Here is a 226,631-nt window from a genome sequence, read left to right on the forward strand (position 1 = left end):
CGACACCACTGGTGTCCTGTCTCCCGGGCTTTTATCCCGCCGTGTAACCTCTACTGGAGGTCGCCGACTCTCGGACCAGCCACTCGCCCTGAAGCGAGCCGGAACCCTAGTCGGCTATTGCAAATTGTGGTGCCGCGAACCTGTGTTGACTCCTGCACGAGGTTTGTTAAGCGAGAGTTGTGCCAAGTCTCTGCAGGCCATGTGGGCCGTGGATATCAAGGATAATCATGAAATTTGTCGCGCTGTATCGTGCACTGTTGAAGGGCGCCGTCCGGCGGCTGGGGCTTGGGTCAGGGCACTGGAAGGGGACTTTGCAGTCTGATGTTACGTTCTCGGCAGTTTCGGGAACGCCGACCAGCGCCGCTGGTTTGAGCTCTATCGCGGTCCAGGAGGCCGCCATGTATCGACGAAGCTTGCTCACCGTTTTGATGACTTTGTCCCTTGCCGGTTGTTACGGAGGCTATTACGAATCAGACACCTACACGCAGCCGGTCTACAGCAGCGGCTATAGCGGCGCTTACGTGTATGACGGCTATCGCCCGTATGGGCCTGCCAGCGTTTATGGCTCACCTTATTACTCTGCGCCGCGCTATTACTCGGCGCCACGTTATTACTCACCCCCCCGGTACTACGCACCGCCCCCGCGTTATTACGGACCAGGCTACGGCGGTGGACGCCCCGGCTATGGCGGTGGCAACTGGAACGGTGGCGGCTACCATGGAGGAGGCGGCGGCTCTGGCTATCGTCCACCGCCTCAAGGGCCTCGGCCTGGCGGCGGTGGTAACAGCGGATGGAATGGCAACCACGGCGGCGGCGGGGGAGGCGGTCCAGCCCCAGGCAGGCCGTCGGGTGGCAACTACCGCGAAGACGGCAACTTTGGCCGCGGCGGCCACGGCGGGCCAGGCGGAGGCAATCGCTGACGGGTAGCCACAGGCGGTAAGTTGTAAGGCTCAAGCCCGGACTGTTGCAGCTTGAGACTTGCAGCTTGCCGCTGTTTCATTTCAATACCCCGACAAGTCCGCCAGCGGATGCCGCCCTTCCCAGGCCTTCTCGAAATGCGCGTCTACCACCGCCAATGGGATTGCGGCGATGTCCTGCCAATGCCAGTGCGGTGTGTGATCCTTGTCGATCAAACGCGCGCGCACCCCTTCTGCGAACTCAGGATGTCGGCAGCAGTTAAGGCTCATGCAGTACTCCATCTGCAATACCTCGGCCAGGGACATATGACGCGCCCGCTCAATCTGCTCCCAGACCAGTTGCGCTGTCATGGGGCAGCCCTCGGTGAGGGTTTTTGCAGCCTTGGCCAGCAACGCGTCCTGTGAATGCAGCTGATGCTTGAGTGCGTTCCAGGCGCATGGGGCGTCGGCGACATCCAGCAGTTCATCGATCTGTGGCCGACGCGGCAGCCATTGTGCTTCGGGCAATTGCCCGACCGCTTCCTGCTGCAAGGCCTTGAACAGGCTGTTGAGCTGGACGGCGGTCTGTTCCTGCCAGTTCAGTTGCAGCAGCCGGTCGATCATTTCTTCCTGCTGATCGTCGAGCAGAAAACGATCGGCCAGATCCAGATCCAGCGCATCTCGGCCGTTGATGTGCGACCCGGTCAAGCCCAGGAATAACCCTAACTTGCCTGGCAGGCGTGACAGAAACCAGCTGGCGCCGACATCCGGATACAGACCGATATTGATTTCCGGCATCGCCAGGCGGCTGCTCGGCGTGACCACCCGGATGCTGGCACCTTGCAGCAGGCCCATGCCGCCCCCGAGCACATAACCATGGCCCCAGCAGATCAGCGGTTTGGGGTAAGTGTGCAGCTTGTAGTCCAGGCGATATTCCGCGGCAAAGAAATGCGCGGCCAGCGGCGGGACTTTTCCCGGCTTGCCACGCCCGGCCTCGATCAGGGCGCGTACATCGCCGCCGGCGCAAAAGGCTTTATCGCCGTTACCGCGCAGCAGCACACAGACGATCTGCGGATCATTGGCCCAGGCGTCGAGTCGATCCTGCAGCGCCAGAATCATTGGCAGGGACAAGGCATTCAGAGATTTTTCCGCGTCCAGCGTGGCGATACCCAGGCGGGCACCGTCGGTTCCGGTGAGCTCTTCGAATTGCAGATTCATCGTGACCTCTTGTTCGTGGTACGGGCATCCAACAGGGCTGTGAGTGCCGTCGATGCCGGGAAGTTGCAATCAGGCATTGCAGTGAAGTGTAGGAAAGCCCCGATGACCTGTGCTGGAAATAATTGGCGACAGTCCCTAAAGTTCGCGCATTGTTTTCCCGGACGACACCATGACAGACGATGACCGCATCAAACTGCAAGCCAGCTGGAAGCAGGCGCTGCGCGATGAATTCGAAAAACCCTACATGGGTGAACTGCGCGAGTTTCTGCGTCAGGAGCACGCGGCGGGGAAGGAAATCTATCCGCCCGGCCCGCTGATCTTCAATGCGTTGAACTCGACGCCGCTGGACAACGTGAAGGTGGTCATTCTTGGCCAGGACCCTTACCACGGCCCCAATCAGGCGCACGGCCTGTGCTTTTCGGTACAGCCCGGCGTGCCCGCGCCGCCATCGCTGGTCAACATCTATAAAGAGCTCAAGCGCGACCTGAATATCGACATCCCCAATCACGGCTATCTGCAATCCTGGGCCGATCAGGGTGTGCTGATGCTCAACACCACTCTGACCGTCGAACGCGCCAACGCTGCCTCCCATGCAGGCCGCGGCTGGCAGCATTTCACCGACAAGATCATCGAAACCGTCAGCGCCCACCAGCCGCACCTGGTATTCCTGCTGTGGGGGGCTCATGCGCAGAGCAAGAAAAAGCTCATCGACGCGTCCAAACATTTGATCCTGACGTCCGTCCATCCGTCGCCACTGTCAGCCTATAAGGGCTTTCTGGGCTGCGGGCATTTCGGGCTGGCCAACAAGTATCTGCAACAGAACGGCCTAAGCCCGATCGAGTGGCGGTTGCCTGCGGTGGTGTGACACGCACACGCTACTTCTGCACCTACAGGTTTTGTGTCCGCTAGGCAACTTGCATGTGTCTGGGGATGCATAACACCTGGAGCGTGGTAACGATCAAAGCGCGGAGCAGTGGGGACTGTTTTTGATTCTGGTCGCAGGGCGTGACACCCAGATCGACGGCAGCCCGGCTCCCACGGTTGGCTTTTCGGCGTCTTCAAGCCAATGGCTGCCGATTCCAGTACCGGAACAACGGCTCGGCCAGAAACAGCACGAAGAGCAGCCTCATCACCTGCATCGCCGTCACCAGCGGGACTGACAGCTGCAACACTTGCGCTGTGAGGCTCATCTCGGCGATGCCGCCGGGCATCATGCCCAGGGTCAGCGAGCGCAGGTCCAGATGGGTGGCGGAGCTCAATGCCAGGGCGCAGAGCGCGGCGATGCTCATGGTCAGCGCCGTGCCCAGCAGCGTGCGTCCGATGAAGGAGGGGGCGCGGCGGAAGAACGCCCGGTTGAAGTGACATCCCAGCCCGCTGCCGATCAGCCACTGGCCCATCTGGCTGCCACCGTTGGGCAGGCCGATGTGCAGGTCGAAGCTGACGCTGATTGTCGCACCCACCAGCAACGGCCCGAACAGCCACGGATTGGGCTGTTTCAAACGCTGCCACAGCCAGGCAACCAGGGCGCCCAGCGCAAACAGGATCACCAGCCACGACCAGTCCACCACCGTAGCGTGCGAAGGCGGGCCGCCGTCGCCCATCAGGTATTTGAAGATCGCCGGCACGCACAACACCACCGCCAGCACGCGCAGGCTCTGACCGGCGGCGACATTGCTGAGGATGGCGCCATTGCGCGCGCCCAGGTTCACCATCTCGCCGGAGCCGCCGGGCATGCTGGAAAAGAACGCAGTAGCGCGGTCCTCACCGGTGCGCAGCATCAGCCAGACGCCGACCACGCTGGAAACGCTGGTGACCAGCGCGCCAATGAAGATCAGTCCGAAATGCGAGAGAACCTGTTCGATGACTACCGGGGTGAAGTGCAGGCCGATGCCGATGCCCACCACCCATTGGCCGCATTTGCGCCCGCCGGGGATTTCAGCCAGTTGCCAGGGTGTTGCGCAGCGAACCAGGATGATCGCCAGCAACGAGCCGACCATCCACGGTAAAGGCCAGCCGACCTGACTGGCGAGGTATCCCCCCAGCAGGCCGACCAGCGGTGTTCCCCACCATGTCTTGAAGGGTCGATCAGACATCGGCCAGGTCACGCTGCTGTGAGCGCTTGCGCAGGATCCGCAAGATCGGGAACGCCAGCATGACGATGGTCAGGATCCAGACACCCAGGGTGATCGGGCTGGACCAGAGGATGTCCAGCGAGCCGTTGGAAATCGACAGCGCGCGGCGCAGGTTCTGTTCCATCAGGCCACCGAGGATGAACCCCAGCAGAATCGGCGACAGCGGGAAGTCCAGCTTGCGCAGGATGTAGCCGAAGATGCCGATGCCGACCATCAGGAACAGGTCGAAGGTGGTGGCATGAACCGCGTACACGCCGATTCCGGTGATGATCGCGATCACCGGCACCAGCGCCCAGTTCGGCACTGCCAGGATGCGGGTAAAGATGCGGATCATCGGGATGTTCAGGATCACCAGCATGACGTTGGCGACGAACAGCGACGCGATCAGGCCCCAGACCAGATCCGGTTGTTGCTGGAACAACAGCGGGCCGGGCGTGATGTTGTACAGCGACAGGGCGCCGATCATCACCGCAGTGGTGCCCGAACCGGGCACGCCCAGGGTCAGCATCGGCACCAATGCGCCGCACGCCGCGCCGCCAATCGCGGTTTCCGGTGCGGCCAGACCTCGCATGTCACCTTGTCCGAACTTGCCATCCTTGCCCGCGATACGTTTCTCGGTCATGTAGGCCACGGCGCTGGCCAGCGTAGCCCCGGCACCTGGCAACACGCCCATGATGAAACCCATCACCCCGCAGCGCAGGTTGACGATGAATACCGAGCTGGCTTCCTTGACGTTGAACATCATGCGCCCGGTGGCCTTGACCGCTTCCTGACCATGGTGGGTCTTTTCCAGCAGTAGCAGGATCTCGCTGATGGAAAACAGACCCAGCACCAACACCACGAACTGAATGCCGTCGGCCAGGTGAATGTTGTCGCCGGTGAAGCGATACACGCCGCTGTTGGCGTCGATGCCAATGCTCGACAGGAACAGACCGATCAGGGCCGCGACGAAGGTCTTCAGCGGTCGATCTCCGGCCATGCCGCCCAGGCAGACGATGGCAAAGACCATCAGTACGAAGTATTCGGCCGGCCCAAAGGCAATCGCCCATTTGGCCAGCAGCGGGGCGAACAGCACCATGCCGCAGGTGGCAATGAAGGCCCCGATGAACGAACTCCACGCCGACAGCGACAAGGCCACGCCGGCCAGACCCTGACGGGCCATCGGGTAGCCGTCCAGCGTAGTCATGACGGTGGACGCTTCACCGGGGATGTTCAGCAGAATCGAGCTGATGCGCCCGCCGTATTCGCAACCCAGATAAACCGCGGCCAGCAGGATCAGCGCCGACTCCGGCGGCAGGCCCAGGGCGAAGGCGATCGGAATCAACAGCGCCACGCCATTGATGGGGCCAAGGCCGGGCAGCAGGCCGACGATGGTGCCGATCAACGTGCCGGACAGTGCGGTGATCAGGTTGTATGGGGTCAGCGCGACGCCGAACCCCTGGCCAAGATAGCCGAGAGTGTCCATATCAATTCTCCAGAACTTCGAGCAGGCCAAGGGGCAGAGGCACATCCATCACTTTGTCGAAAAGCACGTACAGACCAATGCTCATCAGGACGATGATGACGATGCTCGGCAACCAGCGACCGCCATACAGCCGGGCCATGGGGATGCCGATCAGGATGCTGCTCAGGACGAAGCCCAGCGGCTCGAACAGACCGGCGAAGATCAACAGCAGGCCGGTGCAGACCGCGATTTTTATCAGTGTCGGACGATCCAGCGGTGGCTCGTCCTCGGAGTGCTTGATCGGTGTGGGGCGCAACACCATGTACAGCAGTGAGATGCCCATCAGCGCCAGCATCAGCAGCGGGAACGCACGCGGGCCGACCGGCTCGTAGGAAAAGGGTGCCTTATAAGGCCATGCCATCAGTGCCAGGCCGATACAGACCAGCAGCAGCACGAAGGCGAAAATTCGTTGCAAGACCATGGAAAGCTCCTGGGTCACGCCACCGCGCAGGTGACGCAACCGCTGTCAGTCACTTGAGTTCAATCACTGAATCAGGCCGAATTCCCTGGCCAGCACTTTGTATTCGGCGACGCGGGTCTTCACGTACTTGTCCAGCTCCTCGCCAGTCATGGCGAACGGGAACAGTTCACGCTGATCGCGCAACTTGGCGAAATCTTCCGAGGCCAGCAGTTTGTCGAACGCGTCTTTCCACCAGTTGTACTGCTCATCGGTGACTTTCGGGCCCAGATAGAAGCCGCGAACCACCGGCCAGACGATGTCATAGCCTTGCTCTTTGGCGGTCGGGATGTTCTTCATCTCTGGCTCATCCAGACGCTCGTTGGAGAACACGGCCAGCAGGCGCATGTCGCCGCTGAGGATGTGCGGCATGGAGTCGGAAATGTCGGTGGAGCCGACCTGGATGTGCCCACCGAGCAGGGCCGTGGCGATTTCGCCGCCGCCTTCCAGCGCCACGTAGCGCAGGTCGCGCGGGTTGATGCCAGCGGCCTTGGCAATGAGCGCGGTCTGCATCCAGTCCTGGCTGCCAACGGTGCCACCGGAGCCGATGACCACCTTGCTCGGATCGGCCTTCAGCGCCTTGACCAGGTCGTCGAGGTTCTTGTAGGGCGAATCGGCTTTAACCGCGATGGCGCCGTAACTGGTGCCGACAGCCGCCAGCCAGCGCACGGCGTTTTCGTCGAAACGACCGAACTTGCCCTGTGCAAGGTTGAGCAGCGATCCGCTCGACCACGCCACCAACGTGCCGGCGTCGGCGGGACGCTGGGCCACGACTGCGTTGTAGGCAACCGCGCCGACACCGCCGGGCATGTAGGTCACGCGCATGGGCTTGTTGAGGATTTTCTCGTTGACCAGTGCGCTTTGCACCAGTTTGCAGGTCAGGTCAAAACCACCGCCCGGCGATGCCGGCGCGATGCATTCAGGACGATTGGGTTCGGCAGCCCACAATTGAGTGGCCACCAGCATGCAGCTGGCGGCGACGCTGATACGGCGCAACGATAGATTCATGGTCAGTCTCCGAAGGAGTTGTTGTTTTTGGGTATGTTCGGCTTATCGATCAGGCGGTTGGTTCATCGCGTCCTGGACGCGCGCCTGGGAAAAACGGGGACGTGACGAAACACTGCGCAACCAGGTTGCCCAGTGAACTCAAAACAGGACGGGATTCAGGCGGCACGGCGGCCGAGGATTGCAGTGAGGACATCACCGATGACTCCGATTTTGTTTTTATTGTTGAAAACGCATCAAGGCGTTTTTCGTCACGATCAAGGCGTCACGGTATTGCGCAAGGCGCAGCCATGACGAGTCGTAGGCGGATCGTAATCAGCGAAGCTTTCGTCAACCTTTCAACTACCTTTCATGAAGCTTTCGCCCTACCGGCATCCGCGCCGGTCGGTTGTCATGGGAGTGTTTCAGGCCTTCACAGATGGCGGGGCGCCTGTAAACTCCGCCTCCACCAAACGCCTCAATCGGGAGAAACCGATGCGTGTCCTGCTCGTCGAAGATCATCTGCAACTGGCTGAAAGCGTCGCGCTGGCGCTCAAGGGCAGCGGGCTGACCGTGGACGTATTGCATGATGGCGTCGCTGCCGACCTGGCCCTTGGCAGCGAAGAGTACGCAGTGGCGATTCTCGATGTCGGTCTGCCACGCATGGACGGTTTCGAGGTGCTCGCCCGCTTGCGGGCACGCGGCAAGAACATCCCGGTGCTGATGCTGACCGCACGCAGCGATGTCAAGGATCGGGTCCATGGGCTGAACCTGGGCGCCGATGATTATCTGGCCAAGCCGTTCGAACTCTCCGAGCTCGAAGCGCGGGTCAAGGCGTTGTTGCGCCGCAGTGTGCTCGGCGGCGAGCGGCAGCAGCGCTGCGGGGTGCTGGTCTACGATCTCGACACGCGACGCTTCACCCTGGGCGAAGAGACGCTGACCCTGACCTCTCGCGAACAATCGGTCCTTGAAGCGCTGATTGCCCGGCCGGGAAGGGTGATGAGCAAGGAACAGCTGGCGGCACAGGTGTTTGGCCTGGATGAAGACGCCAGCGCCGATGCCATCGAGATCTACGTGCATCGCTTGCGTAAAAAGCTCGACGGCCAACCTGTCGCCATCGTGACCTTTCGTGGCCTGGGTTACCTGCTGGAAAGCCGGGATGTTTAACCCGTTTCCCTCGGCGGAAAACAGCCTGCGCTGGCGCTTGCTGTGGAACCTGGGGTTGCTGCTGGTGGCGTTGATGATCGCCAGCGGCATGAGTGCCTACTGGAACGGCCGCGAAGCTGCCGACACCGCCTATGACCGCACCTTGCTGGCGTCAGCCCGAACGATTGCAGCCGGTTTGTCCGAACGTGACGGCACGCTCAGCGCCGATGTCCCTTACGTCGCCCTGGACACGTTCGCCTATGACAGTGCCGGGCGAATTTATTACCAGGTCAACGACATTCATCAAAAGCTGATTTCAGGTTATGAGAACCTGCCAGCGCCACCTCCGGGCACCCCGCGCACCGATGACTACCCGGCGCTGGCCAAGTTCTACAGCGCTCGTTATCAGGGGCAGGATGTGCGTGTGGTCAGCCTGCTCAAGGCTGTGAGCGAGCCGAACATGAACGGCATTGCCGAAATTCGGGTCGCCGAGACCGAAGAGGCACGAGTGAAAATGGCCCGGGGACTGATGGCCGACACGCTGTTGCGCCTGGGCATGCTCGGCAGCGGCGCACTGCTGTTGGTGTGGTTTACCGTCAGCGCCGCACTGCGTCCCCTGGATCGCCTGCGCACTGCCGTGGAAGAGCGCCAACCCGACGACCTGCGTTCCTTACCCTTGGTCGAGGTGCAGCATGAGTTGCGGCCGCTGGTCAGCTCGCTCAATCACTTCACCGAGCGCTTGCGTCTGCAGTTCGAGCGTCAGGCGCAGTTCATCGCCGACGCTGCACACGAGCTGCGCACCCCGCTGGCGGCGCTCAAGGCGCGGGTCGAGTTGGGACTTCGGGAACAGGACCCTGCCGCCTGGCGCAGCACGCTGCAGAGCGCTGCAACCGGGACCGACAAGCTCACCCATCTGGCCAATCAGCTGCTCTCGCTGGCGCGCATCGAGAATGGCGCCCGTGCAATTGCCGAAGGCGGTGCGCAGTTGCTCGATCTCAGCCAGTTGGCCCGGGAACTGGGGATGGCCATGGCGCCTTTGGCACATGCCCAGGGGGTCGCCTTGGCGCTGGAGGCCGATGAGCCTGTGTGGATGCGCGGCGAACCGACGCTACTCAACGAACTGCTGAGCAACCTGGTAGACAACGCCCTTGCGCACACGCCGCCTGGCGGCAACGTGGTGTTGCGGGTGCATTCACCTTGCGTGCTTGAAGTCGAAGATGACGGGCCGGGCATACCGCTGCATGAGCGCGACCGGGTATTCGAACGGTTCTACCGGCGAAATCAGCAAGGCACGGGGGCAGGGCTGGGTCTGGCGATCGTGGGTGAAATCTGCCGGGCGCATCTGGCCAGGATCAGTTTGCATGACGGTGCCGAGCAAGGGCTGAAAGTCAGGGTCAGCTTTGTCGCCCCGGAGTCAGGCACTGTCTGAGCGCCGGGAAAGGCAAGAGGGCGTGCCAGCCACCGCGAACCTGCGACGATCGCTTCTGGCAGACCGCGCTGCTCCAGTTCAGGGGCGATCAGTAAAGTAGCGTCATTGCCTCGTTCATTTCGTTGATCAGCGCGCCGTCGGCCATGTTCAATCCCAGCTGGCCGACCGCCGGAACCGCCTGCATGTCCAGATTCGGGTACGGCCTGCCGGTGGCGTCATGCACATGCAGCGTCGCGACCTGCACCAGATCGACATAGTCGGCTTGCCCGGAAAGCCGGGTGAAGTTCTGGAATTGTCGGGGGACAATGGCCAGGGCTTCGGGAAAATCCCAAGAACGCAGCAGTCGCTCGCCGATAAACGGGTGAATGCGCTCGATCACGTGATTGAGGCTGATCGGGTCAGCCAGGAGCTCGAAGTTGTCTTCGGCGTACGTCAGGATCGGCAGCACTCCGATCAGATGGATCAATCCGGCGAGCGTGGCCTTGTCGGCTTTTAGATGGCCACGCCGATGACTCAGCAGGTTACTGACCCCCGCGACCTGCAAGCTCAGCTTCCAGATGTCGCGCATTTTGCTATCGATCACATCGGACTTGGCGTGAAACATCTGTTCCACCACCAGGCCGATTGCCAGGTTGCAACTGTAGTTCACGCCCAGCCGCCGGACCGCGGTCAGCACATCGCTGACCTCGAAATTGGGGCGCAGCAACGGGCTGTTGACCACTTTGATCAGGCGAGCGGAGAGCGCGGTATCGCTGCCGATGACCTTGCTCAGGGCGATAATGGAGATTTCGGAATCTTCCGCGGCCAGGCGAATTTTCAGTGCCACTTCAGGAAGCGTCGGCAGGAACAAGGCGTCTTTGTCGATCGCCTTGATCAAGTCCCTTTGCACCTCGTCAGCCATGCTACTCATATCGAATCTCTGGATACTGCATCCTGTTCGACGCCCCGCGCCCTGTGAAGGTCGGGGCGCATACAACAACTTCGCTGACGTCTGGCTCAGTCGCTGCGCTGATTAACGCTGAGTTTCAAGCTTGGCGTCCAGAGTGTAGGGCAGTTCGCACAGCTGCAAGTTCGGCCCTTCTGGCGTGCCCAGTCGGATATTGCCGTTCTCCACGGCGTCGGCCTGCAGTACCGCCAGCAGTTCGATGCCGCTGGCCGAGCGTGCTGCGACCACGACGTTCCCCACAGCGCTGGCGTGGACCGGCGAAAACAGTGCCGAACCGGGCTCTGGCGCATCACCGCTTTGCAGGGTCAGGCGGTACAAGCGGCGCTTGAGTCTGCCCAGATACTGCATCCGCGCAACGATTTCCTGGCCGGTGTAGCAGCCTTTCTTGAAGCTGACGCCACCAACGGCCTGCAAGTTGATCATCTGCGGAATGAATTCTTCGCGGGTCTGCCCGAAAACCTGGCCGATGCCGGCACGAATCTGCCCCAGCAGCCAGTCGTTCAGCGAGCCTTGCGGCAATTGCGCCGCCAGCCGCTCCTGCACATCGGCTGCCTGCCCGCTTTGCACCCACAGTTCGGCGCGGGCGGGGGAGACGCGGATAGCGATCAGGTCGTTGGCACGTGCCACCGAGTCGCTGTCCTGAGGCAGATCCAGTCCCAGGTTCACCAGGGCACCGTCGCCATCGTTCAAGCCGAAGCGAACCCAGGATGCGCTTTCGTCGGTTAATTTGGACTTGGAAAACACTGCGTACTTTTTCAGGTCCAGCAACTGCGCGTCGATCAGCTCGCTGGCCATCGCCAGCAGTATGCCGTCGCCCTCAATCAGAACGCGGAAGCTGGATTGCATCCGGCCTTTCTGCGTGCAGCGGGCACCGAGCGTGGCCTTGGCCTGGCTCAGGTAATCCATGTTGCAGGTCAGTTGGCCTTGAAGGAATTTGCTGGCGTCCACGCCGCGAACGGCGAGTACACCTTCATGGGACAAGGGGCAGAAAAAAGCTGAATCGGCCATGAGTCATCGCAGGGGTAAAAGTCTGGGGCACCATCATAGTGCCCCGCCTCGGTTATGGGTATATGCAAGTCCGCTTTAACGGATGCGCAAAAAGCTGCGACCAACTGCGGGTACGCCCAATCGGCATGCCCCTGTATACTCGCCGGCAAATTTGAGGAGCGCCCCCATGGTCGAAGATGTTGAACTCAATCGCCTTTTTTGGCACAGCCGCCGCGGCATGCTCGAGCTGGATGTGCTGCTGGTGCCGTTTGTCCGTGAGGTCTACCCGACGCTCGACCAAGTCGACCGTGACCTCTACGTTCGTCTGTTGACCTGTGAAGATCAGGACATGTTCGGCTGGTTCATGCAGCGCGCCGAGTCCGAAGATGCGGAACTTCAGCGCATGGTTCGCATGATTCTGGACCGTGTCCAGCCGAAGTGATCATTTTGAATGCCGTTGGCACGCCTCGCGGACGCTGCTGACGGTATACCTGGGTGTCCAGGTGCTCGCCTCTGTCTCGCTGCTGTTGCTGGAAATCCCGCTCTGGGCAAAAAGCGTCGGCCTGCTGCTGTGCCTTGTGCATGGTTTGCGACACTTCAAGCAATCGATTCTGCTCACCGACCCTCGGGCCTTTACCGGCTTGCGGCGTGACGATTCGGGATGGCAGCTGTGGAACGAACGTGGCGGCTGGCAGGCGGTGCAATTGCGCCCCGACAGCATGGCGTTGCCGCGGATCGTCGTACTCAGGTTTCGCCTGGTGACGGGCACCTGGCTGCAACGCCGTTGGGTCAAAAGCGTGTGCATCGCCAACGACGCCTTGGCGCCGGATGTGCACCGACGCTTGCGTCTGCGTCTGAAATTCAGCCGACGTAGGTGGGCGGCGCCAGAATAGTATCGACTGCCTCGGGCAGCATGTCCGGGTAATCGAGCGTGTAATGCAGGCCGCGGCTTTCCTTGCGGGCCATGGCCGAGGCAATCATCAGTTCGGCCACCTGAGCCAGATTGCGCAGCTCGATCAGATCTCGGCTGACCTTATAGTTGCTGTAGAACTCATCGATTTCATCGAGTAGCAATCGCACGCGGTGCTGCGCACGCTGCAGGCGCTTGTTAGTGCGCACGATGCCGACGTAATCCCACATGAAACGCCGAAGTTCGTCCCAATTGTGCGCAATGATTACGTCTTCATCCGAATCGGTAACCTGGCTCGAATCCCACGAGGGCAGATCTTCTGGCTGACTGATCCGGGGCAATTGCGCAACGATGTCACTGGCTGCGGACCGGGCATAGACGAAGCATTCGAGCAGCGAATTGCTCGCCATGCGGTTGGCGCCGTGCAGGCCGGTGAAGCTGGTTTCGCCAATGGCGTACAAGCCGGGTACGTCAGTGCGACCGTGCTGGTCGACGACCACGCCACCGCAGGTGTAGTGAGCCGCGGGCACCACCGGAATCGGCTGGCGGGTGATGTCGATGCCGAATTCAAGGCAGCGCTCATACACGGTGGGGAAGTGGGTTTTGACGAAGTCTTCTGGTTTATGACTGATGTCCAGATAAACGCAATCGATCCCCAGGCGCTTCATTTCGTGGTCGATGGCACGGGCAACGATGTCACGCGGGGCCAGTTCAGCGCGGGCGTCGAAACGCTGCATGAATCGCTCGCCGTTAGGCAGCTTCAGATAAGCACCTTCGCCACGCAACGCCTCGGTCACCAGAAAGCTCTTGGCCTGGGGGTGATAAAGGCAGGTTGGGTGAAACTGGTTGAATTCCAGGTTGCCGACCCGACATCCCGATCGCCAGGCCATGGCGATGCCGTCGCCGCACGCGCCATCGGGGTTGCTTGTGTACAAATAGACCTTGGCCGCGCCGCCTGACGCCAGAATGGTGAAGCGGGCGCTATGGGTGTCCACTTCACCGGTGGATCGATCCAGAACGTAGGCGCCCAGGCAGCGTTGACCGGCCAGCCCCAACCGGCGCTCGGTGATCAGGTCGACGGCAACACGCTGTTCCAGCAATTCGATATTCGGTCGGGTCCGGGCCTGTGCCAGCAAGGTGCGGAAGATCGCCGCGCCAGTCGCGTCAGCAGCGTGAATGATGCGCCGATGACTGTGGCCACCTTCTCGGGTCAGGTGAAACTCGAAACCGCCGTCCTCGACCGTCGACTGGTCATCGCGGGTAAACGGCACGCCCATGTCGATCAGCCACTGGATGGCTTCGCGGCTGTGCTCGACGGTGAACCTCACGGCCTCCTCGTTACACAGGCCGCCACCGGCGTTGAGCGTGTCTTCAACATGCGATTGAACGGTGTCTGCGTTGTCCAGCACGGCGGCAACGCCGCCCTGTGCCCAGAAGGTGGAGCCGTTGGCCAGGTCGCCCTTGCTCAACACCGCTACGCGTAAATTGCCGGGCAGGGTAAGCGCCAGACTCAATCCGGCAGCACCGCTGCCGATCACCAGAACGTCGTGTTGAAACTGTCGGCTCATTTATTATCCCGGCTTCTAAGTGGCCACTAGTATGTGAGGGGTGGGAACGGCACAATGGCTGCGATTTTATGGCAATTGTGAATCACGGCGGAGGCGGATTGTGCGCTACTCCGCGGCATCGTGCATACCGTTTGGCAGGCAAATTCAGTGGCGCCATCAAGCCTTCATTGGATCCTACAAATACGATGATGTGTGTCTTACACCCGAAAATGAAATGTGGGAACTTTTCATAAAGCCCCACGTTCAATAGAGGGTTGCCGATAAAGGGACAGCGTCGGCGCTGCGCGAGGGAGCCTTAAACATCCACGCAAGCGCTTTCGACGACAAGATTATTCACGTAGCCGACCTGGTTCGAGCTGCGTTTTTCGTGCGGGCCACCGACGCTCGCCGGAAACTTGCTTGAAGGGGGGAGAACTTTTGCGAAAAGCCCGAGTCTATGTTTGCAAGCCTGTGAAGCAGCCGTTGCGACACTCCTTTGAGCTCTATGAGGAGTGTTCATGCTAACCCAGGAAGAGGATCAGCAACTGGTCGAACGCGTACAGCGCGGCGACAAGCGAGCCTTTGATCTGCTAGTGGTGAAATATCAGCACAAGATTCTTGGGTTGATCGTGAGATTCGTTCACGACACCCATGAAGCCCAGGATGTTGCGCAAGAGGCCTTTATCAAGGCTTATCGCGCGCTTGGAAACTTCCGCGGCGACAGTGCGTTTTATACGTGGCTGTACCGCATCGCTATCAACACAGCGAAAAACTATCTGGTGTCGCGAGGTCGGCGACCGCCGGACAGCGATGTCAGGTCCGAAGATGCGGAGTTCTACGACGGCGATCATGGCCTCAAGGACATCGAGTCACCGGAACGCGCATTGTTGAGGGATGAGATCGAAGGCACCGTCCATCGGACCATCCAGCTACTGCCAGAAGATTTGCGTACGGCTCTAACTTTGCGTGAGTTTGACGGTCTGAGTTACGAAGACATTGCCAGTGTTATGCAATGTCCGGTTGGTACCGTGCGCTCTCGCATTTTCCGCGCTCGGGAAGCCATTGATAAAGCCCTGCAACCTTTGTTGCAGGAAACCTGAGACAGCGGCGATAGCCATATGAGAGGAACCGCCATGAGTCGTGAAGCCCTGCAGGAATCGCTGTCCGCGGTGATGGATAACGAAGCGGACGAATTGGAGTTGCGTCGGGTGCTAAACGCCATCGACGATGCGGATACACGTGCCACCTGGTCGCGTTATCAAATTGCTCGCGCAGCAATGCATAAAGAACTGCTGATGCCTCATCTGGACATCTCGGCTGCCGTATCCGCCGCGATTGCCGACGAAGTCAGCCCGCTGAAGGCCGGTCGTGGTCCTTGGCGTACGCTGGGTCGTCTGGCTGTAGCGGCTTCCGTCACCGTGGCTGTCCTGGCAGGCGTGCGCTTGTACAATCAGGACGAAATCGCTGGTGCTCAACTGGCTCAGCAATCGGCACAGCCTGCCAACGTTGCCATGCCTCAGGTAAAAGGCCCGGCAGTACTGGCCGGTTACACTGAAAGCGAGCAAGCGCCAGGCCCGATGGCCAGTGGTGTGATGCAGAATCAGGCCGGCTGGCACGATCAGCGTCTGCCAGGTTACCTGCGTCAGCATGCCCAACAAGCCGCGTTGAAAGGCACTGAAAGCGCCCTGCCGTACGCACGCGCCGCCAGTCTGGAAAACCGTTAAGGAGGATCATGCGCGCCATCCCTCTAGTGCCGCTTCTGCTTGGTGGATGGCTGGTCCTTCCAGTTCATGCCGATGATGCGCAAGACCAGCTCAAGCGTCTTGCGCAGGCAGAACAGCAGCAAAGCTTCCAAGGCACTTTCGTTTATGAACGCAATGGAAGTTTCTCCACTCATCGAATCTGGCACCGGGTGGTTGACGGCAAGATTCGGGAGCATCTCCTCCAGCTCGATGGATCCCCTCAGGAAGTGCTGCGCGTCAACGGGGTAACCCAATGCGTCAGCGGCGCCCTGGTGCCGGGCGTGTCGAACATTCCGGACTCCCCGGCTCATGCGTTCGATGCGGCAAAACTGTCGGCATGGTATGACATGAAGGTCGCCGGTGATTCCCGGGTGGCCGGGCGGCCGGCGGTGATTGTCACCCTGACCCCGCGCGACCAGCATCGCTATGGCATCGAGTTGCATCTGGATAGCCAGACCGGTCTGCCGCTCAAGTCGCTGCTGTTGAGCGACAAGGGGCAGTTGCTGGAGCGCTTTCAGTTCACCCAGCTCGATACCACTGAGCCCACCGATCAGATGCTCCAGCCCAGCGCCGATTGCAAGTCGGTCGATGTGGTAAAGGCCAGGACCGATACTCAGAAGCAGCAAGTTGCCTGGCATTCGGACTGGTTGCCGCCAGGATTCGAGCTCAGCAGCGCAGGTGCGCGCAAGGACCCGGACTCCAAATCGCTGGTTACCAGCCTGATGTACGATGACGGGCTGGCACGCTTCTCGGTGTTCATCGAGCCTGTGAGCGGCGCCGCAGCGACCGACATCCGTACCCAGCTGGGCCCCACTGTCGCAGTTTCCCGCCGCCTGACGACGCCCAAGGGCGACGCCATGGTGACAGTGGTGGGCGAGATCCCGATTGGCACCGCCGAACGGATCGCGCTGTCCATGCGCAATGATTCTGCTCCTGCAACGAGCAAGAAGTAATCTGACCAGACCGGTGAATGCCCACTATGAAAAAGGTTTCATTTTGGGCGGTTCGCGCCGCCAGCCTTGCGTTTGCTGGCTTGCGCCACAGCGCTGAAATGTTTGGTCAGCTTTGCAGGTTGCAAACCCTCTCTTTTTTTTCTATAGGTCACAGCTTCGCAGCTCTGGCCTTTGTTGTGTCAGCACTCAGAAAACCATCTGCGCGTAAAAAACTCGCTGAGAGTAGTGCACTGCACAAGACCCAGATGTGCAGATGCTCCTCGAACCTGTCGGTTCGTACCGCTTAACCATGCTCGTTGTGAACGGGAGCCGTATGTCGATACCACGCTTGAAATCATATCTGTCCTTGATGGCCGCCGTGCTGATGCTCGGTCAGGTCCTCACGGCCCAGGCCGAAGCCCTGCCAGACTTCACCTCGCTGGTGGAGCAAGCCTCGCCTGCGGTCGTGAACATCAGTACTCGCCAGAAGCTGCCGGATCGTTCGGTGGCTCAGGGACAGGCACCGGATCTGGAAGGCCTGCCGCCGATGCTGCGCGAGTTTCTGGAGCGCAGCATGCCGCCGGGATCGCGGCCGCCCGGCTCGGGCAAGGGTGATCGCCAGCGCGAAGCGCAGTCCTTGGGGTCGGGCTTCATCATTTCTGCTGATGGCTTCATCCTCACCAACAACCACGTGATCGACGGTGCCGACGAGATTCTCGTGCGCCTGTCTGATCGCAGTGAAATGAAAGCCAAACTGATCGGCACCGACCCGCGTACCGATGTGGCGGTGCTGAAAATAGACGGCAAAGACCTGCCGACGGTCAAGCTGGGTAATTCCGACAAGCTCAAAGTGGGTGAGTGGGTGCTGGCAATTGGCTCGCCATTCGGCTTCGATCACTCGGTGACCAAAGGTATTGTCAGCGCCAAGGGCCGTAGCCTGCCAAACGATACCTATGTGCCGTTCATCCAGACGGACGTGGCCATCAATCCGGGCAACTCGGGGGGGCCGTTGTTCAACATGGCGGGCGAGGTCGTGGGTATCAACTCGCAGATCTTCACCCGTTCCGGCGGCTTCATGGGCCTGTCGTTCGCCATTCCAATCGACGTGGCGATGGACGTTGCCAACCAGTTGAAGGCCAGCGGCAAGGTCAATCGCGGCTGGCTGGGTGTGGTTATCCAGGAAGTGAACAAGGATCTGGCCGAGTCGTTCGGTCTGGACAAGCCGGCCGGTGCGCTGGTAGCACAGGTTCTGGAAGATGGTCCGGCAGCCAAGGGCGGCCTGCAGGTCGGTGACGTTATCCTCAGCGCCAACGGCACGCCGATCATCATGTCTGCGGACCTGCCGCATCTGATCGGCAACCTCAAGGACGGCAGCAAGGCCGAACTGGAAGTGATCCGTGACGGCAAGCGTCAGAAGCTGACCGTCACCGTCGGCGCGTTGCCGGCCGAGGGCGAGGAGATGGGCGCGTCCGATTCCGGCGTCGAGCGTAACAGCAACCGTCTTGGGGTTACGGTCACCGACCTAACTGCCGAACAGATGAAATCCCTGGACCTCAAGGGCGGCGTGGCGATCAAGGACGTGCAGGAAGGTCCGGCATCGTTGATCGGCTTGCAGACTGGCGATGTGATCACTCACCTCAATAACCAGGCGATCACTTCGGCCAAGCAGTTCACAGAGGTGGCCAAAGGCCTGCCGAAAAACCGCTCGGTATCGATGCGCGTGTTGCGTCAGGGTCGCGCCACGTTCATCACCTTCAAACTGGCGGAATAATCGGCCATCACTGGAAAAGGAGCGGCATGGCCGCTCCTTTTTTTGTGCCGACGGGCTTGTGGCTGTCAGGCTTGGCGTGTGAGCGTGACGCCCCAGCCTTCCTTCAGGTACAATTCCCGGCTATTTTTCGGCGGGCAGTCTGCCTGCAACCTTTTTCGAGTGTGATCCGTGAGTGATTTGAGTCATATCCGCAATTTCTCCATCATCGCCCACATTGACCATGGCAAGTCGACGCTGGCTGACCGTTTCATTCAAATGTGCGGCGGCCTGTCCGAGCGCGAGATGGAAGCTCAGGTGCTTGATTCCATGGACCTGGAGCGCGAGCGCGGGATCACGATCAAGGCCCACAGCGTCACCCTCTATTACAAGGCGAAGGACGGCATCACCTATCAGCTGAACTTCATCGACACCCCCGGCCACGTGGACTTCACCTATGAAGTCAGCCGCTCGCTGGCTGCGTGCGAAGGCGCGCTGCTGGTGGTCGATGCAGGGCAGGGCGTTGAGGCGCAGTCCGTCGCCAACTGCTACACCGCCATCGAACAGGGCCTGGAAGTCATGCCGGTCCTTAACAAGATGGACTTGCCACAGGCCGACCCGGACCGCGTCAAGGAAGAAATCGAGAAGATCATCGGTATCGATGCCACTGACGCCGTGGCCTGTAGCGCCAAGAGCGGCATGGGCGTTGACGAGGTGCTGGAGCGTCTGGTCAAGACCATTCCCGCGCCGACCGGCAACATCGAAGACCCGCTGCAAGCGCTGATCATCGACTCCTGGTTCGACAACTACCTGGGCGTTGTGTCCCTGGTGCGCGTTCGTCATGGTCGCGTGCGCAAGGGCGACAAGATCCTGGTCAAGTCGACCGGCAAGATCCACCTGGTGGACAGCGTGGGTGTGTTCAACCCCAAGCACACGGCTACCGTTGATCTGAAAGCCGGCGAAGTAGGTTTCATCATCGCGGGCATCAAGGACATCCACGGTGCGCCAGTGGGTGACACCCTGACCCTGAGCACCACGCCGGATGTCGACGTGCTGCCTGGCTTCAAGCGCATTCAGCCGCAGGTATATGCCGGTCTGTTTCCGGTCAGCTCCGACGACTTCGAAGACTTCCGCGAAGCGTTGCAGAAGCTCACCCTCAACGACTCGTCGCTGCAGTACACCCCGGAAAGCTCCGACGCGCTGGGCTTCGGCTTCCGCTGCGGCTTCCTCGGCATGCTGCACATGGAGATCATCCAGGAGCGCCTGGAGCGCGAGTACGACCTGGACCTGATCACCACCGCGCCAACGGTAATCTTCGAGCTGTTGCTCAAGACCGGTGAAACCGTTTACGTCGACAACCCGTCGAAACTGCCAGACCTCTCCACCATCGAAGACATGCGCGAGCCGATCGTGCGGGCGAACATCCTGGTGCCTCAAGAGCACCTGGGTAACGTCATCACGCTGTGCATCGAGAAGCGCGGCATTCAGCACGACATGCTGTTCCTCGGCACTCAGGTTCAAGTGACCTATGACTTGCCGATGAACGAAGTGGTGCTGGACTTCTTCGACCGTCTGAAGTCGACCAGCCGCGGTTATGCGTCACTGGATTACCACTTCGACCGTTATCAGTCGGCGAATCTGGTGCGCCTGGACGTACTGATCAACGGCGACAAGGTCGATGCCCTGGCATTGATCGTTCACCGTGACAACGCGGCCTACAAAGGCCGGGCGTTGACCGAGAAGATGAAAGAACTGATTCCTCGTCAGATGTTCGACGTGGCAATCCAGGCTGCCATCGGTGGCCAGATTATCGCGCGTACAACCGTCAAGGCGCTCAGAAAGAACGTACTGGCCAAATGTTACGGTGGCGACGTGAGCCGTAAACGCAAACTGCTTGAAAAGCAGAAGGCCGGTAAGAAACGCATGAAGCAGGTCGGCAACGTGGAAATTCCACAGGAAGCCTTCCTTGCAGTGCTCAGGTTGGAATAGTCAGGCCCTATGTCACTAAATTTCCCGCTGTTGTTGGTCATCGCCGTGTTTGTATGCGGTCTGCTGGCCTTGTTCGATCTGATCATACTGGCTCCGCGTCGGCGGACGGCGATAGCGAATTATCAGGGCAGCGTGAGCCAGCCGGATGTCGCTGTCGTCGAGCAGTTGAACAAAGAGCCCTTGCTGGTTGAATACGGCAAATCGTTCTTTCCCGTGCTGTTCATCGTGCTGGTGTTGCGCTCGTTTCTGGTCGAGCCATTCCAGATTCCTTCGGGATCGATGAAACCGACGCTGGACGTGGGCGATTTCATTCTGGTCAACAAGTTCTCCTATGGCATCCGCCTGCCGGTGATCGACCTGAAAGTCATCCCGGTAGGTGATCCGCAGCGCGGCGACGTGATGGTGTTTCGTTATCCAAGCGACCCTAACGTCAACTACATCAAGCGTGTCGTGGGTTTGCCGGGCGATGTCATTCGCTACACCAATGACAAGCAGCTGTTCATCAACGGCCAGCTGGTTGCCAAGCAGCTGATCGGCTCGGAGCCTGGAACACTGGGCAGCGCCGAGCTTTATGACGAGAAACTGGGCGAAGTCGAGCACCAGATCCGTCAGGAAATGAGCCGCTACCGTGCGCCCCCGGACCATGAGTGGACAGTCCCGGCGGGACACTACTTCATGATGGGTGACAACCGCGATAATTCGAACGACAGCCGTTACTGGGATGACCCCAACATTCCCAAGGATGAGCTGGGCATGGTTCCCGACCGGAATATCGTCGGCAAGGCCTTCGCGGTATGGATGAGCTGGCCGGAGCCCAAGCTGAGCCACTTGCCGAACTTCTCGCGAGTCGGCTTGATCAAGTAACTGATACGGCGCTGTATGACACAGCGCCGTATGTCATTTCGGCGGGCTATGCTGCAGGGCTGACCTTGCACACAGCAGAGAAAGACTATTCTTGAGGGCACACATGACATCTGCCGGTTCGCAAAAAGGCTTGTCGTTCGTTGGATGGCTCGTATTGCTGGCTGTCCTGGCATTTGCCGCGAGTACCGCAGCCAAAGTGGTGCCGCATTACCTCGATTACATGTCGATGAAGAAAATCATCGAGGCCGCTGGTACAGACAAGACCGCAGAAGTCAGCAATAGCGGCGAGTTCTACGACTATGTTGCCAAAGGCATGCAAGTCAATAACATTCGGGATTTGGATTTGAACAAGGCGTTAAGTGTGACGACGGAGAACAACAGGTTCCTCGCCCATTTGAAATATGAAAAACGTGAGCCACTGATCCAGAACATCGATCTGGTGGTCAAGTTCGACCACGAATTCAGCGTGGGTAAACCGTGAGCGTGTCATTGAGTCGCCTGGAGCGTCAGCTCGGCTATACCTTCAAGGATCAGGAACTGATGATCCTAGCCTTGACCCACCGCAGTTTTGCCGGCCGCAACAATGAGCGTCTGGAGTTCCTCGGTGATGCCATCCTCAACTTCGTTGCCGGCGAGGCGCTGTTCGAGCGTTTCCCGCAAGCGCGTGAGGGCCAACTGTCGCGTCTGCGCGCACGCCTGGTGAAGGGTGAGACCCTGGCTCTGCTGGCCCGAGGTTTCGATCTGGGTGAGTACCTGCGCCTGGGTTCCGGTGAGCTGAAAAGCGGCGGTTTCCGTCGCGAGTCGATTCTGGCCGATGCCCTGGAAGCGCTGATTGGCGCCATTTACCTGGACGCCGGTATGGAAACCGCGCGTGATCGCGTGTTGGCCTGGCTGACCAGTGAGTTCGCGAGTCTGACGCTGGTCGACACCAACAAGGATCCGAAAACCCGGCTGCAGGAATTCCTTCAGTCCCGCGCCTGTGAATTGCCCCGCTATGAAGTGGTGGACATTCAGGGCGAACCGCATTGCCGAGTGTTTTTCGTCGAATGCGAGATTACCTTACTGAACGAAAAAAGCCGGGGACAAGGGGTCAGCCGTCGCATTGCCGAACAGGTAGCCGCGGCCGCAGCCCTTATTGCCCTTGGTGTGGAGAACGGCAATGACTGATTCAACTGCAACACGCTGTGGCTATGTCGCCATCGTTGGCCGGCCGAACGTGGGCAAGTCGACGCTGTTGAACCACATCCTCGGCCAGAAACTGGCGATCACTTCGCGCAAGCCTCAGACCACGCGCCACAACATGCTGGGCATCAAGACCGAGGGCAGTGTACAGGCGGTCTACGTCGACACCCCCGGCATGCACAAGAACAGTGACAAGGCGCTCAATCGCTACATGAACAAGACCGCATCGGCGGCGTTGAAAGACGTCGACGTGGTGATCTTCGTCGTGGATCGCACCAAGTGGACCGATGAGGACCAGATGGTTCTGGAGCGTGTGCAATACGTCACCGGCCCGCTGATCGTCGCGCTGAACAAGACTGATCGTATCGAGGACAAGGCTGCACTGATGCCGCATCTGTCCTGGCTGCAAGAGCAACTGCCGAACGCGCAGATCATCCCGATCTCCGCACAGCAAGGCCATAACCTCGAAGCGCTGGAAAAGGTCATTGCAGACCATCTGCCAGAGAACGATCATTTCTTCCCTGAAGACCAGATCACCGACCGCAGCAGCCGCTTCCTGGCCGCTGAACTGGTGCGCGAGAAGATCATGCGTCAACTGGGCGCGGAGCTTCCGTACCAGATCACCGTCGAGATCGAAGAGTTCAAGCAGCAGGGCAAGACCTTGCACATCCATGCCTTGATCCTCGTCGAGCGTGATGGCCAGAAGAAAATCATCATTGGTGACAAGGGCGAGCGCATTAAGCGCATCGGCTCCGATGCGCGCCGTGACATGGAAGTGTTGTTCGATTCCAAGGTCATGCTCAACCTCTGGGTCAAGGTCAAGGGCGGTTGGTCCGACGACGAACGCGCCCTGCGTTCGCTGGGCTACGGCGACCTGTAACCGCCCCTGGCGATACACCGACCAATCCTGGGGCTGTCTTGCCTTCCGACGCCAGAAATTCCCGTCGCAGTCCGGCGTGCCGGCGGTGGCGATCTCAATGAGGTCACCGCCGGCACGCCGGGCTGCTACAGGAGCAATGTCGTTTGAAGATTGTGTGTAAACACGCATTCATGCGATGAGATAGACATGTCCCAAACCCCTCCCGCCGGCCAACTTGCGTACGTGCTCCACAGCCGGGCATATCGCGAGAACAGCGCGCTGGTTGACTTCCTTACGCCGCAAGGCCGCCTGCGCGCTGTGCTGCGCAGTGCGCGCGGCAAGGCGGGCTCCCTGGCGCGGCCCTTCGTGCCGCTGGAAGTGGAGTTCCGTGGGCGTGGCGAACTGAAAAACGTCGGCCGCATGGAAAGCTCGGGGTTGGCCGCCTGGCTCGAGGGCGAGGCACTGTTCAGCGGGCTGTACCTCAACGAACTGCTGATTCGCTTGCTCCCGGCTGAAGATCCGCATCCCGGTGTGTTCAATCACTATGCGGCGACCCTGGTGGCGTTGGGCGAGGGACGCGCGCTGGAGCCGCTGCTGCGGTCATTCGAGTGGCGCCTGCTGGACGATCTGGGTTACGGTTTTGCCCTCGACGCAGATATCAACGGCGATCCTCTGGCCGCTGATGGCATGTATCGTTTGCAGGTGGACGCCGGGCTTGAGCGGGTGTATTTGTTGCAGCCCGGTTTGTTCCAGGGCGCCGAACTGGTTGCCATGTCCGAGGCTGACTGGAGTGCCCCAGGGGCCTTGTCGGCTGCCAAGCGGCTAATGCGTCAGGCGCTCGCCGTGCACCTGGGCGGTCGTCCGCTGGTCAGCCGTGAATTGTTTCGTAAGCCTTGACCCGTAAGCCAGAACCCGCTCAAGTCGCTGGTTCAGATCATGTTTTCAGGAGATTGAAGTGACTCAAAGCACCCGCATTCTGCTCGGCGTGAACATCGACCACGTTGCGACCTTGCGTCAGGCCCGTGGCACCCGTTATCCCGATCCGGTAAAGGCCGCGCTTGACGCCGAGGAGGCGGGCGCCGATGGCATTACCGTGCACTTGCGCGAAGACCGCCGGCACATTCAGGAGCGCGACGTGCTCCTGCTCAAGGATGTGCTACAGACGCGCATGAACTTCGAGATGGGCGTCACTGAAGAGATGATGGCCTTCGCCGAGCGTATTCGTCCGGCGCACATTTGCCTGGTCCCGGAAACCCGCCAGGAATTGACCACCGAGGGCGGACTCGATGTGGCCGGTCAGCAAGCGCGGATCAAGGCGGCGGTAGAACGTCTGTCGGCCATCGGCAGCGAAGTGTCGTTGTTCATCGATGCCGATGAGCGCCAGATCGAAGCGTCTGCACGGGTGGGCGCGCCGGCGATCGAATTGCACACCGGTCGCTACGCCGACGCTCAGACGCCAACCGAAGTGGCTGAAGAGCTCAAGCGCATCGCCGATGGCGTAGCGTTCGGTCTGGCTCAGGGGTTGATCGTCAACGCCGGGCACGGCTTGCATTACCACAACGTCGAGGCCGTCGCCGCGATCAAGGGCATCAACGAGCTGAACATCGGCCACGCGCTGGTGGCACACGCCTTGTTCGTGGGCTTCAAAGCGGCGGTTTCGGAAATGAAGGCGCTGATTCTGGCGGCTGCTGCGAAAGGCTGAGTTCCGGCCACATCGTGGGTCTGACTGACCCACCGCACCCCCCTGTAGGAGTGAGCTTGCTCGCGAATGCGGCGGGTCAGTCATGACAAGGTTGTCTGACACCACTCAATCGCAAGCAAGCTCACTCCTGCAGTGGTGATCGGTGTGGCGGCTAGCTTGATTCAAGCCTTGCGCCCGACAATCACCGCGCGTCTGGGCGCCGGCAGGCCTTCCACGGTTTTGCTGTGGTCGGCAGGGTCGAGGAAATCGCTCAGGGACTGATACTTCATCCACTCGGTCCCGCGTTGTTCCTCTACCGTGGTCGTGCTGACATCCACGCAGCGTACGTCGACAAACCCTGCGCGGCGCAGCCACAGCTCCAGCGCAGGGACTGACGGCAGGAACCACACGTTGCGCATCTGCGAATAACGGTCCTCGGGCACCAGCACCTGATGCACGTCACCCTCGACCACCATCGTCTCCAGCACCAGTTCGCCGCCCTTGACCAGGCAGTCCTTGAGCGCCAGCAGGTGATCGATCGGGGACTTGCGGTGGTACAACACCCCCATCGAGAACACGGTGTCGAAGCCTTCCAGTCGCGCTGGCAGGTCTTCCAGGGTGAACGGCAGATGCCACGCCGGCAGGTCGGGCAGGTAGCGCTGCATGGCCTGGAACTGGCAGAAGAACAGCCAGTTGGGGTCGACGCCGATCACGCTGTCGGCCCCCGCTCCGAGCATGCGCCACTGGTAATAGCCGTTGCCGCAGCCGACATCCAGTACGCGCTTGCCGACCAGGTCCAGATGCGGTGAGACCCGCGACCATTTCCAGTCCGAGCGCCATTCGGTGTCAACGTGTACCCCGAACACATCGAACGGCCCTTTGCGCCAAGGTGACAGGCCCATCAATGCGGCGCGTGTCCGTTCGCGAGTGGCGTCGTCGCAGTCGGCATCGAGGATGAAGTCATCCTTGAGTTCGACCCGGCTTGGCATCAGGTCAGGCAAGGCATTGAGCGCACCTTGCCAACGCTCCAGATCGCCATGACCTTTATCCATCTTGGCGTCGAGTTGCGCCTGCAAGCCTTGGGCCCAGGTATACAGGGGAGTGCCCGCCAGACGGCGGACCAGTGGAGCTAGATCGATCATGGCAGGGCAATCAGAGAGGCGAAATTAAGGCACTGGAACCACGGCACCACTTTGCTGAACCCCGCCGCCAGCAGGCGTTCGCGGTGCTGCTCGAGGCTGTCGGGTTTCATCACGTTTTCAATGGCGCTGCGCTTCTGGGCGATTTCCAGCTCGCTGTAGCCGTTCGCGCGTTTGAAGGCCACGTGCAGGTCAGTGAGCAGCGTGTGTTCTTCGCTGTCGTCGAAACGCAGTTTCTCGGACAGGATCAGCGCGCCACCGGGCAGCAGCGACTGGCGAATACGACCGAGCAGCGCCAGGCGCTGATCCGGGGCGATGAATTGCAGGGTGAAGTTCAGGGCGACCACCGACGCTGGCTGGAATTGGAGGGCGAGAATGTCGCCTTCCAGGACCTCCACCGGCAGCAGCTCCTGAAACATGGAGTCCTGTGCATTGAGGTACTCGCGGCAGCGCTCGACCATGGCGCTGGAATTGTCGATCGCGACCACCCGGCAGTCTTGCGTGCGCACATGGCGCCGCAACGCCTGGGTCACCGCACCCAGGGAACTGCCCAGGTCGTACAGCACGCTGTGGGGCTGCGCGAACTGCGCGGCGAGCACGCCGAGGTTCTCGACAATGGTCGGATAACCCGGCACCGAACGCTTGATCATGTCCGGGAACACCCGCACCACGTCTTCATTAAAAGCGAAGTCGGGCACCTGGGCCAGCGGCTGGGCGAATATGCGGTCGGGTTCTTTACTCACGGCGATTCCGGGGGATGAGGCGAAAAGTGCGGCATTTTAGCCAATTGTGCGGTCATGCCGAAACCTCATCTCATCGTTCGTCCTGCCGGTACGAGATGGCATGAGATTTTGTAGCAGTCTATGGGGCTGACACACCGCGACCGCCGGCAAGCGGTGTTGCTACGGGGCGGTGTGTCAGATCGATGCCTTCAGCAAGCGATGCGACGGGGTGTCAGATCAATTGACCGTGATCACGCAATTGAACGTGCGCTCTGGACGCACTTCCGGGGCCCAGGGTTGTTGATAGACCATCATCAGGTGTCCGCTGCCGGCATTGGCGGCCCGATAGCGCCAGACCGACTGGCCCGAGGTGCCGACCATGCCGACTTCTTCCGGGGTATTGAACACTTCCGGGCCCAAGGCGCTGAGAATCGAAGGCGCCGGGTTCTGCATCAGCCAGCGATGCCCGGTGGTGGGGTTGCTGGGTAGCATGAGCATCAGGGTCTGGCCGGTCTTGAGGGTGATCGGACAGTCCTTCTGGTCTTCCAGGGAGACAATCTGTTTCGGTTGCTGGGCGCAGGCGGCCAGCAGGGCAAGGCTGAGCGGGACGAGCAGGCGGGCAGGGGTCATGAAGGCTCCGGTCGTAGGCAACGTGAACCGAGCATAACCGAAGATGGCAACGCTGGAACCTTGTAGGAGTGAGCTCGCTCGCGATTGCACCTGGCCAGTCACCCTCGATGTGTCTGGATTATTGCTAACGCGAGCAAGCTCACTTCTACAGTGGGTTACAGCAGACCCCTGTGTATTGCCTTGGGAGTTAGAACAACACTTTCGCCACATCCGAGAAGCGTTTGGCGAAGTGCACGGTGATGCCCTCTTTGAGGTAGTCCGGCAGTTCTTCGAAATTGCCACGATTAGGCTCGGGCAAAATCAGCTCGAAAATCTTCTGCCGCCGCGCGGCGATGACCTTCTCCCGCACCCCGCCGATCGGCAGTACATGCCCGGTCAGGGTCAGTTCGCCGGTCATGGCCACGCCTTTCTTCGGCGCCTGGTTGCGTGCCAGGGAAAGCAGGGCGCTGGCCATCGTCACGCCTGCGCTCGGACCATCCTTGGGAGTGGCGCCTTCGGGCACATGCAAATGAACGAATGCCTCGTCAAAGAAGCTCTTATCGCCGCCGAACTTGGCCAGGTTGGAGCTGACATAGCTGTAGGCGATTTCGGCGGATTCCTTCATCACGTCACCCAACTGGCCGGTGAGCTTGAAACCCCGGTTGAGGGTATGAATGCGCGTGGCTTCGATGGGCAATGTCGCGCCGCCCATGCTGGTCCATGCAAGCCCGGTGATGACGCCGGTGCCGGAGAGCACTTGTTCGCTGCGAAAGACCGGCATGCCAAGGGAAGCTTCCAGATCCTTCGGCCCGATTTTTACCACGGTGTCCGGGTTTTCCAGCAGTTTGACCACTGCCTTGCGCACCAGCTTGCCCAGCTGTTTTTCCAGCTGCCGCACACCTGCTTCCCGGGCGTAGCCTTCGATAACCGCGCGCAATGCGCTGTCGCTGATGGTCAGGCTGTTTTTCGACACACCCGCTTTATTCAACTGTTTAGGCCACAGGTGACGCTTGGCGATGGCCAGTTTTTCCTCGGTGATATAGCCGGACAGGCGAATCACTTCCATACGGTCGAGCAGTGGCCCGGGGATTGAATCCAGGGTGTTGGCGGTGCAGACGAACAGGACCTTGGACAGGTCCAGGCGCAGGTCCAGGTAGTGATCGAGGAATTCGACGTTCTGTTCCGGGTCCAGGGTTTCCAGGAGTGCGGACGCCGGATCGCCCTGATAGCTCTGGCCCATCTTGTCGATCTCGTCGAGCATGATGACCGGGTTCATCACTTCCACATCCTTGAGCGCCTGCACCAGCTTGCCCGGTTGGGCGCCAATGTAGGTGCGGCGGTGGCCCTTGATTTCGGCCTCGTCACGCATGCCGCCCACGCTGAAACGATAGAACGGACGCCCCAGCGACTCGGCGATGGACTTGCCAACGCTGGTTTTACCCACGCCCGGCGGGCCGACCAGCAGGACAATGGAGCCGGCGATCTCACCTTTGTAGGCGCCTACCGCGAGGAATTCGAGAATGCGGCTCTTGATGTCATCGAGACCGGCGTGATGCTGATCGAGCACCTTGCGCGCGTGCTTGAGATCAAGCTTGTCTTCGCCATACACGCCCCACGGCACCGAGCTTGCCCAGTCCAGGTAATTACGCGTGACGGCGTATTCCGGGGAGCCGGTTTCCAGCACCGAGAGCTTGTTGATTTCTTCATCGATACGCTTGCGCGCCTGCGGCGGCAGGACTTTGCCCAGCAGGCGGTCTTCGAACTGTTCGATGTCGGCGCTGCGGTCATCCTTGGTCAGCCCCAGCTCCTGCTGGATGACCTTGAGTTGTTCCTTGAGGAAAAACTCACGCTGGTGTTCGCCGATCTTGCGGTTCACCTCGGCGGAGATTTCTTTCTGCAGGCGTGCGACTTCCACTTCCTTGCGCAGCATCGGCAGGACTTTTTCCATGCGCTTGAGCACTGGCACGCAATCGAGCACTTGCTGCAGCTCAACGCCAGTGGCGGAGGTCAGGGCAGCGGCAAAGTCGGTCAGCGGTGAAGGATCGTTGGGGCTGAAGCGGTTGAGGTAGTTTTTCAGCTCTTCGCTGTACAGCGGGTTGAGCGGCAGCAATTCCTTGATCGCGTTGATCAGGGCCATGCCGTAGGCCTTCACCTCGTCGGTCGGCTCGTTAGGCTGGTGCGGGTATTCGACCTCCACCAGGAACGGCGGGCGATGGTGCTTGAGCCAGGTCTTGATGCGCACACGGCTAAGGCCTTGGGCAACGAACTGCAGCTTGCCGTTCTCGCGGCTGGCGTGGTGCACCTTCACCAGCGTGCCATATTCGGGCAGCGCCTTGGTGTCGAAATGACGCGGGTCGTCCGGCGGCGTGTCCATGAAGAACAGCGCCAGCGAGTGATGGTCGGATTTGCTCACCAGCTCCAGGGTTTCGGCCCAGGGCTCTTCGTTGACGATGACCGGCAGGACCTGAGCCGGGAAGAAGGGGCGATTGTGGATCGGGATGATATAGACCTGATCGGGCAGATTCTGGCCGGGCAGGGCGAGGCTTTTTCGGTCTGAGCCAATGACATCGTGCTCATGATCGAGGTCATCGGACGAATGTGATGCGTCTGCTTGCTGGTCGCTCATGGGGCACCTGCATAAATGGAGATGAGGCTTAGATGGGGCAGTCGGGCTCAGGTTTCAATAGTTACGGTCGATAGCATTGAATATGGAGCCTGAAAGAAATCTATCTGTGGCCATATGCCTTCCGTCGGCGATGACGAAATGATGGCGTTATGCCTGCTTTAAAGCGTGATCTTCCGCGCTCAGACAGTTAACCTGCGCTGCAAGCTGCATGAAATTGCCAGGGCCGGCGCTGATCTCCTACCGACCACGCCGTTCTGGAACATTCGCATGACCCGTGTTGTTTCGTCGTTTCTGATGGCTGCCAGTATCCTGATCGGCAGCCTTGCCAGCGCTGCCACGTTGACCGCCGAAATCGTCGACGCCCAGGGCAAACCGTTGACCGACGCCGTATTGACCCTGCAGGGGCCTGCCGGCAAACCCGATCCTGCTCCCAAGGCGGATATGGACCAGCGCGACCAGCGTTTCGCTCCCCATGTCCTGGCAGTGCGCACGGGCACTCAGATCAAGTTCCCCAACAGCGATAACATCCGCCATCAGGTGTACTCCTTTTCTGCGGCCAAACGTTTTGAATTACGTCTATATGGCGGCACCCCGTCGGATCCTGTGCTGTTCGACAAGCCGGGGCTGGTGGTGTTGGGCTGCAATATCCACGACTGGATGCTCGGGTATGTCTACGTCACCGATGATCCCTGGTTTGGCGTGAGCGACGAAAAGGGCGCGCTGACCCTGGACTCCATGCCTGCAGGTCATTACGTAGCAACCCTGTGGCATCCGCAGGCGCCCGACATGCAGCCTGTGTCAGGCGGCGAGATCGACATTCCGGCCGCCGGCTTGCGTCAACGTTTCAGCGTTAACGTATTGCCCAAGGCTGACGACATGCCCGCAGCGCCAGCGCCCAGCGCGTTCGGCGATGCCTTTCATAAAGCCGCCCCTGAATGAAACTACGAAATAGCTTTCAGGCACGCATTGCCGGCGTGCTGATCATGCTGCTGTTGATCGTGGTCGTCGCGGTGTTTCTGGCCGTCAAGGCCGCGACCCAGGACGCTGTGCGCAAACAGGCGCAGGCGCAGCTTGAGGTCGGTACCCGAGTCTTTGAAGGCTTGCTTGAGATGCGCGGCAAACGGTTGCGCGATGCCGTGCAGCTGCTCTCCACCGATTTTGGTTTCCGCGATGCGGTGGCCTCGGCCGATTCGGCGACCATTCGTTCCGTGCTGCTGAACCATGGCGCGCGGATCAACGCCAATGACATGTTCCTGCTGGGCATGGACGGCAAGGTCCTGTCCAGCACGGTGGCGCAGATTCCCGAAGGCTCACCGTTTCCCTACACCCAGGCCCTGCGCGACCTCAAGGCCCACAACCAGTCGATGCTGATTGTGCCGTTGCAAGGCAAACCGCACCTTTTGGTGGAAAGTACGGTGCTTGCGCCATTGCCGATTGCGCGGGTGGTAATGGGCTTCAGCATGGACGACGACCTGGCGCAGGAGCTGCGCTCGCTCAGTGGCTTGCAGGTGTCGTTTCTCTCAGTGGTGCATCAATTGCCGGGGCAGATCATCAGCACCCAGCCGCAAACGCTGTATGACAGCTTGCGCGGGGTGATGCTCAGCCCGGCCAGCGGCCAGATGCAGATGACCGAGCACGCCAACCAGACATACCTCAGCAAGCGGCTGAACCTGGGCAATACCGGCGACGGCACCGGCGATCAGGTCGTGGCACTGCTGCAAAGCCCGCTCGACCAGGCGATGCAGGCCTTTGCGCCACTGGATGAAAAACTGTACTGGATCACGCTGGTGGCACTGGCCGGCTCCTTGATCGGCACCTTGCTCCTGGCGCGCAGTGTGTCGCTGCCGGTGCGCGCGCTGGCGCTGGCGGCCGAGCGCATCGGTGAGGGCGATTACACAACGCCCGTGACGCTTGAACGCAGCGATGAACTGGGGCTGCTGGCCAGCGCGATCAACTCCATGCAGAGCGGAATTGCCGAGCGCGAACAGCAGCTGGCGCACAATGCCCTGCATGACGGTCTGACCGGTTTGCCGAACCGCGCGCTGGTGATGGAGCGTCTGGGCAGTGCAATCTCCGCCCAGCGTGCGGTGGCGCTGCTGTACCTGGGTATCGACAACTTTCGCGGCATCAACGACAGCCTCGGCCCTGAAGGCGTCGAGCAGTTGCTGCAGCTCATTGGCGAACAGCTGCAATTGCCGCTGCGCCCCGGCGACACCGTGGCGCGTCTGTCCGGCCACGAATTCCTGCTGCTGGTGCAGAACGCCGAAATCGACAGCGCGGTGGCCATGGCCGACCGGCTGCAACGTCTGCTGATCAAACCGCAGCGCATAGGCGATCACGATATTTCCCTGGACGCCAGCATCGGTATCGCGGCCTATCCGGTCAACGGTGATTCGCCCTCCGAGCTGCTCAGAAGAGCGGCCATTGCGCGTCAGGATGCGGCGCAGCTGCCCGGCCGTTTGCAGGTATACGAAGATGGGCGCGACCTGATCCATCAGCGTCAGATCAGTCTGATCCGTGATTTGCGCCATGCCGCCCGTAATGGCGAACTGATGCTGCATTACCAGCCCAAGCTGGACATTCGTAACGCTTGCGTGCGCCAGGCCGAGGCGTTGCTGCGCTGGCAGCACCCGCAGTTCGGCAGTGTCTCGCCGGCGGAATTCATCGTGTTGGCCGAACGTACCGGCAGCATTCAGATCCTCACCCATTGGGTGATCGAGGAAGCGATGCGGCAGTTGGCCGAATGGGCCCGTCGTGGCCTGCATCTGCAACTCTCGGTGAACATCTCGGCCGATGACCTGCTCAGTGGCGATCTGGCGGACCGCGTGTCGAGCCTGCTCAAGCTGTACCGCGTGCCGGCCGAACAACTGATATTCGAAATCACCGAAAGCGCAGTGATGCGCGAGCCTGAGCAAGCGCTCAACGTGCTTAACCGTCTGCGTGAGTGCGGCATCAGCCTGTCGGTGGATGACTTCGGCACCGGTTACTCGTCGCTGGCTCACCTCAAGCGCTTGCCGGTTCAGGAATTGAAGATTGACCAGTCCTTCGTGCGCAATCTGGACGAAACCAGCGAGGATGCGGTAATCGTTCGTTCGACCATCGAAATGAGCCATAACCTGGGGCTCAAGGTGGTCGCCGAGGGCGTGGAGTACGAACACAGTTTGCGTCTGTTGGAACGTTGGCACTGCGATACCGCGCAGGGTTACCTGATCAGCCGTCCGCTCAATGCGGTCGCGTTTGAAGCATGGATGGCCAAGTCCCACAGCTCACCCGGCATGATGGTTCACTGATTGGTTCAAGTTTATGGCACGTAGTCTTTCGGCTGTTTTAAGCCCTATGGTGTTGGCAAGTGTCTTCGGCGGCTGGCTGGGGGCGGTGTTGCCCGTCGCGGCAGCCGATCAGGGGCGTCTGATTGCCACCGGTGGTGCCAGCAGCATCGAGGGCGGCGCTGGTGGCGGGATCATCCCCTGGGCGGTGCTTGCCGGTTATGACGAACAGGGCGAGTGGGGCGCCAACCTGTTCGCGACGCATATCAATCTGCCTGACTACACGCTGGATGTCGCCGGTATGGCCTTTTCCTACGGCAACCGCGTGGAGGTTTCGTACGCGCATCAGCGATTCGACCTCGGCTCCCTGGTCCACAAGTTAAGCCTGCCGGAAGACAACCTCACGCAGGACATTTTCGGGGTCAAGGTGCGCTTGTTCGGCGACCTGATCTACGACCGGTTGCCGCAAGTCTCGGCTGGTCTGGAGTACAAACACCAGAACGACTTTCTGATTCCGAGCCTGGTCGGCGCCCGGCGCGACGCGGACGTCGAGGGCTACCTGACCGCCAGCCGGTTGTTCATGGGCGCGGCGTTCGGCTACAACGTGGTGGTCAACGGCGGGTTGCGTTATAGCCGGGCCAACGAAACCGGATTACTGGGCTTTGGTGGCGACCGTCGGGACACCCGCAGTGTCTTGAAGGAAGGTTCGCTGGCGCTGCTGTTTAACCCGCGCTGGGCAGTGGGTCTGGAATACCGTGAAAAGCCGGATAACCTGTCGTTTGCCGGGGAGAGCAACTGGGCGGACATGTTCGTCGGCTGGTTCCCCAACAAACACGTGTCGGTGGTACTGGCCTACGCGCGTCTCGGAGAGATCGCTACGCTGGATAACCAGAACGGCACTTATCTGTCCGTACAGGGGAGCTTCTGATGATGCGGCCCATGCGCTTGGTGAGCGTCTTGTTTCTTTCCTTGCTGGTGGGTTGCGCGCAGCAGCCGGCGAAGGACGACAGTCTTTATCAGGACCTGGGGCAGCGTGCCGGCATTCAGAAAATCATCGAGGGCATGCTGCTGCACATCGCCAGGGATGAGCGGATCTACAAATATTTCGCCAAGGTCGACATCGTTCGGGTGCGTGACAAGCTGGTCGAGAAGTTTTGCGTCGAGGCCGGCGGGCCTTGCAACTATACGGGCGACACGCTGGCTGAAGCGCACAAGGGCATGAACCTCTCGCGTAGCGATTTCAACGCGTTGGTGGAGAATTTGATCGACTCGATGGACGATCAGCATATTCCGGTGCCGGTCCAGAACCGGTTGATTGCCCGGCTGGCACCGCAGCGGGGGGAAGTGATCGAGAAATAAGTGGTGCGCCTTACGGCCGGTCGCTCTTTTGGACGCTGGTTTCTGTATCTCCCCCGAACTCAGCGCCCCAAAACGCACCCACAAAAAAAGGCGATCACCTCACGGTGACCGCCTTTCTTTTTTACTGAACTACCTCAAAGCGTGCGCTAGCCAATCACTCCGCCAGCTTGTACGCAATGATGTAGTCACCCATGCGGGTGCCCAGCGAGCCATGGCCGCCGGCGACGATCAGCACGTATTGCTTGCCGTCCTTGCCGGTGTAGGTCATTGGCGTGGCCTGGCCGCCTGCTGGCAGACGTCCGGCGAACAGCTCTTTACCGGTCTTGACGTCGTAGGCGCGCAGGTACTGGTCCAGGGTACCGGCCAGGAAGCCGACGCCGCCAGCGGTTACCATCGAACCACCCATGCTCGGTACGCCGACTGGCAAGCCGATAGGCACTGGCGTGTTGTCACGGCTGGTGCCGTTCTTGTGCTTCCAGATCACCTGGTTGGTGGTCAGGTCGACAGCGGCAACGTTACCCCACGATGGCGCCTGGCACGGCATACCCAGCTGCGACATCAATGGATGCATGATCACCGCGTACGGTGCACCCGCATTTGGCTGCACGCCGCTGGTTTCGCTTTCACGCTTGCTGCCGGCTTCCACTTGGGCGCGGGGCACCAGCTTGGAGACGAACGCCATGTAGTTGGGGCTGGTGAACATCAGCTGACGAACCGGATCGACCGATACGGCGCCCCAGTTGAACACACCGACGTTGCCCGGATAGATGATGCTGCCCTGCTCGGACGGAGGGGTGTACTGACCTTCGTAGCGCAGCTCCTTGAACTGGATGCGGCACAGCATCTGGTCGAACGCAGTAGCGCCCCACATGGATTTTTCAGTCAGTTCCGGCGGCAGCATGTTCAGTTGCGAACGTGCCTGAGTCGGCGACGTGCGATCACCTTTGGCAGCACCGGTCGGTACAGGCACTTCGTCGATCGGTACGATCGGTGTGCCGTCACGACGGTCGAGCACATACAGGCTGCCCTGCTTGGTCGGCTGAATCACGGCAGGCTTGACGCCATCCTTGGTCTTCAGATTGACCAGCGTAGGCTGGCTCGGTACGTCCATGTCCCACAGGTCATGGTGAGTGAACTGGTAGTTCCAGCGCACCTTGCCGGTGTTGACGTCCAGGGCCACCAGACCTGCGCTGAATTTCTCGGCGCCAGGGGTGCGGTCACCGCCGTACTGGTCAGGCATCTGGTTGCCCAGAGGCAGGAATACCAGGCCCAGTTTCTCGTCGACGCTGGCCAGCGACCACATGTTCGGCGCGTTGCGCGAGTAGAACTGGCCGGCAGCGATCGGTGCGGTAGCGTCCGGGTTGTTCGGGTCCCAGTTCCACACCAGGCGACCGTCGTGCACGTCATAGGCGCGGATCACGCCCGATGGCTCGTTGGTCGACTCGTTGTCGGTAACGTGGCCACCGATGATGATCAGGTTACGCGTGATCGCAGCCGGCGAGGTGGCGTAGTAGCCGCCCGGGGTGAACGGGCCGATGTTGGCGCGCAGGTCGACGGCGCCTTTGTTGGCGAAGTCTTCGCAGACTTTACCGGTGTCGGCGTTCAGCGCGATCAGGCGAGCATCGGCAGTGGGCAGGTACAAGCGGCGCGGGCAGGCCGAGGCGATTGCAGTGCCGGCAGCCGACAGTGCGGCGGCAGGGGCGCCAACGTCGGATTTGGCGTACGCCGCTTCGTCGTAGTACGACACGCCACGGCAAGTCATGTGCGCCCAACCGGTGAAGTTCTTGGCGCCTTCTTTGGAGATCTGCGGGTCGTACGACCAGATCGTCTTGCCGGTGTCAGGATCCAGCGCCAGCACCTTGCTGTGCGGCGTACAGGCATAGACCATGCCGTTGACCTTGAGCGGGGTGTTCTCGTTGGTCAGCTCCACCGGGTCTTCTGCGGTGGGCAGATCGCCAGTGCGGATGCGCCAGGCTTCTTGCAGCTTGCCGACGTTTGCCGGGGTGATCTGCTTGAGCGGCGAGTAGCGATTGCCATGCTCGGAGCGACCATACGCTTGCCAGTCACCCTCGGGCATCGGCTGCGGATCATAGGCCACGCCTGCGTCATCGCGGTCCAGCGTGCCTTTGATTTCACCGGGGCTGGTGAACTGACTGGCCAGCGCCGTCAGACCTGCCAACACCACGGCGATGCTCAGTGCCACGGTGGGCATGCCACCAGGCTGACCGCGCAGCACAGGGCGGCGGAACCATGGCAGGAGCATGACGATACCCAGGACGAACCACAGCGACAGCCGCGGCACCAACTGCCACCAGTCCAGGCCGACTTCCCACAGCGCCCAGATCGTGCTCGCGAACAGCACCAGGGCGAACAGACCCAGCGCCGAACGACGGCCCATGATCAGCAGCACACCGGTGATGAAGAAGCCGATACCGGTCAGCAGGTAATACAGCGACCCGCCCAGTGTCAGCAGTTTGATACCCCCGGCCAGCAAGGCCAGGCCCATGATCAGAATCACCAGCCCGAGCAAGCTCGGTAGCAGGCGACCCTTACCGAAAGCACCGTCAGTGCTCATAGTGTCGTACTCCGTAACGTTTAAGTGGTTGACGCTAGTCCCTTCGTAGCGCGGGGGGCTTGAGGCTTTGAAGCCATGCCCTCGACGCTAGTTCCTCAAAGGGGATACAGAAAGATCAATAAAGCCGATCAGAACGAAGACTGGATCTTCAATCCCGCCACCAGGGCGTCATCGACCTGATTCACCCCGCCCGGATGGCGGATGAACTGCAGATTGGGGCGAACGGTGAGCCAGTTGGTCACGTGAACCCCGTAGTAGAGCTCTGCGTTGTATTCGGTGTCCTGCACCGGGAGGAAGGCCGGATCGTTGTAATCGGAGACGCCCTGTGCCTGATTGCGCAGGTTGATGTTCTTGCGATACGCCGGATTGACATGAATCCGGCTGACCGCAAGTCCTATGTCATCCTGGGCGCGGGCATCGAACGGACCCTTGTAGGTCATGCCAAGCGCGACAAAGTTGTCGATCATGTTGGTTTTCTTGTCATGCACGGTGCCGTTGGCGAACAGGCTCAGGCCGCGAGCGTTGTCGCTGGCCAGGCTGGTCACTTGCTGGCGAAGGGTCAGCCACATGCCGTGTTTGCTCGACGAGGAGGCGTAATCGTCGCCGCTCAGCGCTGCATAACGACCGTTGCTGTCCTTGTAGACATCGCTGCTGTCGGCGGTGCTGTAGTAATAGCCGACGCGGTATTCGCCGGGCAGCTCATTGACCTTCGGCGACCAGACCAGCTCCACCGGCAGGACTGCACCTTGAGTGCCGCTGCCACTGAGCTTGAACGCGTTGTCGTTTTCCAGATTCGACGGGTTCTGCTCGAACGCGCCGACCTGCACGAACAGCTCCGGGTTGATCTGGTATTTGACGCGCATCGCCCATTGGCTGATCGGCCAGTTGTACCAGATGCCGCCACCCCAGTTGCCGACCTGCGAGCCGCAGAACGCCAGGTTCTGGAAGTCGCAGGGGAAGGTGTTGAAGTCTTCCCCTTCATTGAAACGACCGACTTTGACGCTCAGTGCCTGGTCGAAGAATTTCTGCTGATACCACATGTCCGTCAGGCGCGTGACGTTGCCGCGGCCCCAGACCTCCTGTGATGAGGAGATGGTGCCGACGCGCGGATCGGAAACGCGGTCGTTGCTGATGTTGTCGCCATTGCGATTGGTCAGCGTCAGCTGAAATTCAGCGTCATGCCAGCCAAGGATCTTCTGCAGGTCCATGTGCGCGCCGAGGGCGAACTGGTCGCTGTAGCGGGTGGCCTTGTCGTGGTTGTAACCGCCGTGCAGGTTCGAGCCCACTTCCACGACCGAGTCGAGCTTGAAGTCGTAACCCTGTTGCGAAAGCTCACTGCGCTTGCCGCCCCAATCCCCCAGCATCCACGGTGATTCACTGTCGAAGGCAGGCGCCGCATGAGCGCATGTCGCCATGCCCAGGGCAGCCAGGCCAAGCGCTGCTGCTGGACTGAATACGGTGTGAGCCCGGAGGGCTGAACGTTTCGGATGATTTGGCATAAGGCAGTGAGTTCTTTTCGAGTTATTTGAGAGCAAAGGAAAACGCCGCTCGCCGCGCTTTCGAAGGCGCTTGGCAAGGTCTTGAATAATGAACGGAATAATCGATTCAGCGTTTAAGGCGGCGATGATAGGGCCCTAACGATCTTTTAAAAAGCCGAGATTGCGACATGAATAGTTGCCGCATCGGTAATAGTGAGGCAATCGTGGGGTAGCGCTATCCCTTAGTGTTTATATGGGATGCGCGGTTTGTCTGGCTTTGAATGGAGGGAGCGACCATTACGTTGGGCGTATAGATGAATGTTCAGCGTCAGACGCAGTGGTGTAGGAACCGGCTCGCTGGGGAAAGTGCTGGTCAGAGACAACTACGTTGCCTGACACATTTTCCCCCGGCGAGCCGGCTCTGTAAGCGCGGTAGGTGACAGCTTGATCAGAAGGCTTGAAACGTCGTCCTCAATCCCAGCTCAACGCTCCGTCCCGCTGCCGGGGCAATATCGCGCAGGATCGAGCTGGCGTAGCGCACGGTCTGATTGGTCAGGTTCTCGCCATTGACGAACGCCAGCCACTGACTGCCGCCCAGCTTGAATGTGTAGCCGGCACTGGCGCCCAGGGTGGTGTAGCCGTCGGTGCCGGTTTCGTTGGCGGGTACCCGGCCCTGAGAGGCGGCGTGTTGGACATCGACTCGTCCCTGCCACTTGTCCAGTTCCCATAGCCGTCCACTGTTCAGACGCAGCGGGGCAATGCGGGGCAGGGCTTCACCGGTGTCCAGGTTGGTGGCGCGGGTATAGCCGCCCGACAGCTCCAGCGCCAGGCTGGCGTAGCGGTTTTTGCCCAGTTTCCAATGATCCTGCGCCTCGAACCCGGCAAAGCGTGCGCGCTCGCCGGAGTAGGTGTATTCCGGGATGCCGTCCGGGTCCACGCGGGTTTCCGGGCGCCCGCCCAAACTCAGTTTCAGGCGATCGGTGGCCTGCAATTCTTCAAGAATGAACAGGGCGCCGGCGTCGGTATCGGTCTGCGGCAGGGTCATCTAAACTCTTCACACTCATCGGTTGCTCCGCTAAGGTGCGCACCTCGCGAGAACCTCGCCCCACCCCGTGCAAAAGGCCTGGCATGACCACAACCAACAACAATCCGCTGCATGGCGTGACGCTGGAGCAGATCCTCAATGCGCTGGTCGAGCACTACCAATGGTCGGGGCTGGCCGAGCGCATCGACATTCGTTGTTTCAAGAGCGATCCGAGCATCAAGTCGAGCCTGACGTTCCTGCGCAAGACGCCATGGGCACGGGAGAAGGTCGAATCGTTGTACGTGAAACTTGCTCGCAGCAAGCGCGAGTGATCGGGCCACGTTCGAACGTTGACAGAGACTGACGGATGCACAGCCAAATGCCGCCACTGGCGCCGCAACAGCGCCGTTACGCCACGCTTGGCGCGCTGCTTGGCTGGTTTGCGCTGGCGGTCCAGCTTTATTTGATTCTGTGGGGACGCTGGGTCGATCAAGCGAGTCTGATGGGCGGTCTGGTGCGTTTTTTCAGCTTCTTCACGGTGCTGACCAACACCCTGGTGGCGGTGGCCTTCACGTGTGCAATCAAAGACCGCCACTCTGCGGGCCATCGATTTTTCAGATCACCCGTGGTCTGCGCAGGCATCGCCACCAGCATCGTGCTGGTGAGCCTGGCCTACAACCTGCTGCTGCGCAATCTGTGGAGCCCGCAGGGCTGGCAATGGCTGGCCGACGGCTTGCTGCACGAGGTCATGCCGGTGGCATTTCTCGCCTACTGGTGGCGGTATCTGCGCAAAGGCCTGCTGAGTTTCAGGCATGTGTTGTGGTGGATGCTTTACCCGGCGTTGTACTTCGCCTGGCTGCTGCTTCGCGGCAATGTGCTGGGCGATTACCTGTATCCGTTTCTGGACATCGGCACGTTGGGTGTGGCGAAGGCGCTGATGAACGCCTTCGGGGTGTTGGCGGGGTTTGTCGGGATCGGATTGGTGATCGTCGTGGTTGATAAGGGCATGGCTCGCCGGATATCAAACCAGTAGGAGTGAGCTTGCTCGCGATGCGTAGGGTCGGTCACCCACATGTATATGATCCGGCGCTATCGCGAGCAAGCTCACTCCTACAAAGGAGGTTACTTCATTGCTCGTCCGAACCGTCCAGGCGCCAGTAGCCGGCGGCCTTGACCGCTGCTTCATCGAGCTTGAATTCATCTAGCAGCACTCGTCGAACCTTGCGCGACAAGGCCGACTCGGTCGCGACCCAGGCATACAGGCTACCTTCCGGCAGCTTCAGTCGGCGGGTCGCTTCCAGCAGGTCTTGCTCGCCACGCACGACCCACACCACCTCGAGCTGCGCGTCACTTGCCAGCGCCTGCCGCTCGGCATCGTCCTGGATTTCCACCACCACCAGCGCGCGGCGGTTGCCCGGGAGTTCTTCCAGGCGCCGGGCAATGGCGGGCAGGGCGGTCTCGTCGCCGATCAACAGATAACTGTCGAACATGTCCGGTACGATCATCGAGCCACGCGGCCCGGCGATATGCAGGAACTGTCCGACCTGGGCCTGAGCCGCCCAGGTCGCCGCAGGGCCGTCGCCATGCAGGACGAAATCGATGTCCAGTTCGCCCGACTGCGCATCGTAGCGGCGCGGGGTGTAGTCACGCATGGCCGGGCGCGGACCTTCTACGTTCGGGCCGGGCACGAAGTTGTCCAGCGCCGCTTGTTCTTCTGGCGTGGTGGCGAACAACAGTTTGACGTGGTCATCGGTCCCCAGGCTGATGAAGCCGGTCAGATCCGGGCCATTGAGGGTGATGCGGCGCATGCGCGGGGTGATGTCGGTGATCCGCAGCACCTGCAGTTTGCGTCGTTTGATTTCGTGGCTGACACGATGAATCGATTGCTGTGAATTCATACGGACTTCTCCGACCGATTGTGTGGGCCATCGACGATGGCTTTGGCTGTTTCGTTCAGCAGATCGCGCACCCGGGTGATTTCCTCGGCGCTCCAGCGACCGTGATGCATTTGCAGGGCGTGGCGCAGGTTGTGCACGGCCTCATGAATTTCCGGCGGACGATCGTGGCCACGCAATGACCGCTTGCTGACGTCGATACGCATCTTCACGCCATCCAGGGCAACGGCCTGTTCAACCAGAGACTGCTGGCCGGCAGCGGTGATCTGGTAGCGCTTTTTGCCGCCCTCGGCATCGCCTGCAATCAACTCGCTCTCCTCAAGGAACGTCAGCGTCGGATAAATCACACCGGGGCTGGGGCTGTAGGCGCCATCGAATAGCGCTTCGATCTGGCGGATCAGGTCATAGCCATGGCAAGGCTGATCGGCGATCAGGGCCAGCAGCAGCAGCTTCAGGTCGCCTGGGGCGAATACCCGAGGCCCGCGTCCACCGCGTTCGCGGCCTGTGCGTTTTTCAAAACCATCGCGACCGTCGCCATGGTCACCGAAGTGAGGGCGATGGTGATGGGGGTGATCGTGTGAGTGGTCTCTCATCTTTCTTCGTCTCCTGTGCAAGTTAGATATACCTTAAGATATATCTTATAAAGATTTCAAGACGTGACAAGACGAACGGTTCTCGTTTGGAACTCGTGATGACACGGGATTTGGTCATTTGCGGCCGCGCGGCTGGCGGGTGGCAGTGGCTGAAAAGGCCATCGCCGGCAAGCTTTGCTGCTAATGCGGCAGCGGCCAGCCGTTAAAGCGAACGGCTTGCCACTTGGGCCGCCGCGGGCGCCTTGCACTGGGTATAAGTACCTGGCTCAAGGTAGGGATTGAGAAGCGGCGCCATGCCTTTGAGCACCTGCACCGGCAAGGCCGAGGTGAACTTGAAGCTTTCGGCGGCGCGGCCCGGGACATAGGCCGTCAGCGTGCCGTAATGGTTATCGCCGATATAGAACACGAACGTCGCCGTGCGGTTGATGGCCTTGGAGGCCAGCATGCGCCCGCCCGAGCCGAAGCTCTCGATGCGGTTGTCCCCGGTGCCGGTCTTGCCGCCCATGGCCAGCGCTGTGCCGTCCTGCAACCTGAAGCTGCCCGACACGCGCCGCGCCGTTCCCGCGTCCACAACCTGCGACAACGCTTCACGCATGGCTGCCGCCACCTCCGATGGCAGCACCCGTTTGCCCAGCTCGGGGTTGTTGTTCAGCAGCGTGTCGTAAGGCGTGTCGGCCGCGAAGTGCAAACTGTCGATGCGCAACACCGGCAGCCGAATCCCGTCGTTCTGGATGATTCCGATCAACTCGGCCAAGGCCGCTGGACGGTCGCCGGAGCTGCCGATAGCGGTCGCCAACGAAGGGACCAGATGGTCGAACGGATAGCCCAGACGCTGCCAACGCTGGTGGATCTCGAGAAAGGCTTCGATCTCCAGCATCGTGCGGATCCGGTTGTCGCGCGCGCTCTTGTGCCGGCTCTTGAACAGCCAGCTGTACACCTCCTGGCGCTCGAAACGACTGGCAGCCACGGCTTCCTTGAACTTCGCATCGGGGTTTTGCAGCAGGTAGCCCACCAGCCACAGGTCCAGCGGATGCACGCGGGCGACATAGCCCTGATCCGGCAGGTCGAACTTGCCCGGACCGTAGGCGTAGTAGAGATCGTCGAGGCGTTTTTCATTCAAGGGTGGCTGGGTCTTGTCGACCACCACATGCGCGCGAACGAACGCGTTGAAGGCACTCTGGCTGGCATTGGGCAACAGGTAGCGGTGCACCGCCGCCAGGCGGCTGGCGGAAGGATGCACGCCATCGAGAAACGTATCGAGCCGGTCCTGCGTGGTCTTGTTCTTGTAGCGTTTCCAGAAGCGCAGCAGAAAGGAGGTCCCCTCTCGGTCGGCAAAATCCGCCAGGTACTCCTGTCGTCTCGGGTTGCTGTCATCCTTGAGCAGTACTGCGCTGTTGTCCGGACCCTGATAGCTGATGTAGCGCACCACATCGCGCATCAGGCGAATGAACGGCAGGTTGATCGACTCCCGCAACGCGTCGCGCAAGGTGGGATTGCGCTCGTTGTCTTCGCGGCGGAAGTTATTGAAATGATGCATGCCGCCACCGGTGAAAAAGTTCTCGCCGGGACTTGCCGAATATTTGCGGTCCAGCGCTGCGGCAAGCATTTTCGACAGATCGCGATCGTTGTTCTGGATCAGGTAATCCAGGGCCCAGCGCGTCAGCCGGTCGGGCTCTTCGACGGGGACTTTCTTGAGCTCGGCATTACTCATCGCGGCGTACTTGTCGTGGATCTCTGAAATGATCTGCAGGTACGTGGTCAGCACCCGCATCTTGGCGGTGGAGCCAAGCTCCAGCTTGCTGCCTTCGTTGATATCAAAAGGCTGATCGGTGCTGTCGGTCTGCACCCGCACCCGGGAGCCGTCGGCGTCGCGTTCGAACAGGGTGAAGCTGTAGCGCACCGCCTGGGTGCTGGCCGGTGTCAGCAGATGCTCGCCCAGCAGTCCGAGTTTACCGGCGTATTCGGGATTGGCCAGATCACGTAGATACTGCCCAACGCTGGTCTGCAGATCGTCTTGCAGGGTGCTGGTGGCCGACAGATCGAGGCGATCGAGGTCGTAAAGCGGCCGGTCGAGCATGTTCGACAGGCGGGTACGGGCGACGGTGATGCCCTTGGTGGTCTCGATGGGTTGCATTGTCGGCTGCTGCACCCAGTCGCGATAGGTCACCGTGGCGGCGAGGGCTGCGTCGGCCAGCGATGCATCGATCACCTGGTTCTGCGCCAGCACCCGGATATGACTGTCAGTAAGGTCCGCCAGCTCCTGACGCCCTTTGGCCAGGTAATGCGAAGGCCGTCGCTGGGCGATCACCAACGACAGCACCTCACGCAGGGCCAGGCCCTGTGCAGCCAGGGTTCTGGCGTCCTTGGCGGGCATGGCGAGCAGTTGATTGGTGCGATCAAAGTCCGCGCCGTACCAGACCCGTAATCCTTCTGCCATGCCATGCACCTCGCCATGCCCCGGCACGGCCGAGAGCGGCACGCTGTTGAGGTAGTCGCGCACCACGCGCTGGCGCGCCTCAAGGGTCTGCGCCCCAGGCTGGTAGGCGCGCACGCTGGCCGAAATCATCTGGCGGATCTTCTCGCCACCGGATTGCGTCAGCCCATCAGGCGAGTGACGGTACTTCTCCAACTGCGTGGCCAGGGTGCTGCCGCCAGCCGACTGCCCCGGCAAGCCCACCAGCTTGGCCACCTGTGACACCGCCGCCTTGAGAAAACGCGGCCAGTCCACCGCAGGGTTGGCCAGCGGCTGGCGCACATTCAGCAGATCGCGGTTCTCGATGAACAGCAGGCTGTTGACCACCACGGGCGGGATCGAAGCGAAAGTCGGGTACAGCTGCTGCGGGTAGGTGAACTGATAGAGCGCGTCGCCCCGGCAGTCGGAGATGGTCAGACCGGACTGGCTTTTTTCCTGATAAGGCACGAAAAAGCCACGTTTGGCGTAAGCCAGCAGCTCGGGGGAGAATTGCGCTTGTTCGGTTATGCGATAGTCGCGCTTGAGCAGGCGGGGCAGAAACTCACCCAGGGCGGAGTAGCCCAGGCGTTTGTCGAAGGGGCCATCACCCGGGAACACAATGGCTTCGCTGGCGCCGGCTTCGACGGTGTAGTTCAGATCACGGGCCAGTTGGGTGAATTCGCGAGCCTGCAACCTGGAACTGCGAATTTCCGAGGAGACGGCAAAACCCAGGATCACCAGCCCCATCAGCACCACCACCAACAGCCCGCGCCACAGATACCCTCTGCGGCGTGGACGTGCAGGCATTGGAACGTCCCCCTGGCTGTCAGCCTTGACCGCAGCCTTTTTTTCCTCGGAATCCCACAAAGCGCCCATATCGTTGGCCCGGTTAAACCTGTTAATCGCACCTGACTACAAGCTTAGACGCTGGGCGGGGCTGGGGGAGAAATTGTGAGCCGGGGACGCGGCCTGTGCGGCCTGTGCGGCTGTACTTTCGCTGTGACAGCGCGCCTTGCGGCGCTGACGTGCGCCAGGTCGCGGCCGCTGGCAGGCCGTTGCGCTACACCAAGGCCAGACTCAAACCCTCACCGCTCGCGGCACTTTAGGCGTCCCGAAGCGCTTGTTCAGCTCCAGCCAGTTGGACAGCAGCAGCATCAAGCCCAGGCCCAGCAGGGCTGTGATGATGCGCATCTGCCAGGCATCGTTGGAAAGGGCGTTGACCATATCGGCCAGCGGGGCGAGCAGCACGCCGAGACAGAAGATTTCCAGTGAGTAACGGCCCATGCGACAGGTCTGCTGGGCGGGCCAGTTGTCGAGCCAGGCATGGGTCGGCGGCAGCAGTCTGGCCACGACGTAGACCAGCGCGATGAAGTGCAGCAGGCGCAAGGGCGAGAGGTTGGTCTTGTCGATTGGATAGATCAGCTCGCTGATGGCCTTAGGCATCAACGCATCATGCAGTTCCGGGAACTTCCACGAGAAGGTAAGAGTGCCGGCGACCAGCATGTACAGCGCCGCGATCAAGAAGACCGGTTGCTGCCACAGCGGCCTGGGGCGCGCGCGGGGGGTGGCAGGCAGCTGGGTGTACATGGCAAAGGCGCCGCCAAGGACGAAGATCAACTGCCAGGCCACGGGGTTGAAATACCAGTAGCCACCGCCTTCGTAGGCCGGCAGGTTCCAGCCGAACAGGGGAACCATCATGTAGAGCGAGAAGGACAGACCCACAGCGACCGCGGCATTGCGCAGCATGATCGGCAGGATCAGCGGCAAGGCGCCCATCAGCAGGATATACAGCGGCAGCGGGTCGGTGAGATTGGGCTTGAAGCGCAGCAACAGCTCGTCAGCCAAGGCCTGTTGCGGATTGCCGACAAAATACTCGAGGCCCATCTCGCGCACCATGTCGCGGGTTTCGATGTGGTTATTGGCGACGAAGATAATGCCCATCAGCAACGTCAGGAGAAAGATATGGGCGACGTACAACACCCAGGTGCGGCGCAGGATCCGCAGGCACGCGACCCAGAAACCTTCCCGGGCAACGACGCGTCCATAGGCCATCACGGCGGCGTAACCGGCGAGGAAGACAAAAACTTCGGCAGCATCGCTGAAGCCGAAATTGCGCAAGGTCAGTTGCGCAAACGGATTGTCCGGTACGTGATCCCAAAAAATGAAGATCAGCGCCAAACCTCGAAAGAAGTCGATTCGATGGTCGCGTCCGTTCGTCATGACGGTGGGCTCTTGCAAGTCTGTTTAAAGAAGATGTTGATTCGCAGGCTTCGTTCAACGCCGCCAGCAGGGGCTGATCGGCGGCGCGCAGGGTGCCGTGTTTAAACGTCAATTGCAAAACGCGGGTATTACAGAATGTCTCAGCTTTATCGCTGATCGGGCATGAAACGCCTGATACAGCTGTTTGTCTGCCGGCGTTGGCGGGCAGAATTCGCCTTCGCCGGCAGTAGTGGTTCAGAGATTCAAACTCGACTGGCGCGATCAATCAATGTCATTAGGCTCAAAACTGTCGGCCCGCGCCATGCGCCACATGCGCGAGTAGAAGCTGTCGTCGACAATGCCATTGAGCAACTGGCCCGGCTGCAGGAACACGTGGGATTGGGAAAACTGTTTGATCTCGGTGGCCGACATGCGACGGACCAGATGCTTGGCTTCCAGTTGATCGGGTGAGTCCAGGCCTGCGGCGGCGAGCATTTCGGCCAGGGCGTGCAAGGTGTTGCGGTGGAAGTTGGCCACGCGCTGGGCTTTGTCCGGCACCACCAGGGCGCGTTGGCGCAGCGGATCCTGGGTTGCGACGCCGGTCGGGCATTTATTGGTGTGGCAGCTTTGCGACTGGATACAGCCGATGGCGAACATGAAGCCGCGGGCCGAGTTGGCCCAGTCGGCGCCGATCGACAGCACGCTGGCGATGTCGAAGGCGCTGACGATTTTGCCGCTGGCGCCGAGCTTGATCTTGTCGCGCAGGTTCAGGCCGATCAAGGTGTTGTGCACGAACAACAGGCCTTCGCGCATCGGCACGCCCATGTGGTCGGTGAACTCAACAGGCGCCGCGCCGGTGCCACCTTCGGTGCCATCAACCACAATGAAATCAGGCAGGATGCCGGTTTCCATCATGGCCTTGGCGATGCCCATGAACTCCCACGGGTGGCCCAGACAAAACTTGAAGCCCACCGGTTTGCCGCCCGACAGCTCGCGCAATTGAGCGATGAACTGCATCATTTCGTACGGCGTGGAAAATGCGCTGTGCCGGGATGGCGAAATGCAGTCTTCACCCATCGGGATGCCCCGGGTGTCGGCGATTTCCCGAGTCACCTTGTGCTTGGGCAAGATGCCGCCATGGCCCGGCTTGGCGCCTTGGCTCATCTTGATTTCGATCATCCGTACCTGCGGATCCTGCGCCTGTCTGGCGAAACGCTCAGGGTCGAAGCGGCCGTCTTCAGTGCGGCAACCAAAGTAACCGCTGCCCAGCTCCCAGGTCAGATCGCCGCCGTTTTCACGGTGGTAAGGGCTGATGCTGCCTTCGCCGGTGTCGTGGGCGAAATTGCCCAGTTTTGCCCCGCGGTTCAGCGCGCGAATGGCGTTGGCGCTGAGCGAACCGAAACTCATGGCCGAAATGTTGAAGATCGATGCCGAGTAGGGCTGTGTGCACTGCGGCCCGCCGACGGTGACGCGGAACAGGTTCGGATCGGCCAGCGGCGCCGGGCGCATCGAGTGACTGATGAATTCGAAACCGGTCTGGTAAACATCGATCAGGGTGCCGAACGGCTTGTCGGCCGATTCATTCTTGGCCCGCGCATACACCAGCGAGCGCTGGGCGCGGGAGAAGGGCAGGGCGTCGCTGTCGGCTTCGAGCAGGTACTGGCGGATTTCCGGGCGGATGGTTTCGACCGCGTAACGGATGTTTCCCAGAATCGGGTAGTTGCGACGGATCGAATGCGGCACCTGGAGCAGGTCGAAAATGCCGATCAAGCTCAATATCGCGGTGGCCAGGGTGAACGGCCATAGCCACTCATGGTGCAGGAACGGAAGGCTGAACAGCGTGAACAGCACGCAGCCGACGAACACGGCATAGCGACTTAATAGGGAAAAACTCATGGGCGATCCTGTAGGTCTTCACACGGTTGATGTCATTAGCGGTGGCGCTGTACCGCGCCTTTTCTTCGGCAAGACGTTGCTTGGCTTCAGGCGCTCTGCGCCTGAAGAAAGATCGAAAACAGCTCGGACTGGGATTTGATTCCAAGTTTGCTGTAGATGTGTTTCTTGTGAACCCGCACGGTTTCCGCAGAAATTTCCAGCTTGCGCGCGATCTCCTTGCTGGAGCAGCCGCTGAGCATCAGGCGGCCCACGTCCAGCTCCCGGGAAGTCAATTGAGCACCACGGCTCTGCTGCACCGAAGCCTCCAGCTGCGTGCGCCAGTCATTGGTTGGCAGCTGAGCGGCCACCGGTTCCTGGTCAGACGCTGTGTCCATCAGCTCGTAGGGCAGTCGTTGGCGTAGCAGGGCGGTGATCCATGGCTGGATCATCGACAACAGTGCGATCTGTTCGACGCTGAAACGCAGGGTCGAACCCAGTGACAGGCAAAGGGTGCGGTCGTTGTCCAGTTGGCAATTGAACTGGATTTCATCGGCCACGACATTCAGGCGAAAGTAGCGCTGGTAATACTCGGTCAGTTCGAAGTGCTCCGGTGCGACCTCGGCCAGTCGGAACAGACCGCTCTGCGAGCGCTCGCGGCTGGCGATATAGAAGGGGTCGAGTAGATACAGCCCCTTGAGATAATCCTGAAACAACTGATCCGGGCTGCCGTCTTCGGCGGGGCATTCGGCGAATACCTGCGGGCGCTGGCCGGAGCTGAATTGCAGCGCCACCCAACTATCGAAACTGACGTATTGATCGAGCAGGCGCACCAGTTGAGCCCAGAAGTTCGGCCGGTCCAGCGCGTCGATCAACTGCGCGACCGAGCGATGCCAGGCGATGTCCTGAAGTGCGATTGTCATTGAACTACCCCTATTGGGTTACTACAGCTGCGTAATACCCCGTAACACATGCTGATGCGCATACTGCCCGCAGAGCCAATCATCAGGCCAGCATTTTGTGCCCGATGGGCAATGTGACTCGATAAGGAGAACCCATGAAGGTCGAACTAGCGCAACTGGCAGGCCAGGATAGCGACACCGTCAACAACCTGCGTCGCGCATTGGCGGCGATTGCCGCCTGCGCCAGCGATACGCAGCTGATCGTATTCCCGGAAACCTACCTGATGGGTTTTCCAGCGGTGGACACCGTGGCCAGGGTCGCGGAGCCGCTAGACGGCCCTGCGGTGCAAGCGATTGAGCAGGCCGCACGTGAACGCAACATCGCCGTGGTGATCGGCTTTGCAGAAAACGATAACGGCACGTTCTACAACACCACGCTTCTGATCACCCCCCAAGGCATTGCCCTGCGTTATCGCAAAACCCATCTGTGGCCGTCGGAGCGCGGTGTGTTCCAGGCTGGCGACCGGTTTGCCACCTGTGAGTGGAACGGCGTGCGCATCGGCCTGTTGATCTGCTACGACATCGAATTCCCCGAGACCGCCCGGGCCCTCGCGCAACTGGGCGCCGAGCTGATCATCGTCACCAACGGCAACATGGACCCTTACGGCCCGACCCACCGCACCGCAATTATGGCCCGCGCGCAGGAAAACCAGGCCTTGGCGCTGATGGTCAATCGTGTGGGGGCGGGCACAGGTGAACTGGTCTTCGCGGGCGGCAGTACCCTGGTCGATCCGTTTGGCACCCTGTTGCACGAGGCCGGGCGCGAGGAATGCCAGTTCAGGGTCGAACTGGACTTCAGTCAGCTGGCCGCTGCGCGTGCGGATTACCGGTATCTCAACGACCAGCGAATCCGCTTGCCCGGTGAAGTCATCGAACATGCCGATGGCCGTCGTGAACTGCTGATTGGCTAACCCCGCTCGATGGAACGCTCGCGCAGCACAGGCGGGAGCGATCCACGCTTTACCCATAAAAACAGTTTTTGTTCTGCCGTAGTTTTCTCTGCCATAAAACCAATAATCCCGGAGTAACCGCTCATGGCTCGTCTGCAACGTACCCTTTCACTAGGGGCGGTGGTGCTGTTCGGCATCGCTTATATGACCCCGACCGTTGTCCTGGCGACATTCGGTATTCTCGCGACATCAACCAACGGCATGGTGCCTGCGGCTTATCTGGCGGCGTTGATCCCGATGTTCTTCACCGCCTTGAGCTATGGCCACATGGCGGCGGCTTTCCCGGTTGCCGGTTCGGCCTATAGCTATGTGCGCAAGGCCATCAGTCCCAAGCTGGGCTTTCTTGCCGGTTGGGCGGTGTTGCTCGACTACCTGTTCCTGCCCATGGCCATCTGGCTGATCGGCGCGGCATACCTGGGTTCTGCCTTCCCTTCAGTGCCGCAACCGGTCTGGGTACTGGCGTTCATTGTCATCACCAGCGTGATCAATATCGTGGGGCTGAAGCTGGCCAACACCGTGAGCGCGTTGCTGATGCTGGTTCAAATGTTGGTGCTGGTGGCGTTCGTGGTGCTGTGCATCCATTACATCGGTGGTGATGCGAGCACGCCGTTGTGGACGTTGACGCCATTCATCTCCGGCGACATGAAAATGCCCTTGATCATGGGCGGGTCGGCGATTGCCTGCTACTCGTTCCTGGGTTTCGATGCAGTCAGCACCTTGACCGAGGAAACCAAGGATCCGGTGCGCACCATTCCTCGCGCGATCATGTTGATTACATTGATCGGCGGTTTGATTTTCATCGTCGTGTCGTACTTCGTACAGTTGGCGCACCCCTCGATCGTGTTCGAAAACTCCGATTCGGCGGCTTATGAAATCGCCAGGAACATCGGCGGCGACCTGTTCGTGAGTTTCTTCATGATCGGCATGGTCGTAGGCCAGTTCGCCTCGGGCCTTGCGGCACAAGCCAGCGGTTCACGCCTGCTCTATGCAATGGGCCGGGATGGTGTGCTCTCGGCGTCATTCTTCGGACGGGTGAGCGAGCGTTTCGGCACGCCGGTCAACAGCATCATATTGTGCGGCGTGGTGGCATTGATGGCGCTGAAGCTGGACGTGACGACCTCGACCTCATTCATCAACTTCGGTGCTTTCCTCGCTTTTACCCTAGTCAATGTGTCGGTGATCTTCCACTACTGGATCGGCGCCAAAAACCGCGGGTTGCGCGAGCTGATACTGTTTTTGATCTTCCCGCTCATTGGTGCGGTTGCGTGTCTGTGGCTGATGGTAAGCCTGGACCGAATGGCAATCGTCCTGGGCCTGAGCTGGCTGGCCGTGGGTATTGTCTACCTGGCCTGGCTCACCGGCGGTTTCCGTCGTCAGCCACCTGAGATGGACTTTCAGGAAGCGGCGTGACGAAAAACACGGCGCGCTGCAATGGCGCGCCCTGTTTTATCGGTTGGATGCTATCGGTTGGATGCTATCGATTGGAAGCTGTGCTCGAGAAGTCGATCCTCCTGCCTCACTGAGGCTCAGGCATCGGCTTGCGTTCAAGGGTCTGGCTGACCATTCGAAAAATGTCCTGCTGCCCTTCCTCGCTGCAGCTGCGGATCTGTTGCAGCATGTCCCGCTCTCTGGGGGACAGCGCAATGTAATCCCATTCGCAGGCCTGACGCATGAAGCTGTCCTGGCCATTGACCGGTACGGCGTCGTCGGCTGCTTCGTGCAGCGCCTCGACCAGTGGCTCAAGCTTCTCGGCCAGCAGAGGGCGGTCCAGCGAGGCAGTGCCCTGGATATAGCGTTGCAGTTGATTCAGGGCGCTTCGGGCATCGACCAGCCGCATGTGGCCGGGAATGGTCAGTTCATAACGATCGATCAAGTCCATCGCACAACCTCCTTGTAATGGTTTCATTCCGTTCCCGATTGCAGGGGGAGCTTTTTGCAGCGGCGCGAACATTAGCGGCACTTCTGGCGTCAGCAAAGACCAAAGTTGTAACCGTTACAAAAAAGCAGGCGGTTGAACTTTTGCGTATTGTTACTGTATAACGTATTACATGATCACTTGAATCTGGAGAGCGCCATGAAAGCCGATATCCATCCCGACTACCGCACAGTGCTGTTCCACGACACCGCCGCCGATGTGTATTTCCTCATCGGCTCAACCGTCGATACGGACCGCACGCTCAAGCACACCGATGGCAACACCTACCCTTACGTTGCACTCGACGTCTCCAGTGCCTCGCATCCGATGTACACCGGGCAGCAACGCAAGACCACCACCGAAGGCCGCATCGCAGGCTTCAACAAACGCTTTGCCACCTTCGGGTCCGCTGCCAAGAAAGACTGATGCTGGTTGCACCTCCCGCGCCTGGGCTGCCATTGATGGTCAGCCCGCTGCGCGGGTTTTTTTCGCCCTTTCTGGCTGCATTGTGTCCACCGCATGGCCCCGGCACTGGACTAAAGACGCAAATTGCTTTTAGCTCTGCGACCTGAAATCCAGGAGCGTCCCCCTTTGAAAAAGTCAGTCGCCATCGTTTTCGGTGGGCAATCCTCCGAGCATGAAGTGTCGTTGCAATCGGCACGCAACGTGATCAATGCGATTGATCGCAATAACTACTACATCACCTTGATCGGCATCGATAAACAAGGCCATTGGCTGCGCTTCGACGAGCGTGATTACCTGCACAATCCTGCCGACCCTGCGCACATCAGGCTCAGCGAGTCGGGCCGTCTGCTGTCGCTGACGCCGGGCAGCAAAGGGCCACAGTTCGTCGAAGTGCAGACCGGCCTGGAGGTGCCGCGCATCGACGTGGTGTTCCCGCTGATTCACGGCAGCTGCGGAGAAGATGGCACGCTGCAGGGCCTGTTGCGCCTGCTCGACATCCCGTTCGTGGGGCCCGATGTACTGGGTTCGGCCGTGTGCATGGACAAGGACGTAACCAAGCGTCTGCTGCGCGATGCCGGTATTGCCGTGGCGCCGTTCGTGGTCCTGCACCGTGGCGAGTCGGTGGATTTCCTCAGCGTTTCGGCGCAGTTGGGTTTGCCGCTGTTCGTCAAACCGGCCAGTCAGGGTTCCTCCGTGGGCGTGAGCAAAGTCACCGACGAGGCCAGCTACTCGGCGGCCTTGAAGCTGGCGTTCGACTACGACAACAAGGTGCTGATCGAGCAGGGCATTGTCGGTCGCGAAGTGGAGTGCGCCGTGCTGGGCAACCATGACCCGAAGGTCAGCGTGTGCGGCGAAGTCGTGGCCAACGACGAGTTCTACGCCTATGACACCAAGTACCTGAACGATGGCCAGGCGCGCATCGCCATCCCGGCCGAGCTAGCAGAAGACCTCAGTGACCAAGTGCGTGAAGTCGCTTTGCAAGCCTATCGCGTGCTGGGCTGTGCAGGCCTGTCGCGGGTGGACTTCTTCGTCACCCAAACTCGGCAAATCATCATCAATGAGGTCAACACCTTGCCGGGGTTCACCTCGATCAGCATGTACCCCAAACTCTGGCAGGCCAGCGGCCTGAGCTATCCCGAACTGATTGATCGGCTCATCGTGCTGGCACTGGAGCGCGCTGAAGAAAGCCGTGCCCTGAAAACCGAGGTGGTGCTGTGAAGGTCATTCGCATCGCCGCTGCCTTGCTGATCGGTGCCGACGGCCGGACCCTGCTGGTGCGCAAGCGCGGGACGCAGGCGTTCATGCAGCCGGGCGGCAAGATCGACGCTGGAGAGTCGCCGGTCGATGCGCTGGCGCGGGAGCTGCATGAAGAACTGGGGCTGCGGATCGACCCGCAAGAGGCGCAGTTTCTCGGTGAGTTCAGCGCGGTGGCGGCCAACGAGCCGGGTTTTGAGGTGAACTGCCAGCTCTATCGGTTGGCGGTGGCACATGAAGTCCTGCCGGCGGCGGAAATAGAAGAAATTGTCTGGGTCGATGCCGGCAAAGTCGATCATCTGCAGCTGGCACCGCTGACCCGGGATTCGATCCTGCCGTTGTATCGGAAGTTGGCGGTTTGAGCTTTTGATTTGGGCCCAAAGGCCAGGCGGGCTCTACGGTTGACTGCAAACGGGGAGTGCGTGGAACAATCAGATTCTTCGCGCGGATACACCACCTGTGGGAGCCAGCAAGCCAGGCTCCCACGGCCTGCGGCCGGAATCAAAAGCAGGCGCGCTACGGAGGGATCATTCCCACGCTCCGCGTGGGAATGCAGCCCGTGACGCTTCGCGTCACCCAGCAGGCGACACGGATCGTCTGGCGAAGTGCTACCAGGCGGAGCGTGGGAGCGATCAAGCGTTGGTCGTCCTGGCTCGTAAGCTCGCCCGTGTTGCATTTGCTTTCAGCGTACCGCGCTCACCCCATCGAGCGTCGAGAATGATGTGTCCTTGGCCGTCAGCAAGAAGTCGCGCATGTACGGCGCATCCAGCATGTCCGCGCGAATTGCTGCGTACAGCGTGGCGAACAGACCCTTCTCACCCAGCCGCTTGGCTTTCACGTAACCGCGTGAGCTGTATTCATGCAGCGCCCAGTGCGGCATCCCACACACGCCACGGCCGCTGGCGACAAGTTGCATCATCATCACCGTCAGCTCCGAGGTCCTTACCTGAGCCGGCTCGATGTCCGCCGGCTCCAGAAAGCGGGTGAATATATCCAGCCGGTCGCGCTCGACCGGGTAAGTGATCAGGGTTTCGCTGGCCAGATCCTCCGGCACCACGAAAGGCTTGCTCGCCAGTGCATGCTGATTGGCCACGGCCAGCATCGCCTCATAGGTGAACAGCGGCACATAGGTAATGCCTGCCAGATCCAGCGGATCCGACGTCACCACCAGATCCAGATCGCCACGGGCCAGCGCTGGCAGCGGCGCGAACGCAAAGCCCGACGCCAGGTCCAGTTCCACTTCCGGCCAGGCATCGCGGAACTGGTCGATGGTCGGCATCAGCCACTGAAAGCAGCTGTGGCACTCGATCGCCATGTGCAGACGCCCGGCCACCCCGCCCGCCAGACGAGAGATATCCCGTTCGGCATGGCGCAGTTGCGGCAGCACCGAATCCGCCAGTTGCAGCAGGCGTAAACCGGCGCTGGTGAAACGCACCGGTTTGGTCTTGCGCACGAACAGCGGCATGCCCATGCGCTCTTCCAGTTCCTTGAACTGGTGGGACAGCGCCGACTGAGTCAGATGCAGACGATCGGCTGCATCCACCAGGCTGTCGGCCTCGCGCAACGCGTGCAGGGTTTTGAGGTGGCGTATTTCCAGCACCGTGACGGCTCCATGAATGAATTTTGTGATCAACACGAAAACAATGAGTTTGTCTCATGTAGGGGGCGGTGTCGACAATGGCGCCATAATTTGAAAGGAGTAGTTGTCATGGCCCTTGCCCATAACCTTGGATTTCCGCGCATCGGCGCTGACCGCGAACTGAAAAAAGCCCTGGAAGCCTACTGGAAGGGCGATCTTGATCAGGCTGGCTTGCAAGCCGTCGGGCGTGACTTGCGCGCCACTCACTGGCAATTGCAGAAAGACGCCGGCATCGACTTGTTGCCAGTGGGTGATTTCGCCTGGTACGACCAGGTCCTGACTCACTCGCTGACCTTCGGCGTGATCCCTGAGCGCTTCCATCAAGTGCGCAACGATAAAGGCCTGCCGACGCTCGACACGCTGTTCGCCATGGCCCGTGGCGCGAGCAAAGACTGCTGCGGCGCCAGTCATGGCAAGACCCGGCACGCTCAGGAGCTGACCAAGTGGTTCGATACCAACTACCACTATCTGGTCCCGGAATTCACCCAGGACCAACGTTTCAAACTGAGCTGGGAGCAGCTGTTCGAAGAAGTCGACGAAGCCCGCGCCCTGGGTCACACCGTCAAGCCGGTGATCATCGGCCCGCTGACTTACCTGTGGCTGGGCAAGGCCAAGGGGGAAAGCTTCGACAAGCTCGAACTGCTGGACCGACTGCTGCCGATCTATGGCGAGATCCTCGCACGCCTGGCGGGGCAGGGGGTTGAATGGGTGCAGATCGATGAGCCAATCCTCAGTCTGGACCTGCCGCAAGACTGGAAGAACGCCTTCGAACGCGCCTACCACAGCCTGCAATATTCACCACTGAAAAAACTCGTCGCCACCTACTTCGGCGGTCTGCAAGACAACCTCGGACTGGCGGTGTCGTTGCCGGTCGATGGCCTGCACGTCGATCTGGTGCGCGCGCCCGAGCAACTGCCCGCGCTGCTGGACCGCCTGCCAAGTTACAAAGTGCTGTCGCTGGGCGTGGTCAACGGGCGTAACGTCTGGCGCTGCGACCTGAATGCTGCGCGGCAACTGCTGATCGAGGCTCAGTTGCGCTTCGCCGACAATCTGTGGGTCGCCGGTTCCTGCTCACTGCTGCACAGCCCGGTGAACCTTGAGCGCGAAGACCAGCTAGATGCGCAACTGAAAAGCTGGCTGGCGTTCGCTCAGCAGAAATGCGCGGAAATCTCGATCCTCAGCCAGGCGCTGAACGATCCTGACGCTGAGCGCGTACAGGCTGCTTTCGCCCAAAGCCAGGCCGTGCAGTTGAGCCGCAGACAGTCGCCACGCATTCATAGACCTGAGGTGCAGGCGCGCCTGGCGGCCATTACCGCTGCCGACAGTCAGCGCCAGTCGGCATTTGCCGAGCGCATCGAATTGCAGCGTGCGCGTCTGAAACTGCCAGCCTTTCCGACGACTACCATCGGCTCGTTCCCACAGACGGCGTCGATTCGTCTGGCGCGCCAGTCCTGGAAACAGGGCAAATTGTCGGCCAACGACTACAACGACGCGATGCGTGCCGAGATTCGCCACGCAGTAGAAATCCAGGAGCGCCTGGGACTGGACGTGCTGGTGCATGGCGAAGCCGAACGCAACGACATGGTCGAGTACTTCGCCGAGCAACTGGACGGTTATGCCTTCAGCCGTTTCGGCTGGGTGCAGAGTTACGGCTCACGTTGCGTCAAGCCGGCGGTGATTTTCGGTGACCTGAGTCGACCGCAGGCCATGACTGTCAACTGGATCGAATACGCCCAGAGCCTGACCGACAAGGTCATGAAAGGCATGTTGACCGGCCCGGTGACCATGCTGATGTGGTCCTTCCCGCGTGAAGATGTCTCACGCAAAGTCCAGGCGCAGCAACTGGCGCTGGCGATTGGTGACGAAGTGCTCGACCTGGAGAAGGCCGGCATCAAGATCGTGCAGATCGACGAAGCTGCGTTCCGTGAGGGCTTGCCGTTGCGTCGTGCGCAATGGAACGAGTATCTGCAGTGGGCGGTGCAGGCCTTCCGCCTGTGCGCCTCGGGTGTGCGTGACGAAACGCAGATCCACACTCACATGTGCTACAGCGAGTTCAGTGATGTGATCGAGGCCATCGCGGCCATGGATGCCGACGTTATCACCATCGAAACCTCGCGCTCGGACATGCAATTGCTTGAAGCTTTCAAAGCGTTCGACTATCCCAATGACATCGGCCCCGGCGTCTACGACATCCACTCGCCACGGGTGCCGGACAAGGCCGAGATGGTCAAGCTGATGAGCAAGGCGGTGCAGCGTATCCCGGCTGATCGTTTGTGGGTCAACCCTGACTGCGGCCTGAAAACCCGTGGCTGGCCCGAGACTGAGGCGGCGTTGTTGAACATGGTGGCGGCGGCTCGGCAACTGCGCAGCGAACTGGCGTAATGCACTACCACTCGTAGCAGCCCGGCTCGCCGACGGTCGCGATTTGAAGGACGCCACCGCCGGCACGCCGGACGGCTGCAGCGGCGGATGTCGTTCAGTTGCCCAATGGCATTTCCCGACCGTTGGGCCATCTTCATCAAACTGTCACGCAACTGTGGCAGCGCGCTTTGCAAATCTTCATCAGACTCGCGGCCTACTGGGGTTCTGCGGTTCGGTGTTTTTCATGCGGGTTCTATTTTTCCTGGCGGCATTGCTGTGCAGCCTGCCGTCTTTTGCGGCCTCTGGATGTGATATCGACGTTCCCACGCAAGTGGCCGAGCTCGATGAAGTGCATCTGGCGTATCAAAGTATCGGACGTGAGTCGGACCCTGCGCTGCTGCTGGTCATGGGTCTTGGTGGCCAGCTGATTCACTGGCCGGATGAAGTCGTCATCGCCTTGTGCCAACAGGGCTTCAGGGTGATTCGTTACGACAACCGTGATGTCGGCCTGTCGACCTGGGTTCAGGCGCCTGCCAGCGCCAACCTGACCTACGAAGTATTGCGTTACAAGATCGGCCTGCCCGTGTCGGCACCCTATTCGCTGACCGATATGGCGCAGGATGCGCTGGGCCTGATGGACTCGCTGCACGTCCGGCAATTCCATGTGCTCGGCGCCAGCATGGGCGGGATGATTGCGCAGCATCTGGCGGACATGGCGCCCGCACGCGTGGAAAGCCTGACATTGATCATGACCAGCTCCGGTGCACCCGGGCTGCCAATGCCCAGCCCGGCATTGCTGCAATTGCTGGCCCGGCGCGGGGCGCCTGACCGGCAGACCGCCCTTGAGCAACAGGCTGATCTGCTGGCGGCGCTGGGCAGTCCTGAGGTCAAGGATGATCGGCAGGCGCTGCTGCAACAAGCGACTATTTCCTACGACCGTGCGTTCAATCCCGAAGGCGTGAAACGGCAGATCCTGGCGATCCTCGCCGAACCAAGCCGCGTCGAGTTGTTGAATCGCCTGCGTGTGCCGACGCTGGTGGTGCACGGCACTGCTGATCCGTTGCTCCCGGTGATGCACGGGATTCATGTGGCTGCGCACATTCAGGGCAGCCAGTTGAAGCTCATTCCGGGGCTGGCTCACCGGTTTCAGGAAGCGTTCAAGGCGCCATTACTGGGGGCGGTGCTGCCCTATCTGCGTGAGCATCGCGAAGATGCAGCGCATGTGGCGCAACTGTAGGAGACAACGCGATCCCGAAGGAGTGAGCTTGCTCGCGATGGCTTCAGGCCCGCCGATGGGGCTGATCAATCCCGCTCGCGAGCAAGCTCACTCCTACAGGTTTGTGTGTAAGCCTGATCGGCGTATCGTGGCACTTTTCCTCTCTCCCGCGAGGCTGCCATGAGCACTGCGCTGAAAATCGATTTCATCTCCGACGTTTCCTGCCCCTGGTGCATCATCGGATTGCGGGCGCTGGATCTGGCGCTTGAACATCTGGGTGATGAAGTCCAGGCCCGGATCCACTTCCAGCCGTTCGAACTCAACTCCAGGATGCGCCCCGAAGGTCAGGAAATCTTCGAGCACATCGCCGAGAAGTACGGCTCCACCCGCGAGCAATACCTGGCCAACGCCGAGAACATCCGCCAGCGCGGCGCGGAACTGGGTTTTGTCTTCAAACCGGGCGAGCGGCGGATCTACAACACCTTCGATGCTCACCGTCTACTGCACTGGGCAGAACTCGAGGGCAGGCAACAGGCGTTGAAAGAAGCGCTGTTTGCAGCTTATTTCAGCCAGCACGCCGATGTTTCCAGTCATAAGGTGTTGGCCGATATGGCGCAGAAAGCCGGCCTTGATCGCGTCCGTGCCGAAACAGTCCTGACGTCGGGGCAGTACGCCAGCGAGGTGCGCGAACTCGAGCAGCTTTGGGTCTCGCGGGGTGTCAGCTCAGTGCCGACTGTCGTGTTCAACGACCAGTACGCTGTTTCCGGCGGTCAGCCGGTGGATGTGTTCGTCAGTGCCATTCGTCAGATTGTCAGTGAACAATCAAGCGTAGTGGCCCCCGCTCAATGATCGACTAATACCCAGGCGTCAGTGTTGATGGCTTCTGCCCGGAGAGCGTGGGTGTCAGCCGGGGTGGCGCTCCACCTTGCCGACGATCTGGCGCGCAGCGGCAGTAAACCCTGTGAACGCTGTGCACCTGACCCACCGAGCGGTCTGGTTTTACTGCCGGTGCCCGGCAGCTCGTCCGGATGCGGCCCAGAGGCAAGCCCGCTCCTACGGGCCTTCGGCCAGAATCAAAAGCCGGCGGCGGATGCCCAGTCTTTAGCTTGGTTTCTGTTCATCGCACAATCTTGTCCACATGGATCTCCAGCTTCTTGAGCCGGTACCAGAAGCTGCGTTCGGAGATGCCGATCAGTTGGGCGGCGGCCGCCTGCACGCCGTTGCTCGCTTGCAGCGCTGCGAGGATGTAGGCTTTTTCCACCTCGGCCAATGCTGCATCCAGGTCCGTGGGAATGCCCGCGCCGTCGCTCAGGATGCTCGCCGCCGAGCCGTCCAGCGGCCTTGAGCCGAACAGATAGGCAGGCAGGTCGGATTCTTCGATGGTCGCGGTGGAGGCCACGATGGTTGCGCGCTCGACGCAGTTCTGCAGCTCGCGGATGTTGCCCGGCCAAGGGTAGTTGGTCATCGCCAGCAAGGCTTCAGGGCTGAAGCCTGCGATGCGCTTGCCCGCCGTGGCGCCCAGAATATGCGCAAAATGCCGGGCCAGCGCGGGGATGTCCTCGACCCGCTCGCGCAAGGCAGGCAGTGGAATCGGGAACACATTCAGGCGGTAATAGAGGTCTTCGCGAAACTCCTTGCGTGCGACCGCTTCGAGCAGGTCCTTGTTGGTCGCGGCGATGACCCGCACATCGACCTTGCGCTCGCGTGGGTCGCCCACCGGCTCGATTACCCGCTCCTGCAAGGCGCGCAGGATCTTGGCTTGCAACGCCAACGGCATGTCGCCGACTTCATCCAGAAACAGCGTGCCTTTGTCGGCCTGCTGAAAGCGCCCGATGCGGTCGGAAACCGCACCGGTGAACGCGCCTTTCTTGTGGCCGAACATCTCGCTTTCCAGCAGGCCTTCGGGGATCGCCGCGCAGTTGACCGCAACGAACGGCTTGTCGGCGCGGTTGCCATGCTTGTGGATGGCGCGGGCGACCATTTCCTTGCCGGTGCCGCTCTCACCGGTGAGCAAAATGGTCGCGCTGCTTTCACGCACTGAATCCACGGCTTGCAACACCCGCCGGAACGCCGGGCTTTCGCCCACCAGGCTGTCGATCTGTTGATGCTCGTCCAGCTCGGCGCGCAGGCGCTGGTTGTCGCGCAGAATGTCGCGAAACTGCAGCGCCTTGTGCACAGTGATGTCCAGCTCGTCGATGTCGAACGGTTTGCTGATGTAGTCGTAGGCGCCGTTGCGCATCGACTGTACGGCGTTCTTGACCGTGCTGTAGGCGGTCATGACGATCACCGGCAGTTGCGCAAAGCGCTGCCTGATCTCGGCCAGCAACTGCGGACCGTCCATGCCCGGCATGCGCCAGTCGGTGATCACCAGATCGATCTCTTCACGCTCCAGCACGGCCAGCGCGTGCAGGCCGTTGCCCGCGGTGAATACCTGAATGTCGTTCTGGCTCAGGGCCGAGGCCAGCAGGTCGCACAGCTTGGGCTCATCGTCGACCACCAGCACGTTGTGGGTCATGCCTGTTCTCCTTCATCGGCCGGCAAGTACAGATGGAACGTGGCGCCGGCGCCTTGTTCGCTGACGCATTCTACGCGGCCGTCGTGGTTTTCCATGATCGAGAACACCTTGGCCAGGCCCAGGCCGGTGCCCGAGGCCTTGGTGGTGACGAAGGGGTTGAAGATACGTTCAGCAATCTCCGGGTCGATGCCAAGCCCTGTGTCGGTAACGCTGATACGGGTGACGCAGCGCTGGTTGTCGGTTTGCCCGTGGGCGATGGTGAGACTCAATCGGCCTCCATCAGGCATGGCATCGATCGCATTCAGAATCAGGTTGAGGCAGGCTTGGGTCAGTTGTCTGGCATCGGCATAAACCGTCGCGCCAGGCGCCTGTTCGTCGATCAGCGCTTGCACGTTATGGGTCGCCAGCTCCGGAGCGCAGAAGCCCAGCACATCCTCCAGCAGCCGGCGCGCCGACTGGGTTGAGCGAATCGGTGCGCTGGGTTTGGCGAAATCGAGGAATTCGGTGATCAGCTCGTTGATGCGGGTCACCTCGGAGATCACGTACTCCAGGTGTCGCATGTCGGTTTCCGGCAGGCTGGCGCGGCGGTGCAGCAGTTGCGTGGCGGTCTTGATGATGCCCAGCGGATTGCGGATCTCGTGGGCCAGGCCCATCGCCACTTCGCCGAGCGTGTGCAGCCGGTCGCGACGACGCAGTTGCGCTTCCAGATGCTGCAGTTGCCGCAGGCGCTCGGTCATATGGTTGAAGGTAACGCTCAACTCGGCCAGTTCATCGCCGCCGATGACCTCGACCTGTTGGTGGTAATCGCCGGCAGTCACCGCACGCACCCCTTCACGCAAGCCTCGCAGCGGGCGGGTCAGGTGCTGGGAAATCAACCAGCCGACACCCAGCGACAGGGCTGAGCCGACCAGCAGGATCGCCAGGAACAGATTGGTCTGGTTGACCAGCCCCACCAGTGTCGAATGCCGCAGCAGGCCACTGAAAATCACCCCCTGCAGCTCGCCGTTGTCATTGAAAATCGGTGAGTACAGCCCGCTGTATCGTGCAGTGGACTGCTCGCTGGCCTGCTTGGTGTCGTGCAGGATAGTTTCGATACGCGCGGGCACTTGCGCGGGGTGGTCTTCGAAGCGCTGGGTGGCGAAGACTTCGCCGAAACCGTCGCTGTTGCGCAGATACAGGCGCAGGTCCAGCGAATGCACGTCAGCGACACTGGTGAGGAAGCTGCTGTCCAGATAAGTGGCGATCACCAGCACGTAATCAACGCCAGCCTGCATCGTATGGAAGGTCGACACCACCGTACCCACCGCATTACCGCCCTCGTGGATGGTCTGCAGCACAGCCTTTGGCGCCAGGCTGATCTGGCTGACGATGTCGTCGGCCGCCGTGGAGAACACCACTTTCTGATCGTCGCTGCGAATCAGCGCCACCACATCGATACCCATGGCCTCAGCGATGTCGCCAATCAGCTTGTCGCGCTTGTTATCGGAGCCGGCATCGGGCCGCGCATAGCGTTCGAACAACTGCGCGACGCGGGCGTTGTTGTGCATGATTTCGGTGGTCTCATCGACCACGATCTTGGTCGATTCCTGCAGCCAGATGCGCACGTTGCTTTCGAATATCTGCGACAGCGTAGTGGCGGCCAGTTCGGCAGCGATCATGGTCGGGATGACGCTGACCAGCCAGAACGCCAGCACCAGTTTGCGCTGCACGCTCCAGCGCGAAAGGGAAAAAAACGATCGAGCAGGGCGTTCCGGGATTTCAGTCATCAATGTTCGCTTATTGCCGCAGCCATGGCGGTGTCGAATCGGTCCGGGCGGACAGCCAGTCTGCCCCGTTTGAGCATATAAGCCCAGTCGTCCAACGCTGGCTGCGACCGGCCCGGACTGGTTTACACACGCGGGGCCGGACGGAGGCGGCAAAACCGCTGTGGGCTGATCATGGCTCAGGCCAGTTGCTGGTGGTCATCGTGGCTGATCACATGGCCTTCGAGCGCTTCGTAGTCTTGCCCCGCGTCATCCAGGCGCAACGCTGCCTGCACACGGGTCTCGATGAACGAGGTGCTCAAGGCGATGACCTGGCGGTATTCCAGATCAACCGTGATCATGTGATAGCAGTTGTCCAGCAGCACCTTGACCACCGGACCGCCAAGCCGTCGCTCGACGTAATCGGCGTTCCAGCGGCTGGTGATGTCGTCCTCCAGTGAATGCAGCACCAGCGTGGGGGTCATGATCTGCGGCATGTTGCGCTTGACCACGGCGATCAGTCGATGCAGTTCGCGCACGCTGATGCCGGACATGGTCAGCAGCCCCGCGTTGCTGCTCTGGCCCGCTTTCATCTGCTTTTCGACGATGGCCCGCAGGCGCGGGTTCTTGATGCCATAGGGCGGTTTTTCGTCGAAGCGGCAGATGTGAACGCCAAACGGCACCATCATGTAGAGGTGAGTGAACTTGGCCGCGTACGGCATGTTCCAGCCGTCGTAGCGCAAGGTGGTCGAATACAACAGCAGGCCTGCGATGTGTCCGGGGTGCTGCGCGGCCATGTGCATCGCCATCACCGCGCCCATGGACAATCCGCCGACGAACACCTTCGCGTGTCGCTGGCGAACGCCGACGAAGGTGCGACGGGCACTTTCGTACCAGTCGCTCCAGCGTGTGCGTTGCAGGTCGGCATTGTCGCCGCAGTGCCCGGCCAGGGTCGGCACATACACTGTGCAACCCTTGTCCGCCAGGCCCTGGGCCACCCGCCGCAGCTCGGTCGGGGTGCCGGTCAGGCCGTGGATCAACAACACACCCACGGCACCGTCGCCCAGTATGAAACCGGCGTCGCCTTCGCCCAGGTCGATCGCGGTGTGCGACGGCGAGGGGCTCATCTTTTCATGGCCCGATGCAACAGGCGGTCGAGCAGGGCGATACCCAGATCGATCTCGGGGTAGCTGATCTCAAGGGACGGCGCCAAGGTGATCACGTTCTTGTAGTAACCGCCCACGTCCAGCACCAGGCCCAGGCGCTTGCCGTCGATTTCGATATCGCCCTTCATGCCTTCTTCGACCATGAAATCCAGGGTCGCCTTGTCCGGGGTGAAGCCATCGGCTGTGCAGATTTCCGCACGCAAGGCCAACCCCAGACCGTCGACGTCGCCAATGATCGGGTAGCGTTTCTGCAAGTCGCGCAGGCCTTCGAGGAAGTATTTACCCTTGTTCATGACCATTGAGCCGTAGTCGATTTCCGAGGTCATCTTGAACATCTCCAGACCCACCGCAGTGCCCAGCGGGTTGGAGGCGAAGGTCGAATGGGTGGAGCCGGGCGGGAAGATTTTCGGGTTGATCAGCTCCTCGCGGGCCCAGATGCCGCCCAGCGGATTGAGGCCGTTGGTCAGCGCCTTGCCGAACACGATAACGTCGGGTTTGACGTCGAAATGCTCGATCGACCACAGCTTGCCGGTGCGATAGAAGCCCATCTGGATTTCATCGACCACCATCAGGATGCCGTGCTGGTCGAGCACATGCTTGAGCTCGCTGTAGAAGTTCATCGGCGGAATCACGTAGCCGCCAGTACCCTGGATCGGCTCGACGTAAAACGCGGCGTACTCGCTCTGGCCGACCTTGGGGTCCCACACGCCGTTGTATTCGGTCTCGAACAGACGGGCGAATTGCTGCACGCAGTAGCTGCCGTATTCTTCCTTGGTCATGCCTTTGGGGCCGCGAAAGTGATACGGGAAGGGGATGAACTGCGCGCGCTCGCCGAAGTGGCCGTAGCGACGCCGGTAGCGGTAGCTGGAGGTGATCGATGAGGCGCCGAGCGTGCGTCCGTGATAGCCGCCCTCGAAGGCGAACATCAGGCTCTTGCCGTTGCTGGCGTTGCGCACCACCTTGAGCGAGTCCTCGATGGACTGTGAACCGCCGACGTTGAAATGCACCCGACCGTCCAGGCCGAACTTTTTCCTGGCATCGACCGCGATCATCTCCGACAGCTCGATCTTGCCCTTGTGCAGGTACTGGCTGGCGATTTGCGGCAGGGTGTCGATCTGCTGCTTGAGGGCGTTGTTCAGGCGCGGGTTGGCGTAGCCGAAGTTGACCGCCGAGTACCACATCTGCAGGTCGAGGTAGGCCTGGTCGCTGGTGTCATACACGTAGGAACCTTCACAGCGGCTGAAGATGCGCGGTGGGTCGATGTAGTGAACGGTGTCGCCAAAGGAGCAGTACCTGGCTTCTTTTTCCAGAAGGATCTGGTCTTCGGGGCTGGCAATGCGGATATCAGACATGATGAGAGAGTTCCTGATGTTCAAGGGGGAGGCGCACGATCGCAGCGGACGGGCTGTGGGGCAGCGAAGCCAGCAGTCCGGGCAGTTCGGCAAAGGAGTCGAAGCGGGCGAAAGGAATGCCATTGACGGCGCAGTGCTCGGCCAGGCGTCCTTTGGCGAATACGAAGTCGGCTGTCTGGGCCACGCACATGTCCGATTTGCCATCGCCGATCACCAGCACGCGTCTGCCGCTGGGGGTGGATTTGCATTTGCAGTTGCCCGACGCCGCGCGGCAGGCGTCGCTGGCATGTGGGAAGACGATGCGCCAGCGGTTCTGGTCGACCTGACGCAGGCCGTTGGCGATGATCGGCAGCAGTGGGATCTGGTGACGCGAAAGGATTCTGGCGATGCCTTGCTCAAGGCCGTCGCTGACGATGTCCATCGTCGCGCCGAGGTTGAGGACGTGATCGACGAACGCTGGAAAATGCGGGTCGATCCGTACGCTGTCGAAATAGTCGAGCAACTGCGCCGGATACGCCTGGACCAATGCCAGCTGGCGACTCAGGCATTCGCGAGAGCCGATCCGGCCACTGAGCCATTGGTCTTCGATGTCCGTCCAGCTGGGATCGGCGAAGCGCTCCAGAATGTTGTCGATGACATCGGTGGGGGTAATCGTCCCGTCGAAGTCGCACACGATATGCCAATGCATCATCTGCGGTTGCCTGTTCTGTCTAGGAGAAGAGCAGGGCGATCAGCTCGCCGAATTGCTCGTGACAGGACTTGAGCAGGGACTGTGCCAACCGCTCGAAAGCCCCATGGGCAGGGCCTTGGGGGGCGTCAGAGGGGAAAAGCCGGGCTGCGCAGCTACAAATTTTGTAGCTTGCTACAAACAACATCAGTGCTTGCACAGCGCAGCGGATCCGGGGATTGATGCGCGCATGTTCGCCGCCCACGAGACCTCGCGATGACTGTCCTGCCGTCCTCTTTCAAGCGCAATCTGTGCGTCGCCGGGCTGCTCTGCGCTGCGTATTTCAGCCCGGCCTGCCACGCCGACGGATTGACCGGAGAAGCTGGCGCAGGCGCCGCGTACCAGCCCCGTGAGCCTGCGGGCAGTCGCTATGAAACCCGGCCTGTTCCTTACCTGGACCTGTCATGGGGACGGGTCAATCTGAGTTCCGATGATGGCGTGTCGTGGGCGGCACTGAAGGCCCACGGCTGGAGCGCCGGGCCATTCGTCAATGACCTCCAGGGGCGCACGTCCAATGGTTCGTTGCAGGGTCTGCGAGATGTTTCGGACATGGGGGAGGCGGGTGGTTTCATCGAATACAGCCCCTCCGATGCCTGGCGTGTTTTCGCCCGGATGGGCCGAGCGTTCGGCGCCAGCAGCGGACAGGGCGGGGTGCTCGGCCAGGTCGGCGGCGAGGTCGATTATCCGTTGGCCCGCGCAATCTTCGGCGGCACCACGCTGGCCGCGCATTACGCCAACGCCGAGCAGGCGCAGACGTTTTACGGTGTCAGCAGTCAAGAGTCGCAGGCATCCGGCATACGGCCTTACCACGCCAGCGGCGGGCTGCAGCACTTGAGCCTGACCCAGGACGTGGCGTTTCCATTGGCGCCGAACTGGTCGCTGATCACCAGTGCCAGTTGGGTTCATCTGCTGGGATCGGCGGCCGACAGCAGTATCGTCCGCCAGCAGGGCCGGGTGAATCAGGGGGAACTGGATGAAGTGGTGGCTTACCACTTCCAGTGATTTTCTGAATGCATGAACAGCAATGCGAGCTGCCTTGGGTCGGCGCCCGCTGGACGGTTCTGATATCAACACCTGACCTGTGGCAGGTGCATTGATCCGGGATTACGGTTCACCCTGCGCTATCAACGCAATCCCCCCGACAATCACCCAAAGCCCCAGCCAGTGCAGCGTGCTGATGTGTTCGCCCAGCCCCAGCCACGAACCCAGCAGCACCACCACGAACACCAGTGAACTCAAGGGAAAGGCCAGCGACAGGCTGCTGCGGCGCAGGATCAGCATCCAGCTCAGAAAGGAGGTGATGTAGCAGCCGATTGCCGTCAGCACCGCCATGTTGCTCAGCCCCGCCAGCAGCCACTGCACGCCGAACGGCACGCCCGCCAGTCCATCGCCGCCGACCTTCAACGCCAGTTGCGCGGCGCTTTCCGAGCCGATCAGCAATGCCCACAGGGCCAGACCAGCAGCGCGGCGTCCCAGCCAGCGCGTGCCGGATTTTTCACTCAATAGCTCAATATCCATTACGACCTCAGGCGCCCGTGGCGCACACCAGCATGACGCCGGCGCTGATGACCAGAGCGCCGAGCCAGCGCCGGCGGTTGACGGTTTCGCCGAGCACCAGTCTGGCACCCAGCACCACGCCTACGTAACTCAGGCTGATCGCAGGGAAGACCAGGCTCAACGGCGCCAGCGACAACACCAGCAGCCAAGTGACGAATTGGACGGAATAAGCCCCCACCCCGAACCACAGCAGCGGAGCTGCGGCTATCTGCCGCCAGAACAGGCGCAGGCGAAATCCGCCATGATGCTCCGGCAGGCGGTTCAGACCGAGCTTGAAAGCCAGCTGGCCGGTGACGTCGAGCACGATGGAAAGGGCGGTCAACAGCATCACTGTCGGGGTCATGCAAACAACTCCTCGAACAGCCCGCTCATGACACCGGTTTGAGGGTATGCACACCGGCCGAGCGGACCTGTCAGGGGGGTATTGCAAGGCGTGGGCCAATGGGCTGGCATCTTGGCTTGGCTGCGGCGATTTGTCTGTCGCAGTCCGGCTTGCCGCGGCAGCGATTATGAGGACGTAACCGCCGGCCAGCCGTGCTGCTACAGGGTCGACACTTCTCCAATTTTGACCTTGGCCGTCCGTGCGAACCCTGGGCGGCGCCGATCAACCCAAGCCGTACTTCTTGACCTTGTCGAACAACGTGGTCTTGGCCATCCCCAGTTCCTGGCTGGCCTGACTGAGGTTACCGCCGCTGCGTTGCAGGGCTTCGCCGAGCAGGTTTTTCTCGAAGGCTTCCACCGCCTCGGAAAACCCCAGGCTTTGGGCGATGATCGACGCGTCCGACTTCTTGAAGGCCGGCAGGCCCAGCGCGTAACGCTCGGCGACGTTGCGCAGTTCGCGCACGTTACCTGGCCAGTCGTGGTTCATCAGCGCCGCCCGGGTCTGCGCATCCAGTTGCGGCGGCTCGCGGTCAAAACGCAGCGACGACAACTGCAGGAAATGCTCGAACAGTTGCAGGATGTCTTCGCGACGTTCGCGCAACGGCGGCAACTCCAGGGTCACCACGTTCAGGCGGTAGTACAGGTCGCTGCGAAACTGGCTGGCCTTGCTCAGCGCGTTGAGGTCCGACTTGGTGGCCGCGATCACTCGACAATCCACCGCCACGCTCTGGTTGGAGCCCAGTCGTTCCAGGGTGCGTTCCTGCAGCACCCGTAGCAGTTTGATCTGCAGGCTGATGGGCATGCTTTCGACTTCGTCGAGAAACAGCGTGCCGTTGTGGGCGTGTTCGATCTTGCCGATACGCCGCTTGCCGGCGCCGGTAAAGGCATTGGCCTCGTGACCGAAGATCTCGCTCTCGAACAGATTTTCCGGCAGGCCGCCGCAGTTGAGGGCAACGAACTGATTGCCATGGCGCCGGCTGAAATCATGCAGGCAGCGAGCGACCAACTCTTTGCCGGTGCCGGTTTCACCCTCGATCAGCACGTTGGCCGAGGTGTCGGCAACGTTGACGATCAAGGCCCGCAGACTCTGCATCGCAGCCGACCGACCGATGATCTTGCCTTCCAGCGAATCGCGCTCAGCCAGTTGCCGGCGCAGCGACCAGACCTCCCGGGCCAGTCCGCGTTGTTCCAGCGCACGCCGCGCGACCTCAACCAGGCGTTCGGGGGAAAAGGGCTTTTCCATGAAATCGTAGGCGCCATCACGCATGGCGCCGACCGCCATCGACACATCGCCGTGCCCGGTGATCAACACCACCGGCAGCGTCCGGTCCCGCTCTTTCAGGCGCTTGAGCAGTTCCAGCCCGTCGATGCCCGGCAGGCGGATGTCGCTGATGACGATGCCTGCGAAGTTGTCGCCGACCAGCGCCAGGGCTTCTTCAGCACTGCCCACCCCCTGACTGTGAATGTCTTCCAGGGCCAGCGCCTGCTGGCAACCGAGCAGCACGTGGGGGTCGTCTTCGACGATGAGGACGGTTAAATCAGTGTTCATGGGGAAATCCTCATCGAGCCCGCTGTCCCGAATACACATTGCATGACAGCCCGGTACTGCTTCTGCCCGGAGGGCGTGGGCCTGCGGCCCGAATCAAAAGCAACGACAGTTGCCTGTGCGCCTTTCATGTCGCCACCAACGGCAATATCAGCACAAACATCGATCCACCTTCGGCCGGGTCTTCGGCGTTCAGACTGCCGCCCGCTGCTGCTGCCAGGCTGGCCGACAGGGTCAGGCCGAGCCCGAGTCCCTGCTCGCCGGGTTTGGTGGTGAAAAACGGTTCGAACAGATGCTTGCGCGCCTGGGCATCAATGCCATGGCCGTTGTCACGCACCCGCAGCCGATAGCGGCCCTCGAACCTGTCGCCTTGCAACCACAACACCGGCAGCGGTTGGGCCTGCATCGCATCCAGCGCGTTGCCGATCAGGTTCACCAGAATCTGTTCCAGACGGGTCTGATCGATCGCCAGCTGCACCTCGTCGATCTGCTGGTGAAGTTCCAGCGAGCTGCTTTCCAGACGCCCGGCCAGCAGTTGCAATGCGGCGTCCACCGCCTTGCCCAGCGCTGCCTGGCCCTTGTCTTCACCCCGGCGGGCAAAGGCGCGCAGACTGGCGGTGATGCGGCCCATGCGATCGACCAGATCGTTGATGGTGCGCAGGTTGGCGCTGGCCGTGTCCAGTGCACCGCGCTCGATGAAACGCACGGTATTGCCTGACAGCGTACGCAACGCCGCCAGCGGTTGATTGAGTTCATGGGCGATGCTGGTGGACATCTGCCCGATTGCCGCCAGCTTGCCGGCCTGGACCAGCTCATCCTGCGCCTGACGCAGGGTTTCCTCGGCCTGACGTCGTTCGCGAATCTGCCCCTTGAGGCGTTCGTTGCTGGCGCGCAGGTCGGACGTACGTTCGGTAATCCGGCGTTCGAGTTCGTTATTGGCTTCTTCCAGCGCTTCGCGAGCCGCCAGACGGGTGGAAATCACCTTGCGCCGCTCATTCCAGGCGATCAGCAGGAACGCCACCAGTGCACAGGCCACTGCCACCAGCATGCCCTGATTGGCGGCCTCGCGGCGCAGGTCTTCCAGGGGGGTCAGCAGTGTGAGATGCCATGGCGTATCGGCCAGATCGCGGGTCTGGGCCAGATAACTGACCACCGTGTGCTCATGATCGACGCTGCTGTTGGCTGGGAAAGTCAGCTTCTCGACGCCCTCGGCAATCGACTCGCGCTGCAGCGGTACCAGCTCGTTGAGCGGCCACCAGTAATACTGCAGGCTGCGCGCCAGGCGCTCCTTGACGTCCGGGGTCAGGGGTCGAACCGATTTGAGGCGTCGGGCCGGGTCGCTGGACAGAATGATGATGCCGTTCTCGTCACTGACGAACGCCTCCAGGCGCGCCCTTTGCCAGCGTTCCTCAAGTGCCTCCAGACGCACCTTGATCACGGCCACACCGATGATCTTGCCTTTCTCTTCCAGTCCATGTGCCAGGTAATAACCGGGCTCGCCCGTGGTGCTGCCAATGCCGTAGAAACGGCCGGGCAGGCCGCGAATGGCATCCTGGTAATAAGCGCGAAAGGACAGGTCTTCGCCCAGATAACTGTCGGCATCGCGCCAGTTGCTGGTGGCCAGCACCCGACCGGTGGTGTCGAGTACGTAGATGGCACGACTGCGGCTGCGACGATTCAGCCCTTCCAGGTAGTCATTGACCTTCGATCGCAGTTGCGGCGACGGATCGTTGAGCAGCTCCGAGACATTGGATTCCAGCTCCAGCACGCTGGGCAGGTAGTTGTACTTGTTGATCTCGCTTTCGACGGTACGGGCGTGCAGCTCGAGCTGACGCTCACCGTTTTCGCCGAGTGCCTTGATGCCGTTCTGTTCGCTGTACAGATAGGTGACATAGCCCAGCGCGATCATCAGCAGGATGACCAGCGGTGGCAGAAACAAGTGGCGGATCAGGCGGGGTTTCACGGCAAGTGATGACGGCGCGTAGAGAGGGGGATCGCATTTCATCACAGTCGTCCTGGACCGACCAGCCGCTCGTGTCCTGGATATAGACACCAACGGCCAGCGGGTTTTGTGCCCTTGTGAGGCATTGAATCAATCAGTGTTGCAGGATCTTGTTGAGGAAGTGCTGGGCACGTTCGGATCGTGCGTTGACGTCGCCGAAGAATTCTTCCTTGGCGCAGTCTTCAACGATCTGGCCCTTGTCCATGAAGATCACCCGGTCAGCCACTTTGCGGGCGAAGCCCATTTCGTGGGTCACGCACATCATGGTCATGCCTTCGTGGGCCAGTTGCACCATGACGTCGAGCACTTCATTGACCATTTCCGGGTCCAGCGCCGAGGTCGGCTCGTCGAACAGCATGACCACCGGGTCCATCGCCAGCGCGCGGGCAATGGCCACGCGTTGCTGCTGACCGCCGGACAGTTGTCCGGGGTGCTTGTGGGCATGGGCCGAAAGTCCGACGCGCTCGAGCAATTGCAGGCCCTTTTTGCTGGCCTCTTCCTTGCTGCGACCCAGCACCTTGATCTGCGCGATGGTCAGATTCTCGGTAATGGTCAGGTGTGGGAACAGCTCGAAATGCTGGAACACCATGCCGACGCGCGAACGCAGTTTCGGCAGGTTGGTCTTCGGGTCGGCAATGGACGTGCCGTCGACCACGATGTCGCCTTTCTGGAACGGCTCCAGCGCGTTGACGCATTTGATCAGGGTCGATTTACCGGAACCGGAGGGCCCGCACACCACGATCACTTCGCCTTTCTTGACCTCGGTGCTGCAATCGGTCAGCACCTGAAAGTCCCCATACCACTTGTTGATATTTTTGATGGAAATCATACGGCTAACCTTTTTTGCATGAGCTTGACCAGACGCGATGCCGCGAAGCTGATCGTGAAATACACAAGACCGGCGACGATCAGGAACTCGTTGGAACGGCCAATGATGTCGCCACTGGAGCGCGAGGCGTTGAGGAAGTCGACCAGACCGACCGTGTACACCAGCGAAGTGTCCTGAAACAGGATGATGCTCTGCTGCAGCAGCAGCGGGGTCATCTTGCGGAACGCCTGCGGCAGGATGATCAGGCGCATCATCTGGCTGTAGGTCATGCCCAGCGCTTGCGCGGCGCCCATCTGACCGCGGGAGATCGATTGCACACCGGCGCGCACGATCTCGCAGAAGTACGCCGCCTCGAACATCATGAAGGCCACGACGCAGGAGGTGAATGCACCGATCGGGGTGTCTTGTCCGGTGATCCAGCGCAGCACGAACGGCACCGCCAGATAGAACCAGGTGATCACCAGCAGCAGCGGGATGGAGCGGAAATAGTTGACGTAGGCCCCGGCAATACGCGACATCCACTTGCTCGACGACAAACGCATCAGCGCCAGAAGCGTGCCGATGATGATCCCGCCGACCACGCCCATGACCATCAGCTGCAAGGTCATGACCATGCCGTTCCACAGGCCCGGAATGGCCGGAATGACTCCAGAGAAGTCCATTATTTACCTCCCACGGAGATCAGGCCCGGCACCGCGACTTTCTTCTCGATCAGGCGCATGAGCAGCATCAGGCTCATGTTCAGGGTGAAGTAGATCAGGGTGGCGAGGGTGAAAGCTTCGAACAGGTTGGCGGAGAATTCGGCGGTCTGTTTGGTCTGCGCGAGCAGCTCCATCAGGCCGATCAACGAGGCCACCGACGAGTTCTTGAACACGTTGAGAAATTCGGACGTGAGCGGCGGAATGATGATCCGGTAAGCCTGCGGCAGCAGCACGTTCCAGTAGATCTGTGGCAGTTTGAAGCCCATGGCCCGCGCCGCGGACTCCTGGCCAGGCGGCAGCGCCTGAATACCGGTGCGCACTTGTTCGCACACCCGTGCGGCGGTGAACAGCCCCAGGCACACGACCACGCTCAGAAACGCCGAGGTGGTCGGATTGAGGTCTTGCTTGTACCACTCCTGCAGGTTCTCGGGCAGCAGGTCCGGCACCAGGAAGTACCAGATGAACAGCTGCACCAGCAGTGGCACATTACGGAAGATTTCCACGTAGACCGTGGCAATGGTCGATACCACACGATTAGGCACTGTGCGCATGACACCGAGCACGGAGCCCAGGGTTAGCGCGATGATCCAGGCGACGACGGCAATTGCGATTGTCCAGCCCAGCCCGGAAATGTACCAGTCCAGATAGGTTTCGCTGCCAACGCCGGTGGACTTGAAGAACACGCCCCAGTCCCAGTTGTAATTCATCAGGGTCTCCCCTCTGATCGATCGATATGCACGCATGCGCCTGTATGTGGCTCCCGGGAAAGCAGGCTTTCCCGGGAGTCAGGCTTTACTCTTCAACGTCTGGACTGAACGGCTCAAGCCTTTGGGTCAGGCGCCGGCTTGTCGTTCGGGCTGGAGATCAGTTCCTTGACCTTGTCGCTCATCGGGAACATCAGGTTCAGGCCTTTTGGAGGAATCGGCTGAGTGAACCACTTGTCGTAGATCTTGTTGATCTCGCCCGATTTGTAGGTCGCGACAATGGCGTCGTCGACCGCTTTCTTGAACTCAGGATCACCCTTGCGCACCATGCAGCCATAGACTTCATAGGACTGCGGGGTACCGGTCACGTGCCAGTCGGTCGGCTTCTTGGCCTTGGCCATTTCGCCTGCCAGCAGTGCGTCGTCCATCATGAAGGCAACGGCACGGCCCGATTCCAGCATCTGGAAAGACTCGCCGTGATCTTTTGCGGAAATCACGTTCATGCCCATCTGCTTGTCAGCGTTCATGGACTTGAGGATGCGTTCGGACGTGGTGCCGGCGGTGGTGACGACGTTCTTGCCTTTGAGGTCATCGAAATCCTTGTACGACGAATCTGCCTTGCTCAGCAGCCGGGTACCGATTTCGAAGATGCCAACGGTAAAGTCGACTTGTTGCGCGCGCTCTGCGTTGTTGGTGGTCGAACCGCATTCAACGTCGACGGTGCCGTTCTGCACCAGCGGGATACGGGTCTGCGAGGTGACCAGGTTGTACTTGACCTTCAGGTCCGGCATGTCCAGGTCTTTCTTGATCGCTTCGACGATTTTCAGCTGGATATCAGCGGAGTAGCCAACCGGAACACCGGAAGCGTCAGCGATGTAAGAGAACGGAATCGACGAGTCGCGGTGACCGAGGGTGATGGTGCCGGACTCTTTGATTTTCTTCAGAGTACCGGTCAGCTCGGCGGCGAAAACGGGGGTGGTGATCAAAGCGGCAGCAATGGCTGCGCCCAGGATATGGGGAACGATGCGCATCGGTTAATCCTCGACTTTGTTTTTTTTATTGGACCGGTGTTGGACGGCCCTATCGTTTCAGAACGCTTCAACGGCGGCCCATGCAGGCGGCACGCTACATCGGAGCAATCGTGACTGAGTGTAGAGCATGAGTCATGCCAAGCACGCGCAAGCGGCTAACAGACTGAAAAGAAAGGGGATTTATTTTTCAGGGGACGAGGGGAGAGGGTTTTTCGTCCGGGATGCCGAATGGCCAGGTTGGTGGTGTTCGGAAATCCGAATGCGAGTCGAGGCAGGCGCCTTGTCGCATCTGTAAGAGTGAGCGTGCTGGCGATTACCTTGTGACAGTCGATAAAACTGTCACTGTCACGTCGTCATCGCCAGCAAGCGCACCCCTGCGCAGGGCGCGGTATGTGGAAGGGCTCGGTGGATCAAGCCGCCTCTATCGAGCTTTTGTTACGTGCGACCTTGTCCAGATAGGCCTTCACGTTCTGCTGTTCTTCGGCCGTGGTGAACAGGCCAAGCTTGGTCCGGCGCCAGAGAATGTCGTCTGGCGCAGTGGCCCATTCTTCGCTGCACAGATAATCCACTTCCCGGCTATACAGGCCGCCACCCAAGTGCTCGCCCAGATCGGCCAGGCTCTGTACGCCTTCGACGATGCGCCAGCTGCGCGAGCCATAGGTGATGGCCCAGCGTTTGGCGATCTCTGCCGGCAACCAGCTGCACCGCTGCTGCAGGTCCGCTGCCAGCGCTGCCGGTGTGCTCATGTTCTCGCCACCGGGCAGGCTGGCCTTGGCGGTCCAGCTCGGTTTCATCTGGGTGAAGAAAGGCGCCAACTGCTGCATCGCCGATTCGGCCAGCTTGCGATAGGTGGTCAGCTTGCCGCCGAATACCGAGAGGATCGGTGCCTGCTCGGCGCTGCCCGACAGGGACAGGGTGTAGTCACGAGTGATCGCTGACGGGTTGTCCGACTCGTCGTTACACAGGGGACGTACACCTGAGTAGGTACGGATGACATCGCTGCGGCTGAGCTGCTTTTTGAAGTGTTCGTTGACGATCTTCAGCAAGTAATCGGTTTCGCCCTCGGTGATTGCCACTTTTGCCGGGTCACCGGTGTACTCGCGGTCCGTGGTGCCGATGATGGTGAAGCGTTCCAGGTACGGGATGGCGAACACGATACGCTGGTCCTCGTTCTGGAGGATGAACGCATTCTCGCCCTCGTACAGTTTCGGCACGATCAAGTGGCTGCCCTGGATCAATCGAATGCCGTACTGCGATTCGAGCTTGAGGTCTTCACGAATGAACTTGGCAACCCACGGTCCGGCAGCATTGACCAGCGCCCTGGCGCGAATGGAAAACAGGCTGCCATCTGCGCGTTCCATGTTCAGGTGCCACATGCCGCCGCTACGACGGGCGCTCAAGCAACGGGTCTGAGTGTGAATGTGCGCGCCTTTCTCGCGAGCGGCCATGGCGTTGAGCACTACCAGACGGGCATCGTCGACCCAGCAGTCGGAGTATTCGAAACCGCGGGTGATCGAACTGTTCAGCGGACTGTTGGCGCCGAAGCGCAGGCTTTTGGACGCCGGCAGTTTTTCGCGTTTACCCAGATGGTCATAGAGGAACAGGCCGGCGCGGATCATCCAGGCAGGGCGCAGATGCGGGCGGTGGGGCAACACGAAGCGCATCGGCTTGACGATATGCGGCGCCTTTTCCAGCAGCACTTCCCGCTCAGCCAGGGCCTCGCGTACCAGACGAAACTCGTAGTGTTCCAGGTAACGCAGACCGCCGTGGATCAGCTTGCTGCTGGCCGAGGAGGTATGGCTGGCCAAGTCGTCTTTTTCGCAGAGGAAGACCGACAACCCTCGCCCCGATGCATCCGCCGCGATGCCGACACCATTGATGCCACCGCCGATCACGGCGATGTCGTAGACCTCGGAGAGGGGCGGTATAGGCAAGGCGGAATGGGCCATGGGGCCTCCTGTCTGAATTCGATCACGCCTGATCTGCGCATAGCACTAAAGGCGAATTCGAACATTTATGTTCATTTTCGAAAATAGTAACGCAATAACAGGCCCTCGACCACTCGGTATTGATTGAAAATACTGATCAGAGAGAAAGGAAAGGAACAAAAGTGAACATAGAAGTCCACTGGATGGGCGAGACAATTGATCCGCTGCTGCTGCCAAGGCGCGATGCGGCACATCTGTAGCAGTACGGCTTGCCGGGCAGCGATTTCTAATACGCCGCCGCCGGCAAGCCGGACTGCTACAGACGATGCGTGTCGGGCCAGCGGTTCAGGTTTGCGAATGCAGTCGACTCAAACCACTTCCAGACGAATCTTGTTCTGCGTCAGCAATTGCGCCAGCGCAGGCACCGGTGCCTGATCGGTGACCAGGCAATCGATAAGGGAAATCGGGCCCAGGCGCACCATGGCGTTGCGCCCGAATTTGCTCGAGTCGGCGGCCAGGATGACTTGACGGGCATTGGCGATGATGGCTTGGGAGACCCGCACTTCCTGATAGTCGAAGTCCAGCAGGCTGCCGTCTTCATCGATGCCGCTGATGCCCACCAACGCGAAATCGACCTTGAACTGGGTGATGAAATCGACGCTCGCCTGACCCACGACCCCGCCGTCGCGGCGCACATTGCCCCCGGCCAACAGCACTTCGAAGTCGTCCTTGCCGCTGAGAATCGAGGCGACGTGCAGGTTGTTGGTGATGATCTTCAGGTGATTGTGATTGAGCAGGGCGCGGGCGATGGACTCGGTGGTGGTACCGATATTGATGAACAGCGAAGCGTGATCGGGGATCTGCGCCGCGATGGCTTCGGCGATGCGCTGCTTCTCGTCGCGCATCTGATCGGCGCGCATGGCGTAGGCGGTGTTTTCGATGCTGGAATCATAGGCAGCACCGCCATGGTAGCGGCGCAGCAGGTTCATTTCCGCCAGCTGATTGATGTCGCGCCTGATGGTTTGCGGGGTCACGACGAACAATTGGGCCATTTCTTCGATGCTGACGTAGCCGCGTTCACGGACCAGCTCGAGGATCTGCTGTTGACGGGGTGGCAGATTCATTTTTTTTCCTTCGGGCAAGGGCGCCCATGATGCCGCAGGCAGCCATTACCTGTCAGCCGGAAAAAAACTGCGAATCTGCGTTGATCGATCCTGTTGGAGTGAGCTTGCTCGCGATGGCGCTGTGACAGGCTCGCAAATGGCGCGGATAAGCCGCTATCGCGAGCAAGTTCACTCCTACAGAAGGATTGCGGTGTTACTGCTCATCTTCGTGGGGTTCCCAGTCGCGGGTACGGTCGACTGCCTTGCGCCAGCCGGCATAGAGCTTTTCCTTCTCCTCTTCTGCGCACTGCGGGTCGAACCGGCGCTCGATCACCGCCTTGTCCTTCAACTCGTCCAGACTGCTCCAGAAGCCGATGGCAAGACCGGCCAGGTAGGCGGCCCCCAATGCCGTGGTCTCGCGCATTTTCGGGCGCTCGACCTGAGTGCCGAGAATGTCGGCCTGGAACTGCATGAGGAAATTGTTGGCCACCGCGCCGCCGTCGACACGCAGGGCCTTGAGCGGCTCGCCGGCGTCTTGCTGCATGGCGTCAAGCACGTCGCGGGTCTGGTAGGCGATTGATTCGAGCGCGGCACGGATGATGTGATCGACCTTCACCCCGCGCGTCAGGCCGAACAATGCGCCGCGGGCGTAGGGGTCCCAGTAGGGCGCGCCCAGCCCGGTGAAAGCCGGGACCAGATAGACCCCATTGCTGTTCTTCACTTTGGTGGCGAAGTATTCGGTGTCCATGGAGTCGTTGACGATTTTCAATTCGTCGCGCAGCCATTGCACGGTGGAGCCGCCATTGAACACCGCGCCTTCCAGCGCATAGGCCACTTCGCCTCGCGGGCCACAACCGATGGTGGTGAGCAGGCCATGGTTGGATTTCACCGCTTTCTTGCCGGTGTTCATCAGCAGGAAGCAGCCGGTGCCGTAGGTGTTTTTCGCCTGACCAGCCTCCACGCACATCTGCCCGAACAGCGCCGATTGCTGGTCACCGGCGATCCCGGCAATGGCGATTCCGCTTTTGCTGTGACCATAGACTTCGGATGACGACTTGACCTCGGGGAGCATTTCCCGTGGCACGTCGAGCACGTCGAGCATCCGTTGATCCCATTCCAGGGTATGGATGTTGAACATCATGGTGCGCGAGGCGTTGGTGTAATCGGTGACGTGGACCTTGCCGCCGGTGAATTTCCAGATCAGCCAGCTATCGACGGTGCCGAACAACAGCTCGCCGCGTCGGGCGCGTTCGCGGCTGCCTTCAACGTGGTCGAGAATCCACTTCAACTTGCTGCCGGAAAAATACGGGTCGATGACCAGGCCCGTGGTATCCCTGATGTAGTCCTCAAGCCCGTCACGCTTGAGCTGCTCGCAGATTTCGGTGCTGCGACGGCATTGCCAGACCACCGCGTTGTAGATCGGTCGACCGCTGTCCTTCTCCCAGACCACGGTGGTTTCGCGTTGATTGGTGATGCCGATGGCAGCGATCTGGTTGTGATGCAGATTGGCCTGGGCCAGCACCTTGGTCATGCACGCGGTTTGGGTGGCGAAGATTTCCATCGGGTCATGTTCGACCCAACCAGGCTGCGGGTAATGCTGCACGAACTCGCTCTGGGCGCTGCTCACCACGTTGGCGTCGCGGTCAAAGATGATAGCGCGAGAGCTGGTTGTACCTTGATCGAGGGCAATGATGTAGTTCTTGTTGTCGTGGTCGGTCATGTCGGTTGCCTGGTAATGAAGCCGGTATCCGGGAAGCTGCCTTCAGTTTACGTGCGAAAGCACCTCGGTTGCGCTGATGACATCGCCGTCAATGGCTGAATATTCGTATTCGAAAAAATATAGACGTAAACGAACATTGTCAAAGGTCGAAAATGAACCACGCCAGGTATTTTTGTCATGGGTCGGGTTTCCTGGGGCATCGCCATGCTGACGTAGGCGTTTGCCCGGCGAATGGCCTAAAGTAACGGCAAATGACAGGAAGCAGCTGGTTGTCTGGAGCGTTGCATGACCCCCGCATTGGATTTATTGAAAAAGGTTCGCGCCGAACACCGCGTGCACAGTTACGAGCATGATCCCAAAGCCCCCTCCTATGGTCTGGAGGCTGCGGAGAAACTGAATCTGCAGCCGGCGCAGGTCTTCAAGACGCTGCTGGCCAGCACTGAAAAGGGCGAGTTGTTGGTGGCGGTGGTTCCGGTGGTGGGATCGCTGGACCTCAAGGCACTGGCCCATGCGGCAGGCGCCAAGAAGGCGGAGATGGCCGATCCTGCGGCGGCTCAGCGCGCCACCGGTTATTTGCTGGGCGGTATCAGCCCGCTTGGGCAGAAGAAAAGACTGCGAACTTTCATCGACGAGACCGCTCAACCGTTCGCAACAATATTCGTCAGCGCTGGCCGGCGCGGGCTTGAGGTCGAGCTGGCAGCTGCGGTACTTGCACAGCACACCCAAGCGACTTTCGCCCGGATCGGGCGGGAATGATCCTGATGAGTGGTCCGGCCCTCCTGCGCTTTTCCAGGCTCTCAAGCTGCTCTCGCCACTCAAGTAGTACCAACGATTAGGGATGCCCTCCATGCAGCTTGAATTTCATCAAGTCGACGCGTTCAGTGAACGGCCGTTCGCAGGCAATCCCGCAATGGTTTATCGCCTCGACGCCTGGCTGTCGGATGGGCTGATGCAGCACATTGCGACCGAGCACAATCTTTCCGAAACCGCTTTTATCGTGCGTGAAGCGCAAGGCTGGCATATCCGCTGGTTCACCCCGACCAACGAAGTGCCGCTGTGCGGCCATGCGACGTTGGCCAGCGCGCACGTGCTGTTCGAAGTCTATGGTGAGACAGCTGAGACCATCGAATTTTTCTGCAAGTCAGGCTCGTTGAGCGTGACCCGTGAAAATGGCCGCCTGTTGCTGGACTTCCCGGCCATTCCCCCCAGCGAGGTGGGGGTGACAGTGGACGTCGAGCGCGCGCTGGGCACTGAAGTGGTGGATGTGCTGGGCGCCGCAGAGTTACTCGTGGTGCTGGAGTCCGAGCAGGCGGTCCGTGACTGCAAGCCGGATTTTGCTGCCATCGCCAGGTTGCCGTGGCCCGGGGTCATCGTTACCGCCAAGGGTGATGGCGAGCGCTACGACTTCGTCTCGCGATACTTCGCCCCGGCGATCGGCATTGCCGAGGATCCGGTCACAGGCTCGACGCATTGCTGCCTGATCCCCTATTGGTCGGCACGCCTGAACAAGTTCAGCCTGACGGCGCATCAGAGTTCAGCCCGGGGTGGGGAGTTATTCTGCCGCCTGGAAGGCGATCGGGTGAAGATCGGCGGCTATGCCACGCTGGTGGCGAGCGGCAAGTTGACGGTGGGCTGAGCCACAAATCCGAGGGTGTGGATCGACTTACTGGGGCAGTGCGGTTTGCCGGCGGTGGCGGTTTCAAATAGGCCACCGCCGGCAAGCCGGACTGCTACAGCGGTGAACAGATGCGCATTGGAAATCAGCTATCTGTCAGCAGACCCATCAACAGCGTCGAAGGCTGTCACACCGCAATATCCTGATGCACCGGCACACTGCCCACGGCCGGAAACAGCACCAGGTGCTCGGCCGCGATCCGGAATCCGGCTTGCTCGCCGATGCGCAGGTCCGCATGGCTTGGAAACAACGCCTCCAGTCGGGTGCCGCTCGGCAATTGCAGCCGATAAAGCGTAGCGGCACCCTGAAAGGTCTTGCTGGTGACCTTGGCTTTCAGTGCGCTGTCAGGGGCATAGACGATGTCGTCCGGGCGCAACAGCACGTCCATCGGTGCGCCGCGAGCGCCGGCATAGGAGCGGTTGCCTTGCAATACGCCGAGCTCGGTGTGCACTGACTCCGAGTCGATGAGTTGCCCACGAATGAAGTAACCCTGACCCACGAAACTGGCGACATAAGGTGTGGCCGGTTCGTGATAGAGGTTGTAGGGCGTATCCCATTGCTCCAGCCGGCCTTGTCTGAAGACACCTACGTGGTCGCTGACCGCGAACGCTTCCTCCTGGTCATGAGTCACCAGAATCGCGCTGGTGCCACGGGCCTTGAGGATGTCGCGCACCTCATGGCTCAGGCGTCGACGCAGTTCGCCATCAAGGTTGGAAAACGGCTCATCGAGCAACAACAGCTGCGGCTCGGGAGCCAGTGCGCGAGCCAGGGCGACGCGTTGCTGCTGACCGCCGGAGAGTTCATGGGGGTGGCGCTTGCCCAATGCCCCCAGATTGACCAATTCCAGCATCTGGCCGACCACCTGTGTCAGGCGAGGATGATGGCGGATTCCGAAAGCGACGTTGTCAGCCACGGTCAGGTGCGGGAACAGGGCATAGTCCTGGAACACCATGCCGATTCGGCGCTTCTCCGGCGCCAGGGTAAACCCGGCTTTGGAAATGACTTCGCCTGCCAGCACGATTTCACCTTCATGCACCGGTTCGAACCCGGCGATGGCGCGCAGGGTCGTGGTCTTGCCGCAGCCTGACGAGCCCAGCAGGCAGCCGATGTCGCCGGCGTTGAGGTGCAGATTCAGCTTCTGCACCACCGGTTGATCCTGGTAGCCGCAGGCGAGGTCGTGAAGTTTCAGCAGCATTGGGGCACTTATGCAGGTTGGAAGGCGGGAGCGACGAGGAATTCGAGCAAGGCCTTTTGCGCATGCAGGCGGTTCTCTGCCTGATCCCACGCGACCGAGCGGTTGTCATCGAGCAGGTCTTCGCTGATCTCCTCACCCCGGTGGGCTGGCAGGCAATGCATGAACAGCACGTCTGCGGCAGCCAGATCGAGCAGTGCCCGGGTCACCTGAAATGGTTTGAACAGCGCGATGCGTTTGGCCGCTTCTTCTTCCTGGCCCATGGACGTCCAGACATCGGTGCTCACCAGATGCGCGCCTTTGACGGCCTCGCGCGGGTCACGGGTCAGGGTGACCCGGTCGCCGGCCATCGCCATGAATTGCGCACTGGGTTCGTAACCTTCAGGGCAGGCAACACGCAGCTTAAAGTCGAACTGGATCGCGGCTTCTATATAGCTGTTGCACATGTTATTGCCGTCGCCGATCCAGGCCACGGTCTTGCCTTTGATCGAGCCGCGATGCTCGAGGAAGGTCTGCATGTCCGCGAGCAGCTGGCACGGATGCAGATCGTCGGACAGGCCGTTGATCACCGGTACGCGAGAGTTGGCGGCAAATTCAGTCAGGTTGCTGTGAGCGAAGGTGCGGATCATCACCGCGTCGACCATCCGCGACATGACCCGGGCGCCATCGGCGATCGGCTCGCCGCGACCCAGTTGGGTGTCGCGAGGCGAGAGAAAAATGGCCTGGCCACCCAGCTGGATCATGCCGGCCTCAAACGAAACACGGGTACGGGTCGAGGATTTCTCGAAAATCATGGCCAGTATGCGGCCTTTCAACGGTTCGAAAAGCACGCCTCGATTTCGCAGGTCCTTCAGCTCAATGCCGCGACGAATCACGCCGACTAGCTCTGCTGGCGTGTAATCCATCATCGAGAGAAAGTGCCTTGCGCTCATCATTAACTACCTTGTCTGCAACAGACCGCAGATCCTCAAAGCCGGGTTTTATCGGAAAAACGGGCGAGACCTGCGGCGAAAGCCGCACGGGGCGACGAATAGGGAAGGCGCGAGGGTATAAGAAAATGTCGCCTCATGCCAAGGGCCGGTGTGTCGGAAAATGCCGGTCGGACGTTCGGTAGCTGGAAAGTGACGTGCTCAGGACGCTTTTCATGTAACGAAGTGCTACAGTTGGCTACACATCGAAGGCCTTTAGCCATCTCGGTGATTGGCACCGGCGGCCGTTGTACACGGTCTTGTTAGATGCGGGCAATTACTACCGGTTGTGCAACAGTTTCAAATTGCTGCAAAACCTTATGCGACATGCTTCACGCCACGGAAACCCGGACGTTTCCTAAACCTTTGGCGTGGGTTATAAAGGCGGCTTATGTCCTCCAACAGGGGTGGGGAATGGATTCAAAAGAGAAACAACTGACGGAACTGCTCGGGCTCACGGCTCGCACCCTCACGCACCTCACGGCTTCCATGACATCGATGTCGTTCGAGCTGATGCGCAGTGAAGACGAAGTGACCCGCTCGGCGGGTCGGCGCATGATTGATCGCATGGCAACTATCAGTGCCGGTCTGGATGAGCACTGGCGTCTGATCGGTGACCTGACGGGCGTACAGGTCTCGCAGGAACAGGTCGAGACTGTTCACGAGATCCAGCTCCAGCGCAAAGTGGTCACACCCATTGGCGGCTCGGCTTCCTGAGCCCCATCTGAGCTGATCCGGCGAGCTATCGGCTCGCCTGATACTGTCCGATTCACGGCACTGACGCTTCTGGCGAACTGGCGCGACAGGCTCCATAGTTTTGTATCCGCGATCATGCTGATTGCCATACAACAATATGAGACTGGCGATGACCAAGACTCTCCATCACCGTGCCTGTCACCTGTGCGAGGCCATCTGTGGCCTGACCATCGAAACGACCCTGGAAGCCGACGCCACGCTGCGCATCAGTTCGATCAAGGGTGATGCCCAGGACAGCTTCAGCCGAGGGCACATCTGCCCCAAGGCGGTGGCGCTGCAGGACATCCAGAACGACCCGGATCGCCTGCGCCAACCCATACAGCGTATCGGCGATCAGTGGCAGGCCATCGGTTGGCAAGCGGCTTTCGATCTGGTCGCAGAGCGTCTGTGGGACATCCAGCAACGCCACGGCCAGAACGCCGTCGCCGTGTACCAGGGCAATCCCAGCGTGCACAACTACGGGCTGATGACCCACAGTAATTACTTCCTTGGTCTGCTCAAGACCCGCAATCGGTTTTCTGCGACCTCGGTCGACCAACTGCCTCATCACCTGACCAGCTACCTGATGTATGGCCACGGCCTGCTGCTGCCCATTGCCGACATCGACCACACCGATTTCATGCTGATCCTGGGGGGGAATCCGCTGGCATCCAACGGCAGCATCATGACCGTACCGGATGTGGAGAAGCGTCTGAAAGCCATACAGGGACGCGGCGGCAAGGTCGTTGTGGTCGATCCCAGGCGTAGCGAAACAGCGGCGATTGCCGATCAGCACTTATTCATTCGCCCCGGTGGCGATGCGGCATTGCTGTTTGGCCTGCTGCACACGCTGTTCGCAGAGGGCCTGACCCGCGACAGTCATTTGCCGGTGGATGGCCTGGAAGAGGTGCGCGCTGCCGTTGCGCATATGGATGCTGAAAGCATGAGCCGGCGTTGTGGGGTGCCGGCCGAGCAGATTCGCCAGCTGGCGCGAGACTTCGCAGGTGCCGAGCGTGCCGTCTGCTACGGGCGCATGGGGATCTCCACCCAAGCGTTCGGTACCCTGTGCCATTGGCTGGTGCAGTTGATCAATCTGGTCACCGGCAACCTTGACCGGGTGGGCGGCGCGCTCTGCACCGACCCGGCCCTGGACCTTGTTGCGTCCACCTCCGGTGGCGGCTTCAACCGCTGGCAGAGTCGGGTTTCGGGACTGCCGGAGTACAGCGGCGAGCTGCCAGTTTCGGCGCTCGCAGAGGAAATGCTCACCGAAGGCGAAGGGCAGGTAAGGGCGCTGATCACCGTCGCTGGCAACCCGGTCATGTCGACTCCCAACGGCCGCCGGCTGGACCAAGCGCTCGAGGGGCTGGAGTTCATGCTCAGCATCGACCTGTACATCAACGAAACCACACGCCACGCCGATCTGATTCTGCCGTCGACTTCGGCACTGGAAAACGATCATTACGACACCACCTTCAATATGTTCGCGGTGCGCAATGTCACGCGCTTCAACCGCGCCATCCTCGCCAAACCCGAGGGGGCGCTGCATGACTGGGAAATTTTCGTTGGCCTTGCCAAGGCTTTCGCCGTACGCGCCGGACGCGAACTGAAGCCGACCATCGCGCCGGCGCAAATGGTGGATCGAGGGTTACGTGCGGGGGCGTATGGCGACGCCTCGACATTCAAGCTGTCGCTGGAAACGCTGTACGAGCATCCCCATGGACTGGATCTGGGGGCGCTCAAGCCCAATCTTGCAACGCGCTTGAAAACCGCCAATCAGCGCGTACAGGCCGCGCCCGAGGTGATCCTCGGCGACCTGGTGCGCTTTGCCATGCAGATACCCTGCGCGCTCGATGAGCTGCTGCTGATCGGGCGGCGGCACGTGCGCAGTAACAATTCCTGGATGCATAACTACCATCGTTTGGTGAAAGGTAAGCCGCGTCATCAATTGCTGATGCACCCCGAGGATCTGGCGAGCCGCGGTTTGAGCGACGGTCAACGGGTGCGAGTCAGTTCCCGGGTGGGAACGATCGAGGTAGAAGTGCTCGCCAGCGCCGAAATGATGCCAGGGGTGGTCAGTTTGCCGCACGGCTGGGGGCACGGGCGCTCGGGTGTGCAGATGGACATCGCACGCAGTCAGCCGGGCGCAAGCGCCAACGACCTCACCGACGAACGGCAGATGGACGCTGTGTCCGGCAACGCGGCGCTCAACGGGGTGCCAGTCACCATCGCGGCGGCATGATGGTCATCATATTTATGCCCAAGGTTAAAGCCAAGACCGAGCGTTACGCTAGGCTTTCCGTTACAATGCGCCACCGTGTCGACTGATACAGTCGTAAAGTTAAGCCGAGGTGCTCCATGGATATCATCGAAACGATCAAAGAGCAGATTGCCAGCAACACCGTTCTGCTTTACATGAAAGGCGCGCCGAATGCCCCACAGTGCGGTTTTTCGGCCAAGGCGTCTCAGGCATTGATGGCGTGTGGCGAAAAGTTCGCGTACGTCGACATCCTGCAGAACCCGGAAATCCGTGCAAACCTGCCCAAGTACGCCAACTGGCCGACTTTCCCGCAGTTGTGGGTGGGTGGGGAGCTGGTCGGTGGTAGCGACATCATTGCCGAGATGCATGCTGCCGGTGAGTTGCAGCCGTTGATCAAAGCCGCTGTCGAGAAGAACACGACTGCCTGATTCGGGCGGTTGTCGAAAAAACCCCGGTCTCCTGGAGATACGGGGTTTTTTTATGGGCCTGTGGTTGTGAGCGGCGGTGGTGTCGGTGAGGTGTTGATCTGTGCCGGCGAACACTGGGTCAATTATAGATACGCTGCCTGAAACTGCGCATTCGCCAGCAAGCCGCCTCCTATAGATCGCACGCGGGGACTGTCGCCCTGTAGCCGTCCGGCTCGCCGGCGGTGGCGATATCAACCGCGCTACCACAGCCCAGCCTCGACGCACCGGTCACTCAGACACCGCCAATTGCTACGTGGATGCTCACACGCTAAATAAAAAAAGCCCCGCATCAGGCGGGGCTGTTTTGAGCGAAGGCTGAATCAGTCTTCTTCGCCCATCTGCGACTGCAGGTAGTTCTCGATACCGACTTTGTCGATCAGGCCCAGCTGGGTTTCCAGCCAGTCGATGTGCTCTTCCTCGGATTCGAGGATGTCTTCGAGCATCTCGCGGCTACCGAAGTCGGCAACGGTTTCGCAGTGCGCGATGGCCGCTTTCAGATCTGCATGACCCTTGCGCTCGATCTTCAAATCGCACTCCAGCATCTCCCGGGTGTGCTCACCGATCAGGATCTTGCCCAGATCCTGCAGGTTCGGCAGGCCTTCGAGGAACAGGATGCGCTTGATCAGCTTGTCAGCGTGTTTCATCTCGTCGATGGATTCTTTGTACTCGTGCTTGCCCAGCTTGTTCAGGCCCCAATCTTCATACATGCGGGCATGCAGGAAGTACTGGTTGATCGCGACCAGCTCGTTTCCGAGGATCTTGTTGAGATGCTGGATGACTGTAATGTCGCCTTTCATGATCGGGGTCCTGTCGAAGATGTTTGTGTACAAGCGACAAGTCTGAGCCCCATATAACTGAGTGTCAAACCTAAGTTGTTGAATAATAAGTGAAAATAAATAGGAATAAGAATGTTTGTGTTCCGCATCCTGTCGCTAAGCGATTGAATTAAAGGCATAAAAAAACCGGACACTGGGTCCGGTTCGATAATTCTATTGAATCAGGCAGCTGAAAATTCTGCAGGATAGGCGAGTGAGGCCTGGGAGGTTTGTAGTTCCGTGAGGGTTTCACGTACTACTTCCTTTGCCAGACAGGCACATTTCCCACATTTGCTGGCGACACCCAAGGTCTCGCGCACTTCACGATAGCTGCAGCATCCTTCCATGATAGCTTCGCGGATTTGTCCGTCGGTAACACCTTGGCAGAGGCAGACATACATAAAATAAGACCGTCGCTGAGTTATTTGCTCAATGCCCCGGATACTAATGTTAATGAGAATGCTTGTCAAAACTACTTATTGGACTTCCGATGAAGGCCGATGAGTGGTTGTCCTCAGCGACCTTCTGCTCGCAACCGATGGACCCGGATCCTGCAATGGATCCGCTGATTGCCCCCGCCCTGCAGGCGTCGGTCCGCTGGCGAACGCGATAGGTCAGTGACACGAATGCAGCCTGAGACAACGCATTCGCCAGCAAGCCGGCTCCTGAAGCAGCCGTGGGTAAGACAGAATGTCGTCACGCCTGCAAATGCCCCGGGCATAAAAAAACCGGTCACAGGGACCGGTTTTTTAACGGGCGCCAACCTCAATCGTCGAAGTCGTGCCAACCGCCCATTTCTTTCCAGCGGTTGACGATGCCGCAGAACAGCTCAGCGGTCTTCTCGGTGTCATAGCGAGCCGAGTGAGCCTCGCGACCATCGAAGTCGATGTCTGCCGACTGACAGGCCTTGGCCAGTACGGTCTGGCCGTAGGCGAGCCCTGCCAGCGTTGCAGTATCGAAACTGGAAAACGGATGAAACGGGTTGCGTTTCATGTCCAGTCGCGCCACAGCTGCGTTGAGAAAGCCCAAGTCGAAACTGGCGTTGTGCCCGACCAAAATCGCCCGTTTGCAGCCGTTGGCTTTGAGCGCCTTGCGAACGCCGCGGAAGATATCGGTCAGCGCAGTTTCCTCACTGACGGCCATGCGCAGTGGGTGATCGAGCTTGATGCCGGTAAATTCCAGCGCTGCCGCTTCAATGTTGGCGCCTTCGAAGGGCTCGACGCGGAAGAAGTAGGTGTGTTCCGGGAACACAAAGCCTTTGTCGTCCATGCCGATGGTGGTCGCTGCAATTTCCAGCAACGCATCGGTAGCACAGTTGAAGCCCCCGGTCTCTACGTCGACAACGACTGGCAGATAGCCGCGAAAGCGCGCCGCCATCGGGTGCCTGGAGCCTGAGCCGCCGCCAGAGCCTTCCTGATCGTCGTCGTAATGGTCTTCACTCACGCGTGTTCCTCCAGCAGACGCCAGCGCAGTTTTTCACCGGCGCGCAGCGGGATAACGGACAGCTCGCCGAATGGCAGGCTGGCAGGGGCGGTCCAGTCTTCACGGACCAGGGTGATGGTCTCGGTGTTGGCTGGCAGCCCGTAGAACGCCGGACCGTTGAGGCTGGCGAAGGCCTCCAGTTTGTCCAGGGCGTTACGTTGTTCGAACGCTTCGGCGTACAGCTCGATCGCCGCGAACGCCGTGTAGCAGCCGGCACAACCGCATGCCGCTTCCTTGGCGTGCTGAGCGTGCGGCGCCGAGTCGGTGCCCAGGAAGAATTTGCTGCTACCGCTGGTTGCGGCGTCCAGCAAGGCGACCTGATGAGTGTTGCGCTTGAGGATCGGCAGGCAATAGAAGTGTGGACGAATGCCGCCGACCAGCATGTGGTTGCGGTTGTACAGCAGGTGATGCGCGGTGATGGTGGCGCCGACGTTGGCCGAAGCCTCGTTGACGAACTGCACCGCCTCGGCCGTGGTGATGTGCTCGAACACCACTTTCAGGGTCGGGAAACGTTCGACCACGCGGCGCATATGCTCGTCGATGAAGATCTTTTCGCGGTCGAACACATCGATGTCACCGCGCGTCACTTCGCCGTGGATCAACAGCGGCATGCCGACTTCGGCCATCGCTTCGAGCGCCGGGAAGATCTTGTCGATGCTGGTCACTCCGGAATCGGAGTTGGTAGTGGCGCCGGCCGGGTACAGTTTGGCGGCATGCACGAAGCCACAGGCCTTGGCGGCACGGATGTCTTCAGGCTGGGTCAGGTCGGTGAGATAAAGCACCATCAATGGCTCGAAACGGCTGCCTTGCGGGCGCGCAGCGAGGATGCGCTGGCGATAGGCATCGGCCTGTTCGGCGTTGCGTACCGGCGGCACGAGGTTCGGCATGATGATGGCGCGGCTAAAGGTGCGCGCAACGTCCGCGACGGTGTGGGGCAAAACAGCGCCATCACGAAGATGGATATGCCAGTCGTCGGGGCGCAGGAGGGTCAGGCGGTCGGACATTGGGAATTCCAGGCGGGTCAAACTCGCTGGGAATGCTACCGGAAAAGACTCCTCCAGGCACTCGCTATCAAGTTTTGCAGGAACTTACCGATAGACACGTGTAAGCGATAAATTTTGTAACGCGGTGAATTTTTTGTGGAGCCTCCCGTGCGCCAGCGATATCTAGCCCTGCTCAGCGTGTTTGCCAGCCTTCCGGCGATGGCTCTCACCTTCCAGACACGTCTGGAGAATATCGAGTGGAAGGTAGAAGGCGACCAGTTCGAATGCCGTCTGAGTCAGCCGATCACCGATTTTGGAGTGGGCGAGTTCGTCCGTCGCGCAGGGGAACAGGCAACTTTCCGACTGAAGGCCACCGGCTACAGCCTCGCCTCCGGATCGGCCACCCTGATTGCCGCCGCTGCGCCCTGGCAACCTGGGCGCAGCGACCTTAATCTGGGCGCAGTCAGAGTCGGTAACGGCGAGATTCCGTTCAACACCAGTCAGGCTCAGGCCGGACGGCTGATCGTCGGTCTGATGGAAGGCCGCAGCCCGGTGATCCGTCATGCCTTGCGCGACGGCGGCGGGGCAATGGAAGTCCGCCTGCTGCCGGTCAAGTTCGTCAAGGGATACAGCGATTTTCAGCTGTGCACCGCCAAACTGCTGCCAATGAACTTCGAGCAAGTCCGGCAGGCCGAGATCGGTTTTCCCGGCGGTGGCATCGACCTGGACGCCCCGGCTCGTCGCAGGCTCGATACGGTACTTGCTTATATGAAAGCTGATCCGACGGTCAATCACATCGAACTCGACGGGCATTCGGACAACAGCGGCAATCGCCTGACCAACCGCGACCTGTCCCGGCGGCGCGCGCTTGCGGTCATGGATTACCTCAAGGCTCAGGGTGTGCCGGAGGAGCAGATCGCCGTGCGCTTCCACGGGGAGCAATATCCGCTCGTTCCGAACACCAACAATGCCAACCGTGCGCGCAACCGCAGGGTGAACATTCATCTGGATCGGGTAGCCGAGCAGAAGCCGGCAATCGCACCGACCGCCGCGCCTGCCATTGCGCCGACTCCTGCTCCGGTGCCTGCCCCGGCGGCTACTCCAGCGCCATCGGCGGCGACAGCAACGCCCTCGGCCAAGGTGTCCTGAGCGACATCGGGGAGTCGTTTGCTCGACAGATTCTGTCGCTTCGTCGTCACAAGCTGTCGCGACACTGTAAATCCACGGGTTTGAACGGTAGAATCAGCGGTTTTCCGTACAACGCGTTGGAGTGATGGCATGGCGGACGTTAACAAGGTAGTTCTCGCGTATTCCGGTGGCCTGGATACTTCGGTAATCCTCAAGTGGCTGCAGGATACGTACAACTGCGAAGTGGTGACTTTCACGGCTGACCTGGGTCAGGGTGAGGAAGTCGAGCCAGCACGCGCCAAGGCGCAAGCCATGGGCGTCAAAGAAATCTACATCGACGATCTGCGCGAAGAGTTCGTGCGCGATTTCGTGTTCCCGATGTTCCGCGCCAACACCGTCTATGAAGGCGAGTACCTGCTGGGTACTTCCATCGCACGTCCGCTGATCGCCAAGCGTCTGATCGAAATCGCCAACGAAACAGGCGCCGATGCCATTTCCCACGGCGCCACCGGCAAAGGTAATGACCAGGTCCGTTTCGAACTGGGCGCCTACGCGCTCAAGCCTGGCGTGAAAGTAATTGCACCGTGGCGCGAGTGGGATCTGCTTTCCCGCGAGAAGCTGATGGACTATGCCGAAAAGCATTCGATCCCGATCGAGCGCCACGGCAAGAAGAAATCCCCGTACTCCATGGACGCCAACCTGCTGCACATCTCGTATGAAGGTGGCGTGCTGGAAGACACATGGACCGAGCACGAAGAAGACATGTGGCGCTGGACAGTCTCCCCGGAAAACGCCCCCGACAAGCCGCAGTACCTGGAACTGACCTACCGTAACGGCGACATCGTGGCCCTGGACGGCGTCGAGATGAGCCCGGCTACCGTGCTCGCAACGCTCAACCGTATCGGTGGCGAACACGGCATCGGCCGTCTGGACATCGTCGAAAACCGCTACGTCGGCATGAAGTCCCGCGGCTGCTACGAAACCCCGGGGGGCACCATCATGCTCCGCGCGCACCGCGCCATCGAGTCGATCACTCTGGACCGCGAAGTCGCTCACCTCAAGGATGAGCTGATGCCCAAATACGCCAGCATGATCTACACCGGCTACTGGTGGAGTCCTGAGCGTCTGATGCTGCAGCAGATGATCGACGCGTCCCAGGCACACGTAAACGGCGTGGTGCGTCTGAAGCTGTACAAAGGCAACGTGATTGTCACCGGGCGCAAATCCGATGACTCGTTGTTCGATGCCAACATCGCGACCTTCGAAGAAGACGGCGGCGCCTATAACCAGGCCGATGCAGCCGGTTTCATCAAGCTCAATGCGTTGCGTATGCGCATTGCTGCGAACAAGAACCGCAAGTTGTTCTGATCGCACTTGTCGCATTGAGGTGCAACCCCGTCCGGGGTTGCACCTTCTCATCTTTCCCAGCGCTCTGGCTGATCGTCCTTTATTTGCTTAACTAAGCTGCCGTATCCCTTGACTGCGGTGTTGTTATCATACTGCCGTAAGTTTCGATTGGCGGCTCCAGCACCAACTGATGTGACAGGCCAATTCAGCAAAACTGTTTTATTCCGTTGATTCAGGCACATCGCAAACATATTGCGCAGGCGATCCAACTTGCGGTGCGCTTTTGAACTCGAAGCGATAAGCCTTACCTATATTCCAGACATCTCGCACGCTGAGGTCCAACAGTTGCGCGATCTCCGGCACCGTGTAGCCCAGCCTGGAGTAGTGCATGGCGTGGCCGGCCACGATGTCATCGACAGTCGCAGCGTCACGGCCACGGGAGGCGCGCGATCCCCTGACCGGCCTGCAGTAGCGGATCTTGACGCCGTTTTCGCTGGCCAGCCGCTTGAGCTCCTTGCGGTTCATCCGTAACGAATACTGCAATGCCGAGACTCCAGCACCCTTGGCGACAAGGCCTTTAAGCTGCTCGATCCTGGCGCTCAGTTGCGCATCGGCATCAAGCGCCTGTGCTTTCTTCTCTGCCTCGATGTTCGCCTCTCTGCTTTCCCCCTCTTTGACCACATTGATGACCCCGCCCTGGGCGACGTACTGTTCTACGGCGTTGGCTATTTCCTGGTGTTCATGAGCGATCACTGGAGATGCCGCGTTTTTTTTGGTCATGGTTTATTCCTTTGAACATATTGATATATACGATCCAGAATCTGCTTACACCATTGGTCCAATTAGTGTTGGCGCATCGTTAGCGGTAGTTCAGGTCGGCCGAATCCTGCTCGCGTTGAAAATTCAGGCAAGAACTGCGGGTTGATGGTCGTATATAGTTCTGTGGGTGATGACGACTTGAGCGTCTTGTAAAGGCCCGGCTTTAGGGCCGTTGTTTTATGAAAAAAGTAACGACTGGAAATAGGTTTGGCAAGTAAAAAATAAAATTCAGAGGATTTATCCTTGGTTGTTTTTTTGAGTCTTACATGAAGGCAGTGCTGGTCTGTTAGTGTCGTAGTACTTTTCTTATTTGTCAGAAGTTCAGTAGATTTGATCGCCGGGATAGTATTACGTAGGTCTCGGAAGAGTCCCGCTTGCGCGGGTACTCGAGAATATCGAATGTAGCGTATGGCGTTGCGCGTATTCCAACTATGTAAACTTCACGGCCTGTGGCTGTAGACGACGTGTGCGAGCGTGATGTTTGTCAGCCCGGTAGGGAAAAACGGCAGCTTCGGAAGAAGCTGAACGTCTCGTAGGTTTTTTCCGTAAATAAATATGTATGGAGAAAACATTTTTAAGATGTGTATTTTTTCAACAGAGCCGTTGGTCTACAGGGGCGGGTTGTAACTCGCAATATTTTATGGTTGCTGCGTTCTGGCATGTCCGACAGTTCCGCTTATTCTGAGTGCATTGGGTTCATGGAGCCGTCATCTGCTGCCAGTAACAGGGCGTGACATCCGCTGAGCAAATCTCGTGCCCGGATACAGGTGCGTCTTCATTCGAGACGCATTTGCTGCCGAGCGGGCAGGGGGCGGCACGCTGGCTTGGCTGAACAGTTCAATGGGGTATCAGATTTATGATAGAGCACGTATGGTTATTGTTTTACTCGATATGTATGTTCCTGAGATCGTTCTTTGATGCGTGCCTCGAGCTTTTCGTTGTGCCGGGAAAAGTAAATGAGCCGAGTGCCAGGAAGAGTGGGTCAGTCAGGATTTGTAGGATCTTTCTGTTCGTTGAGTGGGAAAGGTCTTTGCCTGCCGGTCCGCAGGGAGGAGCGCCATGCAAAGCACTAAACGACTAAGCTATTGTGCGGGCTCTGAAAAATCGAACAGCAAAGAATGGACTGCTCATGAATAAAGTGTTGATCGTGGATGATCACCCTGTCATTCGGCTCGCCGTACGCATGTTGATGGAACGACATGGTTACGAGGTCATTGCCGAGACGGACAACGGGGTAGATGCGCTACAACTGGCGCGGGAGCATTTGCCCGATATCGTCATACTGGATATCGGTATTCCCAAACTCGATGGGCTGGAGGTCATCGCCCGGCTGACCGCGATGACCTTGCCTTTCAAGGTGCTGATCCTGACCTCCCAGGCGCCCGGGCATTTTTCGATGCGCTGCATGCAGGCAGGCGCGGCTGGCTACGTGTGCAAGCAGCAGGATCTTACCGAGCTGCTGAGCGCCATCAAGGCGGTTCTGTCGGGGTACAGCTATTTTCCCAATCAGGCGCTGCATACGGTGCGTTCCAGCCTGGGCAACGCCAGCGAGGCGGAAATGGTCGATCGTCTTTCAGGGCGGGAGATGATGGTGCTGCAGCAATTGGCGCGGGGCAAAAGCAACAAGGAAATCGCCGATGGCATGTTCCTCAGCAATAAAACCGTCAGCACTTACAAAACCCGGTTGTTGCTGAAGCTGAACGCCCACTCGTTGGTTGATCTGATTGAACTGGCTCAACGCAACGGGCTTGTGTAACCGGGGATCGAGAAGCCCCTGGCCGGCCCTCGTCCGCCGGGATTCGCCCACCGCTTCGCTAGAATTGTTGTCGCAAGGCTAAAGCCTCTCAAGTGACGGGGAGGCTTTGAACAGAGGAGGGGTCACAAGTCGAAATCGTAGTCTGCCAGCTTCTTTTGCAAGCGACGCTCTTCGAGCAGGTTATCAATGGTGCGGCGTTTGTCGAGATTGGTTTTCGCGGTTTCTACCGGCACTTGCGCGGCTTCATCCGTGTCCCCTGACACCAGGTCCTCATCCAGGTCCAGCTGTTCTTTGTCAGTGCTCATGAAAGTTGACTCCAGCTTTAGACTGTCATTGGCGCACCTTATAACGGCAAACTTCGACCGGGTAAAAAAGATTTTTTCAATCGATCAACACTGGAAAACGCTATCGCTCAATCGTCAGAGGTTTTTTCCTTGTATTCGCACAAGTCCTCGATGCGGCAACTGCCACAGCGGGGCTTGCGTGCAACGCAGACATATCGGCCGTGAAGGATCAGCCAGTGGTGAGCGTCCAGCAGGTAGTCCTTGGGCACGAACTTCATCAGCCTCTGTTCAACCTCCACGACGTTTTTGCCGGGAGCGATACCAGTGCGGTTGCTCACCCGGAAAATATGTGTGTCCACTGCCATCGCCAATTGTCGAAAAGCCGTATTGAGCACCACGTTCGCTGTCTTTCGGCCAACACCTGGCAAGGCCTCGAGTGCTTCACGGGTGCGAGGCACTTCGCCGCCATGAAGTTCAACGAGCATGCGGCAGGTTTCGATGACGTTCCTCGCCTTGCTGTTGTAGAGGCCGATGGTCTTGATGTACTGCGATAGACCTTCGACACCGAGGTCGTGGATAGCCTGGGGCGTGTTGGCGACTGGATACAGCCGGGCCGTGGCCTTGTTGACACTGACGTCAGTCGCCTGGGCTGAGAGAATCACCGCGATCAGCAACTCAAAGGGCGTGCTGTAGGACAGCTCGGTCTTGGGATCAGGGTTGTCTTCGTGAAGACGACGGAATATTTCCAGACGTTTTGCAGCATTCATGAAGTGCGCTTTTCCTTGGAAACGGTCGGCTGAGGTTTCGACGTCTTTTCTTGGTCGTCTGCATGGACAGTTATGTCCCTTAGCGCTGTCGGCGGTAGTGGCCGGCTACGGTATCGCTTGTTGCAATACCGCCAGCGCCTGCTCGGCTTCTGCGACATCTGCACTCATGGCAGAGATCTGCTCGACGCTGGCTTGTGCGTTCTGGGCTTTTTTCAGCGCCGCGCGAAGCATGGCCAGCTGAATCCTGGCACGATTCATCGCTGCAGCGTCTGGCTGGGCAGCGCGAGGCATAAGGGCTGGCGGCGCGGTGGCTGGCAGTCGTGCAAGGGCTTGCTCCGCCTCATCGTACTCACGCTGTAGTTCGACCAATCGCGCCGCCTGCTCTGCAATGGGCGGATGGCCGAAAGCCTTGAGCGATTTATTCAATTGCGCACGGCTCATCGCCAGATTGATGCGGGCTTGCTTGAGCGCCGCGTCACCGTCGGCCGTTTCCTGCGCTCGAACCCGTTCCAATGCAGGCTGAATCGGGCCAACGGCAATGTCTGGACTACCAGGCTTGTGCTGCCGAGCCATCCGCTGGTCGTGACGCTGCTGCTCTTCGCGTTGCAGACGTGCGTTGCGGGCTTCGAAACGGTCACGGGCATGAGCCCGCTTGGCAGTACGTGCCACGCGCTGCGCCTCGCTGCGCGCCAATCCGCCGACGATAGGCACTACGCCGGCCAAGGGCAGCGGGTGCATGTCTATACAGTCTACCGGGCAGGGTGCCACGCACAGGTCGCAGCCGGTGCATTCATCGATGATCACCGTATGCATGAGTTTTGCCGCGCCCATGATCGCGTCGACCGGGCAGGCCTGGATGCACTTGGTGCAGCCGATGCATTCTGCCTCGCGGATAAACGCCACTTGGGCAGGGGCGTTACCGCGCTCGGTATCCAGCTCGATGACAGGCAGCTTCAGCAACCGCGCCAGTGCGCTGATGGTTTCATCGCCACCGGGCGGACACTTGTTGATCGCTTCGCCATTAGCGATGCCTTCGGCGTAAGGCTTGCAGCCAGGATGACCGCATTTGCCGCATTGAGTCTGCGGCAGCAGGGCGTCGATGTGTTGAATCAGGCTCATGTCTTGACCAGGCCGACGACCCAGGGGCCGCCGGCGCGTACACGGTTACTTGATGCGCTGGCCGGGCTTGGCGCCGCTGTCAGGGCTGAGCAGGTAGATTTCTTCACCGCCGGGCCCTGCTGCCATCACCATGCCTTCGGAAATGCCGAAGCGCATTTTCCTCGGCTTGAGGTTGGCGATCATCATGGTCAGACGGCCTTCCAGCTCGGCCGGGTTGGGGTATGCGCTCTTGATCCCGGAGAACACGTTGCGTTTCTCGTCGCCGATGTCCAGGGTCAGGCGCAGCAGCTTGTCCGCGCCTTCGACGTGTTCGGCTTTCTCGATCAGTGCAACCCGCAAGTCGATTGCCGCGAAGGCGTCGAACTCGATTTCGGCGGACAAAGGATCCCTGGTCAGTTCACCGTTGCCCTGGGGCGCGGCGCCAGTGTCGGTAGCGCTGGCGGCCAGGTCTTCTTTCGAGGCGCTAGTCATGGCTTCCACCTTGGCCGGGTCAATGCGGGTCATCAGGGCCTGGAAGGGGTTGAGCTGGTGATTGCTCAGCAGGGTCAGGTGGTCGTTCCAGGTCAGCGGGGCAACGTTGAGGAACTGCTCGGCATCGGCGGCCAGATTCGGCAGCACAGGCTTGAGGAAGATCACCAGTTGACGGAACAGGTTGACGCCCAGCGCGCAGATGGCCTGCACTTCGTCCTGTTTGCCTTCCTGCTTGGCCAGCGACCAGGGTGCCTTGTCGGCGATCCAGGCGTTGGCGCGGTCGGCCAGGCCCATGATTTCACGCATGGCGCGGGCGAAGTCACGGGCCTCGTAAGCTTCAGCGATGCTCGGCGCCGCCGCCAGGAACGCGTCGGTCAGTTCAGGAGCGGCATTGCCGGCTACCAGCACGCCTGCGTTGCCTTTCTGAATGAAACCGGCGCAACGGCTGGCGATGTTCACCACCTTGCCGATCAGGTCGGAGTTGACCTTTTGCACGAAGTCTTCGAGGTTCAGGTCCAGATCGTCGACGCCACGGCCCAGCTTGGCGGCGTAGTAGTAACGCAGGTATTCGGGCGACAGATGGTCCAGATAAGTGCGGGCCTTGATGAAGGTGCCGCGCGACTTCGACATTTTCTGGCCGTTGACGGTCAGATAGCCATGGACGTTGATGCCGCTTGGCTTGCGGAAGCCCGAACCCTCAAGCATCGCTGGCCAGAACAACGCATGGAAATTAACGATGTCCTTGCCGATGAAGTGATACAGCTCGGTGGTCGAATCCTTGCTCCAGAACGCGTCGAAGTCCAGCTCGGGACGGCGCGCGCACAGGTTTTTGAAACTCGCCATGTAGCCGATCGGGGCGTCCAGCCAGACGTAGAAATATTTGCCTGGCTCGTCGGGGATTTCGAAGCCGAAATAGGGTGCGTCGCGGGAGATGTCCCACTGTTGCAGGCCGGAATCCAGCCATTCGGCGATTTTGTTCGCCACCGCGTCCTGCAGCGTGCCACTGCGCGTCCAGCTTTTAAGCATGGCATCGAAGGCTGGCAGGTCGAAGAAGAAATGCTTGGAGTCCTTGAGCACCGGCGTGGCGCCGGAGATCGCCGATTTAGGGTCTTTCAGATCGGTTGGCGCATAGGTGGCGCCGCATTTCTCGCAGTTATCGCCGTACTGGTCTTCAGTGCCGCATTTCGGGCAGGTGCCCTTGATGAAGCGATCGGCCAGGAACATTTTCTTTTCCGGGTCGAAATACTGGGTCACCGAACGCGTGGCGATATGGCCGGCGTCACGCAGGCGGGTGTAGATCAGGCTCGACAACTCGCGGTTTTCTTCGGCGTGGGTCGAGTGGAAGTTGTCGAAGTCCACCAGGAAGTCGGCAAAGTCAGCGCTGTGCTCGGCCTGGACGTTAGCGATCAGCTGTTCCGGGGTGATGCCTTCTTTCTCCGCGCGCAGCATGATTGCCGAGCCATGGGCATCGTCCGCGCACACATAAATGCACTGATTGCCGCGGTGCTTCTGGAAGCGCACCCACATGTCGGTCTGGATGTACTCGAGCATGTGGCCAAGGTGAATGGAACCATTGGCATAGGGCAGGGCGCTGGTGACGAGAATCTTGCGTGGCTCGGACATGGGGCTCGGCTACTTGAAGTGAAACGGAGGTCGGCCACTATAAAGGTCTGAGCGTTTTTTTTCATCCCGCAGATTGTCGCCCAGGATTCCTCTAGCCTTCCGGCTAGCCGGCGCGGGCGGCTTCGAAATTGGCAGCGCTGGCACGCCGGACGGCGACAGGCGCTGCATTTAATGGCGACACCACCTATCGAAACTCTTCAGTGCTGCAAAACCCGGCCCCTCTGTTCCGACAGACGCGGTAGGATAGCCGCCTGTTTTGCTCAGTCTTTTTTCGGGAGTGACCCATGAGCGCTGTTAATCGCGCAGCGGTGGAAGCCGTCCTTCGCCAATATACCGATCCATATCTGAATCAAGACCCGGTCAGCGCCGGTTGTGTGCGCGCCATCGATATCGACGGTGATCGCGTCAGCGTGCAGCTGGAGTTGGGCTACGCCGCCGCGCTGTTCAAGAATGGCTGGGCGCAGATGCTGCAGATGGCCATTGAAAGCATGGACGGCGTGGCATCGGCCAAGGTCCAGATCGATACCCTGATCAGCGCGCACAAGGCTCAGGCGCAGATCCCGGGCCTGGCCAACGTCAAGAACATCGTTGCCGTGGCCTCCGGCAAAGGTGGCGTGGGCAAGTCCACCACCGCGGCCAACCTGGCGCTGGCGCTGTCCCGCGAGGGCGCACGTGTCGGAATGCTCGATGCCGATATCTACGGGCCGAGCCAGGGCGTGATGTTTGGTATTGCCGAAGGCACGCGGCCGCAGATCAAGGATCAGAAATGGTTCGTGCCGATCCAGGCACACGGCATCGAAGTGATGTCGATGGCTTTTCTGACCGATGACAACACGCCGATGGTCTGGCGCGGGCCGATGGTCTCAGGCGCGTTGTTGCAACTGATTACCCAGACCGCCTGGAATGACCTGGATTATCTGGTCATCGACATGCCGCCCGGCACTGGTGATATTCAGCTGACGCTGGCGCAGAAGGTCCCGGTCGCAGGTGCAGTCATCGTCACTACCCCACAGGATCTGGCGCTGCTGGATGCCAAAAAGGGCGTAGAGATGTTCCGCAAGGTCAACATCCCGGTATTGGGCGTTGTGGAAAACATGGCGGTGCATATCTGCTCGAATTGCGGTCATGCCGAACACCTGTTCGGTGAGGGTGGCGGCGAAAAGCTCGCCTCGCAATACGGCGTCGAATTGCTTGCTTCGTTACCGCTGTCGATGCTGATTCGCGAGCAGGCCGACGGTGGCAAACCCACCGCGATTGCTGAGCCAGACAGCCAGATTGCCATGGTGTACCAGGAACTGGCGCGGCACGTCGGCGCGCGCATCGTCTTGCAGGAAGCGGCAACGCCTGCCATGCCGAGCATTTCCGTCAGCGACGATTGATGGTCTTGATCCACAACACATCAATGTAGGCGTGAGCTTGCTCGCGATTGCGGTCATGCGCAGATGATTCGGCGCAGACGTACCGCAATCGCGAGCAAGCTCCTGCAGGTTTTAGCGTGCGCACAAATCTGCAGGCATAAAAAAACCCCGCTTTGAGGGCGGGGTTTTTCTTACTGATTCAGTACAAGTTAGATAACTTGAACTTCTTCAGCTTGCATGCCTTTCTGACCGCGGGTAGCGATGAAAGAAACCTGTTGGCCTTCTTTCAGGCTTTTGAAGCCGTCGGATTGGATAGCTTTGAAGTGAACCAACAGGTCAACACAGGATAGTGGACTGATGAAGCCGAAGCCATTATCAACGTTGAACCACATAACGGTACCAGTTTGGCGATTAGACATGGTGTATCTCCTTGGACAAAGTTAACTGCGACTCAGGAAGAACCCTGGCCGAGACTGAGTGCAAAGAGCAGGAAAAATTCTTGGAGATGGTTGGATCGAAATTCAACATCGTGTAGAGATTCTCAGTGACACAAGCAACACAGTGGACCCACCTTAACCGTTTTTTTTGGATGTGCCAATGGGCTTTCTACGTTTATTTCCAAGGATGGCCTAATGCTGCCAGTTCGGCACGTGCACAGTCTTTGAACCCAGCGGCTTGGCCCGGTAAGATGCCGGACATCTTTTTTCACCTCGCTATTCAGGACACCGCCATGAGCATCAAATCGGACAAGTGGATTCGCCGCATGGCGCAAGAGCACGGCATGATCGAGCCTTTCGTGGAGCGCCAGGTGCGCGGCGAGGGCGCTAACCGGCTGATCTCCTTCGGTGTTTCCAGCTATGGCTACGACGTGCGCTGTGCCGATGAATTCAAGGTGTTCACCAACATCAATTCGGCAACCGTCGATCCGAAGAACTTCGACGAAAAGAGCTTCGTCGACGTCAAGAGCGACGTTTGCATCATTCCGCCGAACTCGTTCGCACTGGCGCGCACCGTCGAATACTTCCGCATCCCGCGCAACGTATTGACCATCTGTCTGGGCAAAAGCACCTACGCGCGCTGCGGCATCATCGTCAACGTGACCCCGCTTGAGCCGGAATGGGAAGGGCACGTCACCCTGGAGTTTTCCAACACCACTACGCTGCCGGCCAAGATCTACGCCAACGAAGGCGTTGCGCAGATGCTATTTCTGGAATCCGACGAAGAGTGCGAAGTGTCCTATAAGGACCGTGGCGGCAAATATCAGGGTCAGCGCGGCGTAACCCTGCCACGCACCTGAGTCAGCCAAGAGATTGCGCCGTTGGTCATTTCGAAACTGAATTAGTCTCGAAAACCGCACTCTATTGACTGAACTGTTCCCATCCGCACCATGCGGATGGGGCCAACCTTCAGGAGTGCCCTATGAAAAGACAAATCAACACCAGCAAGATAGAAGCCGACCCCGGACAAAATCAGGTCGGGATGCTGGCTTGGTCGCTGTTGGCGCATCCAGAACTGAACAACATGGTCGCCGGCGGCATCCCTGGCCAGCCTGATCCTGATAGCCCCAACGAATATCCCCAGCCCTCGGAGCCTGGCGTGCCTACCGTGCCAGACGAGCCGCCTCCCGCTCCCGTCGCCTGACAATGCCCCTGCCGGTGCAGTGGCATCGGCAGGGCCTCCTGCCCCAGCGCCCACTTCCTTTCCAGCCACGTCAGGGACACTAAACCTCCCAGACGGCGCCCTCGCCGACGACATACACCCGACTGTTTTCTTGCCGCTCGATATTCATGCCGCCGGTAAATGCGCCGAATGCGGGAAGCAGGCAGACGTCCTGCTGCAGGTAAAAACACGGGAGGCGCAAGCGCTGCCGGCCTTTGCCGTAGAGCCGATACGCGGGGTGCACGTGACCGGCCAGGACATAGTGGGAGGGGTGCGGATCAGGTTCGTGTTGCAAGGCGAAAGGCCCGAGCAGCAGAGGCTCTGGCACCACCTCGATGCGCAATTCACCAGGGGGGTCTCCTGCACGTTTGTCGTGGTTGCCGCGAATCAGGGTGATGGCCAATGATGGGTGTCGCTCGCGCCACGCCTGGAGCGCGGCCAGAGTGGCGGCCGCGTGGGATTCCGGAGCGTGCAGGAAATCCCCGAGGAAGATCAGCTGCTGGCAGTCGTAGGCGTTCAGCATTGCGTCCAGCCGTCTCACGTTGTCATCCGTGGTGCCGTGGGGGACCGGCTGGCCCAGACGGCGATAGGCGGCGGCCTTGCCGAAATGTGCATCGGCGATCAGCAGCGCACGTTCGGCGGGGTAGAAAATGGCCTTGTCAGCGAGTAACCAGAGTTCAGCGCCCGCCAACTGCAGGGCAATGTACGGCTTCATGCACTTACCTCGGGGCCAGCGGCTTTTTCCAGGTCTCGCACCATGCGTGCGATACGGTCGGAGAGCTTTTCGGAACTCATGCTTTCGCGCATGCGTTCGACCAGCAGGGGGAACGCCATGGGCGTCGGGCGCTTGATCAGGTGCAGGTCCAGGGTCCGGCTGTTAATGCGCTGCAGGGTATGTTCCAGGCGGCTGACGTCCAGTTCCTGACGCATGACCTCCTCTTGCGCCTGGGTCAGCAGCAGATTACCCGCGTCATACTGTTTGAACACCTCGAAGAACAAGCCGCTGGAGGCCTGCAACTGGCGATTGCTTTTCGGCGCGCCGGGGTAACCCGAGAACACCAGGCCGGCGATCCGGGCGATTTCACGAAAGCGCCGCAGGGCCAGTTCACCAGCATTGAGGCTGGCAATGATGTCGGCCAGTAGACGTTCTTCGCTGAACAGATCCGCGCTCAGGCGTTGCGCCCAATCGACTGGCGTTGCACTGAGCAGCTCCAAGCCGTAGTCATTGACCGCTATCGAGAACGTCAGCGGTGTATCGCGGCTCAGGCGCCAGGCCAGCAGGCTGGCCAGCCCAAGGTGCACGTGGCGCCCGGCAAACGGGTAAAGAAACAAGTGCCAGCCTTCGCGGGACTTGAGTACCTCGGCCAACAGCGTGTCTTTGCGCGGCAACGCCGACCATTGGCGCTGAACCTCGAGCAGCGGGCTGATGGTATGCATTTCCGGGCTGTCAAAGATCCCGTGGGCCGCAGCGTCGAACTTGTCCACCACAGCGTCGGCCAATTCGCTGGACAGCGGCATTCGACCGCCATTCCAGCGCGGGACCGCAGCCTTTTTGGTCGTCGCGCGTTTGACGTAGGCAGTCATGTTTTCAACCCGGACCAACTCCAGCAGGCGGCCGCTGAACAGGAAGCCATCACCGGGTTTCAACCTGGCGATGAAACCTTCTTCGACGCTGCCCAGTGAGCCGCCACCACCGCCCTTGCTCCAGTACTTCACGTTGATGCTGGCGTCGCTGACGATGGTCCCGACGCTCATTCGGTGGCGACGTGCGAGTCTGGCGTCCGGCACGCGCCAGACACCGTGTTCATCGGGCTCAACCCGCCGGTAATCAGGGTATGCCGTCAGCGACAAGCCGCCGTGGCGGACGAAGGCCAGGGCCCAGAGCCATTCTTCGTCAGTCAGGTCGCGATAGGCCCAGGCCGTGCGGATCTCTGCCAATAGCTCGTCAGGCAGAAAGCCTCCTCCTAATGCCATGCTCACCAAATGCTGTACGAGGACGTCCAGAGACTTGTGCGGCGATTCCCTTGGCTCGATAAGTCGGGCGTTGACAGCATCGCGGGCGGCGGCGGCTTCTACCAGCTCCAGGCTGTGGGTGGGCACCAGGGTGACCCGAGAGGGGCGGCCGGGCGCGTGCCCCGAACGACCGGCGCGCTGCATCAGGCGGGCGACGCCTTTGGCCGAGCCGATCTGCAGCACCCGTTCAACCGGCAGAAAGTCCACCCCCAGATCGAGGCTTGAGGTGCATACCACAGCTTTTAGATGGCCTTCCTTGAGCGCGCGCTCGACCCAGTCACGCACTTCTCGCGACAGCGAGCCATGATGCAGGGCGATCAGCCCGGCCCAGTCAGGTCGCGCCTCCAGCAGCGCCTGGTACCAGATCTCCGATTGCGCCCGGGTGTTGGTGAACAGCAAACAGCTGGTGCTGCTGTCCACCTCGGCAAGCACTTGCGGCAACATGCGCAGGCCCATGTGCCCTGCCCAGGGGAAGCGCTCGATGCTCTGCGGAATCAAGGTATCGACGATAAGCTCCTTGACCACTTTGCCCTGCACGGTGGTCCCCGCGTCGCCCAGCAGCACCTGTTGCGCATGCTGTTGATTGCCCAGGGTTGCCGAAAGGCCCCATACGATCAGGTCCGGATTCCAGCGCCTCAGTCGCGCCAACGCCAGTTGCAGCTGCACGCCACGCTTGTTGCCGATCAGCTCGTGCCATTCGTCGACCACCACCATTTTCAGCGTGGAAAACGTGACTTGGGCGTCGGCGCGGGTCAGCAGCAAGGTCAGGCTTTCGGGGGTGGTGATCAGGGCGGAGGGCAGCCGCCGCCCCTGTTTCGCCCGTTCGCTGCTGCTGGTGTCGCCCGTGCGCAGGCCCACGCTCCAGGGGATCTGCAGATCCCGCAACGGGGCTTCAAGCGCTCGCGCAGTGTCAGCCGCCAGAGCGCGCATGGGCGTGATCCACAGCACGTTCAGCGGTGCAGCCACAGGCTTGCGTTTACGCGGTTTGTCATCGCTTGCGGGCGGGGAGAGTCTGGCGAAGCGATTGAGCGCGGCAAACCACACGGAGTAGGTCTTGCCGGCGCCGGTGCTGGCGTGCAACAGGCCCGATTCGCCACGGGCGACCGCCGCCCACACTTCTTTCTGAAAGGGGAAGGGTTTCCAGCCACGGTCTGCGAACCAGCGCTGGGAAAAGTTGACGGTTTTCGGCATGCGCAGGCTCTGAGGTGGTTTAAGTCAGAGACCGTCGGGGGAAGGGATTAGTTTGGTTGGGATTGCTAGTCCGCTCCGCGGGCCACGGGCGAAACGGACCTGTAGCCGCACGGCTTGGCGGCGGTGGCGATTTTAAAGGCGCTGCCGCCGGCAAGCCGTGCTGCTACAAAGTGCTCATTTGCGCGAAACGACGGTGCGCCGGTTATTTCAGATTGCCGCTGAGGAACTGCTTCAGCCGCTCGCTCTTCGGGCTGCCGAGCACGTCATCGGGGTGACCGATTTCTTCGATCTGGCCCTGGTGCAGAAACACCACCTGATTGGCCACCTTGCGTGCAAAACCCATTTCGTGAGTCACCAGAATCATGGTGCGGCCTTCTTCGGCCAGGCCCTGAATCACCTTCAACACTTCGCCCACCAGCTCCGGGTCCAGCGCCGAGGTCGGTTCGTCGAACAGCATGATTTCCGGCTCCATCGCCAGGGCCCGGGCAATCGCGACGCGTTGCTGCTGGCCACCGGAAAGGAATGCCGGGTACTGATCGGCGACGCGAGCGGGCAGGCCGACCTTCTCCAGGTATTTGCGCGCACGGTCTTCGGCCTCGACCTTTGACACGCCCAGCACCCGGCGTGGCGCCATGGTGATGTTTTCCAGCACCGTCATGTGGCTCCACAGGTTGAAGTGCTGGAACACCATCGCCAGTCGCGTGCGGATGCGCTGCAATTCGGCCGGGTCGGCCACGCGCATACCATTGGAATCGCTGACCATGCGGATCTGCTGGCCGTCCAGGCTCATGGCGCCGTCGTTGGGTTGTTCGAGAAAATTGATGCAGCGCAGGAACGTACTCTTGCCCGAGCCGCTGGCGCCGATCAGGCAGATCACATCACCGACGTTGGCCTTGAGCGACACGCCTTTGAGCACCTGGTGGTCACCGTAGCTTTTGTGCAGGCCATCGATGGTCAGTTTGTACATGACTGGCAATCCTTAAGGAGAAAGTAAGTAGCCGCTGCGGAAGGCTTCGGTGCCTGCGACATGGGCGATGACCATGCCGGCAGTTGCCATGCGTCGCAATGAGCGGGCGTACATAAGGCCGGCGTTGGCCGCGTGGATCGGGGTCACCGCATCGCTGATCGGGTCAATGACCTCAGCGATCAGTTGCCCTGCCTCGACGTATTCCCCGGGTAACGTGCAGAACACCAGGAGACCGCCCACAGGCGTGGCAACCGGTTCGACCGCCGCCAGTGGCGTCGCCGGATAAATCAGTTCAGGTTGCGCTACCGGTTCACCGGCAATGGCGCCGTAATGCATCAGGTAGCTGATGATCGCCTGGCAATCGCGGCTGCCCAGAGCGTGGCTTACATCGCCCTGGCCGCGCAGTTCCAGGGTCACGGAAAAACTGCCCAGTTCGATCGGGAAGCGTTTCTCGAAGCGTTGCTGCAATTGCCACCAAACCAGGGTGAAGCACTCATCGAATGATTGTCCGCCCGAGTCGGTGGCCAGCAGGCTTGCCTGAGCGCCGAGGTAGCGAGACAGCGGTTCGACCTGCGCCCAGGCTTCAGGCGTGGTGTACAGATGCTCTACCGATTCGAAATCGCAATGCAGGTCCAGCACCATGTCGGCGTCGCACGCCAGGCGTTGCAGGGCCAGGCGTTGTGATTCCAGCTGGGTGGCGCCGGTACGCGCCGACAGCGCCGCGAGCAGGCTTTTGCGAATCAGCCCGACGTTATGCGCAGCGTCGTCATTGAGCAGGGGCTCGACTTCATCGCCCACTTGCTGGCTCAGGTCAACAAACCAGCGGTTGAAGTTCTGCCCGCTTTCCAGCTCGTAGCGACCCAGCGGCATGTCCATCAGCACCTGTTCCAGCCCGATGGGGTTGGCCACCGGGACGACGATGATCTCGCCCAGCAACTGACCGGCGTTTTCAAGCTCGGCCAGGCGCTGCTTCAGATACCAGGACACCAGCATGCCCGGCAGCTCGTCGGCGTGCAGGGACGACTGGATGTAGATTTTGCAGGCGCCGTTTTCCGGGCCGTAATGAAAGCTGTGAATCTGCCGCGCGGTGCCAGGCACCGGCGCCAGCAGATCATGGGTCAGGTGTCGCATGCGAAGGTCCTAGTGAGACGGGCCGAGGAAGGCCAGCCAGCGGCGTTCGGCGAGTCGGAACAAGCCCACCAGTATGAAGGTGACCACAAGGTAGATCAGTGCGGCGATGCCGAACGACTGGAACGTCAGAAAGGTTGCCGAGTTCGCATCGCGAGCAACCTTGAGAATGTCCGGCACAGTGGCGGTGAAGGCCACGGTGGTCGAATGCAGCATCAGGATCACTTCGTTGCTGTAGTAGGGCAGCGAGCGACGCAAGGCCGAGGGCATGATCACGTAGGTGTACAGGCGCCAGCCGGTCAGGCCGTAAGCCTTGGCCGCTTCGACCTCGCCGTGGTTCATGCTGCGAATCGCACCGGCGAAGATCTCGGTGGTGTAGGCGCAGGTGTTCAGCGCGAACGCCAGAATGGTGCAGTTCATCGCATCGCGAAAGAACGCGCCGAGCATGGGTTGCTCACGCACTGCGGCAATGCTGTAGATGCCGGTGTAGCAGATCAGCAGCTGGATATAGAGCGGCGTGCCACGGAACAGGTAGGTGTAGAACTGCACCGGCCAGCGCACCAGCGGGTTGCGTGAAACGCGGGCGATGGACAGCGGGATCGAGACGATGAAACCAATGGCAATGGAGGCGCTGAGCAGCCACAGGGTCATGGCCAGGCCGGTGATGTTCTGACCATCCGTATAAAGGAAGGGACGCCAGTATTCCTGAAGCAATTCGATCATCGTTGAGCCTCCCGGCTGCCTGCGGCGTAGCGCCGTTCAGCCCAGCGCAGGGCAAAGTTGGAGACGCTGGTGATGACCAGATAGATCAATGCCGCGAGCACCAGGAAATAAAACAGTTGATACGTGCTTTTGCCAGCATCCTGCGAGGCCTTGACCAGGTCGGCCAGGCCGATGATCGACACCAGCGCGGTGGCCTTGAGCACCACTTGCCAGTTGTTGCCGATTCCGGGAAGGGCAAAACGCATCATCTGCGGGAATACCACGAAGCGAAAACGCTGGGAGCGGCTCATGCCATAGGCCGTGGCGGCCTCCACCTGACCGCGGGGCACGGCGAGGATCGCGCCACGGAAGGTTTCGGTGAAATAGGCACCGTAGATGAACCCCAGGGTGATGACCCCAGCGGCGAAGGGGTCGATCTCGATGTAGTCCCAATCCAGTGCTTCGGTGAGGCTGGTCAGCCATGTCTGCAGGCTATAGAAGATCAGCAGCATCAGCACCAGGTCCGGGACGCCACGGATCAGCGTCGTGTAGACCTGCGCCGGGACGCGCACAATGGCGGCTTTGGACAGTTTGGCACTGGCGCCGAGCAGGCCGAGGACGATGGCCAGCAACAGCGACATTACCGATAATTTGACGGTCATCCAGGTGCCTTGGAGCAGCAAGGGGCCGAAGCCCTTGAGGCTGAACGCAGACAGTCCCAGGTTTTGCAGGAGAGTTTCGAACATGTGCAACCTATAAATAAAACGCCCATCGATGTCAGCGGGGGATTCTCGCTGAAAGTCGACGGGCGTTTGTTTTCTTATTTACCGCTGTACAGATTCAGATCGCCGAAGTGCTTTTTCTGGATTTCGGCGTACTTGCCGTCATCGTGTAACGCTTTGATACCTTTGTCCAAAAGCGCCTTCAGGTCTTTGTTACCTTTGGAGATGCCGACTGCAGTCTTGGCTGGCAGCAGTGGATCGTCGATTGGCTTGCTGACTTCGTAATCAGCGCCTTGTGGCGACTTCAGGAAGCCCAGTTCGGCTTGCAGCATGTCTTGTACCGACGCGTCCAGACGACCGGACACCAGGTCAGCATAAACCTGATCCTGGTTGGCGTAGGCCTGGGTTTTCACGCCAGCCTTGTCCAGCACGGCCTTGGCGTAGGCTTCCTGGATGGTGCCTTGTTCGTAGCCAACGGTCTTGCCCTTGAGCGAAGCGGTTTCAGCGGTGATGCCGGAACCTTTCTTGAACACCAGCGAGGTTGGGCCGGAGAACAGTTCGCTGGAGAAGTCGATGACTTTCTCGCGCGCTTCGGTGACGGTCATCGAAGAGATCACACCGTCGAACTTATTGGCTTTGAGGCCAGGAATCATGCCGTCGAAATCGCTTTCGACCCACTTGCACTTGACCTTCAGTTCAGCACAGATCGCGTTGCCCAGATCGATGTCGAAGCCAACCAGACTGCCGTCAGCGGCTTTCGATTCGAAGGGTGCGTACGAAGGATCGACGCCAAAACGCAGCTCCTTGTATTCCTTGGCCATTGCGTTGCCAGCGGCCAGACAGATGGCGAGAGCGGAAAGGGTCAGCCATGCTTTTTTCATCGTTCAGTCCTTAAAACCAAATTGAGCGTTGGGAACACGCGAAGGCTTGCTACCGGCAGGTGCCAGACCGCAAAAAGATAGCAATTTCCGAACCAAAGAGACGAACGTGCGTTTTAAATGTACGGAGTTGTCGCAATGATGACTTTGAGCCATCTTTTGTCTTTTTTCTGGGCGCCGGAGGCAGGGGGAGAGTAGCCCAAACCGCTGAAAAGGGCTTGGGATTTCTCCTCATCAATGAGGAGTGTTCCCGGCCTCCCTGCAGGGTGCATGGATTTGTAGCAGTGCGCCCGGCCTGCGGTAGCGATTGCATGGCGTCTGCGTCGCCGGGCCGTGCTGCTACACGGGGCATAGGTATGGGGCGCTTTGCAGATCAGCGCACCAAAAAAGTGCTCACGACAACAGATCCTGCAAGGTATCAAGGCTGTCTGCTTCCTCCACCGGTTTGTCCTGACGCCACCTGAGCATTCTCGGAAACCTCACGGCGATCCCGCTTTTATGGCGTTTGGACAGAGCGATACCCTCGAATCCCAGTTCAAACACAAGGGTTGGCGTAACACTTCTGACCGGTCCGAATTTCTCCACCGTGGTCTTGCGGATGATTGCATCGACTTTGCGCATTTGCTCGTCGGTCAGCCCCGAGTAGGCCTTGGCGAAAGGCACCAGCGTGCGTTCGCTCGACTGTGGCGGGCCATCCCATACGGCGAAGGTGTAATCGCTGTAGAGGCTGGCGCGACGACCATGGCCGCGTTGTGCATAGATCAGCACGGCGTCGACGCTGAACGGGTCAATCTTCCATTTCCACCACACGCCCATGTCTTTGGTCCGGCCCACGCCATACATCGAATCCCTGGCCTTGAGCATCATGCCTTCGACCCCAAGGCTGCGAGATGCCTCACGTTGGCGGCCCAGATCGAGCCAGTCTGTACCGCTCAGCACCGGCGAGCTCATCAGCACCGGGCTTCCGGCCTGTGCGATCACCTGATCGAGTTGGCTGCGCCGTTCATGTTGAGGGCGGCTACGCCAGTCATGCCCCTGCCACTCCAGCAGGTCATAGGCGAGCACCACCACGGGCACGTCCTCGAGGATTTTCTTGCTCAGCGTCTTGCGCCCGATGCGTTGCTGCAGCAGTGCAAAAGGTTGCACGGAGGGTATGGCGACTGCGTGCGCGTCCGGCGCTGGCGTGCTTAGAGAGAATTCACCTGACTCTAAGGCATCGGTTGCAGGCGGTTTCCAGACCACGATCTCGCCGTCGATCACGGTGCCGTCGGGCAGGCACTCAGTCAGGCTGTGCAGTTCCGGGAAGCGATCGGTGACCAGCTCCTCGCCCCGCGACCAGATCCACAGGCGGCCCTCGCGCTTGACTACCTGCGCGCGGATACCGTCCCACTTCCATTCCACCTGCCAGTCCTCAGCGCGACCGAGCAGCGTGTCGAATTGATCCACCGGTTGCTGTAGCGCATGGGCGAGAAAGAACGGATACGGCTGGCCGCCGCGTTGGGCATGTTCGTCCTCGGACTCGGCGGCGATCAGCTTCAGGTAGCCCTCGGCGCTGGGCCGGTGAGACAGGTCGGTATAGCCCACCAGGCGTTGGGCCACGCGCTTGCTGTCGATGCCGGCCAATGCCGCCAGGGCGCGAGTGACCAACAGCTTCGACACGCCGACCCGAAAGCTGCCGGTGATCAGCTTCAGGCAGACCATCAGGCTCTGGCGGTCCAGTTGCGCCCAAAAGGTCGGCAGTCGGTCCAGCAACTCCTCAGGCGGCAGGCCGCGTAACGGCAGCAGTTTGTTCTCCATCCAGCTGGCCAGCCCCTCTTCAGACCTGTGCTCGGCCTGCGGCAGCAGCAGCGACAGGGTTTCGGCCAGATCGCCGACAGCCTGGTAGCTTTCCTCGAACAGCCATTCGGGAAGTTGGGAAAGAAGCATCGCCTGCTCACGCAGCAAGCGGGTAGGGACCAGCTGTCGCGGACGCCCCCCGGAAAGGAAATACACCGCCCATGCCGCGTCTTGCGGGGCCGCGTGGGCGAAGTAATGCTGCATGGCGGCCAGCTTGGCATTACTTGACGTGGTGGCGTCCAGCAGCGCGTAAAGCTCGGCGAAGGCCTTCATGACGACGCCTCATCCGGTGCTTGCGGTTTGGCGGCGGCATCGTCCTCTTCATCGCCGTACTCGGTGCTGAAACCCTGGGCATCGAGCCCCGCTTCCCGCAAATAACGCACCAGCACCGCCACTGAGCCATGGGTGACCATCACCCGTTCTGCCCCGGTGTTTTCGATCGCCCACAGCAGGCCCGGCCAGTCAGCATGATCGGAGAGGGCAAAGCCGCGATCGACGCCACGCCGCCGTCGCGTACCGCGCAGCATCATCCAGCCGCTGGCGAAGGCGTCGCTGAACTCGCCGAAGCGACGCATCCAGGTGCTGCCCCCGGCTGAGGGCGGCGCTACGATCAATGCCTGACGCAGCGCCGGGTCGGTTTTCTTGAAGTCGCCAGCGTAAAGGGTTTCGGGAATTCTCACGCCGGCTTCGCGGTACACGCGGTTCAGTGGCTCCACCGCGCCGTGAACCAGGATCGGGCCGATGCTCGGGTCGATGCCGTGGAGGATGCGCTGCGCTTTGCCGAATGAGTAGGCGAACAACACGCTGGCCTTGCCCACTGCGGCGTTGGCCCGCCACCAGTCGTTGATGCCGGCGAAGATTTCCGACTGCGGCTGCCAGCGATAAATCGGCAGGCCGAAGGTGGATTCGGTGATGAAGGTGTGGCAGCGCACCGGCTCGAACGGTGCGCAGGTGCCGTCGGGCTCGACCTTGTAGTCCCCCGAGGCGACCCAGATTTCGCCCTGATATTCCAGGCGGACCTGCGCCGAGCCGAGCACGTGACCCGCCGGATGCAGGCTCAGTTTGACGCCGTGGTGGGTGATGGTTTCGCCATATTCCAAGGTCTGCAGGTTGATATCCTGGCCCAGCCTTGCGCGCAGAATGCCTTCGCCGGGCGCCGCGGCCAGATAGTGTTGATTGCCGGTGCGGGCGTGATCGCCATGGCCGTGGGTGATGACCGAGCGCTCGACCGGCCGCCAGGGATCGATATAAAAATCGCCGGGTGGGCAGTACAGGCCTTCGGGACGGGCAATGACAAGGTCCATGGGGTGACCGGATTGGTGGGCTTGTCAGGTAGAGCGGCGGGGTGTTGAGGAAGTTCTATTTTTTGGGCGGTGGCGGTGGCTTGGTGTGTATATCCGCTGTTTCGGGTGGCGCTGATACGGTTTGGCCTAACGGCCAAATTGTTTCGCCTTTGGCGAGTTACTTTTGAAAAGCCGGAATGCCGGACCAACCAAAAGTGCTTGCTCCTGATTTGGTCTCTCCTTCGTCCAGATACTGTCAGGCAGCTAAGCCTGCGTTCGGCCTGCAGCCAAGTCGCGATTTGTGGTGACTGGACTACCGCGCGTTTAGAAGCCAAATCAAAAGCGGGCGTGCACTGATCGAGTTCGGTTTCTGCCGAAGCGTGGGACAGTCTATGGTTTCAAACAAGCTCCTCAAGTTGGACTATTGCGCCGCCTGCTTTTGATTCTGGCCAGAGGCCGTGGGAGCCAGGCTTGCCAGCGATCTGCCGGGCACCGGCAGTAGAATCAGATGGCTCGGTGGGTCAGATGCATACCGTTCACAGGATTTGCTGCCGCTTCGCGCCAGATCGCGAGCAAGCTTACTCCCACGGCCTTCGGCCAGAATCAACAGCAGATACGCAAACGCCCGCTAATTCACGGTTGACCACGCAGCTGTAGGAGTTCAGGCAGATCGCATGCAATGGTCTTGCTGGTGCTGGGCAGCAGATCGTCGGCAAGGTGGAGCGCCACCCCTGCGGACTCCCACGCCCTCCGGGCAGAAGCAACACGTGCCGAGATTGTGTGAACGTTACAAATTGCGACTTTGGAAGGCCGAGCGCAGGTATTGCGTAGGGGGCCGAGCGACATGGATGGCGGCGGGCCCCCGAAGCAATGCCGGAGGGAGGGAACCCGACGAAGTCGGGCCGGACAGGGAGCGTAGACACTTGGTTACTTGGTGTCCTTTCAAGTAACCCGCCGGAGGCGGAACGCTTCTGCCGTTAGGCAGAACGAAGATCAGTGCCACCACGGATATCGGATATGCACGCAAAAACCTGCGCTAACATTTACTTCCCAGGCGTCAACGTCAACCGCTGCTTGCCATACACCTTCTCGAAATTCTCCGGCTGCATCGGCACCGACATGTATTGCCCCTTCGCCCACGGATCAATGCCATCGGCGAAGTGCGGGCTGGCGGGATTACCCGACTGACCTGCGGCGTTCTGCGCCATCATCGGTTCCTGCTGGGCGAAGTCGATGATCATGCGCATGGCCGGGATCACCGCGGCATCGAAGTCCTGGCCCCAGTGGAAGCCTGAGGCGTTCAGGGTCGTGTGATCACCCCCCGCGGCCATCGGCCCTTTGATGACCCCAGCCTTGCTACCGCCGATCGCTGCCGTCAGTTCGGCGCTTTGCGAGGTCCATGTGTACCGGTGCAGCTTGCCCCATTGCCAGGCCTTGCGATCGGCGCCCAACTGGCTTTCGCCGGCGCTGATGGCCGCTGCCAGGCTGCGCGCCAGGATCGCTGGTTTGTCTTCCTTCTGCGGCGTTTTCACGTCGTCCCAGTAAGGGCTGTCCTCTCGCCCCAGCAGGTGATCGGCCTGAGGTGAGTAGGAAAGGTCGGCGCTCTGCACCAGCGCTTTCCAGGCTGGGCTGCTTTCCGGACCCAGCTCATCGAGAAATATCTGCCGGGCGCTTTCCTGCAGGAACAGCTCATAGATCGCCGCATCGGCGGACACTGGCGACAAGCGACCGTCGAACGCCATCAAGCGGCTCAGTGCCTCGCGGGCCTTGTCACGGTCTGCCGGCGCGAGCGCGTCGATGGCCTGCTTCAAAGGTTTGGCCATGCCGGGTGCCTCGAACATCTTCTTCAGCTTGGCGGCAAACGTGGTGGTCTGGTCGTACTGCATGCCGATGGTGCTGCGAGTGTCCTGCTTGCCGTTGTTGGCCAGTTCAGCGATGCGCTCGGCACGTTCCGGGTAATCCCATGAGTTGGATAGCTGCATGCCATAACCCTTGGGCACCGTGCGCTGGTTGGCAGTGGCGATCCAGCCTTGCTGCGGGTCTTGATCGTATGGGTGCAGCATCGCATCGGCGTAACCGTCCCAATCGAAACGGCTGTCCCAACCCGGCGACGGGATCAGGCCCAGGCCGTCCCGGCGGTTCGGGTAGCGCCCGGTCACTTGCCAGCCCGTGTTCGTGGCATCGGCGAAGACCATGTTCAAGGTGATGGCGCGCACTTCCCGGGTGGTATCGAAGGCGCGTGCGACGTTCTGCGCGCGCGTCAGGTCAAACAACGCATCCAGGGTCTTGTCATCCTTGGCGTCGGGCGTTTGCAAGGCGATGCCCAGGCCGCTGGCCAGTTGCGCGGAACTGGCATTGAGCAACGGACCGTGGCGAGTTTCATACGCAGGCTCGCGCACCGGGCGCTGGCCTTTGACGAAGTAGGTCTCTTCGTGGGCGCCGGCCGCGACCCATTTGCCATCGACCATGACCATCAGGCGGTTGTTCTCGCGCTTGAGCTTTTCCAGGAACAGATCCTGGTTATCACCCATCGCCGGACCCATGCCCCAGGCCAGTTTGCCGTTGAACCCCGAGAGCACCAGCGGCAGACCGGCGACCGTGGCACCTGCAGCCTGATACTTGGGGGCGCGGATCTGCACGAAATTCCACATCGATGGCAGCGTGGCGGGCAGTTGGCTGTCGGTGGCCAGCAGGCTCTTGCCGGCACGGGCACGCTGCGGCGAAATCACCCAGTTGTTGGAGGCCCAAACGCCCAGCAGATTGAGATCGGACAGCTGCAGTGCGGCCTTGTCCAGCTCGCTCAAGCCTGGTAACTGGCTGCTCAGGTTCAGACCCTTGAGCTTGTCCGCTTCAGCCAACGGCAGCTCTTCGTCCGGGTAGGTAGGCAGCAGCCAGGCCAGCTTGTCGGCGCCGACTTTCTGCGCCAGCACCAGCGAGCTGATTTCCTCCTGCAGGTTCACCGACAGGCTGAAGTTCAGCAAGCTGAAGATCAGTGCCGAGTCTTCTGGTTTCCAGTATTCGGGTTTATAGCCAGCATCGGCGAGGTCAGACGGCAATTTGTCGCGATAGCGGAACAGGTAGGCGTTGACGCCGCGGGCATAGACTTCGAAGAAGCGTTTCAGGCGAGGGGAGGAGGCGTTGTAGAGCTCCCCGGCGGTTTGCTTGAGATTGGCCGCGCGCATCATGCGGTCCAGATCCAAGGCGCCGGGGCCGGCTATTTCCGAGAGTCGGCCCTGGGCCAGCAAGCGCATCTGCACCATTTGCGAGATACGGTCGCTGGCGTGGACGTAGCCCAGGGTAAACAGCGCGTCGTGGAAAGTGCTGCTCTCGATCAGCGGCATCCCCAGATTATTGCGGCGCACGGAAACGTTCTGCGCCAGTCCCTTGATCGCAAAGACCCCACTGGCTGGAGGCAGGTTGTCACGGTCTTCGCCACTCAACTGGCAGCCGGCGAGGCTCAACAGGCCCATCAAGGCGGCGGTGACGCCCAGACGCCGTTTCGACGACCAGGGAATCAAGGATGAGAGGGCGGGCGAGGCCATGATGTAGCTCCTGCGGGGGGATGCGTTGGAAACGCGCTACGTTAGAGAGCAGGCAGGCGCCACGCAAGCGGGAGACAGGAGTTTATTTCAGGATTTTTCGAGATGGCGGATGTTTGAAAATATTCTGCAGGGGCTGACCGCAGGTTTGCAAAAAATCGACTCTGTAGCATTACGGCTCACCGGCGGTGGCGATCTGCGCGTGCCACCGCTGGTAAACCGCGCTGCTACAGCGCTTGCCGCGACTTCAGACAGGCCATCAGGCGCCGTGGCACTTCTTGAATTTCTTGTCGCTGCCGCATGGGCAGGGATCGTTGCGACCTACGTCCTTGAGCGCGTTGCGCACCGGCTCCTGAGGTTCGTGGTTGCAATGCGGGCCATGGACGTGGCCGTGGTCATGATGATGGTCGTGGTGGTCGTGATCGTGGTCGCAATCAGGGCCATGCACGTGGGCTTGCTGGTTCATGGGGCTACTCCGGAATTAAATCGCCGGGGATTATCTCGCCGTTGCGCTCAATACGCACGCTGTGTCCGAATAAAAATCCGGTCTTGAGCTTGCCTTCCAGGCGGTAATGAATAGGCTGGCTGGTCTTGCCGAGCATTCTCGAGATGTCTTTGAGGTGCTCCCAAAGGTTGGTCCGTACCGGCACCGAGAAGTTTTTGTGGCTGTTGGCCTTGACGATGAACCAGTCGCTGGACTCGCCTTCGCTGAGCAGTATGTCGTTGAGCAGGATCTTGTAACGCAAGCCGCGCACCAGCAGGCTGGAGTCGTTGGGGTTATCGACGCGAAAGCGCAGCTTGAAATCCTGGCGCAGCAGTTTTGCCTTGACCACGTCGACCTTGAGCAGCTTGACATCGGGGTCGTCGAAGCCGCCGGTGATCCAGGTCGAACACCCGGACAAACCCAGCAGCATGCACAGGCAAAGCAATTTGGTGACACGTGCTTGAAAGACCATTCGTTCACTCCCTGTCGGGCTGCAGTCTAGCAAGTGATTGGCGATTGACCGTTTCAAGGCCACTCGCTGTTCCTCAGAGCCTGCGCCATACTCACCCGATGTGTCGAAGGAGTATTGACCCATGAAGCTATACGAAATCGTTTTTTCCGGCCAATTGGTGACGGGTGCGCAGCTGGACCGGGTGCAGGCGAACCTGGCAAAGCTGTTTCAGGCTGACGCGCAACGCATCGCGCTGCTGTTTTCCGGGCGGCGGCTGGTACTGAAAAATAACCTTGATCAGGCCGCAGCCGAAAAATACCGGGCAACCCTCGAGCGCGCTGGGGCACGAGCCGATGTGATTGAAATGCCGGGACAGGTCCAGGTGCAGGAGCAGATCGAAGTCGAGGAGGTCGAGCTGGCACCGCCGCCCGATGAACCCACCTGGACCCGCCGCTCGCCGTCGCCCGGCATTGCCCCGCGCAGCGATACCAGCCCCGGCCGGACATCAAAGCTCGAACCTCGTGATGTCTACATGGCAGCGTTTGTTGACGTCCAGGCGCCGGATTACACCCTCTCTGACCTGGGCAAGAATGTGCAGGATCCGAAAGCGGCTGCGGTTGCGCCTCGTCTGGACCTCTCCGGCCTGAGCCTGGCACCGCCTGGCGCCGACATCGGCCAGGCCAGGCCGGACGAGCACGTGATCGTGCCGGATATCTCGCATCTGAAGCTGGCGTAGAGTCGAGCTGTTTACGTTGTAGGAGTGAGCTTGCTCGCGATTCGCCTTACCTCGGGCCGCCGACGTTGGTCGACGAACTGCTTTCGCCAGCAAGCTCACTTCTACAGGGGCAGCGCCGCGCTCAGGCCATGTAGGCCGAGCAGCACTTCTTGAATTTCTGCTCGCTGCCGCACGGACAGGCATCATTGCGTCCGGCCTTGAGTTGCACGGTCGGATCGATGAAGTACCAGCGGCCCTGGTTCTGCACGAATGCCGAGCGCTCCCGATGGCTGTGTTCGCCGCCTGCGTCGTGCCAGCGGGCGGTAAAGGTGACGAACGCGTGCTCGGGCTTGCCGCCCAACAGCTCGGCGCTTTCCACCTCAAGCCCCAGCCAGGTGCTCTGCGCACTCCACTGACTGATCGATTCGCGATCCAGATTGCTCTTCTGCGCCGACAGCGTGGTGTCCAGCAGGTAATCCACCAGACCCAGCACGTACGCGCTGTAGCGCGAGCGCATCAAGGCTTCGGCGCAGGGTGCCGGCTGACCTGCATGATAACGGCCGCAACAGCCTTGAAGAAGGTTGCCGCTGCCGCAGGGACAAGTTGCACTGCTCATGATGCGTTTCTCACCACCAGTATTTGCCAAAGTTTTCCGGGTTGGCCCAGAACTTCGCGTTCAGCCAGTCCGGTACCTGTTTGTATTCGCGCAGGTCGTAGGTGTAAAGCGTCAGCACCTGCTCATCCCGGGCGAAGCGTTCGCTGGTTTGCAGCGCCAGCGAATAGAAATCGGTCGTTTGCCAGCCACAAGCCTTCATGTCGGCCAGTACCGCGATGCGGCTGGCGTTGAGGTTGCGGATGCCACCCAGCAGCTCCAGGCCCTCGCGCTTGGGGATGTGCTCCAGGCAATCGACGACCAGTGCCAGATCGAAACGCTGAGCGGCAAGCCCGGCGGGCAGCAGGCCAGGCGCTGCCTTGAACAGTTGGGTGTCCGGATGTGCCTGCTCAAAGGCCTGCAGCGCGGGAAAACTGTCGGCGCCAATCAGCAGCAGACGCTGGGGTGCATAGCGATCAAGCAAGGCGGCCAGCGCTTGCTGCGGCGTGCGGGTGGAAAAACTGTCGCTCATCGAAATCCCTCAATTGAACCTCCAAGGTTAGCCTGCCCAAACATCGCGGCCTAGTGCTTGAACTTTTTCACGAGTCGCCATGACAAAGCGTACGGAGTGAAGGCAAAAGGCTATTTCTAAAAGAACAGGCCGATCCGTACGCTAAAAACCCGTAAAACCCCCGATTTCAGGGTGGCAAACGGCCCCGGCGGCGTCTTTACTCCAATTCAGTCGGTTTTAGCCGATACCAAAGGAGAAGAACTGTATGAGCATGATTCGGACAGCGTTACCTCTGATTTTGGTTACCAGTGTATTGACGGGCTGTGCCGGCTTGCAAAAGACCGACTGGCCTCTGTGTGCTGCCGGCGGCGTCCTCACCGGTGCGGCGATTGGCGCGTTCCAGACAGCCTCGGTGGCGGCGGGTCTGGGTGGCGCGGTGGGCGTGATGGCGGGGGCGTATTGCTGGGCTCATGGCGATGGCGATGATGATGGCGATGGCGTACTGAACAGCGTCGACAAGTGCCCCAATACTCCCAAAGGCACGCCGGTCGATGCCACCGGTTGCCCGATCGTGACCCCGGCGCCAGAGCCAGTGGCGGCTCCAGTGGTTCTTCCGAAAGAAGAAACGATAACCATCCGTGACGTGCACTTCGAGTTCAACAAGGCAACCCTGACCCCGGGCGACAAGCAACAACTGGACATGGTCGCCACCAAGCTCAAGACCGAAGCGTCCAACGTGCAGTTGCATGTCAGCGGTCACACCGACAGCGTGGGCAGCGATGCCTATAACCAGAAACTGTCGGAAAAACGTGCGCACTCTGTGACCGATTATCTGGTCGGTGCCGGTGTTTCTCGCAGTGCCTTCGTTTCCGTGGAAGGTGATGGCGAGAGCCGTCCTGTAGCAGATAACAAGACTGCTGAAGGCCGCGCGCTGAACCGTCGTACGGAGATCAAGATCAATCGTTGATTGAGTGTTGCGCTTGAAAACAGCCCCGGCCATCGTGCCGGGGTTTTCTTTGAAGCGGGGCGTTGGAGCGCGGTTTTTGATCAACACCCCTATCAATGGCTGATCGCGGAACTTGTGGGAGCTCGATTGCTGGCGAATGAGGCGTCTGAGTCAAAGGACCTGTCAGTGCCCCATCGCGTTCGCCAGCAAGCCGGCTACTACCGTCCAGTGCCGTGTTTGAGTGGTGTGAGCAGCGCGAAAGCCGATTCAGGAAGAGCGGCGCAACCCTGATCAGCAATACGGCTGCCGCTCAACAGCGCCCGTACCCTGATTGCCCTAAAAAAAAATCAAACCGGCGGTTTTTGAATGGATCCTCTGGCATAGTCATGCCCGTCGCCGTACTGTGCGCGGAGCGTTTTTTCGCTGCAGAAATAAAAAAATACCAGGGGCGTGTCATGAAGTTGTTTTGGGGCTTGGGGAAAGTCTTGACGTTGGGTTTCTGGGCAGTGGTGCTGGTCAACCAGGCCATGGTCCTGCCGATTCCTTTCGAGATGTTGATCAAACTGGCGGGCAGCCTCTTGTTGCTGACCCATGTGATGGAACTGTTTCTGTTCAACGGCAGCCTGCGGGGGCGTTCAAATCCCTGGGTCGACCGTTTGCAGATTCTGATCTTCGGTATTTTCCACCTGCAATCTTTCGGTCGCCGCCAGGCAGAGGTTCACCATGCGTAAAGCGTTACTGATCACCGCGGGCCTGCTCTCGGCTCTAGGCAGTCCCTGGGTAATGGCGCAGACCATTTCGGTGAATTCCCATTCGTTGATGCGTTTGCCGAGCAATTCCAGCGTCCTGCAGCTGGACCGGCTGGAAGTGGCGGATTACGGCACCTTGCTGATTCCCGCCGGGCTCACCGAGGTGCAGGTCGGCCAACTGGTGATGGGCCATGAGTCGCGAATCGCCGTCGTGCCCAGTGCCGAGCCGTTCAAACTGCTGGTCAAGCGCGCTGATCTGGGCAGCGGTGCGCAGATCACCGCACGCGGCGCTCCGGGCACTTTCGAAAAAGCCCCGTTGCCGGGTCGCAATCTGAACCTGCGAGTGGAGCAGCTGAATGCGGACCTGCTGTCCATCGATGCCCGAGGCGGCGCAGGCTCGCCGGGCTATGTCGGTCTGGACGGCGGCAATGGCCAGGAGCCAGGCTGCACCTGGGGATCGGCCAGCCGTGGCTTCGACGGTGACAATGGCGGCAACGGCCGCGACGGTGCACCTGGCGCGTTGGTGCGGCTGGAGCTGCCTCAGGGTTTTGCCGATGACCGCGTAAAAGTCAATGTGCAGGGCGGCGCGGGTGGCGTTGGCGGTGAAGGCGGCCGCGGCGGCAAGGGCGGTGCGTCCAAGGGATGTGTCGTCTACCGCACCGATGGCGCCAAGTCAGGCAAAAACGGCGAGAAAGGTCAGTCCGGCGCAGTCGGCCCTGCGGGGTCGGTAAACGTTCGCAAGTTGTAGGAACGTCCCACACGTTGTAGCAGTCTGGCTTGCCGGCGGCGGCGTCCTTGAAGTCGCCACCACCGGCAAGTCGTGCTGCTAGAGATATCTGCGCTGCAACAGGTGCCGTGGTGTCGGCATGCTCAAAACCCCGGCCGCGCCGCCGCGATGGCCACCACCACAATCCCCACGATCAGATTGATCCCCACCAGTCGGCGAATTCCGCCGAGCGCCGCTGCGCCGTCTGCCCATTGCTCAGCCTGCACGGCCTTGCGCAACTGCGGCAGGCTCAGCGTAGAAATGCGCAAGAACAACGCCACCATCACCACATACAGCCCCATCATCACCTGCACGTAACGGGGCGCGGTCTGAAAGCCACTGAAGTTGATGTTGATCATGCCGATGCCGGTCACCGGCAGCACGATCACGACGCCCCACACCCAGACGAAAAAGCGCGGGAACACCTGCAGCCACAGTTTGAGACGCGCGGGTCCTTCCAGAGCGGCAATGACCGCCGGTCGCAGAATCATCCACGCGAAAAACATTCCTCCGACCCAGAGGACAGCCGCCAGCACGTGCAAGGCGTAGACAAAGGCTACAGATGACATCGAAAACTCCGTTCTGCGCAGAAAGAATTAGCGCGGTATGATAGCCGCCCGCTGCAACCACTGAAGATATATCCAGCGGTTTTTCTGTCTTTTTTCACCCAGTACCTCTTTAATTCAGCACCTGTGACGCCGAGCCAACGACCCAGCCCATGATCAGTACCGAACTCAAATCCCAGATTCAGGGCGCCTATTCGCGTTTCCTCGAAGCCAAGAGCCTCAAGCCCCGTTACGGCCAGCGCTTGATGATCGCCGAGGTGGCCAAGGTGCTGGGGAATGTGGACACCGACGAGGAAGGCCGGCGTTCGGGCGACCCGGCGGTGGTCGCGGTCGAGGCGGGGACTGGTACCGGCAAGACAGTGGCGTATGCCATTGCGGCGATTCCCACGGCCAAGGCGGCAGGCAAGCGCCTGGTGATCGCCACCGCGACCGTGGCGCTGCAGGAGCAGATCGTCTACAAGGATCTGCCCGACCTCATGCGCAACAGCGGCTTGAACTTTACCTTCGCGCTGGCCAAGGGACGCGGGCGCTACATGTGCCTGTCCAAGCTCGACATGCTGTTGCAGGAAGGCAATGCGCAAAGCGCCACCGCCCAGCTTTTCGAGGAAGAAGGCTTCAAGATCGAAGTCGATGAAGCCAGCCAGAAGCTGTTCACCACGATGATCGAGAAGCTCGCCGGCAACAAGTGGGACGGCGACCGTGACAGCTGGCCCCAGGAACTGGCCGATCAGGACTGGGCGCGGCTGACCACTGATCACAGTCAATGCACCAACCGCCATTGTCCGAATTTTCAGCAGTGCGCCTTCTACAAGGCTCGCGAAGGCATGGGAAAAGTCGACGTCATCGTCACCAACCACGACATGGTCCTGGCTGACCTGGCGCTCGGTGGCGGCGCGGTCCTGCCCGATCCACGCGACACCCTTTACGTGTTCGACGAGGGCCACCACCTGCCGGACAAGGCCATTGGTCACTTCGCGCATTTCAGCCGCCTGCGTTCCACCGCTGACTGGCTGGAACAGACCGCCAAGAACCTCACCAAGTTGCTGGCGCAACATCCGCTGCCCGGGGATCTGGGCAAGTTGATCGAGCAAGTGCCGGAGCTGGCGCGAGAGATCAAGACACAGCAGCAGTTCATGTTCACCGCGTGCGAGCAACTGGCCGATTTCAAGGCCGGCGAAGACATGGAAGGGCGTGAGCGTCCTCGCCACCGGTTCGTTGGCGGCGTGGTGCCTGAGCATATGCGCGAAATGGGCATCGAGCTGAAAAAGGGCTTCGCCCGGCTCGATGACCTGTTCACCCGGCTGACCGAGCTGCTCAAGGAGGGCATGGATGGCGAGGTCAGCATCGGTATCGCCAGCCATCAGGCCGAGGAGTGGTATCCGCTGTTCGGCAGCCTGCTGGCGCGTGCCCACGGCAATTGGGAGCTGTGGACCGCGTTCACCGCTGAAGACCCGGAAAACAGCCCGCCCATGGCGCGCTGGCTGACCTTGGCCGACAGCGGCTCGCTGTTTGATATCGAGGTCAATGCCAGTCCGATCCTGGCCGCTGAAATGCTGCGTCGCAACCTGTGGAACGTCGCCTACGGGGCGTTGGTGACGTCGGCGACGCTGACCGCGCTGGGCAAGTTCGACCGTTTCCGCATGCGCGCCGGCTTGCCCAGGGATGCGGTAACGGCCGTGGTGCCCAGCCCGTTCCATCACGCTGATGCTGGCGTGCTGCGGGTGCCGGACCTCAAGGCCGACCCGCGCAATGCCGCCGAACACACAGCGGCAATCATTCGCGAGCTGCCGGGCCTCGTGGAAGGTTCCAAAGGAACGCTGGTGCTGTTCTCGTCGCGCAAGCAGATGCAGGAAGTGTTCGACGGGCTGGAGCGCGACTGGCGCAAGCGCGTGTTCATCCAGGGCAACCTGTCCAAACAGGAAACCCTCAACAAGCACAAGGCGCGAGTCGATGGCGGAGACGAAAGCGTGCTGTTCGGCCTGGCCAGCTTTGCCGAGGGTGTCGATCTGCCAGGCGCTTATTGCGAACACGTGGTCATCGCCAAGATCCCCTTCGCCGTCCCCGATGACCCGGTGGAAGCCGCGCTGGCGGAGTGGATCGAAGCCCGGGGCGGCAATCCGTTCATGGAAATCGCCGTGCCCGATGCGTCGTTGCGACTGATCCAGGCCTGCGGACGATTACTGCGCACCGAGCAGGACCGCGGCATCATCACGTTGCTCGACCGTCGCGTGCTCACTCAGCGCTACGGCAAAGCCATCCTCAACGCGCTGCCGCCATTTCGTCGCGAAATTTCCTGAGACCTGCCGGGGATGAAACGCGCGTGATCGGGTCTTATCTCGGTCTGCCTGACCGCCAGGGTTACACCTGCGCGGCGGCTTCCGAGATCAAGGAGCACCCGATCACATGATTCGCCGTTCACTGTCTGCCGTTCTCGCCCTGGCGTGCGCAGGCCCCGTGTATGCCGCGCCGACCGGCCAGCAGACGCTGTTCAATTTCGTGCGTCCGGCCGATGTGGTGCAGATCAGCACTCAGGATGCCAGTCTGCCGCAGGCCAATGCCGAGCAGACCGCCGAGGGCGAGGTACTGCGCCGCGTGACCTTCAACCCCGCCGCCAGCCCGAGTCTGCGCCTGACACCGCAAACCGGTGTCTGGGACTGGAGCGCTGACACTGCCATGACCCTGCGCCTGCAGAGCGCAATGGACTGGGCACTGACGCTTTACGTGAAAATCCAGAGCAGCGACGGCAAGACTCTGACCAGCCGCATCGACCTGCCCGCCGGCCCTGCCCAGACGTTGATCGTGCCGCTGGTTGCCAGTTCAGCGCTGAGCCAGGGCATGCGCGTGGGGCCACCGATGCCGTGGAGTATCGACGGGCAGCGTGTCCTGCTGGCCAGTACCGAAGGCGAGTTGAATACCACACAGGTGACTTCGGTTACGGTATCGATGTCCCGGCCCGACGTTGCGCAGAGCGTGCTGATCGAAAAATTCGGCGTGCAGGAAGGCGACGCGATTCAAAAGGCCGCCTTCAGCAACCTGCTCGATGGCTACGGCCAATACACCCGAGGCAAGTGGCCGGAGAAAATCAGCAGCGACGAGCAGTTGAAGACGCTCGCCAGCAAGGAGCAGCAACAACTCAAGGCCTGGCTCAAGGATCGCCCCGCCCACGACAAATACGGCGGTCTGCTCAAAGGTCCGACGTTCGAGGCCAAAGGTTTCTTCCGCACCGAGAAACGCAATGATCGCTGGTATCTGGTGACGCCGGAAGGTCATCCGTTCTACTCGCTGGGCGTCAACGCGGTCACCGCAGACGACAGCCAGACCTACGTAGAAGGGCGAGAGTCGATGTTTGCCGGTCTGCCCGGCAATGATGACCCTGCGGCAGCGTTTTATGGCAAGGGCAATGACGATCGCAGCACTGGGGCCAACAAGGATCGGCAGTTCGATCAGGGTCGCTGGTTCGATTTCTATGGCGCCAACTTGCAGCGCACCTATGGCGTACCCAAGTGCGTGGAGGTGGTCAGGCCAGAGCCTGCGGTCGAGGAAAAAGACCCATCGCCAGCGTCAGATGCCGACGCGTCGCCCGATCAGAAAACCGCTGCCGTATTGCCTGAAAAACCTCCGGCCGCCGAACTGCCTGCCCAATGCAAGCCCGTCAACGTCGACGCCAGGCGCTGGGTCGATCACACCCTGCAGCGTCTGCAGGCCTGGGGGTTCAACACCATCGGCAACTGGAGCGAACCTGCGCTGGGCGACAAGGGCCGCGTGCCCTATACCTTGCCGCTGTCCATCGTCGGCGATTACGTCAGCATCAGCACCGGCCACGATTGGTGGGGCGGCATGCCTGATCCGTTTGATCCGCGCTTTGCCATGGCCACCGAGCGGGCTGTGGCGATCGCGGCACGCGATCACCGTGACGATCCCTACCTGATCGGGTACTTCGCCGATAACGAGCTGGCCTGGTCTGCACCGGGCGATGACCCGAAGGAGCGTTACGCGCTGGCATACGGCACGCTGAAGCTGACCACCGACGTGCCCGCCAAGCGCGCGTTCCTCAAGCAATTGCGCGACAAGTACCGTAATCAGGAGGGGCTGTCCAAAGCCTGGGGAATCGATCTGCCTGCCTGGGAGCTGATGGAAGACCCGGGGTTCGAGCCGCCGTTGCCAAATCCCGCACATCCGGAGATCGAAAACGATTTCAAGTATTTCCAGCGCGTATTTGCCGAAACCTATTTCAAGACCATCTCCGACGCTTTGAAATGGCATGCGCCGAACCAGCTGCTGTTGGGAGGGCGTTTCGGTATCAGCACGCCAGAGGCCATCGAAGCGTGCGCGCGATACTGTGACGTGCTGAGTTTCAACCTGTACACGCCCAAACCGCAGGACGGGGTGGATTTCAGCAAGCTGCGCGTGCTCGACAAACCTGTGCTGGTCAGTGAGTTCCACTTCGGCTCCCGTGATCGAGGGCCGTTCTGGGGCGGAGCGATGGAGGTGGCCCGAGAAGAGGACCGCGGGCCGGCCTACGCGAATTTCCTGAAAAACGCCTTGAACGAGCCGTCGATCGTTGGCGTGCACTGGTTCCAGTACCTGGACCAGCCCGCCACGGGACGTCTGCTCGATGGCGAAAACGGCCACCTGGGGCTGGTGGGCATTACCGATGTGCCGTATCAGGGATTCATCGAAGCGGTACGTAAGGCCAACGGCCAGGTGGTCGAGGTGCTAGGCAGAGGCCAGTGATGCCGCTGCACCCGTAGCAGTGAGCTTGCTCGCGATGCCCTTCGGCCTGCGCTGCAATGCCGTCTGGCCCGTCCAGATCGCGAGCAAGCTCACGCACACGGTCTTGTGATCACCCCGAGACCGCAATGCGGTTCCCAAATCCGCCAATCGCTGGAACAATGCACGCCATTTTCTGTAGCCCGACCGGAGAGCCAAACCGTGCAGATTCAAGGTCACTTCGAGCTTCAATTCGAGGCCGTGCGCGAGGCGTTTGCCGCACTGTTCGATGATCCACAAGAGCGCGGCGCGGCGTTGTGCGTGCAGGTTGGCGGGCAGACCGTGCTTGATCTCTGGGCCGGCACGGCCGACAAGGACGGCAGCGAAGCCTGGCACAGCGACACGATCGCCAACCTGTTCTCCTGCACCAAGACGTTCACCGCGGTCACCGCCCTGCAACTGGTCGGGGAGGGCAAGCTGAAGCTGGACGAGCCGGTCGCCAAACTGTGGCCGGAGTTCGCGGCGGCGGGCAAGCAGTCCATCACATTGCGCCAGTTGCTCTGCCATCAAGCCGGTCTGCCAGCGATTCGCGACATGCTGCCTGCCGAGGCGCTCTACGACTGGCAGGCGATGACCGACGCGCTGGCGGCCGAAGAGCCGTGGTGGACGCCGGGGCAGGGCCATGGGTACGCCGCCATCACCTACGGCTGGCTGGTCGGAGAATTGATCCGCCGCGCCGATGGTCGCGGGCCGGGCGAGTCCATCGCTGCGCGCATCTCACGCCCGCTGGGGCTGGACTTTCATGTCGGTCTGCCCGACGAGGAGTTTCATCGTGTTGCGCACATCGCCCGTGGCAAGGGCCATGTCGGCGATGAAGCGGCGCGGCGCCTGTTGCAGGCAACGATGCGCGAACCTGCCTCAATGACCGCACGGGCCTTCACCAACCCGCCTTCGATCATGACCAGCACCAACAAGCCCGAGTGGCGGCGCATGCAGCAACCTGCCGCCAATGGCCACGGCAACGCCCGCAGCCTGGCCGGTTTCTATAGCGCGCTGCTCGATGGCAGCCTGCTCGATGCCGATCTGATCAACGAGCTGACCCGCGAACACAGTATCGGTCAGGACAAGACGCTGCTGACGCGGACCCGTTTTGGTCTTGGCTGCATGCTCGACCAGCCAAGCGTGCCTAACGCGACCTTTGGTCTGGGGGGGAAATCGTTCGGTCATCCGGGGGCGGGAGGGTCGGTCGGTTTTGCCGATCCCGAACGCGAAGTGGCGTTTGGCTTTGTCACCAACACGTTGGGTCCCTACGTGCTGATGGATCCCCGCGCCCAGGGTCTGGTTCGAGTGCTTGGTGAGTGTTTGCAATAACTATCGCTGATAAGTGCTTGTTCTACCGACTGTCAGTTAAACCGCCCATATCGGAACCGTAGGGCAGTTTCCTTTTCCAACTTGGCGTTTATGCGTGTTATATGGGCGCTGCTTCGTTCATTTTCTGATCAATTATTTGTGTGAGTCACCATGTCTGCCAATAAAAGCCTCGCATTTGCTCTGTGTCTTGCCGTCACCGGCTGCGCACAAACTCCCCAGGATCAATCTGCCAGCAACGACCACTGGTGGTCGTTCGGCTCGGCCAAAAGCGATGACGCAGCTGCGGTAAAACCTGCCCTCAGCCCGGCCGCCGCCGAAGTGGCCAAGACCGAAGCGCAAAACGGTACTCACTGGTACTGGCCGTTCGGTTCCGACCACGGCGCCACCGAGAAGAAACCCGAGCTGGCAGCGACCCAGCCTGCCGCCAAACCTGCTGTGGCCAAGGCTGATGACGGCACTAAATGGTGGTGGCCGTTCGGTGCCGGTGTAGCGACCAAAGATGCAGCGCCGGCAGTCCCCAAGGTCGATCCAAAAGTGACCCAGGCCTGGCTGGACCTGTATGAGCCACGGATGCGTGAAGCCATCAAGGACAGCAAGTTCGAACTCGAGCGCCGAGAAGATGTGCTGGTCGTCACCGCGCCGGTGGACAGCACCTTCAACCCGGACCGTCCGGAAATGCTGCTGCCGGTCAATCTTGGTCCCATCACCCGCATGGCCAAAGCCGTGGAAGGCGATCAGAAAACCGCCGTCCTGGTCCTGGGTCACAGCGACGTCGCCAGCGACGCCAACCTGAAAATCAGCCAGCAACGCGCGCAGTCGGTAGCAGCGATTTTCCGCCTCAGCGGCTTGGAGCGTAATCGTCTCAACCTTCGCGGCATGGGTGCGGTGATGCCGCGTGCCGCCAGCGATAGCGCCCCGGGACGTGCGCTGAACCGTCGCGTGGAAATCATCATGACGCCGCAGGACACCATGGTTGCGTTGATGGCCAAGTACAACCTGCCGCCGGCACCGACGCTGGTTGCCATCCAGGAGGCAAAACCGGCTGTAGCGCCCGCTCCGGCCACCAAGGCGGCGCCGGCCAAATCCGCAGCGCCTGCCAAGAAAGCCGCCCCGGCCAAGGTGCCTGCAGCGAAAAAGGCCCCGGCCAAGAAAGCTGTACCTGCCAAGGCGAAAGCCACGCCCGCCAAGGCCGCGGCCAAGAAACCTGCAGCCGATGCGCAAGCCAGCAACAACTGAGGTTAATATCGCTATCCCGCTCACGGATTTCGATTAAGGAAGGCAGTGATGAGCCAGCGTCTGGCTGATATGCGTCGTGATTACGCTCGCGAAGGTTTGACCGAATCGCAGGCACCGCAAGAACCTTTTGCGTTGTTCCATCAATGGTTCGAGGAGGCGGTGAAGACCGAGCAGGTCCCGGTCGAAGCCAACGCCATGACGCTGGCGACTGTCGATGCCGATGGCCGCCCGCACTGCCGCGTCCTGCTGCTCAAGGGCGTGGATGCCCAGGGTTTCACCTTCTTCAGCAACTACGAGAGCGCCAAGGGTCAGCAACTGGTTGTGCGGCCTTTCGCTGCGATGACCTTTTTCTGGCCGACGCTGGAGCGTCAGGTACGCATCGAAGGTCGGGTGACCAAGGTCAGTCCTGAAGAGTCCGACGCTTATTTCCAGGTTCGTCCGCTGGGCAGCCGCCTGGGCGCCTGGGCATCACCGCAAAGCCGGGTGATCGCTGATCGGGCCGAGCTTGAAGGGCTGCTCAAGGCCACCGAACAACGGTTCAGCCAGACCCAACCCGATTGCCCGGATCACTGGGGCGGTTATCGCCTGATCCCGGACCGCATCGAATTCTGGCAAGGACGTTCAAGTCGGCTGCATGATCGCCTCAACTACCGTCTGCTGGACACCCAGTGGATTCGCGAGCGTCTGGCACCCTGATCGCCTGACACGCGAAGCGGTATTTCTTTGAATCAATCGCGCGAACCGTCGTCCATACTCAGAGACATGGCGGCTGGCTGTATGACGCCTGAATCAACGTAAATTATCGGTACAGGGCCGTGACACCGCTTGCTGCGGCGGAGTCTAATGGCAACCTGTTCCTCTGGAGAAGAATGTTATGCGTAAGTCTGTTCTGCTGGTTGCGTCGTTCACCGCCATGGCATTGACCCTTGGCGGCTGTACTTCAAGCCTGACCGGCGACTCTTATTCGCGCGATGAAGCTCGCCAGGTGCAGACCGTTCGCCTGGGCACAATCGAATCGCTGCGTCCTGTGAAGATCGAAGGTACGAAAACCCCGATCGGCGCGGGTGCCGGTGCAATTGTCGGTGGCGTGGGCGGTAGTGCGATTGGCGGCGGACGCGGCAGCATCGTCACCGCGGTCATCGGTGCAGTTGCCGGTGGCTTGCTGGGTTCGGCGGCTGAAGGTGGCCTGACCCGCACCCAGGGTGTTGAAGTGACCGTGCGTGAAGACGACGGCACCATGCGCGCCTATGTGCAGGAAGTTCAGGAAAACGAGATCTTCCGGGTGGGTGAGCGCGTGCGCATCATGACCGTCAACGGTACCAGCCGTGTCACCCACTGAGTCGCCTGAGCTGATCCGGAAGGTTCTGATGTAGTACCGTTAACAAACAAAACGCCCCGATTTTCGGGGCGTTTTGCATTGCGCCTCAAGGCCTCGCGCCCGGCTGTAATGGCCGTCAGCGAACGGGTTGCGCCCTGTTGCGGCTGGCTGTTGCCGTGATGGCGTAGCCGATCAGCGCCGCGAGGATCGAGCCGGTCAGAATGCCCATTCTGTCCATGCCGGCAAATTCGCTCTGCCCGGGCACGAATGCCAGCGAGCCTACAAACAGGCTCATGGTGAAGCCAATGCCACACAGGATCGACACGCCTAGCACCTGACCCCAGTTCGCCCCTGTGGGCAGCGCGGCCATGCCGGTCTTGATAGCCAGCCAGGTCAGACCGAATACCCCGATCGTCTTGCCCAGCAGCAGGCCCAAAGCGATGCCCATGGGCACGTGATGGGTGAAGCTGTCTGCTGTCACGCCGCTCAGCGAAACTCCGGCATTGGCAAACGCGAACAGCGGCAGGATGCCGTAGGCGACCCAAGGGTGCAGCGCGTGCTCGAGTCGCTGTAACGGTGAGTCGACGCCCTTGGGGGTCTTCAGTGGAATGCAGAACGCCAGCACTACGCCGGCCAGCGTTGCGTGCACGCCGCTCTTGAGCACGCAGACCCAGAGCACCAGACCGATCAGCAGATAGGGCGCCGGCTTCACTACCCCCAGCCGGTTCATGGCGATCAGCGCAACGATCGAGGTGGCGGCCAGGGCCAGCGACAGGCTCGACAGTTCGCCTGAATAAAACACGGCGATGACGATGATCGCGCCAAGGTCATCAATGATGGCAAGGGTCATCAGGAACAGCTTGAGCGATACCGGCACGCGCTTTCCGAGCAGCGCCAGGACACCGAGGGCGAAGGCGATATCGGTGGCCATGGGGATCGCCCAACCGCCCACGGCGGCGGGATCCTGTTTGTTCAGGGCCCAGAAAAACAAAGCCGGCACCACCATTCCGCCGATCGCGGCCGCGCCCGGCAGGACGATCTGCGACGGCCTGGACAAGTGGCCCTGAATGACTTCCCGCTTGACCTCCAGGCCCACGAGCAGGAAGAACATCGCCATCAGGCCGTCGTTGATCCACAACAGCAGGGGCTTGGCGATCTGCAGGGCGCCGATCTGCGCCACTACGGGTACTTCAAGCAAGCCGTTATACAGCCATGCCAACGGCGAGTTGTTGATGAGCAGGGCGAGGGCGGCAGCGGCTATCAGGAGCAGGCCGCCCGCCGCTTCGAGCTGGAAGAAACGTTTGAATGAGTTGCGTACGGGCAAGGGCACTCTCCATGGACATGCGCAAAAGGAGCGACACCCTAACCCGGTTGCTTATTTCTGAAAACAAAAGTTATATACGATTTGGTTATAAAAAAGTGAGCGGAAACCTGTATACAAAGTATCGCGAATTTTCGTAACAAAGTGCTACAGGGCTTATTCTACTTGGGGTGTAGGAATGTTCTCGAATCTCTGTGGCTCTGGTGAGTTCAGCCTGCCGGGGGAAGCGTGCTTACAATCGCTACACCTGGCAAGCCGGACTGCTACAGGTTGAGCATTACTCGACAATTCCCAACATGCTTCTGGCCAGCGCTTCGGCAATGCGAATGCCGTCCACGCCCGCCGACATGATGCCGCCGGCATAGCCTGCGCCTTCACCGGCGGGGAACAGGCCGCGCACATTGAGGCTCTGCATGTCGGCACCGCGCGTGATGCGCAGTGGCGAGGAGGTACGGGTTTCGATGCCCGTGAGCACGGCGTCGTGCTGGAAGAAGCCCTTGATCTGCTTGTCGAAGGCTGGCAGTGCTTCGCGAATGGCTTCGATGGCGAAGGCGGGCAGGGCGTCGGCCAGGTCCGTGAGCTTCACCCCCGGTTTGTAGGAAGGTTCTACGCTACCCAGTTCCGTGGAGGCTTTGCCTGCAACGAAATCGCCCACCAGTTGCGCCGGTGCTTCGTAGTTCTCCCCACCCATGATGTAGGCGTGGGATTCCAGACGTTCCTGCAACTCGATGCCTGCCAGCGGTCCGCCAGGGTAGTCTTCGTCCGGGGTGATGCCGACGACGATGCCGGAGTTGGCGTTGCGCTCGTTGCGCGAATACTGGCTCATGCCATTGGTGACTACCCGGTTTGGCTCCGAGGTCGCGGCGACCACCGTGCCGCCTGGGCACATGCAGAAGCTGTACACCGAACGGCCATTCTTCGCGTGATGCACCAATTTGTAGTCAGCGGCGCCAAGCTTCGGATGACCTGCATATTTGCCGAGCCGTGCGCGGTCGATCAGCCCTTGTGGGTGTTCGATACGGAAACCTACCGAGAACGGCTTGGCTTCCATGTAAACGCCGCGCCCGTGAAGCATGCGGAAGGTATCCCGGGCACTGTGGCCCAGCGCCAGAATCACGTGGCGTGATTCAATCCGCTCGCCGCTGTCGAGCACCACACCCTGCATCTGACCGTCGTCGATCAGTACGTCGGTGACCCGTTGCTCGAAGCGCACTTCGCCACCCAGCGCTTCAATCTGCTGGCGCATGTTCTCCACTACGCCGGTGAGGCGGAATGTGCCGATGTGCGGCTTGCTGACGTACAGGATTTCTTCCGGCGCGCCGGCCTTGACGAACTCGTGCAGCACTTTGCGACCGTGGAATTTAGGGTCCTTGATCTGGCTGTAGAGTTTGCCATCGGAAAAGGTGCCGGCACCGCCCTCACCGAACTGCACGTTGGATTCGGGGTTGAGCACATTCTTGCGCCACAGGCCCCAGGTGTCCTTGGTGCGCTGGCGAACTTCCTTGCCGCGCTCGAGAATGATCGGTTTGAAACCCATCTGTGCCAGCAGCAAGCCGGCGAAAATACCGCACGGGCCAAAGCCGACGACCAGAGGACGCTCGCTCAGATCGACAGGGGCGTGACCGACGACTTTATAGCTGACGTCCGGTGCCTGGCACAGATGTTTGTCGTGGCTCAGGCGCGTGAGCAGGGCGGCTTCGTCGCGCACCTGAAAGTCGATGGTGTAGATGAACTGCAGTTCGGTGGATTTCTTGCGCGCGTCGTAGCTGCGCTTGAACAGGGTGAAATCCAGCAGCTCGTCGGCGTCGATGCCCAGGCGTTGCACGAGCGCGGGGCGCAGGGCTTCGTCCGCGTGGTCCAACGGCAGTTTGAGTTCGGTGATTCGTAACATTGAAAGGTCCGGTTTCGGGCCGCAGGATCTGCCCGGCAGCGCTACAAGAACCGGCGATTATAAGCCACATCGAGGGCCAAGCGGTGTCGAAAGGGAGAAACGTGCGCGGATCCGTAGCAGTCCGGCTTGCCGGCGGTGGCGTCATTGAAGTCGCTACCGCCGGCAAGCCGGACTGCTACAGAACGTTCAGCTCGGCCGGGGGTGTTCAGTCGTTACGCATTGCCCCGAAGTACGCGCAACCGCGCTGAACCTGGCCATTGACCCGCAATTCGGCGGTCAGGTGCTGCACCGAACCGTTCACTGGATCGACGCAGCGCTGGGGTGCGACATACAGTTCCACGTGTTGATCGTTGGCATCGGTGATCAGGTTGAAGCGGCCTTCGGGCATCTGCTCTTCCATGTACGGCACGGCGAAAGGCTGCTGACCTTCACGCTCCAGGACCATGCCCTTGCCGCTGGCATTGAGGTTCCATTTCGGCCCGTTGCCGCTGGCATGGATGGTCAGGCGCTTGAAGTTGGGATCTTCGCAGGCGCCGCTCGGGCGCTCGACCCGGTACAGCTCGTAGACATCGGCCTGGCCATCGCTGCCCTGGGCCTTGCTGGCGACGAAGTTGCCGCGCACGTCGGCAAAGGCCTTGCCGCTTTTGTCCACGACCGAGGCGGCTTCCTGAAGGATGCCCGTGTTGCCGCTGTCGATCACCGCGTAGCGGCGCTGCTCGTTGCACGGCTGCAGGAACAGTTTGCCGGCGTCGCCGCTGAGGGTGCCTTGCATGCGAATCATGCCGGCAGTGGACACCTTGCTGTCAGCCGATTGTGGGGACATCAACTGGCAGCCCGCGAACACGGGCAGCAGGGCAAACATCAGGACGGTACGAACAGCGAACATGTGGCGGTCTCCAGACAAGTGCCGCCACGTTACTCAGGCTGCTCGCGCATCACAAGAGGCGATTAGCCAACGTGATAGGTCTGCCCGGTCTGCAGGCCTTCGACGCTTTTTGCGTATGCCAGTGCCACATCGGCCCCCGACACAGGCTTGAAGCCGCGAAAGTAGGGCGCGTAGCTGCCCATGGCTTCGAGCAGCACGTTGGGGCTGACCGAGTTGACCCGCATGCCACGCGGCATCTCGATGGCCGCTGCGCAGACGAATGCATCGATGGCGCCGTTGACCAGGCTTGCCGAAGCGCCAGTGCGGATCGGGTCATGACTGGTTATGCCGGTGGTGAAGGTAAACGAGGCGCCATCGTTGGCGAATTCGCGACCGATCAGCAGCAGATTGACCTGGCCCATGAGCTTGTCACGCAGCCCGAGGGCGAACGATTCCTCGTTCATCTGCGCCAGCGGGGCAAAGGTCACGTTGCCGGCGGCGCAGACCAATGCGTCGAAAGGACCTGTTCGTTCGAACAGTTTGCGGATCGATGCGCTGTCACTAATATCGACATGCTCGTCACCGCTGTTACGGCCGATGCGAACGATGTCATGGCGCGGCGCCAATTCCCTCTCGATCGCCGAACCGATGGTTCCGCCAGCGCCAATCAATAGAATTTTCACGGTGCAGTCCTTCCGTTAATGGATCAGGCGCTCAGTGTGAGTCGCGTCTTCCCACGGATAAATGGGCTAAACGGCAATCCCGGTTTGCCGATAAGGAAACAATCATGAGCGAAATGGACGATCTGGCGGCATTTGCCATGCTGGTTGAAGCCAACAGCTTCACCTTGGCGGCGCAATGGCTGGACACCAGTACCAGTCAGCTGTCCAAGCGCATCAGCAAGCTGGAAAAGAGCTACGGCGTCACGCTGCTGCATCGCACCACACGCAGCCTGACCCTGACCTCGGCCGGCGCGATCCTGCTGCCGGAAGCCCGCGCCCTCCTAGCGCAGCGAGATCGTGTGCGTGATGCCATGGCTTACCTGAGCGAAAGCCTGGTCGGGACGGTGCGCCTGACCGTGCCGGTGTCGCTGGGCGAGACGTTTTTCGAAGGACTGCTGACCGAGTTTTCCACCCGCTACCCGGACGTGCAGGTCGAACTGGACCTGAACAACCATTTTCGCGACATGCGCCGTGACGGTTTCGACCTGGGGATCCGCTCCAGCGTCGGCGTCGATGAGCGACTGGTGGCCAAGCCGCTGCTGTCATTGCAGGAACTGACCTGCGCCAGTGCGGAGTATCTGGCCCTTCACGGCAAGCCGCAGACGCCCGAGGCGCTGCGAGTACACCGGTGCCTGCTCAACAGCCATTACAGCGGCCGTGAGACCTGGGTGTATCACCAGAAGCACGAATTGACCCGGGTGAATGTGCGCGGCACGTTTGCCAGCAATCACTACGGCCTGCTGAAAAAGGCCGCGATGGTCGGCGCCGGTATCGCACGCCTGCCGTCCTACATGGTCCACAACGAACTCAACGACGGCAGCCTGCAATGGCTGTTGCGCGACTACCAGACGCCGGTGTCGTCGCTGTTTCTGGTCCATCCCTTCGAAGGGCACCTGCCCAGGCGGATCAAGGTCATGGCCGATTACCTCACCGAGTGGTTCGAACGCAGTACGGCGGCGTTGGAAAAGCTTTGAATCGCACATAAAAAAATGGCCCGAAGAGGGGCCATTTTTTATTGTCTTGCGCAATCCTTTAGCAGTCCGGCTTGGCTGCGGTGGCGATCTTGCGTAAGCCACCGCGGCAAGCCGCGCTGTTACAGAGGGAATACGCCGATCAGCCCTCATCCACCCAAATAAGCATCCCGCACTTTCGGATCGACCAGCAGATCGGCGCCGGAGCCCTGCATCACCACTCGACCGTTTTCCAGAACATAGGCACGATCGGCGACTTTCAGCGCCTGGTTGGCGTTCTGCTCCACCAGGAACACGGTCACGCCATCACGGCGCAGCTGTTCGACGATCTCGAAGATCTGCTGAATGATGATCGGCGCAAGACCCAGTGAAGGTTCGTCAAGCAGCAACAGCTTGGGCTTGCTCATCAGCGCGCGGCCGATGGCGAGCATCTGCTGTTCGCCGCCGGACATGGTGCCGCCGCGCTGATTGAAGCGTTCCTTCAGGCGCGGGAAGAGTGCCAGAACCTTGTCCATCTGCTCCTGATAGTCGCCCTTGTCGGTGAAGAAACCGCCCATGGCCAGGTTTTCTTCAACGGTCAGGCGGGCGAACACGCGGCGGCCTTCCGGCACCACCGCGATGCTCTTGCGCATGATCACCGAGGACTCCAGGCCCACTAGCTCTTCACCCAGGTACCGAATGCTGCCGCTGTGGGCGCGCGGCGAGCCGCACAGGGTCATCAGCAGGGTCGATTTTCCTGCCCCATTGGCGCCGATCAGGGTGACGATCTCACCCTGTTTGACATCGATGCTGACGCCATGCAGGGCCTGGATCTTGCCGTAGAAGGTGGAAACGTTGTCGAACTGCAGCATTTACGCTTCCCCCAGGTAGGCTTTGATCACTTCAGGATTGTCACGGATCTGCTCGGGCGTGCCGTCAGCCAGAGGCGTGCCCTGGTTGATCACCACGATGTGGTCGGAAATGCTCATGACCAGCTTCATGTCGTGTTCGATCAGCAGCACGGTGGCGTTGTGATCGTTGCGCAACACGCCAATCAGCGCCTTGAGGTCCTCGGTTTCCTTGGGGTTCAGGCCCGCCGCAGGTTCATCGAGCATGAGGATGCGCGGGCGCGTCATCATGCAGCGAGCGATTTCCAGGCGACGTTGCTGACCGTAGGCCAGGGTGCCGGCGGGGCGATTGGCGAAAGCCTTGAGGTCGACCGCTTCGAGCCAGTGCTCGGCGTATTCCATGGCCTCGCGCTCGCTCCTGCGGTACGACGGGGTCTTGAACAGGCCGGACAGGAAGTTGGTGTTGAGGTGGCGATGCTGGGCAACCAGCAGGTTCTCCACAGCGGTCATTTCCTTGAACAGGCGCACGTTCTGGAAGGTCCGTACCACGCCCTTGCGGGCAATCTCGTGACCGGCCAGGCCCTGAATCGGTTCGCCGTCGAGCAGGATGGTGCCCGCCGTTGGCTTGTAGAAACCGGTCAGGCAGTTGAAGACCGTGGTCTTGCCGGCGCCGTTGGGGCCGATCATCGACACGACCTGCTTCTCGTTGACAGTCAGGCCCACACCATTGACCGCCAACAGGCCGCCAAAGCGCATGCTCAAGCCCGAGGCTTGCAGAATTGGACGGCTCATCAGCGCTCCCCCTTGAGTTTCATGACGGGACGCTGCATCGGCAGGAAGCCCTGAGGACGCCAGATCATCATCAGCACCATCAAGGCGCCGAAGCCCAACATCCGGTATTCGCTGAATTCGCGAAGCAGTTCTGGCAGCAGGATCATCACCACCGCCGCCAGGATCACACCCAGTTGCGAGCCCATGCCGCCCAGTACCACGATGGCGAGAATGATCGCCGACTCAAGGAAGGTGAACGACTCGGGAGTGATCAGGCCCTGGCGCGCGGCGAAGAAGCTGCCGGCGAAACCGGCGAACGCTGCGCCCAGGGTAAAGGCTGAAAGCTTGATGATGGTCGGGTTCAGACCCAGTGCACGGCAGGCGATTTCGTCTTCGCGCAGCGCTTCCCAGGCACGGCCGATCGGCATGCGCAGCAGGCGGTTGATGACGAACAAGGCAGCCAGCGCCATCAGCAGGGCGATCAGGTAGAGAAAGATCACCTTGTTGATCGAGTTGTATGGCAGGCCGAAGTATTCGTGAAAGGTCTGCATCCCTTCGGCGGCCTTGCGTTCAAAGCTCAGGCCGAACAGCGTGGGCTTTTCGATGTTGCTGATGCCGTTCGGGCCACCGGTCAGGTCGGTCAGGTTACGCAGGAACAGACGGATGATTTCCCCGAAGCCCAGCGTGACGATGGCCAGGTAGTCACCGCGCAGTCGCAGCACCGGAAAGCCCAGCAGGAAGCCGAACGTGGCAGAAGCCAGCCCCGCCAGCGGCAGGCAGATCCAGAAACCGAAGCCGAAGTAATGCTGCAGCAGGGCGTAGGTATAGGCACCGACGGCGTAGAAACCGACGTAGCCCAGGTCCAGCAGGCCCGCCAGGCCCACCACGATGTTCAGGCCCAGGCCGAGCATCACGTAGATCAGGATCAAGGTCGCGATGTCCACCGCGCCGCGCGAGCCGAAGAACGGCCAGATCAGGGCGGCGACGACGATTGCACCGAGGAACCAGCGCTGTGTAGAAGGCAGGGTCAGGAAGTTGCTGGCCTTGTCCGACACCAGCTGCTTTTGCGGGCGCGAGCGCCACATGGCGCTGATCGGCTCGTTAAACAGAACGCGCAGGAACATCAGCAGGGCGGCGGCGAAGATCACCAGCACGGTGCTGGTGCTGGCACCGACGACCGCCAGGTTGACCCCGACGATGTCCAGTTTGAGCCCGAGAATCGGGTAGGCGACGGCCAGTACCAGTACTGCACTGAAGAGGGCCGATTTGAGATTCCTGGTCATACTTTTTCAACCTCCGGACGGCCGAGCAGGCCGGTTGGCCGGAACAACAACACCAATACGAGAAGACCGAACGCCACCACATCCTTGTACTGGTCGCCGAAGATGTCGGCGCCGAACGCTTCAGCCACACCCAGCACCAGACCACCGAGCATCGCGCCCGGGATACTGCCGATACCGCCCAGTACCGCTGCGGTAAAGGCCTTGATGCCGACCAGGAAACCCGAGTTGGGGTTGATCACGCCGTACTGCATGCTCAGCAATACCGCAGCGACCGCCGCCAGCGCGGCGCCGATGACGAAGGTCAGGGCGATGATGTTGTTGGTATTGATGCCCAGCAGGTTGGCCATCTTGATGTCTTCGGCACAGGCGCGGCAGGCGCGGCCCAGGCGGGAGCGGGAGATGAACCAGGTCAGGCCGAGCATGGCCACCAGCGTGACGATGAAGATCAGGATCTGCATGTACGAGATCACCACTTCATGGGTGCTGCCAGGGCCGAACACGAAGTTGCCAGGGATCAGGTTGGGGATCGACTTGTCTTTGGAGTCCTGCGACAACAGCACGGTGTTCTGCAGGAAAATCGACATGCCAATGGCGGAAATCAGAGGGATCAGACGGTTGCTGCCGCGCAACGGACGGTAGGCAACCCGTTCGATGGCATAACCATAGGCGCTGGTCACCACGATACTGGCGACGAACGCCGCGGTGATCAGCAACGGCAGGCTGTCCAGGCCCAGCATGGTCAGGCCGGCCAGGGCGATGAACGCCACGTACGAGCCGATCATGTACACCTCGCCGTGGGCGAAGTTGATCATGCCGATGATGCCGTAGACCATGGTATAGCCGATGGCAATCAAGGCGTATGTGCTGCCAATGGTCAAGCCATTAACCAGCTGTTGAAGAAAGTGATAGATGTCTATCGGCATTGCTGTGTGCTCCTAAAAACCTGCCTGGTGTTTCACTGGTGAAGTCATTTTCCCGCTCGCGCGTCGTGATCTACGTCCGCGTTCGGCACGAGCCCAGTGATTCACTGGTGCGGTTTCAAGATGTTCAGGGCATCGGGACTCTTGTGAAGTCCGCAGCCCCCGTAAAACAAAGCCCACTGCGGTTGCAGTGGGCTCTGGGTCAACATCAAGCGTGTGATTACTTCACAGGGGCTTCAGTCTTGCTACCATCTTTGTGCCAGGTGTAAACGACGAATTTGAAGTCCTTGAGGTCACCCTTGTCGTCGAAAGACAGATCGCCGGTAGGGGTCTTGAAGGTGCCAGCGCGGATGGCGGCGGCCACTTTGGCGGTGTCTTGGGTCTTGGCTGCGGTGATACCGCCGGCGATCACTTCAACAGCGGCGTAGGCCGGGAACACGAACGGACCGCTCGGGTCTTCTTTCTTGGCCTTGAACTCTTCTACCAGTGCCTTGTTGGCTGGATCCTGGTCGAAGGATTTGGGCAAGGTCACCAGCAGGCCTTCGGAAGCGTCCTGGGCGATCTGCGAGATGGAGGCGTTACCCACGCCTTCCGGACCCATGAAGCCGGCTTTCAGGCCTTTCTCCTGAGCCTGGCGCAGGATCAGGCCCAGCTCAGGGTGGTAGCCGCCGTAGTAGACGAAGTCGACGTTGGCTTGCTTCATCTTGGCGATCAGCGAGGAGAAGTCCTTGTCGCCGGCGTTGATGCCTTCGAACAGGGCGACTTTCACGCCATCTTTTTCAAGGGTCTGTTTAACGGCAGTGGCGATGCCTTCACCGTATTGCTGTTTGTCGTGGATGACCGCAACGATTTTCGGCTTGACCTGCTTGGCGATGTATTCGCCAGCAGCCGGGCCCTGAGCGCTGTCCAGGCCGATGGTGCGGAACACCATCTTGTAGCCACGCTTGGTGATTTCCGGGCTGGTGGCAGCCGGGGTGATCATGATGATGCCTTCGTCTTCGTAGATGTCGGACGCAGGCTGAGTGGAGCTGGAGCACAGGTGGCCGACCACGAATTTCACGCCGTCGTTGACCACTTTGTTGGCGATCGCGACCGCTTGTTTAGGGTCACAGGCATCGTCGTACTCGACGGCTTCAAGCTGCTTGCCATCGACGCCGCCTTTGGCGTTGATGTCAGCGATGGCCATTTTCGCGCCGCTGAACTGCATGTCGCCGTATTGGGCAACAGCACCGGTTTTAGGGCCGGCGATGCCGATCTTGATGGTGTCAGCTGCGAATGAATGGCTGGCAACCCCCGCCAGAACCAATGCGGCAAACAGCTTGGAAATCTGATTGATACCCTTAGTCATGATGCTCCACTCTTGCGTTGTAGTTTTTATAATCCTGACGGCCAAAAGCTGCAGGACCGGATTGATTTATCCAGGCCATCCCCCAGCAACTGTACCGGAACAGTTTAGAGCGCCGGTCGAGCGCTTGAAAAGCGGGCTGCGGGGGGCAAAACCTGTTGATGTCGCTTAATCGAAAGAAAGATACACAATCAAGCCGGTCGATCGACGAACCGGACCGTTCAATCTATCGGCCTGAGCGAAGTTCTCTGCAATCAATCACTTGAATCCGGGTTTGTTCGCTGGAAACGCGGCGCTATCATGATGCCGATTTTCCAAACGGTGAAACCCATGACGCAAGAACCTAGCACCCTCTATGCCAAACTGCTTGGCGAAACGGCTTCAATCACCTGGAAAGAATTGCAACCGTTCTTTGCAAAGGGTGCCCTGTTGTGGGTCGAGCCAACGCAGGATTTGATCGCCGTTGCGCAGGCGTTCGCTGAAAACGCTGAGCCCCAAGTGGTTGCCTGGCTTGCCAGCGGCGAGGTCGGCAAGGTCTCTGAATCAAAGGCTCTGGACCTGCTGGAGCGCGATCCGCCGTTGTGGGCGGTGGTGGTGGCGCCATGGGTATTGATCCAGGAAAAGGCATGACGTTTATTTGTGCATCATTTTGGTGCTCTCAATGATGGCAAAGTGGGTAGGTCGGTAACTGCAATTGGGGTGGTAGTAGCGCAAATCCCCACCGGCTCAACGCCTGCAGCGTGGTTTTGATCAGTGTTGCGCACCGGTATTGGAACGATCCGGTGTTGGCAGACCGCAGCTCTGTGCGCCCTCAGCCCAGCGCGTTGACTTTGGCGGGGTGATGGTGCGCAGGTCGGCAAGCGGTTGGTAAGAAAGCGCCAGTTCTAAGGCTGGGGCGCAAGAGCTGGAGTCACGTCCTGGGGCACAAGTATGGCCTGCGGTTGGATCGACGGCAGACCAAAGGCTGCGCGGGCAGCATCGCAATCCGGATTCGGCTGACCGTCGGCCCAGGACGCTTCGAAGTCTCGGCAGGTGCTGGACCGCTGCTCATAGATTGAGCATCGAGTGCCTTTGCCTACCTCTCCCTCCAGCGCCGTACAGCGCACCGATTTGCAGTCGGTGCCGAGCATGGCCACCCGGCTGGGGCTGATACTGCTGACCAGCTCATCGGGCACCGTACCCCCGGCCGTCGCACATTCACCCCAAAAGAAAGACACACGAAAATATGAACAGCAGGCACCGCAATTCAGGCAGGGGCTGACTTCGGACATGAACTTTAACCGAGGGATTTAATGGGAGGAGGGGGGCAGGTGCGGCCGCTCATTCTAGGCTTTCCATTGCGCCTGGGAAGTGGGCATCAGAGATATTTTTCGTGCGGCCTATCAGGCCTGGCATGACCTCATATCAGCCTTGCGAATAATCAGGGACAGGCTTGATAACGCTGACTAGATTCCAGTCTCCAGGCGGGTGTGTGTCTGGCCAAACAACAACAATAAAGAGATCTGCACATGGATCATTCGAATCAGGCAGCGAACGCGTGGCGCATTCTGTTCCTGCTGTTTCTGGCCAATTTGTTCAATTTCTTCGACCGCACGATCCCGGCCATCATCATCGAGCCGATCCGCAAGGAGTGGCAGCTGAGCGATTTTCAGCTTGGCATCATCGGCACGGCATTCACCCTGGTGTACGCCATTGCCGGTTTACCGCTGGGCCGAATTGCCGACAACGGCTCACGGCGCAAACTGATGGGCTGGGGCCTGGCGGTGTGGAGCGGCCTGACGGCGGTCAACGGCCTGGTCGGCAGCTTCTGGGCTTTCTTGCTGGTGCGCATGGGGGTGGGCATCGGCGAAGCGAGTTATGCACCGGCAGCCAATTCGCTGATCGGCGACCTGTTCCCGGCGCACAAGCGTGCCCGCGCGATGGGCATTTTCATGCTGGGCTTACCATTGGGGCTGTTGCTGGCGTTCTTCACCATCGGGGCGATGGTCAAGGCGTTCGACAGCTGGCGCGCACCCTTTTTCATTGCCGCGGTGCCGGGCCTGGTGCTCGCGCTGTTCATGTTCTTCATCCGTGAGCCTGCGCGCGGAGCCGCGGAAAGCGTGGCGATCTCGCAGCAGAAAATAGACCGTCCCATCCGTCGCGTGCTGTCGATCCCCACCTTCCGCTGGCTGGTGCTGGCCGGTCTTGCGTTCAATTTCGCGACCTATGCGTGTAATTCATTCATGGTGCCGATGCTGCAGCGCTACTTCCTGCTGCCTTTGCAGGAGGCGGCAATGGCCACGGGCATTATCGTTGGCGTCACCGGGCTGGTCGGTCTGACGGTCGGCGGCTGGGTCGCCGACAAACTGCATCAGCGTTGGGCCAATGGTCGGCTGATGTTTGCTGCGCTGAGCATGGCGGTGGCCAGCGTGAGTACCGGTTATGCGTTGCATGCCGGACGTATCGAGATCGGCCTGTTTGTCGCAGTGTTCAGCGTGGGTTGGCTGTTTTCCTACAACTTCTACACATGCGTGTACACGGCGATTCAGGACGTCGTGCAGCCGAGGCTGCGTGCGACGGCGATGGCGCTGTTCTTTGCCGGGTTGTACCTGCTGGGAGGTGGATTGGGGCCAGTGGTGGTCGGCTTGTTGTCCGACCATTTCGCCCATTCGGCGATGTATGCGGCGCAGGTGGAGCAGATTACCGAGCCGTTCAAGGCCGTGGGCTTGCATGACGCAATGTATCTGATCCCGGTGGCACTGTTTTTCGCGCTGGTGTTTCTGGTGCGGGCGTCGAAGTGCTTCAGTCGCGATGCGCAGCAGATGAAGGAGGGGATGTTGGCCGATGAGCCACTGGGGCAGGAGGTCAAGCCGTCTGTGGCGTGATTTTCTGGCTTTCTATGGGCCGGATGATCGTTCCCCCGCTCCGAGTGGGAATGCCGCGCCAAATGCTCTGCGTCGTTTTGCGATCATGACCGTAGGCGTGAGCTTGCTCGCGATAGCGCTCTGTCAGCCAACAGCCCGTGGCAGATAGATCGAATCGCGAGCAAGCTCACTCCTACAGGATTTGTGCCCGCAGCAATTTATCCCGCCACCAATACCCGAATCGCTTCCAGGCGCAACGCGGCCTTGTCCAGCATCGCCAGACCCTGCTCGCGCTGTTCGCGCAGGGCGATCAGCTCGCTGTCGCGCACGGTCGGGTTGACCGCTTGCAAGGCGGTCAGGCGTGCCAATTCTTCATCGGTATCGGCTGCCAGGCGACGCTGCGCCTCGGCCACGCGCTCGGCGTGCTTGGGCGCGATCTTGCTTTCGGCTGCGTTGATCTGCGGGTTGAGCACGTCGCGCTGGGCCTGGATGAACTTGTTGGCGCTGGCGCGTGGCACGCTCTCGAGCTGATCGTTCAGGGTGGTGAACGACACACGGCCGGACAGATCGTTGCCGTTGCCATCGAGCAGGCAGCGCAGCGCGGCCGGTGGCAAGTAGCGACCCAGCTGCAGCGAGCGCGGGGCCACCACTTCACTGACGTACAGCAGCTCAAGCAGCACGGTGCCGGGCTTGAGCGCCTTGTTCTTGATCAGCGCCACGGCGGTGTTGCCCATGGAACCGGACAGCACCAGGTCCATGCCGCCTTGCACCATCGGGTGCTCCCAGGTAATGAACTGCATGTCCTCGCGGGACAGCGCCTGATTGCGATCGTAGGTGATGGTCACGCCTTCGTCGTCACCCAGCGGGAAGCTGGCGTCGAGCATCTTCTCGCTCGGCTTGAGGATCAGGGCGTTTTCCGAATGGTCTTCACTGTCGATACCGAAGGCGTCGAACAGGGTTTCCATGTAGATCGGCAGGGTGAATTGATCGTCCTGCTCAAGGATCGCCTCAACCAGCGCTTCGCCTTCGCCTGCGCCGCCGGAGTTGAGCTCCAGCAGACGGTCGCGACCGGTATGCAGCTCGGACTCAAGGCGCACACGCTCGGCACGCGCCTCGGCCACCAGCGCCTGCCAGTCGTCTTCGTCACCGCCATCGAGCTGCGGCAGCAGGCGCGGGCCGAACCGATGCTGCAGGGCATTGCCGGTCGGACAAGTGTTGAGGAAGGCGTTGAGCGCTTCGTGATACCACTGGAACAGGCGCTCTTGCGGGCTGGTCTCCAGGTAAGGCACGTGCAGTTCGATGATGTGCTTCTGACCGATACGGTCCAGACGGCCGATACGCTGCTCAAGCAGGTCCGGGTGCGCTGGCAGGTCGAACAGCACCAGATGATGGGAAAACTGGAAGTTGCGGCCTTCACTGCCGATTTCCGAGCAGATCAGCACCTGCGCACCGAACTCTTCGTCGGCAAAATACGCAGCGGCGCGGTCACGCTCCAGGATGTTCATGCCCTCGTGGAACACCGTCGCCGGGATGCCAGAACGCACGCGCAGGGCGTCTTCCAGATCCATCGCGGTTTCGGCGTGGGCGCAGATGACCAGCACCTTGACCCGCTTGAGCATCTTCAGGGTGTCGATCAGCCAGTCGACACGAGGATCGAAGCGCCACCAGCGTTCTTCCTCGCTGGTCTCGCCTTGAGCCTGGAAGCTGACTTCCGGGTAGAGGTCGGCATGCTCGCCAATCGGCAGCTCCAGGTATTCAGCGGGGCACGGCAGCGGATACGGATGCAGTTTGCGCTCCGGGAACCCTTGCACGGCGGCGCGGGTGTTGCGGAACAGCACGCGGCCGGTGCCATGTCGGTCGAGCAGTTCACGGATCAGGCGCGCGCTGGCTTCGGTATCGCCATCGGCCACTGCGGCCAGCAGTGCTTCGCCTTCAGCGCCGAGGAAGCCGTGAATGGTCTTGTGCGCTTCAGGGGACAGACGTCCCTGATCGAGCAGTTCCTGAACGGCTTCTGCCACCGGGCGATAATTTTCGCTCTCGGCGCGGAATGCGTGCAGGTCGTGGAAACGGTTTGGATCGAGCAGGCGCAGACGCGCGAAGTGGCTGTCCTGACCCAGTTGCTCCGGGGTGGCGGTAAGCAGCAGCACGCCAGGAATCACTTCGGCCAGTTGCTCCACCAGCGAGTACTCGGCGCTGGCCTTGTCTTCGTGCCACACCAGGTGATGTGCCTCGTCGACCACCAGCAGGTCCCAGCCAGCGGCAAACAACGCGTCCTGGGCTTTCTCGTCGTCAACCAGCCACTCCAGCGAAACCAGCGCCAGTTGGGTGTCTTCGAAGGGGTTGCTGGCATCGCTTTCGATGAAGCGCTCGGCGTCGAACAGGGCCACCTGCAGATTGAAGCGACGACGCATCTCGACCAGCCACTGGTGCTGCAGGTTTTCCGGGACCAGGATCAGCACGCGGTTGGCACGGCCCGACAGCAGTTGACGGTGGATCACCAGACCGGCTTCGATGGTTTTGCCAAGGCCGACTTCGTCAGCCAGCAGAACGCGTGGAGCGATGCGGTCAGCGACTTCGCGGGCGATGTGCAACTGGTGGGCGATAGGTTGCGCACGAACCCCGCCCAGGCCCCACAGCGAAGACTGCAGCTGACGGCTGGTGTGCTCCAGGGTGTGATAACGCAGGGAGAACCACGCCAGCGGGTCGATCTGCCCGGCGAACAGACGATCGCTGGCCAGACGGAACTGAATGAAGTTCGACAGTTGGGTTTCCGGTAGGGTCACCGGCTGGTTCTGCGCGTTGAGACCGTGGTAGACCAGCAAGCCATCGACGTCGTCGACTTCGCGAACGGTCATTTTCCAGTTCTCGAAGTGGGTGATGGTGTCACCCGGCGAGAAACGCACCCGCGTGAGCGGGGCATTGCGCAATGCATACTGGCGGGTATCGCCAGTGGCCGGATAGAGCACGGTCAACAAGCGGCCGTCCTGTGCCAGAACGGTGCCTAAACCCAGCTCGGCTTCGCTGTCGCTAATCCAGCGTTGCCCCGGTTGATACTGCTGCGCCATGCTGCCTGACTCCCGCCTTGAAAAAGCCGACTATGGTAACGGAACAAGCTGCCCAGGCCAAAGACACATTGCAAAAAGGCCCGTATTTGTTGGGTTTGTGACCTTGGGTCAGCACTTGTTGCGAAAAACATAGTCCAAACTTCCCCCTGATACGGCTCAAGTCGACGAAACGGCAGCCGACAGCTTGATAACAGGAGACCATTACCATGCTGCCACCGCTGATTCCCTTGAGTGCGGCCCCCATCACCTCGCAGCAGGATCCGGTCAGACCGACGCCGGACATTCCACCTGTGACGCCCGTACAGCCCAGCTCCAGCGAAACCACCATCGACATGGGGGAGCGCGACACCGAGCAGGCGCAGTTGTTGCTGCGCGAAGAGCAGCGCCGCCAGCAACGGCGCCGTCGCGACCGGCGCACGGCTGATCGTCACCCTGATCTGGAGCAGGACGGGGAGCAGGACGCCCATCAAGGCCCGGCCGTTCCGGGTGATTCGCTCAACGCCGACAACACGGTGCCAGTGGTGCCGATCATCGATAACGAGCCGCGTCAGGGCCTGTGGGTCGATCTGAAAGTCTGAGACGCCGATTTCCCCTGGCCACACCCAGATGTTAAATTGCTGCCTGGAGAAAACTTGCCGTGGTGGTTACCGGCAGGCATCAGGGAGCGATGGCGGGTGTGGGGTCTTGATTGAAATATCGTCCGGAAATTGATGGTTTACGCGCCATCGCGGTGCTGCTTGTCATTATCTTTCATGCAGGGTTAACCGCGTTACCTTCCGGGTTTATCGGCGTTGACATGTTTTTTGTCATCTCCGGTTATCTGGTGTCCTCAGTAATAGCCAGCGCGTTGCAAGCTGGCAGTTTCAGCTTTTCCAGCTTCTTTGCCCGCAGGTTATGGCGCCTTCAGCCCGCGATCATCTTGCTGCTGATAATCACCCTGCTGATTGCTTCGCTGGTTTACCTGCCAGACGATTTCGTTGCCTATCTGAAAAGCGCCAAGTACACATCGCTGTTCACCTCCAATCAATATTTCGAACGTGTGACCACCCGGTATGCAGGGCCCGATACCGCTGAGTTACTGTTACTCCATACCTGGTCTCTCTCCATCGAATGGCAGTGGTATGGGGTTTTACCCGTTGCGTTATGGTTGCTCTATCGTTACTGCCCGGCACGATTGCACCGCGCCATTATCGGCGCGCTGACCGTCGCTTCGGTGGCGCTGGCACTGCTGTTGTCACGGTACTTTCCGGACAAGAGCTACTACTTCTTCTCTGCCAGGATTTTCGAGTTTCTCATCGGGGTATCGGCGGCATCGTTTACCGGGCGAGCGGTATCACTGTCCATGCCCACCCGGACGGCGTTGAGTTTTGCCAGTCTGGGCACGTTGATTTACGTTGCGGTTCAGCCCGGGCTGCTCCTGGGTTTCCCGGACTCTCATGCCGTTGCTGTTTGTCTGGCCACGGCCTGGTTATTGATGGCCGGCTCCGACAAGACGTTCTGGGCGACCCGGTTACTGTCCTGCAAACCTCTTGTGTTCATCGGCACTATTTCCTATTCGTTGTATCTTTGGCATTGGCCAGTATTTGCAACGGGGCATTACCTTGGGTTCGATTCGAACCCGGCCTTTATTGCCGCGGGATTGTTCCTGACCTTTGCGGTTTCCTGGATTTCTTATGTAACTGTGGAGCGCAGATTTCGTCGTTCCAACCTGTCACTTGGCACAAGTGTGCTGTTGTTGTGGCTACTTCCTGCTCTTTTCCTTGTTGTGCTCTATAGCCAGGCCAACAAGCATGAAGGCTTCCCCGGGCGGTTCGGCAAGGAGTTGACGTCGGTCCTTGCAACTTTGAAAGCCAGCGAAGCTGCTGACCGGGAATCCTGTCTGGGTCAAAGAGACGGGACTTCGGACCAACAGTGCACCGTCGGCGCTCAGGGAGCGGAAACGACCTCGTTGCTCATAGGCGATTCATTCTCCAATCAATACTGGGGATTCATGGATGTACTGGGCAAGGCGGCCAATACCTCGTTTCTGGTCCACGGGACATCGTCCTGCCTGGCGTTACCTGGTGTTTATCTGTTTGACTGGTGGACTTTCAAAAACACGGTGTATTCCGAGTGCCATGACAATACGCAGAACTACTATGACTTGATAAAAACCCACCGCTATCGTTACGTGGCCATCGGTCAGATCTGGGGCAACTATGAGGGTGACCATCTCGTGTCACAGCCGGGTGACCCCAGGAGTGTCGAACTGTCCCATGCCAGGGCTGAGGCGGCGCTTGATGAGGCACTGCGGATAATTACCGGCAGCGGCGCCCAGCCGGTTGTCATCAAAGCGACTGCGCCGATGCCTGAAGGATTCGCATCGTGTTTTTATCAGCATTTCAAACTCAGGAAACAGATCGGGCAGAACGACTGCCAGTCTGAATCAGGCCCCGTGCCGCGAGCATGGTTCGATGGTGTGTTCGAGCGAATGCAGGGCAAGTATCCTCAGCTAATCGTTATCGATCCCAAGGATGTTCAGTGTGACAAGCAGTCCTGTCTGACGGCAATTGATGGCGTACCTGTCTACCGGGATGTGGGGCACATCACCGATTTTGCTTCTTACACCTTCGGCCGCTGGTACCTGGAGCGATTCTCCAATCCGTTGAAGTAAACCGCTGGCTGTCGTTGCAGTGCCGGGTGAACAGGCGCATTGATGTCTCGATCCCGGGCGTCGATGGGCTGGGTCTTGAAATGATGGTTTAAAAGCAAAGGCCGACTGGTCAGCGCCGCTGCGATTGCGCATTATTGTCGCGATTGCGCATTCGAGAGCAGCACCCATGAGCGATGATGAAAAACTGGTAGACCTGAGCGTCGAGCGCGCCAAGCGCGTTCACGATCTCAATGACAAGCGACTCAACGAAGTGCGCAACGCCTTCGAGCAGGCGATGCCGCTGGGCAAGGGCAAGAAAAAGCCCAGGAACAAGCCGAAAAAACGCTAAATCCTCCGCTTCATTTCGATCCGGTCACTCCGCCATCGCCCGATGCCTGGCGGCATTGACCTGGGTCAACACTTCCCCTGGCCCCACTGGTTAGTCTGCACCCATCGAACAGGGTCACGGCAGCAGGGGGCACTCATGTTTCTTGACAATGCAGTGATCGCCGGTGTCATCACGGTCATGCTACCGCTGAGTTTTTTCGCGGGAATGGCACTGTTCATCTGCAAGGACTCGCACAAGCGCGGCAAAGACTGAGTCTTCTACAAAAAGAGCACGCAAGGCATTTCGGGCAACTTCGGTTGCCCATTTTTTTTGATTTTTTTTGCGGCGCCGGGATGATTTCGAAAACCAGCCTGTAGCAGCGCGGCTTGCCGGCAGTGGCGCCCTCATCATCGCTACCGCCGGCAAGCCGCACTGCTACCGGGTCGATGTCGCTGTCCGCTTTTGCAACGTAAGGCCAGACATCCGCAGGGTGTCAGGCGGCCTCTCTCACCCCACCGTAATCGGCGGCAAGTCCGCCAGGCTCACCGTCTGTGCCTTGCGCGGCGCAAGAATCTCGGCCTCGCCATCCACCACCAACTCCTCATTCTGGTTGAATACACGGGTGGCGATGCGCACGCGGAATTTCGGCAGTTTCTCGAGGATTTCCAGGCGTACGGTCAGGGTGTCGCCAATTTTCACCGGCTTCTGGAAGGTCATTTGCTGACCCAGATAGATAGTGCCGGGGCCAGGCAGCTCGCAGGCGACTGCGGCACTGATCAATGCACCGCTGAACATGCCGTGGGCGATGCGATCCTTGAACATGGTGCCAGCGGCAAACTCTGCATCCAGATGCACCGGGTTGCGGTCGCCGGACATCTCGGCGAACAGCTGGATATGGCGCTCCTCGACGGTCTTGCTGTAGCTGGCGGTCTGGCCAACTTCGAGGGCTTCGTACGGCGTGTTGGTGACTTGGGTCATGTTGCGGTCCTGTGACATGAAAACGAAAAGTGAATAATGGGCGCAGATCCTCAACTGCTACGCGGTCTGGGGCGTTCGTGGCTGCTGCAGCGCCTTGTCCAGCCAGGCGAGTAGATCATGGGTGACTTCCTGGCGGTTGGTTTCATTGAGGATCTCATGGCGCGCCTGCGGGTAGATCTTCAGCGTAACCCGCGCATGACCGGTACCTGTCAGCGCATCGGCCAGATCCTTCAGACGCTTGCCCTGGCTCACCGGATCACATTCGCCGCCCATGATCAGGATTGGCAGGTGCTTGTCGATCTGCGCCAGATTGGCGGTTTTGCTGATGTGTTGCAGTCCGCCGAGCATGTCGAGCCAGAACTGATTGGTGCAGCGAAAGCCGCATAGCGGGTCGTTGACGTATTTGTCGACCTCTTGCCGGTCGCGGCTGAGCCAGTCAAAAGGCGTGCGTACCGGCTTGAACCTGTTATTGAACGAGCCAAACGACAGAAACTCGATCAGCGCGCTGCGCCCGGTCGGTCCCTGGCGCCAGCGTTCAAGGCGCGCCACCACTGCGGCGCTGCGGTACAGCGACACAGGCTGGAAGTTGGAGCCACTGAGAATGGCGCCCTGAACGTCGGCACTGTGTTGCAGCAAATAAGCCTGGGCGACGTAGCTGCCCATGCTGTGCCCCAGCACGAACACCGGAATGCGCGGATGCTGCTGGGTGATCGAGGCCTGCAGGCTGGCCAGATCACCTACCACTTTGTTCCAGCCATCATGGTCGGCGTAGTGACCGAGTACACCCTCGGGGGCGGTTTGACCGTGCCCGCGTTGGTCATGGGCATATAAGGCGAAACCCGCCTCGGCAAGCGCCGCGCCCAGTCGGTCATAGCGCCCGCTGTGTTCGGCCATGCCATGGGCCAGCATGACCAGCGCTTTTGGAGCCGCCAGCGGCAGCCAGACATTCACGTAAAGGCGGTTGTGATCACTGGTGTCCAGCCAATAAGCATCATGAGTCATGGCATTTCCCTGGCCTTGTAAGAATTCGTTTTGAAAAATCGGTGTAGCGGGCGTGTCTTGCAGTGTATAGCCGTTGCTAGATGACGACCCGATCACCTGCAAGATTCACGTCATTGATGACGCTGGCAGGTGTATTTGCCTTCCTTGTGTTAGCTGCTAACGTCCGGCAAGCACGCGCTGGGTAAGGCGCACTCAGGTAAGAGGATAAAAACAACATGCAACCTGATTTCTGGAACGACAAACGCCCGGCGGGCGTCCTCTCTGAGGTGGATCTGCACGCATATAAATCGGTGGTGGAGGTGTTCGAGCGCAGTTGCAGAAAGTACGCCGATCGCCCCGCCTACAGCAACATGGGCGTGACCCTGAGCTATGCCGAGCTCGAGCGCCAGTCGGCGGCGTTCGCCGGCTACCTGCAACAGCAGACGGAGCTCAAGCCCGGTGATCGCATTGCCGTGCAGATGCCCAATCTCATTCAGTACCCCATCGCCGTATTCGGGGCGATGCGCGCCGGCTTGATCGTGGTCAACACCAACCCGCTGTACACCGCCCGCGAGATGCGTCATCAGTTCAAGGATTGCGGCGCCCGCGCTCTGGTTTACCTGAACATCTTCGGCAAGAACGTGCAGGAGGTGTTGCCCGATACCGACATCCAGTACCTGATCGAAGTGAAGATGGGCGACATGCAATCGGCGGCCAAGGGCTGGCTGATCAACACGGTGGTCGACAAGGTCAAGAAAATGGTGCCCGCCTACGACCTGCCCCAGGCGGTCTCGTTCAAGAGCGTGCTCAAGCTTGGCCGCGGTGATCACCTGCAGCGCGTGCAACTGGATCTGGAAGACATCGCGGTCCTGCAATACACCGGTGGCACCACGGGGTCGCCCAAAGGGGCGATGCTGACCCACGGTAATCTGGTGGCCAACATGCAGCAGGTCTACGCCTGCATGCTGCAGCACGGCGCCGATGGCCTGCCGATCTTCAAGCAGGGCAGTGAGATCATGGTCGCGCCGCTGCCGATGTATCACATCTATGCCTTCACCTGTAATTGCATGTGCATGATGGTCAGCGGCAACCATAACCTGCTGATCACCAACCCGCGGGACATCGCAGGCTTCATCAAGGAACTGAAAAAGTGGAAGTTCTCGGCCATGCTCGGGCTCAACACCCTGTTCGTGGCGCTGATGGACCATCCGGATTTCAAGAGCCTGGATTTCTCCAGCCTGCGCCTGACCAACTCCGGCGGCACCGCATTGGTGAAAGCGACCGCCGAGCGCTGGCTCAAGCTCACCGGCTGCCCGATTGTCGAAGGCTACGGCCTGACTGAAACCTCGCCGGTGGCAACGGCCAACCCGTACGGCGACAAGTCGCGCCTGGGCACGGTCGGCATGCCAGTGCCGGGCACCACGGCCAAGGTGATCAGTGACGATGGCGTCGAGCTGGCGCTGGGCGAGCGCGGCGAGCTGTGCCTCAAGGGGCCGCAGATCATGCTCGGCTACTGGCATAAACCCGATGCCACCGCCGAAGTCCTGGACAGCGAAGGATGGCTCAAGACCGGCGACGTCGCCGTGATCGATCCGGACGGTTTCATCCGCATCGTCGACCGCAAAAAGGACCTGATCATCGTCTCAGGCTTCAATGTCTATCCCAACGAAATCGAAGACGTCGTCTCCCGTCACCCGAAAGTCGCCAATTGCGCGGTGATCGGTGTGCCGGACGAGCGTTCGGGGGAGGCGGTGAAGCTGTTCGTGGTGCCCAGGGATGGCAGCCTGACCTGTGAAGAACTCAAGGCCTACTGCAAGGAAAACTTCACCGGCTACAAGATTCCCAAACACATTGTGCTGCGTGAGTCATTGCCGATGACGCCGGTGGGGAAAATCCTGCGGCGAGAGCTGCGTGATATTGCCTAAGCTGTTTATAAACCTGAAAACGGCGTGCCAGGCACGCCGTTTTCTATTGTGAAGCCACCCTTGTAGGAGTGAGCTTGCTCGCGATTGCGATCTTTCATTCAACATGGAGTTTTCTGATCTGACGCAGTCGCGAGCAAGCTCACTCCTACAGAGGGTGCGCTCTTCCAATAAAATGGAGGCGGAACGGAGAAATTCCGACATTTAGGTTCATTGCTCTAAACGTGACCGGTACACATTCAAGAGTCATATTTGTGACTATGGGGGCCGCTATTGGCTCTGGTCGACCTCAAACAAAGCTGCTACGCTCGGCCCGCTTTTTGCCCTGTCGATAAACAAAAAGCGGTTGCTACAAACATTCCAAACACAAGAAATCATCGCATCAAGCGGTGTGTAGAAACGCTGTCGCTGAGGAGTCGGCTTCCATGATCGAAAACTTCTGGAAGGATAAATATCCGTCTGGCATTGCTGCCGATATCGATCCGGACGAGTATCCAAACGTTCAGGCGGTATTGAAACAGTCCTGCGAGCGTTTCGCCAACAAACCTGCGTTCAGTAACCTGGGCAAGACACTCACCTATGGTGAAATGTACGAGTTGTCCGGGGCGTTCGCCGCGTACCTGCAGCAGCACACGGACCTGCAACCTGGCGATCGCATCGCCGTGCAACTGCCCAACGTGCTGCAATACCCGATCGCCGTATTCGGTGCCATCCGTGCCGGCATGATCGTGGTCAACACCAACCCGCTGTACACTGCGCGGGAAATGGAACACCAATTCAACGACTCCGGTGCCAAGGCGCTGGTGTGCCTGGCGAACATGGCGCACCTGGCGGAAAAGGTCGTGCCCAAGACCGGCGTCAAGCACGTCATCGTCACCGAAGTGGCCGACCTGCTGCCGCCGCTCAAGCGCCTGCTGGTCAACAGTGTCATCAAGTATGTAAAGAAAATGGTGCCGCCGTTCCATCTGCCCAAGGCCGTCAAGTTCAACGAAGTGCTGGCCAAGGGTCACGGCCAGCCGGTTCTGGACGCCTCGCCCAAAGGCAGCGATGTCGCGGTCCTGCAGTACACCGGCGGGACCACCGGGATTGCCAAGGGCGCGATGCTGACCCACCGCAACCTGATCGCCAACATGTTGCAGTGCAAGGCGCTGATGGGCTCCAACCTCAATGAAGGTTGCGAAATCCTGATCACGCCGCTGCCGCTTTACCACATCTATGCGTTCACCTTTCACTGCATGTCGATGATGCTGATCGGCAACCACAACATCCTGATCAGCAACCCGCGCGACCTGTCGGCGATGGTCAAGGAGTTGTCGAAGTGGAAGTTCAGCGGTTTTGTCGGGCTGAACACACTGTTCGTGGCGCTGTGCAACAACGCCGAGTTCCGCAATCTGGATTTCTCCTCGCTGAAAGTCACCCTGTCCGGCGGCATGGCGCTGCAACAGGCCGCCGCCGAGCGCTGGAAGGACGTGACCGGCTGCTCCATCTGCGAAGGTTACGGCATGACCGAAACCAGCCCGGTGGCCACGGTCAACCCGATCCAGAAGATCCAGATGGGCACCATCGGCATTCCGGTGCCGTCGACCCTGTGCAAAACCATCAACGATGCCGGCGAAGAACTGCCGTTCGGCGAAGTCGGCGAGTTGTGCGTCAAGGGTCCGCAGGTCATGAAGGGCTACTGGCAGCGTCAGGAAGCCACCGACGAGATGCTCGATGCCGAAGGCTGGTTGAAGACCGGCGACATCGCGGTGATTCAGGCCGATGGCTACATGCGCATCGTCGACCGCAAGAAGGACATGATTCTGGTGTCCGGCTTCAACGTATACCCCAACGAACTGGAAGACGTCTTGGCGACCCTGCCGGGCGTGCTGCAATGTGCGGCCATCGGGGTGCCGGACGAAAAGTCGGGCGAGGCGATCAAGATCTTCGTGGTGGTCAAGCCGGGTGTCACCCTGACCAAAGAACAGGTCATGGAACACATGCGCGCCAACGTCACCGCCTACAAGGTGCCCCGCAGCGTGGAGTTTCGCGACGCGCTGCCGACCACCAACGTCGGCAAGATCCTGCGTCGCGAGTTGCGTGACGAAGAGCTGAAAAAGCTGGCGTTGAAGAAGCCGGCCTGAGCATTTCAGTCCTGACAAACCCTGCCATTGTGCGGGGTTTGTTGTTTTAGGCCCGCGATGCATTCCTTCAGGAGTGAGCTTGCTCGCGATGGCGGTGCGTCAGGCAGCATCGATGTATGTGTTCTGACGTCTCGCAAGCAAGCTTACTCCTTGAGGACTTGATCGTTCCCACGCTCCGCGTGGGAATGCAGTCCATGACGCTCTGGGTCATCAAACCATGGGGCGCGGAGCGTCCGGCAAGACGCTACCACGCGCAGCGTGGGAGCGATCAAGTTCGGGCAACAGCCGCAGTTGTTTGTTTTTACGGCTTTCGGCCAGCAGCGCAGCGGCGTACACACCGGCGGCCGAGTTTGCCCACGGATATGCATCACCCCCATCAAATCTGCGACAATCCGCGCCCTGCATTCAGATAGAAAAGACTTCGCGCCCTGATGACCGACGAATCGCCTTCCATCGACCAACTGTCCAAAAACCTCGAGCACGCGATGATCAGTGATCGTCATCGCCTGCGTCGTCAGTTGCACGAGCTGCGCAAGAAGCCCGACGAGGCGAAGCTTGCGCAGTGGGTCGAGCGCGTCCAGGGATCCTGCGCGCAGGTGGCCAGCCGCAAGCAAAGCGTGCCGACGATGCGCTATGACGAGAATCTGCCCATCGCCGCCAAGCGCGACGAGATCAAGGAGGCGTTGCTCAAGCACCAGGTGTTGATCATCGCCGGCGAAACCGGTTCGGGTAAAACCACCCAGCTGCCAAAGATCTGTCTGGAAATCGGTCGTGGCCAGCACGGCCTGATCGGTCATACCCAGCCCCGCCGGATCGCCGCACGCAGCGTCGCCAGCCGTGTCGCCGAAGAAATCGGCACGCCCTTGGGCGCGCTGGTCGGCTATCAAGTGCGCTTTGAAGACCAGAGCGACAGCAATACCCTGATCAAGCTGATGACCGACGGCATCCTGCTGGCCGAAACCCAGCACGACCGTTTTCTCGAACGCTATGACACGATCATCGTCGACGAAGCCCACGAACGCAGCCTGAACATCGACTTCCTGCTCGGCTACCTCAAGACCCTGCTGCCGCGGCGCCCGGACCTGAAAATCATCATCACCTCGGCGACCATCGACCTTGAGCGATTCTCCGAGCATTTCGACAAGGCGCCGGTCATCGAAGTCTCGGGGCGGACCTTCCCTGTCGAGACCTGGTATCGCCCGCTGACCTCCGAGCAGGACGAGGAGGGCAACAGCGTCGAGGAGGACCTGACCGTCGATCAGGCCATTCTCGCGACCCTGGACGAGCTGGCGGCATTCGAGCGCAGCGAACGCAAGTCCCCGGGTGACGTGCTGGTGTTTCTGCCCGGCGAGCGTGAAATTCGCGACGCCGCCGAGATGCTGCGCAAGGCCCAGCTCAAACACACCGAAATCCTGCCGCTGTATGCGCGTCTGTCGCCCGCCGAGCAGCAACGGATTTTCCAGTCGCATCCGGGCCGTCGCGTGGTACTGGCGACCAACGTCGCCGAAACCTCCCTGACGGTGCCGGGCATTCGCTACGTGATCGACACCGGCACTGCGCGCATCAGCCGCTACAGCTACCGCGCCAAGGTCCAGCGCCTGCCCATCGAGGCAGTCTCCCAGGCCAGCGCCAATCAGCGCAAAGGCCGCTGCGGTCGGGTTGAGCCCGGGCTGTGCGTGCGCCTATACAGCGAGGAAGATTTCCTCTCGCGACCCGAATTCACCGATCCGGAAATTCTGCGCACCAACCTTGCGGCGGTGATCCTGCAGATGCTGCACCTGCGTCTGGGCCAGATCACCGATTTTCCGTTCATCGAGCCGCCAGACGGCAAGGCCATCAGCGATGGCTTCAACCTGTTGCAGGAGCTGTCGGCGGTCGATCGCGAGAACCAGCTGACGCCGTTGGGCCGACAGCTGGCGCGGCTGCCGGTGGACCCGCGCATGGGTCGCATGCTGCTGGAAGCCGCCAGACAAGGCAGCCTTCAGGAGGTACTGATCGTTGCCAGCGCCATGTCGATTCAGGACCCGCGCGAGCGTCCGCCGGAGCGCCAGCAGGCTGCCGATCAGGCCCATGCGCAATGGAAGGATCAGGACTCGGACTTCGCCGGACTGGTCAATCTGTGGCGAGGCTTCGAGGAACAGCGCCAGGCATTGACTGCCAGTCCGTTGCGTAACTGGTGCCGCCGTAACTTCCTCAATTACCTGCGCCTGCGCGAGTGGCGTGATTCCCATCGGCAGCTGAGCCTGATCTGCCGCGACCTGCAACTGACGGTCAACAAAGAGCCTGCCGATTACCCGAAATTCCACAAGGCAGTGTTGTCCGGTCTGCTCAGCCAGATCGGCCAGAAAACCGAGGACGGCGACTACCTCGGCGCCCGCCAGCGGCGGTTCTGGGTACATCCATCCTCCGGGCTGGGTCGGAAGCGGCCGCAGTGGATCATGGCCGCCGAACTGGTCGAAACCACCAAGCTCTATGCGCGCATGGTGGCCAAGATCGAGCCGGACTGGATCGAGCCGCTGGCCGGGCACCTGATCAAGAAGAATCACTTCGAACCGCACTGGGAGAAAAAGCGCGGCCAGGTCGTTGCGTTCGAGCAGATCACCCTGTTCGGGCTGATCGTGGTCGGCCGTCGTCCGGTGCATTTCGGACCGATCGACCCGGTGGTTTCGCGGGAGTTCTTTATCCGCGAAGGGTTGGTACGCGGGGAGATCCAGTCACGGGCCAAATGCCTGAGCGCCAACACCAGGCTGCTGGAACAGCTCGACGAGCTGGAAGCCAAGGCCCGGCGTCGCGACATTCTGGCGGACGAAGAAACCCTGTACCGGTTCTACGACGAGCGCTTGCCCGCCGAGATTCATCAGACCGCGACCTTCGATGCCTGGTACCGGATGGAAAGTCAGAAGCACCCGCAGCTGCTGATCATGCGCGAGGAAGACGTGCTGGCCCGTGAGGCCAGCGAGGTCACCGCCAACCAGTACCCGGACACCCTGCGTCTGGGTGAGTTGACGCTGCCGCTGACCTACCATTTCGAGCCCAATCATGCCCGCGACGGCGTGACGTTGCGAGTACCGGCGCCGTTGCTGCTGTCGTTGCCGGCCGAACGTCTGGAATGGCTGGTGCCGGGGCTGCTGGAGACCAAATGCGTGGCGCTGGTGCGTAACCTGCCCAAGTCCTTGCGCAAGAATTTCGTGCCCGTGCCGGACTTCGTCAAGGCGGCCTTGCAGCGCATGGTCTTTGCCGAGGGCTCGCTGCCTCAGGCGCTGGGACGCGAGCTGCTGCGCATGACCGGCGCCCGGGTGACCGATGAGGCCTGGGCAGAAGCTGCGCAACAGCTGGAAAACCACCTGAAGATGAACCTTGAGGTGGTCGATGCCAATGGCAAGTTCCTCGGTGAAGGCCGTGAGCTGGACGAGCTGACCGCGCGCTTCGCCGAGGCCGGGCAAGCCGCGCTGGCGGTGCCGCAGACCGCCCAGGGCCAGCAACCTGTGGAGGCCAAAGGTTTTGCCAAGGTGGCGGAAAAAACGCAGCAGAAGATCGCCGGGCTGTCGATGACGGTGTACCCGGCGCTGGTCGAAGAGGGCGGCGCGGTCAAGGAAGGGCGTTTCTCGACCCAGACCGAGGCCGAGTATCAGCATCGTCGCGCCTTGCAGCGGCTGTTGCTGCAACAACTGGCCGAACCTGCAAAATTCCTGCGCAGCAAGCTGCCGGGGCAGACCGAGCTGGCGCTGCTGTACCGCGATATGGGTCGCGTCGATGGGTTGATCGAAGACATTCTGCTGGCCAGCCTGGACACTTGCATACTCGAAGGCGAAGCCACGTTGCCGCGTGACGGGGCGGGGCTGATGTCGCTGGCTGAACGCAAGCGCGGCCAGCTCACCGACACTGCCGAGCGGCTGGCCAGACTGACCCTGGAAATCCTCAAGCTCTGGCACGGCCTGCAAAAGCGCTTCAAGGGCAAGATCGACCTGGCGCAAGCGGTGGCCTTGAACGACGTCAAAGGGCAATTGAGCCAGCTGGTGTATCCAGGTTTCGTGCGCGAGACCCCGGCCGCCTGGCTCAAGGAGCTGCCGCGTTATCTGAAGGCCATTGAACTGCGGCTGGAGAAACTCGGCAGCCAGGTGCAGAAGGACCGCGTCTGGAGCATCGAGCTGGGCAACCTCTGGGCGCAATACCAGACCCGCGCTGCCAAGCACGCCCAGGAAGGCAAGCGCGACGACGAGCTGGTGGTGTATCGCTGGTGGCTCGAGGAATACCGCGTGTCGCTGTTCGGTCAGCAACTGGGGACCAAGGTGCCGATTTCCGACAAGCGTTTGAGCAAGCAGTGGACGACGGTCGAAGGGTAATCGAGAGGATATCTGTAGCAGTACGGCTTGCCGGCAGTAGCGATCCTGAGTTCGGCACCGCCGGCAAGCCGTGCTGCTACATGTTTCAATGGGCATGGGCAGCGCAACAGGGCTGTTTACTCAGCCCGATAGCGCCAAATCCCCACCGTTATGGCAAACTTCGCGGTTAAAACGTCATGGCTTCACTAGAACCAAGTCCCCGCCCGCCGGGAAGTTTACCGTTGCATTGGTACTGTCGTTCCAGAAACAGCCAGCACCATGCTTGCGCAGGCCCTTTGCCTGCCGCCATTAACAAGCTGCCGTTAAATAGAGAGGAACGACCGTGTACGACGTCGTGATCAGTGGCACAGGGCTCTATACCCCGGCCAACAGCATTTCCAATGATGAGCTGGTGCATTCGTTCAACACCTACGTCGCGCAGTTCAACGCCGACAATGCCGCCGCCATCGAAGCCGGTCAGGTGCAGGCACTGACTGAATCGAGCGCCGCCTTCATCGAGAAAGCCAGCGGCATCAAGAGCCGCTTCGTCATGGACAAGGACGGCATCCTTGACCCGCAACGCATGAAGCCGCGATTGCCCGAGCGCTCTAACGACGAGTGGTCGATCCTCTGCCAGATGGGTGTCGCCGCTGCCGAGCAAGCCTTGCAGCGCGCCGGCAAGACCGCCGCCGACATCGACGGCGTAATCGTCGCCTGCTCCAACCTGCAGCGCGCCTACCCGGCCATTTCCATCGAAATCCAGTCGGCGCTGGGCGTGCAGGGCTTCGGTTTCGACATGAACGTTGCCTGTTCTTCGGCCACTTTTGGCATCCAGACGGCGAGCAACAGCGTCAAGCTCGGCCAGGCCCGCGCGCTACTGGTGATCAGCCCGGAAATCTGCACCGCGCACCTGAACTTCCGCGACCGCGACAGCCACTTCATCTTTGGTGATGCCGCCACCGCCGTGGTGGTCGAGCGTGCCGATCTGGCGACGTCCGAGCACCAGTTCGACATCGTCAGCACCAAGTTGCTGACCACCTTCTCCAACAATATCCGCAACAACTTTGGCTTCCTCAACCGCACCGCTGAAGACGGCGAAGGCACGCCGGACAAACTGTTCGTGCAGGAAGGGCGCAAGGTATTCCGCGATGTCTGCCCGATGGTCGCTGAACTGGTGGGTGTGCACCTGCAGGAAAACAGCCTGAATGTAGGTGATGTGAAACGCTTCTGGCTGCACCAGGCCAACCTGAGCATGAACCACCTGATCGTCAAGAAGTTGCTGGGTCGCGATGCATCCGTGGAAGAAGCGCCGGTGATTCTCGACAGCTACGCCAACACCAGCTCGGCAGGCTCGGTGATCGCCTTCCATAAATACCAGGACGATCTGCCAAGCGGCGCGCTGGGCGTATTGAGCTCGTTCGGGGCCGGGTATTCGATTGGTAGCGTGATCCTGCGCAAACACTGATCGGCCGCGCGCAAGCCCGATGCGGCGATATGACCTGTAGCAACACGGCTTGCCGGCGGTAACGATTCGAGGACGCCACCGCCGGCAAGCCGTACTGCTACAGGGATTGCCACCACCCCTCTTAGAACTTGGCCAGCACGTCCAGTTGCAGCGTGTTGGCGTCCGCGTCACGACGAATCGGCGTGGCGAAGCCTGCCTTGGTCAGGAAGTAAGTCGCGCCGACCGAGAAGTTCTTGTCGATGTCGTAAGAGACGGCCAGCTTGTGACCGCGCGAGCCGGTGGTGCCGTTGGCGAAGTCGGAATCGGTAAAGGCGCCGACCACGGCGTTACGCTGTACATCCCGGTAGTTGTAATCCAGACCGAAGCCGAACACCTTGGTCTTCACCCCGGTGAGCCAGCCGGTATCTTCGTCGCTGTCGGTGGCGTTGTTGTTCACGTACTGGCCATACAGGGACAGTGGAACGGCCAGACCGTTGATGTCCACCTGCGCAAAGCCTTCGAGCAGACGGAAGCGGTCAGTGTTGTTGCCGTTGACCGACAGCGCAGCTGCGTCTTTGTCGTTCTGGTACTGGTAGACGCTACCGCCGACAGTGAACTTCAGCGCGTCGATCGGTTGGAAGTGGGTACCCAGCTGGGCAGCGTTCAGGCGCAGGTCATTCTTGAACTGCGTGCCGTCGCCGTCGATGTTGTCCTTGAGGGTGTAGTTGCCGATGCTGCCGAACAAATCGAAGTTCTTGTTGATTGGCAGGCTGTAGGTTGCGGCCAGACCTTCCGGATTGATGTCGCTGTCCCAGATGATATCGCCCATGCTGACCCACGGCTGGGCCATCTTGCCGCCGATCACGTGTAGGTTCGGCAGGGCAGTGGGGTGGTAATCGATGTAACCCATGTCCAGCCACAGGTCTTTCTTGACGAAGTAACCGTCCAGATCCTGGTTGGTCGAACGGGCATCGTTGCTGCCGCCGGTGGCGATACGAATGCCGGTGCTGACCTGCGGGTTGATCTCGGTATAGGCACCCAGACGCGCACGAATACGCTGACGGTCCTTGTCCTGGCTGTTGTTCTGACCATCGATCTTGATGGTCTCCTGGCGAACGCGCACGTCGCCCTTGAATTGAGTCTTGGCCGCCCACGCCACTTTCTGCTCGAAAGCCGACAGATCTGCCGACTTGGTCTGGGCCGCCGCGATCTGATCGGCTGTCGCCTTTTGTGCCTGCTGCTGAGCCTGCTGATCCTTGGCCAGCTCGCTTTGCAGTTCGGCGTACTGGGCTGGGGAAATCGAGCCGTTGGCCTTGAGCATGTCGAGCAGTTGGGCGTCGACTGCGGCGCTGGCCGGGACGCTCATGGCCAGCAGTAGACCGCCGCACAGGGCTGCCGCAGTTTTGGTGGAAGCAAGACGCATATCAATCTCCGTAGATGAGAAGGGATGACGAAGCCATCCTGAAAACAACCGACCGGTAGCGGACGGCAAGAAGTCAGCGTTCTTAGAACCGGGGGCTCTAAAAACAGGCGCCAGTATTACGGCCGTTTATGACGAAACAGTGGCTAAGTGATGGCATCTACGTGACGGTGTGTGTCCTTGCAAGTACCGGACTAGAGCCTTCGCCGCACGCGGGCAATGTGAAATTGTTTTTAATCGGCGATACTCGCCACGCTTGCGCGCTAAAGAAGTGGGGGTGCTGATGTCGTTACATCGTTTGGATAAGCTGTCGGACCTTTCGCCCGCAGAGTGGGACGCGCTGATACCCGGCGACTCGCCTTTTCTGCGCCATGGCTTTCTCAGTTCGCTGGAAGACAGCGGCAGCCTGGGACCGCGGTCGGGCTGGCGTGCCGAACATCTGCTGCACTACGAAGACGACCGCTTGATCGCCGCCTTGCCGGCCTATCGCAAGTGGAATTCCTACGGCGAGTACGTGTTCGATCATGCCTGGGCGGACGCCTGCCGCCGGGCGGGCATCGCCTACTATCCCAAGCTTCTGGTGGCGGTCCCGTTCAGCCCGGTCAGCGGGCCACGATTGCTGGCGAAGAATCCCGAAGACGGCCGCGAGCTACTGGCTTGCCTGCCGGGTTATGCCCAGGCTGAGGCGCTGTCCAGCGTGCATGTCAACTTCACCGACCCGGTGGCCGATGCCATGCTCGCCCAGCAGCCGGGTTGGCTGCAGCGCATTGGCTGTCAGTACCACTGGCAGAATCGCGGCTATCGCGACTTTCAGGATTTTCTCGATGCCTTGAGTTCGCGCAAGCGCAAACAGATGCGCAAGGAACGCGAACAGGTGACAGGGCAGGGCCTGGATTTTGAATGGCTGGAGGGTCAGCAGCTTAGCGAGGCGCACTGGGACTTCGTCTACGCCTGTTATTCCAACACCTATGAGGTGCGCGGGCAGACGCCGTACCTGACGCGAGAGTTCTTCAGCCTGCTGGCCGAACGCATGCCCCAAGCCATCCGCGTTGTCCTGGCCAGACAAGGCGTGCGGCCGGTGGCGATGGCGTTCAGCCTGATCGGCGGCGACAGCTTTTACGGCCGTTATTGGGGCTGCCTGGCCGAGTACGACCGCCTGCATTTCGAAACCTGTTTCTATCAGGGCATGGATTACGCCATCGCTCAGGGTTTCAAACGTTTCGACGCCGGCGCACAGGGCGAGCACAAGCTGATTCGAGGTTTCGAGCCGGTGATCACTCACTCCTGGCATTATCTGGCGCACCCCGGCTTGCGCGAGGCCGTGACCGACTTCCTCAGTCAGGAGCGAGCGGGGATTCTGGCGTACGCCGAGGAGGCAAGAGCGGCGTTACCGTATCGGCAAGGGGAGTGAAAGCGGGGTAGATCCAATGTGGGAGCCGGCTTGCTGGCAAATGCTCGACCCTCTGTAGCCGTCCGGCTTGCCGGCGGTAGCGACCCTCAGGTCGTCACCGCTAGCAAGCCGGAGGACTACAACGATTGTGGCGCCAGAGGAAAATCCTCCATCCCCACAAACCCACCTGTCTGATGCGCCCAGAGCCGTGCATACAGCCCTTTGTGCGCCAGCAGTTCTGCGTGGGTGCCGCTTTCGGCGATGTAGCCGTTCTCCAGCACCACCAGACGGTCCATCCGGGCGATGGTCGACAGCCGGTGAGCAATGGCGATCACGGTCTTGCCCTGCATCAGGGTCTCCAGACTTTCCTGAATCGCCGCTTCCACTTCCGAGTCCAGCGCCGAAGTCGCTTCGTCCATGATCAGGATCGGCGCATCCTTGAGCAGCACCCGGGTGATCGCGATGCGCTGACGCTGCCCGCCGGACAGCTTCACCCCGCGCTCACCGACATGGGCATCCAGGCCGGTGCGACCTTCGGAGTCCGACAAATGCGGGATGAACTCATCGGCGCGAGCCTTGCGCATCGCTTCCCACAGCTCGGCGTCGGTGGCGTTGGGTTTGCCGTAGAGCAGGTTGTCGCGAATCGAGCGGTGCAGCAGCGACGTGTCCTGCGTGATCATGCCGATGTGCGAGCGCAGGCTTTCCTGAGCGACGTGGGAAATGTCCTGATCGTCGATCAGTACTCGCCCGCCCTGCACGTCGTACAAACGCAGCAGCAAATTGACCAAGGTCGATTTCCCCGCGCCTGAGGGCCCGATCAGACCGATCTTCTCGCCCGCCTTGATGTTCAGGTTCAGGCCGTGAATCACACCCTTGCCCTGGCCGTACTGGAATTGCAGGTTCTCGAACTTCACTTCGCCGCGACTGACCGCAAGCTTGGGCGCCGACTCGCGATCAGTGATGCCCACCGGCTGGGAAATGCTCTGCAGCCCGTCCTGGACCATGCCGATGTTTTCGAAAATGCCATTGACCACCCACATGATCCAGCCGGACATGTTGACGATGCGGATCACCAAACCCGTGGCCAGCGCAATCGCGCCCACCGAGATCAGCGATTGGGTCCACAGCCACAACGCAAGGCCGGTGGTCCAGACAATCAGGATGCCGTTGAGCGTGGTGATCACGGTGTCCATCTCGGTAATCACCCGACCGGCGAGTTGGGTTTTCTCGGTCTGATCACTGATGGCCTCACGGGCGTACTGCTGTTCGGAGTGGGTGTGGGCGAACAGCTTGAGGGTGGTGATGTTGGTGTAGCCGTCGACGATGCGTCCCATCAACTTGGAGCGGGCGTCTGAGGAGACCACCGAGCGCGCCTTGACCCGTGGCACGAAGTACCACAGCGCGAGAATGAAGCCCAGGATCCAGCTCAGCAATGGAATCATCAGGCGCCAGTCGGCTTCGGCGAACAGCACCAGCGCTCCGATCGAATAGATCAGCACATGCCACATGGCATCCACCGTCTGCACGGCGGAATCGCGTAGCGCGTTGCCGGTCTGCACGATGCGCTGGGCAATGCGCCCGGCGAAGTCATTCTGGAAGAAATTGACGCTCTGCTTGAGCACGTGGCTGTGGTTCTGCCAGTTGATCATGCTGGTCATGCCGGGGCTGATGGTCTGGTGCACCAGCAGATCGTGCAGGGCGACGAATATCGGCCGCAGCACCAGCGCGACCACGACCATCCAGCTCAACTCCAGCGCATGCTCGCGGAAGAAGTTCGGGTTCGGCGTACCTTGCGCCAGGTCGATGATGCGGCTCAGGTAGCTGAACAGCGACACTTCGATCAACGCGCCAATCAGCCCGACCACCAGTAGCGCGACGAAACTGGGCCAGACCTGGCGCAGGTAATAGACGTAAAACGACATGACCTGGTTGGGCGGGGCGGCGGTTGGGGCGTCGCGGAAGATGTCGATCAGCTTTTCGAAACGACGATAGAGCATTGGCAATGACGCCCACGCTTGAGCGGGCTCTCCTTTCTGAGGGGCTAAAAGACAGTCCCATGTTCTGACCGCATTAAACGGCGAATGCTCGCGGTTATTCCCGCGACTTGATCCTGAGAATGCAAAAGCCGGGCAGGCGCCCGGCTCTGGAGTGCTTCACAAGCTTAGTTCACGCGCTTGACCGACTTGATCAGAATCGGGTCGACTGGCACGTTCTGCATGCCGCCCTTGGTCCCCGTCTGCGAGTTGACAATGATGTCGACCACATCCATGCCTTTGACCACTTTGCCGAATACCGCGTAGCCGAAATCACGATTGCCGTGATCAAGCATGTCGTTATCCTTGACGTTGATGAAGAACTGGCTGGTCGCCGAGTTCACGTCGGAGGTGCGTGCCATGGCAATGGTGCCGCGCACGTTGTGCAGGCCGTTGTCCGCTTCGTTCTTGATCGGGTCGTTGGTCGGCTTTTGCATCATCTGTTGAGTAAAGCCGCCACCCTGAACCATGAAGCCGGGAATGACCCGATGGAAAATGGTGTTGCTGTAGAAGTTGCTGTCCACGTACTTGAGGAAGTTCTGGGTACTGATCGGTGCCTTGTCCTGGTTAAGTTCGATCTCGATGGTGCCGTTGGTGGTTTCCATCACAACGTGTGGCGCAGGGGCGGCCATCAGGCTGGAGGCGAAAAGCAGGGACGCGGCGGTGAGGGCGATTTTCTTCAGCATGGGGCAGAGGTCCTGAAAAGTGATTTTTCGACGACAAAAAAACAGGAAGCAAGGGAAGCACGTTTGAGTCGATTTTGACAGGGCGGGTTCGCACAAGGTTGTCGTCAATGGCCTCAGTGCTGTGGCAGCCGGCCTGCTGGCGAATGCGGTGTGTCAGTCCACGTCGTGGTCACAGGTACGGTGCTTTCGCCAGCAAGCCGGCTCCCACCATCTCGCGTCGTTCGTCATGCCGCGGCAAGGTCGGGGACAGTAGCCAGGAACGCCAGCAGCAGTTGGTTGAAGGCTTGCGGTTGATCCAGAGGGCTGGCATGCCTGGAGTCCTCGATCACCTGCAGTCGGGCATTGGGAATGAGTCGGGTGTAGGCCTCTTTCAAGGCAACCGGCGTGTAATCCCGATCAGCCGTCACGATCAACGTCGGGCAAGCGATTTGCGATAATCGCTCCTGCACCCCCCAGCCCACGATTGCGCTGAAACTGGCCAGATAAGCGCGTTTATCGTTCTGTGCCCAACGCCGGGCGATCTTGTCGCGCAATTGGGCTTGCTCGGGTTTGGGAAACAGGTTCTTGCCCAGGCCCTTGCCGATGGTTTCCATGCTCAGCAGCCTGGCCAGCAGCCAGCGTTTGGCGAACTGATAGCCGTCGTTGAAGCTGTTGATCTTGACCTGTGGCCCGCTATTGACGATACACAGGCTTCTGAGAAGGTGCGGATGATCGACCGCCAGCTGAAAGCCGATCATCGCGCCCATCGACAAACCGACCAAATGCACAGGTCCTGCCTGCAGGTGATCGAGCAACGCCTCGATATCGGCACTGAAACCAGCGATGCTGTAGCGCTCACGGGGTTTGTCTGAGCGTCCATGACCGCGCACATCCACGGCGATCACCCGGTAGTGGGCGGCCAGTGCCGGGATCTGATATTCCCAGTCCTGACAACTTGAACCCAGGCCGTGCACCAGCAGGATGGGGCTGCCGTGGCCATACTCCTGATAATGCAGGGAGCAACCTTCGTGTTCGAAAAAGGGCATCGTCTACCTCCTTGTGGGCGGAAAAACACAGGCCTGTAGCGGTCCGCTGATCCTAGTCCATCTGCCCACACACGCCCTGTAGCCGTTCGGCTTGCCGGCGGCAGGGTGTTGCTGGACACCACCGAGCGCAAGCCAAACCGCTACGAACCCGCCTAAAGCACTTGCTGGGGCGCGGCGAACGGCGCATCCAGCGGCGCGGTGTCGAAGGTCTGGATCAGCTCGATGAGGATCTGCGTCGCAGGCCCCAGCGGCTTGTCCTTGCTGGAATAAAGATAGAACGTCGGATTGCGACTGCCACCCTTGTCCAGCGGGAGAACCTTGAGCACACCTTCCTTGAGCTCGCGCTCGATCATGTGCCGTGGCAACCAGGCAAAGCCCAGGCCGCTGCTGACGAAGGTCGCGGCGGTGGCCAGGCTGCCGACGGTCCAGCGCTGTTCGGCCCCCAGCCAGCCGACGTCGCGCGGCTGGCTGCGGCCGGAGTCACGGATCACCACCTGCAACTGGCTTTCCAGGTCCTGGAACGTCAACTCGCGGTGCATCTGATGCAATGGGTGTTCCGGATGGGCCACGGCAACGAACTCCACGTTGCTCATTTCCGTGCCCAGGTAGCCCGGGATGTTGAAACCGCTGATGGCCAGATCCGCCACACCTTCGAGCAGCACTTCTTCCACCCCTGACAGCACTTCCTCGCGCAGGCGCACCCGGCAGCCCCGGCTTTGCGGCATGAACGCCGTCAGCGCGCGCACCAGCCGGGCATTGGGATAGGCGGCGTCGACCACCAGGCGCACCTCAGCCTCCCAGCCTTGCTCCATATGATGGGCCAGGTCCTCCAGCTGACTGGCGTTTTTCACCAACTGGCGGGAACGCCGCAGCAATACCTCGCCGGCTTCAGTCAGCACCGCCTTGCGGCCATCGATTCGCAGCAGTGGCACGCCCAGTTGATCCTGCATCCTGGCCACGGTATAGCTCACCGATGATTGCGAACGGTGCAGGGCGTCCGCGGCCTGGGCAAATCCGCCATGGTCGACGACTGCCTGCAACGTGCGCCATTGATCAAGGGTCACGCGGGGCGCTTTCATGTACTGCTCCTTTTATCCTAAGCTGGCGTTCACTATTGGAGACTGCCGCATGAAAAAAATCTGTTGTGTGCTGCTGACGATGCTGCCCTTGAGCGCCTTCGCCTACCCGATCGACGTGGAAAAACACATCGACGGGGTGCAGATCGACTACAACAGCCATGACACCGCTTATGACATCGGCAACATCACCGTGAACAACTATGGCGAGGTTCCGGCCAAATGCGCCGTCGTCTTCAACAATGGCCCGGAAGCGCCTCGCACGCGGCGGATACAGCTAGCGGCCAAAAGCAGCAGCAACGTCACGGTGAAGTTCAGCCGCGAAATCATCAGGCTGCGGATCAAGCTCAGCTGCGAACCGCAGTAAGCGTCGCAGCGGTTGCCCGCAGAGCCTAATGCTCTGCGGTTAATTAAACAAATAATTAGATATTTAGCAGCAGTTATTTCCGCTTTTTAATCGATATCGTCACGTCTAACCTCCACTCCATCGAATTTACAGCCCATTCGCTGGAGGCCACACCCCATGTCTCGCGTCCTGATCATCGAAAGCAGCGCCCGTCAGCAAGACTCCGTTTCCCGTCAACTGACTCAACAGTTCATCAGCCAGTGGCGCGCCGCGCACCCTGGCGATTCGATCACCGTCCGTGATCTGGCGCTCAATCAGGTGCCGCATCTGGACGTTGACCTGTTGGGCGGCTGGATGAAGCCCCAGGATCAACGCAGCGCCGTCGAGCAGGCCGCCCTTGAGCGCTCCAACGAACTGACCGATGAGCTGGTGGCCGCCGATGTCGTGGTCCTGGCGGCTCCGATGTACAACTTTGCGATTCCCAGCACGCTGAAATCCTGGTTCGACCATGTGCTGCGCGCGGGCGTCACCTTCAAGTACGGCGATACCGGCCCTCAAGGCCTGCTCACCGGCAAGCGTGCATTCGTTCTGACTGCCCGCGGCGGGATCTACGCCGGGAGCACCCTGGATCACCAGGAACCCTACCTACGTCAGGTGCTGGGTTTCGTCGGCATCCACGACGTCACCTTCATCCATGCCGAAGGCTTGAACATGGGCGGCGACTTCTCTGAGAAGGGCCTGAATCAAGCCGTCGCCAAGCTCGCGCAGGTGGCTTAATCGTCGCTTAATGCCAGCGAGTGATCATCCTCGCGTTCATCGACTCCTTTGGCACTTGAACCGCTCCTGAGTGCATCGCCCGATAGACCCGCCAGATTGCGCCGGGTCATCGGGCTTTTTTATGTCCATGGATTTATGTGTCTCTTGTAGGAGTGAGCTTGCTCGCGATCAGGGACTGACGATGTCGATATTGCGAGTGTACGAAGAGCAATCGCGAGCAAGCTCACTCCTACAGGGTTCCATTGAGGCAGAAATGTGATCCTGGCTGAGTGTTTTTTTGGTTTGGTTGATTTTGCAAGCACCGTTGGGGTCACACCGAACACCGCCTGAGCCGCTGAAAGTGTGGCGCTAGAGGCTCGCGATGACGACATCATTGAGCTTGATGTCTGTTATCTGCACGCTTGGTTTTTCAAGTCGGGGCCAACCGAATAGATTGGCTCCAACGAAACGATTCAACCAACTGACAGACACTCAACTAAGCAAGTTCTGAACTTACCGGAGATCCAGATCATGAAAAAATCCATCGCGTTTGGCTTTGCACTCTCCATCCTGGCTGCAGGTTCCGCTTTCGCCAGTCCTGAAAAAACTTACCAGCGCGCTCTGGTAGACACTTCCAGCGCCACTGTTCTGGACAGCAAAGTGGCCAGCAAAGAGGCGATCAAGCCATTCGACAGCAAGTCGTCCAGCACTGTGATCGTGGCGGATAACCGCAAAGAGTTCGGTTCGAGCTATCAGCGTTACTGAGTAAAGTGTGAAGTTCAGTCCGACCTGAACAACACTCCAAAGCCCGGCAGATGCCGGGCTTTTTGTTTTGGGATGCGCGCAGTGCTTTCAGGTTGATGAGTATTTGAAGCAGTCCGGGCGGTAGTGCATTTAAGATCGCCATCGCCGGCAAGCCGGACTGCTACAGATGGATTCGTAGGCTCGGGGTCGTTACATCACGGTAGTTTTGCGCCGACAACCCTTGAGCCAGACAGCCTGAAGCCTGCTATCACCGGCGCTGATGTTGAGTATTCCAGCAGGTGGTTTTTCATGTTGGACGATCACGGTTAACTTAGCTCCAACGAAACGAATCAACCCACTTACCAACAGTTCTGCGGAGATTTAAATCATGAAAAAATCCATCGCGTTTGGCTTTGCACTCTCCATCCTGGCTGCAGGTTCCGCTTTCGCCAGTCCTGAAAAAACTTATCAGCGCGCTCTGGTAGACGCTTCCAGCGCCACTGTTCTGGACAGCAAAGTGGCCAGCAAAGAGGCGATCAAGCCATTCGATAGCAAGTCGTCCAGCACCGTGATCGTGGCTGATAACCGCAAAGAGTTCGGTTCGAGCTATCAGCGTTACTGAGTAAAGTGTGAAGTTCAGTCTGACCTGAACAACACTTCAAAAGCCCGGCAGATGCCGGGCTTTTTGTTTGGATGCGTGTAGTTGTTCCAGGTTGGTGAGTATCTGTAGCAGTCCGGCTTGCCGGCGGCAGCGCATTTAAGATCGCCATCGCCGGCAAGCCGGACTGCTACAGATGGATTCGTAGGCTCGGGGTCGTTACATCACGGTAGTTTTGCGCCGCCAACCCTTGAGCCAGACAGCCTGAAGCCTGCTATTACCGGCGCTGATGTTGAGTATTCCAGCAGGTGGTTTTTCATGTTGGACGATCACGGTTAACTTAGCTCCAACGAAACGAATCAACCCACTTACCAACAGTTCTGCGGAGATTTAAATCATGAAAAAATCCATCGCGTTTGGCTTTGCACTCTCCATCCTGGCTGCAGGCTCCGCTTTCGCCAGTCCTGAAAAAACTTACCAGCGCGCTCTGGTAGACGCTTCCAGCGCCACTGTTCTGGACAGCAAAGTGGCCAGCAAAGAGGCGATCAAGCCATTCGACAGCAAGTCGTCCAGCACTGTGATCGTGGCTGATAACCGCAAAGAGTTCGGTTCGAGCTATCAGCGTTACTGAGTAAAGTGCGAAGTTCAGTCCCACCTGAACAACACTTCAAAAGCCCGGCAGATGCCGGGCTTTTTGTTTTGGATGCGGGTAGCTGTTCCAGGCTTATAAGTACTTGTCGCAGTCCGGCTTGCCGGCGGCAGTGCATTTAAAATCGACACCGTCGACAAGGCGCAGCGCAACAGAGCACATCACCGCTCGATTGAAGCAGCAGGCGGGCCCTGCACGGCTGCCAGTCCCGCACGCATGTCTGTCCCGCTCGGCTGTTGATACAGGTTCAGGCCGAACTCCGGCATGACCGCCAGCAGGTAATCGAAAATGTCCCCCTGTATGCGCTCGTAGTCGGCCCATGTGGTGGTGCGGGTGAAGCAGTAGATCTCCAGCGGGATCCCCTGGGCCGTGGCCTCCATCTGGCGGACCATGCAGGTCATGTTCGGATGAACTTCGGGGTGGGTTTTCAGGTAGGCCAGCGCGTAGGCGCGAAAGGTCCCGATATTGGTGATGCGCCGGCGGTTGGCCGACAGTTCGGCGACGCTGCCCTGAGCTTCGTTCCAGGCTTTGAGTTCGGCTTTCTTGCGGCCCATGTAGTCAGTGAGCAGGCGCACCTCGGTCAGTCTTTGCTCTTCGGCATCGGCGACGAAGCGCACGCCGCTGGCATCGATAAACAGGCTGCGCTTGATCCTGCGGCCGCCCGCCTGCTGCATGCCGCGCCAGTTCCTGAACGACTCGGACATCAGGCGCCAGGTCGGGATCGAGACTATGGTCTTGTCGAAATTCTGCACTTTGACGGTGTGCAGGGTGATGTCGACCACATCACCGTCGGCGCCGACCTGAGGCATTTCAATCCAGTCACCGACGCGCAGCATGTCGTTGCTGGTCAATTGCACGCTGGCGACGAACGACAGCAGCGTGTCTTTGTACACCAGCAGAATGACCGCCGACATCGCGCCCAGACCCGACAGCAGCAACAGCGGTGAGCGGTCGATCAGGGTCGCGACGATGATGATCGCGGCGAACACGTACAGAATCATCTTCGCCAGTTGCACATAACCCTTGATCGAGCGAGTGCGCGCATGTTCGGTGCGGGCATAGATGTCGAGCATGGCGTTGAGCAGGGCGCCGACGCTGAGCATCAGCAAGAGGATGGTGAAGGCCAGCGCGACGTTGCCCAGCACATGAGCGGCGGTGGGGCTGAGGTCGGGGACCAGATTGAGCCCCAACTGGATGACCAGCGATGGCGTCACCTGGGCCAGTCGGTGAAAGACCTTGTTGTGCAGGCAGTCGTTGAGCCAGAACAGCGCCGGCTGGCGGCCGAGGGCCTTCATGGTGGAGAGGATGATGAAGCGCATCAGGCGGCCAAGAGCAAATGCGGCGACCAATAGCATCAGCAACCCAAGGCTGGTGCGCAGCATCGGCTGGTGTTCGAGCAAGTCCCAGACTTGCTGGACGCGCTGCCAGAGCGGGTGAGTGTCCATGTGCGCGAAATCTCCTGGAAAAAATGGGCCGCGATTAGAGCATTGTTGCAATCATCAAAGCAGCAGAGCGCAAATCCGGTAACAAGATAGGCCCTTTGAGGTAAAGAAACTCGGCGAAAGCGCCTTAAACCGGTACCCTATGCGACTGTTTTTTTGTATTCCGCCGAGGTAACACCCGTGTTCTCCCAATTCGCCCTGCACGAACGCCTGCTAAAAGCTGTGGCCGAACTCAATTTCGTCGAGCCTACGCCTGTGCAAACAGCGGCCATTCCGCTGGCGCTGGAAGGACGCGATCTGCGGGTGACGGCGCAAACCGGCAGCGGCAAGACTGCCGCTTTCGTATTACCGATGCTCAATCGCCTGATGGGCCCGGCCAAGGTTCGCGTCGACATCCGCGCGCTGATCCTGCTGCCGACCCGTGAGCTGGCGCAACAGACCCTCAAGGAAGTCGAGCGCTTTGCGCAGTTCACCTTCATCAAGGCAGGTCTGATCACCGGGGGTGAAGATTTCAAGGTTCAGGCCGCCATGCTGCGCAAGGTGCCGGACATCCTGATCGGCACCCCAGGCCGTCTGCTTGAGCAATTGAACGCGGGCAACCTGGACCTCAAACACGTTGAGTTGCTGGTGCTCGACGAAGCCGACCGCATGCTGGACATGGGCTTTGCCGAAGACGTCGAGCGTCTGGCCGGGGAATGCGCCAATCGTCAGCAGACCATGCTGTTTTCGGCCACCACCGGTGGTTCTGGCCTGCGCGAGATGATCGGCAAGGTGCTCAAGGATCCACAGCACCTGCAGGTCAACAGCGTCAGCGAGCTGGCTGCCGGCACCAAGCAGCAGATCATCACCGCCGACCACAATGTGCACAAGGAACAGGTGCTCAACTGGCTGCTGGCCAACGAGACTTACCAGAAAGCCATTATCTTCACCAACACCCGAGCCATGGCCGATCGAATCTACGGTCGTCTGGTGGCGCTGGAGTACAAGACGTTCGTGCTGCACGGCGACAAGGACCAGAAAGACCGCAAGCTGGCGATCGATCGTCTGAAGCAGGGCGGGGTGAAGATTCTGGTCGCCACCGATGTGGCGGCCCGTGGTCTGGACGTCGACGGCCTGGACATGGTCATCAACTTCGACATGCCGCGCACCGGCGACGACTACGTGCACCGCATTGGCCGCACTGGCCGGGCTGGGGGTGAAGGTCTGGCGATTTCGCTGATCACCCATGGCGACTGGAACCTGATGTCCAGCATCGAGCGCTACCTCAAGCAGAAGTTCGAGCGCCGCACCATTAAGGAAGTCAAAGGCACCTACACCGGGCCAAAGAAGGTCAAGGCTTCGGGCAAGGCTGTCGGGGTGAAGAAGAAAAAGACCGACGCCAAGGGCGACAAGAAGAAAACCGCCGCCAAGGGCCCGACCAAGCGCAAGACAGTCAACCGTCCGAAGGCCGATCCGCTGGTCAGCCAGGATGGCATGGCGCCGCTGAAGAAGCGCGTGACACGTCCTCCGGTCGCCGAATAAGACTCACCGCGCGCTGTGATTGTCGCGGCGCGCGGCGTTCGATACCCCTATAGCAGTCGGCCTGCTGCGTTCGATATCCCTGTAGCAGTCCGGCTTGCCGGCGGTAGCCTCCCCAGGACGCCTCCGTCAACAAGCCATACCGCATCACAAGCCAAGTGTGGCTAGCACTTGCAGCCTTCATCCCTGTGCTTTCTTCGCCGCCTCATCCATCTCTTTCATACGCTGATCGATCAACTGGCATTTGTCCGGCAAATCCTTGCTGGCGGTCCCCAGTTGCATGTCCTTGATCTCCTGATTCAACTCCTTGGCCTTGGCAGGATTTTGCTGGGTCAGCTTCTGCACTTCCTGCGCCAGCTGCGCGCGTTTGGCCTCGGCCTCCTCGGGCGTGCAGGCCCAGACCGGCGTGGCCGCCAGGAGCGTCAGCGCGGCGGTGATACTCATCAGGGTTTTCATGATTGCCTCTATATCCATTGCGGGCTTACTGAAGTGGAGAGGGCGGCGCGGGCAAAAGTTCAGCCCTCGACCGTCTGGCCTGTCGGCTGAACGGCTGCCCCTGCGCTTGGTCAGATTTTCTGAGCACCAAGCCTGATGACCGAACGTCACGGGCAACCCATACCTGCTGGAGGTTGGACTATGTCTGATGCAACTGACAAAAATAGCTACGACTGGGACCTGATCGAGCGTCTGCTGCATGAAGTACAAAACAGCGCCGCAAAATCGTTTGCTCCGCGCAAATATGCCGAAGAACATGCAGCGGAAAAAGCGGCCGCAGGCGAAAGCGTTGGTGATCTGGACGCCCTGAAAATGCGCGCCGCTGACCTGGAAGCCGTGTTGTTCAAGCGCGGTTTCATTGAGTCACGGCCTGAAGAAGAGGGCGGTAATGGCGAGAATTTCATCCTGACCCCGCGCGGCTCAAGCCTGCTGGCGATGATCGACAGCAGCATCCCCGGCAACGACCACCCGCGTCAGGTACTGGATGAACAGGCCGATGCGCTGGACCCGGACACCTTCGACCAGGTGTCGTCCAAGGCACAGGTGGCTTGATCACGGTTTGATAACAGCTGCAATCCTGTAGGAGTGAGCTTGCTCGCGATTGCGGTTCACCATTGGATAATCGGTTGAATGACGCACCGCAATCGCGAGCAAGCTCACTCCTACAGCACCCCGCGGTCGCCTCAAGACGCCTTCTTCACCCCCTTCAAGCACCCAAGATGGGTAAAGTCCTGGCGCACGTCGGCGATCTTCTGCAACAGTTTCTGCCGCTGCTCGGGCGAGCTTTGCGCCATCAGGTCGGTGATTAACGAGATCGCCGCCTGTTCAGTGTGGTCGTACGCTTGACGGTACTCAGGTGTCCAGAATGTCTCGCGGTCCTGCAGCAGTTTGGCGATCTTCTGATCAAATCCGGGGGCCTGGCGCTGCTTGACAGCAGTGACCAGCAGCGACTGCCAATGCGCGCGGTTGTCGATCCACAAGCGGTTCTGCTCGCCCAGCGAGGTGGACCACTGCATGACCCGGTCTCTCTGCGCCGCGTTCAGCTTGCCAATCCAGGGGTTGAGCCGTTTCTCCATGCGCTCTGCGCGCTCGCGGACCTGCTGATCCAGTGGCTGATCGACGAAGTCGGCCTCGTGCTTGCGCATGTCCTTGGCGAAAGCCGTTTCCATTTCAGCGACCTGCTGGTCATCCAGCTGACGCAACAGCTCGACCGCCGAAGGGGTGATTTCCTGGGAGATGGTGGCGATTGCCTGGCGTGCTTCTGCGGTGCGGGCCTTGAGTTGAGCCTCATTGACCTGATTGTTCTCGACCATGCCCTGCAGCCGGTCCAGCCAGCTCAAATAATCGGGAATCTGCGTGGTGCAGTGCCAGCTCAGATGCTCTTTGAGGCGTTCATCGAACCAGTCTTTTTGCGTGGAGTTCATGTCCAGGTAGTCATTGAGCGACCACGGAATGATCAGATCGAGATGTCGGTAGGTCAGACCAATCTGACTGCAACCTGAGAGCATCATCAGGCTCAGCCACAGCGAAATACAGGTCTTCAACATGATGCGCATGACAGCTCCTTGCCGGTTCGTCTCCCAGTTATAGAGCAAGTCAGGCGGTGCCGGTTCAGCCCATCAGAAAAACGAGCGCACGATCTTCAGGGTGACGGTGCTCTCGCACTGAGTGTTGTGGCCGCTGTACGCGCCGCAATCGGCGCCGGTAAGGCTTGAACCGCTGTACATCAGGTTCATGTCCATGCCCCGCCACGGTCGGGAAATATTGAACGACCAGTCGTTGTACGCACTGACCACGCCGCCGCCGTCGATAACGGCCGGCGCATCGAGTTGGTGGTTGCCGTATTGCATGCGCAGGTCCAGGCCCAGCGACGCCAGGCCGCCGAGGTCGAGAAACAGCGTGCTGTCCTGACGCCCTGCATCGGTGCTGACGGCGGTGCCGATGCGGCTGTCGAAAATGCGAAAGCCGGCATACAGCTCATGACTGTCGATCTGATCGGTGTTGGGGTAGCTGTAGCGAATCACGCCAAGCTCATAACCCAGCGTCTTGTCGAACGGCTTCTTGAAGCCCATGTAGGAATCGACTTCAAGCGTGGTGTCTGGTGCAAGCCCCGCACTGGGCGACCACTGGCCAAAATAGAAGCCGCTGTCGTGGGTCAGGTCCAGGCCGCCGTGGAAGGCCGAATCGCCATTTCCCGGCGTCACCAGGCCTTGGGCCATGGAACGGCTTGGCGTGGTGCCCAGTTTGAGGCTGAAATCGCCCAGTTCGCGCTCCAGCGTTTGAGCGTTGATTGACGGGGGCACGAGCAGGGCGCAGGTCAGGAGCGCGCCGGTCCAGGGTGTAAAGCTGCGAGCATGGGGCATGCTTCACTCCTTGCGGTTTCAGAGGAGTGGGATCGATGGTGTCATATCGAAATACCGATGGGCTCGATAGGAACCGCGAGCTAGAGCCTCGCAAGCATACCGGCGAACGGGCCGATGAATCGACCGCTGGTCGATTCATTGCACAAAAGCTGAACTTTGCGATCAGTTGTTGCGAGAAACCAGCTTGTTGACCACGATCAGCGCCTGGGGAAACGACGGATAGCCGCTCTTGGCAACGTCAAGCTGGTCGTACTGCGAGCGGTAGGCGATGGCTTTTTTCTGATCGAAGATGGCCGTTCTCTGGGCCAGCAGGGCGATAGCCAGCGGGTACCTGCGATCGGCGGAATCCTGCAGCAGAGCGTTGACCTGGGAGTCATCGGTGTTCTGGCGCAGCAGCAGGACGGCCTGATAAAACTCGGCCTCGCCACTCTTGTCCTGACGGGCAGCGCGGCTGAGCAGTGCATTGGCAAGCTCGTAGTTTTCCTCGCGGCGCTCGTTGATCAGCAATTTCGCCTGGAGCATGTCGTTCTGATACAGCAGGTAATCGGCCCTGCACGGGCTGCCCGGTGCCGAGGTGTCGCAACCACGTGTCGCACAACCGCCCAGGCCAAGGCAGAGCAGGGCGCCGAGAAAAATCCATTTGTTCATATCGGGTTTCCGCAGATACGTCTGTGATCAGGGCATCGTCCGGTCTGTCAGTTCTCAGGAACCGGCGGCTGCGACGAGACAGCAACGAGTCGCTATGTCGAGACAGTAAAGCAGAGCTTTGTGCAGGCAGGGGAGCGATAGACCTGGCGCTTTGTGATCAAAGCGCCTGGATGTCGACCGCGAAGGCGGGGAAAAATTTACTTTTTACCGAGGGAGATCTGTTTCGAGGGGCCGAAGGTCTGGCCACTGACGCCTTTGGCGATCTGCTGGATTTCGCCGCCGGATTTCAGGAAAGCCGCAATTTGTGCGTTGATCGAATCGCTGGTCTCAACGGCAGGAGCTGGCTTGGCTTTCGAGTTGGATGCTTTTACGCGCATGGCTGCTATTAACCTATATAAAATTAATACGGCCGGCCATCTTATCGGAATGCGAGAAAAATTGCTTGGTAAATATCCGCGCCGAACCTTAGACCGAATAATCATGAAGACGCAAATCATTTCACGCCGGGAGCGGCTAAATCCCTGTTTTAATTGCCAAGTCCTGCCTGGCTGATGAACGTCACGACGGCGAATGCCTGCCGTATTGCGGCGAGATGACCTGACGAATGGCCTCTGTGCCGGATTCGACCGGCGGGCGGCCGGGTGCCAAGGCCTTGATTTGCAAGGCCTGCGCAAGGCGCGGCAAACGGCCTGCGCGCAAGCGGCAACGCGAGGGCAAACTCGGGTAGAATGCCGCCCACGCAATGAGGGTATTTGGACATGGCTTTAGTCGGGCGCTACAACAGTTTGCAAGTGGTTAAACACACTAACTTCGGTTTATATCTTGACGGCGCGCAGGACGGCGAAATTTTGCTGCCCAATCGTTATATTCCCAAAGATATTCCCAGCGAAGATGAAGACTGGCTTAACGTTTTCATTTATCTGGACAGCGATGACAAGTTGATCGCCACCACTGAAAAACCCAAAGTTCAGGTGGGAGAGTTCGCCAGTCTCAAAGTCGTCGAGGTCAACAGTATCGGGATCTTCCTGGACTGGGGCTTGCCCAAGGATCTGCTGCTACCTTACTCCGAAGAAAAACGCCCGCTCAAGGCCGGTGACTACTGCGTGGTGCATGTCTATCTGGACAAGCACACCCGCCGCATCACCGCCACCACGCGCCTGGACCGGTATCTGGACAAGCTGCCAGCCAACTACGCGGTGGGTCAGGAAGTGGACTTGCTGGTTGCCGAAGAGACCGCGATGGGTTTCAAGGCGATCATCAACAACAAGCACTGGGGCCTGATCCACAAGAACGAAGTGTTCAAGTTCCTGCGCTCCGGCAAACAGGAAAAAGGCTTCATCAAGGAAGTACGCAGCGACGGCAATATCAGTCTGAGCCTGCAGCCTGTCGGTGAACAGCTTGCCAGCAGCCTCAACGCCCAGATACTCAGCAAGTTGCGCGAAAACAATGGTGTCCTGCCAGTCAGCGACAAGAGCGACCCGACCGTGATCAGCAACCTGTTCGGGGTGAGCAAGGGTAACTTCAAGAAGGCCATTGGTGCGTTGTACAAGCAGGGCCAGATCGTGATTCATGCCGATCGCATCGAGCTGGTCTGATTTGACCTGACTGACCCGGATCTGCGTCATCGTCGAACGCAAGGCGCAACGCTTTTTGCAGCTATTGGCGATGAACGCAGGTCACAGCATGGAGCGCGCCGCCCGGCGCGCTGCGATGGCTGGCTTGGGGTCCTGTTCATGAAACGATTTCTTGGCGCGTATCTGTCCACACTTGTGGCGTTTCTGTTGCTCGACGGCCTGTGGCTGGGCGTGTTGATGGGGCCTGCCTATCGCGCCTGGCTCGGGCCGTTGATGCTTGCCCAGCCGGTGATTTTCCCCGCCGTGCTGTTCTACCTGATCTATATCGCGGGAATCGTGCTGATCGGCGTGCTGCCCGGCGTCAGGTCAGGCAGCGCAGCACATGCCGCAGGTTACAGCGCGTTATTGGGCGTCATGGCTTACGGCACCTACGACCTGACCAACTGGGCGACGTTGCAGGGCTGGCCTGCGCAGCTGGCGCTGGTCGACTGGGCATGGGGGACGTTCGCATCGGGTGTTGCGGGGGCGGTGGGGTATGGGGTGAGCCGCAGATTCTCGGATTGAAGATATTCGGCCTTGCATGGCAGTCTGGCCTGGCGGCGTTGCGCTTGCTGGCGGTGGCGCCATGCGTTCGCGACCGCTGGCAAGCCGGACTGCTACGGCCCCGACGATATGTCGGGGGCGTCGGTGTTACTTCTGCACAAACTCGGCGAAGCTCAGGTTCGCGCCGTTGGGCCGCATGTCCTTGAGGTAGGAATCCTTGTCCGCAGACAACTCCAGGCTCACCGTGGATTTGCGCTTGCCCTCGTTGCGGATGACCACCGCGTCCTTCTGTTCGCGAATGTATTTGGTGGTCACCTTCAGGTGGATAAGCCCGTCAGTGCTCGGCGTGTGCAGCAGCAGGTGCAGCCATTCGTACTGACCGATCGCCAGACGGCTCACCGGCAGGTCGAACCACCAGATGTTGCGCTTGGGGTCCAGGACGGCGAAGTGAGTGTTGTTGGTGCCGAGCACGGCGCCGCCCAGTTGCTCATTGCGGCGCGCGATGGCCTGCTGCTTGTCGAGTTTCATATCGTTCCTGTGGATCTCTGTCTCATTGGCCTGAGCGGTATCGGCTGACATTGCATACCAGGCACAGCCCGGCCCGGCCGCGCATTCTCCGGGGTTGTCGAGTAAAACTAAAGGCAAAACTGGTCGGCGCGATGAAAAGCGCCGTTACATCTGCAAAAGCACCGCTTGGGAAATAATTGAAACTCTGGGGAACGTAGGCCGGTCAACCCTTACGTCGAGTTTGTGACACCTGATTCTTACCCCCTGGAGAATTCTTATGAGCAGCACTGGCGATAAAGTCAAAGGCATGGCCAACGAAGCAGTCGGTAACGTCAAGCAAGGCGTGGGCAAGGCGACTGATAACGACAAAATGCGCGCAGAAGGCAAGGCGCAGGAGGTCAAAGGTGAAGCACAACAAGCGGTCGGTGATGCCAAGGATGCCGTAAAAAAAGGCGTCGACAAGGCCTGACAGCCTGCGCGTCAAGGGTAAAACCCCGGCGGCGCCACTCAGAGAAACCCGTAACGGCCATCCCTCGATGGCCGTTATTGTGTCTGGACGGCGAAACCCCTCAAACGCATCGGCCGTGACAAAACGGCCTGAACCACTGTAAAAACCCGGCCCGATGTGGCGGGTGCACGGAATTTCAAAGCGTTTGCCCGCTCGTAGTATAGGTAAGTGTGATTCAGTTACGTCTACGTCGCGAAGGAGACGCCATGATATTCCCGGATTTGCGCCGGCTACGTGTTACGACGGTGTTGGTCAGAACGGTCAAAGAGTTTCTCGATGACGAGATGTCGACGTATGCCTCGGCACTGGCTTACCAGATGCTGTTTTCGTTGTTCCCGTTTCTGTTGTTCCTGATCGCCCTGATCGGATTCCTGCATCTCCCCGATTTTTTCAGCTGGCTGCGCTTGCAGTCCGAGCTGGTACTGCCGCCGCAGGCGCTGGACCAGGTCAATCCTGTGATCGATCAGTTGCAGCAATCGAAGGGCGGGCTGTTGTCGGTGGGTATCGTCATTGCACTGTGGAGTGCCTCGGCCGGCGTGCGGTTGATGATGAGCGCGATGAACGCAGCCTATGACGTGGTGGAAGAGCGCCCGGTGTGGAAACGTATTCCGCTGTCGGTGCTGTACACCATTGGCTTTGCCGGGATGCTGTTGGCGGCGGCCGCGTTGATGGTCACCGGGCCTCAGGTGATGAGTTGGCTGGCGGCGCAGATCGGCATGGAGGATTTCATCGTCACCCTGTGGACGATCCTGCGCTGGCCGGTGATCATCCTGCTGCTGATGGTCTCGGTGGCGACGATGTATTACGTCATGCCCGATGTGAAACAGGAGTTCCGATTCATCACCGCAGGTTCCGTACTGGCGGTCGTGGTCTGGATCGTTGCATCGTTGGGTTTTGCCTATTACGTGAAAACCTTCGCCGACTACAACGCCATGTACGGCAGCATCGGCGCGATCATCGTGCTGCTCCTGTACTTCTACATTTCGGCCTCGGTACTGCTGTTGGGGGCGGAGATGAATGCAGTGATCGAACACCTGTCCGCCGAGGGCAAGGAAAAGGGCGAGAAGGTCGCAGGTGATGGCGGTGTCGATGCCGAGCCCGGCACGCCGACGCCGGCCGGCGCAAAACAGCATGTGTCGGGGTTGGGGCGCGATCATAGTCGCGACTACATCGATCAACACAGCAGCGGGGACAGTCACGCGCACGACTATGAACCGCAGCTGGCACCGCTGAAGATCGACAAGCCCTGATCGATAGAGTCGCTGATCAATACTGTGGCAGGATGCGCGCTATGGCGTGTCCGCCCCATTCATAAGGTTTTCGCATGATTCGTGACATTCTGAAAATGGGTGACGAGCGTCTGTTGCGCGTTGCGCCGCCGGTGCCGCAGTCGATGTTCGGCTCCAGCGAGCTGAAAACCCTGATCGCTGACATGTTCCAGACCATGGAGAGCGTCGGTGGCGTTGGACTGGCCGCGCCGCAGATCGGGGTCGACCTGCAGCTGGTCATCTTCGGTTTCGAGCGCAGCGAGCGCTATCCCGATGCCGAGGCAGTACCGCAGACCATTCTGCTCAACCCCTTGATCACCCCGCTTGAACCGACCCTGGAAGAAGGCTGGGAGGGCTGTCTGTCGGTGCCCGGCCTGCGCGGCGTGGTCGAGCGCTACGAGCATATTCGCTATGAAGGGTTCGACCCCGACGGCAAGCGCATCCAGCGGGTGGCCCGAGGGTTTCATGCGCGGGTGGTGCAACATGAATGCGATCACTTGATCGGCCGTCTGTACCCTTCGCGCATCACCGATTTCAGCCGCTTCGGCTTCACCGAAGTGCTGTTTCCGGATCTGGACCCGAACCTGGATGAGTGAAAGGACCTGTTTTTGATTCTGGCCGCGGCCGGACGCAAGGCGTGATGCGCTGTCATTTCCCCGCTTTGACGAACCGCAGCGTCATTCGATCCGACTCCCCGATGGCCAAGTATCTGTCTTTGTCTTGCTCACCCTTGACCAGTGCTGGTGGCAAGGTCCAGACGCCGTCGGGATAGTCCTTGGTGTCCTTGGGGTTGGCGTTCACTTCGCTTTGCGCGGCCAGGGTGAAGCCTGCGTCTTTGGCCAGCTTGACGACGTAATCGGTGGGCAGGTAGCCGTTCTTTTCGTTGTCCTTGGCGCTGGTTCCCGGTTTGGCCCGGTGATCGACCACCCCCAGGGTGCCGCCCGGCTTGAGTACGTCATAGAACGCCTTGAACGTCGCCGCCTCGTTGCCGGCATCGACCCAGTTATGCGCGTTACGAAAGGTCAGCACGGTGTCTGCCGAGTCGGGCTTGCCGAAGACCGGCGCCTTGGGTGCGTATTCAACGATCTGCACCTTGGCGTAATGCGCCGGATCGCCGGCGTATTTGTGCTTGAGGCTGTCGGCTGACTTCTTTGCGTAATCGCTGGTTGATGGATCGACAATGGCCGCTACGTAATGGCCTTGGTCCTTGAGCAACGGCGCCAGCAGCTCGCTGTACCAGCCGTTGCCGGGCGTGATCTCAATGACCGTCTGATCGCTGCGTACGCCGAAGAATTGCAGTGTCTGTTCAGGATGGCGGTACTGATCGCGCGCGGCGTTCTGCGGCACGCGCCAGTCACCCTTGAGCACGCTGGCGAACTGTTCGTGGCTGATGTTGGAGGGCGGAGCGGGGGGTGCGGCAGCGGCCAGATTCGATCCAAAAAGAGCCGACAGAGACAAAGCCATAAGCAGTGGTTTCATGTGCATCCCGGTTCAACTGAAAGAGGTGATGGGCGAGGCTAGCATGGGTGATCGGCCCGGGATGGCACATTTGGTTTGGTCGACCGTGTGAATGGGTCTAAGCGCAGCAGCGGTGTAAGTGATGACGCATCGGCGCTTGCCGGCGCTGGCAGACTCATGACCGCTACCGCTGGCGAGTCATTCCGCTACCGGGTTGGGGGCATGCGAACCAACGCAACCAGGGTTTTGCTCTGCCGGTAGCGCGCCAGTCGATCAGCCAGTTCACGTGGCAGATCCTGGGTTTCAACAAAGTCCGATCGTCGATAGAAGCCGAGCAGATCCGGCTCGCAAAACAGCCAGACCTGACCCGCGAGGTCGGCTGTCGCTGCCTTCAGCAAACCCCCGGCGAGACCCTGTCCACGCCACTCTGGCGCCATGAACAAACCGGTCAACCAATGCCCCCCAGCTACGGGCGTGAGGTTCAACGCTCCGACGATCTCATGGGCTTTCGCTACCCAGATCTGTGCTTCGCCTTTGCCGCGCATGGAGGAACGGTGCGCGCGATAGAACTTGTCGAGCATAGGGCGCTGGAGGTCGGGCAAAGGCTGGAACTGCATGGCGGGCGGGGGCTCGAGTTGCTGGTGGGAAGATCGTTCTACCGTCATAACCAATCGATCTACAAGATTTTCCTGCGCCGTTGCACAACCCACGTATCAGCCACGCAGCAGGAAGCGCCCATGCCCAACTACCTCGACGACGCCCAGCGCCAGGACATCGCCCGTTTGCGCGCAAGCTTCACCGGCCGTACGCAGTGGCCGACCTGGCTGCTGCTGGCCGGGGTCTATGCGGCATGGCCCATCCTGTTGCTGCTTAGCCCACGCCTGGGTCTGTGGCCGACGACGCTGTTGATGGTTCCCTTGCTGGTGTTGTGGATGTCCTTGCAACACGAATTGCTGCACGGCCATCCCACCCGCTGGTTGTGGCTGAACAAGCTGCTGGGCTATGCGCCGTTCGCGGTTTGGTACCCCTACACGCTGTATCGCGACACGCACATGCAGCACCATCGCGATGAAGACCTGACCGTTCCCGGCCTTGATCCGGAAAGCCGTTACCTGAGCCAGTTGCGTTGGCAGCACAGCGGGCGGCTGATGCGTCTGCTGCGCTGGCTGGACAAGACGCCGCCGGGGCGTCTGCTGTTTGGCGTGCCGCTGGCGCTGGGCAGTCTGATCGTCGCTGAATCCAGGCGCCTGTTGCGCGGCGACCGCCAAGCCTGGGCCATGTGGTTCACCCATGGCGTGTGCCTGACGCTGATGTTTGCCTTCATCGAGCGTTACAGTGCGATGTCGGGCCTGCATTACCTGCTGCTGGCCACGGTGCCTGCGCTGGCGATATCGATGGTCCGCTCCTACTACGAGCATCGCCCCAGCGAACACCCGCAACAGCGCACAGTGATCAACGAAGCCTCGTGGCCGTGGCGCTGGCTGTTCTTGAACCTCAACCTGCACCTTGTGCATCACGATCTGCCGGGGCTGGCGTGGTACCACATCCCTGCGGTGTATCACGCGCGCCGAGAGCAGTGGGTGGCACGCAGCGGTGGTTTTCTGGTGCCCGGTTATGCTGAACTGTTTCGTCGCCACAGCTTCGCTCCTGTCGACAGTCCCCAACATCCATACGTCTAGGTCCGGTACTCGAACATGCTCCAGGGTTTCGCCGAATTACAGATGTATGTCGCGCCAGAGCGCGTGCCCCAGGCCCAGGAGCAGTGGCTGCGCCGGGTACTTGCCCGGCTCGATGTCGAACGTCTGGATGCACGGGCGCTGGAGCTCCAGGCGCTGTGGCGTTCATCCCGATTGCTGCTGACGCAGACCTGCGGCTATCCGCTGATGACCCAATTGCGGGGTCAGGTCCAGGTGGTCGGCCGGCCGCTGTACCAGCTGCCCAACAGCGCCGGCGGCAATCATTGCAGCCTGCTGGTGGCGCGAGCCGACGACTCTCGTCAACGGTTGGAAGACTTTCGCGGCGGCCATGGTTTGCTCAATTCGCAGGATTCCAATTCCGGGATGAATCTGTTGCGCCACACGCTGGCGCCGTTGCAGCAGAACGGGCGGTTCTTCGCCCACGTGTCCTTGACCGGTGGCCACCGCAGCAGCCTGGCCTGGATCAAGGCAGGGCAGGGCGACCTGGCCGCCATCGACAGCGTGACCTTCGATTACCTGGCACGTGACGCCAGCGAGGAAGTCGCCGGGTTGAAGGTGATCGGCCGTACCGCAGCCGGGCCATGCCTGCCTTACATCACTCGGCTTGGCGCCGATGCCAATCGGATCCGCGGGGCGATGAATCGGGCGCTGCTGGACCTGCCGCAGGTGGCGCAGGCGCTGGCGATCAGCGAGGTACTGCCAGCCAGCGAGGCGGATTATCAGGTTTTGCTGGACTACCAGGACCAGGCGCGAGCGCTGGGCCTGCACAGCCTGTAGTGCACGGTTTGCCGGCGTCAGCGCCATACACGGCATCGCTGATGACACCCATGGGGTGCGGGCGGCATTGCGCGAGGGTCTGGTTATTCGTTCTAGGTCTATAAAAAGCACAACAAGGTATTTTTAGCGCATAAGCGACCCTTGTTAGCATGGCCACACCGGGCTGCCGGACCGAACAATAATCCACGCCAAGGGAAGCCTTATGTCCGGCGCCGAGATCTCCCATCGCCAATACCTCGGCGAGCTGTTCCACCGCCATTACTTCTGGTTATGCGAGCGCTTGCGTCGTCATCTGGATTCACCTGAATGCGCACAGGACATTGCCGCCGAAACATTCCTGCAATTGCTCGCCTCGCCCAACGTCGTACCGATCCGTGAGCCGCGTGCCTTGCTCACCACTATCGCCAAGCGTCTGATCTATCAGCGCTGGCGACGGCGTGATCTGGAGCGCGATTACCTCGACGAGCTGGTGCAGGAGGAGGGCAACCCTGCGCTTTCTCCAGAGCGCGTTACCGAAGCTCTGCAAACCCTGGATCGTCTCGATCGCCAGCTCAATCGCCTGCCGGCCAAGGTCAAGGCAACCTTCGTGCTCTCCCGCGGCAGCGGCATGACCTACCCGCAAATCGCCGCACATCTGGGCATCTCGCAAAGCTCGGTCAGCCACTATATGGAAAAAGCTGAAACCTGTTGTCTGCGCGCTTGTCTGGAATCAGGCGTGAGCTGTGCTAAACCCAACTGAGCGCGACCTATCCTGCCCCACAAGAAACAATCACGAGAGACAACAATGACATCGATCAAACACCTGCTTGGCGGCTCGCTGCTGGCGCTGAGCGTACTGACGAGTCCGGCGTACAGCGCGGAAAAAACGGCGCCGATTCACTTCGGCGACATCACGTGGGAAAGCGGCAGTCTGATCACTGAAATCCTGCGCACCATCGTCGAGAAGGGCTACGGCTACCCCACCGACAAACTGCCGGGCAGTACCGTGAGCCTTGAGGCTGCGCTGGCCAAGAACGACATTCAGGTCATCGGTGAGGAATGGGCCGGACGCAGCCCGGCGTGGGTCAAGGCTGAGGCCGAAGGCAAGGTCCACGGCCTGGGCGATATCGTCAAGGGCGCGACCGAAGGCTGGTGGGTGCCCGAATTCGTGATCAAGGGCGACCCCGAGAAAGGCATCAAGCCGCTGGCGCCGGACCTGAAATCGGTGTCTGACCTGCCCAAGTACAAAGATGTGTTCAAGGACCCGGAACAGCCGGACAAGGGCCGCTTTCTCAACAGCCCGACCGGCTGGACCTCGGAAATCGTCAACACCCAGAAACTCAAGGCTTACAAGCTGAACGACACTTACGTCAATTTCCGTACCGGCTCCGGCGCAGCCTTGGATGCGGAAGTCGCTTCGTCGATTCGTCGCGGCAAACCCGTGCTGTTCTACTACTGGTCACCTACCCCGCTGCTGGGGCGCTTCAAGCTGATCAAGCTTGAGGAACCGCCGTTCAACGAAGCGGCCTGGAAAACCCTAGCCGATGCCAATAACCCGAATCCGATCGGTTCCAGTTCTCTGGCGGCGCATCTGGCCATTGGTGTGTCCGAACCCTTTCACAAGCAGTATCCCGACCTTGTGAGCTTTTTCGAAAAGGTCGACCTGCCGATCGAGCAGTTGAACAAGACCTTGGGCGAGATGAGCGAGAAACGCCTGGAACCGGATGCCGTGGCCAAGGGCTTCCTCAAGGACCACCCGGAAATCTGGAATGCCTGGGTGCCCGCCGATGTGGCGAAGAAGGTGACATCGAGCCTGTAATCCCAGCCGTTTGACCTGTAGCAGTCCGGCTTGGCGGCGGTGGCGTCAGTGAAATCGCTGCCGCCGACAGGCCGGACTGCTGCAACCCGCTTTCATCCCAGGTTTACTCGGGACATCTCAGGCCACAAAACTGGCGGCGCGCCTTCGCCTGCGCCATGCTCATGACGGGCTAATTGATCCGCCCGCGAGACCCGCCATCATGAACACGCCCGTATTTTCCTTCGCCACCGAGCGCCTGCTGCTGCGCGAATTTATCCCCGACGACACCATTGCCCTGGCGCGGATATTGGGTGATGCCCAGGTCATGCGCCACTCGGTGCGCGGGGTGTTGTCTGAGCAGGCTACCGGCGAGTTTATTCAGGCGTGTCGGCAATCCTACGGTGAGCATGGTTTCGGACCCTGGGCGGTGGTCGAAAAATCCTCATCAACCTTGGCCGGGTTTTGCGGTCTGAATGCTGAATATGTGGATGACGCGGATGAAATCGAGATCGGCTATCGTCTGGCGCCTGGGTTCTGGGGCCGAGGGCTGGGCACTGAAGCTGCTTGCGGGGCGCTGTCCCAAGCCTTCGACAGGTGTGGCATCGAGTCGCTGATCGCCATCGTCGAGCCGGCGAACGTGGCCTCGGTCAAGGTCATCCAGAAGCTGGGCTTTACCGGCTTCATTCATAGCCAGTACCACCGCCGGGGTGTCAGGATCTACCGCATGACCGCGCAGCAATGGGCCTCCCGAACCGCACCACGGGGCTGAGCACGTACTGGCGCAGGCCTGGCTGGCAAAGCGTTACTCAGTTGCTGGCTTGACCGGGCCCAAGGCCTGGCAGTCGATGAGTTGATCACACTGATAAAGTCGCCGGGGAGAGGACATGGGATATCGCAGATCGACTGCGTTGACGTTTTTCAATATGAGCGCCGGGTTGTTGTTCGGCCTGATCCTGGCGGCGCCGGGGCGTGCACAGGCGAATGAAACAGCGCCGCCGCCACCGACACCGCCGAGCGCCCTGGCATTTGTCCAGGATCGTCATCTGGGTGACAGCCTTGGCTGGCTGGGGTATCAGGTGGCCTCGCGTACGGTGACGTTTACGGCCATCGTCGAGGCCGTGGGCCGTACCAAAGCCCAGGAAATCGTGCAGGACGAATTGCAATACCTGCAGCCGCAATACCAGCAGGAGTGGGATCGCAACCTCGCCGCCGCCTACGCGGCATCGTTCACCCCCGATGAGCTGACCAAGCTGAACGTGGGTGACCCGCCGCCTGATGTGGCCAATAAATTCCGCGCCAAGCAGCGCGATGTGGGCATGGACATGAAGGGCCGCTCCAGCGAGCTGCTCAAGGTCTATGTCTCCACGGCGCTGGACAACGCCTTGAAAAAAGCCAAGCCTTGACACCTCGCGTGCGTCCATCGAACGGGCCGCGCGTTCTTTTTGATTCGAAACGGGGAGCACAGACCATGGACCCATTCATGCAGGCGGCCATTGAAGAGGCGCAAAAGGGACTGGCCGAAGGCGGTATTCCGATCGGTTCGGTGATCGTTCACGACGGCAAGATCATCGGTCGCGGGCATAACCGTCGGGTTCAGGAGGGCAGTGCGATCAAGCACGGCGAGATGGATGCGTTCGAGAACGCCGGACGTCAGCCCGCCAGGGTCTATCGTGAGGCCACGCTCTACACCACTCTGTCGCCTTGCGCGATGTGCAGCGGCGCCATCCTGCTGTATGGCATTCGCAAGATCATTGTGGGCGAACATGAAACCTTCATGGGCGAAGAACAATTGCTGCGCGCTCGCGGCGTTCAGGTCGATGTCGTGCACGACGCCACCTGCATCGGCCTGATGAAGCAATTCATCGCCGACAAGCCAGAGTTGTGGAATGAGGACATCGGGGAGTAGTCAGGGCCACCACCCATTGCAATCTGTAGGGGCCAGCTTGCTGGCGGCAGGTCAGCTAGCAGCGATTTATCCGACCGGACGTCATCGCCAGCAAGCCGGCGCCCACGGCCTTCGGCCAGAATCAAAAGCAGGCGGCGCAATGCCATAGATGTTGATCACTGCTGTTCGGAGGACGAAAGGTGTCGACCGCTTCTGCCCGGAGGGCGTGGGAGTTCGCCGGGGTGGCGCTCCACCTTGCCGACGATCTGGCGCGAAGCGCCAGCAAACCCGGTGAACGGTATATACCTGACTCACCGAGCCGCCTGATTTTGCTGCCGGTGCCTGGCAGATCGCCGGCAAGGTGGAGCGCCACCCCGGCGAACTCCCGCGGCCTCTGGCCAGAATCAAAAGCAGGCGGCGCAATGCCATAGATGTTGATCACTGCTGTTTGGAGGACGGAAGATGTCGACCGCTTCTGCCCGAAGGGCGTGGGAGTTCGCCGGGGTGGCGCTCCACCTTGCCGACGATCTGGCGCGAAGCGCCAGCAAAACCAATGAACGCTATATACCTGACCCACCGAGCCGCCTGATTTTAATGCCGGTACCCGGCAGCTCGCGGGGCAAGCCCGCTCCTACGGGCCTTCGGCCAGAATCAAAAGCATGCGGCGCAATGCCATAGATGTTGATCACTGCTGTTCGGAGGTCGATAGATGTTGGTCGCTTCTGCCCGGAGGGCGTGGGAGTTCGCCGGGGTGGCGCTCCACTTTGCCGACGATGTGGCGCGAAGCGCCAGCAAACCCGGTGAACGGTATATACCTGACTCACCGAGCCGCCTGATTTTACTGCCGGTACCCGGCAGATCGCCGGCCAGCCAGGCTCCCACGGCCTCTGGCCAGAATCAAAAGCATGCGGCGTGATACGCCAATGCTGCTTGAGACGCTTGTCTGAAAACATGGGATCCCTCACAAGGCCCCATGCGCATCAGCCGCGACGACTCAGTCAATACGCAACGTCGAATTGAACTGGCTGATCGCATCCACCACATGCCGCGAACCCTGCTGGATTTCCAGAATCACTTCCCCGGCCTCATTAGCCAGCTCAACCCCGGTACCGGTGCGGCTCAGGCTCGATTGCATGCTCGACACCGCACTTCGGGCCAGGTCGTTGTTCTGACGCACCACATCGACGATCTCCAGGGTCGCCTTGCTGGTCCGCGCTGCTAACCCGCGTACTTCATCGGCCACCACGGCAAAACCGCGGCCGTGCTCGCCGGCGCGCGCCGCTTCGATGGCGGCGTTGAGTGCCAGCAGGTTGGTCTGATCGGCGATGCCGCGAATGGTCTGCACGATGGTGCCGATGATTTCCGACTGTTTGTTCACCGCATCGATGCTGCGTGCCGCCTCGTTCAGGTCGCTGGAGATCTGCTCGATGACTTCCACGGTCTGCTGGACCACGCTGGAACCCTTCTGCGCGCATGCGTCGGTGCGCACCGAGGTGTCGTGAGCGGTGGTGGCGGCGTTGCGTTGAATCGTCACTTGCTCGGTAATGTCGCTGGCGAATTTCACCACCTTGTACAGCCGGCCCTTGGCGTCGAACAGCGGGTTGTAAGTGGCCTCCAGGTACACCGTCTGCCCCAGCTTGTTGACTCGCTCGAAGCGATGGGAGTGGTATTCACCGCGATTGAGCGATGCCCAGAAAGCCTTGTACGCCGGCGACTCGACCTCTGCCCGGGTGCAGAAAATACTGTGGTGCTGACCGATGACCTCATTTAGCGAGTAATGCATGGTCTTGAGGAAGTTTTCGTTGGCGGTGATGATGCGACCGTCCGGGCCAAACTCGATCATCGCCATGGAGCGGCTGATGGCGTCGATCATGCTCTGGTTTTCATGATCCTTCTGCGACCGATCAGTAATGTCGGACGCGACCTTGATCACGCTCTGGACCTTGCCGTCGACGTCGAACACCGGCATGTAGCTGGCCTCCAGCCAGATCTCGCGGCCGGTTTTGTCCAAACGCATGAAGGTGCCGCACAAGGCTTCGCCGCGGCCCAGGTCGCGCCACAACGTGCGATAGGCGTCGCTGTCGCAAAAGGCTTTTTCGCAGAAGATTCGATGATGCTTGCCGACCAGCTCGCCGGGTTGATAACCCATTGCGTGACAGAAGTTTTCGTTGGCTTCGAGAATGATGCCGTCGGGCGTGAATTCGATCATCGCCATGGAGCGACTGATCGCGGCAAGCTTGGCCTTGGACTGGCACAGGGCGGCGGTGGATACCTGCAATTGGGCTTCGACGGCCTTGCGGTGTGAATTGAACATCTGCCATCTACCTCAATGTTTGCGAAACCCGGTCCCAGTGACCGTCTTCCCTGATTAGCTCGTTACGGGAATCGGCGTCAGCCGATTCAGCTTGAGTCATGGCGGTATGATATCAATGGCCGGGATGCATTGCGAAATGAGGCCAAGAGGTGCAGGGCAGAGCGTCGGAGGGGGGATCAAGACAGCGTTGACCGATCGTCTGATGCCGATCAAAGCGATCAGTGGTTGCAGATTTTCGCGGTGTGCCGATCGATCCATAGAGGGTGCCTGACTTCCATAGTCCTGAACTGCTGCAACCCCGCTCGCGGTCCCGTCAGCGGGCGCATTGCGGCAACTGCTCAGAGCATAGACAAGGGCAAGGCGGATGCAATTGCGATGCTGGCATTTTCACCGACAATGGCGATACAGCGCGCAAAACAGCCGGTAAGTCCTGCGCTGCTTCTGGCGCAAGACAGCGCAATGGCCGCCAATGTCAGTCTTGAAGACACGCTGCGCCAAACAACTGGACGTTCGCCAATTGCCCCTCATGCTCGATCAAGCGCACCGGTGCCGTGCCGCCAGGCATCACCACTTCCACCGTTCCGGCGCCAACCCAACCGCAGAGCCAGGCCGCTGACGCTACCGCGCTGGCGCTGGTACCGGAGGAAGCAGTCGGACCTTCGCCACGTTCAAATACCCGTGCCGTGATCCGGTGGGTTGCCGTCAGCGCAGCCCACTGCAAATTGACCCCGCCTGGGCAGGGATCGCCGTCGCCAGATTCACCCGCGGCGAAGGCGATGCGAGTCAGCGCAGGGTTCAGAGGCGCCTCGTGCAACCGGGCAAAGTCAGGCAGTGCTTGAGGGTCTGCAACCAGCGTGACGCAATGCGGATTGCCGACCCTGACGAACACGCTGCTCTGCCAGGACGGGTGCAGTTCAGCCAGACGCCGCACGCGGTTGACGCTGCGCCCGGCGAGCGTGGCATCGCCTACGCCGGCACCGGTGGCGCCCACTGCAGCAGCGCCAAACGCTGGTAGGCCGATGTCCAGCCAGAACCCCGCAATGCCATCGACCACTGCTGCAACCACGTCGGTGGTGACGGGCGTTACGCCGTCGTGGTGATCGTGGTGGACGTGCAGGGTGAACCCTTGATCGGTGGTCATCCGGCCGCCATCGACCAGCGACTGGGCGAAAATGGTCAGGCCGTTGCCACTGCGTTCTGCCAGGGTGCCGTCCGTGTTGACGATCAGAACATCGAACGGCGCCGTCTCCTGGAACGGCCCGACCAGCAGACCATCCGAGCGATGCGCCTTGCTGCCCGGAGGACGTGCAGCGGCGGGCCAGTCACAGATCGCAGCCACCGCCTGGGGTGTCCAGCTGCGCCGGGTCAGGGCTGCCTCGGCCGCTGACTCAGGCAGCTTCAACCCCAGCGTGCGCAGCTCCTGGGGAGAAACCACGGCGTAGATGTTGCCGCGTGCATCGTAGAAATGGGCCATGACAGGTTCGGTAGTCGGCGTCGGGGACCGGCATTAGAACATGGCCAGCGCACCTGCTCACACCACCAGGGTCAGCCAGGCCGACACCAGCAGCAACAGCGCCATTGCCTGATTGAAGCGCTTCATGCTTCGCGCCGAGCGACAGAACTTCGCTGCGCTGACCCCCAGGTATGCCCAGGCGCTCATGCACGGGATCGACACCCCAAAAAACGCCAGAGACAACCACGCCACGCGCAGCATGCGGTCGGCATCGGTGCCGGCGAACACGCTGACCACCGCCAGCGCCATCATCCAGGTCTTCGGGTTGACCAGCTGCAGACTGGCCGCGCCCCACAACCCCAGACGCGGACCGCTGGCAGCCCGGGCCGGGTCGATGGCTTCGGCTGGCGCGCTGAAAATCTGCCAGGCCAGCCAGGTCAGCCAGGCGATCCCGATCCACGACATGAAGGTCTGCACCTGCCGATGACGCGCCAATACATCGCCCAGCCCGGTGCCGACCATCAACACCAGCAATGCCGCGCCGGCGCAGGCGCCGAGCACGATCGGCAAGGTGCGCAACAGGCCATGCCGCGCGCTGTTGGTCAGCACCAGAATATTGGTCGGGCCGGGCGTGATGGAGGCGACGAAGGCAAACAGCAGAAAGGGTAAAAAGGCTTGCATGGGAGCACTCGGCGGTCATTGATCATGCATCGATCATCGCGCTGCGCCCAGGTCTGGGTCTGGAAGATTTGAGCAACGTCGGCGGTAGTCGGCGGGCGTCATGCGATAGGCGCGCTGAAACCAGCGCCCCAGGTGGCTCTGGTCGGCGAAACCCAGGGCGGCTGCGACGCTGACCGGCTGCTCGCCACGGGCCAACAGGTGTCGGGCGCGGGTCAGGCGCAACTGGATCAGGTAGGCATGCGGGGCCAGACCAAATGCCGCCTTGAATGCCCGGCTCAGGCGAAAACGATCGACGCCGGCGACCTTGGCCAGATCATCCAGGCCGATATCCTGATGCAAGTGGGCGTGCAGATAATCCCGAGCGCGTTGCGCCACCAGCGGCAAGCGCGGATCGGGATTGATCAACGCCCGCCAGCGCAGATGGCCGGTCAGGCTCGACAGCAGGGTATCCAGCGCGGTCTGCCGCACGATCCGCAGCTCGGCGTTGTGCATGGCCTCGAAGGCGTTGGCGGTGGCCACGGCCAGGCGGCTGTCATCGGCCAGGGTCGCGGCGAAGCTCAACTGCGCGTTGTCTGGCGCCTCTTCGAACTGTGCGCGCAGTTCGCGATCCAGCCAGTGCGGATCAAGGTACAGCGTGCGGTAGGTGAATCCGCCGGTTTCAGGGGCGTTGCCATCGTGGATGTCGCCGGGCTCCAGCAAGAACACCTTGCCCGGCGTGCTGTTGTGCTGCTGACGGCGGCAGTTGAACTGCTGCAGACCCTGCTCGGTGATCCCCACCAGATAACTGTCATGCCAGTGCGGATCGTACGCATGGCCTTCGAAATGCGCGCGCATGGTCTCGATGCCGGACGAGGCGTCCTGCTTGAGATCGATCCAGTTGCGGTCGGGCATTGGCTTCCTCTTGGTCCTGAAACAGTCCCGGCAAGGCTGCGCGCTATCGTAGCCGTCCGGCTTGCCGGCGGCAGCGATGTCATGCACACCAGCGCCGGCAAGCCGGTGCTGCTACAGCAGTTTCACCTTCATCATTGCGCAGCTTATCGACAGCCTGTCGCAAGGTCTGGAAGATTTGTGCAGCAGGCGACCGAGCGTAGCCCATCATTCGCTCAGATCAAATCCACTGCTCCCGAGGCATTGTCCGTTGATCAACACATCCACTGCGTGCCAACCGGCGTAGTGCACGCGAGTGGTGAAATCGCGCACCTGCTGCTCGCGGCGGATGTTCACCGATTGCCCCGGCGCCAGCTCCAGAGTCTTGAGCTTGAACACCTTGGCCGACGTCCCACCGGATTTCTTCACGTAATGGATCGCGTAGTCGATGATCAGGCGTTGGGGTTTATCAGACGTCGAGGTCAAGCCAAACGACAGCTTTATTCGTTCGCCCAGGCCAATGCTGCCGGGGCTGACGCTGAGGTCGGTCAAAGTCACCAGTGCCTTGTCACCGGCGCCCATCAGGGTCAGGGCGCGTGCGTCGCCTTTCTTGATCAGTGAGCGCAAGGCATGCCGCGCAATCCAGGCACTGTGACGATTGTGCAGCGGCCAGGCTTCGAGCTGATCGAGCACCCATTGCGGGTTGTCCTTGGTGATGTCATTGAGGTGATTGGCCACTGACTTGCGCACATAAAGGCTGTCATCGGCTTTGAGATTGTCGAGAATCTCCAGCACTGGCGAAGGGTCGATCATCAGGTTTTCCAGGCGCACTGACCACGGCAACCGCGGGCGGCAACCTTCGCTGGCGAGCCGCCGCACATGCGGGTTTTCATCCAGCGACCAGCCATGCATCACCTCGATCGTCCGGGCAAAGTCCCTGCGCAGGAAATGCCGCACGGCGAACTCGGAGGAGCCGAAGCTGGTGAAGAATTTCAGCGCCTGCATCGAACGCTGAAAATCTGCCTGACCGTACAAGGCGACGTACTCGGGCAGGATCATGCTGACGAATGCGCTGTTCAGCCGCGGCGCCAGTTGGTAAAGAATCCCCAGCGCGGCAACGTAATCTTGCGGCAAACCTGCATGCAGGCTCTGACTGACGCGGTTCAGCCGCTGCATCACCGACAAGCCATCCAGACCCTGCGATGCCCTGGTCATGAATCCCTGGCGATCGAACGCCGAATACACCGCGCACGTTTCATCAGCGATGTGCGCAAGACGCGCCAGGTTGAAGATTTCCTTGATAGCGGGGGCTTCAGACATAGAGGGTTCGGTCGAAATCTGTCGGGAGGGGCAGAGTACACAATCGCATCCCGAAGCGCCTGCGCCGACGCCTCGAGCCTGCGGCGTTCGCCCGGCTTCAACCGCGCGGCGCACCCCTCTGCAGGCTTACGATTTGCCGGTGCAGGCGTCCTTGAGGGCGCTACCGTCGTCCATCCGCACAGCTACAGCGGCCGCGCGTTTGTACCGGGAATCCAGGCAGGGCCGGTCAACTGCCAGACTATCCTTGTTACAAAGTGAGCCTGTCTGGACGGCGGTCATCACTCTCACAGCGCGAACCTACGCGCCGGATCGCCATCAAACACCGCAATCGTTACCCATCCTCAAGAAGGTAGATGATGAACAGTTTTCTGCGACACGTTGCGATTGTCTCCTTGGCCGGCTTGCTGAGTGTCGGTCTGGCGCAGGCCGATGAGCACGCCGCGCCTTCACCTCAGATGCTGGCCTCGGCAAACTATCCCGCCCGCAGCAACAACACCCCCGACAACGGTGCCATTCGGCGCGCCAACCCCAATAGCCGCCAAGGCACCGAATCCATTTCTCCGACGCTGCGCGGGCCCAATCTGGGGCCGACCCAACCGCGCCCGCCGACTCTTGAAAATGGCGGCATCGGCAATGGCCAGCCATCGCGGCAGCAGTCCCCACGACCTTCCAGTGGCGTTGAGCGCCGCACCGATTGAATTGGCAGCACGAAAGCCAGAGACCCTTTCCCAGTCAAAAGGAATCGCCCATGTTGCGTAAGACACTCATCCGCAAGACCTTGATCGCCAGTCTGTGTGCATCGGCGTTGTCTGGCCTGTCGGTGCCGGCCTCCGCCGCCAGCTATCAGAGCGAGGAGGGCACGTTGACGGTCGATGAAGTCGTCGGCGGTTTGCAGCACCCGTGGGCCATTGCGTTTCTGCCTTCTGGCAAGGGCATGCTGGTGACGGAGCGCACCGGCAGCCTGCGACGGGTGACGCCTGAGGGCAAGTTGTCGGCGCCGATTTCTGGAGTGCCCAAGGTCTGGGTGCAAGGCCAGGGTGGTCTGCTGGACGTTGAACTGTCGCCTGACTTCAGCAGCGACCGCATGGTCTACCTGACCTACGCCGAGGTAGGCAGCGACGGTAAGACCGGCGGCACTGCGGCAGGACGCGGACGGCTGTCGGAGGACATGACAAAACTTGAAGGCTTCACCCGGATCTTCCAGCAGCAGCCCAAGCTCTCGGTGGGCAATCACTTCGGTTCGCGCATCGTCTTCGACCGTGACGGGTATATGTTCATCGCGTTGGGCGAAAACAATAACCGGCCTACCGCGCAGGATCTGGACAAGCTGCAAGGCAAGATCGTGCGTCTGTATCCCGACGGCTCGGTACCCAAGGACAACCCTTTCGTGGGGCAGAAAAACGTGCGGCCGGAAATCTGGAGCTACGGCCATCGCAACCAGCAGGGTGCGGCACTCAATCCGTGGACCGGCATGCTCTGGACCAACGAGCATGGGCCAATGGGCGGTGACGAGATCAACATCATCGAGCGCGGTGCCAACTACGGCTGGCCGATTTCCACCTTCGGCATCGATTACAACGGCCAGCCGATATCCGAATCCAGAGGCAAGATCGTCGAAGGCGTGAAGAACCCGTTCCATGTCTGGGAAAAGTCACCCGCGATCAGCGGCATGGCCTTCTACGACTCGGACAAGTTCAAGCAGTGGGACCACGACATTTTCATCGGTGCACTGTCGGCGCAGGTGTTGATTCGTCTGCAGCTCAAGGACGACAAGGTGGTCCATGAAGAGCGTTTGCTGGGTGACCTGAACGCCCGCATCCGTGATGTGCGTCAGGGCCCGGATGGCTACCTTTATGTGCTGACCGACGAGGACGACGGCAAGTTGTTGAAGGTGGGGTTGGCGCAGTAAGGAGGCCGCTAGCGACGTACAGCGGATGTTAACCATATGGCTCTTTCGTCAGTTAGAGAGTCATATACGGCTCTACCTCGTGAGAAATGTAATCTATATGGCTCTTTTTTACTGGAAGGTAATCTAAATGGCTCTCAACTGTTGACTGGAGCCATATAGATTACATAATTGGGTCTTCCCAGCGAGACTCGATCATGAAGACCACCCTGCTTGAGCAGATCCGCAAGCGTCGTATGGCGCTTGGCGTAAAAATCCAGGACATGCCGTTGCGCGCAGGCCTGACCAGACAGCAGTACGGCAAGATCGAAGCCGGTGGCAATCCCAGGCTGACCACTCTGGACCAGATTGCCGAAGGGCTGGACGCCGTTTTGCTACTGGTCCCCAAGTCGAAACTCGAGAGGGTCGAGCGCCTGCTGGCAGACCCGACGCCGACGAGCCCGGGGAATTTCTATCCCCGGCAGGGCGAATCCGTAGAGCAGCAGCTGAACGTCGCTGAAGCGGATGAAAACCCCTGGGAGGGCATCTGATGGCGACCGAATCGGTGGCGGCGTTACGTCTGACGCTTCAGGGTCAGCTTGTGGGATATGTTGCGGGTTATTCCAATGGCAAGAACGTATTTACCCTGGCCCCCGAATACATAGCGAACCAGACCCGGCAACCGTTGACGCTGTCCCACGCCGATCCCGCCTCCTTCGCCAGGCAACTGGCCACCCGGCATCCTTACATCAGTACCCACAAGCTACACCCGGTGTTGAGCAATCTATTGCCGGAGGGTGCTCTGCGCGATTTTCTCTCGCAGGCAATGAAGGTTCACCGCGATAACGAATTCGCGCTGCTCAGCTGGCTTGGCCGCGATTTGCCCGGCGCTCTGGTGGCGGACCCTGTTCCGGCCTCAGACATCCCCGAGCTGGTCCTGCAACACCACGGCAGGATCGAGCCGATGGTGATCGACATTCCCGACACGCGAGCCCACTTTTCACTGGCCGGGGTACAGATGAAGTTCTCGATGCGCGATCAGGACGGTCGTTACATCACCGGTGATCCCAATGCGCCGGGTGACTGGATTATCAAGACGCCTTCGACCGTTCACCCTTTCGTGCCGCTCAACGAATACACGGCGATGAGCCTTGCCGCGCTGGCGGGTGTCGATATACCCGAGATAAAACTGATCCCCATGGCCAGCATCGAGGCGCTTCCCAACGTCAGCCTGCCGAACGAGCGACATGCTTACGGCATACGTCGTTATGACCGGTTGCCGGACAACAGGCGTGTGCACTCGGAGGATTTCGCCCAGATATTCTTTGCCTATCCCCATGACAAATACCGTATGGCCAGTTACGAGCAGATTGGCAAACTCATCTATCGGAACTCGGTTCAGGGGCAGCGGGACGCGGTACAGATGGCAATACGGTTGCTGGTCAATATCCTGCTGGCAAACGGAGATGCGCACCTGAAGAACTGGAGCATGGTGTACCCGGATGGCCGAAACGCCCAGCTGTCCCCGGCGTACGATATCGTGACCACCCAAGCCTATATCGCCGACGAGACTCAACACGCCCTGAACATGGCCAGGACCAAAAACTGGTACGACAGCTCATACGAGCACTTCAAGCGATGGGCCGAGTATGGCGACATCCCATGGCGGCCGGTTCTGTATAACCTCAGAGCCGCGATGGCGCGCGCACGTACCCTGTGGCCTGCCGCCTTGAACGACAGCCAGATGGCCGAACATCAAAAGGCTGTCCTGCGCGCGCACTGGAAGCGACTGCATGCCGATTTCAGGATCGATTGATGCTCAGCCTTAAGGACAGCATCAAGGCCTTCGCGGCAGCAGGCTGGGCACTGCATGCATCAGCGCGTTGATCGCAAAGCCGATGAACATGACCCCGCACAGCCGGGTGATGGTCAGTTCATGGCGCTGGTACAGCGTGCGCACATGACGTGCGCCGACCACGCCGATGATGATGCCGTAGGCCGCGATACCGCCCAGGGTGCTGACCAGAATCAACAGCGGCAGCATCGACCAATTGAGCATGTCGGCACGGCTTGAAAGCAGCGCGGTGAAGGTCGCGACCGCCACCGGGTAGGCCTTGGGATTGGTCAGGCCGAACATGATGCCGTGCCAGAACGGGTGCCGTCCTGGCGCCTTGGGCTGGTCCTCGCTGCTGCGCTTGGCACGGATCGCACGCCAGCCGAGCCAGAACAGAAACAGCCCGCTGATGATGCCCAGCACATCGAACGCCGTGGTGCCGATCACCCTGGCGCCGATGATTGCCGCCAGCGCCGTGCTGCACCAGATCACATCGCCCAGCAAATGCCCGCAGAGAAACGCCGCACCGGCGCGACGTCCCCTGGAGGCGCCGATACCGAACACCGCCAGCACGCCGGGCCCTGGCGAGATGGCATAGATGAAGCCGGAGGCGAGCACGGCCAGAAGCAAAGAGGGCGTCATGGGGTATTCCTGCTGGGTGAGAACGGCAGTGTAGACGAGCGCACCACTCACTTTCGAGGGCTTTGATGCGTGTAAAGAGCAGCGCGCCGAGGTTGTAAAAAATCGGCGCAGAACGTAAAAGATGCGCCCACCCAAATTCGCCTGGATGCTTTCTTCAATGACCACTGCCCACCGACCCGCCGCAGGCTTCACGCGTCGCCTGCTGCCCTTGAGCATGGCGTTTGCCTCTCCGTGGCTGGCCGCTCAGGAAGCCGAGCCGCTGACGCTGGACGCTGTGGAAGTGTCGGGTGAGCAGGCGTCGAGCTATCAGGTCGGCACTGCCTCGGTCGGCGGGTTCAATCCGGCGCCGTTGCTCGATACACCGTCGTCGATTTCGGTGTTCAGCGAAGACATGTTGAAAAACCAGCAGGCCAGGTTGCTCAGCGAGGTGCTGCGTAACGACGCTTCGGTGGGCGACAGCTATGCGCCGGTGGGTTACTACGAAAACTTCGTGGTCCGCGGATTTTCACTCAATGCGGCCAACAGCTACCGGATCAACGGCCGCAGCATCACAGGCGAGCAGAACGTCGCGCTGGAAAACAAAGAGCAGGTCGAGTTGCTCAAGGGCTTGTCCGGCCTGCAGAGCGGCGTGTCGGAGCCGGCCGGTGTGGTCAATTACCAGACCAAACGCCCGCAAGATGTGCGCTCGGTGACGGTCTCGACCAACGAGCATGGCGAGCGATACATCGCCACCGACGTGGGCGGCTGGTTCGGCAGTGAAAAGCAGTTCGGCCTGCGCGCCAATGTCGCCCACGAAGACATCCGCTCCTACGTTGAACATGCCGACGGCCAGCGCGACTTCGCCTCCCTGGCGTTCGACTGGAACATCAACGAGCAATCGACGCTGCAACTGGACGTCGAATACCAGAGCAAAGAACAGCGCTCGGTGCCTGGCTATCAACTGCTCGGCGGAACCGAGTTACCTCACGACGCCTCGCCGCGCAAGTTGCTGGGGTATCAGAGCGGGTCGAACCCTGTGGGCATCGATTCGCTGAACATGAATGGTCGTTACGAGTACCGCCTCAACGACGACTGGAAAGCCAGCCTCAGTGCCTCGCGCAGCCGCGTGGTGATCGATGACTACAGTGCCTTCGCCTACGGCTGTTATAACCAGAGCAACTGCCCGAGTACCCCGATAACAGGGCACTTCACCCCGGGCGGCGGTTACGATATCTACGACTTCCGCAGCCCCGACGACACCCGCCGCAACGATGAAGTCGAGGCGGCCATGACCGGTCGGTTCACCACCGGCTGGCTGGCACACGAGCTGACCTTCGGCACCAGCGCGTTCCGTCGCACGGTCGATACTCGCCCCTACTTCAGCGAATACGTGGGCTCGAGCAACATTCATGAAACGCCGCAAGCCTTCGCCCCGTCCGACTTGCCGGTGGGCCATACCGAGCGACGTCTGGACAGCCGTCAGTACGGGCTGTTCGCCACCGACCGCATCCAGTTCAACGAGCAGTGGCAGACGGTGATTGGCGGGCGGCAGGTGCGCCTCGACGAAAAAGCCTACAACGAAGATGGCAGCGACAATCGTCACACTCAGCGCTCGATCTTCCTGCCCCAGGCCGCGTTGATCTACAAACCGATCGACAATATTTCGCTCTATACCAGTTACAGCAAAGGTTTGTCTTTGGGCGGTACGGCGTCGGTGTTCGACACCAATATCGGGGAGATTCTCGCACCGACGATTTCTCGCCAGCTGGAAGCCGGGGTCAAATACGATTGGCGCCGCATGAGCTTTACGGCGGCAGTATTTGAGACCCGACAGGCGTATCAGTATTCCAGACCCAACGAGGACGGCAGCCTGACCTACGTGCAGCAGGGTCAGCAGAAGAACACCGGGCTGGAACTGGGCGCCAACGGCTGGCTGACCTCACAACTGCAGATCGCCGCCAGCGTCGCCGCGATCCGCGCCCGGGTAGAGGACAGCGGCACTGCGGCCTATGAAGACCATCAGGCGATCAACGTGCCCAAATATCGCGGCAGCCTGTCGGCCGATTACAGCCTGCCGATTCCGGGCCTGGCCTTGCTCGGCGGGGTGCAATACAGCTCCAGCAAATACGCCAACCGCGAAGGCTCGGTGAAGGTCGATGATTACGCGGTATTCAACGCCGGCAGCCGCTACAGCACCCGGCTTGAAGGCTACGACACGGTGTTTCGCCTGACCGTCGACAACCTCTTCGACAAACGCTACTGGCGCGATGTCGGCGAGTATCTGGGTGATGATTACCTGTTCCTCGGCGCTCCGCGAACGGCGCGGTTGTCGGCGACGGTCAGTTTCTAGACTTTTACGCAGGCCCAAATTGTGGGTGCCGGCTTGCTGGCGAATGCGCTGTGTCATTCGCCACAGATGTATCTGACCCACAGCCTTCGCCAGCAAGCCGGGCTGTCACGGCCTGTGGCTAGAATCAATAGCACGGCGCTCTTTTCATCTCTGGCGACAAAAGCGCATCCTAGCTTTGCTTGCAATCGCGGGCTGTGCACGGACAGAACGTGCGGCGTCTTCTCTGAGGTGAGCGGCAAGATGATTGAGTTGAAACCCGGTGCCGTCCCTGACATCCCACTGCTGTGGTCGCTGCGCACCCGCGCCGTGCGGCAGTTGTGCGCCAGTCATTATTCGCCTGAACAGATCGACATATGGAGCGAGTCGCCACCGCCCGAATCCTATCTGCGCCTGCTGGCCAGCGGCTGCGCGCTGGTCGCAGAGCAGGAAGGCGAGCGGCTGGGCTACGGCATCCTGGATCGCCAGAGTGGCGAGGTGATTGCCCTGTTTGTCGAACCTGCCGAAGCGGGCAAGGGCATCGGTAAACGATTGATGCAGGGGCTCGACGGGATTGCCGCGCAAGAAGGTTTCACCCGGCTGTACCTCTACGCCTCGCTAAACGCCGCCGACTTCTACCGGGCGATGGGTTTCGTCGCCATGCGCGAGGAAGCCTACCTGCATCCCAGCGCAATCACCCTGCGCAGCTTGTACATGGAAAGAGTGCTGCCAATGAATTCGCTGCACTAGTCGAGGCACCGCACAACGATTCCCGGCCCGATGCCTCCTTGTAGGAGTGAGCTTGCTCGCGATCAACGTTGTGCCGCGACAACGGTGCGGCTGCCTCATGAATCGCGATCAAGCTCACTCCTACAGGACTGCATCCGTATCGGATCGCATGGGCTGCGGTACTGGGTTTACCCCACTCGCGCCGTCTTCTGCGGGCCACCGCTGACCTCGAATTGCCCCACCAGCTTCTGCAGCTTGTTGGTGTTCAGGCGCACGCTCTCGGCGCTGTTTTGCAGGACGTTCACCGTCTGGCGCATTTCCGTGGAGGCCATGTCCACGCGCTCGATGGTCGTGCCGTAGTCGCGGCTGCGTTCGCTGAGTTGGGAGATGATGCCGATCATGCTCTCCACCTCCTGATGCAACTGGGCATTTTCCGATGACGCATCGACGCTGGTGCGCAGATGGTTGTCCACGTCCTGCACGCCGCCCTCCATGAACGCCACGGCTTGTTGTGTCTCGCTTTGCAGGCCTTCGACCATGTGCCGGATGTCCTCGGCTGCACTGGCGGTACGCACCGCCAGCGAGCGCACTTCATCGGCCACCACCGCGAAGCCGCGCCCGTGTTCACCGGCGCGGGCGGCTTCGATGGCGGCGTTGAGCGCAAGCAGGTTGGTCTGGTTGGTGATGTTGGTGATCAAGCTGACGATGTTGCTGATCTGCGCCATCTTCGAATCCAGCGACTGCACGCTCAAGGCCGAGCGTTCCACCACGTCGCGGATCGACTGGGTGCCGACCCTGGCGCTTTCGAATTGCTCGCGCGCACGGCGGACCACATCGTCCATCGCCAGCTTCATCTGCTCGGCGGTGTAGGAAGCCTGCTGAATCTCCCCTAACTGACCCTCGACGATCAGCATCATGCGGTTCACCGCTTCGGTCACCTCGTCCGATGTCAGGCCCGCCTCCTGACTGCGGCCCAGCATCAATTCGTTGGTCTTGCCCATGGTTTGCGAGGCATGGATGACCTGGCCAACCACTGCATCCAGATTGTCGATAAAGCTGTTGATCCAGCGCCCCAGGTCACCGGTTTCGTCATTGACCATGGTCGTGGTGTCCAGGCGTTGCCGCAGATTGCCTTCCCCTTCGGCAATGGTACGGATCACTTCGGTCATGTCGCTCATCCGTTCAGCCAGGCGCTTGGGGCCCAGTTTCGAAAACACCCAGGCGGTGGCCGCCATGCTCAGGACCTGGATACCGTCGATGGTCAACTGACCCAGTTCGCTGTAGTGCTGGACCAGATAGTTGCAGCCATACAGGCCGCCCATGGTCAGCAGATAGGGCTTCATCAGGCCGTAGCTCAGCGACCTGCGGCGATAGACCTCTTCCAGATCCGCCTCGCACATCATGCCCCAGCGGTCGAGGCAGCCGGGCAGCTGGAAGGTCACGCCTTTGCCGATCACCGGGATGTGCCGGTAGTCCGAATAGCCGGGGTAGGTCACGAACAGGTTGGAGCCGTTGCGAATGGTTTCGCGCACCCCGGGGTGCAACTCTTTGGTTGCCGGGTCGGTGAAGCGCAGTTCCAGTTCGGTGTGGCGCTGAATGCGCACAGCGCCCCAGGCGGTGTGTACACCTGTCTTGAGGTTCTCGCCGTGGGTGAAGGCGTTGTCCTCGAAACGCGAGCGTGACAGCGCGATGCCCGGCTGCACCGCAGGGTCGAATGTCGAGCGCACCATGAACAGGTAGTTGTCACCCGATTCCGGATAGACATGCCCGGCTTCGCGTTGAATCAGATCACCCAAGACGTCGTTGGGGACCCGGCCACACAGGCAGCCGACCGCTTTGCCCTCGACGTGCAGCGGCTGATAGAACATCAGCGTGACCTCGTCGTGAAAGCGCGAGGACGACGGACCGATCTTCAAGGTCAGCGGGTCACTGTACGGCCCATGAAGAAACGGCTTCTTCAACCCCTCGGCCAGGGCCTTGGGCTGCTGATGCTTACCGTCGAGGTGGTCGCTCCAGGTCGAGGCCAGCACTTTGCCCTGACCGTCGACGACGAACAGTTCGGAAAAGTCCGGCGCCTGCTGGCGTTTCTCCTGAAGCACGCGCGGGTCAATCTGCGCCATGTCCTTTTCGACGCTGCTGGCCAGTTCCCGCAGATGGTCCCAATACTCTTGCGCCCAGTGTTGCAGCAGGCGGACCCGGGTCTGGGCGATGGATTCGAAAGTGCGTTCGATCACCGGGTACATGGACCGATTCAGGCGACAGGATCGCGCCATGGCCAGTTTTCCCGTCTTGCCGAACCACGGAAGCCAGCGCTTTTCGCCAGGAGAGAGCTGCATCGAATCACTGCGCAGGGACATGCCGTTACCTTCAAGCTAGACATCAAAGAGCCATCAGCAAGGCAAGGACTGCGCCATGCCACAGACATGTGCGTCTGGATACGTTGATTTCATGACCGCCGAGTCAGTCCCTTGAGCCTTTTATGGCACCCCTTAAGCTCGGCATCTGGCGCAAGTCTTGGGCCGCAGCATGGCGGATTACTGAACCTACCGTTCGTCGGCTGTGAAAATTTCACTTGGACGGTTCACTTATCGATCAGCCCGCATTGAACGTTTCTATCAGGCACAAGCAGGGAGGCGCATAAATTAAATGCCTGATAGCGGGGCGTCATTGTGTTAATGGTCCTGTTTTGGTGCGTAAAACGAATGCGGTGACGGCGGATATATCTGCAAATGTCGCTTTTCGAAAAGCAAAAATTGTTATGGGTTTTACGTGGCGGATATCGCACCAAAACAAGGCGTTCATTCATCAGCGACTCTGGAGCAGTACGGCCCGCCGATGGTATCGATCATGCGCATGCCACCGCTGGCAAGCCGTGCTGCTACAGAGAACTGGCGCCGGGTTCCGTGGCTTGCTACCGTCCGCTGGCCACTCAACAGGGAAATCGGGCCATGCCAGCGCAATATCCCGTGCAACGTCGTATCCAGGATGGACGCCCGCTGCTGGTCACCGCAGAGCCTTTGCAGTCGGGCACCGAAGACACCCTGCATCGCTATAGGGAAGGCCAGTTGTGGGCGGTCAGGCAGGGGGTGATCACGGCTGAACTCGACACCGGCAGTTGGGTGGTGCCCGCGCGACATATCGGCTGGATCCCGCCGGGTTTTGCGCACGCGGCGCGGGTGCACGACGCCGCCAGAGGCTGGATGATCCACCTGCGGCCGGACCTGTGCCCGCTGTTCCCGACCACGCCGACGGTCTTTCACATGACTTCGCTGTCCAGCGCCTTGTTCGAGCGCATTGGTGCCTGGGACAACGGTGCCGCCGAACTCACGCCGCCGCAGCATCGCCAGCTCGAAGTGCTGTTCGATGAGCTCAAGGTATCGGCGGCCAGTCCGCTGTTTCTGCCGATGCCCAGCAGCCCACATCTGGTGGGCATGACCCTGACCATCGTTGCCGACCCGGCCAACAAACTGAGTCTGGACGACTGGGCGCGGCGCGTGGGCATGTCCCGGCGTGGTCTGACCCGACACTTTCGCGCGGAGACTGGCATGTCGCTGATGCAGTGGCGCATCGTCGCGCGGATGAAGCGGGCGCTGGAATTACTGGCCCAGGGCGATAGCGTCAATCGTGCCGCGCAACGCCTGGGTTACGACAGCGTCAGCACCTTCATCAGTGCGTTCAGCGCGCAGTTCGGCATGACGCCCGGCGTGTATGCCCTGTGATGTGACGCAAGTCCGGTTGTCAGCCAACCGCCCTCAAGCCGCAAGCTTTGTTATCCTGCGCGCCTTTGTCGCACCTAACTGCCGTTTTAACCTGCCAAATGGGGTCTGTGATGACAGCCATTCTTCGACCACGTCCACAACCGATCAACCGGGGCGACTATAAGACCCTGGGCCTGGCGGCATTGGGCGGGGCGCTGGAGATCTACGATTTCATCATCTTCGTGTTCTTCGCGCTGACGCTCAGCCAGCTGTTTTTCCCTGCGGACATGCCCGAGTGGCTGCGCCTGCTGCAAAGTTTCGGAATCTTCGTCACCGGCTATCTGGCGCGTCCGCTGGGCGGCATCCTGATGGCGCATTTCGCCGACAAGCTGGGGCGCAAGCGGGTGTTCAGCCTGAGCATTCTGATGATGGCCTTGCCCTGCCTGCTGATCGGGGTGATGCCGACCTACGCTGACATTGGCTATTGGGCGCCGTTGATCCTGCTGGCGCTGCGCATCCTGCAAGGCGCCGCGGTGGGTGGTGAGGTGCCGAGCGCCTGGGTGTTCGTTGCCGAGCACGCACCCAAAGGGCATCGCGGTTACGCGCTGGGTGTGCTGCAGGCGGGTCTGACCTTCGGTTACCTGATCGGGGCCTTGACCGCGACCTGGCTGGCCAAGGCGTTCAGCCATGCGGAAATTCTCGACTTTGCCTGGCGCATCCCGTTTCTGCTGGGCGGTGTGTTCGGCGTGATCGGCGTCTGGCTGCGCCGCTGGTTGAGCGAAACGCCGGTGTTCATGGCGCTGCACGCGCAGCGCGAAGGCATGACCGAACTGCCTCTGCGCGCGGTGCTGCGTGAGCATCGTCAATCACTGCTGCCCGCGGCGCTGTTGACCTGCGTGCTGACCTCGGCGGTGGTGACCCTGGTGGTGATCACGCCTACCGTGATGCAACAGCGATTCGGCATGAGCCCCAGTGAGACCTTCGCCCTGAGTAGCGTGGGAATCGTCTTCCTCAATATAGGCTGCGTACTGGCCGGGATGCTGGTTGACCGCATCGGCGCCTGGCGTGGCGTGGTGCTTTACAGCCTGTTGCTGCCGCTGGGCGTGGGCCTGTTGTACGCCAGCCTGGTCATCCACTGGCTGTCGATCGGTCTTGCCTACGCAGTTGCAGGGCTGGCCTGCGGAATCGTCGGTGTGGTGCCGTCGGTCATGGTCGGCCTGTTCCCGGCGAACATCCGGGTGTCCGGCATCTCCCTGACCTACAACATCAGTTACGCGCTATGGGCCAGCACCACGCCGCTGGCGTTGATAGCCTTGATGCCGTGGAGCCCATGGGTGTGCGTTGGCTATTGCGTGATCATGGGCGCCGTGGGCCTGTTGACCGCAATGTTCTTCGGCATGCGCAAGGGCATGCAGGTCGATGACCTGCCAATGGCGCGTTGCGAGCACTGACCGTCGGGGCGTCGTGGAGCGACGCCTGATCCACTACTACGCTTGGCCGACCGCTATCGGAATAGTCGTCGGCGAGTGTAGGTATGAGCGATAACTCCAATAAGAACGATCTCAGCACCACCCCGGCTCTGCGCGCTTATGTCGATACCCTCTATCGCCAGGAGTCGCGGCGGGTCCTGGCGACCCTGATCCGCCTGCTGGGCAATTTCGAACGCGCCGAAGAGGCCTTGCAGGACGCGTTCATCGCGGCGGTGGAGCAGTGGCCTGACTCTGGAATCCCCCATAACCCCCGCGCCTGGCTGGTGTCGGCGGGGCGTTTCAAGGCCATCGACAGCTTGCGTCGGCGCGCGCGCTTCGACGCCTCGCTCAATGAATTGAGCCGTCAGCTGGAAAACCAGCCAGTCCCCGATGACGCCGACCTGGACAGCGTGGCCGATGATCGCCTGCGCCTGATCTTCGTCTGTTGTCACCCGGCCCTCAATGCCGATGCCCAAGTGGCACTGACCCTGCGCGAAGTGTGTGACCTGAGCACCGAACAGATCGCTCAGGCGTTTCTCATCAGTCCGTCAACCGTCGCCCAACGCATCGTGCGCGCCAAGAACAAGATCCGCGACGCCCATATCCCCTACGAAGTCCCGGCTCACCATGAATTGCCGGAGCGCCTTGAGGCCGTGCTGCAGGTCATCTATCTGGTATTCAACGAGGGTTATTTCGCATCAAACGGCGAGCAACTCACACGCAGCGATCTGTCGACGGAGGCTATACGCCTGGGGCAATTGTTGCTGGCGCTTTTGCCGGAGCCGGAAGTGGCGGGGTTGCTGGGGTTGATGCTGTTGATCGAGGCCCGACGCCCGGCGCGGCTTTCGCCCGAGGGGGAACCGGTGCTCCTGGACCAACAGGACCGCGGCCTGTGGAACCGGGCCATGATCGAAGAGGGTGAGGCGCTGGTGCAGCAGGCACTGCGCTCCGGTAAGGCGGGCGCATACAGCGTGCAGGCGGCGATCGCTGCCGTGCATGCCCAGGCCGAGCGCGCCGAGGACACCGACTGGGTAGAAATTGTCGGGCTTTATGACGTGCTGCTGCGCCTGAACGACTCGCCTGTGGTGCAACTCAACCGCGCTGTGGCGCTGGCCATGGTCCAGGGACCGCAGGCGGCGCTGATTCTGGTTGACGAACTGTTGGCCGCGGACGCACTGCAGGGCTATCACCTGGTCTGGGCTGCGCGCGCGGATCTGTGCCGCAGGCTCGGCCACTACCCACAGGCGCGCGCGGCGTACCTCGAAGCTATAGCACTGGCTCAGCAGGGCGTTGACCGGCGTTTTCTTCAACGCTGTCTGAATGATTTGCCTAACGGCTGAATGCCAACGACCGTCGGTCAGGCAGCGGAAATTCTTCCCCGACGCTGTCGATTTGCACCGGCGACAAACGACTAGCTCTGTAACAACCCCCTGACGCGCACATTGACCCGTAGCAGTCCGGCTGGCAGGCAGCAATCGCAGAGACGCTGCCGCTGGCCGGCGCCACCAACCGGCCAGACCGCTCCACGTCATCAGCGCGCTTTGGGCCTGGAATTCATGCATTGGCAAGCAAGCCGTCCCGGAGGTCGTCATGAAATACCTGTGTCTGATCTACAGCAATGAACAAACCCTGCATTCACATTCCGACAGTCCACGGGACGACGAATGCCTGGCCTACGCGCAGTCGGTGCAGGCCAGCGGACGGATGCTCGCCGCCGAGCCGTTGGAGTCGGTCGAGACCGCCACCACCGTCAGAATGCGCAACGGCAAGGTGTCGATCACCGATGGTCCTTTCGCGGAAACCAAAGAGCAACTGGCAGGTTTCTATCTCATCGAGGCGCGGGACCTGAATGATGCCCTACAGGTGGCGGCGTATATTCCGGCGGCACGGGTCGGCAGCGTAGAAGTCCGCCCGGTGCGTGAGCTCAACCTCGGGCGCAACGAAACCATCAACCGGCAGGATGCTGTCGCCTCAGGAGCCGTGTCATGAACGACGCCTCAAGCACCGCTCAGGCACACATCAAGACCCTGCTGGAGCAGTGGTGTGCTGCTGTTCGGGACAAGGACCTTGACGCAATCATGGCCTATTACGCCCCCGACATCGTGGCCTACGACGCCATCCTCCAGCTGCAGTTTCGAGGGATCGAAGCCTACCGTGAACACTGGAAATTCTGCCTGGGGCTGTGCGAAGGCGGGATGCTGTTCCAGACCCATCAGTTGGCTGTGCATGCCGGCGGCGACGTGGCGTTTGCCCATTGGCTGCATAAATGCGGCGGCACCGACGACAAGGGTGAAGAGAAGTTTTCGTGGATGCGTGCCAGCGCAGGCTACCGCAGAACGGCGGAGGGCTGGAAAGCGGTGCACGAGCACTTTTCCGCGCCGTTCGACATGGCCAGCAGCAAAGCGCTGTTCGATCTGCAACCCTGATCTGTTGCCTATAAAAACACTTGAGGAGAACCGTCATGAGCGTGAAACCTATCCCCGAAGGGCAGCACAGCCTGACTGTGTACATGGGCGTCTCGCCCGCTGATCAAGCCATCGAGTTCTACAAGAAGGCGTTTGGCGCCAAAGAGATGTTCCGCCTGGACGCGCCGGGCGGGAGGGTCGGCCACGCTGAACTGCAGATCGGCGATTCGCGCATGATGCTGTCAGAGCCCTGTGACCAGGGCGGTTTTGGCAGCCCCGACCCCGGCGGCAAAACCTCATTCGGCATGCACCTGTACGTGGCGGATGTGGACGAGCAATTCAAGCGCGCAGTGGACGCCGGAGCCACGGTTGTCAGTGAAGTCCAGGACATGTTCTACGGAGACCGCAGCGGCAGTGTGCGCGATCCGTTCGGCCATCTGTGGTTCATTGGTACGCACAAGGAAGACCTGACACCGGACGAAATTCGGCAACGGGCAATGAAAATGTTCGGTCAGGCAGCATCCTGACGCCTTGTGGGCCATTTCTCTGCAGCATGTAGCGCGATTTGCACCTTCACGGGTGCAGATCGGCTTTGCCTACCCCGTCCGCGCCCGCAACTTCGTGGCAAGCCATCGCAACATCATTTGTAACGGATGATTGTAATTCTTATTTACTGCGTTTATTGTCGCTGTCTATACAAGTGCGAATTCAACTCCCTGCGCGAAAACTCTTTCGAGCAGGCGTGGTTATCTGCAACTGAAGCGTAATGTTGTAAGAATCATACAGGGACGTTTCCTTTATCGTTGTAGGAATAATTACCTTTTTTGGTGTCCGTATTAACCTCTTGCAAGGTTGTTCCCCCGAAGTATGGAAAATTGAAAATTATGCTCAATAAAATCCCGTCGATGCCGATGGGGTATTTGACGCCACGGAAGGCAACTCATAGAGGTCATAACAAGCCGATGCTGGGACGAGAGCGTAAGTGCAAGCGAGCGAACCGGGCAACTCCGCGGGAGCGTGAAGTGCTGCAGCTGGTGTTGCTGGGGTACAGCAACAAAGACATCGCCGAGCAGCTGGGCATCAGTCATTACACGGCCCGAGACCATGTGTCGGCATTGCTGAAGAAGAGTGCGGTAAAGAATCGCGCACAACTCATGGCACTGCACACCCCGATACCGGGCAAGCGAAAGGCACAGCCACCCCCTACATTTGACGGATTGTTTCGTTGATTGATGCGCGCATAATACCCGGGTGTTGGAAATTGATTTTATTGTGTTTAGACACCTCCAGGGAGTATCCCCGGAGTGCGCATGTTTGTGGGTAATAGTCCTACCCACCAGCATATAAAAGAGAGTGTTCATGGAGTAGTCCACAGGGGAGTGACCATGAGTAATGTTTCAGCTGGATATTTATCGGCAATGTTTGAGCTGCGGGGTATCCGTCAGTATTACGGCGAGACTACACCTTGATCAGATACTCGCTACGACGCGCTGGCATCGGCAGTTGGTTGCTGACCGGTTTTTTTTCGGGAGTTACCCCGCGGTCGCGGCTGTGCAAAATCCTTTGGCAACGGCGCTTCTGAATGACTGAGCCACCACTGGGCCACGCGTTACGGACTAAAGATTGAAACTACAAGGAATGATTCGATGACTTCATGCAGCTGGACCCGTAACACCCTGGAGATCCCACACCTGCAAACCAAGGCCCCACAGGAGGACAGTGCGGTCATGGTTGATTTTCAACGGTTGGTGGACGAGCAGGGCGCCTTGTGCAAAGAGCATTTGAACGCCTTGCACAAGCAATGGCTCGGCCCGCGCGGATTGTTCGCCAGCTTTGGCGCGGAGGTCGAGCGGCTTGGGCGTCAGGCACCGGCCCTGGATGACGTTGATCGACTCAAATGCCCGCAGCGCGTTCGGGAGGCAGAGGTGGCGGTGGCGTTTGCGCTGGCGCAGAGCAATCGTCGTGGCGCGGCCATCAACCCGTTCAGTGGTCGCAAACGCGAAGCGCTCTGTTGCGTGGTCTTCGATGAGTCCGGTGCCTGTACGCTGGTTGAGCGATTCGCCGCTTACGAGGCCATACGCCACGGCGACTCGGATTTTTTCATCAAGCTGATCGCCACCACTCGCGGTGTGGTGGAGCGGCGCATCGTCTTTCGCGGCTTGCTGGAGCATTACGACCGCTTGCTGCCACTTGAACAGAGCATTTATCCGCAGGGCTATCGGGCGGCTCAGCAGGCGCATCTTGACCGCGAAGAAGGGCTGTACGGCCCGCTGATGCTGCCGGACAGTCTGGTGGTTTTACTGGAACGCATCTCGCCGGTCGATCTGCTCAACCACGTCAAGGGACCCATGGATTCGCTGCTCTGAATCTATTGTCATCCTCCTGCCGATTCGTCGGCAGGAGGACATCAGGAGATGTGAAAGATGCGTATCGAGCACACACCCGCGATGACTCCAACCATAGACCCTACGCCGAAACAAACTACGGCAGAGCACATAAAGGCCATTGAGCCCGCTGCTGCGGCCATTCCTTCTACCTCCGTGGTGATCAGTGGGCAAACGCTGCTCAGGCAACGATTGTTTTTTAGTGCGCCTGATGTCGAGCCTCCTATGGCAGATATCAGGCTGGACCAGATGGCTCCCAAGTCTGCCCATTACCTGAAAAGAGACGATCGATTGCTTCTGGGTGAAATCTATGAATTTGCCCAGTCTGAAAATATTGATCTCGAATATGTTGATCGTCTGGGATATCGGATCGCTTGTTACCGCGAAAGTGAGGACGGTCAACGTAAAGGCCCACACAATCGAGGGATGGTTTTCGATCTTGAAGGGCACATGCTCTCCTACAGCTTTACCGACGAAGATACCGTTGCCGCAAAAAAAGTCAGAGAAAGTCCTGCCCTGCAAACCACACGACTGGACAGAGGATTTATACAAAACGACACGGATAAGGATTACTCGTCCATGTTTCACAGCCATTTCGGCTTTCTTGAATTGGTCGTGAATCGGTTTTCAGCGTCTTCTGATTTGATGCCGGTCGATGGGCGCTTCACCCGGCACCAATATACAAAGCACGATTACATAGAGCATGTTTCAAAGGAGGTTTACGAGCACAAGGTGTTCCGCAACAGGTACAAGCAAACCGAGGGTGGTAAAGAGGGCGCCCGGCCGGTTGCTCCCGATACGCCGAGCGGCGCGCAACCGAGCACTCTGCGCGAGATCATCCACCAATACCTGCAAAAAAATGCCATCCCCACGCTTTTCGAAGCCATCGCGCGCTTACGTCGCTGACTCACTCAAACTCCGCACTCAATGACTTGCAGGTTTTCGACCCGGGCTTGGCCGAGGTGACTCGGTTACGCCCGGTGCTCTTGGCGTCGTACAGCGCCATGTCGGCTTCATGCAGCCACATCCCTGCATCGCTCAGGTGCGGCGCGTAGGCGGCGATGCCGATGCTCAGGCTCAGTTTCAGATCGGGGAAGGTGGTGTGGGTGTGCTCGTGGACGGTTCGGCGCAGGCGTTCGAGGATGTCGGTGGCCTGGGCGAGGGTGGTGTCGGGCAGGATCACGCAGAATTCGTCCCCACCGTATCGTCCTGCCATGTCGGTGTCCCGCAGGCTGGCAGTCAGCGCGCCGCTCAATTGCTTGAGCACGTTGTCGCCGATGATGTGGCCGTAGGTGTCGTTGATGGTCTTGAAGTGGTCGATGTCGATCAGCGCCACACTGTTCTGCCGGTTGAGTGTGCGGCAGTTATCGAACTCCACGCTCAGCAGGTCTTTCCAGGCGCCGTGGTTCATGAGGCCCGTGAGGCTGTCGGTGGTGCTGAGTTTTTCCAGGGCCTTCTTGCTTTTCGACAGCTTCAGCGCCACGCGATAGCAGACCAGGCCGATGGCCAAGGGGTAGATCACCAGCATGGGCAGGCAGGCATAGACCTGCACCTGAGTGATGGCAGGAAACAGTTCGGGCAGGAACAGCCAGTAGGCCAGCAACCCGCCGCCTATCTGCGCCAGGCTGCCCATCAGTAACAGCCGCGGGCCGCCAGCGGCGATATTGTTCATGGCCATCATCGACAGCGCCGTGACCGTGGGCAGCGGGTTGAGCCCCATCGCGCCGGCCCAGAAACCTCCAGCCAGCGAGTCGTACATGAGGTTGCGGCGTTCGGCCTTGTATGGCTCTCTGGAAGTCTTTGCCAGCAGCCAGGCAATGTGCGGCCAACCATAACCGTGCACCAACATCAGCACCCACACCCAGGTCGGCGGGTGAGACGGATAAAGCGCGGCGGCGACCGTGAAAAAACCGATACCCAGTCCGATACTGCGCGGCAGGTGCATGCGCCGGGCAAACGAGAGACCTTTACGGGGTTGGATGTTCATAGCTCTTCACCGGGTAGTGACACTGCATCCGGACTGAAACATCGGCCACGACGACTGATCCAGAGTGTCCCCCGCTTACCGGAAACTGGGAAGAGCCATTTGCCACTATTGGTCACGGAAACGCCACCGGTCGTCGCCACGGATAATTCGCCCTGACCATTCGTCCTGTCAGGGGGCGATACCCTCGCGAAAAAAACAGCTTAGCTCAATCAGCAAGAGATGCTTGCTCATCGAAGCGTTGCACGGATAAGCTGCGAACAATTCTTATCCGCACTAACGCTGGCGGGTACATTTCGGATACAACCTCTCATGCCCGCGGCCGAACTCATCCTCAAGCAGACGGTTCAGGAACTCTATTGCGATCATCACGGCTGGCTGTTCGGCTGGCTGCGCAAGAAACTCGGCTGCCCGCAGAACGCTGCGGACCTGGCGCATGACACATTCACCCGAATTCTTGCCTCGCGCGATGCCCTTGGCGCCATTCGTGAACCGCGAGCCTATCTGAGCACCACCGCACAGCGCCTGATCATCGATGGCGCACGGCGCAAACGCATTGAAGACGCTTATCTGCGCGAGCTGGCGCTGACCATGGATGCCCTGCAGGGCCACCAGTCGCCGGAGCAGATTTTGATCACCTTGTCGGCGCTGGAGCAGATCGCCTTTGTGCTCGATGGCCTGCCAGGCAACGTGCAGCAGGCGTTTCTGCTGTATTTCCTTGAAGGCGTGCAGCAGCGCGAGATCGCTCTGCAATTGCAGGTATCGGAACGCATGGTGCGCAACTACCTGATGCAGGCATTGCTTCATTGCAACCACGCATTGGACGTCTGACGGCCGATGGCAAACCCTGAGCACTCTATCGACGAACAAGCGGCTGACTGGCTGATTCGGCTCAATCAGGGCGATCTGGGTGAGGCTGAGCGTCAGCAATTCGATGCCTGGAAACGCCAGGACCCGCGCCATGCCGCCGCAGCCGAGCGTCTGCAAGGGTTCGTCAGCCGCCTGCAAGGGCTGCGCGAGCAGAGTAAGCCGGTCAAGGCCGCGTTGAATGCTTCGCTGGACAGCCGGCGGACACCGCGTAAACGCAGCAATGCGATATGGCTGTTGCTGCTGGCGCTGGCCCTGCCTTCGGCGCTCTGGCTGCGCGGCGGCACCCCGGGTTACTGGCTGGCCGACCTGCGCACCGGGCCCACCCAGTGGCAAACCGAGCGATTGCAGGATCAGTCCACGCTCACGTTGGGGGGCAACAGTGCGGTAGACATCTCCTTCGATGCTCATCAGCGGCATATCGAGCTGTTGCGCGGTGAAATTCTCGTCGAGGTCGCGGCTGATCCGTCGCGTCCGTTCGTGGTCGAGACCGAGCATGGCAGCATGCGCGCGCTGGGCACACGTTTCCTGGTCCAGCGCCAGGAGCAGGGCACGGTGCTGACCATGCTCGAATCGAAAGTGGCCGCTCAAGGCGCCCTGGCTGCGGCGTCGACCCAGGTCGATGCTGGTCAGCAGGCGCGGATCACTGCAGATCAGGTGCAGCTGCTCGGCAGGATCGACCGCGCCAGTGTGGCCGATGCCTGGGAGCATCACCAATTGGTGGTGCAGAACCAGCCGCTGACCCAAGTGCTCGACCAACTGGCGCTGCACCGCAGCGGGCTGATGCGCTTTGATCGCGATGCATTGAAGGATTTGCGGGTTTCAGCCGTGCTGCCGCTGGACGATCCGGACCGCGCCCTGCAACTGATCGCCGACGCATTACCGGTCAGGGTCCGGCATTTCACACCCTGGCTGGTGGTGGTTGAGCGGCAGCCTTAAGGGGCGGCAAAGGCTTTCTGAAAATAAACCGTTTTGCGGTTCCGCTTTTTCACGGTGCTGCGTCAATCAGGGAAGAAACCCAATAACAGGATGCGCTTCCCATCATGCTCAGCACCGCTCCCGCTGTTCCCCGGACCCTTGCCATCGCGCCGCTGGCCATGGCGATCAATATCGTTGCGCTCGGTTTGTTGGGCGCCTCGATGCCCGCTCAAGTGATCGCCGCCAGTGCGAGCGAAGCCACCGCTGGCCAGAAGACGGTGACCTATGACGTGCCAGCAGGGCCCCTGGGCGAAGCGCTCAACCGTTTTGCCCAGCAATCACGGGTGGCTATTGTGTTCGATGCGCAGAGCGTGGCGGGCAAGCGCAGCCCGGCGCTGCAAGGCAATTTGAATATCGAGCAGGGTTTTGCCACGCTGCTGGCGGGCAGTGGGCTGCGGGTCATTCAGAGCAGCGCCGGCTACAGCCTGATCCCTGCGCCGACATCGCCCGACCAGATCGAACTGGGCGCCACCACCATCAACAGCAACCTGGGCGGTGAGAACCCTGTCGGCCACGTCGTAGGTTATGTCGCCAAGCGCAACGTCAGCGCGACAAAGACGGACACGCCGATCATCGAAACCCCACAATCCCTGTCAGTGGTCACCAGCGACGAGATCCGCGACAGGCAAGCCGAAACCCTGTCCCAGGCGCTGAACATGACGCCGGGTTTCACCAGTCAACCGACCAGCTTCAACCGCACATCGGACCGTTTCCGCATCCGCGGCCTGGATGTCGAATCGGCCACCGGTGGCTCGCTGCGAGATGGTTTGCGCCTGCAGAACAACTCCTATGACGGCGTCCAGGAGCCCTATGGCCTGGAGCGCGCCGAGGTGATTCGTGGCGCAGCTTCGGTGCTATACGGCCAGCTTTCTCCGGGTGGGCTTATCAACGCCGTGAGCAAGCGGCCAAGCATGACGCCTTATCACGAAATCAACCTGCAGGCCGGACAGAGCGACCGCAAGCAGATCTCCGGCGACTTCACCGGCCCCGTGGGCGACAGCGATACCCTCAGCTATCGCCTGACGGTTCTGGATCGAGACAGCCAGACCCCTCAGGATCACATCGGCAACGACAAGATCTACATCGCGCCGGCCCTGACCTGGAGCCCGGATGAAGACACGTCGCTGACCCTGCTGTCATTCTTCCAGCACACCGAGACCGGGTTTCTTGCGCCGCTGCCTTATCAGCTGACCAAAGGCGTTGGCGACGGACGCTTTCAAATCGGTCGCCATGATTTCATTGGCGAGCCGGACTACGACAAGATGAACGGCGACATGTCGTCGCTGGGCTACCAGTTCGAGCACCGTTTCGACGAGCACACGCGGATCAGTCACAAGCTGCGCTACTACGAATCCGACGTCGACTGGCAGTACTTGCAGGTCAACCCCAGCGCCGCGTTCATCACTGCCGCACAGAACACCGGGATCCTGCGTCGTCAGTACAGTGACCGGCGCGAGCGTTCGCGTGGCTTGGCCAGCGACAGCAACATTGAAAGCAAATGGAATTTCGGCAACTGGGACCACACGCTGCTGGTGGGTTTCGATGCCTACGACACCTCCTACGATTCCCATAACTGGCGCGGCAATGCACCGAACCTGAACCTTGCGACCTACAGCTACGGGCAGCCGGTGGTGGTCAACAAAGACAAGGCGCTGGACCGAGGCTCGGAAGTCGACACCTTGCAGAAGGGCGTCTACCTGCAGGACCAGATCAAGTTCGACGAGAAGTGGATTCTGCTGCTCGGTGGCCGCCATGACTGGGCCGATCAGCACACCCTCCTGGCGCGCAACGATCAGCGCAGCGGCCAGAGTGACGAAAAAACCACCTGGCGTGCGGGGCTGGTGTACAAGGCGGACAACGGCCTGGCGCCGTATATCAGCTACAGCGAGTCATTTTTCCCGGTGGCGGGTACCGACGCCCGGCAACAGTCTTTCGTGCCCACCGAGGGCAAACAATATGAACTGGGCATCCGTTACCAGCCCGAAGGCAGCTCGATGCTGCTCAGCGCGGCGGTCTATGAGCTGACCCAGAAAAACGTTTTGACCCAGGACCCCAACGACATCAATTTTTCGGTGCAGACCGGCGAGGTGCGCTCCCGGGGTTTTGAACTTGAAGCCAAGGCTGACGTGCTCGATGAGCTCAGCGTCATCGCCTCGTATGCCTACATCGACGCACGCATCACCAAAAGCAATATTGCCGATGAGATCGATCAGCGCAGCGAGGACACCCCCTACAACCAGGCAGCGCTATGGCTGGACTACACCTTCGCCAAAGTCGGTCTGCCTCAGCTTCGCGTGGGCGGCGGCGCGCGATATCAAGGCAGCACCCAGGCCAGCGGCGTACCGTCGGGACTGCCTGCGTACACGTTGTACGACGCCATGGCCAGTTACCGCATCGACGACCATTGGAACGTCTCGGTCAACGCCAACAACGTTACCAACAAACGCTACACCTACTGCGAATTCGCGATCTGTCGCTACGGCGATGAGCGACAACTGGTGAGTTCGTTGACCTACAGCTGGTGATGGGCGCAGCGCCGGCTCTGTGGTCGCACGGCTTGCCGACGATGGCGTCCCGGGGATCGCTGCCGCCGGCAAACCGTGCTGCTACAGGGGCAGGGGCTTCGGGCAAAAGCCGTGCTGCTGCAGGGACGGGTGCAGGTTGATGACCTGATCGGTGCATCTGTCCCGGTCGGTTTTTCGGCTATCTGTCTATAGACGACACAGCAGGTTTTGGCTGGAATGCATGACGCCTCGCCGAAGATGAATCGCGCGGGGTTTTCCGTCACTGCCGCGCAGGAAGCCCAATGCCAGAACTCTCTAACCTGATTGCCTTTTCCCTCATATCGCTGGGCATGGTCCTGACACCGGGTCCGAACATGATCTACGTGATTTCGCGATCCATCTCACAAGGCCGCAGGGCAGGGCTGATCTCTCTCGGCGGCGTGGGCATCGGCTTCATCTTCTACATGCTCTGCGCGGCGTTCGGCATCACCGGCCTTGTCATGGCCGTGCCCTATGCCTACGACACGCTGCGCATCGCCGGCGCGATGTACCTGTTGTACCTGGCCTGGCAAGCGGTGAAGCCCGGCGGCCGTTCGCCGTTTCAAGTCAAGGACCTGCCGCAGGACAGCGACCGGCAACTGTTTCTCATGGGCCTGATGACCAACCTGTTCAACCCCAAGGTCGCCGTACTCTACCTGTCGCTGCTGCCGCAATTCATCACCGTCGGCAACGGCACCAGCGTGCTCAACCAGTCGCTGGTCCTGGGCACCGTACAGATTGGCGTCAGCCTGACCGTCAACTCGATCGTCGCCATGGCAGCCGGCTCGATCGCGTTGTTTCTCACGCAAAAACCGAGCTGGGCCGCAGCTCAACGTTGGGTGATGGGGACTGTGTTGTTCGGGTTTGCAGTGCGTATGGCGGTTGAAGGGCGTAAGTGAGGTTGTGGTCAACAGGCCGCGCTGCTGAGTGCTGCTTTTAAAGCTGCAATCGCTGCCGAAAAAGCAGCATTGTTCTACTTGCTGCCCGTCACGCCCTTGACCACCGCGGTATGTGCCTTGGCATCCTTGACCAGGGAGATCACGTTGACCATCGCGGTTCGGGTGCCGGAGGCGGCGGCGATGGTGGTACTCAGCACTTTACCGCCGTCGACGCTGCCAGAGACGTCCAGTTGCCGCAAGCCCAGGCCTTTGCGCACGATCTTTTTCTCGCCCAGTTTCTTGAAGTCCTTGTAGCTGGACTGCTGCTGGACCAGGGTTTCGGCAATGATGTTGTCCAGCGTTCGGGTGTCGTTGGACGGGACTTTGTTGCCGTCCGGCAGCGGCGTTTCGGTGATGATCACCACGCGCTTGGCCGCCTTGTTCATGTACAGCGACCCGCTGACACCGGCGGCCTTGGCCTGATCGTCGATCTCCTCCATTGGCCCTTTGACGTAGTCCTTGGGCAGGCTGAACACGAACTTGCCGCCGAGCATCGAGACTGCCTGGGTCGCAGGGGTTACGGGCTTGGCAGCTTTGGATTTAGGTTTGGGTTTGGATGGTTTGGATGAGTGGCTGGACTTGGTGGCTTTGACCGGGTGTTTTGTATCGGTCGCCGCCTGCGCGCCGGGCATACCAAGGCACAGGGCCAATGCGCTGCAAATCACGGCGGTTTTCACATTGAACAAGCGCATTCCTACCCCTTCAAAAGCTGAATCCTACATAGGCTCGGCATTTTGCCTGAGGGGGATGGGCAGTAGATAGCTGTGGTTTGGCGCACTTCTTGTGTAGGAGTGAGCGTGCTCGCGATCGCGTTGGCTCAGCCAGCCCATTAGATGTCAGGCACATTGAAATCGCGGGCAAGCGCATTCCTGCAAAGACCGTTGGCGGAGTCTGTCAGAACACGTTAATCGGATAGTCCACGATCACCCGGTACTCATCGGCATTGTGATCCACCGTCTTGTAGCCATCACCACCGCGGTTGGTCGCCCAGCGCAATCTGACGCTCAGATCCCTGGCCGGGCCGCCCTGAACCACGTACTTGAGGTCCGCATCCCGCTCCCAATGTTTCGCGTCTTTGCCATCTGCGTTGTAGTAGCTGTAGCCGGAGTCAGCTGCGGTCGTCGCTTTGGTCAGATCCATCGTCCCGCGCGTGTAGGAAACCGACGAACTTAGGCCCGGCATTCCCCATTCCGCGAACCCGTAGGCGTACTGCACTTTCCAGGATTTCTCACCCGGCGCGTTGAAGTCCGAATACTGCTGCGAGTTATCCAGAAAAATGCTGTCGCCGTCCTGGATGTAGTCGAATGGCGTGTTGCCGTTGACCTTCTGCAGCGAGGCGGTAAGCGTCTGGTGGCCCACCGACAAACCCAGGTGCACGCTGAACGTGTTGTTGTCGATGTTGCCCAGCAGCGCCCGGCCGCTGTCTTGGGTGTGGTAGTAGTGCAGGCCGGGGTTAAGGCTGATCTGGTCGCTCAGTGCCCAGGTGTAGTCCAGGTCGTAGTAATACTGATTCCAGATGTCCTTGAGCTGCGAGGCATACAGGCTCGATGTCAGGCCAGGCAAACCGCTGTAGGTGGCGCCGGCCCAACTCATGTGCTTGCTCTTGTCGCCATCGGGCAACGTGCCGTAGTAAGTGCCGATGCGCCCGTTGCCGCTCTGGTTGAACAGTTTGTCGAAACTCACTTGACCTGCGTCCAGCGTCAAATAATCGAAGCTATTGTTCGTCAGGCTGAACCCGCGAAAGGTCATTGGCAGCATCCGCGTTGCGCCGCCAGCGATGACTGGATTATTGAGTAGCATGTCCCCGGCCTTGAGCACCGTGTCGAACGCCCGCATCTTCAACGCGCCACCGGCCGAGGAGAATGAATCAGGCGCGTCGCCGTACAAGTTGTCCTTGTTCGGATCAGGCGCTGTGGTCGGCAAAATGCTCGAACCTCCGCTGCCTGCGCCACCGTCCAGCTTGAGTCCAAGCATCGCGTTGACATCGATCCCGAAACCGACCGGCCCCTGAGTGAACCCGGACTGAAACTGCCCGACAAAACCCTGGCCCCACTCCTTGCTGTCCTGCTTGCCGTCATGCCGATCGTGGTTGAAATAATAGTTCTTGAGGTCCAGATTCAAACTCGACCCCTCGATAAAACCGTCTTTGCTGCCCGTGCTGTCATCGGCGTACGCCGCTGTGGATAATGTGGCGGTCATGGCCACGAACAATGCGCTGTGCTTGAAGGAAACTTTCACGAATGGACATCCCCTGCGGACTTTATGGTGATCGGCAGTTGTTGTTTGATACAA

General features: G+C 60.2%; 205 protein-coding genes, 2 pseudogenes and 1 riboswitch. Of the genes and pseudogenes, 103 read left to right on the forward strand and 104 right to left on the reverse strand.

The window, feature by feature from the left end; translation table 11 throughout:
- Positions 1-18 precede the first annotated feature (18 nt).
- A riboswitch (guanidine-I (ykkC/yxkD leader) is annotated at positions 19-121 on the reverse strand.
- A gap of 277 nt (positions 122-398) precedes the next feature.
- The gene (locus tag ACI2KS_RS05795; protein ID WP_404618064.1) at positions 399-920 is read left to right on the forward strand and encodes a hypothetical protein; all 522 of its coding nucleotides are present in this window, start codon (positions 399-401) and stop codon (positions 918-920) included.
- Between the two features lie 81 nt (positions 921-1,001).
- Here ACI2KS_RS05795 and ACI2KS_RS05800 read toward each other — a convergent pair whose 3' ends face one another.
- The gene (locus ACI2KS_RS05800; protein ID WP_404618065.1) at positions 1,002-2,114 is read right to left on the reverse strand and encodes an enoyl-CoA hydratase/isomerase family protein; all 1,113 of its coding nucleotides are present in this window, start codon (positions 2,112-2,114) and stop codon (positions 1,002-1,004) included.
- A gap of 169 nt (positions 2,115-2,283) precedes the next feature.
- Here ACI2KS_RS05800 and ung point away from each other — a divergent pair, with 169 nt between their 5' ends.
- Positions 2,284-2,979 carry a uracil-DNA glycosylase gene (gene ung / locus ACI2KS_RS05805; protein ID WP_404618067.1) on the forward strand — a complete coding sequence of 232 codons (696 nt, stop codon included), beginning with the start codon at positions 2,284-2,286 and terminating at the stop codon, positions 2,977-2,979.
- 193 nt (positions 2,980-3,172) lie between these two features.
- Here the strand turns inward: ung and ACI2KS_RS05810 are convergent, their stop codons facing one another.
- The 4 genes from ACI2KS_RS05810 to ACI2KS_RS05825 form a co-directional block, all read right to left on the reverse strand.
- Positions 3,173-4,207 carry an AbrB family transcriptional regulator gene (locus ACI2KS_RS05810; RefSeq protein ID WP_404618069.1) on the reverse strand — a complete coding sequence of 345 codons (1,035 nt, stop codon included), beginning with the start codon at positions 4,205-4,207 and terminating at the stop codon, positions 3,173-3,175.
- Entirely contained in the window at positions 4,200-5,711 is a 1,512-nt protein-coding gene (locus ACI2KS_RS05815) for a tripartite tricarboxylate transporter permease (protein WP_404618071.1), read from the reverse strand. Before ACI2KS_RS05815 ends, ACI2KS_RS05810 begins: the two co-directional genes overlap by 8 nt.
- 1 nt (position 5,712) lies before the next feature.
- On the reverse strand, positions 5,713-6,171 hold the full coding sequence (locus tag ACI2KS_RS05820; protein ID WP_404618073.1) for a tripartite tricarboxylate transporter TctB family protein: 459 nt from the start codon (positions 6,169-6,171) through the stop codon (positions 5,713-5,715).
- Between the two features lie 63 nt (positions 6,172-6,234).
- Positions 6,235-7,221 carry a Bug family tripartite tricarboxylate transporter substrate binding protein gene (locus ACI2KS_RS05825; protein ID WP_404618487.1) on the reverse strand — a complete coding sequence of 329 codons (987 nt, stop codon included), beginning with the start codon at positions 7,219-7,221 and terminating at the stop codon, positions 6,235-6,237.
- Between the two features lie 465 nt (positions 7,222-7,686).
- Here ACI2KS_RS05825 and ACI2KS_RS05830 point away from each other — a divergent pair, with 465 nt between their 5' ends.
- Positions 7,687-8,358 (forward strand): response regulator, encoded by a 672-nt coding sequence (locus ACI2KS_RS05830; RefSeq protein WP_404618075.1) that lies wholly within the window; start codon positions 7,687-7,689, stop codon positions 8,356-8,358.
- A complete protein-coding gene (locus ACI2KS_RS05835) occupies positions 8,351-9,766 on the forward strand; it encodes a sensor histidine kinase (RefSeq protein WP_404618077.1) in 1,416 nt (471 codons plus the stop codon). Before ACI2KS_RS05830 ends, ACI2KS_RS05835 begins: the two co-directional genes overlap by 8 nt.
- Positions 9,767-9,854: 88 nt before the next feature.
- Here ACI2KS_RS05835 and ACI2KS_RS05840 read toward each other — a convergent pair whose 3' ends face one another.
- Together ACI2KS_RS05840 and ACI2KS_RS05845 are read right to left on the reverse strand one after the other, a co-directional pair.
- The gene (locus ACI2KS_RS05840) at positions 9,855-10,676 is read right to left on the reverse strand and encodes an HDOD domain-containing protein (protein WP_404618079.1); all 822 of its coding nucleotides are present in this window, start codon (positions 10,674-10,676) and stop codon (positions 9,855-9,857) included.
- A 102-nt stretch (positions 10,677-10,778) separates the two neighbouring features.
- Entirely contained in the window at positions 10,779-11,720 is a 942-nt protein-coding gene (locus tag ACI2KS_RS05845) for a YgfZ/GcvT domain-containing protein (RefSeq protein ID WP_404618081.1), read from the reverse strand.
- A 166-nt stretch (positions 11,721-11,886) separates the two neighbouring features.
- Between ACI2KS_RS05845 and ACI2KS_RS05850 the strand changes: the two genes are divergently transcribed.
- Both ACI2KS_RS05850 and ACI2KS_RS05855 read left to right on the forward strand, forming a co-directional pair.
- Positions 11,887-12,141: a succinate dehydrogenase assembly factor 2 gene (locus ACI2KS_RS05850; RefSeq protein ID WP_404618083.1), complete on the forward strand. Its 255-nt coding sequence runs from the start codon at positions 11,887-11,889 to the stop codon at positions 12,139-12,141.
- The gene (locus ACI2KS_RS05855) at positions 12,125-12,592 is read left to right on the forward strand and encodes a protein YgfX (protein ID WP_404618085.1); all 468 of its coding nucleotides are present in this window, start codon (positions 12,125-12,127) and stop codon (positions 12,590-12,592) included. The genes ACI2KS_RS05850 and ACI2KS_RS05855 overlap by 17 nt, the downstream gene beginning before the upstream one ends.
- Here the strand turns inward: ACI2KS_RS05855 and nadB are convergent.
- Positions 12,561-14,177, reverse strand: a complete 1,617-nt coding sequence (gene nadB, locus ACI2KS_RS05860) for an L-aspartate oxidase (RefSeq protein ID WP_404618087.1) — start codon at positions 14,175-14,177, stop codon at positions 12,561-12,563. The two genes, ACI2KS_RS05855 and nadB, sit on opposite strands and share 32 nt — an antisense overlap.
- 497 nt (positions 14,178-14,674) lie before the next feature.
- Between nadB and rpoE the strand changes: the two genes are divergently transcribed.
- The 11 genes from rpoE to pdxJ all read left to right on the forward strand — a co-directional run bounded on the left by rpoE (position 14,675) and on the right by pdxJ (position 25,173).
- A complete protein-coding gene (rpoE, locus tag ACI2KS_RS05865) occupies positions 14,675-15,256 on the forward strand; it encodes an RNA polymerase sigma factor RpoE (RefSeq protein WP_037014368.1) in 582 nt (193 codons plus the stop codon).
- Positions 15,257-15,289: 33 nt separating this feature from the next.
- A complete protein-coding gene (locus tag ACI2KS_RS05870; protein WP_404618089.1) occupies positions 15,290-15,880 on the forward strand; it encodes an anti sigma-E factor RseA C-terminal domain-containing protein in 591 nt (196 codons plus the stop codon).
- 8 nt (positions 15,881-15,888) lie between these two features.
- A complete protein-coding gene (locus tag ACI2KS_RS05875) occupies positions 15,889-16,851 on the forward strand; it encodes a MucB/RseB C-terminal domain-containing protein (RefSeq protein WP_404618091.1) in 963 nt (320 codons plus the stop codon).
- A gap of 349 nt (positions 16,852-17,200) precedes the next feature.
- Positions 17,201-18,601: a DegQ family serine endoprotease gene (locus ACI2KS_RS05880; protein WP_404618488.1), complete on the forward strand. Its 1,401-nt coding sequence runs from the start codon at positions 17,201-17,203 to the stop codon at positions 18,599-18,601.
- Between the two features lie 168 nt (positions 18,602-18,769).
- Entirely contained in the window at positions 18,770-20,566 is a 1,797-nt protein-coding gene (gene lepA, locus ACI2KS_RS05885) for a translation elongation factor 4 (RefSeq protein ID WP_404618093.1), read from the forward strand.
- 9 nt (positions 20,567-20,575) lie between these two features.
- Positions 20,576-21,430 (forward strand): signal peptidase I, encoded by an 855-nt coding sequence (lepB, locus tag ACI2KS_RS05890; RefSeq protein ID WP_404618095.1) that lies wholly within the window; start codon positions 20,576-20,578, stop codon positions 21,428-21,430.
- Positions 21,431-21,533: 103 nt separating this feature from the next.
- On the forward strand, positions 21,534-21,911 hold the full coding sequence (locus ACI2KS_RS05895) for a DUF4845 domain-containing protein (protein WP_404618097.1): 378 nt from the start codon (positions 21,534-21,536) through the stop codon (positions 21,909-21,911).
- Positions 21,908-22,597 carry a ribonuclease III gene (rnc, locus tag ACI2KS_RS05900; RefSeq protein WP_404618099.1) on the forward strand — a complete coding sequence of 230 codons (690 nt, stop codon included), beginning with the start codon at positions 21,908-21,910 and terminating at the stop codon, positions 22,595-22,597. The genes ACI2KS_RS05895 and rnc overlap by 4 nt, the downstream gene beginning before the upstream one ends.
- Entirely contained in the window at positions 22,590-23,492 is a 903-nt protein-coding gene (gene era, locus ACI2KS_RS05905) for a GTPase Era (protein ID WP_404618101.1), read from the forward strand. Before rnc ends, era begins: the two co-directional genes overlap by 8 nt.
- Before the next feature lie 186 nt (positions 23,493-23,678).
- The gene (gene recO, locus ACI2KS_RS05910; RefSeq protein ID WP_404618103.1) at positions 23,679-24,368 is read left to right on the forward strand and encodes a DNA repair protein RecO; all 690 of its coding nucleotides are present in this window, start codon (positions 23,679-23,681) and stop codon (positions 24,366-24,368) included.
- A gap of 58 nt (positions 24,369-24,426) precedes the next feature.
- Complete coding sequence (pdxJ, locus tag ACI2KS_RS05915; RefSeq protein WP_404618105.1) at positions 24,427-25,173, forward strand: pyridoxine 5'-phosphate synthase; 747 nt, start codon at positions 24,427-24,429, stop codon at positions 25,171-25,173.
- A 161-nt stretch (positions 25,174-25,334) separates the two neighbouring features.
- Here pdxJ and cmoB read toward each other — a convergent pair whose 3' ends face one another.
- The 4 genes from cmoB to lon form a co-directional block, all read right to left on the reverse strand.
- Positions 25,335-26,294, reverse strand: coding sequence for a tRNA 5-methoxyuridine(34)/uridine 5-oxyacetic acid(34) synthase CmoB (gene cmoB, locus ACI2KS_RS05920; RefSeq protein WP_404618107.1), 960 nt, complete (start codon positions 26,292-26,294; stop codon positions 25,335-25,337).
- A complete protein-coding gene (gene cmoA / locus ACI2KS_RS05925; RefSeq protein WP_404618109.1) occupies positions 26,291-27,034 on the reverse strand; it encodes a carboxy-S-adenosyl-L-methionine synthase CmoA in 744 nt (247 codons plus the stop codon). Before cmoA ends, cmoB begins: the two co-directional genes overlap by 4 nt.
- Positions 27,035-27,250: 216 nt before the next feature.
- On the reverse strand, positions 27,251-27,643 hold the full coding sequence (locus ACI2KS_RS05930) for a protease inhibitor I42 family protein (protein WP_404618111.1): 393 nt from the start codon (positions 27,641-27,643) through the stop codon (positions 27,251-27,253).
- 187 nt (positions 27,644-27,830) lie between these two features.
- Complete coding sequence (lon, locus tag ACI2KS_RS05935; protein WP_404618113.1) at positions 27,831-30,248, reverse strand: endopeptidase La; 2,418 nt, start codon at positions 30,246-30,248, stop codon at positions 27,831-27,833.
- Between the two features lie 267 nt (positions 30,249-30,515).
- Here lon and ACI2KS_RS05940 point away from each other — a divergent pair, with 267 nt between their 5' ends.
- The 4 genes from ACI2KS_RS05940 to ACI2KS_RS05955 are packed head-to-tail and all read left to right on the forward strand — an operon-like array spanning position 30,516 to position 34,873.
- Positions 30,516-31,187, forward strand: a complete 672-nt coding sequence (locus tag ACI2KS_RS05940) for a methylamine utilization protein (protein ID WP_404618115.1) — start codon at positions 30,516-30,518, stop codon at positions 31,185-31,187.
- Complete coding sequence (locus ACI2KS_RS05945) at positions 31,184-33,538, forward strand: EAL domain-containing protein (protein ID WP_404618117.1); 2,355 nt, start codon at positions 31,184-31,186, stop codon at positions 33,536-33,538. Before ACI2KS_RS05940 ends, ACI2KS_RS05945 begins: the two co-directional genes overlap by 4 nt.
- Before the next feature lie 46 nt (positions 33,539-33,584).
- Complete coding sequence (locus ACI2KS_RS05950) at positions 33,585-34,442, forward strand: DUF3034 family protein (RefSeq protein ID WP_404618489.1); 858 nt, start codon at positions 33,585-33,587, stop codon at positions 34,440-34,442.
- A gap of 11 nt (positions 34,443-34,453) precedes the next feature.
- Positions 34,454-34,873, forward strand: coding sequence for a group 1 truncated hemoglobin (locus ACI2KS_RS05955; RefSeq protein ID WP_404618119.1), 420 nt, complete (start codon positions 34,454-34,456; stop codon positions 34,871-34,873).
- Between the two features lie 154 nt (positions 34,874-35,027).
- Here ACI2KS_RS05955 and ACI2KS_RS05960 read toward each other — a convergent pair whose 3' ends face one another.
- From ACI2KS_RS05960 to ACI2KS_RS05970, 3 genes and pseudogenes are all read right to left on the reverse strand, one after another.
- Positions 35,028-37,448, reverse strand: coding sequence for a glucose/quinate/shikimate family membrane-bound PQQ-dependent dehydrogenase (locus ACI2KS_RS05960; protein ID WP_404618122.1), 2,421 nt, complete (start codon positions 37,446-37,448; stop codon positions 35,028-35,030).
- 128 nt (positions 37,449-37,576) lie between these two features.
- Entirely contained in the window at positions 37,577-38,947 is a 1,371-nt protein-coding gene (locus tag ACI2KS_RS05965) for a carbohydrate porin (protein WP_404618124.1), read from the reverse strand.
- A 427-nt stretch (positions 38,948-39,374) separates the two neighbouring features.
- Positions 39,375-39,965 (reverse strand): annotated as a pseudogene (locus tag ACI2KS_RS05970) (TonB-dependent receptor domain-containing protein); the annotation flags it as partial.
- 89 nt (positions 39,966-40,054) lie between these two features.
- On the opposite strand from ACI2KS_RS05970, the gene ACI2KS_RS05975 reads away from it, so the two are divergent.
- Together ACI2KS_RS05975 and ACI2KS_RS05980 are read left to right on the forward strand one after the other, a co-directional pair.
- Positions 40,055-40,282: a VF530 family DNA-binding protein gene (locus ACI2KS_RS05975; RefSeq protein WP_404618126.1), complete on the forward strand. Its 228-nt coding sequence runs from the start codon at positions 40,055-40,057 to the stop codon at positions 40,280-40,282.
- Positions 40,283-40,317: 35 nt separating this feature from the next.
- Positions 40,318-40,983 carry a Pr6Pr family membrane protein gene (locus tag ACI2KS_RS05980; protein ID WP_404618128.1) on the forward strand — a complete coding sequence of 222 codons (666 nt, stop codon included), beginning with the start codon at positions 40,318-40,320 and terminating at the stop codon, positions 40,981-40,983.
- A gap of 94 nt (positions 40,984-41,077) precedes the next feature.
- Here ACI2KS_RS05980 and ACI2KS_RS05985 read toward each other — a convergent pair whose 3' ends face one another.
- From ACI2KS_RS05985 to ACI2KS_RS06010, 6 genes are all read right to left on the reverse strand, one after another.
- Positions 41,078-41,848 carry a siderophore-interacting protein gene (locus ACI2KS_RS05985; protein WP_404618130.1) on the reverse strand — a complete coding sequence of 257 codons (771 nt, stop codon included), beginning with the start codon at positions 41,846-41,848 and terminating at the stop codon, positions 41,078-41,080.
- Entirely contained in the window at positions 41,845-42,438 is a 594-nt protein-coding gene (locus ACI2KS_RS05990) for a PadR family transcriptional regulator (RefSeq protein ID WP_404618132.1), read from the reverse strand. Before ACI2KS_RS05990 ends, ACI2KS_RS05985 begins: the two co-directional genes overlap by 4 nt.
- 202 nt (positions 42,439-42,640) lie before the next feature.
- Positions 42,641-45,766: a transglycosylase domain-containing protein gene (locus ACI2KS_RS05995; protein ID WP_404618134.1), complete on the reverse strand. Its 3,126-nt coding sequence runs from the start codon at positions 45,764-45,766 to the stop codon at positions 42,641-42,643.
- 201 nt (positions 45,767-45,967) lie between these two features.
- Positions 45,968-47,110: an OpgC domain-containing protein gene (locus ACI2KS_RS06000; protein ID WP_404618136.1), complete on the reverse strand. Its 1,143-nt coding sequence runs from the start codon at positions 47,108-47,110 to the stop codon at positions 45,968-45,970.
- Between the two features lie 261 nt (positions 47,111-47,371).
- Positions 47,372-48,985, reverse strand: a complete 1,614-nt coding sequence (locus ACI2KS_RS06005; protein ID WP_404618138.1) for an FMN-binding glutamate synthase family protein — start codon at positions 48,983-48,985, stop codon at positions 47,372-47,374.
- 86 nt (positions 48,986-49,071) lie between these two features.
- Positions 49,072-49,884 carry a response regulator transcription factor gene (locus ACI2KS_RS06010; protein WP_404618140.1) on the reverse strand — a complete coding sequence of 271 codons (813 nt, stop codon included), beginning with the start codon at positions 49,882-49,884 and terminating at the stop codon, positions 49,072-49,074.
- A 134-nt stretch (positions 49,885-50,018) separates the two neighbouring features.
- Between ACI2KS_RS06010 and ACI2KS_RS06015 the strand changes: the two genes are divergently transcribed.
- Positions 50,019-50,834: a carbon-nitrogen hydrolase family protein gene (locus tag ACI2KS_RS06015; RefSeq protein WP_404618142.1), complete on the forward strand. Its 816-nt coding sequence runs from the start codon at positions 50,019-50,021 to the stop codon at positions 50,832-50,834.
- A 123-nt stretch (positions 50,835-50,957) separates the two neighbouring features.
- Positions 50,958-52,283, forward strand: coding sequence for an APC family permease (locus ACI2KS_RS06020; protein WP_404618144.1), 1,326 nt, complete (start codon positions 50,958-50,960; stop codon positions 52,281-52,283).
- A gap of 106 nt (positions 52,284-52,389) precedes the next feature.
- Here ACI2KS_RS06020 and ACI2KS_RS06025 read toward each other — a convergent pair whose 3' ends face one another.
- Complete coding sequence (locus tag ACI2KS_RS06025; protein ID WP_404618146.1) at positions 52,390-52,752, reverse strand: hypothetical protein; 363 nt, start codon at positions 52,750-52,752, stop codon at positions 52,390-52,392.
- Between the two features lie 195 nt (positions 52,753-52,947).
- On the opposite strand from ACI2KS_RS06025, the gene ACI2KS_RS06030 reads away from it, so the two are divergent.
- From ACI2KS_RS06030 to ACI2KS_RS06040, 3 genes are all read left to right on the forward strand, one after another.
- Positions 52,948-53,214 (forward strand): type B 50S ribosomal protein L31, encoded by a 267-nt coding sequence (locus tag ACI2KS_RS06030; protein WP_404618148.1) that lies wholly within the window; start codon positions 52,948-52,950, stop codon positions 53,212-53,214.
- Between the two features lie 165 nt (positions 53,215-53,379).
- A complete protein-coding gene (gene ddlA, locus ACI2KS_RS06035) occupies positions 53,380-54,471 on the forward strand; it encodes a D-alanine--D-alanine ligase (protein ID WP_404618150.1) in 1,092 nt (363 codons plus the stop codon).
- On the forward strand, positions 54,468-54,869 hold the full coding sequence (locus tag ACI2KS_RS06040) for an NUDIX domain-containing protein (protein WP_404618152.1): 402 nt from the start codon (positions 54,468-54,470) through the stop codon (positions 54,867-54,869). The genes ddlA and ACI2KS_RS06040 overlap by 4 nt, the downstream gene beginning before the upstream one ends.
- Positions 54,870-55,189: 320 nt before the next feature.
- Here the strand turns inward: ACI2KS_RS06040 and metR are convergent, their stop codons facing one another.
- Entirely contained in the window at positions 55,190-56,107 is a 918-nt protein-coding gene (gene metR / locus ACI2KS_RS06045; protein WP_404618154.1) for a transcriptional regulator MetR, read from the reverse strand.
- A 108-nt stretch (positions 56,108-56,215) separates the two neighbouring features.
- Between metR and metE the strand changes: the two genes are divergently transcribed.
- The 3 genes from metE (at position 56,216) to ACI2KS_RS06060 (ending at position 60,572) form a co-directional block, all read left to right on the forward strand.
- Entirely contained in the window at positions 56,216-58,528 is a 2,313-nt protein-coding gene (gene metE / locus ACI2KS_RS06050) for a 5-methyltetrahydropteroyltriglutamate--homocysteine S-methyltransferase (RefSeq protein WP_404618156.1), read from the forward strand.
- A 223-nt stretch (positions 58,529-58,751) separates the two neighbouring features.
- The gene (locus tag ACI2KS_RS06055; RefSeq protein ID WP_404618158.1) at positions 58,752-59,744 is read left to right on the forward strand and encodes an alpha/beta fold hydrolase; all 993 of its coding nucleotides are present in this window, start codon (positions 58,752-58,754) and stop codon (positions 59,742-59,744) included.
- 159 nt (positions 59,745-59,903) lie between these two features.
- Complete coding sequence (locus ACI2KS_RS06060; protein WP_404618160.1) at positions 59,904-60,572, forward strand: DsbA family oxidoreductase; 669 nt, start codon at positions 59,904-59,906, stop codon at positions 60,570-60,572.
- 268 nt (positions 60,573-60,840) lie between these two features.
- Here ACI2KS_RS06060 and ACI2KS_RS06065 read toward each other — a convergent pair whose 3' ends face one another.
- The 5 genes from ACI2KS_RS06065 to ACI2KS_RS06085 all read right to left on the reverse strand — a co-directional run bounded on the left by ACI2KS_RS06065 (position 60,841) and on the right by ACI2KS_RS06085 (position 67,189).
- Complete coding sequence (locus ACI2KS_RS06065) at positions 60,841-62,238, reverse strand: sigma-54-dependent transcriptional regulator (protein WP_404618162.1); 1,398 nt, start codon at positions 62,236-62,238, stop codon at positions 60,841-60,843.
- Positions 62,235-64,004, reverse strand: a complete 1,770-nt coding sequence (locus tag ACI2KS_RS06070; protein WP_404618164.1) for an ATP-binding protein — start codon at positions 64,002-64,004, stop codon at positions 62,235-62,237. Before ACI2KS_RS06070 ends, ACI2KS_RS06065 begins: the two co-directional genes overlap by 4 nt.
- 176 nt (positions 64,005-64,180) lie before the next feature.
- Positions 64,181-65,107, reverse strand: a complete 927-nt coding sequence (locus ACI2KS_RS06075) for an alpha/beta hydrolase (RefSeq protein WP_404618166.1) — start codon at positions 65,105-65,107, stop codon at positions 64,181-64,183.
- Positions 65,104-66,498 (reverse strand): aspartate aminotransferase family protein, encoded by a 1,395-nt coding sequence (locus ACI2KS_RS06080; RefSeq protein ID WP_404618168.1) that lies wholly within the window; start codon positions 66,496-66,498, stop codon positions 65,104-65,106. Before ACI2KS_RS06080 ends, ACI2KS_RS06075 begins: the two co-directional genes overlap by 4 nt.
- The gene (locus ACI2KS_RS06085) at positions 66,491-67,189 is read right to left on the reverse strand and encodes an MtnX-like HAD-IB family phosphatase (RefSeq protein ID WP_404618170.1); all 699 of its coding nucleotides are present in this window, start codon (positions 67,187-67,189) and stop codon (positions 66,491-66,493) included. Before ACI2KS_RS06085 ends, ACI2KS_RS06080 begins: the two co-directional genes overlap by 8 nt.
- 252 nt (positions 67,190-67,441) lie before the next feature.
- Between ACI2KS_RS06085 and ACI2KS_RS06090 the strand changes: the two genes are divergently transcribed.
- A complete protein-coding gene (locus tag ACI2KS_RS06090) occupies positions 67,442-68,227 on the forward strand; it encodes a MipA/OmpV family protein (protein ID WP_404618172.1) in 786 nt (261 codons plus the stop codon).
- A gap of 102 nt (positions 68,228-68,329) precedes the next feature.
- Here the strand turns inward: ACI2KS_RS06090 and ACI2KS_RS06095 are convergent, their stop codons facing one another.
- The 11 genes from ACI2KS_RS06095 to glpK form a co-directional block, all read right to left on the reverse strand.
- The gene (locus tag ACI2KS_RS06095) at positions 68,330-68,743 is read right to left on the reverse strand and encodes a transporter (RefSeq protein ID WP_404618174.1); all 414 of its coding nucleotides are present in this window, start codon (positions 68,741-68,743) and stop codon (positions 68,330-68,332) included.
- Positions 68,744-68,750: 7 nt separating this feature from the next.
- The gene (locus tag ACI2KS_RS06100; protein ID WP_404618175.1) at positions 68,751-69,125 is read right to left on the reverse strand and encodes an EamA family transporter; all 375 of its coding nucleotides are present in this window, start codon (positions 69,123-69,125) and stop codon (positions 68,751-68,753) included.
- A 261-nt stretch (positions 69,126-69,386) separates the two neighbouring features.
- On the reverse strand, positions 69,387-70,712 hold the full coding sequence (locus ACI2KS_RS06105) for a sigma-54-dependent transcriptional regulator (protein WP_404618177.1): 1,326 nt from the start codon (positions 70,710-70,712) through the stop codon (positions 69,387-69,389).
- A 124-nt stretch (positions 70,713-70,836) separates the two neighbouring features.
- The gene (locus tag ACI2KS_RS06110) at positions 70,837-72,714 is read right to left on the reverse strand and encodes an ATP-binding protein (RefSeq protein WP_404618179.1); all 1,878 of its coding nucleotides are present in this window, start codon (positions 72,712-72,714) and stop codon (positions 70,837-70,839) included.
- A 91-nt stretch (positions 72,715-72,805) separates the two neighbouring features.
- A complete protein-coding gene (locus ACI2KS_RS06115) occupies positions 72,806-73,540 on the reverse strand; it encodes an amino acid ABC transporter ATP-binding protein (protein WP_404618181.1) in 735 nt (244 codons plus the stop codon).
- The gene (locus ACI2KS_RS06120; protein WP_404618490.1) at positions 73,537-74,205 is read right to left on the reverse strand and encodes an amino acid ABC transporter permease; all 669 of its coding nucleotides are present in this window, start codon (positions 74,203-74,205) and stop codon (positions 73,537-73,539) included. Before ACI2KS_RS06120 ends, ACI2KS_RS06115 begins: the two co-directional genes overlap by 4 nt.
- Positions 74,202-74,948: an amino acid ABC transporter permease gene (locus ACI2KS_RS06125; protein WP_404618183.1), complete on the reverse strand. Its 747-nt coding sequence runs from the start codon at positions 74,946-74,948 to the stop codon at positions 74,202-74,204. Before ACI2KS_RS06125 ends, ACI2KS_RS06120 begins: the two co-directional genes overlap by 4 nt.
- 113 nt (positions 74,949-75,061) lie before the next feature.
- Complete coding sequence (locus tag ACI2KS_RS06130; RefSeq protein ID WP_404618185.1) at positions 75,062-75,976, reverse strand: glutamate/aspartate ABC transporter substrate-binding protein; 915 nt, start codon at positions 75,974-75,976, stop codon at positions 75,062-75,064.
- 410 nt (positions 75,977-76,386) lie between these two features.
- Positions 76,387-77,925: a glycerol-3-phosphate dehydrogenase gene (gene glpD, locus ACI2KS_RS06135; protein WP_404618187.1), complete on the reverse strand. Its 1,539-nt coding sequence runs from the start codon at positions 77,923-77,925 to the stop codon at positions 76,387-76,389.
- A 347-nt stretch (positions 77,926-78,272) separates the two neighbouring features.
- The gene (locus tag ACI2KS_RS06140; RefSeq protein WP_404618189.1) at positions 78,273-79,028 is read right to left on the reverse strand and encodes a DeoR/GlpR family transcriptional regulator; all 756 of its coding nucleotides are present in this window, start codon (positions 79,026-79,028) and stop codon (positions 78,273-78,275) included.
- A gap of 193 nt (positions 79,029-79,221) precedes the next feature.
- The gene (gene glpK, locus ACI2KS_RS06145; RefSeq protein WP_404618191.1) at positions 79,222-80,727 is read right to left on the reverse strand and encodes a glycerol kinase GlpK; all 1,506 of its coding nucleotides are present in this window, start codon (positions 80,725-80,727) and stop codon (positions 79,222-79,224) included.
- Positions 80,728-81,012: 285 nt separating this feature from the next.
- On the opposite strand from glpK, the gene ybaK reads away from it, so the two are divergent.
- Together ybaK and ACI2KS_RS06155 are read left to right on the forward strand one after the other, a co-directional pair.
- On the forward strand, positions 81,013-81,483 hold the full coding sequence (gene ybaK / locus ACI2KS_RS06150) for a Cys-tRNA(Pro) deacylase (protein WP_404618193.1): 471 nt from the start codon (positions 81,013-81,015) through the stop codon (positions 81,481-81,483).
- Positions 81,484-81,574: 91 nt separating this feature from the next.
- Positions 81,575-82,363: a PhzF family phenazine biosynthesis protein gene (locus ACI2KS_RS06155; protein WP_404618195.1), complete on the forward strand. Its 789-nt coding sequence runs from the start codon at positions 81,575-81,577 to the stop codon at positions 82,361-82,363.
- 166 nt (positions 82,364-82,529) lie between these two features.
- Here ACI2KS_RS06155 and ACI2KS_RS06160 read toward each other — a convergent pair whose 3' ends face one another.
- Positions 82,530-83,597, reverse strand: coding sequence for an ABC transporter ATP-binding protein (locus tag ACI2KS_RS06160; RefSeq protein ID WP_404618197.1), 1,068 nt, complete (start codon positions 83,595-83,597; stop codon positions 82,530-82,532).
- An 8-nt stretch (positions 83,598-83,605) separates the two neighbouring features.
- The gene (gene argF / locus ACI2KS_RS06165; protein WP_404618199.1) at positions 83,606-84,526 is read right to left on the reverse strand and encodes an ornithine carbamoyltransferase; all 921 of its coding nucleotides are present in this window, start codon (positions 84,524-84,526) and stop codon (positions 83,606-83,608) included.
- A 450-nt stretch (positions 84,527-84,976) separates the two neighbouring features.
- Between argF and ACI2KS_RS06170 the strand changes: the two genes are divergently transcribed.
- The 3 genes from ACI2KS_RS06170 (at position 84,977) to grxD (ending at position 87,982) form a co-directional block, all read left to right on the forward strand.
- Positions 84,977-85,279, forward strand: coding sequence for a hypothetical protein (locus ACI2KS_RS06170; protein ID WP_404618201.1), 303 nt, complete (start codon positions 84,977-84,979; stop codon positions 85,277-85,279).
- Positions 85,280-85,427: 148 nt separating this feature from the next.
- A complete protein-coding gene (locus ACI2KS_RS06175) occupies positions 85,428-87,536 on the forward strand; it encodes a molybdopterin oxidoreductase family protein (RefSeq protein WP_404618203.1) in 2,109 nt (702 codons plus the stop codon).
- 116 nt (positions 87,537-87,652) lie between these two features.
- Entirely contained in the window at positions 87,653-87,982 is a 330-nt protein-coding gene (gene grxD / locus ACI2KS_RS06180) for a Grx4 family monothiol glutaredoxin (RefSeq protein WP_404618205.1), read from the forward strand.
- Between the two features lie 359 nt (positions 87,983-88,341).
- Here grxD and bfr read toward each other — a convergent pair whose 3' ends face one another.
- The 4 genes from bfr to pyrC all read right to left on the reverse strand — a co-directional run bounded on the left by bfr (position 88,342) and on the right by pyrC (position 91,322).
- Complete coding sequence (gene bfr / locus ACI2KS_RS06185; protein ID WP_404618207.1) at positions 88,342-88,818, reverse strand: bacterioferritin; 477 nt, start codon at positions 88,816-88,818, stop codon at positions 88,342-88,344.
- A gap of 200 nt (positions 88,819-89,018) precedes the next feature.
- Complete coding sequence (locus tag ACI2KS_RS06190; RefSeq protein ID WP_404618209.1) at positions 89,019-89,237, reverse strand: bacterioferritin-associated ferredoxin; 219 nt, start codon at positions 89,235-89,237, stop codon at positions 89,019-89,021.
- 364 nt (positions 89,238-89,601) lie between these two features.
- Positions 89,602-90,279, reverse strand: coding sequence for a ribonuclease T (rnt, locus tag ACI2KS_RS06195; protein WP_404618211.1), 678 nt, complete (start codon positions 90,277-90,279; stop codon positions 89,602-89,604).
- A complete protein-coding gene (gene pyrC / locus ACI2KS_RS06200; protein WP_404618213.1) occupies positions 90,276-91,322 on the reverse strand; it encodes a dihydroorotase in 1,047 nt (348 codons plus the stop codon). Before pyrC ends, rnt begins: the two co-directional genes overlap by 4 nt.
- 147 nt (positions 91,323-91,469) lie before the next feature.
- Here pyrC and ACI2KS_RS06205 point away from each other — a divergent pair, with 147 nt between their 5' ends.
- Together ACI2KS_RS06205 and ACI2KS_RS06210 are read left to right on the forward strand one after the other, a co-directional pair.
- A complete protein-coding gene (locus ACI2KS_RS06205; RefSeq protein WP_404618215.1) occupies positions 91,470-92,450 on the forward strand; it encodes an OmpA family protein in 981 nt (326 codons plus the stop codon).
- A 129-nt stretch (positions 92,451-92,579) separates the two neighbouring features.
- Positions 92,580-93,797, forward strand: a complete 1,218-nt coding sequence (locus tag ACI2KS_RS06210) for an argininosuccinate synthase (protein WP_404618216.1) — start codon at positions 92,580-92,582, stop codon at positions 93,795-93,797.
- 198 nt (positions 93,798-93,995) lie between these two features.
- Here ACI2KS_RS06210 and ACI2KS_RS06215 read toward each other — a convergent pair whose 3' ends face one another.
- Complete coding sequence (locus tag ACI2KS_RS06215; RefSeq protein WP_404618218.1) at positions 93,996-94,556, reverse strand: hypothetical protein; 561 nt, start codon at positions 94,554-94,556, stop codon at positions 93,996-93,998.
- A gap of 1,168 nt (positions 94,557-95,724) precedes the next feature.
- On the opposite strand from ACI2KS_RS06215, the gene ACI2KS_RS06220 reads away from it, so the two are divergent.
- Positions 95,725-96,351 (forward strand): response regulator, encoded by a 627-nt coding sequence (locus ACI2KS_RS06220; protein WP_404618220.1) that lies wholly within the window; start codon positions 95,725-95,727, stop codon positions 96,349-96,351.
- 122 nt (positions 96,352-96,473) lie between these two features.
- Here the strand turns inward: ACI2KS_RS06220 and ACI2KS_RS06225 are convergent, their stop codons facing one another.
- The 4 genes from ACI2KS_RS06225 to metG all read right to left on the reverse strand — a co-directional run bounded on the left by ACI2KS_RS06225 (position 96,474) and on the right by metG (position 100,615).
- Positions 96,474-96,656 carry a PA3496 family putative envelope integrity protein gene (locus ACI2KS_RS06225; protein WP_404618222.1) on the reverse strand — a complete coding sequence of 61 codons (183 nt, stop codon included), beginning with the start codon at positions 96,654-96,656 and terminating at the stop codon, positions 96,474-96,476.
- A gap of 107 nt (positions 96,657-96,763) precedes the next feature.
- The gene (gene nth, locus ACI2KS_RS06230; protein ID WP_404618224.1) at positions 96,764-97,402 is read right to left on the reverse strand and encodes an endonuclease III; all 639 of its coding nucleotides are present in this window, start codon (positions 97,400-97,402) and stop codon (positions 96,764-96,766) included.
- Between the two features lie 105 nt (positions 97,403-97,507).
- The gene (rsxB, locus tag ACI2KS_RS06235) at positions 97,508-98,521 is read right to left on the reverse strand and encodes an electron transport complex subunit RsxB (protein ID WP_404618226.1); all 1,014 of its coding nucleotides are present in this window, start codon (positions 98,519-98,521) and stop codon (positions 97,508-97,510) included.
- Positions 98,522-98,566: 45 nt separating this feature from the next.
- Positions 98,567-100,615 carry a methionine--tRNA ligase gene (metG, locus tag ACI2KS_RS06240; RefSeq protein WP_404618228.1) on the reverse strand — a complete coding sequence of 683 codons (2,049 nt, stop codon included), beginning with the start codon at positions 100,613-100,615 and terminating at the stop codon, positions 98,567-98,569.
- A gap of 284 nt (positions 100,616-100,899) precedes the next feature.
- Here metG and apbC point away from each other — a divergent pair, with 284 nt between their 5' ends.
- The gene (gene apbC / locus ACI2KS_RS06245) at positions 100,900-101,994 is read left to right on the forward strand and encodes an iron-sulfur cluster carrier protein ApbC (RefSeq protein WP_404618230.1); all 1,095 of its coding nucleotides are present in this window, start codon (positions 100,900-100,902) and stop codon (positions 101,992-101,994) included.
- Between the two features lie 188 nt (positions 101,995-102,182).
- On the opposite strand, the gene ACI2KS_RS06250 is transcribed toward apbC, so the two are convergent.
- Positions 102,183-102,392 carry a cold-shock protein gene (locus ACI2KS_RS06250; protein WP_404618232.1) on the reverse strand — a complete coding sequence of 70 codons (210 nt, stop codon included), beginning with the start codon at positions 102,390-102,392 and terminating at the stop codon, positions 102,183-102,185.
- Between the two features lie 311 nt (positions 102,393-102,703).
- Here ACI2KS_RS06250 and dcd point away from each other — a divergent pair, with 311 nt between their 5' ends.
- Positions 102,704-103,270 (forward strand): dCTP deaminase, encoded by a 567-nt coding sequence (gene dcd / locus ACI2KS_RS06255; RefSeq protein ID WP_404618234.1) that lies wholly within the window; start codon positions 102,704-102,706, stop codon positions 103,268-103,270.
- 122 nt (positions 103,271-103,392) lie between these two features.
- On the forward strand, positions 103,393-103,614 hold the full coding sequence (locus ACI2KS_RS06260; RefSeq protein WP_404618236.1) for a hypothetical protein: 222 nt from the start codon (positions 103,393-103,395) through the stop codon (positions 103,612-103,614).
- 79 nt (positions 103,615-103,693) lie between these two features.
- On the opposite strand, the gene pdeM is transcribed toward ACI2KS_RS06260, so the two are convergent.
- The 12 genes from pdeM to ACI2KS_RS06320 all read right to left on the reverse strand — a co-directional run bounded on the left by pdeM (position 103,694) and on the right by ACI2KS_RS06320 (position 118,847).
- Entirely contained in the window at positions 103,694-104,347 is a 654-nt protein-coding gene (gene pdeM, locus ACI2KS_RS06265) for a ligase-associated DNA damage response endonuclease PdeM (protein ID WP_404618238.1), read from the reverse strand.
- Positions 104,344-106,836: a ligase-associated DNA damage response DEXH box helicase gene (locus tag ACI2KS_RS06270; RefSeq protein ID WP_404618240.1), complete on the reverse strand. Its 2,493-nt coding sequence runs from the start codon at positions 106,834-106,836 to the stop codon at positions 104,344-104,346. Before ACI2KS_RS06270 ends, pdeM begins: the two co-directional genes overlap by 4 nt.
- Positions 106,837-107,038: 202 nt before the next feature.
- On the reverse strand, positions 107,039-107,803 hold the full coding sequence (locus ACI2KS_RS06275; protein WP_404618242.1) for an ABC transporter ATP-binding protein: 765 nt from the start codon (positions 107,801-107,803) through the stop codon (positions 107,039-107,041).
- Positions 107,804-107,815: 12 nt separating this feature from the next.
- Positions 107,816-108,934, reverse strand: coding sequence for a succinylglutamate desuccinylase/aspartoacylase family protein (locus tag ACI2KS_RS06280; RefSeq protein WP_404618244.1), 1,119 nt, complete (start codon positions 108,932-108,934; stop codon positions 107,816-107,818).
- Positions 108,935-108,943: 9 nt separating this feature from the next.
- The gene (locus tag ACI2KS_RS06285) at positions 108,944-109,654 is read right to left on the reverse strand and encodes an ABC transporter permease (RefSeq protein WP_404618245.1); all 711 of its coding nucleotides are present in this window, start codon (positions 109,652-109,654) and stop codon (positions 108,944-108,946) included.
- The gene (locus ACI2KS_RS06290; protein WP_404618247.1) at positions 109,651-110,379 is read right to left on the reverse strand and encodes an ABC transporter permease; all 729 of its coding nucleotides are present in this window, start codon (positions 110,377-110,379) and stop codon (positions 109,651-109,653) included. The genes ACI2KS_RS06285 and ACI2KS_RS06290 overlap by 4 nt, the downstream gene beginning before the upstream one ends.
- A 74-nt stretch (positions 110,380-110,453) precedes the next feature.
- Positions 110,454-111,236, reverse strand: coding sequence for a transporter substrate-binding domain-containing protein (locus tag ACI2KS_RS06295; RefSeq protein ID WP_404618248.1), 783 nt, complete (start codon positions 111,234-111,236; stop codon positions 110,454-110,456).
- A gap of 390 nt (positions 111,237-111,626) precedes the next feature.
- Positions 111,627-113,342: an ATP-dependent DNA ligase gene (locus tag ACI2KS_RS06300; protein ID WP_404618250.1), complete on the reverse strand. Its 1,716-nt coding sequence runs from the start codon at positions 113,340-113,342 to the stop codon at positions 111,627-111,629.
- Positions 113,339-114,373 carry a ligase-associated DNA damage response exonuclease gene (locus ACI2KS_RS06305; RefSeq protein WP_404618252.1) on the reverse strand — a complete coding sequence of 345 codons (1,035 nt, stop codon included), beginning with the start codon at positions 114,371-114,373 and terminating at the stop codon, positions 113,339-113,341. The genes ACI2KS_RS06300 and ACI2KS_RS06305 overlap by 4 nt, the downstream gene beginning before the upstream one ends.
- Positions 114,374-115,395: 1,022 nt before the next feature.
- Positions 115,396-117,894, reverse strand: coding sequence for a penicillin acylase family protein (locus tag ACI2KS_RS06310; RefSeq protein WP_404618254.1), 2,499 nt, complete (start codon positions 117,892-117,894; stop codon positions 115,396-115,398).
- Between the two features lie 256 nt (positions 117,895-118,150).
- Positions 118,151-118,357 (reverse strand): SEC-C metal-binding domain-containing protein, encoded by a 207-nt coding sequence (locus ACI2KS_RS06315; protein ID WP_404618256.1) that lies wholly within the window; start codon positions 118,355-118,357, stop codon positions 118,151-118,153.
- Between the two features lie 4 nt (positions 118,358-118,361).
- Complete coding sequence (locus ACI2KS_RS06320; protein ID WP_404618258.1) at positions 118,362-118,847, reverse strand: LEA type 2 family protein; 486 nt, start codon at positions 118,845-118,847, stop codon at positions 118,362-118,364.
- A gap of 121 nt (positions 118,848-118,968) precedes the next feature.
- On the opposite strand from ACI2KS_RS06320, the gene ACI2KS_RS06325 reads away from it, so the two are divergent.
- Positions 118,969-119,562 (forward strand): hypothetical protein, encoded by a 594-nt coding sequence (locus ACI2KS_RS06325; protein WP_404618260.1) that lies wholly within the window; start codon positions 118,969-118,971, stop codon positions 119,560-119,562.
- A 121-nt stretch (positions 119,563-119,683) separates the two neighbouring features.
- Here the strand turns inward: ACI2KS_RS06325 and ACI2KS_RS06330 are convergent, their stop codons facing one another.
- Together ACI2KS_RS06330 and ACI2KS_RS06335 are read right to left on the reverse strand one after the other, a co-directional pair.
- Entirely contained in the window at positions 119,684-120,157 is a 474-nt protein-coding gene (locus tag ACI2KS_RS06330; RefSeq protein ID WP_404618262.1) for a YchJ family protein, read from the reverse strand.
- 10 nt (positions 120,158-120,167) lie between these two features.
- The gene (locus ACI2KS_RS06335) at positions 120,168-120,665 is read right to left on the reverse strand and encodes a DUF6231 family protein (RefSeq protein ID WP_404618264.1); all 498 of its coding nucleotides are present in this window, start codon (positions 120,663-120,665) and stop codon (positions 120,168-120,170) included.
- A 244-nt stretch (positions 120,666-120,909) separates the two neighbouring features.
- Between ACI2KS_RS06335 and ACI2KS_RS06340 the strand changes: the two genes are divergently transcribed.
- The 3 genes from ACI2KS_RS06340 to ACI2KS_RS06350 all read left to right on the forward strand — a co-directional run bounded on the left by ACI2KS_RS06340 (position 120,910) and on the right by ACI2KS_RS06350 (position 123,087).
- Entirely contained in the window at positions 120,910-121,611 is a 702-nt protein-coding gene (locus ACI2KS_RS06340; protein ID WP_404618266.1) for an OmpA family protein, read from the forward strand.
- A gap of 434 nt (positions 121,612-122,045) precedes the next feature.
- Positions 122,046-122,321 (forward strand): DUF1145 domain-containing protein, encoded by a 276-nt coding sequence (locus ACI2KS_RS06345; protein WP_404618267.1) that lies wholly within the window; start codon positions 122,046-122,048, stop codon positions 122,319-122,321.
- Positions 122,314-123,087, forward strand: coding sequence for a collagen-like protein (locus tag ACI2KS_RS06350; RefSeq protein ID WP_404618269.1), 774 nt, complete (start codon positions 122,314-122,316; stop codon positions 123,085-123,087). The genes ACI2KS_RS06345 and ACI2KS_RS06350 overlap by 8 nt, the downstream gene beginning before the upstream one ends.
- A 122-nt stretch (positions 123,088-123,209) precedes the next feature.
- Here ACI2KS_RS06350 and ACI2KS_RS06355 read toward each other — a convergent pair whose 3' ends face one another.
- Positions 123,210-123,674: a CopD family protein gene (locus ACI2KS_RS06355; protein ID WP_404618271.1), complete on the reverse strand. Its 465-nt coding sequence runs from the start codon at positions 123,672-123,674 to the stop codon at positions 123,210-123,212.
- Positions 123,675-123,823: 149 nt separating this feature from the next.
- Here ACI2KS_RS06355 and dinG point away from each other — a divergent pair, with 149 nt between their 5' ends.
- From dinG to ACI2KS_RS06385, 6 genes are all read left to right on the forward strand, one after another.
- The gene (gene dinG / locus ACI2KS_RS06360) at positions 123,824-125,968 is read left to right on the forward strand and encodes an ATP-dependent DNA helicase DinG (RefSeq protein ID WP_404618273.1); all 2,145 of its coding nucleotides are present in this window, start codon (positions 123,824-123,826) and stop codon (positions 125,966-125,968) included.
- A 106-nt stretch (positions 125,969-126,074) separates the two neighbouring features.
- On the forward strand, positions 126,075-128,405 hold the full coding sequence (locus ACI2KS_RS06365; protein WP_404618275.1) for a beta-galactosidase: 2,331 nt from the start codon (positions 126,075-126,077) through the stop codon (positions 128,403-128,405).
- 198 nt (positions 128,406-128,603) lie between these two features.
- Positions 128,604-129,752, forward strand: a complete 1,149-nt coding sequence (locus tag ACI2KS_RS06370; protein WP_404618277.1) for a serine hydrolase domain-containing protein — start codon at positions 128,604-128,606, stop codon at positions 129,750-129,752.
- 150 nt (positions 129,753-129,902) lie between these two features.
- Positions 129,903-130,988, forward strand: coding sequence for an OmpA family protein (locus tag ACI2KS_RS06375; protein ID WP_404618279.1), 1,086 nt, complete (start codon positions 129,903-129,905; stop codon positions 130,986-130,988).
- A gap of 48 nt (positions 130,989-131,036) precedes the next feature.
- Positions 131,037-131,684 (forward strand): pyridoxamine 5'-phosphate oxidase, encoded by a 648-nt coding sequence (pdxH, locus tag ACI2KS_RS06380; RefSeq protein WP_404618281.1) that lies wholly within the window; start codon positions 131,037-131,039, stop codon positions 131,682-131,684.
- A gap of 178 nt (positions 131,685-131,862) precedes the next feature.
- On the forward strand, positions 131,863-132,327 hold the full coding sequence (locus ACI2KS_RS06385; RefSeq protein WP_404618283.1) for a glycine zipper 2TM domain-containing protein: 465 nt from the start codon (positions 131,863-131,865) through the stop codon (positions 132,325-132,327).
- A gap of 115 nt (positions 132,328-132,442) precedes the next feature.
- Here ACI2KS_RS06385 and nhaA read toward each other — a convergent pair whose 3' ends face one another.
- The 4 genes from nhaA to ACI2KS_RS06405 form a co-directional block, all read right to left on the reverse strand.
- Complete coding sequence (nhaA, locus tag ACI2KS_RS06390; RefSeq protein WP_404618285.1) at positions 132,443-133,630, reverse strand: Na+/H+ antiporter NhaA; 1,188 nt, start codon at positions 133,628-133,630, stop codon at positions 132,443-132,445.
- Positions 133,631-133,904: 274 nt separating this feature from the next.
- On the reverse strand, positions 133,905-135,518 hold the full coding sequence (locus tag ACI2KS_RS06395; RefSeq protein WP_404618287.1) for an NAD(P)/FAD-dependent oxidoreductase: 1,614 nt from the start codon (positions 135,516-135,518) through the stop codon (positions 133,905-133,907).
- Between the two features lie 205 nt (positions 135,519-135,723).
- A complete protein-coding gene (locus ACI2KS_RS06400; RefSeq protein WP_404618289.1) occupies positions 135,724-136,404 on the reverse strand; it encodes a COG3650 family protein in 681 nt (226 codons plus the stop codon).
- 62 nt (positions 136,405-136,466) lie between these two features.
- A complete protein-coding gene (locus tag ACI2KS_RS06405) occupies positions 136,467-137,066 on the reverse strand; it encodes a short chain dehydrogenase (protein WP_404618291.1) in 600 nt (199 codons plus the stop codon).
- Positions 137,067-137,170: 104 nt separating this feature from the next.
- On the opposite strand from ACI2KS_RS06405, the gene ACI2KS_RS06410 reads away from it, so the two are divergent.
- Entirely contained in the window at positions 137,171-138,079 is a 909-nt protein-coding gene (locus ACI2KS_RS06410) for a LysR family transcriptional regulator (protein WP_404618293.1), read from the forward strand.
- 146 nt (positions 138,080-138,225) lie between these two features.
- On the opposite strand, the gene ACI2KS_RS06415 is transcribed toward ACI2KS_RS06410, so the two are convergent.
- The 5 genes from ACI2KS_RS06415 to ACI2KS_RS06435 form a co-directional block, all read right to left on the reverse strand.
- Complete coding sequence (locus tag ACI2KS_RS06415) at positions 138,226-138,927, reverse strand: ABC transporter ATP-binding protein (RefSeq protein WP_404618295.1); 702 nt, start codon at positions 138,925-138,927, stop codon at positions 138,226-138,228.
- Entirely contained in the window at positions 138,928-139,695 is a 768-nt protein-coding gene (livG, locus tag ACI2KS_RS06420; RefSeq protein WP_404618297.1) for a high-affinity branched-chain amino acid ABC transporter ATP-binding protein LivG, read from the reverse strand.
- Positions 139,695-140,957: a high-affinity branched-chain amino acid ABC transporter permease LivM gene (locus ACI2KS_RS06425; protein WP_404618299.1), complete on the reverse strand. Its 1,263-nt coding sequence runs from the start codon at positions 140,955-140,957 to the stop codon at positions 139,695-139,697. Before ACI2KS_RS06425 ends, livG begins: the two co-directional genes overlap by 1 nt.
- Complete coding sequence (gene livH / locus ACI2KS_RS06430) at positions 140,954-141,880, reverse strand: high-affinity branched-chain amino acid ABC transporter permease LivH (RefSeq protein WP_404618301.1); 927 nt, start codon at positions 141,878-141,880, stop codon at positions 140,954-140,956. The genes ACI2KS_RS06425 and livH overlap by 4 nt, the downstream gene beginning before the upstream one ends.
- Before the next feature lie 217 nt (positions 141,881-142,097).
- Entirely contained in the window at positions 142,098-143,225 is a 1,128-nt protein-coding gene (locus ACI2KS_RS06435; RefSeq protein WP_404618303.1) for a branched-chain amino acid ABC transporter substrate-binding protein, read from the reverse strand.
- A 327-nt stretch (positions 143,226-143,552) separates the two neighbouring features.
- On the opposite strand from ACI2KS_RS06435, the gene ACI2KS_RS06440 reads away from it, so the two are divergent.
- Positions 143,553-143,852: a DUF2288 domain-containing protein gene (locus ACI2KS_RS06440; RefSeq protein ID WP_404618305.1), complete on the forward strand. Its 300-nt coding sequence runs from the start codon at positions 143,553-143,555 to the stop codon at positions 143,850-143,852.
- A gap of 254 nt (positions 143,853-144,106) precedes the next feature.
- Here ACI2KS_RS06440 and ACI2KS_RS06445 read toward each other — a convergent pair whose 3' ends face one another.
- The gene (locus ACI2KS_RS06445) at positions 144,107-144,493 is read right to left on the reverse strand and encodes a YkgJ family cysteine cluster protein (protein ID WP_404618307.1); all 387 of its coding nucleotides are present in this window, start codon (positions 144,491-144,493) and stop codon (positions 144,107-144,109) included.
- Between the two features lie 237 nt (positions 144,494-144,730).
- Between ACI2KS_RS06445 and ACI2KS_RS06450 the strand changes: the two genes are divergently transcribed.
- Positions 144,731-146,086, forward strand: a complete 1,356-nt coding sequence (locus ACI2KS_RS06450; protein WP_404618309.1) for a spinster family MFS transporter — start codon at positions 144,731-144,733, stop codon at positions 146,084-146,086.
- Between the two features lie 197 nt (positions 146,087-146,283).
- Here the strand turns inward: ACI2KS_RS06450 and rapA are convergent, their stop codons facing one another.
- Complete coding sequence (rapA, locus tag ACI2KS_RS06455) at positions 146,284-149,130, reverse strand: RNA polymerase-associated protein RapA (protein WP_404618311.1); 2,847 nt, start codon at positions 149,128-149,130, stop codon at positions 146,284-146,286.
- A 206-nt stretch (positions 149,131-149,336) separates the two neighbouring features.
- On the opposite strand from rapA, the gene ACI2KS_RS06460 reads away from it, so the two are divergent.
- The 4 genes from ACI2KS_RS06460 to ccoM all read left to right on the forward strand — a co-directional run bounded on the left by ACI2KS_RS06460 (position 149,337) and on the right by ccoM (position 152,363).
- A complete protein-coding gene (locus tag ACI2KS_RS06460) occupies positions 149,337-149,708 on the forward strand; it encodes an aspartate-semialdehyde dehydrogenase (RefSeq protein WP_404618313.1) in 372 nt (123 codons plus the stop codon).
- 110 nt (positions 149,709-149,818) lie between these two features.
- Complete coding sequence (locus tag ACI2KS_RS06465) at positions 149,819-151,783, forward strand: acyltransferase family protein (RefSeq protein ID WP_404618315.1); 1,965 nt, start codon at positions 149,819-149,821, stop codon at positions 151,781-151,783.
- 166 nt (positions 151,784-151,949) lie between these two features.
- Complete coding sequence (locus ACI2KS_RS06470) at positions 151,950-152,111, forward strand: hypothetical protein (protein ID WP_404618317.1); 162 nt, start codon at positions 151,950-151,952, stop codon at positions 152,109-152,111.
- A 135-nt stretch (positions 152,112-152,246) separates the two neighbouring features.
- On the forward strand, positions 152,247-152,363 hold the full coding sequence (gene ccoM / locus ACI2KS_RS06475; protein ID WP_404618319.1) for a cytochrome c oxidase subunit CcoM: 117 nt from the start codon (positions 152,247-152,249) through the stop codon (positions 152,361-152,363).
- A gap of 234 nt (positions 152,364-152,597) precedes the next feature.
- Here ccoM and ACI2KS_RS06480 read toward each other — a convergent pair whose 3' ends face one another.
- Positions 152,598-153,068, reverse strand: a complete 471-nt coding sequence (locus ACI2KS_RS06480) for a MaoC family dehydratase (protein WP_404618321.1) — start codon at positions 153,066-153,068, stop codon at positions 152,598-152,600.
- 57 nt (positions 153,069-153,125) lie between these two features.
- Complete coding sequence (locus tag ACI2KS_RS06485) at positions 153,126-154,070, reverse strand: lysophospholipase (protein WP_404618323.1); 945 nt, start codon at positions 154,068-154,070, stop codon at positions 153,126-153,128.
- 215 nt (positions 154,071-154,285) lie between these two features.
- Here ACI2KS_RS06485 and fadD2 point away from each other — a divergent pair, with 215 nt between their 5' ends.
- The 4 genes from fadD2 to ACI2KS_RS06505 all read left to right on the forward strand — a co-directional run bounded on the left by fadD2 (position 154,286) and on the right by ACI2KS_RS06505 (position 163,881).
- The gene (fadD2, locus tag ACI2KS_RS06490) at positions 154,286-155,974 is read left to right on the forward strand and encodes a long-chain-fatty-acid--CoA ligase FadD2 (protein ID WP_404618325.1); all 1,689 of its coding nucleotides are present in this window, start codon (positions 154,286-154,288) and stop codon (positions 155,972-155,974) included.
- A gap of 422 nt (positions 155,975-156,396) precedes the next feature.
- Positions 156,397-158,094: a long-chain-fatty-acid--CoA ligase FadD1 gene (gene fadD1, locus ACI2KS_RS06495; protein WP_404618327.1), complete on the forward strand. Its 1,698-nt coding sequence runs from the start codon at positions 156,397-156,399 to the stop codon at positions 158,092-158,094.
- 431 nt (positions 158,095-158,525) lie between these two features.
- Complete coding sequence (gene hrpA, locus ACI2KS_RS06500; RefSeq protein ID WP_404618329.1) at positions 158,526-162,437, forward strand: ATP-dependent RNA helicase HrpA; 3,912 nt, start codon at positions 158,526-158,528, stop codon at positions 162,435-162,437.
- Between the two features lie 322 nt (positions 162,438-162,759).
- Positions 162,760-163,881: a beta-ketoacyl-ACP synthase III gene (locus ACI2KS_RS06505; RefSeq protein WP_404618331.1), complete on the forward strand. Its 1,122-nt coding sequence runs from the start codon at positions 162,760-162,762 to the stop codon at positions 163,879-163,881.
- A gap of 121 nt (positions 163,882-164,002) precedes the next feature.
- Here ACI2KS_RS06505 and ACI2KS_RS06510 read toward each other — a convergent pair whose 3' ends face one another.
- A complete protein-coding gene (locus ACI2KS_RS06510; RefSeq protein WP_404618332.1) occupies positions 164,003-165,283 on the reverse strand; it encodes a putative porin in 1,281 nt (426 codons plus the stop codon).
- Between the two features lie 280 nt (positions 165,284-165,563).
- On the opposite strand from ACI2KS_RS06510, the gene ACI2KS_RS06515 reads away from it, so the two are divergent.
- Positions 165,564-166,691, forward strand: coding sequence for a GNAT family N-acetyltransferase (locus ACI2KS_RS06515; RefSeq protein ID WP_404618334.1), 1,128 nt, complete (start codon positions 165,564-165,566; stop codon positions 166,689-166,691).
- Positions 166,692-166,807: 116 nt separating this feature from the next.
- On the opposite strand, the gene ACI2KS_RS06520 is transcribed toward ACI2KS_RS06515, so the two are convergent.
- The 4 genes from ACI2KS_RS06520 to ACI2KS_RS06535 all read right to left on the reverse strand — a co-directional run bounded on the left by ACI2KS_RS06520 (position 166,808) and on the right by ACI2KS_RS06535 (position 171,493).
- Entirely contained in the window at positions 166,808-168,667 is a 1,860-nt protein-coding gene (locus tag ACI2KS_RS06520) for an ABC transporter ATP-binding protein (protein WP_404618336.1), read from the reverse strand.
- Positions 168,668-168,831: 164 nt separating this feature from the next.
- Positions 168,832-169,389, reverse strand: coding sequence for a peptidylprolyl isomerase (locus ACI2KS_RS06525; RefSeq protein ID WP_404618338.1), 558 nt, complete (start codon positions 169,387-169,389; stop codon positions 168,832-168,834).
- A gap of 224 nt (positions 169,390-169,613) precedes the next feature.
- A complete protein-coding gene (locus ACI2KS_RS06530) occupies positions 169,614-170,414 on the reverse strand; it encodes an alpha/beta fold hydrolase (protein WP_404618340.1) in 801 nt (266 codons plus the stop codon).
- 152 nt (positions 170,415-170,566) lie between these two features.
- A complete protein-coding gene (locus ACI2KS_RS06535; protein ID WP_404618342.1) occupies positions 170,567-171,493 on the reverse strand; it encodes a LysR family transcriptional regulator in 927 nt (308 codons plus the stop codon).
- A gap of 49 nt (positions 171,494-171,542) precedes the next feature.
- On the opposite strand from ACI2KS_RS06535, the gene ACI2KS_RS06540 reads away from it, so the two are divergent.
- From ACI2KS_RS06540 to ACI2KS_RS06560, 5 genes are all read left to right on the forward strand, one after another.
- A complete protein-coding gene (locus ACI2KS_RS06540; protein ID WP_404618344.1) occupies positions 171,543-171,857 on the forward strand; it encodes a 3-phosphoglycerate kinase in 315 nt (104 codons plus the stop codon).
- Between the two features lie 156 nt (positions 171,858-172,013).
- Positions 172,014-172,613 (forward strand): FMN-dependent NADH-azoreductase, encoded by a 600-nt coding sequence (locus ACI2KS_RS06545; protein WP_404618346.1) that lies wholly within the window; start codon positions 172,014-172,016, stop codon positions 172,611-172,613.
- Between the two features lie 510 nt (positions 172,614-173,123).
- Positions 173,124-173,357, forward strand: coding sequence for a hypothetical protein (locus tag ACI2KS_RS06550; protein ID WP_404618348.1), 234 nt, complete (start codon positions 173,124-173,126; stop codon positions 173,355-173,357).
- Positions 173,358-173,724: 367 nt separating this feature from the next.
- A complete protein-coding gene (locus ACI2KS_RS06555; protein WP_404618350.1) occupies positions 173,725-173,958 on the forward strand; it encodes a hypothetical protein in 234 nt (77 codons plus the stop codon).
- Between the two features lie 373 nt (positions 173,959-174,331).
- The gene (locus ACI2KS_RS06560) at positions 174,332-174,565 is read left to right on the forward strand and encodes a hypothetical protein (protein ID WP_404618350.1); all 234 of its coding nucleotides are present in this window, start codon (positions 174,332-174,334) and stop codon (positions 174,563-174,565) included.
- 179 nt (positions 174,566-174,744) lie between these two features.
- On the opposite strand, the gene ACI2KS_RS06565 is transcribed toward ACI2KS_RS06560, so the two are convergent.
- Complete coding sequence (locus ACI2KS_RS06565) at positions 174,745-176,028, reverse strand: mechanosensitive ion channel family protein (RefSeq protein ID WP_404618352.1); 1,284 nt, start codon at positions 176,026-176,028, stop codon at positions 174,745-174,747.
- Between the two features lie 177 nt (positions 176,029-176,205).
- On the opposite strand from ACI2KS_RS06565, the gene ACI2KS_RS06570 reads away from it, so the two are divergent.
- A complete protein-coding gene (locus ACI2KS_RS06570; protein ID WP_404618354.1) occupies positions 176,206-177,546 on the forward strand; it encodes a DEAD/DEAH box helicase in 1,341 nt (446 codons plus the stop codon).
- A 177-nt stretch (positions 177,547-177,723) separates the two neighbouring features.
- Here the strand turns inward: ACI2KS_RS06570 and ACI2KS_RS06575 are convergent, their stop codons facing one another.
- A complete protein-coding gene (locus ACI2KS_RS06575) occupies positions 177,724-177,999 on the reverse strand; it encodes a hypothetical protein (protein WP_404618355.1) in 276 nt (91 codons plus the stop codon).
- A 180-nt stretch (positions 178,000-178,179) separates the two neighbouring features.
- Between ACI2KS_RS06575 and ACI2KS_RS06580 the strand changes: the two genes are divergently transcribed.
- A complete protein-coding gene (locus ACI2KS_RS06580) occupies positions 178,180-178,590 on the forward strand; it encodes a transcriptional regulator (RefSeq protein ID WP_404618357.1) in 411 nt (136 codons plus the stop codon).
- A 131-nt stretch (positions 178,591-178,721) separates the two neighbouring features.
- On the opposite strand, the gene ACI2KS_RS06585 is transcribed toward ACI2KS_RS06580, so the two are convergent.
- The 4 genes from ACI2KS_RS06585 to ACI2KS_RS06600 all read right to left on the reverse strand — a co-directional run bounded on the left by ACI2KS_RS06585 (position 178,722) and on the right by ACI2KS_RS06600 (position 181,426).
- Positions 178,722-179,594 carry a DUF6279 family lipoprotein gene (locus ACI2KS_RS06585; protein ID WP_404618359.1) on the reverse strand — a complete coding sequence of 291 codons (873 nt, stop codon included), beginning with the start codon at positions 179,592-179,594 and terminating at the stop codon, positions 178,722-178,724.
- 63 nt (positions 179,595-179,657) lie between these two features.
- Positions 179,658-180,401 (reverse strand): TorF family putative porin, encoded by a 744-nt coding sequence (locus ACI2KS_RS06590; protein ID WP_404618361.1) that lies wholly within the window; start codon positions 180,399-180,401, stop codon positions 179,658-179,660.
- Positions 180,402-180,563: 162 nt separating this feature from the next.
- Complete coding sequence (locus ACI2KS_RS06595; protein ID WP_404618363.1) at positions 180,564-181,049, reverse strand: hypothetical protein; 486 nt, start codon at positions 181,047-181,049, stop codon at positions 180,564-180,566.
- 197 nt (positions 181,050-181,246) lie between these two features.
- Positions 181,247-181,426, reverse strand: coding sequence for a hypothetical protein (locus ACI2KS_RS06600; RefSeq protein ID WP_037012170.1), 180 nt, complete (start codon positions 181,424-181,426; stop codon positions 181,247-181,249).
- Between the two features lie 381 nt (positions 181,427-181,807).
- On the opposite strand from ACI2KS_RS06600, the gene ACI2KS_RS06605 reads away from it, so the two are divergent.
- Together ACI2KS_RS06605 and ACI2KS_RS06610 are read left to right on the forward strand one after the other, a co-directional pair.
- The gene (locus tag ACI2KS_RS06605; protein ID WP_404618491.1) at positions 181,808-182,644 is read left to right on the forward strand and encodes a S1 RNA-binding domain-containing protein; all 837 of its coding nucleotides are present in this window, start codon (positions 181,808-181,810) and stop codon (positions 182,642-182,644) included.
- 138 nt (positions 182,645-182,782) lie between these two features.
- Complete coding sequence (locus ACI2KS_RS06610) at positions 182,783-183,187, forward strand: DUF2177 family protein (RefSeq protein WP_404618364.1); 405 nt, start codon at positions 182,783-182,785, stop codon at positions 183,185-183,187.
- Positions 183,188-183,313: 126 nt separating this feature from the next.
- Here the strand turns inward: ACI2KS_RS06610 and ACI2KS_RS06615 are convergent, their stop codons facing one another.
- Positions 183,314-183,694 carry a hypothetical protein gene (locus ACI2KS_RS06615; RefSeq protein WP_404618366.1) on the reverse strand — a complete coding sequence of 127 codons (381 nt, stop codon included), beginning with the start codon at positions 183,692-183,694 and terminating at the stop codon, positions 183,314-183,316.
- Positions 183,695-183,950: 256 nt separating this feature from the next.
- On the opposite strand from ACI2KS_RS06615, the gene ACI2KS_RS06620 reads away from it, so the two are divergent.
- The 3 genes from ACI2KS_RS06620 (at position 183,951) to def (ending at position 186,045) form a co-directional block, all read left to right on the forward strand.
- Positions 183,951-184,142: a CsbD family protein gene (locus ACI2KS_RS06620; protein ID WP_404618368.1), complete on the forward strand. Its 192-nt coding sequence runs from the start codon at positions 183,951-183,953 to the stop codon at positions 184,140-184,142.
- A gap of 245 nt (positions 184,143-184,387) precedes the next feature.
- Entirely contained in the window at positions 184,388-185,431 is a 1,044-nt protein-coding gene (locus ACI2KS_RS06625) for a YihY/virulence factor BrkB family protein (RefSeq protein WP_404618370.1), read from the forward strand.
- Positions 185,432-185,505: 74 nt separating this feature from the next.
- A complete protein-coding gene (gene def / locus ACI2KS_RS06630) occupies positions 185,506-186,045 on the forward strand; it encodes a peptide deformylase (RefSeq protein WP_404618372.1) in 540 nt (179 codons plus the stop codon).
- Between the two features lie 52 nt (positions 186,046-186,097).
- On the opposite strand, the gene ACI2KS_RS06635 is transcribed toward def, so the two are convergent.
- Together ACI2KS_RS06635 and ACI2KS_RS06640 are read right to left on the reverse strand one after the other, a co-directional pair.
- Entirely contained in the window at positions 186,098-186,928 is an 831-nt protein-coding gene (locus tag ACI2KS_RS06635) for a class I SAM-dependent methyltransferase (RefSeq protein ID WP_404618374.1), read from the reverse strand.
- Positions 186,929-187,113: 185 nt separating this feature from the next.
- Positions 187,114-187,572, reverse strand: a complete 459-nt coding sequence (locus ACI2KS_RS06640; RefSeq protein ID WP_404618376.1) for a GNAT family N-acetyltransferase — start codon at positions 187,570-187,572, stop codon at positions 187,114-187,116.
- 72 nt (positions 187,573-187,644) lie between these two features.
- Here ACI2KS_RS06640 and ACI2KS_RS06645 point away from each other — a divergent pair, with 72 nt between their 5' ends.
- The 7 genes from ACI2KS_RS06645 (at position 187,645) to ACI2KS_RS06675 (ending at position 193,064) form a co-directional block, all read left to right on the forward strand.
- Positions 187,645-188,586 (forward strand): fatty acid desaturase, encoded by a 942-nt coding sequence (locus ACI2KS_RS06645; protein WP_404618378.1) that lies wholly within the window; start codon positions 187,645-187,647, stop codon positions 188,584-188,586.
- A 15-nt stretch (positions 188,587-188,601) separates the two neighbouring features.
- Positions 188,602-189,381, forward strand: coding sequence for a phosphate/phosphite/phosphonate ABC transporter substrate-binding protein (locus tag ACI2KS_RS06650; protein ID WP_404618380.1), 780 nt, complete (start codon positions 188,602-188,604; stop codon positions 189,379-189,381).
- 202 nt (positions 189,382-189,583) lie between these two features.
- The gene (locus tag ACI2KS_RS06655) at positions 189,584-190,120 is read left to right on the forward strand and encodes a sigma-70 family RNA polymerase sigma factor (protein WP_404618382.1); all 537 of its coding nucleotides are present in this window, start codon (positions 189,584-189,586) and stop codon (positions 190,118-190,120) included.
- A gap of 45 nt (positions 190,121-190,165) precedes the next feature.
- Positions 190,166-191,179 (forward strand): ABC transporter substrate-binding protein, encoded by a 1,014-nt coding sequence (locus ACI2KS_RS06660; protein WP_404618384.1) that lies wholly within the window; start codon positions 190,166-190,168, stop codon positions 191,177-191,179.
- A gap of 199 nt (positions 191,180-191,378) precedes the next feature.
- Positions 191,379-191,927, forward strand: a complete 549-nt coding sequence (locus ACI2KS_RS06665; protein WP_404618386.1) for a GNAT family N-acetyltransferase — start codon at positions 191,379-191,381, stop codon at positions 191,925-191,927.
- Positions 191,928-192,042: 115 nt separating this feature from the next.
- Entirely contained in the window at positions 192,043-192,561 is a 519-nt protein-coding gene (locus ACI2KS_RS06670) for a hypothetical protein (RefSeq protein ID WP_404618388.1), read from the forward strand.
- A 65-nt stretch (positions 192,562-192,626) separates the two neighbouring features.
- Positions 192,627-193,064: a nucleoside deaminase gene (locus ACI2KS_RS06675; protein ID WP_404618390.1), complete on the forward strand. Its 438-nt coding sequence runs from the start codon at positions 192,627-192,629 to the stop codon at positions 193,062-193,064.
- Positions 193,065-194,037: 973 nt separating this feature from the next.
- Here the strand turns inward: ACI2KS_RS06675 and ACI2KS_RS06680 are convergent.
- The 6 genes and pseudogenes from ACI2KS_RS06680 to ACI2KS_RS06705 all read right to left on the reverse strand — a co-directional run bounded on the left by ACI2KS_RS06680 (position 194,038) and on the right by ACI2KS_RS06705 (position 199,678).
- Positions 194,038-194,577: a methyl-accepting chemotaxis protein gene (locus tag ACI2KS_RS06680; RefSeq protein WP_404618492.1), complete on the reverse strand. Its 540-nt coding sequence runs from the start codon at positions 194,575-194,577 to the stop codon at positions 194,038-194,040.
- A pseudogene (locus tag ACI2KS_RS06685) lies at positions 194,572-195,357 on the reverse strand (PAS domain-containing protein); the annotation flags it as partial. The gene ACI2KS_RS06680 and the pseudogene ACI2KS_RS06685, both read right to left, overlap by 6 nt.
- 472 nt (positions 195,358-195,829) lie before the next feature.
- Positions 195,830-196,831 carry a diaminopimelate epimerase gene (locus ACI2KS_RS06690; RefSeq protein ID WP_404618392.1) on the reverse strand — a complete coding sequence of 334 codons (1,002 nt, stop codon included), beginning with the start codon at positions 196,829-196,831 and terminating at the stop codon, positions 195,830-195,832.
- A 57-nt stretch (positions 196,832-196,888) separates the two neighbouring features.
- Positions 196,889-197,491 carry a LysE family translocator gene (locus tag ACI2KS_RS06695; RefSeq protein WP_404618394.1) on the reverse strand — a complete coding sequence of 201 codons (603 nt, stop codon included), beginning with the start codon at positions 197,489-197,491 and terminating at the stop codon, positions 196,889-196,891.
- Between the two features lie 33 nt (positions 197,492-197,524).
- The gene (locus ACI2KS_RS06700) at positions 197,525-198,382 is read right to left on the reverse strand and encodes an AraC family ligand binding domain-containing protein (RefSeq protein WP_404618396.1); all 858 of its coding nucleotides are present in this window, start codon (positions 198,380-198,382) and stop codon (positions 197,525-197,527) included.
- Between the two features lie 204 nt (positions 198,383-198,586).
- The gene (locus ACI2KS_RS06705; protein WP_404618398.1) at positions 198,587-199,678 is read right to left on the reverse strand and encodes a DNA alkylation repair protein; all 1,092 of its coding nucleotides are present in this window, start codon (positions 199,676-199,678) and stop codon (positions 198,587-198,589) included.
- A 356-nt stretch (positions 199,679-200,034) separates the two neighbouring features.
- On the opposite strand from ACI2KS_RS06705, the gene ACI2KS_RS06710 reads away from it, so the two are divergent.
- From ACI2KS_RS06710 to ACI2KS_RS06725, 4 genes are all read left to right on the forward strand, one after another.
- Positions 200,035-200,376, forward strand: a complete 342-nt coding sequence (locus ACI2KS_RS06710) for a hypothetical protein (protein ID WP_404618400.1) — start codon at positions 200,035-200,037, stop codon at positions 200,374-200,376.
- A 50-nt stretch (positions 200,377-200,426) separates the two neighbouring features.
- Positions 200,427-201,587 carry a PQQ-dependent sugar dehydrogenase gene (locus ACI2KS_RS06715; protein WP_404618402.1) on the forward strand — a complete coding sequence of 387 codons (1,161 nt, stop codon included), beginning with the start codon at positions 200,427-200,429 and terminating at the stop codon, positions 201,585-201,587.
- Positions 201,588-201,781: 194 nt separating this feature from the next.
- Positions 201,782-202,114: a helix-turn-helix transcriptional regulator gene (locus tag ACI2KS_RS06720; protein ID WP_404618404.1), complete on the forward strand. Its 333-nt coding sequence runs from the start codon at positions 201,782-201,784 to the stop codon at positions 202,112-202,114.
- A complete protein-coding gene (locus ACI2KS_RS06725) occupies positions 202,114-203,379 on the forward strand; it encodes a type II toxin-antitoxin system HipA family toxin (RefSeq protein ID WP_404618406.1) in 1,266 nt (421 codons plus the stop codon). The genes ACI2KS_RS06720 and ACI2KS_RS06725 overlap by 1 nt, the downstream gene beginning before the upstream one ends.
- A 21-nt stretch (positions 203,380-203,400) precedes the next feature.
- On the opposite strand, the gene ACI2KS_RS06730 is transcribed toward ACI2KS_RS06725, so the two are convergent.
- Positions 203,401-204,039: a LysE family translocator gene (locus ACI2KS_RS06730; RefSeq protein ID WP_404618408.1), complete on the reverse strand. Its 639-nt coding sequence runs from the start codon at positions 204,037-204,039 to the stop codon at positions 203,401-203,403.
- A gap of 157 nt (positions 204,040-204,196) precedes the next feature.
- On the opposite strand from ACI2KS_RS06730, the gene ACI2KS_RS06735 reads away from it, so the two are divergent.
- Together ACI2KS_RS06735 and ACI2KS_RS06740 are read left to right on the forward strand one after the other, a co-directional pair.
- A complete protein-coding gene (locus tag ACI2KS_RS06735; RefSeq protein ID WP_404618410.1) occupies positions 204,197-206,368 on the forward strand; it encodes a TonB-dependent siderophore receptor in 2,172 nt (723 codons plus the stop codon).
- A gap of 240 nt (positions 206,369-206,608) precedes the next feature.
- Entirely contained in the window at positions 206,609-207,094 is a 486-nt protein-coding gene (locus tag ACI2KS_RS06740; protein ID WP_404618412.1) for a GNAT family N-acetyltransferase, read from the forward strand.
- Positions 207,095-207,261: 167 nt separating this feature from the next.
- Here the strand turns inward: ACI2KS_RS06740 and ACI2KS_RS06745 are convergent, their stop codons facing one another.
- Entirely contained in the window at positions 207,262-209,430 is a 2,169-nt protein-coding gene (locus ACI2KS_RS06745; protein WP_404618414.1) for a methyl-accepting chemotaxis protein, read from the reverse strand.
- A 591-nt stretch (positions 209,431-210,021) separates the two neighbouring features.
- Between ACI2KS_RS06745 and ACI2KS_RS06750 the strand changes: the two genes are divergently transcribed.
- The 9 genes from ACI2KS_RS06750 (at position 210,022) to ACI2KS_RS06790 (ending at position 217,935) form a co-directional block, all read left to right on the forward strand.
- Positions 210,022-210,792, forward strand: a complete 771-nt coding sequence (locus tag ACI2KS_RS06750; protein ID WP_404618415.1) for an AraC family transcriptional regulator — start codon at positions 210,022-210,024, stop codon at positions 210,790-210,792.
- A 110-nt stretch (positions 210,793-210,902) separates the two neighbouring features.
- Complete coding sequence (locus tag ACI2KS_RS06755) at positions 210,903-212,222, forward strand: MFS transporter (RefSeq protein ID WP_404618417.1); 1,320 nt, start codon at positions 210,903-210,905, stop codon at positions 212,220-212,222.
- Positions 212,223-212,350: 128 nt separating this feature from the next.
- Positions 212,351-213,580, forward strand: a complete 1,230-nt coding sequence (locus ACI2KS_RS06760; protein ID WP_404618493.1) for an RNA polymerase sigma factor — start codon at positions 212,351-212,353, stop codon at positions 213,578-213,580.
- A 250-nt stretch (positions 213,581-213,830) separates the two neighbouring features.
- Positions 213,831-214,229, forward strand: coding sequence for a YciI family protein (locus tag ACI2KS_RS06765; protein ID WP_404618419.1), 399 nt, complete (start codon positions 213,831-213,833; stop codon positions 214,227-214,229).
- Positions 214,226-214,666: a YybH family protein gene (locus tag ACI2KS_RS06770; RefSeq protein WP_404618421.1), complete on the forward strand. Its 441-nt coding sequence runs from the start codon at positions 214,226-214,228 to the stop codon at positions 214,664-214,666. The genes ACI2KS_RS06765 and ACI2KS_RS06770 overlap by 4 nt, the downstream gene beginning before the upstream one ends.
- Before the next feature lie 35 nt (positions 214,667-214,701).
- Positions 214,702-215,172, forward strand: a complete 471-nt coding sequence (locus tag ACI2KS_RS06775; protein ID WP_404618422.1) for a VOC family protein — start codon at positions 214,702-214,704, stop codon at positions 215,170-215,172.
- A 435-nt stretch (positions 215,173-215,607) separates the two neighbouring features.
- Positions 215,608-215,874 (forward strand): LuxR C-terminal-related transcriptional regulator, encoded by a 267-nt coding sequence (locus ACI2KS_RS06780; RefSeq protein ID WP_404618494.1) that lies wholly within the window; start codon positions 215,608-215,610, stop codon positions 215,872-215,874.
- Positions 215,875-216,291: 417 nt separating this feature from the next.
- On the forward strand, positions 216,292-217,011 hold the full coding sequence (locus ACI2KS_RS06785) for a hypothetical protein (RefSeq protein WP_404618424.1): 720 nt from the start codon (positions 216,292-216,294) through the stop codon (positions 217,009-217,011).
- Positions 217,012-217,068: 57 nt separating this feature from the next.
- On the forward strand, positions 217,069-217,935 hold the full coding sequence (locus tag ACI2KS_RS06790; protein WP_404618426.1) for a hypothetical protein: 867 nt from the start codon (positions 217,069-217,071) through the stop codon (positions 217,933-217,935).
- A 1-nt stretch (position 217,936) separates the two neighbouring features.
- On the opposite strand, the gene ACI2KS_RS06795 is transcribed toward ACI2KS_RS06790, so the two are convergent.
- Complete coding sequence (locus ACI2KS_RS06795; protein ID WP_404618428.1) at positions 217,937-219,016, reverse strand: diguanylate cyclase; 1,080 nt, start codon at positions 219,014-219,016, stop codon at positions 217,937-217,939.
- A 309-nt stretch (positions 219,017-219,325) separates the two neighbouring features.
- Here ACI2KS_RS06795 and ACI2KS_RS06800 point away from each other — a divergent pair, with 309 nt between their 5' ends.
- The 4 genes from ACI2KS_RS06800 to ACI2KS_RS06815 all read left to right on the forward strand — a co-directional run bounded on the left by ACI2KS_RS06800 (position 219,326) and on the right by ACI2KS_RS06815 (position 224,300).
- On the forward strand, positions 219,326-219,844 hold the full coding sequence (locus ACI2KS_RS06800; RefSeq protein ID WP_404618430.1) for a sigma-70 family RNA polymerase sigma factor: 519 nt from the start codon (positions 219,326-219,328) through the stop codon (positions 219,842-219,844).
- A gap of 6 nt (positions 219,845-219,850) precedes the next feature.
- Positions 219,851-220,819: a FecR family protein gene (locus tag ACI2KS_RS06805; protein ID WP_404618432.1), complete on the forward strand. Its 969-nt coding sequence runs from the start codon at positions 219,851-219,853 to the stop codon at positions 220,817-220,819.
- Between the two features lie 104 nt (positions 220,820-220,923).
- Positions 220,924-223,383 carry a TonB-dependent siderophore receptor gene (locus tag ACI2KS_RS06810; protein ID WP_404618434.1) on the forward strand — a complete coding sequence of 820 codons (2,460 nt, stop codon included), beginning with the start codon at positions 220,924-220,926 and terminating at the stop codon, positions 223,381-223,383.
- A 281-nt stretch (positions 223,384-223,664) separates the two neighbouring features.
- Entirely contained in the window at positions 223,665-224,300 is a 636-nt protein-coding gene (locus ACI2KS_RS06815) for a LysE family translocator (RefSeq protein ID WP_404618436.1), read from the forward strand.
- Positions 224,301-224,374: 74 nt separating this feature from the next.
- Here the strand turns inward: ACI2KS_RS06815 and ACI2KS_RS06820 are convergent, their stop codons facing one another.
- Both ACI2KS_RS06820 and ACI2KS_RS06825 read right to left on the reverse strand, forming a co-directional pair.
- Entirely contained in the window at positions 224,375-225,031 is a 657-nt protein-coding gene (locus ACI2KS_RS06820) for a polyribonucleotide nucleotidyltransferase (protein WP_404618438.1), read from the reverse strand.
- A gap of 202 nt (positions 225,032-225,233) precedes the next feature.
- Complete coding sequence (locus tag ACI2KS_RS06825; protein WP_404618440.1) at positions 225,234-226,577, reverse strand: OprD family porin; 1,344 nt, start codon at positions 226,575-226,577, stop codon at positions 225,234-225,236.
- Positions 226,578-226,631 lie beyond the last annotated feature (54 nt).

This window comes from Pseudomonas sp. NPDC087358, from assembly GCF_044900785.1.
Classification (GTDB): domain Bacteria; phylum Pseudomonadota; class Gammaproteobacteria; order Pseudomonadales; family Pseudomonadaceae; genus Aquipseudomonas.

Excerpts from the sequence above, each read along its gene's own strand:
- ACI2KS_RS05795 (WP_404618064.1), top strand. The coding sequence starts at position 399 with ATGTATCGACGAAGCTTGCTCACCGTTTTGATGACTTTGTCCCTTGCC.
- ACI2KS_RS05800 (WP_404618065.1), bottom strand. The coding sequence starts at position 2,114 with ATGAATCTGCAATTCGAAGAGCTCACCGGAACCGACGGTGCCCGCCTG.
- ung (WP_404618067.1), top strand. The coding sequence starts at position 2,284 with ATGACAGACGATGACCGCATCAAACTGCAAGCCAGCTGGAAGCAGGCG.
- ACI2KS_RS05810 (WP_404618069.1), bottom strand. The coding sequence starts at position 4,207 with ATGTCTGATCGACCCTTCAAGACATGGTGGGGAACACCGCTGGTCGGC.
- ACI2KS_RS05815 (WP_404618071.1), bottom strand. The coding sequence starts at position 5,711 with ATGGACACTCTCGGCTATCTTGGCCAGGGGTTCGGCGTCGCGCTGACC.
- ACI2KS_RS05820 (WP_404618073.1), bottom strand. The coding sequence starts at position 6,171 with ATGGTCTTGCAACGAATTTTCGCCTTCGTGCTGCTGCTGGTCTGTATC.
- ACI2KS_RS05830 (WP_404618075.1), top strand. The coding sequence starts at position 7,687 with ATGCGTGTCCTGCTCGTCGAAGATCATCTGCAACTGGCTGAAAGCGTC.
- ACI2KS_RS05835 (WP_404618077.1), top strand. The coding sequence starts at position 8,351 with ATGTTTAACCCGTTTCCCTCGGCGGAAAACAGCCTGCGCTGGCGCTTG.
- ACI2KS_RS05840 (WP_404618079.1), bottom strand. The coding sequence starts at position 10,676 with ATGAGTAGCATGGCTGACGAGGTGCAAAGGGACTTGATCAAGGCGATC.
- ACI2KS_RS05845 (WP_404618081.1), bottom strand. The coding sequence starts at position 11,720 with ATGGCCGATTCAGCTTTTTTCTGCCCCTTGTCCCATGAAGGTGTACTC.
- ACI2KS_RS05850 (WP_404618083.1), top strand. The coding sequence starts at position 11,887 with ATGGTCGAAGATGTTGAACTCAATCGCCTTTTTTGGCACAGCCGCCGC.
- nadB (WP_404618087.1), bottom strand. The coding sequence starts at position 14,177 with ATGAGCCGACAGTTTCAACACGACGTTCTGGTGATCGGCAGCGGTGCT.
- rpoE (WP_037014368.1), top strand. The coding sequence starts at position 14,675 with ATGCTAACCCAGGAAGAGGATCAGCAACTGGTCGAACGCGTACAGCGC.
- ACI2KS_RS05870 (WP_404618089.1), top strand. The coding sequence starts at position 15,290 with ATGAGTCGTGAAGCCCTGCAGGAATCGCTGTCCGCGGTGATGGATAAC.
- ACI2KS_RS05875 (WP_404618091.1), top strand. The coding sequence starts at position 15,889 with ATGCGCGCCATCCCTCTAGTGCCGCTTCTGCTTGGTGGATGGCTGGTC.
- ACI2KS_RS05880 (WP_404618488.1), top strand. The coding sequence starts at position 17,201 with ATGGCCGCCGTGCTGATGCTCGGTCAGGTCCTCACGGCCCAGGCCGAA.
- lepB (WP_404618095.1), top strand. The coding sequence starts at position 20,576 with ATGTCACTAAATTTCCCGCTGTTGTTGGTCATCGCCGTGTTTGTATGC.
- ACI2KS_RS05895 (WP_404618097.1), top strand. The coding sequence starts at position 21,534 with ATGACATCTGCCGGTTCGCAAAAAGGCTTGTCGTTCGTTGGATGGCTC.
- era (WP_404618101.1), top strand. The coding sequence starts at position 22,590 with ATGACTGATTCAACTGCAACACGCTGTGGCTATGTCGCCATCGTTGGC.
- recO (WP_404618103.1), top strand. The coding sequence starts at position 23,679 with ATGTCCCAAACCCCTCCCGCCGGCCAACTTGCGTACGTGCTCCACAGC.
- cmoB (WP_404618107.1), bottom strand. The coding sequence starts at position 26,294 with ATGATCGATCTAGCTCCACTGGTCCGCCGTCTGGCGGGCACTCCCCTG.
- ACI2KS_RS05930 (WP_404618111.1), bottom strand. The coding sequence starts at position 27,643 with ATGACCCCTGCCCGCCTGCTCGTCCCGCTCAGCCTTGCCCTGCTGGCC.
- lon (WP_404618113.1), bottom strand. The coding sequence starts at position 30,248 with ATGAGCGACCAGCAAGCAGACGCATCACATTCGTCCGATGACCTCGAT.
- ACI2KS_RS05940 (WP_404618115.1), top strand. The coding sequence starts at position 30,516 with ATGACCCGTGTTGTTTCGTCGTTTCTGATGGCTGCCAGTATCCTGATC.
- ACI2KS_RS05945 (WP_404618117.1), top strand. The coding sequence starts at position 31,184 with ATGAAACTACGAAATAGCTTTCAGGCACGCATTGCCGGCGTGCTGATC.
- ACI2KS_RS05950 (WP_404618489.1), top strand. The coding sequence starts at position 33,585 with ATGGTGTTGGCAAGTGTCTTCGGCGGCTGGCTGGGGGCGGTGTTGCCC.
- ACI2KS_RS05955 (WP_404618119.1), top strand. The coding sequence starts at position 34,454 with ATGCGCTTGGTGAGCGTCTTGTTTCTTTCCTTGCTGGTGGGTTGCGCG.
- ACI2KS_RS05960 (WP_404618122.1), bottom strand. The coding sequence starts at position 37,448 with ATGAGCACTGACGGTGCTTTCGGTAAGGGTCGCCTGCTACCGAGCTTG.
- ACI2KS_RS05965 (WP_404618124.1), bottom strand. The coding sequence starts at position 38,947 with ATGCCAAATCATCCGAAACGTTCAGCCCTCCGGGCTCACACCGTATTC.
- ACI2KS_RS05975 (WP_404618126.1), top strand. The coding sequence starts at position 40,055 with ATGACCACAACCAACAACAATCCGCTGCATGGCGTGACGCTGGAGCAG.
- ACI2KS_RS05980 (WP_404618128.1), top strand. The coding sequence starts at position 40,318 with ATGCACAGCCAAATGCCGCCACTGGCGCCGCAACAGCGCCGTTACGCC.
- ACI2KS_RS05985 (WP_404618130.1), bottom strand. The coding sequence starts at position 41,848 with ATGAATTCACAGCAATCGATTCATCGTGTCAGCCACGAAATCAAACGA.
- ACI2KS_RS05990 (WP_404618132.1), bottom strand. The coding sequence starts at position 42,438 with ATGAGAGACCACTCACACGATCACCCCCATCACCATCGCCCTCACTTC.
- ACI2KS_RS05995 (WP_404618134.1), bottom strand. The coding sequence starts at position 45,766 with ATGGGCGCTTTGTGGGATTCCGAGGAAAAAAAGGCTGCGGTCAAGGCT.
- ACI2KS_RS06000 (WP_404618136.1), bottom strand. The coding sequence starts at position 47,110 with ATGACGAACGGACGCGACCATCGAATCGACTTCTTTCGAGGTTTGGCG.
- ACI2KS_RS06005 (WP_404618138.1), bottom strand. The coding sequence starts at position 48,985 with ATGAGTTTTTCCCTATTAAGTCGCTATGCCGTGTTCGTCGGCTGCGTG.
- ACI2KS_RS06010 (WP_404618140.1), bottom strand. The coding sequence starts at position 49,884 with ATGACAATCGCACTTCAGGACATCGCCTGGCATCGCTCGGTCGCGCAG.
- ACI2KS_RS06015 (WP_404618142.1), top strand. The coding sequence starts at position 50,019 with ATGAAGGTCGAACTAGCGCAACTGGCAGGCCAGGATAGCGACACCGTC.
- ACI2KS_RS06020 (WP_404618144.1), top strand. The coding sequence starts at position 50,958 with ATGGCTCGTCTGCAACGTACCCTTTCACTAGGGGCGGTGGTGCTGTTC.
- ACI2KS_RS06025 (WP_404618146.1), bottom strand. The coding sequence starts at position 52,752 with ATGGACTTGATCGATCGTTATGAACTGACCATTCCCGGCCACATGCGG.
- ACI2KS_RS06030 (WP_404618148.1), top strand. The coding sequence starts at position 52,948 with ATGAAAGCCGATATCCATCCCGACTACCGCACAGTGCTGTTCCACGAC.
- metE (WP_404618156.1), top strand. The coding sequence starts at position 56,216 with ATGGCCCTTGCCCATAACCTTGGATTTCCGCGCATCGGCGCTGACCGC.
- ACI2KS_RS06055 (WP_404618158.1), top strand. The coding sequence starts at position 58,752 with ATGCGGGTTCTATTTTTCCTGGCGGCATTGCTGTGCAGCCTGCCGTCT.
- ACI2KS_RS06060 (WP_404618160.1), top strand. The coding sequence starts at position 59,904 with ATGAGCACTGCGCTGAAAATCGATTTCATCTCCGACGTTTCCTGCCCC.
- ACI2KS_RS06065 (WP_404618162.1), bottom strand. The coding sequence starts at position 62,238 with ATGACCCACAACGTGCTGGTGGTCGACGATGAGCCCAAGCTGTGCGAC.
- ACI2KS_RS06070 (WP_404618164.1), bottom strand. The coding sequence starts at position 64,004 with ATGACTGAAATCCCGGAACGCCCTGCTCGATCGTTTTTTTCCCTTTCG.
- ACI2KS_RS06075 (WP_404618166.1), bottom strand. The coding sequence starts at position 65,107 with ATGAGCCCCTCGCCGTCGCACACCGCGATCGACCTGGGCGAAGGCGAC.
- ACI2KS_RS06080 (WP_404618168.1), bottom strand. The coding sequence starts at position 66,498 with ATGTCTGATATCCGCATTGCCAGCCCCGAAGACCAGATCCTTCTGGAA.
- ACI2KS_RS06085 (WP_404618170.1), bottom strand. The coding sequence starts at position 67,189 with ATGATGCATTGGCATATCGTGTGCGACTTCGACGGGACGATTACCCCC.
- ACI2KS_RS06090 (WP_404618172.1), top strand. The coding sequence starts at position 67,442 with ATGACTGTCCTGCCGTCCTCTTTCAAGCGCAATCTGTGCGTCGCCGGG.
- ACI2KS_RS06095 (WP_404618174.1), bottom strand. The coding sequence starts at position 68,743 with ATGGATATTGAGCTATTGAGTGAAAAATCCGGCACGCGCTGGCTGGGA.
- ACI2KS_RS06100 (WP_404618175.1), bottom strand. The coding sequence starts at position 69,125 with ATGACCCCGACAGTGATGCTGTTGACCGCCCTTTCCATCGTGCTCGAC.
- ACI2KS_RS06105 (WP_404618177.1), bottom strand. The coding sequence starts at position 70,712 with ATGAACACTGATTTAACCGTCCTCATCGTCGAAGACGACCCCCACGTG.
- ACI2KS_RS06110 (WP_404618179.1), bottom strand. The coding sequence starts at position 72,714 with ATGAAATGCGATCCCCCTCTCTACGCGCCGTCATCACTTGCCGTGAAA.
- ACI2KS_RS06115 (WP_404618181.1), bottom strand. The coding sequence starts at position 73,540 with ATGATTTCCATCAAAAATATCAACAAGTGGTATGGGGACTTTCAGGTG.
- ACI2KS_RS06125 (WP_404618183.1), bottom strand. The coding sequence starts at position 74,948 with ATGAATTACAACTGGGACTGGGGCGTGTTCTTCAAGTCCACCGGCGTT.
- ACI2KS_RS06130 (WP_404618185.1), bottom strand. The coding sequence starts at position 75,976 with ATGCGCATCGTTCCCCATATCCTGGGCGCAGCCATTGCTGCCGCTTTG.
- glpD (WP_404618187.1), bottom strand. The coding sequence starts at position 77,925 with ATGGCCCATTCCGCCTTGCCTATACCGCCCCTCTCCGAGGTCTACGAC.
- ACI2KS_RS06140 (WP_404618189.1), bottom strand. The coding sequence starts at position 79,028 with ATGAATCTGCCACCCCGTCAACAGCAGATCCTCGAGCTGGTCCGTGAA.
- glpK (WP_404618191.1), bottom strand. The coding sequence starts at position 80,727 with ATGACCGACCACGACAACAAGAACTACATCATTGCCCTCGATCAAGGT.
- ybaK (WP_404618193.1), top strand. The coding sequence starts at position 81,013 with ATGACCCCCGCATTGGATTTATTGAAAAAGGTTCGCGCCGAACACCGC.
- ACI2KS_RS06155 (WP_404618195.1), top strand. The coding sequence starts at position 81,575 with ATGCAGCTTGAATTTCATCAAGTCGACGCGTTCAGTGAACGGCCGTTC.
- ACI2KS_RS06160 (WP_404618197.1), bottom strand. The coding sequence starts at position 83,597 with ATGCTGCTGAAACTTCACGACCTCGCCTGCGGCTACCAGGATCAACCG.
- argF (WP_404618199.1), bottom strand. The coding sequence starts at position 84,526 with ATGAGCGCAAGGCACTTTCTCTCGATGATGGATTACACGCCAGCAGAG.
- ACI2KS_RS06170 (WP_404618201.1), top strand. The coding sequence starts at position 84,977 with ATGGATTCAAAAGAGAAACAACTGACGGAACTGCTCGGGCTCACGGCT.
- ACI2KS_RS06175 (WP_404618203.1), top strand. The coding sequence starts at position 85,428 with ATGACCAAGACTCTCCATCACCGTGCCTGTCACCTGTGCGAGGCCATC.
- grxD (WP_404618205.1), top strand. The coding sequence starts at position 87,653 with ATGGATATCATCGAAACGATCAAAGAGCAGATTGCCAGCAACACCGTT.
- bfr (WP_404618207.1), bottom strand. The coding sequence starts at position 88,818 with ATGAAAGGCGACATTACAGTCATCCAGCATCTCAACAAGATCCTCGGA.
- ACI2KS_RS06190 (WP_404618209.1), bottom strand. The coding sequence starts at position 89,237 with ATGTATGTCTGCCTCTGCCAAGGTGTTACCGACGGACAAATCCGCGAA.
- pyrC (WP_404618213.1), bottom strand. The coding sequence starts at position 91,322 with ATGTCCGACCGCCTGACCCTCCTGCGCCCCGACGACTGGCATATCCAT.
- ACI2KS_RS06210 (WP_404618216.1), top strand. The coding sequence starts at position 92,580 with ATGGCGGACGTTAACAAGGTAGTTCTCGCGTATTCCGGTGGCCTGGAT.
- ACI2KS_RS06215 (WP_404618218.1), bottom strand. The coding sequence starts at position 94,556 with ATGACCAAAAAAAACGCGGCATCTCCAGTGATCGCTCATGAACACCAG.
- ACI2KS_RS06220 (WP_404618220.1), top strand. The coding sequence starts at position 95,725 with ATGAATAAAGTGTTGATCGTGGATGATCACCCTGTCATTCGGCTCGCC.
- ACI2KS_RS06225 (WP_404618222.1), bottom strand. The coding sequence starts at position 96,656 with ATGAGCACTGACAAAGAACAGCTGGACCTGGATGAGGACCTGGTGTCA.
- nth (WP_404618224.1), bottom strand. The coding sequence starts at position 97,402 with ATGAATGCTGCAAAACGTCTGGAAATATTCCGTCGTCTTCACGAAGAC.
- rsxB (WP_404618226.1), bottom strand. The coding sequence starts at position 98,521 with ATGAGCCTGATTCAACACATCGACGCCCTGCTGCCGCAGACTCAATGC.
- metG (WP_404618228.1), bottom strand. The coding sequence starts at position 100,615 with ATGTCCGAGCCACGCAAGATTCTCGTCACCAGCGCCCTGCCCTATGCC.
- apbC (WP_404618230.1), top strand. The coding sequence starts at position 100,900 with ATGAGCGCTGTTAATCGCGCAGCGGTGGAAGCCGTCCTTCGCCAATAT.
- ACI2KS_RS06250 (WP_404618232.1), bottom strand. The coding sequence starts at position 102,392 with ATGTCTAATCGCCAAACTGGTACCGTTATGTGGTTCAACGTTGATAAT.
- dcd (WP_404618234.1), top strand. The coding sequence starts at position 102,704 with ATGAGCATCAAATCGGACAAGTGGATTCGCCGCATGGCGCAAGAGCAC.
- ACI2KS_RS06260 (WP_404618236.1), top strand. The coding sequence starts at position 103,393 with ATGAAAAGACAAATCAACACCAGCAAGATAGAAGCCGACCCCGGACAA.
- pdeM (WP_404618238.1), bottom strand. The coding sequence starts at position 104,347 with ATGAAGCCGTACATTGCCCTGCAGTTGGCGGGCGCTGAACTCTGGTTA.
- ACI2KS_RS06270 (WP_404618240.1), bottom strand. The coding sequence starts at position 106,836 with ATGCCGAAAACCGTCAACTTTTCCCAGCGCTGGTTCGCAGACCGTGGC.
- ACI2KS_RS06275 (WP_404618242.1), bottom strand. The coding sequence starts at position 107,803 with ATGTACAAACTGACCATCGATGGCCTGCACAAAAGCTACGGTGACCAC.
- ACI2KS_RS06280 (WP_404618244.1), bottom strand. The coding sequence starts at position 108,934 with ATGCGACACCTGACCCATGATCTGCTGGCGCCGGTGCCTGGCACCGCG.
- ACI2KS_RS06285 (WP_404618245.1), bottom strand. The coding sequence starts at position 109,654 with ATGATCGAATTGCTTCAGGAATACTGGCGTCCCTTCCTTTATACGGAT.
- ACI2KS_RS06290 (WP_404618247.1), bottom strand. The coding sequence starts at position 110,379 with ATGTTCGAAACTCTCCTGCAAAACCTGGGACTGTCTGCGTTCAGCCTC.
- ACI2KS_RS06295 (WP_404618248.1), bottom strand. The coding sequence starts at position 111,236 with ATGAAAAAAGCATGGCTGACCCTTTCCGCTCTCGCCATCTGTCTGGCC.
- ACI2KS_RS06300 (WP_404618250.1), bottom strand. The coding sequence starts at position 113,342 with ATGAAGGCCTTCGCCGAGCTTTACGCGCTGCTGGACGCCACCACGTCA.
- ACI2KS_RS06305 (WP_404618252.1), bottom strand. The coding sequence starts at position 114,373 with ATGGACCTTGTCATTGCCCGTCCCGAAGGCCTGTACTGCCCACCCGGC.
- ACI2KS_RS06310 (WP_404618254.1), bottom strand. The coding sequence starts at position 117,894 with ATGGCCTCGCCCGCCCTCTCATCCTTGATTCCCTGGTCGTCGAAACGG.
- ACI2KS_RS06315 (WP_404618256.1), bottom strand. The coding sequence starts at position 118,357 with ATGAACCAGCAAGCCCACGTGCATGGCCCTGATTGCGACCACGATCAC.
- ACI2KS_RS06320 (WP_404618258.1), bottom strand. The coding sequence starts at position 118,847 with ATGGTCTTTCAAGCACGTGTCACCAAATTGCTTTGCCTGTGCATGCTG.
- ACI2KS_RS06325 (WP_404618260.1), top strand. The coding sequence starts at position 118,969 with ATGAAGCTATACGAAATCGTTTTTTCCGGCCAATTGGTGACGGGTGCG.
- ACI2KS_RS06330 (WP_404618262.1), bottom strand. The coding sequence starts at position 120,157 with ATGAGCAGTGCAACTTGTCCCTGCGGCAGCGGCAACCTTCTTCAAGGC.
- ACI2KS_RS06335 (WP_404618264.1), bottom strand. The coding sequence starts at position 120,665 with ATGAGCGACAGTTTTTCCACCCGCACGCCGCAGCAAGCGCTGGCCGCC.
- ACI2KS_RS06340 (WP_404618266.1), top strand. The coding sequence starts at position 120,910 with ATGAGCATGATTCGGACAGCGTTACCTCTGATTTTGGTTACCAGTGTA.
- ACI2KS_RS06345 (WP_404618267.1), top strand. The coding sequence starts at position 122,046 with ATGAAGTTGTTTTGGGGCTTGGGGAAAGTCTTGACGTTGGGTTTCTGG.
- ACI2KS_RS06350 (WP_404618269.1), top strand. The coding sequence starts at position 122,314 with ATGCGTAAAGCGTTACTGATCACCGCGGGCCTGCTCTCGGCTCTAGGC.
- ACI2KS_RS06355 (WP_404618271.1), bottom strand. The coding sequence starts at position 123,674 with ATGTCATCTGTAGCCTTTGTCTACGCCTTGCACGTGCTGGCGGCTGTC.
- dinG (WP_404618273.1), top strand. The coding sequence starts at position 123,824 with ATGATCAGTACCGAACTCAAATCCCAGATTCAGGGCGCCTATTCGCGT.
- ACI2KS_RS06365 (WP_404618275.1), top strand. The coding sequence starts at position 126,075 with ATGATTCGCCGTTCACTGTCTGCCGTTCTCGCCCTGGCGTGCGCAGGC.
- ACI2KS_RS06375 (WP_404618279.1), top strand. The coding sequence starts at position 129,903 with ATGTCTGCCAATAAAAGCCTCGCATTTGCTCTGTGTCTTGCCGTCACC.
- pdxH (WP_404618281.1), top strand. The coding sequence starts at position 131,037 with ATGAGCCAGCGTCTGGCTGATATGCGTCGTGATTACGCTCGCGAAGGT.
- ACI2KS_RS06385 (WP_404618283.1), top strand. The coding sequence starts at position 131,863 with ATGCGTAAGTCTGTTCTGCTGGTTGCGTCGTTCACCGCCATGGCATTG.
- ACI2KS_RS06395 (WP_404618287.1), bottom strand. The coding sequence starts at position 135,518 with ATGTTACGAATCACCGAACTCAAACTGCCGTTGGACCACGCGGACGAA.
- ACI2KS_RS06400 (WP_404618289.1), bottom strand. The coding sequence starts at position 136,404 with ATGTTCGCTGTTCGTACCGTCCTGATGTTTGCCCTGCTGCCCGTGTTC.
- ACI2KS_RS06410 (WP_404618293.1), top strand. The coding sequence starts at position 137,171 with ATGAGCGAAATGGACGATCTGGCGGCATTTGCCATGCTGGTTGAAGCC.
- ACI2KS_RS06415 (WP_404618295.1), bottom strand. The coding sequence starts at position 138,927 with ATGCTGCAGTTCGACAACGTTTCCACCTTCTACGGCAAGATCCAGGCC.
- livG (WP_404618297.1), bottom strand. The coding sequence starts at position 139,695 with ATGAGCCGTCCAATTCTGCAAGCCTCGGGCTTGAGCATGCGCTTTGGC.
- ACI2KS_RS06425 (WP_404618299.1), bottom strand. The coding sequence starts at position 140,957 with ATGACCAGGAATCTCAAATCGGCCCTCTTCAGTGCAGTACTGGTACTG.
- livH (WP_404618301.1), bottom strand. The coding sequence starts at position 141,880 with ATGCCGATAGACATCTATCACTTTCTTCAACAGCTGGTTAATGGCTTG.
- ACI2KS_RS06435 (WP_404618303.1), bottom strand. The coding sequence starts at position 143,225 with ATGACTAAGGGTATCAATCAGATTTCCAAGCTGTTTGCCGCATTGGTT.
- ACI2KS_RS06440 (WP_404618305.1), top strand. The coding sequence starts at position 143,553 with ATGACGCAAGAACCTAGCACCCTCTATGCCAAACTGCTTGGCGAAACG.
- ACI2KS_RS06445 (WP_404618307.1), bottom strand. The coding sequence starts at position 144,493 with ATGTCCGAAGTCAGCCCCTGCCTGAATTGCGGTGCCTGCTGTTCATAT.
- ACI2KS_RS06450 (WP_404618309.1), top strand. The coding sequence starts at position 144,731 with ATGGATCATTCGAATCAGGCAGCGAACGCGTGGCGCATTCTGTTCCTG.
- rapA (WP_404618311.1), bottom strand. The coding sequence starts at position 149,130 with ATGGCGCAGCAGTATCAACCGGGGCAACGCTGGATTAGCGACAGCGAA.
- ACI2KS_RS06460 (WP_404618313.1), top strand. The coding sequence starts at position 149,337 with ATGCTGCCACCGCTGATTCCCTTGAGTGCGGCCCCCATCACCTCGCAG.
- ACI2KS_RS06470 (WP_404618317.1), top strand. The coding sequence starts at position 151,950 with ATGAGCGATGATGAAAAACTGGTAGACCTGAGCGTCGAGCGCGCCAAG.
- ccoM (WP_404618319.1), top strand. The coding sequence starts at position 152,247 with ATGTTTCTTGACAATGCAGTGATCGCCGGTGTCATCACGGTCATGCTA.
- ACI2KS_RS06480 (WP_404618321.1), bottom strand. The coding sequence starts at position 153,068 with ATGACCCAAGTCACCAACACGCCGTACGAAGCCCTCGAAGTTGGCCAG.
- ACI2KS_RS06485 (WP_404618323.1), bottom strand. The coding sequence starts at position 154,070 with ATGACTCATGATGCTTATTGGCTGGACACCAGTGATCACAACCGCCTT.
- fadD2 (WP_404618325.1), top strand. The coding sequence starts at position 154,286 with ATGCAACCTGATTTCTGGAACGACAAACGCCCGGCGGGCGTCCTCTCT.
- fadD1 (WP_404618327.1), top strand. The coding sequence starts at position 156,397 with ATGATCGAAAACTTCTGGAAGGATAAATATCCGTCTGGCATTGCTGCC.
- hrpA (WP_404618329.1), top strand. The coding sequence starts at position 158,526 with ATGACCGACGAATCGCCTTCCATCGACCAACTGTCCAAAAACCTCGAG.
- ACI2KS_RS06510 (WP_404618332.1), bottom strand. The coding sequence starts at position 165,283 with ATGCGTCTTGCTTCCACCAAAACTGCGGCAGCCCTGTGCGGCGGTCTA.
- ACI2KS_RS06515 (WP_404618334.1), top strand. The coding sequence starts at position 165,564 with ATGTCGTTACATCGTTTGGATAAGCTGTCGGACCTTTCGCCCGCAGAG.
- ACI2KS_RS06520 (WP_404618336.1), bottom strand. The coding sequence starts at position 168,667 with ATGCTCTATCGTCGTTTCGAAAAGCTGATCGACATCTTCCGCGACGCC.
- ACI2KS_RS06525 (WP_404618338.1), bottom strand. The coding sequence starts at position 169,389 with ATGCTGAAGAAAATCGCCCTCACCGCCGCGTCCCTGCTTTTCGCCTCC.
- ACI2KS_RS06530 (WP_404618340.1), bottom strand. The coding sequence starts at position 170,414 with ATGCCCTTTTTCGAACACGAAGGTTGCTCCCTGCATTATCAGGAGTAT.
- ACI2KS_RS06535 (WP_404618342.1), bottom strand. The coding sequence starts at position 171,493 with ATGAAAGCGCCCCGCGTGACCCTTGATCAATGGCGCACGTTGCAGGCA.
- ACI2KS_RS06540 (WP_404618344.1), top strand. The coding sequence starts at position 171,543 with ATGAAAAAAATCTGTTGTGTGCTGCTGACGATGCTGCCCTTGAGCGCC.
- ACI2KS_RS06545 (WP_404618346.1), top strand. The coding sequence starts at position 172,014 with ATGTCTCGCGTCCTGATCATCGAAAGCAGCGCCCGTCAGCAAGACTCC.
- ACI2KS_RS06550 (WP_404618348.1), top strand. The coding sequence starts at position 173,124 with ATGAAAAAATCCATCGCGTTTGGCTTTGCACTCTCCATCCTGGCTGCA.
- ACI2KS_RS06555 (WP_404618350.1), top strand. The coding sequence starts at position 173,725 with ATGAAAAAATCCATCGCGTTTGGCTTTGCACTCTCCATCCTGGCTGCA.
- ACI2KS_RS06560 (WP_404618350.1), top strand. The coding sequence starts at position 174,332 with ATGAAAAAATCCATCGCGTTTGGCTTTGCACTCTCCATCCTGGCTGCA.
- ACI2KS_RS06565 (WP_404618352.1), bottom strand. The coding sequence starts at position 176,028 with ATGGACACTCACCCGCTCTGGCAGCGCGTCCAGCAAGTCTGGGACTTG.
- ACI2KS_RS06575 (WP_404618355.1), bottom strand. The coding sequence starts at position 177,999 with ATGAAAACCCTGATGAGTATCACCGCCGCGCTGACGCTCCTGGCGGCC.
- ACI2KS_RS06580 (WP_404618357.1), top strand. The coding sequence starts at position 178,180 with ATGTCTGATGCAACTGACAAAAATAGCTACGACTGGGACCTGATCGAG.
- ACI2KS_RS06585 (WP_404618359.1), bottom strand. The coding sequence starts at position 179,594 with ATGCGCATCATGTTGAAGACCTGTATTTCGCTGTGGCTGAGCCTGATG.
- ACI2KS_RS06590 (WP_404618361.1), bottom strand. The coding sequence starts at position 180,401 with ATGCCCCATGCTCGCAGCTTTACACCCTGGACCGGCGCGCTCCTGACC.
- ACI2KS_RS06595 (WP_404618363.1), bottom strand. The coding sequence starts at position 181,049 with ATGAACAAATGGATTTTTCTCGGCGCCCTGCTCTGCCTTGGCCTGGGC.
- ACI2KS_RS06600 (WP_037012170.1), bottom strand. The coding sequence starts at position 181,426 with ATGCGCGTAAAAGCATCCAACTCGAAAGCCAAGCCAGCTCCTGCCGTT.
- ACI2KS_RS06605 (WP_404618491.1), top strand. The coding sequence starts at position 181,808 with ATGGCTTTAGTCGGGCGCTACAACAGTTTGCAAGTGGTTAAACACACT.
- ACI2KS_RS06610 (WP_404618364.1), top strand. The coding sequence starts at position 182,783 with ATGAAACGATTTCTTGGCGCGTATCTGTCCACACTTGTGGCGTTTCTG.
- ACI2KS_RS06615 (WP_404618366.1), bottom strand. The coding sequence starts at position 183,694 with ATGAAACTCGACAAGCAGCAGGCCATCGCGCGCCGCAATGAGCAACTG.
- ACI2KS_RS06620 (WP_404618368.1), top strand. The coding sequence starts at position 183,951 with ATGAGCAGCACTGGCGATAAAGTCAAAGGCATGGCCAACGAAGCAGTC.
- ACI2KS_RS06625 (WP_404618370.1), top strand. The coding sequence starts at position 184,388 with ATGATATTCCCGGATTTGCGCCGGCTACGTGTTACGACGGTGTTGGTC.
- def (WP_404618372.1), top strand. The coding sequence starts at position 185,506 with ATGATTCGTGACATTCTGAAAATGGGTGACGAGCGTCTGTTGCGCGTT.
- ACI2KS_RS06635 (WP_404618374.1), bottom strand. The coding sequence starts at position 186,928 with ATGAAACCACTGCTTATGGCTTTGTCTCTGTCGGCTCTTTTTGGATCG.
- ACI2KS_RS06640 (WP_404618376.1), bottom strand. The coding sequence starts at position 187,572 with ATGACGGTAGAACGATCTTCCCACCAGCAACTCGAGCCCCCGCCCGCC.
- ACI2KS_RS06645 (WP_404618378.1), top strand. The coding sequence starts at position 187,645 with ATGCCCAACTACCTCGACGACGCCCAGCGCCAGGACATCGCCCGTTTG.
- ACI2KS_RS06650 (WP_404618380.1), top strand. The coding sequence starts at position 188,602 with ATGCTCCAGGGTTTCGCCGAATTACAGATGTATGTCGCGCCAGAGCGC.
- ACI2KS_RS06655 (WP_404618382.1), top strand. The coding sequence starts at position 189,584 with ATGTCCGGCGCCGAGATCTCCCATCGCCAATACCTCGGCGAGCTGTTC.
- ACI2KS_RS06660 (WP_404618384.1), top strand. The coding sequence starts at position 190,166 with ATGACATCGATCAAACACCTGCTTGGCGGCTCGCTGCTGGCGCTGAGC.
- ACI2KS_RS06665 (WP_404618386.1), top strand. The coding sequence starts at position 191,379 with ATGAACACGCCCGTATTTTCCTTCGCCACCGAGCGCCTGCTGCTGCGC.
- ACI2KS_RS06670 (WP_404618388.1), top strand. The coding sequence starts at position 192,043 with ATGGGATATCGCAGATCGACTGCGTTGACGTTTTTCAATATGAGCGCC.
- ACI2KS_RS06675 (WP_404618390.1), top strand. The coding sequence starts at position 192,627 with ATGGACCCATTCATGCAGGCGGCCATTGAAGAGGCGCAAAAGGGACTG.
- ACI2KS_RS06690 (WP_404618392.1), bottom strand. The coding sequence starts at position 196,831 with ATGGCCCATTTCTACGATGCACGCGGCAACATCTACGCCGTGGTTTCT.
- ACI2KS_RS06695 (WP_404618394.1), bottom strand. The coding sequence starts at position 197,491 with ATGCAAGCCTTTTTACCCTTTCTGCTGTTTGCCTTCGTCGCCTCCATC.
- ACI2KS_RS06700 (WP_404618396.1), bottom strand. The coding sequence starts at position 198,382 with ATGCCCGACCGCAACTGGATCGATCTCAAGCAGGACGCCTCGTCCGGC.
- ACI2KS_RS06705 (WP_404618398.1), bottom strand. The coding sequence starts at position 199,678 with ATGTCTGAAGCCCCCGCTATCAAGGAAATCTTCAACCTGGCGCGTCTT.
- ACI2KS_RS06710 (WP_404618400.1), top strand. The coding sequence starts at position 200,035 with ATGAACAGTTTTCTGCGACACGTTGCGATTGTCTCCTTGGCCGGCTTG.
- ACI2KS_RS06715 (WP_404618402.1), top strand. The coding sequence starts at position 200,427 with ATGTTGCGTAAGACACTCATCCGCAAGACCTTGATCGCCAGTCTGTGT.
- ACI2KS_RS06720 (WP_404618404.1), top strand. The coding sequence starts at position 201,782 with ATGAAGACCACCCTGCTTGAGCAGATCCGCAAGCGTCGTATGGCGCTT.
- ACI2KS_RS06725 (WP_404618406.1), top strand. The coding sequence starts at position 202,114 with ATGGCGACCGAATCGGTGGCGGCGTTACGTCTGACGCTTCAGGGTCAG.
- ACI2KS_RS06730 (WP_404618408.1), bottom strand. The coding sequence starts at position 204,039 with ATGACGCCCTCTTTGCTTCTGGCCGTGCTCGCCTCCGGCTTCATCTAT.
- ACI2KS_RS06735 (WP_404618410.1), top strand. The coding sequence starts at position 204,197 with ATGACCACTGCCCACCGACCCGCCGCAGGCTTCACGCGTCGCCTGCTG.
- ACI2KS_RS06740 (WP_404618412.1), top strand. The coding sequence starts at position 206,609 with ATGATTGAGTTGAAACCCGGTGCCGTCCCTGACATCCCACTGCTGTGG.
- ACI2KS_RS06745 (WP_404618414.1), bottom strand. The coding sequence starts at position 209,430 with ATGTCCCTGCGCAGTGATTCGATGCAGCTCTCTCCTGGCGAAAAGCGC.
- ACI2KS_RS06750 (WP_404618415.1), top strand. The coding sequence starts at position 210,022 with ATGCCAGCGCAATATCCCGTGCAACGTCGTATCCAGGATGGACGCCCG.
- ACI2KS_RS06755 (WP_404618417.1), top strand. The coding sequence starts at position 210,903 with ATGACAGCCATTCTTCGACCACGTCCACAACCGATCAACCGGGGCGAC.
- ACI2KS_RS06765 (WP_404618419.1), top strand. The coding sequence starts at position 213,831 with ATGAAATACCTGTGTCTGATCTACAGCAATGAACAAACCCTGCATTCA.
- ACI2KS_RS06770 (WP_404618421.1), top strand. The coding sequence starts at position 214,226 with ATGAACGACGCCTCAAGCACCGCTCAGGCACACATCAAGACCCTGCTG.
- ACI2KS_RS06775 (WP_404618422.1), top strand. The coding sequence starts at position 214,702 with ATGAGCGTGAAACCTATCCCCGAAGGGCAGCACAGCCTGACTGTGTAC.
- ACI2KS_RS06780 (WP_404618494.1), top strand. The coding sequence starts at position 215,608 with ATGCTGGGACGAGAGCGTAAGTGCAAGCGAGCGAACCGGGCAACTCCG.
- ACI2KS_RS06785 (WP_404618424.1), top strand. The coding sequence starts at position 216,292 with ATGACTTCATGCAGCTGGACCCGTAACACCCTGGAGATCCCACACCTG.
- ACI2KS_RS06790 (WP_404618426.1), top strand. The coding sequence starts at position 217,069 with ATGCGTATCGAGCACACACCCGCGATGACTCCAACCATAGACCCTACG.
- ACI2KS_RS06795 (WP_404618428.1), bottom strand. The coding sequence starts at position 219,016 with ATGAACATCCAACCCCGTAAAGGTCTCTCGTTTGCCCGGCGCATGCAC.
- ACI2KS_RS06800 (WP_404618430.1), top strand. The coding sequence starts at position 219,326 with ATGCCCGCGGCCGAACTCATCCTCAAGCAGACGGTTCAGGAACTCTAT.
- ACI2KS_RS06805 (WP_404618432.1), top strand. The coding sequence starts at position 219,851 with ATGGCAAACCCTGAGCACTCTATCGACGAACAAGCGGCTGACTGGCTG.
- ACI2KS_RS06810 (WP_404618434.1), top strand. The coding sequence starts at position 220,924 with ATGCTCAGCACCGCTCCCGCTGTTCCCCGGACCCTTGCCATCGCGCCG.
- ACI2KS_RS06815 (WP_404618436.1), top strand. The coding sequence starts at position 223,665 with ATGCCAGAACTCTCTAACCTGATTGCCTTTTCCCTCATATCGCTGGGC.
- ACI2KS_RS06820 (WP_404618438.1), bottom strand. The coding sequence starts at position 225,031 with ATGCGCTTGTTCAATGTGAAAACCGCCGTGATTTGCAGCGCATTGGCC.